We start from the raw sequence: 230,686 nt of genomic DNA, 5'->3' as shown, positions 1-230,686 counted from the left end.
CAGACGAAAAACCAGTGCGAGCCCATAGCTTGCAGCGGCGTGCACCAGCAGGTGGGGCAGGCGGTGGCGGCGCTCGGTCAGGTCGAAGCGCGTGGCCAGCGCAAAGACCAGCGGCGTGAGCAGGCCCCAAAGCAGGCCGTGTAGCAGCCGCCCGCCTAAGGTTTCGCCCCAATGGGTGGGCGTGCCCACAGAGAGGTTCTGCCCGAACATCAGCAGCACCATAAACCCGCTGAACAGCAGCCAGGCCAGCGCAATGACCGGCCCCGTCACCAGCGCGGGTTTATTCTGATTCGATGACGTGGCCCCTGCGCTGCGCATGGGGCCAAAGGTAGTGCGCGCCCCCAAGCGCGCTACCAGGCTCCCCACCTAAGCGGCCTTTTTAGGCAGTCAAACGGCCTTTTGCCCCTGGCCGAGGCAGCGAAGGGGCCTAATCAGGGGCAAACTGATTGCGTTCTTGGGCCGGTCGCTTTAGGCCCGCAGCCAGTCTACCAAGGCCTGATTCACGGCCGCGGGCTGCTCTAGCGTGGTACTGTGCCCGCACTCGGGGACGACCACCAGGCGGGCCCCCGCAATAGCGGCGGCTAGTTCTTCGGCTTGGTCAGGCGGGGTCACGGCATCGTCGGCCCCCACCACGACCAGCGTGGGTACCGTAATGGCGGCCAAGTCCGGCCGGCTGTCGGGGCGGCCGATGACGGCGGCCAGCTCCCGCGCCAGGCCAGCCAGGCCCACCGCCTGGCCCATGCGTTCGTGGATGGCCCGCAACGCGGCATCCTGTTGGTGCGCCGGGTGCAGCACCGCCGTTAGGCCCCGCGCCGCAACGGCCGCAAAGTCGCCTTGCCGGGCCTGTTCTAGCAGCGCGTGCCGCTGAGCTACCTGCTGTGGGGCATCGGGGCGGGCCGAGGTGTCGAGCAGCGCCAGCTTGCTTACGCGCTCCGGGGCTTGGCGCATGATTTCGAAGCATATATAGCCCCCCATTGAGAGGCCAGCCAACGCAAAACGCGGGGGCGCGGTAGCAAGAATGGCGGCCGCGATTTCCGCCATCGTTTCGCCTTCCAAGGTGGAGGCAACCGTAATGGAGCCATACGGCCACAAAGCGGCTACTTGAGGGGCAAAGAGTTCGGCCGTGCAGAGCAGGCCCGGAACGAGGACCAGAGGAGTCATCGTAAAAGAGAAAAGTCAAGGAATGACGCAGAATGGTTGGCCCACACCAGGCGCCAACGGGATAGGCAGGTAGGCTGCCCTACCCGCTCACAAAGCACGCTTCTTCATCGACCCAAAATCTTAAGCTAGCTTAAGAAATGCGCCCTATCCCTGCCGGGTGCGCAGCGCACTCAAAAACTCGGGCGTCATGCCCAGGTAGGAAGCGATGTACTTCTGGGCGACCCGCTGACGTAGCCGCGGGTACTAGCGGCAAAAGCGGGCGTAGCGCTCGGCGGCGGGCCAGTGCAGCAAGGCTAGGCGCTGCCGCTGCTCCAGCAGAAAGGCGTTCTGAAACAATAACCGAAAAAAGCGCTCGAAGGCCGGGATACGGGCGCACAGCTGCTCCAGGCGCTCCATACTTAGGTGCAGCACATCGGTCGCTTCCAGCGCTTGCAGGGTGAGCGTAGCCGGGCTACCCGCCACCGCGCTGGCCGCGTCGCCATACCACCAGCCTTCCCAGGCAAAGCTGAGTACGGTTTCCTTGCCCTGGCCATCGGTGGCATACGTGCGCACGCAGCCCCGCGTAATAAAGGTGAGCGAGCGGGTAGGCTGCCCGGCCTGCAGCACGTAGCCGAAGCGGGGAACGTGGGCGGGCACGAGCAGGCTCGTCACGTACGCTTGTTCATCAGGGGTCAGGGTCAGGTACCGGGCCACGTTAGCCAGCAGGGTAGTATCCATAGCTCGGTAACCAAGCAGGAATGGCAAGGTTAGTTAACTGACCAGGCAACTTCCGACATCCCTAGCGTTAGATCCAGGCCGCTATGACGCTTTAAGTGATGTGAAGCCAAGTGTGCCGCCAAATGCTGGGCATAGGCGGGCCGTGGCAGCCACTAGGATCTTCACTGCGGCCAGGTACTGCGGGCTGCACCGCCAGTACGATTACGCTGGGCGTGTCCATCGTGGCTTATTGATTAAGCATCGCGAAGGCCTCGGCCGGCGAGGCGCGGTGGTAGTCGTAGAACTGCGCCGTCTGGCCGACTAGGATTTCGTTGGTATCCTGCTCAAGGCCCGCCAGCAGCTCGGTAGCCACCTGCTGGGGCGGAATCCCGTTCGCGCCCCCAATTTCCTGCGTCAGCTCGGTGTCCACCAGCGGCGGCATCAGCTCAAACACCCGGATGGCCGTGGTTTTGGCCAGCGAGTGGCGCAGAGCCTGGGTGTAAGAGTGCAGAGCCGCCTTACTGGCCGAGTAGGTCGGTATTTTAACCTGCGGAGCAAAGGCCACGATAGAGCTAACGTTCACGATAGCCGCCTCGGGCTGCTGGCCGAGCATCGGCAGTAGCAACTCCGTGAGGCGCACAATGGCTAGGTAGTTGGTGGTCATTTCTGCCTCCGCAATGGCAAAGGCATTGGCGTTGGCCCCTAGCTGGTAGGCCGAGCCTTGGCCCGCGTTGTTAATCAACACGCTGAGGTCGCCGAACTCTGTTTGCACCCGGTCTACCAGGCGCGTGACATCGGCGGCGTTGGTGATATCGCAGGCAATGGCCGTGGCATTGGGCACCTGCGCGGCGGCCCGGTCCAGCTTGGCCTGGTTGCGGCCCGTCAGGATAAGGCGGTTGCCGTGCTCGCTCAGGAGTTGGGCAATGGCCAGGCCAATGCCGGAGCCACCACCAGTAATGAGGATGGTTTTATGGGAAATGTTCATGGGAGTTGGTTTGGGTAAATGGGTAAAAATTTCCCCAGGCAAAACGCTTAGGGCTAACTAATAATGGGTTAATGAGGCATGTGGCTATTTGCTAGCCCTCGTACTTGCGCATAATCAGCGTAGCCGTGTGGCCGCCGAAGCCGAAGGAATTGCTCATGGCGTAGGTCACGGGCCGGTACACGGGCTGGCCCAGCGCCAGCGGAAAGCGGCCTACAAAGTCCGGGTCCAGCGTGGTCGTGTTGATGATAGGCGGAATGACATCGTGCTGCACGGCATGCACGCAGGCAATGGCCTCGATGGCCCCGGCCGCCCCCAGCAGGTGCCCGGTCATGCTCTTGGTCGCGCTCACGTGCAAGCTGGGTGCCGGCCCAAATACCCGCCCGATAGCCTTGGCCTCGCTGGCATCGCCCAGGCCGGTGGAGGTGGCGTGCGCGTTGAGGTAATCGATTTGGGCGGCGTGCAGGCCAGCATCGTCCAAGGCAGCCTGCATGCTGAGGTAAGCGCCCTCGCCCTGAGGGTGCGTGCCGATGAGGTGGTAGGCATCGGCCGCCATGCCGCCGCCCACTATTTCGGCCAAGATGGGCGCGCCGCGCCGCCGGGCGTGTTCATATTCCTCCAAAATCAGGGCCCCGGCCCCCTCGCCCACCACGAAGCCGTCGCGGGCCACGTCGAAGGGGCGCGAGGCCGTGGCGTAGTCGTCGTTGCGGGTCGAAAGGGCCCGCGAAGCGTTGTAGCTGCCGATGCCCGTCGCGTTCACGGTCGCCTCCGAGCCACCGGCAATCAGCACATCGGCCTGGCCCCAGCGCAGGTGGTTGAAGGCGGCAATGAGCGCCGTAGTGGACGTAGCGCAGGCCGACACGGTGGCGTAGTTCAGCCCCCGCAGCCCATGCTTGATGGAAATGAGCCCGGCCGCAATATCAATGATTATTTTGGAGGTAAAAAACGGGTTGAAGCGCGGCGTGCCATCGCCAGTGGCAAACTCGGAAATCTGCTCCTGCAAGGTTTGCAGGCCGCCCACGCCCGAGCCCCACACCACGCCGATGCGGTTGCGGTTCAGCTGGTCGAAGTCGAGCTGCGCGTGCCGGATGGCTTCTTCGGCCGCCACCAGCCCGTACTGCGTAAAGGCGTCGTACTTGCGGGCTTCGGCGCGGTCGAGGAAAGCGAGCGGGTCAAAGTTTTTGACCTCGCAGGCGAAGCGGGTTTTGAACTTAGCGGCGTTGAAGCGGGTAATGGGGCCGACCCCGTTCACCCCCGCCATCAGGGCACGGCCGAAGCTAGCGGCGTCGTTGCCGATAGGCGTGAGCGCCCCCACGCCCGTGATGACCACTCGTTTTAAGTCAGGCATAAACACGTGATTTAGAGAAATAAAAGCGCGACTAGCTCAGTGGTCAGAGAGGCTGACGGTGACCGGGGCCGCGCCTGGTTTGCGCCGGGCCACGAGCAGCAGCAAGGGCATGGCCGCCAGAAAGCACCCGCCCACCAGCAGAAAAGCGTCGTTGTAGCTCTGGATACTGGCCTGCTGGTTCACCGTGCTATCGAGCAGCTGGCAAGCCCGTTGCACGGCATTGAGGGGCGCTTGGCCCAGGCGGGCGGCCACCAGCTGCGTGGTAGCGGCCAGGCGTGCAGTCACGTTCAGGTCGGTGGCCGAGAGGTGCGTCACCAGGGCTTGGCGGTGCACGGCAAACTGCGTGGCTAGGTAGGTATTGACCATCGCAATGCCAAAGGAGCCGCCGAGCTGGCGCATCATATTGTTGAGGGCCGCGCCCTGGGCAATATCCTTGAGTGCCAGGCCCGACACGGCCAGCGCCGTGAGCGGCACCGTGAGCAGGGCAATCCCTACCCCCCGCAAAATCAAGGGCAAGTAAAAATCGCCCTTACCCGCCGCGCCCGTCAGCAAGGACATACGCCAGCTGAAGGCGAAAAAAATCAGAAACCCCAGCGTGATAATGACTGGAATCGGCACCCCACCCTGCAAGGCGCGGGCCGTGAGAATGAGCACGAAAATGGCCACCAGCGCCCCTGGCACCAGCAGCAGCCCGGTGTCGAGCACCGGAAAATGCAGCAGCCGCTGAGCAAAAACCGGCGTGAGGTACACCGACGTAAACAAGCCCATACCCGTCACAAAGGTGAGGACCGCCGCCACGGCCAGCGACCGGCTTTTGAGAACCCGCAAATTCACGATAGGAAACTCCGTGGTCAACTCCCACCAGATAAAGCCCACGATGCCAATAACGGCCACCGCGCTTAGCTGCACGATGTAGGTGGTTGCAAACCAATCTTCTTCCTGCCCGCGCTCCAGCACCACTTGCAGGGCCCCTACCCCCATCACGAGGAATAACAGCCCGACCCAATCCATGCGCAAGCTGGCGCGGCTGCTGGTGGCCACCGGCTCGGCCACCAGCCACACCGAGAGCACCGTTACCACGATGCCAATGGGGATATTGACCAGGAATATCCAGTGCCAGCTTGTCACATCCAGGATATAGCCGCCCAGCGTTGGCCCAATGGTTGGCCCCGTGAATACGCCAATGCCAAAGAGCGCCGCCGCAATGCCCCGCTTAGCCGGCGGAAAGGCTTCAAACACAATAGTCTGCGAAGTCGAGAGCAACGCCCCACCGCCCAGCCCTTGTACAAAGCGAAAGGCCACTAGCGTCCAGATATTGCCCGCCGTGCCGCATAGCGCCGAGGCCATCGTGAACAAGATAATGGAGCCGATAAAGTAGCGCCGCCGCCCAAACCGTGCCGCCAAGAAGCTGGTAATCGGGATGATAATGATGTTGGCAATGGCGTAGGAGGTGATGACCCACGACGTGTCGGCCAGCGTCGCGCCTAGGTTGCCGCTCATGTGCGAGAGGGCAACGTTGACGATGCTCGTGTCAATGAGCTCCATCACGGCCGCCGCAATGACGGTGGCGCACAGCAGGAAAAGGCGGAGGGAGCTCATACAGAAAACGTGGGTATACCGAGTGGTATAAGGTGAAATAAAAAGTCGCGCCTCCAGCTTGTGCTATTCCACAGGATTATTGAATACCAAGCAGTTATTCAGTAATTGACCTCGCAGCGACTACGGAATTAGGCCATCCTGGCCCATGCGCCGGGGCAGCAGTTGGGCCCGTATCTAGCAGGCGCGTTACCCAACTTGAATGCTCCGCTACAAACTCCACAGCTGCTGTCGTTGCGAAATCGGCAGCTAGAACATGGTGCCCCGTGCCCGGCAGCGTCCGCTGGACAGCTGCCAGCTTGTCGGCATTGCGGGCTACCAGCGTAAGCCCTACCCCGTCGGCTGCCAACAGCTCAGTCACTGCTAGGCCAACGCTCTCACTGGCCCTGGTTATCAGGCTTCTTTTCATAGTAGATGTCGGCTGAGAGAGCGAAGAGGAAAATCAATTTGACCAATCGGTCAAAAAACAGGCAAAAAATTAATCCAATACCGAAAGCACAATTTTCGTAATCTGCCGCAGCGCCGACAGGTTGCAGTTCGTCCGCGCCTGCACCCGCAGGCCCTGAATGTTAGTAACCAAGTACTGCGCCAGCGCCTGCACTTCTGCTGGCGTTCGCACAGGGATTTCCCCAGCTAGCTGGGCCTCGGTTAGGGTTTGTTGGAAGGCAGTGGTGAGGTTGAGTTGGGAAGTTTCCACGGCCGTGGCCACGGCCGCATCGGAGAGGCTCAGCTCCATGGTGGCATTGGTAAGCAGGCAGCCGCGCTGGCCTTCGGCCGTGGCCAGGGTGCCAGTCAGCAAGTCAAATACTTGGTGGATAATAGCTTTCTTCGAGCCGGGCTGCGCCAATATGGCCAGCAGCCGCTTGCCGATGGTGTTGCGGTAATGCGCCAGCACTTCCATATAGAGCCCGTGCTTGTCGCCGAACGAGTCGTAGAGCGTGCCCCGGTGAATGTCGAGGCCGTCGAGCAGGTCCTGCACCGATGTAGCCTCGTAGCCCTTGGTCCAGAACAGGTCCATGGCACGTTCGAGCATCGTTTCGCGGGGATATTTGGCGGGGCGGGCCATAACGGCGGGTGGTTGAGCGGACAAATATACGCGCATTCTTGACTCATCGTTCAACTATTCTGCAAATTCACACCCCGCTTGCCGATGAGACCGGGCTAGAAAGCAAAAGGTGCTACGAAAGTTGAATCGCTGGCCCATCGTCACTGCTACTCGCTGCGCCAGGCCCGGCTGCCCGGCAGGTCACGCAATTGCATGACCGCCATTTGGCTCCCTTTCAACTAACGCTGAACTAGTATTCCATTTTCGGCCAGTTGTCGGCGCTCGGTGCTACGCCCATCAATAGGCTAGCGCATAAGCTATTAGCAGACCGCACTACCCTCACCCGCAACCTCAAGCCCTTGCAGCAGGCCGGTTGGGTAATGCAGGCCCCCTACTCCACCGATGGGCGCAGCCAGTGCGTGAAAGCTGGAGAAATCCGGCAATTGAGGTAGAGAAGGCTAAGTCTCAACGGCCCGCTTTCAGGTGAAAAGTGAGTTGAAAGTCATTGCGGATGGCATAAGAGCCTAGGTTTTGAAAGAAGCTGCTGGAGTTATAATTAATGCCGAATTGGGTGCGGTCGAGGCGCATCGTGCCTTGTAGCAGGAGGCTGTCGGGGCCGATGGGTGTGATAGTAACAGGTACCTGCACCGCGCGCGTCTGGCCCTTGAGCGTAAGGTGTCCTTGCGCCTGGCCGCCAGCTACCCGGTCGAGTTCAAAGAGGGCAGTCGGAAAGTGGGTCACGTCGAAAAAGTCCGCGCCGCGCAGGTGGTTTTGCAGTGTGGGATTGTCGTGGGCGAGGGTGCGCACGTCGACGAGTACGCGGGCGGCGCGCAGGTCGGTGGCGGAGGTGGCGACCAGCGTGCCGCCCGGTGCCAGCCGCAAGGTGCCGCTAGGGGCATAGCTGCCGGCCTCGGCATAGCCCGTCCAGACCAAGCGGCTGCCGGCGGGGTTTAGGGTGTAGGTGAGGGCGACGGGCTGCTGAGCGGTCGCGCCTAAAAGCAACACCAGGAGACTACCTAATAGCACTTTCATGAGGCGAAAAGGTTAAGTGGAAAAATGTAGTAGTTAAGAGGCAGTGTGGATGCCAGGCATCTAGCGGCTAGCCGGGCCAGCTTCGGTTTCTACCACGGCCCAGCCTTTGTAGAGGCGGCCGCGGGCATCCTTCGCCAGCACATACCACAGGGCATCGCCGCCGTAGAGCTGGCCGGCGCGGGCAAAGCGGTAGTTGCGCCGAAACGTATAGGTATGGCCTTTGCGTAGCCGACCACCCGGGCAGTTGAAGAGCTGCGCAAACTCGGCCGGCGTCTCGTGTAGGTTGGCGTGCCAGCCCGTCGAGTCGTACCAAATGAAGCTCCCACATGCTAGTATGCGCAGGTCGGCCACCTCCGCGCGCACGCTGGTTTGGTGCTTCCAGACGTAGGTGCCAGGTTGAGTGGCGTCGGGCACGGGCCGCACGAGGCCGGGCGTGTAGAAAAGCGAGAGGCCGGTAGGCACGCCCCGCAGCTTGGCCGGCAGCAGGCGGGAGCGGTCGGGCCAGGCGGGCGGCGGGGAGGCCAGCGGGGCAGGGCTGGCCTGGGCAGCTGCGGGGCGCGGTTGGGCCGGAGCCGCCAGCAGGGCCAGCGGTAGCAGCAGAGTTTTCAGGGGGTAGGAGGTGAGATAAAGCATGGCCCAAAGGTGCCGGCCTCTCCCCTGCTCAAACGCCCCATCTCACGCAATGGGCCGTCCCACATCCGGATGTGGGACTACTTGGCTTCGTAGTCGCGGGGGGCTACCCCAGTTAACTGCTTGAAAATCCGGTTGAACGTGGTTTTGGAATTAAACCCGCTTTCGAAGGCGATACCGAGTAGGGTGTAGCGCCGGGCATCGGGCGCGGCCAGGCGACGCTGCACTTCGGCCACCCGCAGGCCGTTTACCACGTCGTTGAACGACTGCCCCAGCCCGGCATTAATGGTAAATGAAATCAGCTTGGGGGCCAGGCCGGTGTGGGCCGCCAGCTCGGCCAGCGTGAGCGTGGGGTTCAGGAAGAGGCGGTCGTCTTCAAGGGCCCGCCGAATGCGCTCGGCCACCGCCACATCGACCGGGGTGGCGGGGCGAGGAGCGACAATGGGGGCAAGCTCCGGCGTGGCGGCTACTTCTGCCGGTTGGTCGAGTGGGAGAGCCACCAGTCGTGCGCGGGGCTCACCTGTGGATGTGGTTAAGTCGGCTTCGGTAGCCCGTACGGCCACCCGGTCGGCCTGCCGCAGCCCAACGATACCGATGAGAAAGACGACTATGCCGAGCAGCTCGGTGGAATAGTCATAGTCGTAATAGCGACCGAAGAATTCGCGTAGCACGACCTCGCCCAGCCACTGGGCGCTGACGATGGCTAGCAGCAGCAGCCAGCGCAGCCACCGTAAGCGCAGGGCCGAGATTTCCGAAAAGTTGTCGGCCAGCCACCGCCGGTAGTGGCGCAGCCGCCGCAGGCTCAAGAAGAGATAGAACGTAAGCGAAAGCCAGGTGCCGATGAACTCAACCCGGTACGTGTAGGGCCGGTGCACGTGCACCCAAAACCAGTTACGGGTGTCGTAGGGTTGAAAGCGCAGGCACCAGTACAACGCCGCCTGCGCCAGTACCGGCACGAAATGCCATCCGTAATGCCGCCAGCTCCACTGGAAATCCTCCTCCACAAGGCCCCGCACGTAGAAGTACAGCAACGGCCCAAAGGCCAGCGAGTAATAAATGGGCGAGAAATACAGGCCTGGGGCCTGCCGGTAAAGTCCGGATACTCGAAAAAAACCATCGAGCAGCCACAGGGCAATAGCCAGCATCAGCAGGGCTAGCAAGCGGTTTGGCAGCTGATTGTGGCGGGCCCACCACAGCAGGCCCGCGGCTAGTAACGCCTGGGCGACCACGGCCAACAGCAGTACGACGACGGGGGTAAGGGCAAGTTGCATAATCCAAAAAATCGGAGGGCAACAAGGAACTGCCTGACCAAGGCGTTTCCGCAACCGCAGCGGGCAGGTGCCTTGCTCCTACTCCTCCACTTGCGAAGGTAAAATTTTAGTGGCTTTGCAAACGTGGCAGCCCAGCCAGGAGGGCGGCTATACCATCGCCGACTCGCTCAGTAGCCGCGTCAACCCGTCGGACAAGCTGGCCGCCACTTTCTCGCAGTGTTACCAGGCTGGGCCCTACGCCAGTGACTTCCTCGGGGAAGTGAATCCCGGCGCGGCCTTGGCCCTCTGTAAGAGCTGCAAGCCATTTTCGACGCGGTAGTGAAAGCCGAGTAGCACCACCGCAGCGGGTAGGAAAGCTTGCTGCTAGCCCCAGAAGCTAGCGCTAAGGCAGGTAGTGACCAACGTTGCGGCGCACAATGCGCGCAAAATGCCTTTCTGCAAGCAGCCTAGCCCGGTGACGCCGCCGATGGTCCGTCGTTGAAGCTAATTGTCAAGGCACCAAAGACTGGCAACGCGGTAGTGGTAGTGCGGGGAAAATATGCGGCCTGGCACAAGCGCAAATAATGCTACTACTGACCCATACCCTGAAAAGTATACTTACTTACCAGTAGCTGCTGCTACCTAGAGGCCCTTTTCCCACCAGGTCTTTACGCAGAATATTGACCATTTTTGGATGGCCTATGGGCACCAACAACGCTATGTATGTGCAGTAAGCCGGCTAGAAGCTGTTTTTGCTTCGGCACTGACTCAGTGAATGAGGCTACCTATCAGCGGCCGTATTTGGCCTGCAGGTGGGCTTGCAGAACAGCGAGGCCCGCCGCCGTTTCGGGTGCGGCTGAGTTGGTAAACAGAATGTATGCCCGGTCGGCTTCCCGGATAAGCTGCACTTGGGTGAGAAAGGCTCCGGCATTTCCTTCGTTGTAGGCTACGTGGTGCTGGGTTTCTTGGTCGGTTTTGTTGAACCAGCCGAAGGCAAACGTGGGCCACCCGAACAGCAACTGCTCGCATACGGGCTGCGGTAATTCCGCAGTTTGCCCTTTTAATCCTCGGAGCTGGAGCTGCACAAATTTCACATAGTCCGGCAGCGTAACGTTTAGGTTGCCGGCGCTCAACAGCCAGTTCAGCTTGTAGTTGTCGGCGGGGGGTAGCGGGATGCCCGCCGGACTGTGTCCCCACGGCTGCTGCACATCCGTCAGGTTAGGATAATCAAATCCGAAGGCGATGCCGTGGGCCGTGCCCCAGTCTGTCACTAGCGCTTTGTAGGTTTTGCCAGTGGCTTTCTCCAGCATCAGCCCTGCCAGGATATAATCGGCATTGGAGGGGGTAAGCCCGTCGCGAGGCGACTGGGGCGGCTGGGCCAAAAAGTATTGGGCCAGTCGCCAGCGCTGGGTAGCGTTGTCGCCGATTATGCGTGCCTGGGTAGGTTGGGCAAATGAGTAGGTGTAGGCCGGTAACTTACCGCGAAAAGTCAGCAAGTCCTGCAGCGTGATGCGCCAGTAACACCGCCGGCTGGCAGCTTTCAGTTCTGGGAACAAGCTCAGAAAAGGTGTAGTCCAGGTTAGCTTCCCCTGCTCAACCAGTTGTGCTGCCACTAAGGCGGTGATGGCTTTGGTATTCGAGCCTAGGTGGAACCGGTCAGTCGGCTTGGCGCGCAGGTCGGAGTGCTGGCGCTGGATGCCGAGCACCTGGCATTCGAGCACTGCATCGGCCGATACTACCGCGTAGGCTAGCTCCGGGATATGGTACGCCTGTCGTACGCTGTCGGCGTAGGCACTGCTAGCCTGCCCCCGGGCGACGGAGCAGAGCAGTAAGAGAGCTAGCATGCTAATATGTGGCTGCATAGAGTATCGTAGCCAGCAAGCGTCGGCCCCTACTAATAGCCAAAGCTAAACGCTTAAGCGCTGGTACCAGCTGCTGGATGCGTTCGACAGCGGCCGCCGAGTTGGTTTCTTTATTGATGGTTAAACATAGGTCGCCCGGCGCTGCTTGAACAAGCAGGTCAGTTTGGTTGCGCAGCCACAGGTGCGTAGGCAGGCGCTGAGTAGCCAGCAGCGCGGGCACGGGGTGTAATTGGTCATTCAGATACTGGAGTTGAGCGGGCGGCGCGGCATCGCAGGTAGCTAGTAATATATACGTGGTTTCTGATTCGCTGACGGTAAATGATGTACTCTGGTGACCGTTCTGTTCTAGCAGTAACAGGGGCAACAAGAGGAGCCCACAGGCGAAGCGCAAACGCTTCATGCCAAGAAGAAAATGGTTTTTTCGGTCAGCAAGAAGCCCTGTGGGACGGACGTCGCCACTGCTGCTGAATTAGGCCGGCTAGTGCCATTTGGGTTGCAGAAACGCGCGCCCTCGCAAGGGCACTTAGGCTCGGGTGAGTGGTCAATTCACCACGGCTAGCAAGTCGCCCAGCAGCCTTAGTTTTTCGCCCGCAAGCTAATAAAAGCCCTTGATAAGGACGTATGCAACTAATTCGAGTAACTTAATGCCCATACTCAATGGCCGTAAGCAAGTAGCAGAAAAGCGCCGTCTTCCGCTTCGCCACTGCCTACTATCCGCCAGCCTTGCGCTGCGTAAAATCGAAGAGCTGGCGTATTAGTTTGTAGACATTTGAGCGTCGTGGGCCGACCGATTCGCTGTAAGCAATATTGTAAGAGCGCTTGGCCTATTCCATGCCTCACCAAAGCCGGATTGACGAACAGCGAATGAATGAAGTTGTCAGGTGGCCACCACGAAATAAAGCCCACAGGCGTATTGGCTTGCAGGGCTACCCCTACCTGTTCTTGGGCAGTTACCACATCGAAGTCCTGTAACTGAAACCGCTCTGGAGGCAGCCATGTAAAGGCTTTTTTCCGCGCCTCTAAATAGAGGTGTCGTAAGGCAGGGATATGCTCCGCGGTTTGCGCTACAATCAGCAGTGGCAGCTGCTTCTTTTCCATATCCCTAAGATAATATGTGCTGCCTTGCGCTACTAATTATAAGGTAAGTAGTGCCGCGCACACTTCTTCAGCTGGTAGGCCCCGTATTCGTATTCGCTTCTCCATATTCTGTACACTCAGTGGCAACGCCGAGAGCCAGTCCAGTTCCAATGCGTTCTCAATTGCGTCCACACTCGTGCGGTAGGTACCCCAACTGGAGCTTACAGCCTTATCGTTGGGCTCACGGCCGGCAGTCACGCAGGTATTGCTGGTGATGCGACTCACATCACTGCTACCGGTTGGCAACACGACAATCACTTTCCAACAGCGCGCCGGCAGGTCACCTTGCCGCCCGCATTGATAAGCCCGCGTGTACTCTTCCAGTTTCGCCAAGTCTGCCGGTTATTGTTCGGGGCCTGGAGCATCATAGTGGATATGGAACGTGGCCGAGTTATAGACAGTCGAACCCGTACGGCCGGCGCTGGGGCGATGCTGCCCGCGGTCAAAGCCGTACCCTAGGCACTGGGTTCCACCTAGTACCAGCTACCAGGCAATAAAGTATCGACCTGGAAGTCGTCTTACCGTGCTGCCCTACCCTACCTTCTCAGACACTAAACGCCAGCTTACCCAATTTGGCTTACCCTCCCTGGTCGCGGTTGTAGCAGAGCGTGTACTGGTCTTTAACGAGCAGGTAATTCTGTACTAGCCACCGCACCGCTCCGGTTGCCCAGAGCTAGGTTATCATCCCGCGTGGGGCCCTAGCAGCCGAGGTAGGGTCAGGCTTGGCACAAGGAACAGCAAGCCGCGTGACGCAGACCAGGGTAGCGAGCCAAATAAATAGGTAATTTATTTTTGCAAAAGAGAAGCAGAAACCATCTTGAGTCGCTGCGCATGCAGCCCTATCGTTGTAGTTAGTCGGCACCAAGCGGTAGTGCTTTTGGTTTATGAATCGGCTTCTACCTTCGGGCCCTACTCTGCCCCCCTTGTTTTTGCGCATTCCTTCTTTTATCAGCCTACTGGGCAGCTTAGTCCTGACGGCTTCTTTTCCGAGTCGCGCCCAGCGCGTGGCCTCTGCTGCTCCCCAGCCGCAGCGCGTGGATACCACCGCCTCTTTTACCCTACCCTTCGATTTAGTAGGTGGGCTGATTGTGCTGCGTAATCTTACCCTCAATGGGCAACAGGGCGATTTTCTGCTGGACACCGGTAATACCACCGCCCTAGCCGTAGAAAGCACGGCCTTTATGGACCAGTTACAGCCCAGTAGCTCGCATGCCGTGGGGCACGGGGCGACGGGCACGGTGGCCGTGCAAGAGTTGCCCGTCACCAACTTTCAGGTCGGCGCCGCTCACTACTCAGGCTTTATTGCCCAGGCTTTTTCCCTGGCAGCCATCCGCCGCTACGTGGGGCCGCGGCTCCTGGGCCTCATTGGCTACGGCTTATTGCGTGAGTATGAAATAGTCATTGATTACCCCCATCGGCGCGTGAGCTGGTATTCCCTTAACGTAGCTCAGCCCACTCGGCGCCCGTTCGTGCGCCAAGATTCGCTAGCGTTCACGCTGGTACGGGGCGCGCCCGTGGCGACGGGTTCGATAGGCCAGGTGCCGGTGCAGTTGATGTTGGATACGGGCGCGGCCGCCAGCAACCTCGACACCGCGTTCTGCCAAACGCTCGCCCCGGCCGACCAACCCACGAGCGGCCGGCGCGAGCCAATTGCGGGAAGCGACAACCACCAGCAGCTCGCCCACCAAGGGACCCTACCCACCCTATTGCTGGGGAGCACTACCTGGCAAAACCTGCCGGTGGTCGTTTTCCCCCTCTCCCAGCCCGTGAGTGGCCGCGCGCTGGGCTATCAGGGCATCCTGGGCTACCCCTTCTTTATTCAACATAAAGTCATTAGCTTTCACTACGGCCGCCAGCAGTTTTATTCCCTGACGCCTTCTGTGCCGGCCAAAGCTGCGCCCTAACTAACCCGGATAGGCGGTTACTTCAGTAGTAAAAAACTTTTTTCTATATTCGCTTTCACCGGCCGCTGGCAAAGCCGAGAAAGAAACCAGAATCATCAAAAGCCTCGTCCTTATGGTCGGGGCTTTTTGATGGGTGTCAGTTATAAAATGCTACTTCAGAAAATCACTGCTTTCCGTATCTATTTTGCACTCCTAGGCAACTAATTCCTCGCCTTATTGCACAAATCCGTATTCAACCCTGCCAATTAAGTAGTGGTTCACGGTCTATATAGTAAAAAGGTAAGCGACCTTTGTACTTCCAAGCAATTTTCGCGTGCCCTATGCATGTAGCTAATTCTTCACGCGCCGACTTTCTAACCCAGGTGCTCACCTCCTCCTTTCCAAACTCTTTCGCCAAGCGTTTTCAATTTGAGGATGGCGAAGTAGGGGCCGTTTATACTATGGGCCTGGACCCGCTTACTAAGTTACCCCATCCAGTAGTCCTCTACGCGGCCTCCTTTCCGCCCTCGTACCAAGGTACAACGCATCACTTTGGGCTTGTGTTCTCGGAGACAGCGGTAGCGAGTGCCCACGAGGCAGCTACCCTACTAACGCACTTTACTCAATCGGAAGCCGCGCGTTATCGGGCCAGCTGCTTAATCAATTGACTAGGCCTTGCCGATGGTAAAAGTATAGTCTTGCTTACTTTTCGGAGTAGTGTCCGCAAATAGTACGACCTTTGTCCATTCAGGGCGCAGAGATTGAGCGCCACTTTTATAGTACCCTTCTATCGCTCAATGCTATTAAATATCAATACTGATCCACGGGACCACAGCACGTGTGCCCTGAGCTACGAGGCAGAAAACAACTGGCTGCGGGCTACCTGGCGGGGCTACGTCGACCCAGCCGAGGCGATGCGCGGGGCCCAGGCGTACTTGCACCACGCCGCCCAGATGCCTAGTCCGTTACTGCTCAACGATAACTCTCAGCTGCGAGGCCCTTGGTTTGACAGCCTCGACTGGCTGGCCGAGGTGTGGGTGCCCCAGGCCAGCCGCCTGGGCCTGCGCTATGTGGCCCACGTGCAGCAAGCCGACCGGCATTCCGATATTATTCCCGCCCGTATGCCCAGTTCTGTGCCGTTCGAGTTGCAAATTTTTCAAAATCTCGAAGATGCGCAGAACTGGCTCCGGCAGTGCCGCATTCCATCTTAATGCAAAACGAGCGGAGCAACCGTCCATGCTAAAATTTTAGCAGGCGCGGTAGGTAGGCCAATGCGGTATAAGGCATTACGGACCTATTGATATGTGGCGATGGGTATTTCCTGCAACTAATCGAAGGGAAGAGGTTGCTATGCAGGCCCTCTTCCAACGCCTATCGAAAGCCCCGGCACGCGCAACTAATCAAATTTGCAGATAAAGCCAATTAGTGTGGTAGCCTAATTTATTATGCCTGCTACGCCAGCTATTAAGGCAGGTAAAAACTCTTCCATATTCGGCCGTGGACGTTGCAGTACTTGGCGCAACTGAGACCTTGGCAGGCAGCTGTTTTCTCGTGAGCAGGTGCCCACCAGAACCAATTTTACCTGCCTCTTTAGCGGGGATTGTAGCATATGGCTTGTGAGCCCGTGCCAAGGGGCCGCCCGCTCGTAGGCCTCCGCGTCATTCTGAACGGCATCTTTGGCAAATTGGCGCAAGACTTCCTAAGGCTTGAATACCTCGGACGAATTAGGAACCTCATCCGCAGCCTAGGTATCGTAGCTGAAAGGGTCAATGCCATTGCCTTTCGTAGTAGGGAGAGAGCTGCACTGCAGAAAGCTTTTTGCCTGTCGTAGCGCTTATCTGTGCGGTTGGTGTCCAGTTTCCTTAAGCACCGGCTGACCGTTTCTGGGGCTTAGACCTTGCAGTCATTCGTGTTCTGAATGACAACCCGCTTCACCGCTTTTTCCTCGCGGGCGAGGCCCTTGTCAAGCAGCCCGTGCTAACGGGCGCCAACCTTGCGTCTTTGAGGTATTATTATGCTGGGTTATCGCTTTTAAATACCCACGCAACCCCATACCTATCAGTAAATTGGCCATAACTACCAAAGGGCATTGGATGTAGAAGCGTGCACGGGTCGGGGTCCGCTCCCTCGGCCAGCTGTTCAAAAACGGCTTTCACTTCGGCATACGTTTGCCCCACGATAAACAGGCTTACCGTATTGCCGGGGCGGGGCTCCACGTTGGGCGCAGCCATCCAGTCGGTTGCGGACAGGTCAATCAGCCCGCTGGTCAGGCGCGCATTGATGATGCGGCCATGTTTTTCGACCGGGAATTGGTCTTTCATAGGGGTGTCGCCCAATTTTGTGAGGGTGAGTTCGCCGCCCAGACACTGGTGGTAGAACGTCATCGCCTCCGCACAATTACCGTCAAATAGAAGGAAGGGAGTACAATGTAGCATAGGGGGTCTGATTCAATGCACATCTTTAGAGCCGCAGCGTTCCTACGGACTGATACGTAGTGAGGAGCACACCTGTGGACGTCACTTGGGAATTGACGAACGCAAGTGCGCACGGAGCGACCTGGTCGGAAAAGAAGCGGGTGCCCCGGCCTAGCAACACGGGGTAGACCATCAGCACTACTTCGTCTACCAACCCCTGGTTAGATAATACGGGCGGCAGGCTTGATGCACCACTGCCAACCGAGCATCACGGGGAGTGGCTATTGCTTGCCGAATCAACGCATCCAACTCCCGCTGAACCGTCGCCGGTGAGGCACCCGTGTGCAAAGCTCTTCGACCTGGCCCACACCGGCCGGTGGAGCATCCGCCGGCACTAGCGTGGCGGGCCGCCCCGCCCCCCCTACCCCGAAAGCGCAGTGAAAGGCAGCCGGGCGAAACTTGATACCTACCAAGAAGTTGCCGTGCGCGTGCCAGTAGGTGAGAGGATATAGCTGCTGACTCACGCAAATGGCTGCACCGACAAACCTGGATGGGCTGCCCTGGCAAGCCGACAACTTCAAAATCCAACCCTTGGTTTAGCACCAGCTACATGTGCAGGGCAGCAAAACTGAAATCCTGACACTGCATCGCCGCCAAGTGCGGAGCGCGGGAGCGCGCAAATCCAGCTGCCAGTAACAGTCTATATATGGGCGTAGCTCAGCAGCTGGGCTCGGGAAAGTACAGCGCTGGGCAAAATGCGCCAAGTGAAGCAGCTCCGAATAGGTAGCGACCAAAGGAGGATTCATCTGCCACGAGTGATGGGGGTGACGCATCCTTTTCGGGCTAGTAGTTACAGGTACGACAGCCACCAGTAGGTGTGCTGCTGTTTGAACCGTTGGTACCAGCGGCACGGCAGGTACAATGCCAACACTACGGCCGCCCACACCAGGTAGGCTCGCCCCAAGTTGGGAACGTAGCCGGGCGGCCAGTCGCTGACCTGGCCAAATGCCAAATTCACGGCTCGGCCAAACGCCAGCGTTGTCCAAACCCAGGAGAAGGTGCTGATGAGCGAGAAGTGCAGCAGATAATAAAAGAAAGGCACCTGTCCAAACGTGCGCAGCACCCTGCTAAGCCAACCGGTCGCAGTTTCTACTTGACTGATCACCAGCAATGTTATACCAAGGGTAAGGCAGAGAAAGAGCAGGGAGGGTGGGGATTTAGTCACGTTGACGAAGGATAGCATCGTGTGGAGCATCCCCTGTGGCTGTATGCTCCAGGGAGTCGGGTCGCCGTACCAGTTGGTGGCGCGCAGCACGCCAAACAGGCCCAACAGCCCCGCGCCGGCCCAGCGAAGTCGCCGGTTGCGCGCGGGCAGCGGTAAGGTAAACCACGGCCCTACCAGGTAGCCCGCCAGCATCACGCCCAGCCACGGCCCGAGCGAGTAGGACACCAGCACCAGCTTGCCCAGTACCGGCAGCACAAACGGCCCGTTATGCAGCAATGCCCACCCGGCATTGGCCGCCGTGACGGGTTGGATGTTTGGCAATACATTATGCCCAGCCAGGATGACGAAACACAGTCCCACCAGCAGCCAGCGGGGCAGCCAGATGAGGCCGGCCAGCAGCACCATACTGGCGCCAATGACATAAATAACCAGCAACAATATCAGGTCGTAATTCCAACTCAGGATAAAGGTGAGCAGCCCGATTTCCGCTAGCACCAGCCACATGCCCCGGGTAAGGAGAAAGCGGCTGACGGCGGCCTTGTTTTGCCGCTTTTGCTCGTACAGGTAGATACTGCTGCCCGATAAAAAAACGAAGGTAGGGGCACAAAAATGCGTGACCCAGCGCGTGAGAAAGAGCAGTGCCGAGGCGTGGGCCACGTCTTCGGCCCGCACGGGCGTAGGGCTCCAAAACTCGCGGCTGTGGTCAAGGGCCATGATGACCATGGCCAAGCCCCGCACAATATCTAAGGCTTGGATACGAGGCGTGGCAGCCCGGGTAAGCACCGGAGCAGGCGCAACAAGACTAGAACCCATCAGCTGAAAATTTATTCAAGGACGTTTATTAACTCTGCATTTCCTCTTTCCTAGCAAACAGAGTTGCTGAAATGGGAGAAGGTGTAACTCCATTTTTCCCGGAATGGGCTGTGGCAATAGCGAAGGCCGTGCCGGCGTAGGCAATGGCTTCGAGGAGGCTGCTTAGCTCACCTGGCCGGGTCGGCAAGGAGGCGTTGATAACCCTAGGTAAGTGCAAAACAATGACCCACAGAAAAACCATGGTGCCCAACAGCAAAGCGCTGGTTCTGCGGCGAATACCTAGGGTGATGGCGCTGCCCGCACCAAAGAGCGCCACGCCGGTGAAATGCGTCCAAAAGGTAGGGTAGGGAATCCAGGTTGGCACGAGCGGAGATATGTACTTGGTGTACAAGAAGTGACAAATGCCATACGACACGATGGTGGTGCAAAAGCAAAGCCGGCCCAGCACAATGACCCTACTAGCAAACGTGCTCCTCGCCAGCGATGCTTCCAACTGGCTACTCTCCTCCCAATAAATGCCGGCCATCGTGAGCGCCCCCCCGGCCAAGGCAAGGGCCGTGAAGGCGTTTGTCCACGACCCTAGGTGGTCGCTATAGGGGTCAGCCAGCAGCTCGTATGGGACATGGCTAAAACAGAGCAAACTCAGTAGCAAGACCCCTACCATGAGTGACAGCAGCCCGACTTTTTGGTTAAAAACAATGGCAGCGCCCGCCGCAAGCAGGACCGCCCCAACCAGGCTGGCCCATAGAAAAATCCCTGGAATTCGGCCCGGCCAGGCAGGCAGGAGCGCGGGGATAAAGCGGCCGTAAGCCAGCTGCTGAATTCCTAGTCCGACAACTGCTAGTCCATAAAATATTCGGGCAGCCTTACTGAGGTTATTCATTATCGAATAGTGGAGGCTGATGGTCAACGATAGTGCTGCCTTCTGAAGGCTATTTGGGAGGTGCAATAGTCCCAATTCGCCGTGAAGTACTCCCGCGACCGAGGCAGTTAACAGCTAGAATTATCTAAGTGGAAGGTTTTTTTATCCGAGTGGAGTGGCTGCGGCGGGGAAAACTGGTAGTTCGCCGTTAGTCCTAGTGAGGAAGCGTAGCGCAAAGGCCTGTATCAGGCCAAACAAAAACGCTTTTATAGCTGGCACCTGTCCTTAGCGCGTGCGGGCTTCGTAGTTTCAGGGCATGAAGCTCTTCTTGCAACCGGTATTTCAAGCGCTTGGCATGCGGGTGCGTGCCTGGCAATTTGGGGGGGTAGCCGCCTTGTACTGGGGCAGTTTTGCGCTGGCGGGCTATGTGCAGTCCAATGCGTATTGGTTGCTGCGGGGCGACCCCAGCTTCACGGGTACGGAGGAGCTGGAATTACTGCTGCGCGGGCTGCTGTGGCTGTTGAGCACGCCGCTCATTCTGTACCTGGCTTACCGGGCACCCATCACGTCCTTCCGGCCACTGCGTCGGTGGGGGCGCAATCTAGGTCTGCACCTAGCGGTCCAATTCGGGCTGAATCTCCTCATCACATGCCTCAGCTACCTGGTGCTGTACCGGCTGCTGGGGCTGACGCCCGGCCGCACCTGGGGCTACGACGGCGTATGGGCCAGCATGCTGCTGCGCCTGACTATTTCGCTGACCACGTATCTGCTGCTGGTGTTTGGCTACGGCCTCGCCACGGTTGCCTATCGCAACCAGACGCTACAGCATCAAAACGTGCGCTACGAACTGGCCAATGAGCAACTAAAAACGCAGTTAGCAGGTGCCCAACTCCAAGCGCTCAAAATGCAGTTGAACCCGCATTTTCTATTCAATGCCCACCACTCCCTCGTGGGCTTAATTCTGGAGCACGAGAATGAGCGAGCCATTGCCATGGTGACGGCGCTGAGCGACTTGCTCCGGGCCGTCCTGGTCAACGGCGACGCCCAATTAATACCATTGCGGGAGGAACTGCAGTTCGTCACCAAGTACCTGCACATTCAGAAAATCCGCTTTCAAGACCGGCTGCACATCGACTTTGCTATTGCCGCCGATACGCGAGAGTGCCTGTTTCCGCAATTCTTGCTGCAGCCGTTGGTGGAAAATGCAATGGTGCACGGCATTGAGCAAGTAATAGGTACAGCCTGCCTGCGCATTGCCGCCCACCGTGAGGGCGAGCAACTGGTGGTGGAAGTAAGCGACGACGCTGCGGCCGCCGGCCGGCGGCCAGCCGCTACGGGCCAAGGAATTGGACTGAGTAACACGAAAGCCCGGCTGGAAAAGCTTTACCACGGCCAAGCGCAACTGGAATTTGTGCAGCCGCCGACGGGCGGCACGGTAGTTCGGCTGAGGGTGCCGCAAAACCTGCCAGCCACGTTACCGACAACGACGGCCTCCCCTATCCTTGTGACTGTATGAGCTACCGGGCACTAATAATCGACGACGAGCAGCTTTCGCGTCGCATCATTCGCACGTTTCTGAAAAACGAGGCGGCAATCGAAGTGATTGGTGAAGCAGCCAATGGCCCCGAGGCCGTGCTACAAATTCTGGAGCACCGACCCGACCTGTTGTTCCTGGATGTGCAGATGCCGGAGATGGATGGCTTTGCCGTGCTGCGCGAAGTATGGGCGCATTACCAGCCGTTCGTCGTGTTTGCCACTGCGTTTGATTCGTATGCTATCCGGGCCTTCGAATTCAGCGCAGCGGATTACCTGCTTAAGCCCTTCGACCACCAACGGTTTGGGCAAGCTGTGGCGCGAGTCAAAACCCAGTTGGATTTGCGGGGCAGTGCGGGTGCCAGCCAGGCCCTGCGCACCCTGCTCGCCACGGTGGCCCCGTCGGCCAGCTACTTGCAGCGCCTGCTAGTGAAAGACCAGCGCACGCTATTTTTCGTCAGAACAGCCGATATCCTCTATTTTGAAGCCGACCACAATTACATCACGGTGCACACGGCGACCAAAACGCACCTCATCTACGACAGCCTGACGAAGTTGGAGCAGCAACTAGCGCCGCACGAGTTCACGCGTATCAACCGCTCCTGCCTCGTGGGCCTAGACCATATTGAATCACTGGAAGCCTACTTCAACGGCGAGTATTGGGTGAAGCTACGCACCGGTCAGACCCTCAAATGGACTCGCAAGTACCGCGATAACCTTCAGGCTTTTTATCACCGGCCACAGTAGCTGTGAGCTTTCAACGGCAGGTTCCCTTCCTAGCGCATGTTAAAGACTTAGCAGGTTATGAATTAACTTCTACCCCTGAATACGCAGTCCATCAGCACTGGCATGTTCCTCCTTACTGACGGGCTGAGGTACCCAAAAAGGTACTGGAGTTTTAACAATCTGTTCACTATCCATAGGCTTATTGAGTGGTTAGTCCACTTATTAAGCCTTTCAATTGGACCATTACCGCTGGAGTAAGGAATATTTCGTGCCCCTGGCTCGGCAGCTCCACCAACTCTACCGCAACGTGGCGCTGGCGCAAGGCGGCGGCGTAGCGCTGGCTGTAGGTAGGCAGCGCGATGGGGTCGGCCAGGCCCGTCACTACCCGCACCGGCAGGCCGGGGCGTACCTGGTCTACCCATTCTTGAGGCGAGAGAAAAGGCACCGGCCGCCACCACATTGGGCTGAAATGTTGGCGGGCCATGTGCTGCCGAAAGGCGGGCACGTCGCACGGGCAGGCGGCCAGCAGGGCGGCATCGGCCAGGGCGGGGTAGCGGCCCAGCAAGTCACCGGTAAGGGTGGCGCCCCCCGAGTGCCCGGCCAGCACCACGCGGCGGGCGTGGTAGCCTCGGCGCAGGGCCTGCACGGTGGCCGCGATGGCATCCACCTCTCGGGGGCGGTAGTTGTCACCGGTGGCCGTGCCGCGCCGGCCCGGCGAATGGTGACCAGCGGGGTCGGTGTAGCCGGGCCGCAACAGGCCCACGGCTACTACATCGGGTACGGCCTGCGCCACGCGCTGGGCCAGCATGTACTGGTAGCTGGGCTGGTTGAAGGGCGCATCGCCGTGCAGCACTACCACCAGCACCGGCCGGTTCGTGCGCTGGGCGCTAAAGTACGTTTGGCTGTAAAGGAGGTAATCCGTACTGGTTGAAGGCCAGTTCAGCCACGGCCAGGCTAAGCCAGCCAGCAAAAGGGCCACTAGAACGCCGCTGGTCCAGTGTAGCAGCTTCTGTTTGCTGATTACCATAGTGGGGGGCAAGTATGCTTGGGCAAAAACATTTCTCTACGTTGCGCAGGCTATGCTATTTTAGTTACGCTGCTAACCCGATAGTAGAAGTCGGCAGAAAACCGCTTCAAACGGCTTTCTGCCGCACTACCGGATACGCGTCGGCCCGAACAGGCACAGTAAGCATTGGGCGCCACGCGCTGGGGCTAGTACCCAAATACCGGCCCAGGCACTAACTAGGTACTCTCCAGCATGGACTTGCTGCTGTTTGGGCGGCATAAATTACCACGCGGCCGATGCACTAGTCTGTTTCGTAAGCGCTCGAATGGTTATCGGTCGCGTTAGGAGTGTTTATAATCGGAAAAGTTTGCGCCATTTCCCGTAACTAGGCCTGAAGCGCAGCAGTGGTGATAGCCGGATTATAGGTAAGTAAGTTCTTCTGCTCATTCGGTTTGGGTGTCATGCCAAGCCAGAAATTTCGGCTTCGTTTTGGGGGCGACATCGGGACTGAAAACTAATAAGTCGTAACTCATCCTTCTGGTATACAGCTTTAAGTAGACTATCGTGCAGAGATTAGCCGTTCAGCTACGCCAGCGTGAGCACTTGTTGCACCTTAGCGGCTAGGTCGGCTGCTGTGCTCGTGGCAGGCAGGCGGGCCGCCACAAACCCATCGGGGCGCACCAACAGCGCGTCGCCCGGCTGCGTGTGCGTCAGTTGCTGCCAGGCTTGACGCCTAGCCGGTGTCGGCAGTTCGTGCAGCACCAGTGAGCAGTCTAAGGCCACGTCGGAAAGGCGCGCCTGCCACAACGCGGCTTCGCCGCTAGCCACCAGCAGAAAGGAACCCCGGCACCAGTCGAGCGTGGAGGTGTCGTGCGCATCGTCGAGCCAAAGGTGGGGTAAGCGCGTGCCGAGCTGCCCCACTAGGGGCAAAGCGCTGGCAGGCGTGGTAAGTTGGTCATCGGCCGTCAGAATGGCGGCCGAGCGGTAGGTGTAGTCGGGCAGGCCCATCAGCGGTAGGCCATGCTCTTTCAGCTTAGCGGGGCTAAGCAGGCCTTGGGTGTCGGCCATGTCGCCCGAGAGGTGTGCGAAGAAGGCCCCAATGGGCTGGCGCTCGGGGCTGTAGGTGACCAGCAGGGCGGGGCTAGCCTGGCCACGCAACACGGCGGCCAGCTTCCAGGCCAGGTTGTGCACGTCCTGCATGCCCGTGGCGGCCCCTTTGCCGGCGTAGGGCGTCATGGTATGGGCCGCGTCGCCCGCCAGGAATACGCGGCCAAACTGCTCCTGTTCCACGGTGCGTGCACTCATTTCCCAGGGGAGCACGCTCAGAATGCGCAGGGGTAGCTCAGGCAGGCCCAGCACCCGGCGTAGCAGGCTTTGCAGGACTAAGTCGGTGAAATCAGCCGGCTGCTGGCTTTGTTCAGGGTGATAGCGCAGGTGCAGCGACCACCGGTCGGTATTATTGATAGCTAGCAGAAACCCCGTTACATCCGGCTCTTGCACGAGAAACATGCTAAACTCGTGGCCCCGGACGTGCGCCGTCAAATCGGCCTCAAAATACACGTTGAGGTAGTGCCCTAGGCTACCCCGGCCGCTGGTGGTGGCGTGCAGGGCCCGGCGGGTGGGGCTGTTTGCCCCATCAGTAGCCAGCAGATAATCAGCTGTGAGGGTGTGCTCCGTGCCGGTGTCGCGATTGCGTACGGTCGCCGTTACATGGTCGGCGTCCTGCGCAAATTGCGTTAGCTCGTGGGAGAAGCGCAGGTCGCCGCCCCGCGCCTCGGCCGCTTGGCGTAGTACCGGCTCGGCTAAGTCCTGGGTGCAGCGGGCCCCGCTTTCGGGACTTTGGGCCGCAAGGCGCTCGAACATGGCGAGCTGACTAGGATGGGTAACGCGCTCGGCGTTGGCGGGCGGCTGTGTGGCAAGGGTGTGGGCTAGGTTGGGGCCGCGTAGCACTCCCCAGGCCAGGGCCAGCGCACGGCCGGCTTCGCGGATAGCCGCACTTAGGCCTAGTTCGCGCAAAATCTCCATGCTACGCAGGTCGAGACTGCGAGACTTAGGCAGCAGCGAGGTGCCCGGATGGCGCTCGATGAGCAAGTACCCAATGCCTTGCTGTTGCAAGCACAGCGCCGCCGTGAGCCCGGCAAAGCCTCCACCTACAATGAGTACGGGCACATGGGACGGGAAAGTAGCGGCAGTAGCGGCCATAACTTTATCGGAGAAAAGCAGTTGAAAGAACGTCTCGCAAAGGTGCCTAGGCTACGAGTTGCGGCGCGTGCACAATCAGGAGTAATTCGTACCAGTTGCGTGCTGGCCTGCCTATGGAAGTTACTTCTGCTGCTTCGTTTGCCGCCGGCTTTTACCTACCCGAAGGCCAGGAGCAGCACCTGGCCCTGTCGCTGGCCGGCTGCCCGGGCACGGCCCGCATGGTGGCCGTGGGTGGGCTGGTGCTCAACGAAACCCGCTTTGTGGCCGAGCACCCCACCACGCCCTGGCAGCACCTCAACGAGCGGCCGGTGGTGGAGCTGAGCTTTATGCTGGCCGGCACGCTGCGCCAAAGCCAAACGGGGCTCCTGCACGAGCAGCTTTATGCTCCCGGCTACCATAACTGGGTATTCAACCCCCAGTCGCTGGAGCAAAACCAGCTGCTCGGCACCGGCCAGTTCCGGCTAGTGACGGTGCAGGTACCGGTCGCCCGCATGGTGAGCCTGCTCACCGATTACGTGCCCGAGCTGTCCGACGTGGCCGAGCAGCTGGCGCTGGGCCGGCCATTAGCTCGGCACGCCCCCGCCCCGGGCCTACCCCCAAGCCTGCGCTACCTACTCGATACCCTGTGGGATAGTCCCGCGCCACTCGGCCTCAAGCGCCTGCACTACGAGGCCCTGGCGCTGGAGCTAGTGGCCCAGCAATGTGCGCTATGGCTATCCTCCGGCCCTGCGGCGCCGCCACTCGGAGCCCCCGAGCGCGACAAGCTGCACTACGCGCGGGCCTTGCTGCTGCAGCACCTCAGCGAGCCGCCCTCCCTAGCTAAGCTGGCCCGCGAGTGCCAGCTCAACGAGTTCAGTTTAAAGCGGGGGTTTCGACAGCTATTTGGCACTAGCGTAGGCCACTTTGTGCAGACACAACGCCTTGAGGTAGCCCGCCACCTGCTGCTGGGAGGCGGGCAAACCGTCACAGAAATTGCCTACCAGTTGGGCTACACTCACCCTCAACACTTTCATCGCGCCTTTAAAAAACAGTTTGGCTGCACGCCCAAACAACTGACCCGTTAAGCGGCCGGGTTAGAAGCAGGGTTGCCAAGAAGGCCTCAAAAGGAGCACCATACAGACCAGCTTACTTAGCGAAGTCAACCCTGCTTCTGACTCTCTAAAGCACTCTAACAAGACTTTCTGGGTCCTTTGCAAGCGCGTCTTCTTGACACCTCCTAGTTAGGGCCTCCCTGCTATTCATATTTAGCCGACTAGGCTGCGTCTTCCGTAAGGCAAGCCCGCGTCCCATTCGAGGCAGAGGTGGCAGGCATTAAAGCGCCACACTAAAATAGTAGCTACTGCCCAGTGGCTAGTAGGACAGCTGCCCTACCCCTGCTGGCGCATGGCAGGGAGCACGAGGCTGTAGCGATTTAGCCAGCAGTGAGCAGTCAGCCAGCCTATTCGCGCTCCAACAGGATTTCCGAGCCTAAAACTACCAAGTCTACCCGGCCTTTCAACGTCTGGTCGATGAAGGGCGTGTTCTGGGATTTGGATTTCATGAAGTCCCGCGTGAAGGTCGTTGCCGCTTCGGTATCAAATAAGAGGCAATCCGCTTCTTGGCCGATTTCGATGGTGGGTACCGGTAGGCCCATCAGGCGACGGGGCTCCGCCGAATAGCGCTTTACCACTAGGTCCCACCCAAATTTGCCGGGCTCGACGAAGTGGTGGTAGAGCGACACCAGGGCCGTATCCAGGCCGGTAATGCCATTGGGCGCGCTCATGAAATCCTGGGCTTTTTCGAACGGCGTGTGCGGCGCGTGGTCGGTGGCAATGAGGTCGAATACGCCTTCGATGAGTCCTTCGAGCAGCGCATCAGAATCGGCCTGCGTCCGCAGCGGCGGGTTCATTTTATAGTTCGTGTCGTAGTCGCCGATGTGCTCGTCGGTGAACATGAGGTGGTGCGGGGTCACTTCCGCCGTCACCTGCACATCGCCGCGCGATTTCCACCAGCGGATGGTCTCCATACCGAGCTTGCTCGAAACGTGTTGGATGTGCACGTGCGCGCCCGCCGCCCGGGCCAGGCGGATGTCGCGGTCGATGATGATTTCCTCGGCGCACGCCGGTGAGCCCTTGATGCCGAGCCGGTAGCTCATCACCCCCTCGTTGAGGGCGCGCGGCCCGGCCAGCTCCGGCACCTCGCAATGGCTGGCGAAAAACATCCCAAACTCGGTGGCGTATTGCATCGCCCGCAGCAGCACCGCCGGGTCGCCGGTGGTATCCCCGTCGTCGGTGAGCATCTTCACCCCAAGCGTGCGCATGCCCTCGATTTCCGCTAACTCCTTGCCTTCGCGGTTCTTGGTAACGCAGCCGGAGGTGTACACCGGAATGCGGGACCGGTGCTTGGCATTTTCCAGCACGGTGGCTATCGCGGTCGCCGAGTCGAGGGCGGGGCGGGTGTTGGGCATCATGACCACGCCAGTAACGCCCCCATTGATGGCCGCTTCGCTGCCCGTGGTGATAGTTTCCTTATTCTCAAACCCTGGGGCGCGAAAATGGACGTGGGCATCGAACATGCCGGGCATTAGCACCCGGCCGCGCGCGTCAATGACCCGGGCCCCCTCGGGAATGGCTAGGCTTTTGCCGATGTCCCGAATTATTCCTTCGACAATTAGGACATCGCTCTCGACAAGCACGGGTGAGTTTTCGGAGGCGATGCGGGCGTTTTGAAGGAGAAGCATGGAGTGAGGAGTGCTGTAAACCGGCAAGGGGGGTAGGGATATTCAGGGGCTATTAAAGAAAATACACGGGCGGAACCAGCCGTCGCTTCCGGCGTTCAGGGCATAACCACCGGCGAGCTGGCTCGCTGCTGTGCGGCATACGCTTCCTGCTTCGGAAACTCCCCGCCCGGCGTAAGCCAGTCAAGCACGGCCATGCGAACGGAGATGCCGTTTTCGACCTGGTTGGTAATCAGGCTGCGCTCATAGTCCATGACGGCGTCGCACAGTTCGACCCCCCGGTTCACAGGGCCAGGGTGCATGATGTAGAGGCCGCGGTCGCGGATTTCCGCCAGCCGGGCGTTGGTGATGCCGTAGACCCGGTGGTATTCCCGGACGTTGGGGAAATACTGCACGTCCTGGCGCTCTAGCTGCACGCGGAGCAGGTACACCACATCGGGCGCCCAAGCCATGGCGGCCTCATAGTTGGTGAAGCGGCGGATGCTTGCCGGGATATACTTGGGCACCAGCGACCCCGGGCCGAGGTAAGCGACCTCAACGCCCAGCTTTTGCAGCAGCGTGCTGGTGGAACGCGCGACGCGAGAGTGAAGAATATCCCCGATGATGAGGACTTTTTTGCCCCTAGGGTCGGGGAATTTCTCCTTGATGGTGAAGGCGTCCAGCAGGGCCTGGGTGGGGTGTTCGTGCGCTCCGTCGCCGGCATTGATGACCGACGCCGTAGTTTGGCGGGCAATCATGCCGGGCAGGCCGGAGTGACTATGGCGAACGACGATGTAGTCGGTGCGCATGGCCTGGAGCGTCTCGATGGTTTCGCGCACCGACTCGCCCTTGGTGATGGAGGAGTGGTCGACGTTGAAATTTGTGACCTCCGCCGAGAGGCGTTTGGCCGCGACCTCGAAGGAGGAGTGCGTCCGGGTGCTAGCCTCGTAGAACAGCATGAGCACGGACTTGCCCTCGAGGGCGGGGATTTTCTTCACCGAGCGGGTGAAGAGTTTTTTAAAGGACGTGGATTGGTCGAGCAGAAACTCGATTTCCTCACGGTGAAGGGATGCGATGTCGAGCAGGTCTTTACGTGCCATACCGAAGTTGAGGAAAAGTGAGGTTAACTAGCTAAAACGAACAATGTGAAGTCTTATCTGCCCCTACCCCTGATGGGTAGCCTGATTGGCTGCGAGACAGCCGCCGCCAAACTTACTGGACATAAAAAAACCGTTTCGGAATCCGAAACGGTGGTGGGGCAACACTCAGAAAAAATAACGGAAATGCCAAAGACAAAATCGGAAAAACCGATAGTAGCGAAGACCTTCCGGTCCATTCGCGGTTCCTTGCCGAGCAGGGTCCCGCGCTTCGTCAACAAGTTTTTCGGTTGAAGCACGATGCAAAGCTACGGCATTGTTACGTAACCTTTGCGCATATTAGGCAAGAGTTTCCGTTCAGACGAACGTGCGTATTGCAAACAAACGAGCAAAGAACCTGCAGTTTAAGGCACTATGCAGAAGCGTTTCGCGCTCTATATTTTAGTTAGAAACAGACTATTTTTTCGAATGACCTTGCCACCCACATCAGTACCTTCCTGTTAAGCCGCTGCTCCATCTTTTGCCGGGCCGGTGCTGCCAACCGTTGGGCCATCCGGCAGCGGCAAGTGCAGGCAAAAGCGGCTACCCTGCCCCACCCAGCTCTCGCATGTGAGCGTGCCCCCATACCCTTTGGTAATGATGTCGTAGCTAAGGGAAAGTCCTAGGCCGGTCCCTTCGCCGGCAGGCTTGGTGGTATAAAAGGGCTGAAAGATTTTGGCCTGTATCGCGGCGCTCATGCCCGTACCATTGTCCTGTACCTGGATTTCGAGCTGCTGGTTAAGGTGCCGCGTCTGCACGCTGACTGTCGGCACGTAGCCAGATTCGCCCCGTAAGTGGCGCTGCTGCACGGCGTAGAACGCATTGGTAAAGAGGTTGAGCAGCACCCGCCCTAGGTCGCCCGGCACCGCCTTGACGGTGGGCAGCTGCGGCGCAAAATCCGTTTTCAGGTCGGCCTGTAGCGTCTGGTTCTTGGCCCGCAGGCCGTGGTAAGCCAGATGCAGGTATTCTTCGCAAAGCGCGTTCACGTCCACTGGCTGGCGCTCGCCGCTGCTGGCGCGGCTGTGCGCCAACATTCCGCGCACGATACTGCTAGCCCGCTGGCCATGCTCGTTGATTTTGCGCAGGTTCTGGATAATATCTTCCGTCAGGGCCGCTACCTCGTGCGCGTCGCCCGCCGCCTGGGCCACTTTCGATTCCTGCAACAGTTCTTGGCTCACATCGGCAAAGTTGGTGACAAAGTTGAGTGGGTTCTGGATTTCGTGGGCGATGCCGGCCGTGAGCTCCCCGAGGCTGGCCATTTTCTCCTTTTGAATCAGTTGAGCCTGGGCGGTCCGCAGGTCAGCCAGGGAGCGTTGCAGTTCGCCGGTGCGCTGCTGCACTTGGTGTTCGAGCGTCTCGTTTTGGCTGGCCAGCAGGGCTTGTTTTTCCTGTTCTTGCACTAAGGCTTGGGCCGAGAGGCGCTCGACTTCGCGCAGCTTGACTTGCAGCAGTTCGGCATCCAGGGCAAACTCGCGGGCCAGAAACAGCGAAATGCCCAACGGGGACGCTAAAAACACCAGTGTAAACAGCGGCAGGAGTACGATGCCAGGCGGGTCAATAGCGGCACCAGCTATTGCTACCAGCAGAAGCAGGGCGAGCAAGGCGACGGCAAAGCCCGTGGCAATAATACCCGCGCCCCGCTGCCGCTGGCGCAGGGCGCGGCTGGTCAGGCGTAGCTGCTCGAGGGTAGTCACAACCATAAAGCCGACAAAGGCGAGGCCAACTGGGGGCAAATAAAGCCACCCGACTGCTACCACCAGCAAGCAGCCCCCGCTGAGCCACAAGCCGGCATACAGCCGGCCAGGCGAGAAACCAAACAAGGCATACAACGCCCGCACGGCGTACAAACCGCTGAGCGCTACTAGTACTTCGATGACCAGAAACCACCACTGGACCCACCCACTTTGTAAGGGGGAAAGCAAGACGTCGTTACTATAAAGCCCTGCCAACGCCATGGCCAGCGTCAGGGTATAGCGGGCAAAGTAGCGGTTAGCGCACTTGGCTGGGTTGTAATAAAAGAAGACGAGGTGCAGCAGGGTGAGCAGCAGAAAGCCACCAGCCATGACTGCCGTTGCCAAGGCGTAGGCAACAGTTTGCTGCTGCAACTGCCGCAACTGACGTTCAGTCTGCAAGGTCAGCTTACAGAGAGACTGATGTTCCACTCCTCGCTGCAGCCACGGGTGGTAGGGAGCCAAGCGCACAGCCAGCACGCCCTCAGCCCCACCACTCGTTGGCAGCGCTATCGGTTCGGCGCGCAGGCGACTCAGTAGCCCCTCGGTGGGCCCGCCGCTAAACCCGCCTTCGCGCCGCAGTAGGTGGCCATTGTAGTACACCTCGACCGCGCCTAGATAGTTGACCGACAGCAGCGGCGCCCGTAGGCGTAGGCTGTCGCCGAGCTGCACGCGCAGCCGCAGCCAGCTGATACCGGTGCTCAAGGCCGGCGGCAGCTCGCGCCGGGGCCGGGTGGGGTTGAGCGTATCCCAGTCCCTCTCGTCGAAGTCGGGCTGGCTCCAGGCGGGGTTGTCGCCGGCGTGGGCGCGCCAGCCCTTGGCCAGCAACAGTCCCATTGGGGGTAGGCGCTCCACCCGCACGCTAGGGGGAGTGGGTGGACCGGCAGCAGCTAGCTGGGCAAGCAGCCAGAGGCCACTGAGCAGCAGAGAACGTAGCCACTGCCCGGGCAGCGCAGGAGGATTGAGCATAACAGCCTACAAACGAAGTCAGTACCCATACTTTCCGAATACTCAAATGTAGGAGCAAGTCCACCTGCCGACAACTGCCGTACGCCAATGGCGCTATTTTTTGGCTGACGCCGAAGTAGGTCTACTTGCTTGAGGTACCTGTCCTACGTTAGCGGCAAAAAGCAACGAGAGGTGGTCTAATTAAGCAGTGAGAAAAGACGCCTCGTTTCGCCCTGATAAAAAGAGCAAAAAACTCGATAAACGGCGTGTATATATGACGCTGCCTTCCGTGCCGAAGCCCTACCCCTAGTCCAGCAGCGCCACCCGATGTCGTCCTTACCGCAGCCTCCAATGGCGCTATCGCTGGCATCAGGCCTAGGTGGTAGTTGAGGTGAGCAGCGCGACCCTCGCCCACGACCCGGAAAATGCGAACGTTACTAGTTTGGTATCACCTAGCAACGGGGTACTATAAGTATAGGGGCAGGTGCTCCTAACTACCTTATATCCTTTCTAAAAACAGCTGTTTCTGGGAAGCGCAACACGGAAGGAAGACCCTGTTAAGAGTAGGGACTCAGAAAGTGGAGGGGTAGGGCGAGTGGCTCAGAAAGTCGGCGCCAAGTACGTTTAGGAGTGGGAGGTCAGATTGTCCCGCCGGTGAGTAAGCGGTCCAGCAAGGTGCACTCTTCGAAGCTGGTTCGCTAGCCGTAAGTACTACCTGCCTTCAGAAAGAGTGCTCCCGGTTCATATTAATTATTCCGTCCTGATGAGTTATGGGAGCTAGCCCTTGTTGGAATAGCTACTTGGGTACTAGACTCGCTACCCCCCTTGCGGTAAAGTAAGGCACCCTGCCCCCTACGCAAGCTTTGCGCTAGACCAGCCTTTTGGCTCACCTTTGCACCCCACTAGCCAAGACCTACCCGGGATGAAGACCACGGAGCAAGCAGAAAGAGAATACCTGGAAGAAATTAAGGAGAAACTGGCGCTAGCTATTCGGCGCGGCGACGACGCCGTGAAGCAGTTTTCCAGCGAGCTGCGGGAGAAAAAGCAGTATATCCACGAGCACCAGTCGAGCCTGGACGACGCGGATATGGTAGCCGCCGACCAGTCCATCAACCGCATGGCTTTCACGGGGGAGGCCGCCGTGGCTCGCAAGCGCAAGCTGCTCAAGCTGCTGCAATCGCCCTACTTTGGGCGCATCGACTTTGTGCCGCAGGGCGGGGCCAAGTCGCCGGTGTACATTGGCGTGCACTCCTTCCTGGACGAGCAGCAGCGCCAAAACCTGATATACGACTGGCGGGCGCCCATCTCGTCGCTGTTCTACGACTACGAGCTGGGGGCTGCCGCCTACCCTACCCCATCGGGCCTGGTTGAGGGCAGCATCGAGCTGAAGCGCCAATACAAGATTCGCGACGGCCAGCTAGAGTTTGTGCTCGAAAACGACGTGAACATCCACGACGATGTGCTGCAGCGCGAGCTGGCCAAGTCGTCCGACGATAAAATGAAAAACATCGTCGCCACCATTCAGCGCGACCAGAATGCGGTGATTCGCAACGAAACGGCGTCGGTGATGGTCATTCAGGGCGTGGCGGGCTCGGGCAAAACGTCGATTGCTCTGCATCGGATTGCCTTTTTGCTCTACCGCTACCGCGACACGATTGCGGCCAAAGACGTGCTCATCCTCTCACCCAATAAGGTGTTCGCCGACTACATCTCCAACGTCTTGCCCGAGCTGGGCGAGGAACACATTCCGGAGCTGGGCATGGAAGAGCTGGCGGCCGACTTACTCGAAAATCGGTACCCGTTCCAGACCTTTTTCGAGCAGGTGTCGGCGCTGCTTGAAAACCCCAACCCCGCCTTCGTCGAGCGCATCCGGTTTAAGTCGTCGGGCGAGTTTGTGAGCCAGCTCAATAAGTACTTGCTGCATGTGGAAAACAACTACTTCACGGGCAGTGAGTTGCGGCTGGGCCGGCTGCTTGTGCCGCTACCGTTCATCCTGGGCCGGTTTAAGGCTTACCACCGGGTGCCGCTGCTGAAACGCTTTCCGCTGGTGGCCCAAGATGTGCGTACCTTCGTGCGCGACGCCACCCAGCGCAAACTCACCGGGCAGGAGAAATCCCTCATCGGCGAGGCCATTCCGCGCATGTTCAAGTTCACGCAGGTGCTGGACTTCTACCGCGATTTTTACCGCTGGCTGGGCCGGCCTGAGCTCTGCCGGGTCGAGCCGGGCCAGCGCCTGGAATACGCGGATGTGTTTGCCCTCATCTACCTGCGCCTGCGGCTGGAAGGCATCACGGCCTATGAACATGTAAAGCATCTGGTAGTAGATGAAATGCAGGATTATACCCCCGTGCACTATGCCGTGCTGGCCCGCCTTTTCCCCTGCCGCAAAACCATCCTAGGTGATGTCAACCAGACGGTGAACCCCTACAGCGCTTCCTCTGCCGAAACCATTGAGCGCGTCTTTCCCCAAGCCGAGGTCGTCAGGCTGCACCGCAGCTACCGCTCCACCCTCGAAATTACGGCCTTTGCGCAACGCATTACGCCTAATCCCGACCTCATTGCCCTAGAAAGGCACGGCCGCGAGCCCCTGGTAGCGCGCTTCGAAAGCCCCGCCGAAGAATTGCAGGCGGTGCAGCGGCTGGTCACTGCCTTCCAAAGCGGCGGCCAGCAGTCGCTCGGCATCATTTGCAAAACCTTGCGGCAGGCCACCCAGGTGCAGCAGGTGCTGCAAGGCCCGGGCGTGCAGCTGCTCACGGCCGAGTCCACAGCTTTTAAAGAAGGCGTTATCATCACCACGGCCTACTTAGCGAAGGGCCTCGAATTTGACGAGGTTATTGTGCCATTTGCCTCCGCCGCCACCTACCAAACGGAGGTAGACCAGGGTATGCTTTACGTGGCGTGCACCCGCGCTATGCATCAGCTCACGCTGACTTATACGCAGGCTATTACTCCCTTCTTATCATGCTGACCTGCCGAGCTTTGCCAACTAGTTTTGGACTTAATTGGAGCGAGCTAGTCATATAGTACAGAGGCTCTTTCAGTAAATGATTGTAGCTAGTGAGACATTACTTGAATGGGCCTCGGCAAATGTTATTAGCTCGCTCACTGCTCACAACCTTTAGTAAGTGGTGCGGTGCATGCGTTGAAGTAACTCTCTCAGACGCGGCATGTTGGCTCTAAGTAAGACCTGCAATTGTCTGGCCTAACTAGATTACCTGACGGCTACGCATGGAGGCTGGTCAGCAGGGGCTTGTTGTTCTGCATAATCACCTTGCGTTTGGGTCTGAGCGTGCGAGTCAGCTCGCCGTTTTCCACGGTCCAGGCTTGAGGCAACAGGCGAAAGCGCTTGACCTGCTCCCATGTAGCTAGGTGGGTAGACCCTACCCGGTGGAGCGCGCCCGCCCAGGCCGGCTTACTTCACCAGCAGGCGCTGGCTCAAGCCCACCGGGTCCGTGACTAGGTGCAGCACGTAGAGACCCGGCGCCAGCCCAGCCGTGGGCACCAGGCCGGTCGCCTGCCCAGCGGCCACCGCTAACGCCTGCGCCGGCCGCACTACCCGGCCCAAGGCATCGCGGACCTCCACGCTGGCCGGACCACTGACCGCCGCTTGCAGCCGCACGCCGGTGCCGGCCGACACCGGATTTGGCCACAGCGCTAACGTGGTGGAGGTGGCGCCCATGGCGCGTATCGGAGTAGGTATGGCCGTAGGTAGTTGGGCCAGAAAAAAGTTAAGGGCCAAAGGATTAGCTAGTGTCAGGGGCGCGAAGCTGACCTGGGCCGAATACAAGTAGCCTACCACGGAGAGGGTACTGCCCCGCACGGCGATATCAATGCCGCCCTCGTCGTCGACGCCGCCTGCGCTAGTGGCCCATGTGGCCGCCCCGCTGGGGCCGGTGTCGGTGTAACCGGCCCCGAAGATATCATCGAAGCCCTTGCTGGCCAGGGTTGTGGACCCAAAGCTTGGGGTCCGCTCGAAACCGCCCGTGACGTACACCCCGCTGCCACTCACGGCCAGGCCCTGTGCCTCTTCGTTGCCGCTACCCCCATCCCGGATTGCCCAGATGGGAAGGGCGCTGCTGCCTAAGTCCGTATACTTAGCCACGCACACGTCGTCGCCGCCCGCACTCGTCAGCGAGGTGGGACCGAACGTGGCCGTGTTGCGGAAGGCCCCCGCCAGGTACACGTTGCTCCCACTCACGGCCAGGGCTCGGCTGAAATCGTAGCCCGTCCCGCCCGCGCGCAGGGCCCAGCCGTTAGTGAAACTGCTGCCTGTGTCCGCGTACTTGGCCACAAAAATATCCGCACTGCCCGCACTCGTCAGGGTCGTGCCGGCAAAGGTTCCGAGGGCACTCTCGAAGCTGCCCGTCGCGTATACGTTGCTATTATTTACGGTAATACACAAGCCTTGGTCCTTACCCGTCCCCCCAGCGCGCAGGGCCCAGCCGTTGCTAAAGCTGCTGCCGGCGTCGACGTACTTAGCCACGAATACATCCGCGCCGCCCACCGGAATCAGGGTCGTGCCCGCGAAGGTGCCGCCGGCAGGACTGTTCAGCAGGCCTGTCACGTACACATTAGGGCCGCTCACGGCAAGGTCCTCGCCGATGTCTTCGAAGCTGCCGCCGGCTCGCGTGGCCCAACCATCGGCCACGCTGCTGCCCAAGTCGGTATACTTGGCCACAAAGACGTTATCCAAGCCCACATTCGTGAGGGTCGTACCGGCAAAGGCCGCCGTAGGACTGCGAAAATTGCCCGTTACGTACACGTTGCTACCGCTCACAGCGATGCCGTGGCCGCTGTCGTCGCCTGTCCCGCCGCCACGCGTGGCCCACGCCCACGCCCGGGCAGCCGTACTCCACTTGGTTACGAACACGTCCAGGCTGCCCGCGCTCACCAGCTGGGTGCTGCCCAACATGAGGATGCTACGGAACTCGCCCGTTACGAACACATTGCCCGCGGCATCCACCGCCGTGGAGATGGTGATAATAGTGGCCGTCGCGGCGGGGGGCGTGGCCGAGGTGGTGCCTACGGCCAGCTGCCAGGCCGGGGTCTGGGCCAGGGCAGGAGTGGTCCCACCTAGCAGCCCCAGCCAGAGGAGCAGGCGCCAGCGTAGCCAGGCAATTAAGCGGGCGGCGGGGCGGGGGACGGCCGCGGGGCGGAGGCAGGAGCAGGAGTCATACACAACGCAGCAAAGAGTGAATGCAGGCTCCAGGTCAGCGCCTGGGCAACCAGCAAGCTAGATTTAAGTTATTGACTATTATACGTATTATATACGTATTAACTGCTAAGGAATTTAGCTGCTGGCTAGAAGAGAAAAAAGGAAACAAGCGCCGCTATCGCCCGCCAGTGACCAACCTAGTCGGTAGCCTGACCACCGGGCGAGCGGCTAGGTTGGTCACTAGGGTAACGAGTAGGAGCGCTCGCGCAATCCTAGTACCCACCTAGCCGCAGCGGCAGGGGGTAGGCAAGCCAGGCGGGCGTTGACTGGTAGGAAGAGTGCCTGTGCTGGTTGGCGAGCGTAGGGTATACACATCGGAGGGCAGCGCGCAGGTCAAGTCGGTGGGCCACCCCCCTGGGCGGGCAAATGAAAAGTGCGTGCTAGCTGCCTCATTGCCTCCACTAGCGTCGTCGTTACTTCTTGGCTGCCAGCCTAGCGGGTCGCTCTAGCGAATGGCTTCACCAGGACCTAACTCCGGGCCAGTAGGGAGAATGCATTTATTCGGATAATACCTTTTTATATAAAATTTTTATTCTCTATATACTAATACATTTCAATACGCTAATTAGACCCTCACCAAAATGGACAAGCTAAGTAGCGCTAAGCTGTAATTTTGACTGAAAGATATTCTGGCTGGCTAGTGCTTACCTCAGTGCTAGCACTGTATTTTGATTCTACCTGTCTAGTTTGCTCAGCACTGGCAGGCTAGTTATTAACGCACCTTATGGCCCCACCTTTTTTGAGCTTACTAATCCCCACCACGCGCCAGAAGCGCACTCGCGGTGGACTTTCGTAGCCCCTTGAAGGTTCGCCTTGTCCGCTATTATGCTGCTAGTAGGTTTGAGGTGGCCCAGTGTGGTCGGTGCACTGGCGCGGGCTGGGTAGCCGTTGATTTTTGAAATGACCCTGTCCCTCGTTGGCACTCAACTATTGCTCAACGTTAATCTGGCAAGTAGATGACAAACTCGGTGCCATAGCTTGCATGGCTTTTCACCGTGAGCGTGCCGCCATGGCCCTTTGTGATGATGTCGTAAGCCAGCGAAAGTCCTAATCCGATACCCTGCCCGGCCGGCTTTGTGGTGAAAAAAGGCTGAAAAATCTTCGGCTGAATGCTCTCCGAAATTCCACTACCATTGTCATTTACTCGAATTTCAATACCCGTGCTCATTTTAGAGGTACTTACCCGCACGGTTGGCTGGTAAGCTGAGGCACCCTGCTTTTGCCGCTCGCTTACGGCATAGAATGCATTGATAAACAAGTTCATTAGGGCCCGGCCCATTTCCTGAGGCACTATATCTACTTGCCCAATAGTCGCGTCGAAGTGGGTGGCTAGCGTGCAGGCAAATGCGCTATCTCGGGCTCGCTGGGCCCGGTAGCTTGTGTGTAAGTAATCATTTACCAGTGCGTTTAGGTTTGTCGGCTGACTAGCTCCCACCGAAGTACGGGCATGTTCAACCATGCCCTTAATGATAGTTGACGCGCGCTGGCCGTGCGTCAGAATTTTATGGAGGTTGGCGCTTACATCCGTCAGCAGGGCAGCTTCCAGCAGTAAGTCACGCTCAGCTTTTTGCTGCTCCTCGATTAATTCCTCCACCAATTCGGCACTCACCTCGGCGAAGTTATTAACGAAGTTGAGCGGGTTCTGAATTTCGTGGGCAATGCCGGCCGTCAGCTCGCCCAGCGAGGCCAGCTTTTCTTGCTGAATCAAATGCTGCTGCGTCACTTTCAGCTCCGTTAGGGCCTGGTTCAGGTTGTCGCGTTGCAGTTCAATCTCTTCTTTCTGCTGCTGCACCTGCTGGGTTCGTTCCGTTACTTTCTGCTCTAGCAAGCGGTTGGCGCGCTGCAATGCCCTAGAGCGGTAAGTGCTGACTGCCCATAAAATCGCCCCAACTAGCAAGCTATATAGTAAATATGCCCACCATGTTTGCCACCACGGGCTCGTTATGACGATGGTGAGCGAAGTGCCCTGGTCGTTCCAAACGCCGTCGTCATTCGAGGCTTTCACTCGAAAGACGTAGGTAGCCGGTGGTAACTTGGTATAATTGGCAAAGCGCCGGGTGCCGCTTTTCACCCAGTCCGCATCGATTCCTTCCAGCTTATAGGCGTACTGGTTTTTTTCGGGCGAATGATAGTTTAGGGCCACAAAACTGAATTCAACTGCATTTTCGGTATGCGCAAGTACCACTTTTTTACTGGGGGGTAGCAAGCGGCTTTTGCCCAATATTTTAAGCCCTGTGATATAAACGGCCGGCTTCACTGGATTGTCCCTGATACTGTCCGGATTGAAAACCACGAACCCATTAACGCTCCCGAACAAAAGCGTTTTGCCGCTACGGCTCGCGCTGCCTTTTGTAAATTCCGAAGCCGGCAAGCCATCGGTACTATCATAAGGGCGAAAAACCTTTGTGCGGATGTCATACCGGAAAATACCGTTTTCGGTACTCACCCATAGATTTCCCTTATCATCTTCGACAATGCCCGCAATGGCGCTGGTTGCCCGGGCAGTTTTAGCCGGAATAACTGAAAAGGTCTGGGTAGCCGGGTTAAAGCAATTTAACCCGCCGCGCGCCGTGCCCACCCAGATAAGCCCGCGGCTGTCCTCAAACAAGGTCGTTACATCGCCATCAGTCAGCTCACCGCTCTTGAGCGGTAAGCTAGGTTGGTAGTGAGTTTGGGTGGCAGTGTGCGGATTAAACTGTTGCAGCGCCCCTTGCTGCGCAATCCATAAATTACCAGTATGACTGACAACCAAACCCGTTACAAAATTAAAGCCCGCTACGATGGCGGTATCCAGGTAATGGTAGCGGCCCGTCGCAGGGTTGAAGGAGGCAATCCCTTTTTTACCACCAATCCATAGTTGCCCATCGGGCGCTTCTGCTATGTACTGAACCGGGATTTTGGCTGGGTATCGAACGGTGCGCCCAGTGCTGGCGTCGAACAGATGCAGCCCCTCCAGCGTGCTGACCCATAGTCGCTTACGCCTATCCTCAAAAATTGCCCAAACGTGGTTACTCAGCAAGGCGTGCGGGTTTTTGGGCGCCGCCGATTGGTGCGTGATGCTGTCCTGGCGAGGGTCGAACCGGTACAGCCCTTTTACATGATTACCCAGCCAGATGGTACCGGTGTGGTCCTGCAAAATACTGGTCACCGTGTTGTCAATAATGCGCACCGAGGGCATGGCGGGCTTCACCTGGTAGGCCAAAAACTGCTTGGTCCTGTTCACCACTTTATTAACTCCATTGTCGGTGCCTACCCACAGGTTACCGTCGCGGTCGGGGTAGAGCGACAGGATATTGCTACTCGATAAGGTATTCGCACTGAATGGATTCGCCCGGTAAGTGCGCACGCGGTTGGTGCTTGGGTCTATTTGCTGTAAGCCTTCATCGGTGGCTACCCACAGCTCACCCGAATAGGAGACGATGCCGTTGAGCGCAATATTTTTCTTGACAAGCCCACCCGCCTGGTAAGCGGTTGCGCTGGGCAAAGCTTTGTGCGTATCGACTTTAAATAACCCTGCGCCTTGCGCGCCCAGCTTAAACAGGGCTTCGCCGTTAGTGCCAACCCACAGCACCCCCGCGCCATCCAGATACAGGGCTGAGACCAGCGGCTGCTTAGCCAGCGGCTGGTTAAGCAGTCGCACCAGGGAGTAGTAACCTGTCTGGCCGTCAAATCGATAGAGCCCCATCTTAGTGCCCACCCACAGATGGCCCGCCTGGTCCTGAGTTATGCAGAATACGACCTCATTCGGCGCCGGGAGGGGGTAGAGGCGCATACGTTTGCTATCTAGGTCAAACCGCACTAGCCCAAGCTGCGAGCCTACCCACAATACCTTTGGCGATTCCTGGTAGATGGAGTAGAAGATATTCATGTACTGGCGGCCGGGCAGCGTGCTGAGCCGATGGGCCGTGAGCTGTTGCGTTTGCTCATTTAGCTGATACAGCCCGTCGCCAAGCGTCGAAATCCAGAGTTGGCCTCTCTGGTCCTCCTGAATGCCCCAAATGATGTCATTATGCAGCGAATTAGGTGTTTTTTGGGGATTTGCCCGGAATACGGTGAAATTGTACCCATCGTACTTACTTAAGCCCGCCGCCGTCCCAAACCACATAAATCCCTTGCTGTCTTGCCGGATGGCCGTGACGCTGTTATTTGACAATCCCTGAGTGGTGGTAATCGCCTCAAAGGATAGTCTTGCGGGCTGCGCCAAGCCGACAGCACAGGTACAAAAAAAGAGTAGTGCGGCGAGAACCCCTTTTATTTTCATACAACTTCTAAGAAAGCGCAAAAGCAGGTACAAGCTACCGGCCGCCACCCTGCTTCATTCCTTAGTAGCGTCCCCTACCCCACGGCGACTCTGCGAGCACAGAGCCTGGTGGTCGTGCAGCAATTTACGGTAGGCCTTGCCGCAGTACTGCCTGCCCCGGTCAGAGTAGACAAGCAACTCGGGCGTGGGCGGCTGATACCAAAAGGCCCGTTATAATGCCTTGTTCACCAATCCTTCGGGCATTGCAGCCTCGACTAGCCAGCCCCCCACTTACTTGCTAATCCAAGCGTTACTCCAATTAGACGGTCGCTTTGACGAGACATTGCCTAGCTAGGCAGGCCAACTTGAAAGCAGTTAAATAAGTGGCAGTACCAACTGCGGAGACACTATATCTACTATCCGCTTGACGTTCCTTGGTGAAGCGAAAGCTGAAAGCCCAATCGCCGTACCTCTTCCAAAAAAAACGCTCGTTTGCTGGACTAGTCGGCAGAGTGCCCTACTGACCCCGAAAATGCCGTTTTTGGGGTTATTCTTGTCAAAGCGCTTTTAAAAGGTCTCGTACTCCCCTACCGGGGCCTTGCCCTGCAGGAAACTGGTGAGCGCCGCGCGTTGGGCATCGAGCCCGAGCCCCGAGTTGCCTTGCTTGTGGGTACAGACGTGGTAGTAGGCGAAGTAGGCCGGCCCGGACAAAAGGGTAGCTTTGCTCACGTCCCTAGCGTGGGCCTGCGCTGGCTTGGTTACTCCCCAATAGTCAGTCTTGTCCTGGATGGTAAGCATAGGATCGACTTTCCGCGGGCCGGAGTCCACTATTCAGTGCTCGCACTGATGCGCAACCCCGGACAAGGCGTCATATTGAGCGTGTCCGCACCAGAAGGCCTCCACTATACAGCCTGGCCTTCCCCAACGTATTTCCCGATTTTAATATGTACCAGCACCTACTCTTGGCTGGCTTGGCGGCCCTGCTGCCGCTGAGCACCATCCAGGCCCAGGCCATTAGCTTCGGGCCGGCTACCGCTTACTCCACGGCCCCAAGCGGCACCTGGTCCACCAACTGGGCGGCGCTGGCCGATGTGAACGCCGACAGTCGTCCCGACGCCGTGGTGATGGCCCTCAACTATATTACCTATGCCAGCCAGGTGGCCGTGCTGCTAGGCACGGCTACCGGCACGCTGCAAGCGCCGACCTACTACCCCGTGGGCCAGGGCAGCAAGTTTCTGGTCGTGGCCGATGTCAACGCTGATAACCGGCCCGACGTGGTAACGGCCGACCAGTTCAGCGCCCAGGTTAGCGTACTGCTGAACGGCGGCAGTAATACGTTTCAGCCCGCGGTAGCTTACCCCACCGGTGCCAATACCAGTCCCAGCGAGCTGGCCGTGGCCGACATGAACGCCGACGGCCAGCCCGACCCGGTAGTAGCAGCAGTGGGCGGCGGCATCGTGGTGCTGCGGGGCAACGGCAAGGGCACGTTTCAGGCGCCGGTCAGCTACTCCGCTGGTCCTAACAGCAATGCCATGCGCCTGGCCGTGGCCGACTTCAATGCCGACGGGCGGCCTGACGTGGCTACTCCTGGCAACGCCAACAACGTGCTAGTGCTGCTAAATACCAGTACCGGCGCCTTGCAGGCTCCGGTGAGCTATCCGGCCGGCACCAGCGCCTACGCTATAGCTGTGGCTGACCTCAACACCGATGGCCGACCAGACTTGCTGACAAGCAGCAGCGCTGGGGTGGGGGTATTACTAGGCAGCGCCAGCCCAGCCTTCCAGCCGCCAGTGGTGTATCCCCTGGCCGGGGTGATAAGCGTGAACGATGCAGTGGCCGCCGATCTGAATGGCGACGGGCGGCCCGATGTGCTGACGGCCAATTTTGCTACTACCGCCACAGCCAGCGTGCTGCCCGGGACGGGCACCGGCACGCTCCAGGCGGCCACTACCTTCACAGTAGGACCAGCTAGCTCCCAGCCTAACCGCGTGGCGGCGGCTGATATTAACGGCGACGGACGGCCCGACCTGCTAACGGCTAACCGCGACAACAATACCCTGAGCGTACTGCTGAGCACGACCCCGCTGGCCGCTCGTCCCACACTGCCCAGTGCGCAGGTGCAGCTCTGTCCTAATCCGGCCGACGCTACCGGCACCAGCCTTGCGCTCACCGGCTTGCCCGCCGAGGTGCAGCAGGTGCAGGCTACACTACATGACGTTACTGGTCGTGTGGTGGCCCAAGCTGAACTGCCGGCCTGGCAGGGAGTGGCCCGCGCGCAGCTACCCACGACGGGGCTAGCACCGGGCCTGTACCTGGTGCATCTGACCGCCCGTGGCCGGCCCGGTGCGGCCACGGGCGTGCTACCAGCCCAGCACCTGCTGGTACCGTAGCCTTGGACAGGTCTTCAGGCGGCTGGTTGCATTTGCCCCTAGCAGCCATGCGCCCAATTGGGAAGAATTTGCCCTATTCCCTCGTCGGCTCGTGCAAATAGCCGCCGAGAACAAAGCGAAGGAATGGCGGCTACAACAACTTCCCTAGACGAAGGACCGAAAAGAGATAATCTGCCTAAATCGGCTAAGTTGTAAGCTAGAATGCTCGTTTATATAATGTCTTTGTCACGCCTAGCGTGCTTTACTTGCTTATGCTACGGGTGCGCGACTTCCTATGCCGCAGGCTTTGCCCCGATGCTAGCGCAGTCTTTAAAACCAAGACATTGGCACCAGCGAAGCTGGGAGTATGACGTCTCGCAAGTAGCGTAGGGGAAACAGGGGAAGCTACCACGTCCGTCGCCAGTTGGCGTGACCACGTGTGTAAAGGATGCGGCGTGAGGTTTAGTTAAAGCGGGCTAACCAATTACGAGCTAGCCGCGAGCCGATAGTTCGTGCTACGCCCCCCCGCCGCTTCTTTGACTAAAATGCCCTGGTCGAGCAGAACCTGGATATCGCGGGAGGCCGTGTCCTGCGAGCATTTGGCAATCGTGGCCTATTTGGTAGAGGTGAGCTTGCCCTCGAAGCCGTCGAGCAATTAATTGAGCAGCCGGTGTTCCCGGGCGTTGAACAGAAACGCGGCGTCTGTATTAACGGAATCAGTTGGTTGTTAACGGCTTTATTAGTCATGGGGTACCCCACCGAATAGGTGTAGAATTCTGAATTCGCGTGGAACACGTTAGCTCTCGTGCGAACATTGGCATTGCTCTCTTCCGTGATATCGTCCATGCGTAAGGCGTGCTCGAAGCGCCCGCTGTAAGCGGCTTTGTCGGTCAAGAAAGTGCCGGTGCAACCTCGCTCACTGCCGTTTACATTAGAAAATTCTGTAGGATAGAGCAACCTCGACTGAAGCCCATGCGCCATTCGACTAGACAGCACGACTATTTGGCTAATAAAATTATATACAAAAAGTCTTTCTTGAAATATACTCTTGCGGAAATCCACGATGTTGATGAAGCGGGGGTTAACAAGCTTTCCCCGCTGAGCCCTGTACTCCTGCTTAGCGCGCCTCAACAGTGCGGGGTCCAAGGCACTGTTAGTACCATGCCAGCCAAATGCAAACCGCTTAGGATGTCTGCAACAGCGAACTACTGCTTTTCAACGCCTATTACCATTAAGTAAGTGGCAGCATGCTGACAGTGACCACGGGCATTAGTACAAGTCATCCTTGACCGGTGCGATGTAGGGCTGGGACTGGCCGGCTGTTGGCAGCAGGTCGAAGTAGAAATAGCGCGTACGCTGGATAGGTGCGCCGCTGAAGTCGTTCAATGCACTTTTGGGACAGAGGCGCTCGGGGTAGCTGTCACTGGCAAGACTCTGTTTAGTACCGGCAACGCACCCCTGCCGCCGCGGTCCAGACCCATAGGGATAGGGCCCACACCAAATCCGCACCTTACTTATGCCGGGTAAGTAGCTGATGGGCGGACGGCAGTATAACCAGCAACTCCTAGCCCTGGACCAAAATCGAATCGGTAAACCAGAAATTTTGTTGGCGGCGCGAGCGCTTGGCATGGACAGGCCACCAGTGCCAACCCGGTGATTAGGGCCGTAGCGCTGCTCAAGCGCCAACAGCCCGCAGGAACAGTTTTCGTTACAAGTAATTAAGCAAAGGACGGCCCTGCGGGCTATGATTGAAAAAGTTTTTGCAGCAGTTCTACCTAGGGAGGTACGGCTGGCTATTTGCCGACTAGCACCTTGCCCAGTGAGACCACGTAACCCGTGCTGCCGTAGTCCGACTTTCTTTTATCTGACCAGTTAGGACGTTCTCCTAACACGGCAACGGTCAAGGTATAGGTGTCTTTAGGAAGCACCGGGCTTTGAAAGGTGCACGTGGCAACCGGGTATTTGCAATACAGGTCGATGAGGGAAGAGCAGACGGCTTTTCCCTGGTTATTACGCAACACGACGCGGGCGTAGCCGCCAGTGGGGCGGGCAAGGCCCACTAGGCTGATTTGAGTGCCATTGAACTTCACCGAGTAAGTAGCCCCTTTCTCATCCGAACTACTCACGGCTAAGGTGTCAGAGGTTTCGCGCCGCCACTTCCCAGTGTAAGTAATCAGGCCCTGATACGTATTCTCAACAACCTGTCCACGCGCGGCCACGCCAGTGGAAAGATTAATCCGCCAGGCCTCCTGGTAGCTGGGCATCGCAAGCGCGGGGCCGGCAATAATGAGCGGCTGCCACACATACGTCGCCGCCGAGGCCTGCTTGGGGAAGGACCACCGGTCGCCCATAAAAAGGTAAGTAGTGTCTATTGCACCAGCCAGGGGCAGCACAAACGTGGTTTGGGAATTCCAGGTGAGGGTGCCGGTGGGCGCAAAGGCGCCGCGGGCCGTCCACGGCCCGCGCAGCGAAGTAGCTGTGTAGTAATAGTTATCGTTCTTTTCCCAGCTCGTCAGGTGCGACCCTAGGAAATAATACAGCCTGCCTTTGCGAAACAAGGCCGGTGACTCAAACCCCGAGGTCATGCTGTTATTGACCTGCTCACTAACACGTTTATAATCCTTGCTAAGCAGGTAGATTTCTCCGCCGTGCGTCAGCACGTAGCCAGTGCCATCCGCATCCTGAAACGTGCCCATGTCCCATTTACGAACAGGTTTGCCGTTAAACAAGATGGGCCCCTTGAAGGTGTAGGGCCCGGTAATGGTGGGGGCCGTGGCGTACCCCACAAACTGGTCTTTGTAGCCCAGCGTATCCACGTGCATGTACATCACGTATTCCCCCGTTTTCGGGCACTTCATCACTTTCACCCGCTCCCCTACCCGCCCAGGGCCCAGCTTACCCGCGGGCTGAACTGGCAACGCGACGCGCTCAAACTGCCAGTTATACAAATCGCTAGAAGAGTAGCAGTTGAAGCCGGCAAAGGCGTTGCTGGTGTCGGTATGGGCTTCCCCAAACAGATAAAACCGGCCCTGGTCGCTGACAATGTTGGCTCCGTGAGCACTCACCACCTCCCCTCGCTGGTCGAACCACGGTACGCCGGAGTAAATGGCACCATACCGGCCCGGCCGTTGCGCCAGGGTAGGTTGAGCGCTCAACAAGATGAGGGTTGCTAGCCAGCGCCAAAACTGGGGCAGTATACGGGGTACTTGGCAGTCGGTGCGGCGATAGCTCATCGGTAGGGTTAGTAGCTAATATTGGTGCTATTGGCCACGGAGTACACCGGCTTGGCATCAGCTGGCGATTGTAGGTTCGTGAATGTCACCCGCTCGGCATCGTTGACGGTCACCTTGGCATTGGCTGGCAGGGTAATGTTGCGGAAGGTGACATCGCGCAGACGGTGGGCCGGGTCCTGAAAGCCGTTGATGTCAATGACCGCCTCCTTACCCGAGGCCTGCGACAAGTCAATATTCTCAAAGACAAAATGCTCAAAGGTGGGCACCTCGGGAGCCGGGGCGCCGTCGTTGTTATAATTGACGGCTGAGAAAATCGTAATTTGCAATAACTGGCACTCGCGCACGGTGACGTTGCGCACGTAGCCGCCCCGGTCTTTGGTGCCTTTTATTTGCAGGCCGTGCAGTAGAGCCCCGGCCTGGCAGTCCTGCACCAACACGTCGCTCACGCCGCCCGACATTTCGCTGCCGATAGAAATGCCGTGCCCGCGGGTAAACGCGCAATCCGTAATCCGCACATTCTTGGTGGGCTTAGCCACAAAAAAGCCCTCGGGGTTCTTGCCCGACTTGATGGCGATGCAATCGTCGCCGGTATCAAAGGTGCAGTTGAAGAGGTAGGAATTAGTGGACGAATCGGGGTCGATGCCGTCGCCGTTGTGAATGCCGTTGGTGATAATGGTTACGTCGTGGCAGGTGATGTTGTCGCTGTAGATGTAGTGGATGGTCCAGCTGGGCGGCTCAGTCACGGTTAGGTTATCCAGGCTCACGTTCTGGCAGTTGAGCAGGCAAATGAGGCGGCCCCGGCTGCGTAGGCCGTTGGCTTTGATCATGGCGGTAGCCAGTAGCTTGCCGCCGCCGGAGATGGTACCCCCGCCCGTAATGCGCAGGTTTTTCACCTTATAACTCCCGTCGCGGTTGAGGGTGCCGGCGTTGAGCAGACTGGCGTAGGTTTTCAATTCCCAGCCTTCGAAGCGGTTCAGAATCATGGGCTCGTAGTCGGCCACCTCCGTTGAGCCTTTCAGCACCCCGCCTTTTTCAATGGTCAGCGTCATATCGCTTTTCAGAAAAAGCGCGCCCGACACGAAGGTACCCTGCGGGATATAGACCGTGCCGCCGGCCGCGCAGGCATCGATGGCCGCCTGAATGGCCTTGGTGTTCGTGCGGGCGGTATCGCGCTTGGCCCCGTAATCCAGAATGTTGTACACCTTACTTTTCGCCGCCGTTTTGAACCGGAGGGTAGCGGTTTCGGCAGCTCCTTTTTCCGACTGCCTGCGCAGCTGAATGGCATACTGCGTGGCGGGAGTTAAGTGGGTAAGGGTGTAGTTTGTCTTGCTGGTAGAGCCCACGACTTTCCCATTCAAGAGCACTTCGTACACCACTGGGTGGTCGGCATACTGCTTGTCCCAGAGCAGGGTGGCCGAGTTGTCGGCGAGCGTGCCTGGTGCCAGCAGCAGGTGATAGCTGGGAGCCGGCGCCGCCGCCAGCCGCAACGCCCACAGCATAAAAAAGAGTAGCCACCGCCCGCGGCCGACTGGTTTCGGAAAAGAAGAAATCGTCATGTAAAAATGGGGAGAGGGTCGAAGCAGCGTAAAGGGGTAGGTGGCAAAGCCATTGCTTCTCAGTACACTGTACAGGCTGATAGACGTGTGCCCACTAACCTGTACGCAATATGAGCTAATGCAATTACTTAGTAGTGAGTGTATTCGCGGGCAACCATCGGGGTGGAGCGAGCAACTGACGCTTGCTTCACCCCTAATTAGCGGTAAGCGAACTAATTAGTAGCAATGCGCACGTAAGCGACTGCCGCATAGTAGCAGGTTGTTAGCATTAAAATTCATTGGTCTTCCGGGCGCTCCGGACTAGTGCCCTTGCGCCAGCCCCGTACTACTGGGGCTGGCGCGCTCCTGCTAGTAGCCGGGGTTCTGCTCGGCCTGGCGCTCGGTTACGTTGAGGGGCTGGCCATTGCGGGTAATGCGCTCTAGGTGGCTTTGCGGCACCGGGCGCAACTGGTGGAAAGGCTGGATGGCGGCGGCGTCGGGGTTAAAGTAAGCCGTGCGCGTGAGCAGCGTCTCGGTGCGGGCTAGGTCCTCCCAGCGGTGCAGTTCGCCAAGCAGCTCGCGGGTGCGCTCGTTCAGCATGAAATGGATAAACCGATCGGCCGTGCTGCCTACGCTAGGTGGGTACAATTCCTTAGGGTCATTGCTGGAGAAGTTGGCCTGGGTAGCAGTCAGGGCTGGGTAGGTACTGCTTACGTCGCCCTGGGTGCCGCCCTCCACGCGGTAGTTCGCGTTGGGCCGCACTTCGCCGGCTTTGTAGGCAGCGCGCTGCCGCACCACGTTCACGTATTGCAGGGCCTTGGCATAGTCGCCTTTGCGGCCGTAGGCTTCGGCTGCAATGAGGTAGGTTTCGGCCGAGCGGGCCAAAATGCCGTCCTTGGTACCGGCTTCGTCGGCGGCACTGGGCCGGAAAGGGTCGGTATACTTGATGAGCTGCGGAAACTTGTTGCGCAGGGCCAACGTGCCGGTAGGGTCGTAAGCGCCCTTCATCACAGTGCCCGCCGCGTTGCGGATGTAGCGGGCAAAAATCTTGTAGCGCGAGCGCGTAATCTGCGCCTGCGGAATCGGGTTCTGGGCCGTGTTGACAATGACGTAGAACGCCGTGTCGCCCACGGCAAACTTGTTTTGGCCCACCTGAGCCGGCGTGGGCGCGTCGGCGGCCGTCCACTTCGGAATGTTGCCAGCGTTGTTCGCAATCCAGGCCGTGCGCATCATCTTATAAAAGCGCGAATCGTTGCGGCGGTCGAAGATGTCCATGGCGTAGTTGGTAGGCATCACGCGCCGGAAGGGCCGGTCGTTGGCCAGGTCCCGAATCATGCCCGGCTCGTTGTCGTACTGCAACGTGAAGTAGGAATGTACCCGGTTGCCGAAGCGGCCAGCTAGCGCCACGGTGTTGTTGAACTGCGCCGAGAAGATGATTTCCCGGTTGGTCTGGGCTGTTACGCTGTTGGCGTAGCTGGAAATATCGAACAGTTGCGCGTAGTCGGTCGCCAGCGGGTTGCGGCCCGAGCTAATCACCTGCTCGGCGTAGTAGGCCGCGCTGTCCATATCCGTAGGCCGCTGGCCGCGCTGGGCCGTCACGGCGCTGCCGCGCGTCAGGTACGCTTTGGCTAGGTAGTGCATGGCCGCATTCTTGGTAGCCCGGCCAAAATCCGTGGTGGTCGGAGCCAGGTTATCCGAAGCAAAGCGCAGGTCGGCTATGATGGCGTGGTATACATCGGGCACCGGGGCGCGAGTGTATTCCAACTGCACGCCCTCGCTGGGCTGTAGCACCAGCGGAACGGCGCCAAACTGCTGTACCAACTGAAAATAATAGTAGGCCCGTAAAAAACGCAATTCGGCTACGCGCTGGTCTTTCTGTGCCTGGGTACGCAGCGTGGTGGTGCCCTGCATGAGCGGAATGCGAGAAATGCCGATGTTGCAGCGGTTGATGCCGTCGTAGTCAGCCGTCCACACGCCATCTACAAAATCGTCGGACGAGTTGAGCCGGCTGTCGTAGCGGTTCCACCACTCGTACACGATTTGGTCAGCGCTGGTCATCTCGTCCACCCCAAAGTTGAACAGGCCGTAGGCGTGCTCCAGGGCGAATTTGTAGCGGGTTTGCTCGTAGCTGGCTTTCACCAAGTCTTCCAGGCCCTGCTCGGTGTTGAAGTAATCGTTGGTGAGCGTCGAAACCAGTTCTTCTTTCAGGAAGTCTTTGCAGGAGCCTAGCCCTAGCCCCAATAGGACGGTAAGGGTGGTAGTGCGCAAGGTATGAGTAAGTTTCATATAGGTGGGCAATTAGAAGAGTTCAGAATCCTACGCGCAAGCCAAACACTAGACTTTTAGTGTTGAGGTTGCGGTACTGCACGGTTTCGGTAGAGGTAGTGCCCCCGTCGGTAACTTCCGGATCAAGACCTTTATAAGAGGTGAACAGGAAGGGATTTACGGCGTTGACGTACACGCTCAGGCTGCTGAGCCGAACCTTCGAGCTGATGGCCTGCGGCACGGTGTAGGTGAGCGAGATGTTGCGTACCCGCACAAAGCTGCCATCCACCACCGAGTAGCCGCCGGTGTTTTTCGCGTCGACCTTGTAAACCGGACGCGGAAACTCGTTGCTGGGGTTAGTCGGCGTCCAGTAGTCTACCTGCTGGCTTTGGAATACTCCGTTCAAGCCCGGGTTGACCCCAGTAGACGTTTTTTGCCCCACGCGGGCATACACCAGAAAGCTTAGTTCTAAGCCCTTGAAGTCGAAGGCGTTATTAATGCTGCCTGACCATTTGGGCCGGTTCGAGCCTAGGATTATGAAGTCGTTGGCGTTGATGATGCCGTCGTTGTTCTGGTCCACTACCCGTCTGTCGCCGGGCACCAGACCATACTTTTTAGCCGCATCCTCCTGGCCTAGCTGCCAGATGCCGTCCTGCTGGTAGTTGTAGTACACGTTCAGGGGCTGCCCGATAAACCAGCGGTTACCCACGTCATCCTGTGCCCCGGAGGCCAGGCTCACAAACTCCTCTTTGTTGCGGGTGTAGATGAAGTCAGTGCTCCACCGAAAGCCGCCTGGCCGTTCCACGTTCACCGTGGTCAGGCTTACCTCCACGCCGCTGTTGCGCGTGGCCCCGATGTTTTGCAGAATATTAGCTACCCCACCCACCGTGGGCAGGGCGCGGGACAGCAGCAGGTCCGTGGTATTGGCACGGTATACTTCCACCGAGCCACTAATCCGGTTTTTGAAGAAACCGAAATCCAGGCCCAGATTGATGGTTGCCGTGCGCTCCCATTGCAGATTCGGGTTTGGAATACCCCCTAGGGTGCCCGGCAAGGTGCCGGGTGTGGGCGAGAAGCCGTAGGCGGGTACTTCGTTCCAGGCGTAGCGTGACTGCTGGAGCGTGCCGCCGGTGGTATACGGGTCCACGGAGGCCTGCCCCACGCTGCCGTAGCCCCCGCGCACCTTCAGCTCCGTTATGGCCTCGATGTTGCGGATGAAGTTCTCCTGCTGAAGCTTCCAGGCCACCGCCACCGAAGGGAAAAAGCTCCACTGGTTGCCCGGGGCCAGTACTGAGGCCCCGTCGGCGCGGCCCGTGGCCGTGAGCAGGTAGCGGTCCTTGAAGCTGTAATTCACGCGGCCCATCCATGACATGAGGGTGCGCTTGGTAAAGCTAGTGCCGAAGCCATTGGCCGCCGCCTGGTATGTCGAGCCTAGGTTGTACCACTTCTGGCTGTCGTAGGGTAGGTTCACGGCGCTCACCGAGGAGCCTTCGCCCCGGTCGGCCTGCACGCTTTGCAGGGCCGTGAGGCTGATGCTGTGGTCTTTGCCCAGCTGCTTGTCGTAGAAAAGCAGGTTTTCAACTACATAGGTAAAGTTTTGCCCTTGGTCGTAGGAGGCAAAGGAAGTAGAGCTAGGCCCGCCCGCGTCGCGGGCAATAGCCCGGGCCGACTGGAAAATGCCGTTGCGGCTGTTGCGGAAGTCGGGCCCCACGTTGAGGCGGTAGCGCAGGCCGTTGACGGGTAGCTTCACCTCACCGTAGAAGCTGCCGAAAAAGCGGGTCACACGCCGCTCGTTGAAGTTATTATCCACCTCGCGCAGCGGGTTGTAAATCGTGGACACGAAGGCCGGACTCACAATGAACCCCCCATCGGGCGTGTAGGGCGTAGCGTAGGGAATCTGCCCCACGGCCCGCCCATAAACATCGGGGCCGTAGTTCTGCACGGCTAGGCTAGCGTTGGTGGAAGCGCCGAGCGTGACGATGTGGTTGACCTTATAGTCGAGGGTCACGCGGGCGTTGTAGCGCGCAAAATCCTGGCCGGGCTGAATGCCTTCCTGGTTGAGGTAACCCACTGACAGGGAAGCCCGCAGCTTCTCGGTGCCGCCGCTGGCGCTGAGCTGGTGGTTTTGAGTTAGCGCCGTACGCAGGGCCAGGTCCTGCCAGTCGGTAGTGCGCACCTTGCTGGCATCGTAAATAGGAATTTGGCTGACACCATAGCGGGCCTGCTCTTCCGGGGTAGTGGGGCGGGTAGCCACCACGCGGTTGGCGCGGTCGACCCACTCGTAGCCGTCAGCAATGCCTTCCCAGGCGTAGGGGTCCACCGACCCAAACAGCGCGTAGTCCCGCGCCGGGTCGGCGTAGAGGACGGGGTAGGCATTGGTGTTGCGGTTGGCCTCGCGCTGCAATTCCAGAAACTCGCCCCCGTTGAACAAGTCCAGCGTGCGCGAAGCTTTGTCGAGGCTGAAATACGTGTTGTAGTTGAGCGTAAACTTGCCTTCTTTGCCGCGCTTGGTGGTCACGATAACCACGCCGTTGGCCCCCCGCGAGCCGTAGATGGCGGTGGCCGACGCATCCTTCAGCACTTCCACCGACTCGATATCCTGCGGGTTGAAGTCGTTCAGGCCGGTGCCCTGGGCCAGTGGAATGCCATCGACCACGTAGAGCGGGTCGTTGGAGGCGCGGATGGAGCGGTTGCCCCGGATGCGAATGGCAGGCACTTCGCCGGGGCGAAAGTTGCCCCCGGCCACGTCGACCCCCGCCGCCCGGCCTTGCAGGGCCTGGGTTACGTTTTGGGTGGTGACCTGCTGAATCTGGGTTTCCGAAACCGACGACAGCGCGCCCGTTACGTCGCTCTTGCGCTGGGTGCCGTAGCCGACTACCACCACTTCGTTCAGCGCCTTGGTATCATCCGCCAGCTGCACCGTCAGGCTACTGGTCGCGGCCGTGATGGTTGTTTCCTTGCTCGCAAACCCCACTGAGCTGAATAGGAGGATACTGCCAGTCGGCATAGACAGCGTAAACCGGCCTTCAGCATCCGTAGAGGTGCCATTCGTCGTGCCTTTAACCAGCACCGTTACCCCCGGCAAGGGGTCGCCGTTGGCCTGCACCACCCGGCCCGAAACAGTGATATCCTGTTTGCTGGCCTTGTTTTGGCCGGGAGCCGGGGTAGGAGTGGCAGACCGGAGTATTACGTAGTAGCCGGGGCTGGTTTTTTCGAAGCGCAGGCCCACTTGCGAGAGCACCACCGTAAGCTTCTGCTCCAGACTAGCATCGGCCGGCGCCGGCGCTACCAACTTGTCGCGCACTAGGTCACTGGCGTAAGCAATCGAAGCCCCGTACTGTTTTTCCCACTGCGATAGCAAGTCCTTCAAGGACACCGCATAGGCCTGCGCCTGGGCCGGGTGCTGCGCGGAAGCAAGTAGCTGGGCCGCGGCCGCAGAAGCAAGCGGTGGCAAAGACAGTACGCACGCCGTCAACGAGGCCGTGCGCAGCCAACCGCTGCTCGGGTGAGTAGGAATTCTTTTCATTGAGAAAGGGAGGATGAGTGAGCAGAAATGACGAAGTGGTTGGGCTGACGCTGAATGGTTAGCGGAAAGCTCTTTTCCAAAAATTGCAGCATGGCTTCCAGGTCCCCGATGGGGAAAGTGCCCGTGACTTTGTACTGGGCTAAAGCCGGGGTATCGAGCGTGACGGTTACGCCATAGGTGTCGCTGAGTCGCGTTGCTACCTCGGCCAGGCTGGTTTCATTAAACGCTAGCCTATTTTCGGTCCAGGCGGCATACAAGGCGGCATCTACCGCCTTATGCTCAATGAGTTGGGGCTGGGCGTCGTGCGTTTCCAGCAGCTCACCCGGCTCGAGCACCACTTGGTCGCTGCGGGCGGGGTCAGCAAAATCCACCCGCACTTTGCCCGTGAGCAGCACGACACGGGCCTGCGCGTGCCGCCGATACACGGTAAACGTGGTGCCGAGTACCTCCACGTTGAAGCCCGCCGAGGTATGCACCACGAACCGGCGGTGGTCGGGCAGATGCTTTACCGAGAAGCAGCCCTCCCCTTCCATCCACACTTCCCGCGTGTCCTGTTGGGCTAGGTCCGCCGCGTACCGCAAGGTTGAATGCCCATTTAGTTGAACCGTGGAGCCGTCGGGCAGGAGCACGGTGCGCTGCTCCCGGTTGGCCGTAGCTACCGTGGTGAGCGGCAGCCTATGCGCTGAATGCCAGAACCAAGCCCCGCCCGTCAGCAAGCCCAGGAGCAGCGCGGCTGCTGCGGCCCAGCGGGGCCAGTAGCTGAGGCGGCGCGTGGCTGGTTCAGCAGGCGCTAGCCCAAGCTGAGCCAGCAGCCGCGCCTGAATGGCCTCAAATCCCGGCATTTCGGCGGCAGCTCCCTCCTCTTGCTCCAGCAGCTCAGCGTACTGCTTCAGCCACTCCTGCGCCAGGGGGGCATTGCTAGGGTCGGCCATCCAGGCCCGCACAGCATGCGCCTCCTCGGACGTAGCCTCTTGCTGTACGTAACGCAGGTAGTCGTTAAAAGTCATAAGGCGCGTGGAAGAAGACAGGTACTATTTTCCTTCATTTGCAGACGACACCTGCACCGGCCTCTACCCTTATTCCTCTCGAAAAAATAATTTTATATTTAGGCGACATGCATTATCAGCTAATTGATAATCAGACTAGTATTCGCAAAATAATCTTTTCTGATTTTGCGAATTTTCAAGCCGATGGCCTCACTCCCCAGCTAGAAGAATTTTGCCATTGCCCTAGGGGATGCGAGGCAAATAAGAAAGCTGAACCTTATTACTAATAAGGGCCCATTCATTTTTACAAAAGGGTTATTAGCCCATGTGAGTGCAGGAGTGTTCGAGTGGGAAATCGCCCCTAGTTTAGCAATCCTAATAGCGCTGCAAGTCACTGCTAACCTATCTCTTACATCCCACCCGCCCCTGTTTTCTTACCGCAATGAAGCTTACCAAGCACGTTTCGGAGATCCCTGCATCGCCTGCTTTGGAGAGTGAAGAAGAGCTATTTAAGCGCTTATTTAAGCAACACGCCTCTAGCATCTATCGACTGGCTAATAAGGAGTTGCGGTCCCAGGTGGAAGCTCAGGAGATTGTACAGGAGTGCTTCCTGAAGTTTTGGGAGAAACGCCACGAGATAAGCGTCGATCCAACGGCCGCTAAGGGGTACCTCTACACCTGCGCCTACCATGCTATCCTAAACCAAGTGCGGCGGCAACACACCTGGCTGTATCAGGACTGCTCCGAAAATCTGGTGATGCAACAAGCATCTCAATCAATGGAGCTAGAATACCAGGAGCTCAGCTTGTGCTATACCCACGCCCTGGCCCAGTTGCCGGCCAAGCGGCGGGAAATATTTATCATGAGCCGGCAGCAAGGTCTGTCGAACGCAATGATTGCGCAGGAGCTCAATATTTCTGTCAAGACGATAGAAGCCCAGATGACGCACGCGCTCAAGTTTATTCGTCAGTATTTCATCTTGCAAGGAGTGCTGCCAAGCTTAGTCATGTTGCTTGTCGAAGCATTCTGCTGTTAAAAAAGCTTAAGTCTAGCTAGCCGCCAGCTGGCGCGCCAGGGCCGTAATGCGGGCGAGGTAATAGTCGTCGTGCTCGGCCACGAATAGAAACAGGTCGGGAATACGCATGAGGGTTTGCAGCCGCGGATGCCGCGCCGATAGGTCAAGGTCACTGCCTTATAAGGGTTCGAGGCGCTGGACGGTTTGCGTGCGCAAGTGCCGAAATTGGTTCAGTTGGAAAGCGCGTCGCGATGCTGGCTACCAACCACTAAACGCCGCGCAGGTGGTGGGCTACTACGTGGCCGGGCCCGGCGAGCGCGTAGACCGAACGCAGCAGCAAACCGGGTGGCCAATGGCGGGCTTTAACGATAGCGCTTGGCCCACAGCCCAACCCCTTACCCTGGGCCAACCCAAGGGCGCCGCCAGCAGCTTCAACGGGTGGATGCTGGTGCCCTCGCCCCTACCGCCGCTGGAACTGACCACGCAGCGTCTGCCTCACTTGCGGCTGGCCACGGGGTTGGTGGGCATTCCCAAGGCGTTTCCGGCCGCCAAAACGACCGCTACCATCCCGGCCCATACTTCGGTCACGCTGCTACTCAACCAAACATTTCTGACCAATGCCTACCCCACGCTTGTGTTCAGCGGCGGGCAAGGGGCGGGCCTGTCGCTGGGCTACGCCGAGAGCCTGTACGTGCGCGGCAAAAAGAAAGGCAACCGCAACGACGTGGTGGGCAAGCACTTTTTGGGGCGGCGCGACAGCGTACTTTCCGACGGGGGGCCGCAGCAAGTATTTACGCCCCTCACTTGGCGCACCTACCGCTACGTGCAGCTACGCATTACCACCCAAGCGGCCCTCTTGGTGCTCGAAGACATTTACGGCGTGTTCACAGCCTACCCCTTTCAGCCGCAAGCCCGGCTAGCGACTGACAACCCGCTGGTGCAGCAAATTGCCGCCGTGGGCTGGCGCACGGCGCGCCGGTGCGCGGTCGAAACGTATATGGACTGCCCCTACTACGAACAGCTCCAGTATATCGGCGACACCCGCATTCAGGCCCTCGTATCGTACTGTAATACGACCGGCTGGCCCGCCAAGCTATCACCCAACTCGATAACTCGCGCATGGCCGAGGGCATCACCTTGAGCCGCTACCCCACCAGCAACCCGCAGCAGATTGCCCCTTTTCGCTGTTCTGGATTGGCATGCTACACGATTACGACCGCTACCGCCCCGACAGCGCCTTTGTGCAGAATAAGCTGCCCGGTGCGCGAGCCATGCTCGCTTTTTTTGCGCACACCCAGCAAGCCGACGGCTCCCTTCAGGGCCTGCCATACTGGGGCTTTACCGATTGGACGGTGAATGCCGCGGGCTGACGCTTTGGCGCGCCCCCGCTGGGGGCCGACGGGGGTAGCGCCCTCTTCGACTTGCAACTGTTACTGGCCTACCAGGCGGCGCAGCAGTTCGAAACCCACTTGGGGCTGCCTGCCGTGGCGGCCCAGTACCAGCAGCAGGCCGCGCAGTTGCGCCAGACCGTGCAGCGCAAGTATTGGGATGATTACCGGCGGCTTTACGCCGACACCGCCGACAAAACCAGTTTCTCGCAGCACGCCAATGCCCTGGCCATCCTCACCGGCACCGTATCGGCTGCCGAGGCTCCGGCCCTGGCCCGCCGCATCCTGGCCGATAGCACCCTCACGCAGGCGTCGCTCTACTTCACTGCAACAAAAGTTAAGCAGGGAGCGACGACCTAGTGAGCGAGGCGTCGCTGAAAGTCTGCCACGAGGCGGTAAGTAGACGCTGTTTTACTTACCGGACCAGCAGGGTCAGCACTGGTTCTATCAGCTTCCGAGAGCCGGCCGCGTCTAGGTGTAAGCCGTCCGCAGTCATGGTTTCGATACTGAGGCCGGGCGTGTGAAAGCCATCCACAAACAGGCACTGATTTCGTTTAGCTACCTGCTGAAAGGCTTTGCTCATTGCCTGGACCCGTTTGCTACCCCCCGCGTACTTCGGGAGGGCTTCGGCTTTGGTACCGTAGGGCGGCGGCGAGATGATGATAACCTTGGCCTGCCTGAGAGTGGGATACCGACTACTCTTTATAGCGCGAATGAGTTTTTCCAAGTTAGCGGGCACTTCAGTTTGCCGGTCGGCAAAAACGGCTTTGGCGTCATTGGTACCCAGTTCTATAACCACAAAATCGAAGGGGCGGGCCTGGGTGAACTCGGCGGCTTTGCGCAGGTTCTCGTCAATGACCAGCAACGAGTTCAGCGTGCTGTCGCCGTTGTTGACAAACCCAATGGTTCTCCCGGATTTGCTAAGATTGAACACCTGCGCCTCTGGCAGCGCTCGTTGCAATTGTACCGGCCAGCTATCCGGAAAAGTGCCGTTGCTGTCGCCGAGTGTAAAGACGTTGAGGGCTCTACCGGTAGGGGCCGACGGCTGCGCAGCCAACGCAAAGGGCATAAAAAATAGGCAGGTCAAAAGGACTTTCATGCAGTTGATAGTTGCTACTGAATACTTTATTAAGCGGAACGCTAAACTCGTTACACCCCAATCTGCTTCCGCTTATCTAACCAATTCGGGCACTCTCCGCGCACGTTGAGGGCAAGGTATACCTAGGGCTTTGAAATGCGCGTGTTGCTACGGGGCATCTATTATGCAGGTCGGCAAGGGAGAAGCGGCAACTTATTTCAGCGCCACATCCCACACTTTTGACATCCTGGCTGTGCCGGCTGGGCCTTCGATGGTTAGCACTACAATGTACTTGCCGGCCGCTTGGTACTGATGCACCGGGCTCCGAACGCCAGACGTACTACCATCGCCAAAATCCCACCGCCACTTGGTGACTTTGCCTTGACTTTCATCGGTAAATGTTACTTGCCGCTGCGCGGCGTCCGTAACGCTGAACGACCACTGCGCCGCCAGCACCGGCTGGTATTTCTCAGCTAGCGGCAGCAGCGTAAAAATGGTACCAAGGCTGGAATTACCGTACATTTTATGGTTCTTCGATAGGTTCCAAAAGCCTTTCTTGGTCTCGTCGTTCACGTCGTCGTAGTCGATTACGGCCCAGGTAAGGCCGATTTTCTTGTTATCAGTCAGCACCGATTCTACGGCCCGGCTGGGGCCTTCTGCGCCGGCATAATCAAAGGGCGTAATCCAAAATTCGGCCGTCAGTTTGCCGGGCTGGCCGGGCTTGAAATCGTAGGAGTAGGCAATGTTGGCATAGGGTAGGCGCTTAATCCAGGGTTGGCTGCCCCAGGCCAGCGCCCAGTCTTTGCCCACGGCGGGCATGAAAATGTGGTAGTTCTGTGCCTGCACCCCGTGAAAAGCGAAGTACCGGTCCATGAGCGGCAACTCTTGATTGGGGTGCTGCTCGGCGATGAGCGGACCACCGGATAAGTCGCCATCGACGACTACCTCAAACGTGTCGTTGTGCAGGTCGGGCCGCGTGAAATCCCAGTAGTTATCGTAGGCTTCGTACAGGAAATAGAGCCGGTTCAGGCCTTTCACCCACGCTACTCTTACCTTGACATGCAGGTTGGTAGAGTCCGGCTGGGGGTAGTGCCCCGAATCGTCGCGCAGTTGGTTGGTGCCCACCACATATTCTACTGGAAAGCTAACCCAATCGTCGGCCTTGCCATCGATGCGCGGAATCATGTTGGCCGGAAACTGGTACACCTTATAGCCCCGGTCTTCCTGCGCAAAAGCGGCGAATTGGACGCTACCAGCCACAAGGAACAGCAGGGCGGTTGTGGCCCAGCGCGCGTAGCGGGTGCGGCCTTGATTGACGGGCTGATAATTGGTTTGCATGGCGCGTTGAGCAGGGCTATTCTTTCCAGACGACTACGTCGGCCGGCTTCAGTACCGAGCTGCCAATGAGCACCTTGCCTAGAGCTGGCACCGGCACGGCGTAGGGCTTATCGGAGTAATTCAAGCCTACCCAGAAGCCGTCGCGCCAGTCGACGATGACACCCTCGGGCAGGTCGGCGAGGGCGATACCCGCCCGCTGGTACACTTTCTGAAGAACGGCTTTTTCCAGCGCCCCATCGTCGGTATCGGGGCCAACGTAGGTGACGGTACCCTTACCGAGCGAGCGCGAGACAACAGCCGCCTTACCGGCGTAAAACTGGTTGGTGTAGGTAGCCCATACTTCGGTGCCAGGTTGGGGTTCCAGCACGTCAGCCCAGTTATTCCAGGCGTAGGTTTGGCTATTGGCCGCCACCGTGCCGGTTACGGTTTCGGGCAGTAGGTCGTAGAACGAGATTTTGGCCCCAATGAGGTCCACTATTGGGCCGGCCCACTGGGCTTCCCAGAGCTTGCCGGTGCGGTCTTTTTGGCCGGTGCGGGCGCTGAGGATTAGGTGGCCGCCCTGCTGCACGTACTGCCGCCAGCGCGCTACCAACTGCTTGTCCAGCAACTCGTAGGCTGGAGCTATCAGCACGGGGTAGGGCGTAAAATCCTTGGCTTCGGTGATGACATCAACCGGCGCGCCAACTTGCTTTAATGCCCCGTAGTAGCGCTTGAGGTGGTCCATAAAGCTCCACTGGTTAGTCTGAGGTTGGTTGTCCATTTCCCAGCGGTTGTCGGCGTTGTAGAGCACGGCGGCCTGGCGGCGGCGGTAAGCCGCTGGCATAGTAGCACTGGCGCGGTATTGCTTTTGTACGGCCGCCAACTCTTTGATTACCTTGATGTACTCCTGACCGCTAGTGCTGGGCGTCACGCCATCGGTGCCGATGATGCCGTAGTGGTACTGCTCGCCGCCTGTGAGTGGCTGCCGGAAGCGGTAGTTGCACACAAACTTGTTGCCGCCTACAAAGGCGTGCCATATCCACATGCGCACCGCACCGGGCAGCGGCTGGGGGTTAAACTTGCCCCAGTTCACTTGCCCTGGCTGCAATTCCATCACGCCGGTAGTGCCGTTAAACGACCGAAACAAGTCGTTGGCAAAAGCAATGCTAGTGGGCGAACCCATCCGAAAACCCTGCTCCCCTACCCCCTTATCGTAGCCGGCCACCAGGTACTTGGTGTAAGTGAGAAAGTCGAGCCCCGTAATGTGGGTCGGGTCCACGTCCACGTGCTCCGGCATGAGGTTGGTCGTAATCCACTGCGTAGCTGGCACGTACTTACGCAGCAGCTTGTACTGAAAGCTCAGGAAATCATTGGCTTCATCGGCCGAAAAACGCTTGAAATCGAGCGCGGCCGCCGGTGCGGGCTGCGCAATCAACTCCTGCTGATTGGGGATGAGTACTTGGCCGAAATCGTTGTAGCGAATGCTCCAAAAGGCGGTGCCCCAGGCTTTATTGAGCGCGTCAACCGTTTGATACTTAGCTTGGAGCCAGCGGCGAAAGCTGACCTGGGCAGCCGGGCTGTAGTCGTACTGCCCGTAGTGCGAGGGCTCATTATCGAGTTGCCAGCCCCAGATGCGGGTATCCTTACCGTAGTGCTGGCCGATGGCTTCTACCATGCGCTGCACATACTGCCGATACACCGGGCTTGACCACGAAATCTGCTGTCGCGAGCCGTGCTGCATGGTGCGCCCTTGGGCGTTTACCATTAGGATTTCGGGGTGTTTCTGCGCCAGCCAGGCCGGGGGGGTAGGCGTGGAGGTGCACATGATAACTTTTAGCCCGTTCTGGTGGGCCAGCGCCACGGCCTCGTCCAGCCAAGTGAAATCAAATTTGCCTTCTTCAGGCTCAATAAATGTCCAGGCAAACTCGCCATAGTGCGTGAATTGAAACCCGACTTCTGCCATCTTCTTGATGTCACGCGCCCAGTTATCGTGCGGCCACTGCTCGGGGTAGTAGTAGCTGCCGACGGACATCAGCGGACCATCGGCGAAAAACTTCGGGTTGCTTTGGGCCCAAGCGGGGGTAGCAGCAGCAAGCGCGAGAGCGAGCAAACGGTATTTCATGAAAAGGCAAGTTGCTTTTATAGGTAGGGCTACCCGGATACTGGTTGTGCCGGCCGACATGCAACGTACGTCTACTCAAGCACATTTGCGCAACAGCCACTCGCTTAAGATGAATATAATATTAGTATTCGCACTGCTGGCAGCATACTGGTCGTGTGCTCAATAGCTATTAAAATCACCCACCGGCTTGCTAATCAATAAAGTCCGTTCGGTAGCTTGACGGAGCCTTTTACTACTTCCCGTTTATTACCCCCCACGCGAATGGAAAGCGGCAGTCAGCTTAGGCCTGCCTTGGCGGCGCCGGCTTGCAGAAGGATGCAAACCAGTGCCGCGAGGATGAAGCCGCCCTTCACAGACCTTAAGGTAGGTTCCAACTGGAAACCTATTGATGACGCTAGGCTTTGCTCCGCGTTATCAATAGGTTTTCGTGGTGGCTTTGACTAATTTTATTTCGGGCAAAGGGGCGCTGTCTTTTACTATTAAGCCGCTCACATCATGCAGCACCAGGCGCGGCGCGGTGGTGGCAGCGGGCACCGTCACCTGTTGCAGCATTGCGCCTTGCACATCGGTTAGCATCAACGCGGGGCGCGTTTCGGAGCCTAATAAGTAAAGATTTACGTCGCGTAGCGTCAGGTTTTTGGCGTGGCGAATATAGAAGCCATAGGCCGGGCCTACACCTAGCTTCTGGGGTTCGGGGTAGCCCTTTTCATCCTCCGGCAAATCGGCTTGAATGCTGGCAGCGGAGGCGGCGTCTAGGGGTTTGTACCAGATGCTGATGTTGCTCAGGCGCACGTCCTCAATGGCGTGGCCCGGCACCCCGCTAAGGAGCGTGGCAAAGCGCGCATCGGCGTTGTACACGTTCACATTACTGATGGTGACGCGCCGCAACGCGCCTACCAGCGTGCCAGCTGGGGCACGCAGCCGGCTACTCAATCGCAGAAAAATTGGCGAGTTGATGATGTCGCGCATGGTGATGTTGCTAATAACGATATCTTCCAGCAAGCCGCCATCTACCGTTTCCAGCGCCAGGCCCCGGCAGTACTCAAACACGCAATTGCTAATGGCAATGTTCTTGAAGCCGCCGTTCGACTCGGTGCCGCACTTAATGCGGCCGGTGGGCCCTTCGTGGTCGGGCACTAGGTCGGCCTCGCGCCGTTGGTAAGTACCGTTGAGCAGCGTACCCCGGTCGTAGCCACTCACTTGGCAATTGGTAATGGTGACGTTTTCGGTAGGTCGGGCGTAGCCCAGGGCGTAGGAGCTTTTCAAACAAATAGCGTCATCCCAGGGCGAATTGACGGTGCAATTCGATACCCGCACATTGCGGCAGCAGTCTATATCGAGGCCGTCGCGGTTGGTATCAAGCTTGAGGTTGTCGATGGTTAGATTATCCACGCCCGTGGCGAGGACAGCAAAGTGCCCGCCCTGCCGAATGGTAAAATCGCGCAGTATCACGTTGCGGCACAGTTTCAGCGCAATAGCCTTGTTGCCAACTGGCGCCTGGTGCGGCCCTTCACGCGTCAAGCCCTGCCCGTAGATAGTACCAGGGCCGAGGATGGATATATCCACCAGGTTTTCGCCCCAAATCAAACTATTGTGCCAGTGGCTATGCCCAAAGTCTTGGTACTTATCATTAGCCGCTGGCTCAGGCGCGTCGTAGCCGACATTGCCCACCGGCGTAGCAGCTAGAATGGTCGCACCCTGGTCGAGATATAATGCCACATGACTGCGCAGCCGGATGGAGTAGCTGCGATAGCGGCCGGCCGGCAGCAGCACCGTACCCCCACCCGCACCGGCCGCGGCGCTGATAGCGCGGTTAATCGCTTCTGTATCGAGGGTTACGCTGTCGCCTTTAGCTCCGAAGGTTCTCACATTGTACGTATCGGGCGGAACTGCGTGGGCAGTAAGGCTGAAGATAAAAAGAAGCAATACGAGGGCAGAACGGAGCATAAGCAGGATATACCAGTACACTGTAGACTTTGCAAGTTTACGCCTAGGTAGGCTGTTCAACTTAAGCGAGGACCTGCGAGGGGACTCATTGGTCCTTTCAGGTAGCCGAAATTAGGCTTCAGTAGATTCCGAGCCTTGTCTTTACTCTCTCGAAGCTATTTCTTAGATGTCTCTACCCTACCCTAGACACCTCTAGACCCTAGTTTTTAGCTCCCTACGGGCTACATTAAGTCACTGAAAAGTGCAAAAAAAGGCCTTTTGGAGTTCCAAAATGCCTTTTTTGTTTTAAGCATTCAATTTGAGTTTGAATCTGTACCGTTCGGTCAGGCAATTCTGTATCGCATTTTTGTACCGCTAGAGCACTTATGACGAATCGTCATTCTTTGCTGAGCGAGAAATTGACTGGGGTTAGCCCTACCCCTACTAGCGCTTGGTCGTAGGCCCACACGGCATCGGCAGCATCTTTAGAGTACCCCATTTGTTGCTGCCGTCAGTTCGGATTTGGGCCATCTAGCGCTGCTCCCACTTCTTCTAGCTAATGCCAACGTATTTGCTCGTAGTTATACCGGTTTTGTTGCCCAGCAGGTTTTGGCAGTTCTCGCGCTTGGTCACCCAGCGCACGTTGGTGTAGTGGTAGTTAGTCGTTGTCGTCAACGATATGATATTCCGAGTCTGTGGGTCGAGGTTAAGCACGTAGCAGAGGGCGGCCAGCTGGTGAAACGTGGATGTAGCACACGCGGCATCGTAGCGGCGACGGTTGGCAGGTGCCGGGTTGTCTTGTACGACGCTTGAGAGATAAAGCCCTATTTTGTCCACATCTACCCGACCACCTCAACCAGCCTTACTGGGCGGTGAGCGCAAATCTTCAAGCGCAACTTACTGGCTTTTAATACAAATAATCTAATAAGGGCCCTGCGTTTAGCTATCCAGAGGGGGTTACCAGCTACTAAAATTCAGTGGTGCCACGGATACAGAATACTAGTCGCTGTATTGACCTTGACGTTGCAAATGCGCAGGCCTCGCCCATAGCTACCAACTTGTTGCGGGCGAGGGCGCCCGCACAGGCAACTTGGTGCTGCATGCCCGCCTCTAGCCATAGCCGCAACGGCAGATTTGCTTCGCATTGCACTTCAGATTCAGTTTATGAAATCAGCTATACTAGGCGGCTGCTATACCCTGCTGGGTGGCGGGATGCTCGCCGCGCCACCGGCCCGAGCGCAGGAAATGCCCGCGGGCAAGGGGCCCGTCTTCATGGCCGAGCTAGGTCAGGGATTCAACCGGTCGTCGGGTGGCAACACCCTGTACCTGGCCACTTTGCAAGTAGCCCCGCAGTGGACGGTAGTGCCCGAGCGGCTGCGCCTAGGCCCGGTGGTAGGCGTGTTTTACCCCGGCACCCGGGTAGGTGCCTTGGCCGGTGGGCGCGCCACCCTTAAAGTAATCGAGGGCCAGAAATTCTTGCTAGCCAGCTCGTTTCATGTGCACCTGCTGGGCGAATACCTACCGGCAGTATGGACGCATTCTGACACCTGGCGGCAGTGGGTGGGGGTAGGCATTGGTCTCGAAACCAGCAGCTTGCTTGGCGTAGCATTTAAGGTGCACCGGGACTTTCAAACCCCCACTACCTACGGCCAGTTTACGCTGGCCCTCAACCTGCGCTACAAAGCGTTCCAGCCGCCAACCAATATTTAGCTAACTCCCTGATAATTATGCCTAAAACAGCACTTGTGGTTAGCGGTGGCGGCTCGAAGGGAGCTTTCGCCGTCGGCGTTTTGAAGTACGTAGACCAGTTCATTCAGCGAATTAATACGTTTGATATTTACTGCGGCACTAGCACTGGCTCGCTCATTGTGCCGCTGGCACTGTGTGGCGAGCTGCCCTTGCTCGAGCACGAGTACACCACCTTGCAGCAGGGCGACATTCTAAACCTAGGGAGCATCGGCAACCTGCTGCGGGGCATTTCTATCCACGATGCCACGCCCCTGAAAAACAAAATCAACGAACTGCTCACCGACGAGCGCTACGCAACTATTCAACACGCCGCCGCCTCGCTGGCGCTCGCCACCATCTGCTTGCAAACCGAGCAACTCGTGTACTGGTCAAGCAAGCGTTTCCAGGCTCCGGGCCCCTACTACGACGTGGTACCGCTGGCGAGCGCTACCGACTTGCGCCGGGCCATGCTAGCCTCTTCGTGCCAGCCGGTGTTTATGCAGCCCATCGAAATTCGGCCCGGTGCGCAGCCGACGCGCCAGTACGTGGATGGCGGCGTGCGCGAGATAACGCCCCTCCAGGCGGCCATCGACCAAGGCGCCGATACCATCCTCGCCATTACCCTCGGCCCCGCCCAAACGGCGGCCGACAACACCAAGATGACCAACGCTTTCCAGATTCTGCAGCGTACCCTAGACCTGTATAGCGAAGACGTGGGGACAAATGACTACCGGCTGGCCCACCTCTATCAGCAGCACAATACCTACGCGCGAGCTGTGCAGCAGCACCTGGTGGCGCAGGGCGTCGCGTTGCCGGTGGTGCAGGCTGCGCTGGCGAAGGCTGGGGCGCCGTTTGGCGCGGCCGCCGTCACCACCATCCACGAAATCCGGCCTGATGCCAAACTGGAAGAGGGCGGCCCGGGCGGCCTGACGTTCAACCCACAAGCCATGCAGAACATGCTTGACAAAGGCTTTGCCCGTGCCAAGCAGTATTTTGAATCGTTGCCGGTTTAGCGCAGGCCGATGAGCTAAACCAAAGCCATGTGCTGAAAGACTCCGTTAGCTAGCCAGCGCAAATACGATGCTACTGTTATTCCTTTTCAAACTAAAGCTATCACGCAGGGGATTGGTTTGACTGCCAAGCGAGTTCATTCAGTTCAAGGGGGCTCTGAAGTCACCTACAAGGATGCCTACCGAGCCGTAATGGCCGGCTGCTTGCCTCCAGAATGGTGACAAATAGCTGGGTTTCTCCAGAAAAACTGGAGTTGTCGGCCTAAGTCTGAGCGTGTAGGTTGCTTCTGCCTGGTCTGGTACCGACCAGTGCCATTGGCATGATTCTGCCAGGCAGCCTGGGGGCTTATAGCGGGGGTAGGCTAGCTCGCACTAACTACTAGCAGGGAAACCGAAGTGCGACGCAAGTACTATCTTGAGTATCAGCTTTTACTTGCCGCCACCGTAGCATGACGGGTCTGCCGCCAACTAACGAGTTATGGACCAGTTAACCACTACTGCACCTCCTGTCGCTGCTACTTGCTGCGTACTCATTGTGGAAGATGAGTACGTGATTGCCAACGACCTGCGTTTACTGCTGCTCGACGCTGGCTACGGCGTAATGGCCATTGCCGACTCGGTGGCTGAGGCCCGCCAACTGCTCGGCCAGCAGCGGCCCGACATCGTGCTACTCGACATCTACTTGAAAGGCAGCGCTACGGGCCTCGACCTGGCCGCGACGTTGGAAGAAACGGGCATTCCCTTCATCTACCTCTCGGCCAACGATAGCCCGAGCGTGCTCGAGGCGGTGAAAGCCACCCAGCCCAGCGGCTATATCGTGAAGCCGTTTCGGGAAAAAGACGTGCTTACGGCCCTCGAAATTGGCCGCTACCGGCACGCACACGGGGTAGAAATGCGACTGCGCGAAGAAAAAACGCTCCAGATTGCCCTCACCGAAACCCTGGCCGAACAGGTACCCTGGCCGCAGAAGCTGCTGCAAGCAGCGCGGCTGCTACAAACACCTATTGGCTTCGACTTGGTGACTGTGCGCTACCAGGATGCGCAGACTTACCTCCACTACTGCTTTTACCGCACGGGGTTTGATGAATACCAAACTCTGGATGAAGAAGCTTTTTTACGGCTCACCAACCTGCCGGCGGCCTTATCAACTGATTTACAAGTCGTAGCAACAGTTTTTAATCAAACGCCGGGCTACTACAACGAAGAAAAGTTTGCAGAACTGGGCCAGCAGCACCCGCTGATGCACCGCATCGCCAAGACGCTGCGCATGAGTTCGGCGCTCGTCATGCCTATGGCGGTAGGGCCAACGCACCACTGCATCCTCTCCTTTTTCAGCCGCCAGCCCGCAGCCTACCAGGCGCGGCACCTGGCACTGCTCGACCGCTTAGAGCAGCCGATGGTACTCACGCTGGAGCGAGCCTTGGCCTTTGAGGAAATCGCCCGACTCAGCGAGCAATTGCGGCAGGAGAATTCCTATTTGCAGGAAGAAGTCAAGACCACGGCCAACTTCGAGGAGATTATTGGCACCAGTCCCCTATTGCTACAGGTATTCAATCAAGTATCGCAGGTAGCACCCACCGACAGCACCGTGCTAATACTCGGGGAAAGCGGCACCGGCAAAGAGCTGTTTGCCAGGGCCATTCATAATCTATCAGCCCGCCGCGATAAGATTCTGGTCAAGCTCAACTGCGCCGCCCTGCCGGCTACTTTGATTGAGAGCGAATTATTTGGGCACGAAAAAGGCGCATTCACGGGCGCGTTGGAGCGCCGCATTGGAAAGTTTGAGCTGGCTAAGGGCGGCACCATTTTCCTGGACGAAATCGGCGAGCTGCCGCTGGAGCTGCAAGCCAAGCTGCTGCGCGTGCTGCAAGACAAAGAAATTGAGCGCCTAGGGGGCAATACGCCCATCAAAACCGACGTGCGGGTGCTGGTAGCCACTAACCGCGAGCTGGAAAAAGAAGTCAGCGCGGGCCGCTTCCGCATGGACTTGTACTTCCGGCTGGCCGTGTTTCCGCTCACCGTGCCGCCGCTGCGCGAGCGGGCGAGCGACATTCCGGCGCTGGCCACCTTCTTCGCCCAAAAGGCGGCCCGCAAGCTAGGCAAGCCGTTTAAGGGCCTGGCGCCGATGGCCTTGCAGCAGCTGACAGCCTACGCGTGGCCCGGCAACATTCGGGAGTTGGAAAACATTATTGAGCAGTCGGTTATCATCAGCGATGGACAGCAGCCGCTGGAGCTGGGCCGCTCGCTGGCCAGCCCGCTTTTTCAGGCTAGCGGGGTGGGTAGGCCGGCCGAGGAAGCGCCCCGCAGCCCTACCCCGCAGCCCCCCAAAGACCTGCTGGACGTGAAGCACTTGCAGCAGGAAACGGAGCGCGAATACATTCTGAGCGTGCTGGTGAAAACCAACGGCCGGGTGCGAGGCAGTGGCGGCGCGGCCGAGCTGCTCCAGCTCAAGCCCACCACCCTCGAATACCGCATGGAAAAGCTGGGTATTCGCAAAACGATAACCACCACCGGCCCGGAGGCGTGAGCGAAAAGTGCCCTGCTGCGCCGCTGCCCTACCCCCCTCTTCGCAGCCGCTATCGTATGCTCCGCCACCTACTGGTTTTCTTGTTTTTTCTGACTAGCGGGGTGCTCGTTGCCGAGCCGCTCTACCCCCCTTTGTCCGTAGCGGCCAGCCAGCGCCTACGCCGCCAGCTCTGGCACACGCCGGCCAGCCAGCGCCGCGTAGACCTGTTACTACGGTTGAGCGAAGACCTTACGGCCAACTATATGGGGCTGGGCACCTCCCTCGACAGCGCCAGTAGTTATGGGCAAGAAGCCACCCAGCTAAGCCAAGCCCTGGGCTACGTGCGGGGCCAAATTCGGAGCCAGTATGCGTTGGGCAACGTTGCGCTGTGCCTCAATCAGGTGCCTGACGGGGCCCGGCTCCTGGCGCAGGGCCTGGCGCGCAGCCGCCAGCTGCGCGATGCGCGCTTGGAGGCCGACGGCTGGTACTATTCGGTAGCCACGTACACCTCGTCGGCGGCTGATATAGTGCGGCGTATCGCCTGCCTGCAACGGGCCCTGGCGCTCTACCAGGCGCTGGGCGACGAGGCGCGAACTGCCTTTATTCTGAAAGCTATTGCCGACCAGCACCTGACGCAGGGCCAGTTAGGGCTAGCGCAGCAGGAACTGCTGCGCGTACTGCCTCGCTACCGCCGCCTGGGCCGCTCCCACTACGCCTACGACTTGCTCAATGTCGTGAACGATAAGGCAGGCAATTATCGGGAAGCCCTGCGCTACGGGCTGGCAGCGCTCGAAAGTGCCCAGGCCACGGGCGACACGACTTTCATCAACCTGTTTTACGGCCGGGTAGCCTACTTATATCTAGCGTTAAACCAGCCCGCTGACGCCGCGCATTATTGTCGGCTGGCCCTCGCGCGCGCCCAGCGGGCGCACGACCCGTCGGATGTGTTTGGTATTGCCCACACCTTGGCTACGGCGCTCATCAGCTTGAAGCAGCCCCGGCAGGCGCTGGCCTTGGCGCTCACCCAAACGCGGGTGCAGCCGGCCAGCGGCGACGGGCAAATTTCCCGATGGAGTCTGCTGGCCACCTGCTATTTAGCCAACCGCGAGTATGCCGCCGCCGAACGCTGCGAGCTGCAGCTGCTCAGCATACTGGAAGCCCGAAAAACCGAGGCGAGTATCTCCACCCGTAGCCGGGCCTACTGCTTTCTGGGCCAGGTATACCTGCTGACGCGGCGCTACGCGGCCGCCCGGTATTATTTAAGCAAGGCTACCGCCCTCCGCCGGCATACCAGCATTGCGGGCCAGGCTGCCACCGAGCGGCTTTTCTTCCAGCTCGATTCCGCTCAGGGGTACTACCTGGCGGGCATTGCCCACCTCCAGCGCTACCAGACGCTGCACGACTCGCTATTCAACGACCATAAAAGCAAGCAGATAGCCAGCTTGCTAGTTCAATACGACACTCGTAAAAAGGAGCAGGATGTGGCGTTGCTCACCAAGCAGAGCCTGGTGCAGCAAGCCCACCTGCGGCAGCGTGAAAGCCAGCGCAATGCCCTGCTGGGGGGGATGGCCCTGCTGGCGCTGCTGCTGGGCCTAGGCTACAATCGCTACCGCCTCAAGCAGCGCAGCACCCGGCTGCTGGAAGCCAAGCAGGCGGAAATTTTCGCGCAGAACGAGTCGCTGGCCAACTTGCTGCTGGAAAAAAACGGCCTCTTGGAGGAGAAGGAATGGATGCTGAAGGAGATTCACCACCGCGTGAAAAACAACCTGCAAATTATTGGCAGTCTGCTCCGCTCGCAGTCGGTGTACTTGCAGGATAAGGTAGCGCGCGCCGCCGTGCGCGAAAGCCGCAACCGGGTGCACTCGATGGCCCTTATTCACCAAAAGCTTTACCAGAGCCAGCATCTGGCGGGCGTGCCCATGGACGCCTACATTCAGGAAATAGTGGAGCACCTGCTGGCTTCCTTCGACTGTTCGCCCGCTATTCAGACCGAGCTGGCGGTGGCCCCCGTGGAGCTGGACGTGGCCCTAGCCGTGCCGGTGGGCCTGATTTTGAACGAAGCCATTACCAACTCTCTTAAGTACGCTTTTCCCGCCACGCACGCCGGGCACCTGTTCATCGGCTTCGACGCGCCCGCGCCCGACCACTACCGGCTTACCATCCGCGACGATGGGGTAGGCTTTGGGCGTGATTTTGAGCCGGCACGCTGCCGCACGCTGGGCCTCAACCTCATTCAGGGCCTCAGCAAGCAGCTGGGCGGTCACCTGCAAGTGCAGGATGTGGGCGGGGTCGTAATTAACTTGGAATTCAGCCAGCTAGACGTGGTAGCCAGGGGCTAATTCGCCTTGCGGAGCGCCCGGCTTGGGTGCGCCCAGTTGCTTTGCTGGCAGAATCTTTTGGTTGATTGCTGACTCCAACTAGAATTACTAGCAACAATGAATCCGGAGTATTCCAAACTTCTCCAAAAAAACTGGAAGAAACGAATCAGCAGCAGAGAACTGCTTCTGGCTTAATAACATTGTAAATCAATCAATTACTATTGACAAGTATCGTTGATTACTAGTTGAATTCGGGTGGCATGGTTTTGCAAGCGCTGGGTAATAGTCCATTGGAGATATTGCTCACTCAGCTCGTGCACCATGAAAACTACTCCTTCCTCCACCATCGTCTTTATTACGGGCGCGTTCGTCAGTAGCAGCTGCTGGGACGAATGGCGGGCTTTTTTCACCAGCTACGGCTACCACTGCCTCGTGCCGGCGTGGCCCCACAAGGACGCGCCTGCGCCGGAGCTGCGCCGCCGGCAGCCCGACGCCCAAGTGGCTGCCACGCGCCTGCGCCAACTCACGGAGTACTACGCCAACTTCGTGGCTCAGCTACCCGAAAAGCCCATCTTGATAGGGCACTCGATGGGCGGGCTGCTAACCCAGCTGTTGCTGCAACGCGACCTGGCGGCGGCCGGCGTGGCTATTCACTCGGTGCCGCCGCAGGGGGTTATCACCTTCAAATGGTCGTTTTACCGCTCGGTGTGGGGGCCGCTGGGCTACTTCACGCCCGTGGCGCAGAGCTTTTTAATGTCGTTCGGCCAGTGGCAGTATGCCTTTACCAACGGCATGCCGCTGGCAGCGCAGCGGGCGGCCTACGAGCAATTTGCCGTGCCGGAGTCGAAGCACGTATCGCGCGATGGCCTGACGGCGGCGGCTAAGATTGACTTTCGGCGGCCTCATGCGCCGCTGCTGTTTCTGGCGGGCAGCACCGACCACATTATCCCGGCCTCGCTCAATTACTCGAACTACCGCCGCTACCAGCACGCCGGCTCCGTGACGACCTACCGCGAGCTGCCCGGCCGCAATCATTTTGTGCTGGGCCAGCCCACCTGGCGCGAGGATGCGCTGTGCGTGCTGGCTTGGCTGCAACAGCTGGCAGCTGGGCTAGAAGTAGCCGCCGACAAGCGGGCGCTAGCGCAGGCCATCGGCCACTAAGCCCATTGGTGGAAAGCTACTGGAACGCTAGACAACGCTTTTTTCACTCTGGCTCGTGGGCAATGACGCATTTTCTGGTTCCCACCGATTTTTCACCCGTCTCCCACCACGCGTTAACGGCGGCCGTGCAACTGGCCCAGCCACTGGCCGGTCGCATCACGCTCCTGCACGCCGTAGAGCTGCCCCCTACCCCCGACCTGCGGCCCAATGTATTCGTGATGAAGCTGCTGCAAGCCGCCAAGCACCAACTACAATTGTTGCTGCGCGAAGCCAGCCAGCACGTCTCTCAAGCCACTATCCAAGAATTATTACAGGTAATGCCCCACCGTACGGCCATTCTGGCGGCGCTGGCCCAGCAGCCGGATATGCTGGTTGTTGGCTCGGCCCCTACCGAGCCGCTTAGCCATACCATCCAGTGGCTGCTGCGCACCGCGCCGTGTCCCGTGCTGGTAGTACGCCACCCGATTAGCGGCAGCCTAGTGCGCACGGTGGTTTTTCCGACTGGTTTCTCGGTGCGGGCGCTGCGAGCCGGCGCAGTGCTGCGGCGCTTGCAGGCCTTTTTTCCGGCCGCCGCATGCTACCTACTGCACGTAGGCGCGGCCGAGCAGTCGGCCGAAACACTAGCTGCTTCCTTGGCGCAGCTGGCACAGCAAGTAGGCCTGGCCAACTGCCAACTAGCCGTGGTAGTGGCGGCCAACCGGCGCCTAGGTATCGCGCAGTTTGCGCAGCGGGTGCAGGCCGATATGGTGGTGTTGCACGTGGGCGCGGCCGGCTGGCTATGGCCTATCTCGGAGGACACGGAGAACGCCAGATTGCCGCCGGTGCTCACGTTTCGGCTGGCCGAGGATGACAAGGCCACCGCCGGCGTGTAGCGTGGGCGAGCACCTCTTGCACTGGGTGGCGGCCACTAGCCTGCCACGGCAAAACTATCTATTAAAGACCCAGCAGCGCTGACACGCGGCGGGTAGGGCAAGTCCATTTTCTCACTTTTTCGCTGCCTTATGAAACCGACTCGCTTGACCGCCTGGCTGGTGGCTGTTTTCCTCATGGCACTCGGGGCGGCCTGCTCGAAAGACGAGGATACCGCACCTGCGCCCAGTACCTACGTGCTGGTACACGGTGCCTGGCAAGCCCCTTATGCTTGGCAATACGTGCAGCAGCAGCTGGTGCAACAGGGGCAGCACGTGCTAGTAGTGGAGCTGCCCGGCCACGGTGCCGACCCTACCCCACCCGCTACGCTTACCCTCGACGCCTACCGCGACAAAGTGGTGGCGGCCATCACGGCGCAGCCGGATAACGTGATTCTGGTGGGCCACAGTATGGGCGGCATGGTGGTAACGGCCGTAGCCGAGAAAATCCCAGACCGCATTCGCAAGCTGGTGTACATCGGGGCATTTCTGCCGGCCAATGGGCAGTCGTTGCTGGCCCTGGCCGCCACCGACAGCACCTCGCACCTGGGTGCAGCACTGGTGCCCTCGGCCGACCAGCTGACCCTCGGCATCAAACCCGACCGACTGGTGCCCGTCTTTATTCAAGACGGGAGCGCGACCGCCCAAAAGCTGGTGACGGACAATTATTGCGCTGAGCCCGCTATACCCTTTACCAACCCCGTGGCCCTGACAGCGGCCAATTTCGGCCGGGTGGCCAAGTACTACGTGCACACTAGCCAGGACCAGGCCGTGGGCCTGCGCTTGCAGCAGCGCATGGCGAAAGCGGCCGGCATCACGCACACCTACACGCTGAACAGCGGCCACTGCCCTTTCCTGTCGATGCCCGACCAAGTGAGCAACGTGCTATTGGAGATAGCTCATTAGCCAGCAATTGATTATTCTACTTTTAACGCCAGCTTACCATGTATCAACTCAAAATCATTGGCGCAACGGTGCGGCCCAGTCGCCTAGGGCCCATTATCGTCGACTGGGTAGCGGCGCAGGCACGGGCGCACGGCGCCTTCGCGGTGGAGGTACTTGACTTGCAGCACCTCAATCTGCCCCTTATGGACGAGCCTTTCCACCCGTCTCTGCGCCAGTACACCCAGGAGCACACCCGGCAGTGGAGCCGCCACATCGACCGTGCAGACGCCTTCATTTTCGTGACGGCCGAGTACAACTTCAGCTACCCTGCGCCCTTGCAGAATGCGCTGGAATACCTGGTGCACGAGTGGGCCTACAAGGCGGCTGGCATTGTGAGTTACGGGGGTGTATCGGCCGGCACGCGGGCTTGGAATGCACTTAAAAGCGACCTATCCTCCTACCGGATGGTGCCGCTGGTGGAAGCCGTCAATATTCCTTTCTTCACCCAGTTCATTCACGACGAGCAGTTTGCCCCCAACGAGGTAACGAAAACCGCCCTGAGCGCGCAACTCAACGAGTTGGCGCGGTGGACTGGCAGCCTTCATTCCCTGCGCGAGGCGGCGGCAACGATAAGCTAAACTACTAGTCCAACAATGCTGGAACTAGCCTGAACCTGTCCAGCAAGTCGAAACCGCTCTGCTTGAAGCCCTCACTTGCGCGCTGATGCAGCCAGTAAGGCAGCAGGTATTGCATCTAAAATCGGCCAGTGCGCTGCTGGCGCCGGCGCTGAATAAGCTATTTACTATTGACCACCAAACGATTGCCTGTTACTTCTTCACCTTAATCACTGCCTTATGGAAAATACGCTTTCGCCTGCCTGGCCGGCTACCCGCGTGGTGCCGCAGCCACGCTTCGATTTAGTGCGCGCCGAGCCTAGGGCCTATGCCGGCCTGATGACCATGCACAAGCAACTCAGCCAATCGGAGTTGTCGCTCACGCACTGGGATTTGATAAACGTGCGCGTGTCGCAGCTCAACGGCTGCGCCTACTGCCTGATGACGCACGCGCAGGAGGCGCTCGACCACGGCGAAACCGAGCAGCGCCTCCGCGCCCTGCCCGCCTGGCGCGAGACCCCCTACTTCACCGCCGAGGAGCGCGCCCTGCTGGCCTTGGCGGAGGAAGTGACGCTACTACCCCAGCACCACGTAGCGGATGCGGTGTACGACGAGGCCAAACGGCTGCTCGGCGAAACCTACCTCGCCCAGGTGCTGCTGGCTACAGTAGCCATGAATGCCTGGAACCGCCTGGGCATTGCCCAACGCAAGGTGCCGGCCTAGGGCATTCGGTATTTTCTACTGATTTGCACTTGTTTATTGCCATGCCTACCCCCCTTGAAACGGTTAAGCGCGCCTACGCGCTGCTCGCGGCTCAGGACGTGCCAGCCTATTTTGCCCTGCTCGACCCAGCCGTGGAATTGCGCCAAACTGCGCAATTGCCCTGGGGCGGCCAGCACCAGGGCTACGCCGGGGTGCAGGAATTTTTGACTGCCATGCAGCCGCTCATTGCCGCGCAGGTAGCGATTACTTCTTTCATCGAGGCTGGCGATGCGGTGTGCGCCATTGGCCACACGCGGGGTACGGCCCTGCAAACCCAGCAGCCCTTCGACTGCCGGCTGGTGCACGTCTGGACCGTGCGCAATGGCCTGATTACACGCCTAGAAGCGTACATCGACACGGCCGCCATGCGGCATGCCCTTGGCTCTGGCGGCGCCTAGGTCGTCCTTCCTTGCTACCTGGTAAGCACTTGTTTTTCTCTGTAGGCTTCTTCCAGCTCATTCCTCACACTAGCTGCGCGGCCAGCGCTACTTCTGCTGTCTCCCCTCGATGGGCCTGCGATACTAACGCTCATTGAGTTGGTTGGTGCTCCTTTTATTCTGTACTCACTCCCTACTCCTATGAAAAATCCATTCAAAACTCTTGTGGCACTTTTAGTAGCCGTTGCGCTTGCCTTCTCGGCCCTGGCGCAGGTGCCGGCTTCGCCACCAAGCAATTTCAAGCACCAAACCGCGGCCGTAAATGGCGTGAACATTCACTACGTCATTGGCGGCAAGGGGGCGCCCTTGATGCTGGTGCACGGGTTTGGGCAGAACTGGTACATGTGGAACCGGCTGCTGCCGGAACTTTCCAAGCACTTCACCGTCATTGCACCCGACCTGCGGGGGGTAGGCGAATCTAGCAAGCCCGCCAGTGGCTACGACAAAAGAACCATGGCTACGGATTTGCACGAGCTGGCCAAGAAGCTAGGCTACTCCAGCATCAACCTGGCGGGGCACGACATCGGTCTGATGGTGGCCTACGCCTACGCCGCGCAGTACCCGGCCGACGTGAAAAAAGTGGCCCTGATGGATGCCTTGCTGCCGGGCGTGGAGCCAGTGTGGCACCAGGTTTCGACGACGGCCTGGTGGTTCGGCTTTTTTGCCCGACCCATAGCCGGCTCGCTGGTAGCAGGTCATGAAAAGGAGTTTCTAACTGATTTCTGGCCGCAGGTCGGCTACGTGAAAAACCCCTTCACCCAGACTGAGAAAGACGAATTTATCAGGGCATATGCCCGGCCCGGCGCTACCACGGGCAGCTTCCACTGGTTCGGCGCCTTTCCGCAGGATGCGAAAGACAACTTACTGCTGATGAAGCACAAACTGCCCATGCCGCTGCTGGCAATGGGCGGGCAACACTATGCCGCCGCCTTCCTGGCCGACCACTCGCGGCTAGTGGCCACCAACGTGACGGAAGCCACTATTCCCGGAGCCGGGCACTGGTTAGTGCAAGAAAATACGCCCGCCGTGCAGCAGGCCCTACTGAGCTTTTTTCTCACCAAGCAACTTACTAACGTACCGTGAACCTCGTGTTTGAGCTACTGCTTGCAATTCTCAGAGCAGCAGCTCAAACCAAGTTCAACACGCTTCACGGAATAAGAAGCCTCCCTCCTAGCCACTAAGGCTTGTTTTTGGCGGGTCTACGCTGGGGAAGAGGTACTATGAGTAATTCTTGGAAGGCGAGATAGGCAAATTGCCCCCCGTAGTAGGCCGTTGGGCCAACCATATCCCCTTGTATTCGAAGCGATTTGTGTATTTGGCCGTCTACGAAGATATCGGCTTGCACATAGGCGCTCGGATGGGAGCGTCCATACCTGTTTTTATTCGGCTTATACGCTTGTCATTCAAGTTGCTATTGTAAGTTTGGGCAGCGGCGGCAGGCAGGTGGGGAGCGTAAGCTGAACGATTTCAAGTAGCGGCAGACCATGCGTGAAATTACCGAAGCCGAAAAAGAGACCCTGCGTTTCCAGCGCGAGGTAGCCGAGCTGAAAAAGCTTTCCTTGGAAACGGAGCAGCTCGCGCGCACAACTGCCTGGCCGGCGCGCATGGCCGAGCTGGTGAAAACGGTGGTCACCGTCGGCGGAGGTCTAATTGCCCTTGGTATTGGCTACAACCTGACAGATTTAAAAAATGAGAAGCTCAAGCAGGAGGTAAGTAAAAACGAGGTGACGGTCAAGCGCCTCCAAGCGGAACAGGGAAAATTAGCCACGCTCAATGCCCAGTACCTAGCGGCCATCACGAGCGCCCGGCGCAAAGTGCAAGCAGTAACCAAGCAGACCGAACTAGCCACGCAACGGCTCGATTCGTTGGCGCAGCTAGCCGCGGGCTCCCCAGAAGACCACGCAAAGCTGGCCACGGTAGGGCCGCAGCTGCAGCAATTGCGGCAAAGCTTTCTGGCCATCGACCAACACGCCGGCGACGTGACCGTGGACTTGCAAGCCGCCAAACCAACTGCGCCCCAAGTGGCGCCCGCCGGTGTAGCACCCCTGGCTAGCCAGATTGAGGGCTTGTTTGCCCGCACTGCCAGCCGGCGTGGGGCGGCCTACCAAGCCCTGATGAGCTATTACGCAACGGACCCCACCTTGGTGCCTACCCTCATCAAACGGGCCGAAGCGGAGCCAAGCAACCTCAACGGGCTGTACAACACGCTCGTTGTGCTGGCGCACCTCAGCCCCTTGCCGCCAGGGACGGATGTGGAAGCCGTGCGGGCGTTTGCGCAGGCTAATCGGGGGAAAGGTTCACGCATCAAGGAGCGGGTTGATAAACTGCTGGAAAGACTGCCGCGGCAGTAGCCACTAAATTTGGCAGGAGCCACAGCTGGGGCTACCCCATCGGGTAGACGGAACTGCTCCTCCTTTTGGGCAGGCGCGGGCACTTACCACCACTTATCCCGGCACGGCGGTTACGTCCCAGCTGGCTCATGCGACCGAAGTCCCTGATGTGCAAACCCCCAGGAATGCGGCGGGCGCCCCCCCTCCAGCCGGTATGGGTATATATGCTCACGGCCCAGTAGGGCTGTGACCGCTGCTCGCGGAGCAGCCCTAGACCCCACCACGAACTTTGGAGTAAAAGCGTTTATCAACTCCCAAAATGACCGCAAAAAGCCCCTAGCAGCAGTCACCAGGAGCTTTTCAGTGGAGTGGCAGACGCGAATATTTCCGCCCTATCTTGTTAGCGGCGCCCACCCCGCCAGGTGTCCATAGGAGCCAAGCTGAAACGCTAAATCGCCTGTAGACAGCCCATAAAGCACTCCCCCAGCGTAGGGGTTGGCGGAAGAATAAGTAAGCGCAAACCCCGCCGTATTATCGTCTTGGCGCGTAATAGTGAAGGTGTACGTTTGGCCGACTACTAACCCAGAAACAGGCAAATTCAGCGTCAAGGCAGTAGCGCTGGGGGATAGCGCGAAGCTGCCATCCGCAGACCCGACCACGACTCCCGAAGAGTTTTTAATGGAGAACGTTGCCTGCAAAATAGCTGAGCTAGAAACTGTTGGTGCATACCCATTGAAGCTAGAAAGAGAGCCATAAACCGTCGCATACTCAAAGCTTGTTGCCACAGCAGTAAACGATTGTGTCAGCGAACCGGCGTATTGCTTCTGATTTAACGAAACTGCGCTGGTGGAAGAGGCTGCAATTTGTTCTATCGCATTGGTCGCCTTGCTGGCTTGATAGCCATAGAATCCGGCCTGGTCCGTATTGTACACCACCATCCCAACTACCGGGGGGAGCGCTTGCATTTGTGTATTCGTCAGGCGAGGTAATAACAGTCCTTTAGTGGTGCTGATAATATCGAGCGCCGCCGCCGCATTCGGCGCACCGCCAATACCGACGCCTTGCGCGTGGGCTGTTAAGGAATTACCAGCTACTGCTAAGAGCAGTACACCTTGGAGGAAGGAATAAATCTGAGTCATCTTGAGAAACTAGAGACCGCCCTTGGCCTAAGGCTACTGCTGGCGATAAGCGCAAAGGTAGACCCCGGTTAAGCACAGCAGTATCGCATAAACATGCTAGCCCCACCTTGCAGCAGAGTAGTTTTGGGATAAAGACTATATTAAAATGGCAGTTTCAGCGTCCTCTGAAATTGATGCTTGCGCTTGGCCAGCTTGCTACCCTTTTTCTCCTGAATCGTCTCGCCAAAGCAGCGCCTCAGCAATCCGAATTCGGCTCGCTCGGCTTCTAGGTTGCGAAACTTGGCTTGGCATTCAGCGCCTTGGTAAGTGTCCGGCCAGAATGGCCCAAGCCGTAGCCCATAACTTCAGCCCGGTACTTTCGCCTACAGCTGCCCTACCCCCCAGTACCTCACTCAGGCAAACTGCATAGGAGTAAATAGCAGATAGGCAGATTACTTTACCTCGCCTACAGCCTTCGTGAACGCTGGCGCAGTGAAGTGATATTGCCCCGAGCCCACTTGCACCGGTACGTAGCCTTGGGTGGCCGGCCCCGCTAGGGTGCCCCGGCTAGCACTCAGTGGGCGATTGCCTTCGCGCACTGCCGCGGGGCCGGGGGCGGGCACATATACGGTAGCTGTAGTGTTAGACGGCACGGTCACGTCGAGGGTCAGTTGGGGGCCGCTGGTTTGCCAGTGGGCCAGCGCCGGGCCGTATACCGTTTCAAACTGTGCGGTGGCCTGGGTGAGCCCACCACCCAGCTCGGGCCGCACCGTAAAGCGATGGTAGCCAGGAGCGTCGGCGCGCAGGCCCGCCACGCGTGTGTACAGCCAATTGCCAATAGCGCCGTAGGCGTAGTGATTGAACGAAGTCATTGAAGGTGGCGCAAACGTACTGTCGGGCCGCAGCGAGTTCCAGCGCTCCCACATGGTAGTGGCCCCCATCGTAACGGGGTAAAGCCAAGAGGGATAGGTCTTTTGCAGCAGCAGCCGGTACGCCACGTCGGGGTGGCCAAAGCGGCTCAGCACCTCGCATAGGTAGGGTGTGCCTAAAAAGCCCGTAGTCAAGTGGGTATCGTACTCGGCTACGTTCTGCACGAGGCGCTCGGCGGCCTGTTGGCGCAGGTTTTCGGGTAGCATGTCAAAGTGCAGCGCGAGCACATAGGCCGTTTGGGTGTTTGATAGCAGGGCCCCACCGCCCGTCACATATTCGCGCACGAAGGCAGCCTTAATACGCTGAAGCAAAGCCGTATAATAAGCCACGTCGTCGGCTCGGCCCAGCACCGTAGCTGCATCTACTATGATTTGGGTGGAGTGGGCCCAAAAGCACTGGGCCACCAGAGCGTGGCTGGTTACGGCCGAGCGGCCGCCATTGTCGTCGTCCACATCGTAGGCAAGCCAGTCGCCGAATTGGAAGCCGGTGTTCCATAAGTCTTGCTGGCTTTTGTTTTCGATGTATTTCACCCACGCCTTCATGCTTGGGTACTGCACGGCCAGCGTCTGGCGGTCGCCAAATACGGTGTATACGTCCCACGGAATGACGGTAGCCGCGTCGGACCAGCCGGCCGCGCCAATTAGGTTTTTACCGCTGGTAAAGGGCATACCAGGCACTACAAACGGCACGGCCCCATCGGGACCCTGGTCGGCGGCCAGGTCGCGCAGCCACTTGGCAAAGAAGCTGGCAGTGTTGCGGTTGAAAGCCGCCGTGCGGCTGAATACCTGCGCATCGCCGGTCCAGCCCAGGCGCTCGTCGCGCTGCGGGCAGTCGGTGGGCACGTCGAGAAAATTGCCCTTTTGGCCCCACTGAATGTTGTGCTGTAGCTGGTTGACCAGTGGATTAGAACAATTAAACTCGCCGGTGGCCGGCATATCCGAGTACACGGCCACGGCCGTAAAGTCAGCGAGATTCACCGTACCGGGGTAGGCATCAAGCCGCAAATAGCGGAAACCGTGAAACGTGAAATGAGGCTCGAAGGTCTCGTCTTGGCCGGTGCCGCGCAGGTAGTACGTATCCTCAGCTTTAGCCGAGCGCAGGTTGGCCAGGTAAAAGTTGCCGTGCTTGTCCAGCACCTCCGAGTGCGAAAGGGTAATGCGCGCGCCGGCCGGGCCGCGGGCTTTCACGCGCACCCAGCCCACTAGGTTCTGGCCAAAATCCAGAATGATTTCACCCTTTGGCGATGTGGTCATTGTTAGGGCGCGAAAGGTTTCGTGCGCTCTAATAGGCTCATTAGCGGAGGCAAACAGTACGTTCTTGGGGTAGGGCTGCACCCGCGCCGCTACCCACCCACGGGCCGCGAAGCCGGGCTGGGCCCAGCCCGGCTGCTCGCGCCGAGCGTCGTAGGTTTCGCCGCGCTGCAACTCGGCGTAGCGAATCGGTCCCTCGGGGCTAGTCTGCCAGGTGCCGTCCGTGCCGACATCTTCGGTAGTGCCGTCGGCATACACCAAGTGCAGTTGCAGCAGCAGGGCCACCTCGCGGCCGTAGATGTTGTGAACCCCATCGAAGGCCACGTAGCCCCGGTACCAGCCGCTAGCCAGGGTAGCGCCCACGGCGTTGGGGCCTTCGTGCAGCAGCTTCGTCACGTCGTAGGTTTGGTAGGCTAGGCGCTTAGCATAGCTTGTCCAGCCCGGCGTGAAGTAGGCGTCGCCCACGCGCTGGCCATTAAGCTGGGCCTCGTACAAGCCGTGCGCCGTGATGTAGGCCGTAGCCGAGGCCAAGGCCTTGCGCACCGTGAAGTCTTTGCGTAGCAGCGGACTAGGGCGCTGCACCGAGTCTTCGGTGTAGCCGGGGCCAATCCAGGCCGCTTGCCAATTAGCGGGCGTAAGTAGCCCTACCTGCCAAGTAGCGGGTGAGCTCCACGCGGCGGGCTTGCCGGCTTCATCCCAGGTCCGTACCTGCCAGTAGTAGCGCTGGTGCGCCCGCAGCGCCGGCCCGGCGTAGCTAACATTCACCGATGAATCGGATAGCACTTTGCCCGATGCCCACACCACGGGGCCTTGGGCCAAACCAGCCGCCGCCGACGCTACCCGCAGTTCGTAGGCCCTTTGGCGCACCCCCCGCCGGCCTGCGGGCGCCACCAGCTGCCAGCTAAACCGGGGCCGAGCCACATCCAGGCCCAGTGGGTTAATTAGGTTTTCGCAGCGCAAGTGCTGCACGCGCACCTGGGCCGAGGCGCGCGCCCCAGGCCACAAACCCAGCAGCAAGAAGAACCCAACTAGTTTTTTCAGCTGAGAAGCGAGGCAGCTGGTTGCCAACTGGGGGCGCAGAATAGTTATGGGCGAGAAAAGGGCCATGCGGGTGGGGCAAAGAATAGGCCTTGTAAAGCGTGTGCATAAGCCTGCCAGAGGGAGGGCTGGCTTAGTGGTTCTCGCTTAACTCAAGCGCTACTTGTGGCAGCAGTCATCAAAACAGAAAAGTGAGTAGTCCGTGATGAATTGAAGCCCTACTATAAGCAATGCAAACGTTTGCACATGTGCCTTTAAGCGGCTTCTCAAGTCATTGATAAAATTTAACGAATATAGCCTTTCTTTTCATCTTTTATATACTTGTTAACCAGAAGCATAAAGGAAACCCCGAGACTTGTAGCCCTATTAGCTCCGCGAGTCGAAATTTTTGACTTTGGTAAAGCAGATAAAACCAGTCAACCGCTAGTTGTAGAGCCCATACTGCTTTTATATATGAGTGAGATAAACGGTAGCAACGCGTCATCTATACAGTTCTGGTTAGTTTCTCCAGCGAAGTTTTAACCAAGCCCAGGTGCGATATCAGCGGAGTAGGAATCGTAAAAAAAATCTACAAAATACTTGTTTTTCTCTATTACTACTTGCTTGCTAGCAAATTACAATTAATTTTACTTATCACAACCGCTGTTTATCAGCTGCCTTTGCTTGACCGCAGCCATTGGTTGCTGCCAGCAATCATGGCTTTTTGAGGCCATCCTTACTCGGCTGGGCATGCCTAGCCATTCAGACTTCACGGCTTCCATTTTTTGCCTAGCCGCTTTTTTGCTTCTTACGTGCAATCGTTTGCATTGATAATAAGCAAACCGTCGCCCAGTTCTGATTTTCCCTCACCTTAATTCCCACCCGAATGAACAAGCTGCTACCCTTACCTGGGCGCTCACTGGTTCAGGTGCTGGCTTGCTGCCTGCCACTGGCAGTAGCTACTGCCGCTCCAGTTGCAATCGCCCCTACCCCCTCAACCAATGCCCAGCCAGTGGCCCCCGTTACCGGACGCATTACGGATGCCAAGGGCGAAGGCATTCCTGGCGTAACGGTACTTGTGAAGGGCACTTCCAGGGGCGTTACGACGGACGTGAACGGCAATTTTTCGCTTGATGCGCCCGAAGGGGCGATTCTGGTTATTTCCTCAATTGGCTATGCCAGCCAGGAGGTGCCGGTGAGTGGCCGCACCTCCATTAACCTGACGCTCAACGCCAGCGACCAGAAGCTAGATGAGGTAGTAGTACTCGGCTACGTAAGCCAGGACCGCCAGAACCTGACCAGCGCCGTGAGTAACGTAGACATTGGCGGGGCCAAAAAAGCCCCCGCCGCCACCATTACCGAGGCTATTCAGGGCCGCACTACAGGCGTGCAAATCAACAACAGCGGCAATCCCGGTCAGAACCCCAGCATCACGATTCGGGGGCTAGGTAGCATCAACGGTGGTAGCGCGCCGCTCTACGTGGTGGACGGGCTATGGACGGATAACATCCGTGACTTGAACCCAACCGACATTGAAGCGCTGACCGTGCTGAAGGATGCTTCGTCGACTTCTATTTACGGGTCGCGGGGCGCTAACGGCGTGATTATCATCACGACCAAGCGTGGCAAAGCTGGCAAGCCTACCATTGGCGTTAATGCCTATGCGGGGGTGCAAAACACGGTAAGCCGCTGGAAGCTGACCAATGCCGCGCAGTGGGCAGCCATCGAGCAGCAGGCCTACACCAATGCCGGCCTACCCTTCCCGGGCTCGGTGGCGAACCCCCAGAACTATCCGGATACCGACTGGCAAAGCGAGATTTTGCGCACGGGCACAGTGCAGGACTACAACCTGAACCTATCGGGCGGGTCGACGGGCGATAAGTACAGCACCAACTTTCTGATTTCCGGCGATGCTTTTAAGCAGAAAGGCGCGTTGCTTAATACCGATTTCACCCGCTATACGCTGCGCCTAAACTCAGGCCTAACCTACGGCCGCCTGAAAATTAACGAATCGGTACAACTCGCGCACGCCTTCACCACGCTAGCTAATGGCCAGCCCTTTCAGGATGCTGTGCGCCTGCTGCCTACCATTCCGGTGTACGACCCTAGTGAGACCCCCTACACGGCCGGCTACGGCTACGGCTCGCCAGCAGCTAACACCTTTGGCACCAACCCAGTAGGCTCACAAACTATTGAGACGCGCACGCAGTACAACAACCGTATTCAGGGCAGCGTGACTGCGGAATATTCTATTTTTGACTTTCTGACTTACCGGCTCAATTTGGGCGTAGAATCGCTGGATTATACCGACCGTGATGCCCGCCGCTTTGGTCGCATCTCCCAAAACGCGCCCACGGACCCGTCTTTCCTCACCGAAAATCGGGGGGATAACACCTTCTTGCTGGCCGAAAACATCCTGAATTTCAATAAGCATTTCGGCGACCACGGCGTGAACGTGCTGGTGGGCTACTCGGAGCAACGCGGCAAAAACACAAACGCCTCGGCCACGGCCCGCAGCTTCGTCGACAATTCGCCAGGTTCGCAAAATGGCTACGTTATTACGGCGGGCACGGGCACAACAAGCGTGAGTGGGACTATTGCAGAATACTCTAAGCGCTCGTATTTCAGCCAGTTGGTGTACGACTACAGGAGCCGCTACTTGATAACGGGTAGTTTCCGGCGCGACTATTCCTCGCGCTTCGCTCCCGAAAACCGGGCGGGTAATTTCGGAGCCGGCTCGGTAGGCTGGCGCATCAGCGAAGAAGAATTCTTCAAGAATGCCGTGCCTGCAATCAGCAACCTAAAAGCCCGCGCGAGCTATGGCGTGAATGGCAACGACAACTTGGGCGAATATGCTTACCAAGGCGTTATCAATCAGAATGTTAACTACCCATTCAACGGCGTTGATGTCAACAACGGGCAGATTCAGACGGCACTACCCAGCACGGGTATCAAGTGGGAGTCGCGCTACACCACGGACTTCGGCGTTGACTTGGGCTTGCTTGACAACCGCTTAACATTTTCGGCCGACTACTACACCTCAACTACTAAAAATGCGCTCGTAAACCCTACCCTGCCCGCCTACCTGGGCAACTCGGGGGGTAACCCCTTCACCAACGTGGGTAGCCTGCGCAACAAAGGTTGGGAATTCCAGGTGGCGTACCAGCAAAACAGAGGAGACTTTACCTACGGGGCATCGGCGAACCTGTCGAGCGTAAAAAATGTGGTATTGCAGCTAGCCCAAGAAGGCCAGGTTATCGGCAGCGGGGCTACCCAGACGGCGGTGGGCCACCCCGTAGGCGCGTTCTACCTGATTCAGTACGACGGTGTATTTCAGAGCCAGACCGAGGTTGATAGCTACAAGAATGCGGCGGGCAAAATCATTCAACCCTACGCTAGCGCCGGCGATGCCCGCTACGTAGACGTGAATGGCGACGGCCAAATCAACGACGACGACCGGGTATACTCGGACACTGACATTCCGAAAGTACAATTTGGCTTTAGTGCCAACGCGGGGTATAAGGGCTTCGACCTGTCGTTCTTGGTACAGGGCTCTGCGGGCAGCCAGGTATTTAACGTGGCTCGCTCGACGATGGACCGTACCGACGACCCCAGCAACTTCCGGGCGGATTTCCAGCCCTGGACGCCGGATAACCGCTCGACTACTACGCCCCGGGCACTGCAATCGGGCGGCGCTACGGGCAACCTGCAAGCCGCCGCCGCCTCGAACGCCCGCGGAAGCTCGCGCTTCCTAGAAAACGGCTCGTACGCCCGTATGAAGAATATTTCGCTGGGCTATACCATTCCGAAATCGGTGTTTAATAACCTAAAATCCATCAGCAGCCTGCGGGTATACGTGACGGGGCAAAACCTCTTCACCGTGACGGGTTATAGCGGCCCCGACCCAGAGTTTGTGAACGGCAACTTCTTCCAGCGCGGGGTTGACTACAACGCCTTCCCCAACCTGCGAACGTTCATTGGCGGGGTACAAGTGGGCTTCTAAGGCTGCTATCCTCTACCCCTGCTGTTGTTTCCCACCCATTTAGCTCTAATTATTATGCAATTTCATAAGCGTACCGTGGTGGCCTTATTTGGGGCCCTGGCGCTCTCGACCAGCTGCCAGAAGGACCTGCTGGATAAGGTCAATCCGAACCAGCCTACCGTCGAGAACTTTTGGAAAACGGCTAGCGATGCCCAAGCTGGCGTAGCGGCGGCTTACTCGGCCTTGCAGTTTCCGGGCACTTACGCCCGCTGGGTGCACTTCGCCAATGACATCCGCTCGGACGAAGGCTACAGCCTGAGCCCCTGGACTGACCTCGCCAACTCGACCCGCTTTGTGCAGCTCGACTACGACCTGGAGCCCGTGCGCGTGATGTGGGAAGACCACTACCGCGGCGTGTACCGCTGCAACCAAATTTTAGCCAATGTGCCCACCATCCAGATGGATGCCACGCTGCAAAAAACACTGCTGGCCGAGGCGCATTTTCTGCGGGGGGTGTACTACTTCAACCTCGTGACGTACTTCGGCAACGTGCCCTTAATCTTGGACCCCTCCACCGTGCGCAGCACGGCTCCGCAGGGGACCATTGCTACGGGCATGGCGCAGGTAGTGAGCGACTTGCAGGCCGCCATCGCCGACCTACCGGTGAGCAACAGCGTGGGCCACGCTACTAAAGGCTCGGCGCAGGGCTTGCTCGGCCGGGTATACATGCAGCAGCACAAGTGGTCGGATGCGTCGGCGTTGTTTACGGCCATTATCAGCTCGGGTAAGTATGCGCTGGTGGCCAACTACCTGGATAACTTTACGATAGCCAATGAAAACAACAGCGAGTCGGTGTTTGAAGTACAGTTTTCCAGCGTGAACCAGGGCGGTGTTCAAGACGTGGCCGGTGCCAGCGAAGGCTTCGAACGCGCCCAGTTTTTTGGCCCTCCCGGCATCGGCTGGACCGATGGCCGCGCCCGCCCGTGGCTGCTGGACGAGATGAGCGACAAGACGACGACCGGCGACGTGGACCCCCGCCGCGACATCACGGTATTTCACTACCCCATGCTGCTGTTTGGCCAAACGTACGAGGCGCGTAAGGTGCCGACTACCGATACCTTCTGGCACAAGTATGAGGATGACCGCATCCAGAACTTCGAGAATTACTTCTCGGGTATCAACTTCCGCCTCATCCGCTACGCCGACATACTGCTGATGCAAGCCGAAGCGCAGAACGAATTGGGTAATACCGCGGCGGCCCTACCCCTCATCAACCAAGTGCGGAGTCGCCCATCGGTGAATATCACGCCGCTGACTGGCTCCTTCAGCCAAGCCCAGATGCGCACCCAGATTATGCACGAGCGCGTGTGCGAGCTGGCTGGTGAAGGCACCCGCTGGCTAGACCTCAACCGCTGGGGCCTGCTTAGCACCCAGGCTAGCCTGGATGTGCTGAAGGCCCCCAACCACGACCCCGATTTTATCAACTTCGTGATTGGTAAATCGGAACTGTATCCCATCACCCGCACCGACCTCACGGCCGACCCCAATCTCAAGCAAAACCCTGGCTACTAACCCGTAACCAGCAGCTGCCGCTACGCTATGGTGCTACTACCTGGGCCGCCGGAATACCACTATTCCGGCGGCCTTGCTATGGCGGGCTACCCCCCATGGACCGAGGCACCAGTTGCTTTTTCATGCTTTTAGGCTAAATCGATGCGCCACTTACTCCTCTTTGTACTGCTGGGCCTCAACTGCGGGGCTTGCCAAAAAAACGTAGCAACGGGCACCGCACCGGCCCCGGTCCCTCCCCCTCCCCCAACGGCCACTACATTTACTAACCCCTTGCTGGCCAGCGGCCCCGACCCGTGGGTGTACCAGAAAGACGGGGTTTACTACTTCCTGATAACGAGCGGCGGCGACGTGCGCATTCGCAAAACGGCCAAGATGTCGGAGCTGGCCACGGGCCCTATTGTGATAGCCTGGCAACCCGTCCCTAACGGGCCCAACTCGCGCGACATCTGGGCCCCCGAGCTGCACTTTTTGGATGGCAAGTGGTACATTTATTTCACGGCGGGGCCGGGCAACTGCTGCGGTGGCCAGCGCCTGTGGGTGCTCGAAAACGCCAGCCCCGACCCTACCCAGGGCACCTGGACCGAGAAGGGTCGCCTTTACACCCAGGCCGACGACTATTGGGCCATCGACGGCACCGTGTTTGAGCAGGGCGGCAAGCGCTATTTGCTGTGGTCGGGCCAGCGCGCCAACGACGATACCCAGCGCATTTTCATTGCCCAAATGAGCAACCCCTGGACCCTGACCGGCCCGCGGGTGGAGTTGAGCCAGCCCGATTATGACTGGGAAAAATACGGCACCGTGCCCGTCAACGAAGGGCCCGAAATTATCCAGCACGGGGGTAACACGTTTCTGCTGTACTCGGCCAGCCACTGTGGCACCGACTACTACGGCCTAGGCCAGCTGCGCATGAGCAGCACCGCCGACCCGCTCGTGGCCAGCAACTGGACCAAGTCTCCTACCCCGGTCTTTGTCCAGAACACCAACGCCTACGGGCCGGGCCACAATGGGTTTTTCAAGTCGAAGGACGGCACCGAGGACTGGCTGATTTACCACGCCAACAGCCAGCCCGGCCAGGGCTGCGGCGACCTGCGCAATCCGCGCATGCAAAAGTTTACCTGGAACGCCGATGGCTCGCCCAACTTTGGCCGGCCCGCCCTCCTCAACACGCCGCTGCCCCGGCCTTCTGGCGAGTAGCCCTTGCTAATTACTTGTTTTTCTGAGCTATGGAAAAGCTACTTCATCGACTAAGCTGGGCAGTGGGCTTGCTGCTGGCGCTGGCCGGCCCGGCCCTGGCCCAAACCCAGCTCGACCCGAGCCGGCCTACCTACTACCCCCGCGTTATCAGGCTAGGGCAGGGCAGCAACGCGGGCCGGCTGCTGGCCAGCTTCGACGCGGGCAAGGCCGGCGCCATCTACGAAAGCCCCGACAACGGCAAAACCTGGCAGCACCTGGCAGACGTGCCGGAGACTACGCCGCCGAGCATGTGTTGCAGCGGGCTGTATGAAATGCCGGCCAAGCAGGGTGATACGCCGGCCGGCACCTTGCTCTGGGCCACTTCGGTAGGCACCGACAAAGGCGGACGCGGGCCGTGCAGCATTCGCCTGCACCGCAGCCTCGACGGGGGGCACACCTGGACGTACTTCAGCACGCCGGTCAGCGGGTTTATTGGCCTTTGGGAACCTGAGTTTTTGCTCGATGCGCAGGGCCGGCTGGTGGTGTATTATTCTAGCGAGGAGCACAAGGCGGAGGGCTACAACCAGCTGCTAGCCCACAAAACCTCGACCGACGGCGGCCTGACGTGGAGCGCCGAAATCATCGACGTAGGCAAGGCCGATGGCAAGCTGCGCCCCGGTATGGCCGTGGTGCGCCGCCTACCCAGCGGCCAGTACTTGATGAGCTACGAAATCTGCGGCCTGGGCTGCGACGCCTACGTGCGCACCTCGCCCGACGGCGTGAGCTGGGGCGACCCCGCCGACAACGGCCAGCGCATCGAGTCTACCGACGGGCACCACTTTGCCCACGCGCCTACCGTGGCCTGGGCCCCGCAAAAAGGCAATCCTAATGGCCAGGTGTTGGCTATCGGCCAAATGCTGCTCAACAACACCGACAACGCCGTGGCTGCTGCCAATGGCCAGGTGTACATGGTGAATACCCAAAATGGCCAGGGTGCTTGGGCCGAAGTGCCCGCCCCCATGCCCGTACCTGATGCCAAAGACAATCCCTGCCCTAACTATAGCTCGCAGTTGCTACCCGCCGCCGACGGCCTGACGGTGCTGGAAATCGCGCTCGATTTTGTGGATGGCCGCTGCCAAGCCTTCTACCAAACTGCGCCGCTGCCCAAACCGGCCGGCACCCAGCCCAAAACCGCGACGCGTCGTAAAACCAGGTAACCAAGTCAAGAACCAGCGCATGAAACTGTTGCCCTACTACCTCTGTGTGCTGCTGGGTGCCAGTGGGTGGGCCGCGCCTGCCACTGCCCAAGTGCTGCAAGGCACGTTTGCTATTCGCAATGTTAAAACCGGCTTGCTGCTCCGCATTCAGGATGCGCAGTCGGCCGATGGCACCGCGCTGGTGGCCTACCCCCCTACCAATTGGAAATACATGACCTGGAATTTTGAGCACGTGGAGGGCAACGTATATCGCCTGCAAAACCTGCTCACGCACAAAACCTTCCAACCAGATGCCGCCCCGGCCGCCGGGGCGGCGCTGCACCAGCGGCCCCTGGCTGCCAACCAAGCCAGCCAGCAGTGGGAATTTGAGCCGGGCGTGGGGCAAACCTACCGCATCCGGCTGCGCGGCACGGCCTTGTACGTCACGCCGGCCCATGCTACCGGGGCGGTGAATACGCCCATTCTACTAGCTAAAAAAATGGATGCTCCGCTGCAATTTTGGACGCTTTATAGGCAACACCCGACCATGTGAAGGGGCGGCCGCGTCTCCTACGCGGCTGGTGCTCCCGCTTTTATTTATGCTCATTTCCAGAAAATCTCAGGTTAATCTTCTCACTTGCTTAACGGTGACTGGCGGCCTGCTGCTAGCCAATACTGCCGCGGCCCAACGGCTGGCAAAAGCCAAAACCCCGGCTGCCACCGCCGCCAAAGCGGCTACCCTCATTGCCAACCCTGTGCTGGCCGGCGACTACCCCGACCCGTCGGTGACGAAGGTGGGCAGCACCTATTGGGCCACGGCTACGTCGTCGAACTGGGGGCCGACCTTTCCGCTGCTAAAATCGGATGACTTGCAGCACTGGTCGCTGGTGGGGCACGTGTTTCCGGGCGAGCGGCCCGCCTGGGCCGATTATTACTTCTGGGCGCCCGAAATTAACCACGACGAAAACGGCAAAATCTACGTGTTTTATACGGCGCACAAGCGTGGCGGCAACTTAGCTGTGGGCGTGGCCAGCGCCGACCGCCCCGAGGGCCCGTACACCGACCACGGCCCGCTGGTAGGCCAGCCCGACGGCTCCATCGACGGCTTCCCGATGCTCGATGAGAAAGGGCAGTCCTACCTCATTTGGAAGGAAGACGGCAACAGTATACAGAAGCCTACCCCCATTTGGGCCCAGCGCCTCAATGCCGACCGCACGGCTTTGGTGGGCGAGAAAACCGAGCTTTTTCGCAACACGGCCGCCTGGGAGGGCAACCTTGTGGAAGGCCCCAGCGTGGTGCGCCACGGCGGCTACTTCTATATGTTCTACGCCGCCAACGGCTGCTGCGGAGCCGGCTGCACCTACGCTACTGGCGTAGCCCGCGCCAAAAACCTACTCGGCCCCTGGGAGAAGTACGCCCAAAACCCCATCCTCACCAAAAACGACACCTGGACCTGCCCCGGCCACGGCACGGCCATCGAGCGCAATGGCCATTGGTACATGCTGCACCACGCCTACCAAACCGGCAGCTTCCAATACGTGGGCCGGCAGGGGGTGCTAAGCGAGTTTGAGTGGACCGCCAGCGGCTGGCCGCAGTTCCTAAACAACCACAGCACGCCCGCCGCCCCCGCCAAAGTGCCCCCGGTGGTGCAGGACGAATTTGCCGACGCTACTCTATCGTCGGCGTGGGAGTGGCCGGTGGAAGACAAGCCCCAAGTTGCCTTGCGCGGAGGGCAATTGCAGCTCACTGCCCGCCCCGACCGGGGAGGCGCTGAGTTAGGCCGCCCTACCCTGGCTGCCAACTACGTAGCTACTACTACCCTGCTCAACCCAGCTACGCTGCCAGCCGGTACCACCGCTGGCCTAGCCGCCCTCGGCGACCCCAATAATTCGCTGCGCCTCGTAGCGAGCGCCACCCAATTGCAATTGCTAGAGCGCCGCGATGGCAAGGCTCGCGTGCTAGCCGAAACGGCCCTGCCGCCCGGCGCGACTCGCGCCGTGCAGTTGCGCATGCAAGACCAGGGGGGCAGCCGCTACACCTTCGCTTGGAGCACCGATGGCACCACTTGGCAGCCCATGCTACCGGGCACCGCAACGGCCGACGGCCAGTTCCTGCCCCCCTGGGACCGGGGCGTGCGCGTGGGCTTAGTAGCCCAGGGCCCAGCCGCTACGGCCACGTTCGAGCGGTTCGAGCTGGTTAATAACCAGTAGCCTGTGCCCAAATCAAGCTACGTTAAAATCTGCTCGTACTGCTGGGCTTGTCGAAGCTACTTGCTAGCGTTGAGCTTGTCGCTCAGCAGTTTCATAAAGTAGCCACCCACTACCGAGCGGGCCTGGAAACCCTGCTGCTTGGCATCGGTGGTTTCGTGCCAGTCGGTGAGGGGCACGCGGCTGGGCGTGTCGTTGGCAAACTGCCACACCGGAGCTACCAGCGCTTCAAAATCAGCTTGGCTGGTAGCTAGCGTGGCGGTCCAGAGTATCCAGTCTGACTTGGTGTAGGTTTTGCGGCTATCCAGGGGTAGGCCGTAGCGCTGCTGGTGCTGGAGGTAAAAGGCCATTTCCTGCTGCGCTACCTCGGGCGGAAATACGTGCAGGCCGAGCACCTTGTCCCAGACCAAATTGTATTTCTGGCTCCAAGAGCCGGCGGGTTTGTCGAAGGTGAGCGCGTAGTGGTCGCCATCCTGGGCCAGTTGCTGCCACTTTTTAGCCAGGTCGCGGGCCAGGGTTTGGTACTCGTCGGCGGTTTTGGCGTCGCCGAGCTGGCGGGCCATTTGGCCGTAACAAGCGATGCCTATGATGGCCTTCACCGACAAGTTGGTATTGCGGGCCAGGTGGCCAGCAAAGTCGTCGGTACTGAGCTGGTTGGCCGGGTCGAAGCCATCACGTTTTAAGAAGCCGACCCACTTGGTGAGGGTAGGCCAGTGCGCGCGGGCAAAGTCGGCCTTGCCATCCATTTGCACGGCGGCAGCGGTCATAATCAGCATGTTGCCAGCCTCTTCCACTGGCATATCCTCGCCGTAGGTCTGGCCGTTGGCGCGGGGGTAGGTGCCCACGTCGTGGGCCGGGAAGTCCTTTTTCCAGCGCCCCGACTCCGAGTAATCAAAGATGAAGCGCAGCATGCCTTTGGCCAACTCCTTGTTATACAACAAAAACAACGGTCCTGACGGATAGGTAATGTCCACCGTGCCAATCGAGCCGTTCGAAAAATTCTCCTTCGAGAAAAAGAACAGCTCGCCCTTGGGCCCAGCCACAATGCTGTGCGCCGCAATGGCCTGGCGATACGCCAGCTGGCACAAGTCGGCGTACTGCTTGCCGCCCGCGGCCTGGGCATCGGCGTAAAGCTTTTGGTCGAAAGCCGTGGCTTTCTGGCGCAAACGCCCGTAGTCGGCCTCGGCAGTTTGCAGGGCTTTTTCCATGGTCATGGCCGCATCGCGCCGCCACCAGGGCCGCAGGTTCTGGCCGAAGTACTGCACGGCATACTGCTCGTCGTAGCCCAGCAGCAGGTGCTGCGCGGCTGGCTGGGCGGCCACTTGGCCGAGGTCGAGCACGGCGGCCTGGGCCACGCGCTGCGCCTGGGCAGGTTTAGTAGGGCTAGCGACTGGCAGCGTGCCGGCTTTGGCAAAGGCCGCTTGCAGGACAGCGGGTTCCCCAGTGCTCAGTTGCACTGCCCTGGGGGCGGCCAGGTAGGCATAGCCCCAATCAATGCGCAGGTTATCGCCCTGCTTGGCCAGCAGCGGCTGCTCGGTGGTGCCCACCGCCGACCACCGCAAGCTGGCTGCCTGGCCGAGGCGAGTACTCACTGCTTGGTAGGGCGTGTTGGTGGCCAGCGTGCCAGCCTCCGTCAGCAGTACCTGGGTAGGGTGCGTTTTGCCGTCGGCGGCGGTGGCCGTGCAGGTAACGTAGCTCACGGGCCGGGCCACGGTTTCGAGTTCATCAAGCAGCAGCGGCGACAAGAAATTGACTTTCAGCTCGACCGCGCCGGCCACGAAGGTGTACGTCGTTTGAGTAGCCGTCACGGCCACGGCCGTTTGCTTGGCTAGCGGCAGCGGGGCCGGGGGGGGTAGGGTTTCATAGAGGCCGGCATCGAGGTACTCGCCGCCCTGGGGGCTGTTGGCGTGCAGGGCCAGCACGTTGTCGCCGGTGTGCAGGGCTTGGCGGGCGGCGGGCGGCACGTCGAAGAAGTCGTATTTGCTATTGAAGCCCGGCTGCTTGGTCAACAGCACCCCGTTGAGGTACACTTCCGCGTCGTCGTCGTGCTCCATCAGCAGGCGCAGCTCGCCGGTGGGGCCGAGGGTGGGTAGGCGCACGGTGCGGCGCACCCACACGTCGCCGCCCGTCCAGGTGGTGCCGTGGTCGCTGGGGTTGTCGGAGAAAGGAGCCGCTCCTTCCTGCCAGCTGCTAGCAGCCGCGAAGCTGGCTTTCTCCCAGCCCGCTGCCGGCTGCTTAAAGGTGTAGCGCGCCCGGTAGGGCTGCTCGCGCACCGTCGGAATCAGGGCGCGGTACTGCGGCGCGGCGCGGCCCATAAACTGGTACGCCCGCCCATCGACCCGCACCACCCCTTCCAGCGCTTGCGGCTCGCCGGTCCAGTGCCGAGTAGGCGCGCCTGCTAGCTCCTCCTGAAAGGCCCACACGCTGAAATAGGGGGTGTGGGTAAGGAGCGGGTACGCGGGCGGGCGCAACGTTTGAGCCTGGGAAACGCCCAAGGATAATCCACTTAGTACTAAGGCAAAACAAGGTGATTTGAAATGCATTTCCGCGAAGAGAATAAGTAAAAGCAATTCGGACTAATCCTATTATTTGCGCACGCCAAAGCGGTATTCCGTAGTTGATAAGGAACGTCTCGCCTAGCTGCAGCACGGTGCTCCTAAACTTCGGCTCATTGGGCGACTGGGGAAGTGTTGTGTTTTGAGGCAAAAGCCGTAGTGCGGCCCGTAGGCAATGCCACCTTTGCGCCTCTTTTGGTACGCACTTCGTGGCCTAGCACATCTTCAGCCTGGCCCGCTTTGAGGTTAAAGTAGGTGTGGTTGAGCATCTTCGGCCTGTTCGGCAGTAGTAGTGTAGTCGAGGCGCGTCCTCGTTGGTGAGCGTGTAAACTACGGTTACCTTCAGGTTGCTGGGATAGCCTTCTTCCCCGTCTTGGCTCAGGTAGGGGAGCGTGAGCGTCGGCTCATTGGCCAATCGGCCGGGCTTGGCAGTGCGTACGTGGCGGTTGAAGCCCAGCCGGCGTGCAGAGAGTTGAGCGCACTACTACTGCTCGTTAGCGACTTACGTTGCGGAGGGTAAGACATGGAGAAAAGAGAAATAGGATGGCTAAGTAACCACTAACCCCGTGCAAGAATGCCTACGCTGTTGGGCCACAAAGTAGGGAAATGAATTGATTCGTGCAAACGTTTGCATGAAGATTGTTCTTGCACGCAGGTAATCGAAACAAGCTTATTTCATGCAATCTTTGCACAATCTCTTGCATAATTCTTTGCAGACTTTGCGCAGTTTGCACTAAAGTAAACCCCTTTCCTCTCTCCTTTTCGTGGCTAAAAAACGCGCTTCCATTACGGACCTCGCCCAGCAACTTAATATTTCTATTTCCACGGTATCGCGGGCGCTTAGTGGCCACAGTGCCATCAGCGAGGCCACTGTCAAGCGGGTAACGGCCCTAGCTAAAGAGCTAGGCTACCAGCCCAATAGCCTCGCCTCGGGCCTGCGCAAAGGCCGGAGCAACATGCTGGGCGTGGTGGTGCCGCACATCGATGGTAATTTCTTTTCGCAAGTGGTGAAGGGCATTGAGGCTGCCGCTAGCAAGGCTGGTTACCACGTCCTCATCTGCCAGTCGAACGAGGATGTGGTGCACGAGCGCGCCAATGTAGAAACGCTCATGAATGCTCAGGTAGAGGGTATTCTCGTGTCGCTTTCGCGCACCACCCGCGAGATGCGGCACTTTGAGAAGGTACGCAAGCGCGATATTCCACTGGTTTTTTTCGACCGCATTCTGGACGGCTTCGACGTGAATGCCGTGGTGCTCGACGACCGGGCCGGTGGCTACCGCGCTACTAAGCACTTGCTCGAACAGGGTTACCGCCGCATCGCGCACTTCACTGGGCCGCAGCATTTAAACATTTATAAGCTCCGCCGCCAGGGCTACGAAGATGCACTTCGCGAGTACGGCTTGCCAGTGGCCGAAGACCTTATCTTACTGGGAGACATGAAGATGGACGACGGCAGCGCCGGTATGCGGCAGCTACTAACCCTACCCCAACCGCCCGACGCGGTGTTTTCAGGCAGCGATTTTTCGGCGGCGGGCGCGCTACAAGTCCTCACTGAACGGGGCCTGCGCGCACCCGAGGACATAGGCCTGGTTGGCTTTAGCAACGAGCTTTTCTCCCGGCTCACCGCACCGCAGCTTACTTCCATCGACCAGCACTGCGAGCTAATGGGGCGCTCGGCCACCAGCCTACTATTCCAGATAATGCAGGAGCGCGAACAGCATTACGCGCCACGCCACGTCGTGCTGCAACCCGATTTATTCGTGCGGGCGTCGTCCTTGCGCCTGGGGCAACCGGCGTAAAGCTAAGCGACTGGCTGAGGGGGTAGGGTAATCTTCCGCGAAATATGCGCAAACGTTTGCGCATATTTTTGCTACCTTAGCGCTGTTACTTCCCACCTGCTACGCGGTTTATTCATGAAATTTCCGCCCTTTGCCCGCTGGGGCTTGGCCGTGCTATTGCTGAGCGGAGCTAGCAGTGAGGCCCAGCCTACGGCCGCCCTGGCCCCACTCGCCTACTACGAGCTGGCCCCCGGTACCAGCCGGCCTACTGGCTGGCTAGGCAAGCAGCTGGAAATCATGCGCGACCACAGTACCGGCCACCTCGACGAAACGTACCCGAAGCTACGCGACCGCAATGGCTGGCTCGGTGGCACCGGCGACGGCTGGGAAGAAACCCCCTACTGGCTCGATGGCGCCGTGCCCCTAGCCCACTTGCTCCAGGATAAGCCCTTGCTGGCCAAAGTGCAGCGCTACATCGACTGGGCCATTGCCAACCAGCGGCCCTCGGGCTATTTTGGGCCGCTGACCAAGGCCGAGCAGCAGGCCGGGCACTTACTCGATATCCGGGGCACCCAGGGCGAAGACTGGTGGCCGCGCATGGTGATGCTTAAGGTGCTGCAGCAGCACTATCAGGCCACCCACGATAACCGCATTATCCCCTTTCTTACCAAATACTTCCGCTACCAGCTGGCCAATTTGCAAGCGGCCCCGCTGGGCCAATGGAGCGAGTGGAGCACCGTGCGCGGGGGCGACAACCTCCTGGTAGTGTACTGGTTGTATCGCCAAACCAACGAGCCTTTTTTGCGCGAGCTGGGCGAGCTGATTTACCAGCAAACCACACCCTGGACTACCTACCTGGGCAACCGCGACTGGGTAATGGAGGCAGCCGCCAACCAGACCAGCGCGCATTGGATGAACCGCCACGGCGTGAACGTGGCTATGGGCCTGAAACTTCCCGTGGTATATGCCCAAGCCCACCCCGACCAGCCCCAGCTGCCGCAGGCGCTACGCACTGGCTGGCAAGACATTATGACGCTGCATGGCTTGCCGTCGGGCATGTTTTCGGCTGATGAAGACCTGCATGGCAACCTGCCTACCCAGGGCACCGAGCTGTGCGCGGTAGTCGAAGCCATGTATTCGCTGGAGCAGGCGGCGGCCCTCACCGGCGACCTCACCTACCTCGACGCGCTGGAGCGCATTGCTTACAACGCCCTACCCACCCAAACCACCGACGACTACGAGAACCGCCAGTATTTTCAGGTGGCCAACCAGGTGCAGGTGGCCCGCGGCGTGTTCGACTTTTCGCTGCCTTTTGAGCACGGCATGAACAACGTATTTGGCCAGTACGCGGGCTACACCTGCTGCACCGCCAACATGCACCAGGGCTGGACCAAGTTTGCTACCCACCTCTGGTACGCCACGCCGGCCAAGGGCCTGGCCGCCCTCGAATACGCACCTAATACCCTGACCACGACCGTGAATGGCAACGTGCCGGTGGCCATTAAAGAAGATACCGCTTATCCATTTGGAGAGGAGGTGAGCTTCGTGATTGACCTCAAAAAACCCACCGCCTTCCCTTTAGTCCTGCGGGTGCCGGCGTGGTGCCCCGAGGCCACCGTGCTGCTCAATGGCCAGCCGTTGCGCACCGACGGAGGTGGGCAGCTTATCAGCATTGCGCGCACCTGGCGCACCCACGACCGCCTCACGCTGCGCCTGCCGATGGTGGTGCGCACCAGCAACTGGGCCCGCAACTCGCGCGCCCTGGAACGCGGTCCACTCGTGTACGCCCTCAAAATAACCGAACAGTGGCAGGAAAACCGCCACGCCGACGAAGGCCCCTACTTCACCATCATACCCGGTAGCCCCTGGAACTATGGCCTACCCCACGCCGTGGTCGAGGGCCCCACCCGCACTACCACCGTGGCCGTAAAACCACTGGCGGCCAGCGCTAACGACTTCTACTGGAATGCCACGAATGCCCCCGTGACTATCACCGTCAGTGGGCGGCGCATCCCGGCCTGGCAGCTCGATGCTGGGGTAGCCCCGCAGCCCGTCACGCCCCGCGATGGGGTGTACAAAGGGGCAGTTGAAGCCGCCTCCGAAACCCTCACCTTCATTCCCTACGGCTGCACCAAGCTGCGCGTAGTGGCCCTACCCGTCATTCCTTAACCAAGTACTATGTTGCGTTGGAACATCTTGCTCGGAGCCCTGCTGCTGGGTAGCGGCCCGGCGGCTTTGGCACAGGCACCGGCCGCCCGCACTTTCACCAACCCTTTGAAAGCCAATGGGCCTGACCCTTGGGTAATTCGCCACGGCGGGCAGTATTACTACACCAATACAATGGGCAAAAACATTACCCTCTGGAAGTCTAAAACGCTGGAAGGCGTGAAAGACGCGCCCGGTGCGGTGGTGTGGACGCCCCCCGCCACGGGCCCCAACTCCACCCAAATATGGGCGCCCGAACTGCATTTCCTTGATGGCAAGTGGTACCTCTACTACACCGCGTCCAACAAGGCTACTGCCAGCGATGACACGCGCTATGTGTTTGTTTTAGAGAATACTAACCATGACCCCACTACGGGTAGTTGGACTGACAAGGGCCGGGTAAATACCAAATACAGCGGCCTCGACGGCACAGTTTTCGAGCACGGTGGGCGGCGCTACTTCGTGTATTCGGCCTACGTGGGGCCGCAGAGCGTGCTGGCCATCGCCCCCCTGCACAATCCCTGGACGCTGGATGCAACTCAGGAAACCATCCTTGCTACCCCTACCCTAACGTGGGAGAAAGGCGGCGGCCGCCAGATTTTAGAAGGCCCTGAGTTTTTGGCGGGTAAAAAAGGCCAGCTTTTTCTGGTGTACTCGGCCAGCGCCTGCTGGGATGATAATTACGCGCTGGGTATGCTCACGGCCCGCCCTGGTGCCGACCCGCTACGGGCCGACTCGTGGGTGAAATCGTCCCAGCCGGTCTTCCACCCTTCGGCCGAAAATGGGGTGTGGGGCACCGGCCACAACGGCTTTACCACCTCACCCGACGGCCGCGAGAACTGGCTGCTCTACCACGCCAAGGCGGCGGCCGATGGCAAGTGTGAGGGGCGCAGTGCCCGCGCCCAGCGCTTTACCTGGAACTCCGATGGCACCCCCAATTTTGGCGTGCCCGCCGCGCTGGCTACCCCACAGCCTGTGCCTTCGGGGGAGTAGCGCTGGGCTTTGGCACCAGTTTATTTTTGTTGTTTCCCTTTCTCTACCTCTCCGCATGCAGAAGATTTCACTGCTACTTGGCTGAGCGCTGCTGGCCCAGGCCCAAAGAGCCAAGACCAGGGTGCGCAAAAAGCCTATGTTGCCTACGTTTTGGCGGGTGCCCGCGGGGAGAGCGTTGCAGCAGTATAGCGGTAAGCCTTTTGACTTTCTAGAAAATAGACTTGGGAGAAATGGGACGCGCTATCTCCCTAAACTAGTAAGCGCGAGCGCCACTTACTGCTTACGCTGGCTCAACTGCGCTCGGCCTTGGCCTGCCCCGGAATGAGGGGGGTAGCGGGAGCTGGCTCGGCAATATCTTTGCGCGCTACCCCTGCTTCTGCCTTCATGCACCTACTGCCCAGTACGCCAGCCGATATAGACGAGATTTTCAGGTTATATACCCTGGCTTCAGCCTACCAGGCTTCGGTACAAAGCCTGGTGGTATGGCCAGCTTTTGAGCGCGCTATGGTTGCGCAGGAACTGGCCGAACAACGGCAATGGAAGCTCGTCATCGACAACCAAATTGCCTGCGTGTGGGCCATTACCTTCGACGACCCCCTGATATGGGAAGCCCGGAACGCCGACCCCGCCCTGTACCTGCACCGCATTGCCACCAACCCGCAGTTTCGGGGCCGTAATATGGTCAAGGAGATTGTGCAGTGGGCCAAGCACTACGCCCAGCAGCGGGGCAAACGCTTCGTGCGCTTAGATACAATTGGGGAGAACAAAGGCCTGATTGCCCACTATACCGCCTGTGGGTTTACGTATTTGGGCTTGGCCCAGCTGACCAATACGCAGGGCCTACCCCCGCATTATCACCACGCGACGGTGAGCTTGTTTGAGTTGCCGCTCCCGCAAGAGCAGCCCTAGCGGCGCGCGGCCTTGGGCTTAGCTGCGCGCTAGGGCTAATTGCTATCTGTAAAGTGCTTGAGGTGCTTCTGGGCGAAGCTGACAAGACTGTGATAAAGCCTTACCCCCGCCATAGCGATTAGCAAACCGCTTTTGAAGAACTTTAAACAGTGCCGACTGCCGACCAGCTGTTTCCTTACCCAAGTAGGAAGTAAAATTGTTTGAAATTTTTAAGAAGTGGTTTGAAAACAGCAAGAAGTTGCCGGTAATGGCTAAATACCTTTGACCTAACCACTTTACTTGCTAAATTCCCTTCCAATTGCGGGTGCGCTAGGTCCTTGCCACTACTCGTGTTGCCGGGTAGCCGCCGCGGCAGTCCATTTCTTACTCTTGTGCTTTCGTTATGCCAGCTGACTTAGTTACCCCTACCGACGCGCCCCAACCGGAAGACAACTCGCGCCGTTCCTTTCTGAAGCTGTCCGGCGGCATTGTGGGCCTCGCCTTAGCCCCGCCGCTGGCCGCGCAGGCCGAGCGCCTGACCGCGTACTCCAAAACCATTGAAGGCGCGACCGACCTGACACTGCGCATCAATGGCCAGGTGCGCACGGTGCGGGCCGAACCCCGCGTGACCCTGCTCGACGCCCTGCGCGAACGCCTGGATTTGACGGGCACCAAGAAGGGCTGCGACCACGGCCAGTGCGGCGCTTGCACAGTACATATTGATGGCCAACGGGTTAATTCCTGCCTGACCCTAGCTGTGATGGCACAAGGCAAGGAAATCACCACCATTGAGGGCCTGGCCAAGGGCGACGAGTTGCACCCGATGCAGGAAGCCTTTTTGAAGCACGACGGCTTCCAGTGCGGCTACTGCACCCCTGGCCAGATTATGAGCGGGGTAGCCTGCGTGAAAGAAGGCCACGCCAAAACCGACGACCAAGCCCGCGAGTGGATGAGCGGCAACCTCTGCCGCTGCGGCGCCTACGCCAATATTCTGGCCGCCGTGCGCGAAGTGGCCGGCAAAGCCTAAGCGCTTCATCACCCTATTTTCCTGCTTACGACGATGAACGACTTCAGCTATACCCAGGCCGCTACGGCTAAGGAGGCCACCGGCATCCTGAAAGACCAGCCGACTGCCGCCTACATTGCCGGCGGCACCACGCTGCTGGATATGATGAAGGCCAACCTGCTGGAGCCACCCCAACTGGTCGACATCAACTCGCTGCCCTTCAAGGGTATTGAGCAGACCAAAGACGGGCTACGCATTGGGGCGATGGAGCGCATGAGCGCCGTGGGCGAGCACCCACTGTTAGTGCAGCAGTTTCCGGCTGTGTCACAGTCACTACTACTGGCCGCCTCGCCGCAGCTGCGTAACATGGCCAGTATTGGGGGCAATATTTTGCAGCGCACGCGCTGCGGCTACTTCCGCGATGCCGCTTTTCCGTGCAATAAACGGGTACCGGGTTCGGGTTGCCCCGCCATCGCGGGCGACAACCACAACCTCGCCATCTTGGGCGTGAGTGAGAGCTGCATTGCCAACTCCTACCCCGGCGACTTATCGGTAGCCCTGGCCGCATTCGACGCGGTGTTGACCTTGGAAAACCAGAAAGGCAAGCAGCGCCGAGTGCCCATCACTGAGTTTTACCTGCTGCCAGGCAAAACCCCGCAGAAGGAAACCGTACTGGAGCCCGGCGAGCTGATTGTGGCCGTGACTATTCCGACCGCCACGCACGCCCAGCGTTCGACCTACCTCAAGGTGCGCGAGCGCAGCAGCTATGCCTACGCGCTGGCCTCGGCCGCCGTGGGCCTGGATGTGCAGGGCGGCACTATTCGCTCGGCTCGGGTGGCGCTGGGCGGTGTGGGGGCTCAGCCCTGGCGCAGCCGCGAAGCAGAGAAAGTACTTACGGGCCAACCAGCAACGGAGGCCACCTTCCGGGCAGCCGCCACGGCGGCCTTGCGCGAGGCGCAGCCGCGCAGTGAGAATGGCTACAAAGTAGAACTGGCGCAGAATACGCTGGTGCGCGCCTTGCAGCAAGTGGCGGGCGCTTAGCCCATTTCACGCTTTAATTTCTTCCCCATGGAACTGGATATCGAACCGAATTTCGCCGACACCAACCCCAAAGCTGGGGTGGTAGGCCAGCCGCTCACCCGCGTGGATGGCCGGGCCAAGGTGACGGGTGCGGCCAAGTACTCGGCCGAGTACAACAACGTGCCCGGCCTGGTGCACGGCGTTTTCAAAACCAGCGACGTGGCCAAGGGCCGCATCACGGGTTTCGACGCCAGCGCGGCCCAGCGGGCGCCGGGCGTGCTGGCCATTCTCACGCACCAGAACTTGCCGAAGTTGGCCATTACACCCGACACGCCCGAGGGCAAGAAAGCTATCGGTATGGGCGTACAGATGGGGTTTTTGCCCCTGACATCGGACCAGATTTACTACGCCGCCCAGCCCGTAGCCCTGGTGGTGGCCGACACGCTAGAACGGGCGCAGTATGCCGCCACGCTGCTAAAAGTGCAGGTAGCGACCGAGGTGCCCACAGTATCGTACCAAGACCCGAAGGCCAAGCTGTTTGACCCTACTAAACTGACTGTTGGTAAGACCGAGAACCAACCCAAACGCGGCGACGCGCAGACTGCTTTTGCCAGTGCCCCTATTCAGCTGACGGCTACTTATCACCACGCCATCACCCACCACAACCCCATGGAGCCGGGCGCGACCATTGCCCACTGGGAGGCCCCCGACCGCGTGACGGTGTACGACACTACCCAGGGCATTACCTGGACGCAAAAGTCCCTGAGCGCGATGCTGGGCCTGCCCGTTGACCAGGTGCGGGTAGTGAATAAGTACCTCGGCGGGGGCTTCGGTTGCAAGGGTAGTACCTGGCCACACACCATCCTCACCATTCAGGCCGCCAAGGCTGTGGGCCGGCCAGTGAAGCTGGCGCTCACGCGCCCGCAGCAATTCACGAGCATGGGCCACCGCGAAGACCAGGAGCAAACCCTGCGCCTAGGTGCCACCAAGGAAGGCAAGCTGCTGGCGCTGCTGCACGAAAAAACCTCGACTACCTCGGCCTGGGACAATTACGCCGAAACAAACGCCAAAATCGTGGACCTGCTCTACGACTGCCCGCATTTTGAGGCGCAAACCCAACTGGCGCGGGCCAATGTGATGACCAGCACCTACATGCGGGCTCCTGGCGAGGCGCCTGGCTCGTTTGCCATCGAGTGCGCGATGGACGATTTGGCTTACCGCGTGGGGCTCGACCCCATCCAGATTCGCCTGCTGAATTATGCCGAGAAAGACCCCAGCACCGGCAAGCCCTGGAGTAGCAAAAGCCTGAAAGAGTGCTATGCCCGCGGGGCCGAGCTATTTGGCTGGAGCAAACGCAACCCCAAAAATGGCGCCACCCGCGCCGGCAAAACCCTGGTGGGCTGGGGCATGGCCACGGCCAGCTACCCCGTGCACAGCGGGCAGGGCAATGCCCGGGTGCGCCTCTATGCCGACGGCCACGCGGTGGTGCAGGCCGGGGCCACCGACCTCGGCACGGGTACCTACACCGTTATTACGCAGGTAGCGGCCGATTCCCTAGGCATTACGCCCGATAAAATCCGGTTTGAGCTGGGGGACAGCGCCTTGCCCAGCACCATTGTGTCGGGTGGCTCGATGGCGGCGGGCACGGTATCGTCGTCCGTCTACCTGGCTGCGCAAGATGTGTGGCAGAAGCTAACGAAGGTGGCCGTATTAGATAAAAAATCGCCTCTCTATCAAGCCAAGCCCGCTGACGTAGAGGTGGTGAAAGGCCGCCTCCAACTGAAAGCTAATCCCAGCAAAGGCGAGGAATTTGCGGCCCTAATGCAGCGCGCCAGCATGGGTGATGTGGAGGGCATTGCTACGGGCCGCTACGGCGCGGGCTACGAGTCGGCCCAAGCTGCCCTCAATGCCAGTAAGACCAAGAAAGATGATGCCGGTGAGCACTCCATGCACTCATTTGGAGCACACTTTTGCGAGGTGCATGTCGACCCCGAATTGGGCACTGTGCGCGTCACGCGCTGGGTGAGCGTGGTGGCGGGTGGGCGCATTCTCAACCCCAAAACGGCCCGCTCCCAAATCATGGGCGGCAGCATCTTCGGTATCGGTGCCGCCTTGATGGAAGGCACCAACCGCGACCCCAATTTAGCTCGCTACACGAACGCTAGCCTGGCTGATTACCACGTGTGTGTCAACCTCGACATTCCCGATATGACGGTGGAATTTATCGACGAGCACGACCCCTATATTAACGCTATGGGCGTGAAGGGCATTGGCGAAATTTCCATCGTGGGCACGAGTGCTGCTGTGGGCAACGCCATTTTTCACGCTACCGGGCGGCGGCTGCGTGCCTTGCCCATCACCCCCGACAAGGTATTGGACGCGATGCGGCAGCCAGCCTAGCAAGCGCCGGTAATGGCGCCTGTTTTTACTTCTCTCTACCTACTCTTTAACATTTACACGCCAGCAGCCACTTGGCGAGGAAGCTTAATCAAGCTTCTTCGCCAAGTGGCTGCTGGCGTGTAAAGGGAGGGCGAGCCGACCGGGGCAGTTGCTGCATGCGCACGCTTCCTTGGCAAGCGGGCGCGAGCCGCCCCAGTGCCTTACAGATTCATTCGAGGGCCGGTGCCACGGAGCGAAATCTGGTAATCGCCACGGGCGCTGCTCAAATACCAGAAGCCCTACCCCCCTTTCCTAAGCGAAGCTACCGGTGTTCGGTTTTTCTTCCGAGGTGGCCGTCCCAGTCCAGGATTTTTGGGTGCCTATTTCGAGTACCACTTCAACTTACTGGCTCGTCATATCGAAGCGCAAAAAGAAATCTACGCGCAAATGCAAGCAGTGCTTCTTAGTCCGAACACCCACACAAAGACCTGCATAACGATAGCAGCGGCGACTGGCGCGGCCGGTATGGCTACCAACAAGTTATCAAAGCGCCTTAACACACATATCCATTTAACAATCAATTGGCAGACAGTATATTTATCCGCGCATAACCGCAACTTGTATGGATACTTTCTCACAAGACCCAAGCTTTATCCCATTGCCTGAAAGCCAGTGCGATTTTCGGATGATGATTGGCGAAGAGGCGGCCGTTGGAGGCAAAAAGCTTGCTGTCGCAGGCCTCAGCAACTTTCGCGTGCCGCAGGCAATACAGGATAGGGTAAATCAAAATCTGGAGTACAAGACCCTCTCTCCGGAGCTTTTAACGCGGGTCTACCTGTATCATATGCTCCAGGCAGCCGAAGGCCTAGCTGATAAGTAACAGGCGCCAGGTCTGCGGCTGAGTTGCTCCCGTCGGGGTAAAGGCAAGCAGGCTAGCCAAATACGTGACCAAGGTCAATAGGGCTGCCTTCAGGCTGCTTGCCCAGTTGCGGGCGGATGAGTACCAGGGCCGGTAGGCCAATCTGTTCCGCAAGATGCTAACGGCCCATCAAGCTACAGGAAGATAATGCGCATAAATACGTGCAGCCGGGTGAAGCGCAACTTGGGTAGCCATCTGGGCCACTATCTAGCTAATTCGCACAGCGTTGGGCAATAGTTCGAGAGTAAGCTTCGAGCTAATTAAGCGTGCGATGGACGTTATAACAGGCGAGATAGTGACTGATTTCCAACTAGGCTTCGGGGAAGTGGCGGAAGTTGAAGTAATCGAGCTAAGCTAGACAGTTATATAGTCTTCCTGCGCGCTCACGCACTCCGACCGGGGTAGGCAGCACTGCGCCAACGCGTATCGGCTAACTGCTGGATGAACACCAGCTCGTGCGCTCGCCGCATTGCCACATCGACAGCCAAGCCCTATAACGCGCAAGTTGAAAGTCTGTAGTCGAACCTCTAAACGGAGGTCCTCGAACTACCCGAGCGGACCTTGTTATAAACTGACGCCGACGCTTGAATCAGCGTCGGTGTCAGTTTATAACATCAATATATTTCAATTATTGTAACTACTCTCATCTGCAATTCGCTATTGACTACCAGACGCCATATGCCGCTTACCAATAGCCTCTTCAACCTAGTACGCTAAACTGTCTGGCATAACTAGACTACCCCTCTTTTACCTACCTATGGGATAGCACGTGCTGGGTCGATTCATTGCCTATTTCGGGTCACTACGGCATATTTCATCATATTGGTATGAGGTTCATAAATACCTCACTAATCACTAGAGCGGTTTAAAATATTGCATAGTTAAGCAAATAAAAAATGTTTGCAAGATTTCAAGTTTTAAAAATAAAAAGTATTACTTTGATTACTTAGCTAATTAAAATAATTAGCTAAGGCAGCAAATATCTTAATTTACTAGTACTTCCCCTGGAAAGTAATGCGTGAAATATTCTTTTTCAGATAAGAATCATCAGGTACGCACAGTTTTTACAAATCGGAAATAGTAATATACGGGTTGGATGGCAGCTACTTGCCAATCGAAATTTTAATTTTATTAAGCGAAATTTATCAATTTTCTTTTGAAATTTTGCTTAACAAGGAACTAGAAAAAAATAGTACTATTAGGTTTATTGTGCTTTGGTCGCTTAATAAATTTTTTCTTCACATGATTCATAATAAAGAAAAGCGCCTTATTTTTAACAAAATTTTATTACTTACAAACTATTTAGTTTCATCACATCACAATTGTTTCCTTAACTTAAAAAGGTATTTTATTCCTAATTAAGTTAATCATTCGTAAATCTATTTTTATGAGAACATTTTTCACAAAAACATTTTTCTCAGTAATTTTTTGGAGCATTTTTAGCTATTCAACGCCCGTATTAGCTCAAACCAGAATATTCAATATTAGTACTTCGGCTCAACCTGGGGAAGCCATTAGTTTACAAGGCAATTTTGGGGCAACTGCGAAGGCTTTTCTCGCGTCTAGCAACGGCGGTATAACCCTCCCCATCTTAGTACAACGAGCCGGCCAGCTAACGGCGCAGCTACCCGCTACGATAGGCTTGGACCTATACCAAGTGTGGATAGAAGACCAGGGGCAGAGCAGTCCCATCGCCTACGTCAACCGGCCGCAGGGTATGCACTTTGACTCGCCTGAGGTGAAACCCGGTGGGCCGCTGCGCCTATTTGGGCGCAACCTGCAGCTGAGCGGCAGTGCGTCTCAGGTGCGCTTTCAGGCGCACAACGGTAGCGGCATGGCAATGGCCACCGTGCAGGCCAGCCAGAGCGATGCCTACTCGCTAAGTGTGACGGCCCCTGGCAACCTAGTGCCCGGCGTCACTTATGATGTATACGTAAGCAATGGCCGCAGCAACAGCGAAACACTGGTTGAGCGCTCTATAACGGCTATCGCACCGGGCGACGACTATTTCCAACTGGGGGTAGGCTGGGCAGCTAAGCTAAATTTCACCAACAACGTCTATAACGTTAAGACCGATTCGCGCCTGACGCAGCACGCCGTGGGCAACGGCGTGGAAAATGATAAGCCGGCTATTCAGGAAGCCATTGATATGGCCGGAGCAGCCGGCGGGGGCATTGTTTACCTGCCCGAAGGCACCTATAAGCTGGTCTACAGCGGCTGGGGAGGCTTCGCCATGCGGAACCGGGTAGTCGTTCAGGGAGCGGGCAAAGACCGCACGTTTGTCAAGTTTGGCTATGATACGCCGGGCTACTCGGCTGCGGGCCAGGCCGTTCACTTTGATGACCAGGCCTACCAGAGCGGCTTGGCCGACCTAGCGATGATTAACGTCGATAACTCGGGCAAGTGGATAATGAACTTGTGGGGCCAGCAAAGCCGGGAACTGCTTTTCCAGCGCATCCGCTTCGACCTGAATACGGGCGAGTGGCTTATGCTGCGCGACGCTGACAAGCTTTTCATCGGTAATTCGGACATCAGCCAGGGCATGAACCCTAACCTGCGTGGCCCCATGCTGCTCGATGGTAGCTCCAACTTGGTTCTGCGCAATAACTCGGTCACTTTCGCTACCAGGGGCCTCAACCTGCAGTTCGTGACCGACGCCGTTGTTGAAAACAACCGCATCTACCGCGATGGCAACGCCCGCTACCCCACTTGGTTTACTAACCACGTGCTTATCGTTGACTTCGCCAATAACTTAGTGGTGAAGGGAAACCTGTTTAAGCTCATCAACGGCCCTGCCCAAAATAGCAACGACGGCGAAACTATTATCGCCGAAGGCGGGGGGCCTAATCGTCCCGACGAGGAGACTGGCACCGTCAGCGCTGCCTCCCCTACTACCCTGCAAGACAACGCCAAGAGCTGGGGCCCGATGAGCCTGCACCCGGTGGTGGCCATCGTCAATGGTCCCGGCATGGGCCAGTGGCGCACCATCACCAGCCGCAACGGCAATACCCTCTCCCTCGACCGCGCCTGGGAAGTCCTTCCTACCTCTGCTAGCCGCTATGCTATCTTCAACTGGGGCTCGCGCAACTGGCTGCTGCAAGGTAATACGCTTGAGGGGCACCAGCGCGGCATTACGCTCTACGGCAACGCGACGACCAACGTGGCCATTGTTGATAACACGCTCACCAACAGTGGCTCGATTGACCTCTCGCCTTGGCAGCAGGACCAGCCCATCCCAGGGATAGCCAAGGATTTCCTGCCCATGTACAACAACCAAATCATTGGCAACCGCGTGGCTAATACCAACGGCGCCAATGGCGTTTTCATCGGCGTACACACCGTGCAGCCCATTCAGAACCGCACCTTCGGCACTTCGGTCATTGGCCTAGAGGTGCGCCGCAACACACTCACTGCTGGTCAGCCCAATATCCCAGCCTTGGTAGATTCGTCCTACCCCGAAGGCTACCTCAACTACCTCGACTACCAAACCGGCGCTACCCCTTATTTGGATGAGCAAATTCCGGCGGTGCTGGGCAGTATCTTCCAGGATAACACGGCTATCAATACCGAACGCGCTTTGTACTTAAATACAGGCTCTTACAATACGTTGGTCTGCAATACTACGCTCGTCAACGCCAAGCAGCTCGTGCTCGATAGCCGCTTCAGCAACGTAACGCATTCCTCCGTGGGCACCGTAACGTGCCTGTCTCCCACCACAGCTGGGCTACGTGCACCCGAGAATCCAGCCAACACCACCGCTGGCCTCGATTACAAGCTCTACGAAGGTTACTGGGAATACCTACCTGACCTGACGCAACTAACGCCCGTAAAAACAGGCACGACAACCGACTTTGAGCTGAGTATGCGCCGCCGCGACTACGGCTACCTGGTGAGCTACACCGGTTACGTAACCGTACCAGCGGATGGCCAATACTCCTTTATCCTTAATTCGGATGATGGTTCGCAGCTTTACATTGGCTCGACGCTAGTGGTCGACAACAACCAACTGGGGGAGAATGAGCGCACCGGCAACATTGGTTTGCAGGCTGGCACCCACGCCATTACGGTTACGTATTTGCAGCGGGGCGGGTCGCAACTACTCTCCGTGGGCTACTTCGGGCCTGGGCTGACTAAACAGCAGATTCCGGTTACTGCCCTACGCCGGGGGGGGATTCTGGCAGCGACTCCTTCTACCATTCCTGCCCCTACCCCTGCCCCCGCTCCTACCCCCGCAGCCAGCTTTTACCGGGCTATTAACATCAACGGGCCGGCCATCACCCTGGACGGCAACGCTTGGGAAGCCAGTACGGCCGCTAACTTCTCCTTTTCGGGCAATACCTACCAGAATCAGCAAGTGCCGCTGATTCCGGCTACCGATGATGTCCGTGCCAACATGATTCGCTCTTTCCTGTGGGGCGGAGACTCTTGGGGTGTCACGCCGTCTATGGCTATGGGTGCAGTACCCAACGGCACCTACGATGTATACCTGTACGTGTGGGAGGACAATTATGCCGAGACGTTTGATGTTAAAGTAGAGAACGTTACGGTATTGAGTAACTACAACAGCGGCAGCGCCGGCACCTGGAAAAAACTAGGCCCTTGGCGGACCACCGTCTCGGATGGTACCCTCAACGTTTCGACGCAAGGTGGCGCTGCCAACGTTTCGGGCCTAGAAGTGTGGCGAGCAGCTGCAACCAACTTGGTGGGTGAGTCCCAAACCTTCGCTCAAGCCAGTGCCAGTATGCAGGAAAACGCGTCGACAATCATCGGCTCTACCGACGACAAACTCGTGCTACACCCTAACCCCAGCTCAGCTCAGGTTTTCCTGCAAACCAATAACAATGACTGGACCCACGTGGCAGTGTACGACAGCTACGGTGCCCTGCACATAAGCCAGGAGCGTAATCAAGAATCGACGACAATTGATGTTTCTAAGCTGTCTACTGGCATTTACGTGGTAGAAGTGCGCTTGGCAACGGGCCAGGTTCTACGGAGCAGACTAACGGTAACGCATTAAGGTGCAAGTAGCTAGTGGTTCCTTTTGCTTAAGGAATCACTAGCTACTTGCACGCTGCCGCGCAGCGTATATGCCATTGATTTAGCGGAGGCGCAGTGACCTCCTACCGTGCTTCCGGTCGGGACTACCGCCACTGGGCCTGCAAATCTACTTGTGTGCCGAAAGGCCAATACTAATTGGAATAAAGCCAAACACCGGGCCAGCGCATGCGCTGGCCCGGTGTTTGGCTTTATTCCAATTAGTACTAAATACGCGCGTCAAATTATGAGCTGGATGACGTCTAGCGTCTCCTACCTAACTCGCAGTGGCACGTTATACCGCCGTTGCTGCTCGTATAGGGCAACCAGTACGGAGCAAATAGCGCGCAAAAAGCTGAAGAGGGGCCGAGAAGGAATGTCTTTAGTGGCCTCCTCAGCTTAGGCCTTCTCTTCCTTAGTAAGTAGGGCTACCTCGGCTGTCCACTGGCCCCGTAATAACCAGCAGGTAAATTTATTGGCTTCATTTAAAGGAGCCAAACATATAGTCCGACTCTAAAGGAAAGTTCTATGTTTAGCTTTTACTGCCCCGTTGCACTCAATCCGCCGTCGCAATGACTCCTCGGCACAAACTACTCCGCAACTGGTTGAGGCTAGCATCCAACAGCTGTCCCTAAAAGGATAGCTGGTCCCAGACAATCACCCTGCCCGCATGGTTATGCACAAATTGCACGTTGCCATCTTGCGACACCACAATGGCCAGGCAGTCGGGGGCGGCCAGGCAGAGGCGGTAGGCGGCCCGGTGGCGGGTTCCACTCTGGTCGGCGGGTAAGGCTTGCAGGGTTTGCCCACCTACGTCCAGGGCGCGGTATACCTGGGTAAGGGGCACCTGAGTAGCCTGTACTTCCACGCCAAAGCCTACTACTTCCATCTGGTGCGTGAGGACGATGGCCCCATCCACCGCACCCATAGCCGCTAAGTCATTGCCAAACTGGTCGAGTTCCGCCGTCAAGTATCGCAGCTCGGCATCGGGCGACTGTTGGTAACAGGTCCAACTTAATTCTCCCAGCGCCAACAGTCGCTGTATAATAGCGCGTACTAGGTTAGGGTAGCGTGGGCCGGCTTCCGGGGGCAGCAGGCGGTATTTAGGGCGCAGCACGCCACCCGGCACGAGTAGCTCGGCGACGCGGGGCGTGGGCACCAGCACCACCAGCATTCCGTGGCCGCTGCTGCGCGCCTGCGTGAGGGCGCGGCGCTGCATGCGCAATACCAGGTGCAGTAGGCACTCGTTCTGCTCCTCCGTCCAGGGTAAGCCTGCCGCCGCTGGGCCGGCCAACTGCTGGTTTTCTAAAAAGCGGCCTGCCCCCCAAGCTCGCGGAAACTGCAAGAAACCGTGGCCCTCAATGCGTCCCCGCTGCAGGGTAAGGACGCGGTGGGCTCCATAGTAGAACACCAGGCTACCCGGCCCACCCAGCTGCACCAGCAGTGCTTGGGGCGCGTGGGCTAGGGTACGGGGCAGTTCATCAGCCAACTGGTCCCACTGGTGCCCGCTAAATAGCAGGCCCCACAGCTGCAGGCGACCATCGGGCGTGGGTGCTACGGCTAACAGACTAGTAGCGGGATGCACGGCCGGGCTGAGCCGCCGCACTTCTTGCTCGTTCCAGGCGCGCACCTCGGCCAAGCGCACGAGGTGAAAATCAGTGAGGGCCACGGGCTGAGCGGCCAGTTGGGCCGGAGAAGCCAGCACGGCGTGGCAGCGCACTGCTTGGCCCTCCTCGAAGAGGAGACTTGCCTGGTAGAGCACCGAAAGGAAGTCCGTCAAGACGTCTGCCGCCGGTAGCGGCGGGGCGTCGGCGGGCCAGCGCTGCAGCAGGGCCAGCGCCAAGTCGGCCGGATAATAATGCGCATGAGTCATAAGCAAGAGCCAAATTACGGGGGCGCCCGTAGTATCACGCTGGCCTTGACAACGGGTAACTCTAGGCGGGTGGCAGCCCTACCCCCCGTTCAGGCCTTTGCTCGCTTGGGCGCAGTTGCGACTGCTTGCGGTTGCGACCGGTGGGCTTTGCGAATAGTTTCTTTCAGCTTGAGGCAGCTTGCGCTGCCTGTGCTGGCTAGACGGGTGCTCTATGGGTAGCGAGAACGTCAAGGGGCATAGCGGACTAGCCTGAGCTGTTGACGCTACGACTCGCTCAGGCTAGTCCCATCCACTGGGTCGAAGCCGAGCGCCACCTGTATAAAATAGCTGTGGCCGCTAACGGGCCAAAACTCCCAGCGCTGAAGCTGGCAGCACACCGGAGCCAGAGGTTGGCTATCGGCTCCGGCACTGCTGCATAGCTAAAACAACCACGGCCAGTAGGGCGACAGTAGTGTCAGCTAGCGCCTGGTGCCGGTAGGCAACGCCACCAACTGGACGGCACTGGGTGCGGGCGGCTCCCACTCCGGGGCCCTACGCACCAACGGCAGCCGCCCGACCTGGGGCTGGAACGAATATGGCCAGTTGGGCGACGGCACCGTGACCAGCCGCAGCACGCCGGGATAAATAGCCGGCTCCTAAACCGACCTTGCGGTGAGATATGTTGGTTATAGAATCTTAGTTAGCGACCAGAATCTCCTTAAGCACTGTGCCTTGCATCTCGATACCCTACCCCCCCTCGGCTCAACAAGTGTGGCCGAGGAGGGGTAGAGACGCGAAGTAGGAAGTTGCCAGCGAAGAGGCAAACCTAGCGAGCTTGGACGCGCATGACCTCCATTAGGTTGGGCGTTTCGCGCACAATGCGCAGAGCGGTGCCGCGCAGGGCCACACGCAGGGCTTGTCGGCGCGTGAGCCGACCGCGCACGGGCTGCACGGGTACATTAACCAGGGACTGGTCAGTATAGCGGATGAAGCAGCCCGTGGTGCGGGCAATGGCCTGGGCAGTTTCGTCGAAACGCTGGGCAGGCAGGTTATAAGTTACCTGCTGGTCGCACCGGCCCAGTTGGATGCGAGCCTTAGCTGGATGCGGTGGAACCGGGTGCTGGGCGTGAGCAAGGCCGGAAGCGGCTAGCCCGTGAGCTAAGACCCCTAGGCAGCAAACAAAGCGGATAGAAAGCATGCGTGAAAGTAACCATGCAGTGGTATTCTTAGCCTTAATTAAACGTTTGGAGCAACTGCGCCTCTTGACCCGAGCTTTTAATTAAGGCCAAAGGCAGCGCTTTTAACTTCTTTGTTTAACAACCTTCCTTTTGCGCAACCTAACTGTTCAAGCCAAATTTATTTTCCACGAAGGGCTACGCTGCCTCCAACTACATGGGAGGTAAGGTATCGTCTGGCTGCAGGTAGCTCGGGCCTATTGGCCGTAGCCGCGTCCGCGACTTTTACTAACTGTTGGTAGTAGAATTGGGCTCTTTCCGGGAGGTCTGCTTGTTCGGCGGCCATTCCGGCGCCAAGCAGGCCATTAAACCGATTCGGGTGTTTCCGCAGGCTAGCCACGTACGCCTCTAGCGCACGGTGAGGCTGGTGCAGTTGTAACAGCATATCGCCCAGTAGTTCCCGGGCTGGAATGATTTCGCAGGGGGTAACCGGGTGTTTCTCGGTTTGGTCTTCTAGGTCGGCGGCTTGGTTCATCAGCGTCAGCGCCTGTGCATTTTCACCGGCTAAAACATGAATCCACGCCTCGCCGGCGCGCACCTGGATGGCTACTTGGTTGGCTTTATAAGCATCTTTCTCCTTTGCTAGCCGTGCCTGAAGACCTTGAAGCTGAGCTAATTCTAATTTAGCCGGTTCCAACTGGCTCGTATGAACGGCGCCCAGCAGCCGCGCAAAGTGGAGGATAGCTTGCTGCCAGGGAAATTTATTCCACGGGACCGTCGTACTATCAAGGGGTAGGCGAGCGGCTTCTTGCCAGCGCCTGTTTTCGAGTGAGTAACGAGCTGGAATGGACGCGAAAGCATACGCAACCTTGAAATTGAGCGGACTAACTTCCTTAATCGTTTTCAAATACTCCCATTGCTTCTTGGCCTGCACATTTTGCCCTCGTTGCAGGTAGGCATAGGTTAGGTAATCTAATCCGTGCAACTCTTCGTCCCAGTGCCCTTTGATGCCCGCTTGCTGCGCGTAGCACTGGGCCGAGGACACCGAGGACAGGTTGGAATCGACGCATTCTTGCCACAGGCCCAGGCGGGTGAAAATATGCGAAGGCATGTGCAACGCATGGGCGGAGGAAGGGGCTACCGCCGCATACTTTCGGGCGGCAGGCAGGGCCAAAGCGGCTAGTTCAGGGTAGTCGTAAGTGTGAATCAGGTAGTGAATAATGCCGGGGTGGTTGGGTTCGTTGGGATACAGCGCTGCCAACAGCTGGCCGGCTTTGCGCTGACTTCGAAACTGTTTATCGGCCGGGTCGGCTGCCGCAGTCAGGGCCAAGGCGTAAAAAATAGTAGCCTCGTTATCCGCGGGATAGGTTGCGTGTACCCTTTCCATTGCCTGCGCAAAAGCAAGGCACCTGCTCCGATGGTTCACGCGCTCCCAGTTGGTATAAAAAGCGGCAATAGCCTTAATATAAGCGGCTTCCCGTGGCGTTTTTTGCGCAATTGATTGGGCAATAGCAAGGGCTTTCACCCCCTTTTTCAATTCGCGTTCGGAAGGCGGCGTCCAGAGCGGATGGAAATTCGCCATGGCCACGCCCCAGTAGGCCATGGCACACGCCGGATTTTTAGCAATAGCCGTCGCGAAAGCTTTTTCGGCCTCGTCATATTCGAACGAATGCAGCAACTGTAGCGCTAGGTCAAAGCTTGCCTGAGCTTCGCCGCCGCAGGAGGTAGGAAACTCTACCACGCCTAATTTGTGGTCAGGCGCCCCACAAGTAATAATCAGCCCACGCTTAAGACTTAATTCCGTTATGGCTGCCTGCGAGGGTACGCTACTTCGCTCCCTACACGACACCACCAATACCAGTATAGCAATAGACATCCAGGAGAATGATGCTCGTTTCATGTCGAGTAGCCATTTAAAGCATTTGCTTATCAAAGTGACCAATAGAAATGAATTGCCAGAAATAGCCCTCATTTCTGCTGGCATTTCATCTTAAATATACTCGTTTAAGCCGTGTTTTAGCGGCATGAACTACCTAGCCGAATTCATCGCGGGTATGAAAGCCCACATAAAGGAGGTGCACATTTTCATAAATGAGAATACCGAGCCGCCAGAGATGTACTGGCAGGTGTAAAACTCCATCCAGGAGGCGAAAATTCTGCTTAGCCAGTGGGCCCAAAATCATCAAGAATGGTGTGGGCCCAAGCCTTACAGCCTCACCCTCAAGGGCGACGACTTTTACTATTTGGTGCGGGTGGCCACCGGGCGGACCATCTTATACCTAGCTAGTTGCTATACTCAACACTAGTTTTAATAGCGCACTTAGTTTGTCATTTCATGAACATATAGTTTTTGTTACTCCCTGGATTACAGATTTTCTAGACTAATTGCGCCTTCTTACAAGCGTTTTAAACACAGCTAGTTTAATTAACCTCGACTGCTAAAGTAGCAGTATGAAAGCTACCATGCTAATCTCCATATTCGATTAAGTTTTTCTATATAATAAAAGCTTCGATGGCTATGATTTCGCTAGAAGAATTATTTACTATTTATGCTTACTATTATTGGAATACTTGTCTACCAATTAACAATTAAGTATCTACTAGCATAAAATTATATATATTATAAATTAAGCCTTACTATCCTTATCCTCCGGCAAAATGCAGTTATCGCCTGTAAACCATGACAGATGAGTACAGCACCCAGCTTTGGAATGCCTTTCGCGGAGGGGAGGCTCAGGCGCTGGCTACTTTGTTTGATACTTACTACGAAGCGATGTATCACTACGGGTTGAAGCTGACGGGCGACGAGGAATTGGTGAAGGATTGCATCCAAAACTTGTTTCAGAAGCTGTGGCGCCGTCGCGAAGGGCTGCGAGCTGTGCAGGTTGTGAAAGCGTACTTATTCAAGGCGTTGCGGCGGCACCTAGGCGACGAAACCAAGCTACTGCGGCGACACCGCTACCTGCTGCCTACCTACACCGACTCGTTTGAGGTTACCTACTCGCACGAGGAGTTCTTGATTGCCCAGCAGGTTGATGCGGAGCAGAGCGCCCGGCTACTGGCCGCCCTCAATCAGCTCTCGAAGCGCCAGCGTGAGGCGCTGTATTTGAAGTTTTTTGATGGGTTTTCTTATGAGCGCATTGCGGAAGTGATGACTTTGAATACGCAGTCAGTTCGCAATCTGATTTTTAAGGCTTTGCAAACGCTGCGCAAGGTGTTGGCCCTGGTGTTGCTGTGCCTCTTAATTAGCTAACAAAGTGCGTGTTAGTTCTTGAAATCTTAGTAACTTCAAAAAAAGTTTTAGCCGGAATGAGTATAAACGGCTGCTTGAGCCGTGATGGAAATGAGTGGGGCTGCTAACGACTACTTGGCCGTTAGCAAACGGCGGTGCAATACCGCTATTTAACTCTGCTAGTTGCCTATGAACTACGCTGCTTACTCCACCGAAGATTTTTTAGCCGACGAATCATTCCAGGCATTCGCGCTGGGTCACGACCCAGCGGCCGGCCAGTTTTGGCTTGCGTGGCTGGCGCAGCACCCTGCCAAGCAAGCGGAAGCCGACGAAGCAATGGCGCTGCTACAATTGCTGGCGACCAGCTATTCGCCGCCCCTGCCTCATCACCTCAAGCAAGTGGAAGCTGCGAAGCTGTGGCGAGCGCTGCACCTACCCACCACGCCCCGGCAGCAGCCCGTGCTACGAGTGAGCCAACGCGCCCGAGTTTGGGCCAGCGTGGCGGTGGCCGCGCTGGTGCTGGGCGTGGTGGGGGTAGGCGTGTGGCAGTACGCCACCGTTGCGCCAGCTCCGGCTTGGACCAGCTATGCCACCCGCGCCGGTGAGCACCGGCAGGTGCACCTGCCCGACGGCTCGCGCGTGACCCTGAACGACAACTCGGTGCTGAAACTGGCTACCCCCTGGCAACCGGGCCACGCCCGCGAAGTATGGCTGACCGGCGAGGCGTTTTTTCAAGTGCAACACACCGCGCCCGCCCAACTGACAGCCGTAGCTCATGCGCCAGCCAAGGTGAAGTTTACAGTACACGCCGGGCCGCTCGACGTGGCCGTGCTCGGCACGCAGTTCGACGTATTGAATCGGCCGGGCCGGACGAATGTAATTCTGCAATCGGGGCAGGTGCAGCTGCGGCACCAGTTCGCTGGCCACACCGAAGAGCTGCTGCTGAAGCCCGGTGAACTGGCGGAGTTTCTGCCGGCCGCTCCCGCTGCGCCACTGGCCAAGCGTGCCGTCAATGCCCCTCTGTACGCGGCATGGACTAGCGGCCACCTAGACTTTGACGACACACCGATGGCAGAAGTCATCACCTTACTAGAAGACACTTACGGGCTGCACATTACCCTGCGCAACCCGGCTTTGCGCCAGCAAAAGCTCACGGGCTCAGTGCCCAACCACGACCTAGATGTGCTGCTGACTACCCTCGCCAAATCGCTGGATACCAACGTGCACCGCACTGGCAGCCAGGTTCGGTTTGACTGAGCACCACCTGACCTGCTGCTTTTCACCCTTTCTCATTTCCCACCCATGGTCCACTATACTCCTTCCTTAAAGCTGCTGCCTTTTTTGGTTGCCGGGGGCCTGCATATTGCCCGGGCGCAGACCCCTGTAGTGGCAATGCTTCGGCCAGTCCAAAACGCAGAATCGAATCCGGTACGGGCGGCAGAACGCGGCACGTCGCTGGAAACCATCTTGTTGGACTTGAAGAAAACGCATCACGTATTCTTCATGTACCGCAGTGAGTTAGTAAAGAACCGATTCGTCGATATAACCGCTCACACGTTTAAAACCTGGGAAGAACAGTTGACCTATGCGGTGACAGCCAGCGGCCTGCGTATAGAGAAAACTGACTACAATGTGTACGTTATCTCACAGCCCAAATTGCCGGGTCCCGAGCCGCAATCGATTGCAGGCAAAGGCGGGCCTATCCCCCCCCTGGTAGAAGGGACCGTAGCCCCCGCCGCAGTGCCCATTACGGGCCGGGTAATGGGCCCCGATGGCGCGGCAATACCTGGCGTGACTGTGTTGGTCAAAGGCACATCCAACGGCACCACTACCAACGCCGATGGCAGCTTTTCCCTTAGTCTGCCCGACGCCAACGCCACGTTGGTGATATCGGCCATTGGCTTTGTAACGCAGGAAATACCGCTGGAGGGACGCACGCAGCTTACCATCGCGCTGGCTACTGATGTGCAGACGCTGAGCGACGTGGTGGTGCTGGGCTATACCACCGAGCGCAAGGCCGACCTCACCGGGGCCGTGGCACAAGTGAACCAGCGCGATATCAGCGACTTGCCGGTGACTACGCCCGCGCAGATTTTGCAAGGCAAGGCGGCAGGCGTGGCCGTGACGGCGGCCACGGGCGCGCCGGGCGAGAATATCGCGGTGCGCATTCGGGGCGTGGGCACTATCAACGACAACAACCCGCTTTACATCATCGACGGGGTGCCAACCAAGGACGGCATTAACCAGATTTCGCCCAATGATATTGAGAGTATTAATATTCTAAAAGATGCCTCATCGGCCGCCATTTACGGGGCGCGGGCATCGAACGGGGTGGTAGTGGTGACGACGAAGCACGGCAAATCGGGCAAGCCGCGGCTGAGCCTAAGCGGCTACAGTGGCGTGCAAACGGCGGCCAATCTCATCAAGATGGCCAACACGGCGCAGTATGTAAACGCCTACAACGTAGCCGCCCAAAACGATGGCCGCGCGCCCTTTCCGGCGACGCTGGCCGCCACACTGCCCGATGTGAACTGGCTAAAAGAAGTGTTAAAGCCCGCCTGGCAGCACAACGTGCAGCTCGATGTAAGCGGCGGCGGCGAAAACTCGCAGTACATCGTATCGGGCAGCTACCTGACGCAGGACGGCCTGATAAATAACTCCTCCTACGACCGGTACAACCTGCGCACGGCAGTGAGCAGCTCGCTGTCAAAGTTTGTTAAAATTGGTACCAACGCCAACCTCTCGTACGCTAAAACCCGGCAGGTCGGCACCTCCGGCGATGGTTTCGGCGACGGCAACCCAGGGGCCAGTATTGTGCGCTACGCGCTGTTTCGTACGCCGGGCACGCCGGTTTACAACGACCAGGGGCAGTTTGTGGATTTGCCCACGGCGGGCGGGCAGCCCGCCACGGCGTACCTAGGCGACGGCATCAACCCGGTGGCGCTGGCCGACGCTACCGACCGCAATTTCAACGCCTATTCGGTGCTCGGCAATGCCTATGTGGAGGTGACGCCCATCGCGCATCTGCGCGTCCGGTCGGACTACGGCGTTACGTTCCGCATTACCGATTACAAGCAGTTTTTCAAGACCTTCGGCATCGACCGCTCGTTCAACTCGCCGGCCTCGCTGGCGCAGTCCAACACCAACGACTTCAACTACAACTGGACCAACACGGCCGTGTACGAGCTGCCGGTGGGTAAGAGCACATTTAATATCCTGGTTGGTACCGAGGCTATTAAGAACAATTCGCGGGCCATCTCGGCCTCACGCCGCGGCTACGTCGACCAATCGCCCACCTTCCAGTACCTCGACAACGGCACGGGCGTGCAGCAAAACGGCGGCGGTGAGGCTCACTCGGCCTTGTTTTCGGAATTTGGGCGACTGACCTACGACTACGACGGGCGCTACTTGGCTACCGTCAACTTCCGGCGCGACGCCTCATCGCAGTTGTCGCCTGGCATGCGGGCCCAGAATTTTTACTCCGGCTCAGTAGGCTGGAACCTGGCGCGGGAGGCCTTTATGAGCAACTTGGAGGGGATTTCATTGCTCAAAGCGCGCGTGAGTCTGGGGCAACTCGGCAACTCGGCCATTGGCAATTACCCCTACGCCTCGCTGGTGGGCAATACTGGCTACTACCCATTCGGGGGCGTGTCGACGCAGGCACTGAGCGTGGTGACTAAGGGTAACCCGAATATTCGCTGGGAAACTAGCACCCAAACCAACTACGGCCTCGACCTGGGTTTACTAAAAGGCGCGCTGCAGCTTTCGGCTGATTATTTTATCAAGAAAACGTCGAATGTGCTGCTGTTTTTGCCGCAGCCCAGCAGCGCCGGCAACGGCGGCAACCCGGCCGTGAACGCTGGTGAAATCCGCAACCAAGGCTTCGAGCTAGAGCTGAACTACCGCAACACGGTGGGCAAAAACTGGCGCTACAGCGTGAACGGCAATATGGCCACGCTGCGCAACCGAGTAGTGTCACTGGGCACGGCCACGCCCATCGTGGGCGGCCGCATCGACAATAACTACTACGCCACGCTAACTAGTGTGGGCCAGCCCATTGGCTCGTTTTACCTGCTGAAGACGGAGGGTATTTTTCAGACTGCGCAGGAGGTATTTACCCACGCCTACCAGGGCCCCGGCATTCAGCCGGGCGACGTGAAATTTCAGGACATCAGCGGGCCCGACGGGGTGCCCGATGGGGTGATTGACGGCTACGACCGCACGTTTGTGGGTAGCCCAATTCCGAAAATAACCTATGGCCTGACGGGCAACATCAGCTTTAAGAATATTGACCTGAGCTTGTTTTTCCAGGGGGTGCAGGGCAACAAGCTCTACAACCAGGTAAACACGGATATTGAGGGCTTCTACCGCGCCTTTAACCTCACCGAACGGGCGGCCACCAACTACTGGACCGGCCCCGGCAGCACCAACCAGTTTCCACGCCTGTCCTGGACCGGGGCCTCCAACAACAAGCAGCCCTCCGACCGCTTTCTGGAAGACGGTTCGTACCTGCGCCTCAAGAACGTGCAACTCGGCTACACCTTCAGCGACAAGCTGCTGCACCCGTTGCGCATTGCCTCGGTGCGCGTCTTCGCCAGCGTGCAGAACCTGCTGACGTTCACCAAGTACACCGGCCTCGACCCCGAGCAGGGCACCAACAGCAACTCGCTCGGCGACGGGGTGCGGGCCACCGGCATCGACTTCGGGACTTACCCCTCGGCGCGCACCTTCACGGTGGGCCTCAACGCTGGCTTTTAACTACTTCGCTCTTCTATTTCTATGAAAATCCCACCCACCGCCCTCCTGCTGGGGGCTTTGCTAGTTACCACGGTTGGCTGCAAAAAATTCCTGGACCAGCCCGTGCTGGGGCAGTACGAATCCAGCCAGTTTTTTACTTCCGACACCAACGCTATTCTGGCCGTGAACGCGGCCTACGTGCCGCTCTCGTTCCGCGATGGCGGCTCGAACGTGCTGTGGGTGCTCGGCGATGTGGCCTCCGACGACGCCGTGAAGGGCAGTAACCCCGGCGACCAGGCCGACTTCGAAAACATTGATATCTTTAACATTACGCCCATCAACGCGGCCGTGGAAGCCCAGTGGCGGCGCAATTACGACGGCATATTTAAGTGCAACGTGGTGCTCGACGGCCTACCCGCCAGCAATACCAGCGTGAGCGCCACGGTGCGGCAGCAGGTGGTGGGGCAGGCGCAGTTTCTGCGGGCCTACTATTACTTTCAACTGGCGGCCATTTATGGCAACGTGCCGCTGCGCCTGAAGGTGGAAACGCCCGAAGAGCTGCAAAGCCCGGCCGTGCCCCAAGCTCAGATTTTTGCCCAGGTAGAGCTGGATTGCCAGGCCGCAATGGCCGCCCTACCCCCCACCTGGACCGGCACCGACGTGGGCCGTGCCACCAAGGGCGCCGCCATGGCGCTGCTCGCCAAAACCTACCTCTACGAGCAGAAGTGGGCCCAGGCCGCCCAAACGGCGCAGGCCGTGGAGGCGCTGGGCACCTACAGCCTGCTGCCAGTATTTGCCGACAACTTCCGGGCGGCTACGAAAAACAACGCGGAGGCCATTTTCTCGGTGCAGCACACCACCGGCCTCAGCCCTACCCAGGGCAATAACCTCAACCAGTGGTTTGCCCCGCGCCCGCAGAATGGCTACGGCTTTTTCCTACCCACCCAAAGCCTGGTCGACAACTTCGAGCGCACCTCGGCGGGCGTGGTTGACCCGCGCCTCGACTACTCGGTGGGGCGCGCGGGGCAGTCGTTTTTCGGCGTGCCCTTCGACCCGACTTGGGCCACCACGGGCTACGTATCGAAAAAGCACTTGCAGCCGCTCACAGAAATACCGACCACGACCAAGGGTGACGGCAACCTGAACTTCCAAGCTATTCGCTACGCCGAGGTGCTGCTGATTGATGCCGAGGCGTCTAACGAAGCTGGCAACAACGCCAACGCCCTGAAGGCGCTGAATCAAGTGCGCAAGCGGGCCCGCGAGAGCTACCTCTACGATAATACCTTGCCGGGCGCGGGCACCGTACCCACCGGCCTGCTGCCTAACATAACCCTGACCGACCAAGGCCAGCTGCGCGACGCCATCCGCCGCGAGCGGCGCGCCGAGCTGGCCCTGGAATTTCAGCGGTTTTTCGATATCGGGCGCTACGGCCAGGCCTACGCGCAGCAGGCGCTGGCCGACCGGCCAAATTTCAACTACGCCCGCAACCGGTTTTTCCCCATTCCGCAAAGCGAGCGCGATACCAATAAAGCCTTGTAGCCGCCGTGCTTTCCCACCCCCTTACTCCCTGTGCCATGAAAAGCTCGAAATTTTACGCGCTCGTGCTGTCCGTACTGCTGCTCGGGGCGCTGACTTTCGCCTCGTCGTGCTCTAAAAACGACGATAATGCTCCTGTGGGCAACGTTGACAAAGCGAAGCTCACGGCCCTAATTGATTCTGCCACGGTAGGTTACAACGCCGCCGTGGAGGGCAATAAGCCCGGCAACTACGCCCCTGGTTCTAAAGCCGCCCTCAAAACAGCCCTTGACCTATCGACGGCCACGAAAAATGACGCCAGCTACAACCAAGCGCAGGTAAACGCGGCCACGGCCAACCTGCGGCGCGCCGTGGTGGCCTTCAAATCGGCGCTCATTCAGGAAGTATCGGTAGCTAACCTGGTGGCGCAGTGGAAGTTTAGCGGCAACGCCAACGACGCCACGGCCAACGCCAACAATGGCAAGCTAAGCTCGGGGCCCATTGGCCCCGGTACGGCGCCCGGCGATGGCGGCACCTTACCGGTGTTGGTCGCCGACCGGTTTGGCCAGGCCGGGCAAGCCTACGAGTTTACCAATGGCGCCTACATCGAGGTGCCCTATAAGGCGGCCCTGAATCCGCAGGCTCTCACTATGAGCTTGTGGTGCAAGCGCTTCGATAGCAATTCTGACAATTATATGCTGTCGCTGAACCGCTGGACGGGCTACAAATTCCAGCTGCAAGGGGCTGGCAAGCCCTTCCTCACCATTTCCACTACCTCAGCCATTGCGGACAAGGACGCGGACTCCGGCATTGTGCCCGTAAACGTGTGGACGCACGTAGCCGTGTCGTACGCCGACGGCAACATGCGATTCTACATCAACGGCGCGCTGGTCAAAACCTACACCGACGTGAAGGGACCGCTGCTGACCGTGCCCCAGCCCGTGGCGCTGTGCATTGGCCAGCAGTTGCCCAAGAATATCTATAATAGCACGCCCACTGGCGGCCAGGCCACGGGCTACTTCGATTACTACGGGCCAGCTTATTTTAAAGGCCAGCTGGACGAAATCCGCCTCTACAACCGCGTCTTGACCGATGCCGAAGTGCAGTCCATCTATACCATCGAAAAATAGCGCGCTCCCCTACCCTAGTCCCACCCTCAACCCCCCGAACCTGCATGCGTATTTCCACCCGCCACGCCCCCGTTTTCACTGGCCCTATTGCCACCCTGGCGCTGGCCCTGCTAGCCGGCTGCAATGGCCAGTCCGGTGCCACTTCGGCCACTGCCCCCCCCGCTGCCGCCACTGCCGGTGGCACCGACTGGGCCCTGCTGAACTTCGCTAAGCTAGACAGTATCAACCCCATCATGGGGCCTAGCACGGTGGGCAAGTTTTACGACCCTATCTTGGGCAAGCCTGTGCTGTGGGAGGAAAAAGATGTCTTTAACCCCGCCGTGGTGGTGCGCGAAGGCAAGATTTACATGCTGTACCGGGCCGAGAACAAAATCACCACTTTCGGCAAAGCCTCGCGCATTGGGCTGGCCAGCAGCACCGATGGCATTCATTTTCAGCGCGAGCCGGAGCCCGTGCTTTACCCCGCCAACGACGACCAGAAGAAGTATGAGTGGCCCGGCGGCACCGAAGACCCACGGGTAGTGGAAAGCGACGACCACACCTACTACATGACTTACACGGCTTACGACGGCCAGCTGGCGCGCCTGCACGTGGCCTCCTCGCCCGACCTGCACCACTGGACGAAGTACGGCAACGTTTTCGCCCAGGCGGCCGGGGGCAAGTACCTGGATAAGTGGACCAAATCGGGCTCCATCGTGTCGCGCTACGAGCCCGATGGCCGCATCGTAGCCACCAAAATCAAGGGCAAGTACTGGATGTACTGGGGCGATGCCCAAATTTGGCTGGCCACCTCCGACGACCTCATTCACTGGACGCCCGTGGAAATGGCCCCTAGCGAGGAGCCCCCCGTGCCGTTGCGCGCCCAGGCCCTGACCATGCCCACGCTCAAAATCATCTTGCCTACCCGCGCCGGCAAGTTCGACAGCGACTTAGTAGAATCGGGGCCGCCGGCCATGCTCACCGACCAGGGCATTCGCCTGATTTATAACAGCCGCAACGTGCCCTCGTTTGGCGACAAAAACCTGCCCGAAGGTACGTACTCGGCGGCTCAGGCGCTCTTCGACAAAGACGACCCGACCAAGCTGCTTCAGCGTACCGACACCTACTTTATGCACCCCGAGAAGCCCTACGAAACCACCGGCCAGGTCAACCAAGTAGTATTCTTGGAAGGCTTGGCCCGCTTTAAGTCTAAGTGGTTCCTCTACTACGGCACCGCCGATTCGAAGATTGCCGTCGCCTCGCGGCCTGAGTAATTTAGAATGTCCGGACTTCTTTCCTAAAAGCAGCGGGCTGAGAGCTAGGAGAAAAGAGGCGGCTGAAAAATTACCTGAGCATGCCGGTCTGCCTTGCCACCCCGGTCGGCCTACCCCCTACCTTGCTCCGCATGGCTGCCTACCTCAGCTTTGACACACTCCTACGGCCTACCCCCTACTGTGCTCGTAAGCGGGGCCTTGGCAGGCCGGGCACAAAGTACTAGACGCTACTTTTCAATACGCTAGGCGGTATAGCTGATGCGTATCAGGTTTATTAATCGACAAAAGCCGCTTCTCAAATTGGGAGGCGGCTTTTGCGTTTTACAGCTCACAAAGAAGTGTTGATAATAGTGATGCACTGGCAGGCTACCACGAAGCAGACGGCCTCATGGTAGTGGGTGCCGGCTACAGACTAGCGCCAGAATTGCCCGCTAGTTTGGTAACCAAACACGCTATTTATTCTGCTGAGTTGGCCCTGGCACTTGCCTCTTGATTAGGCCCTAAGCCGGGCCGGGCAGCCACAGCCAAAAGTTAAGATGCCGCAGACTCGCCCATTTTTTCGCCATGTCAACCACGTTACGGGCATCAGGGCTCGTGCCCCGGAACCCGAGCGCTACCCCTACCATTTTCGCACAGAGTGTGCGGTTGGCCAGTGGGTGAAGAAGCGGGGGCACTGGCAGTATTACCTAGCCCGCCCGGGCGAAGAGCGAGCGCAATGCCCCGTTTGTATTGAGCTCCAGGCAACGCTACCCACCGGCTAGCTATAGTAGCTACTTGCTACCCCCAGCCGGCACCGCTTGCTCAGCCCCAAATCAGGACGAAGGTGCCGCTGATGATGAGCAGCGCGCCCACGCCCACATGCCAAGTTAGCTTTTCGCCTAAGAACACAACGGAGAGCACTAGGGCAATGGCCACGCTGAGCTTATCGACCGGCGCCACCTGCGAGACTTTGCCCAGCTGCAAGGCGCGGAAATAAAATAGCCACGACAAGCCCGTAGCCACGCCCGACAAACCCAGGAAAATGAGGTTGGTACGAGTAAGCAAGTGAATTTTCTCCACTCCGCCCTGAAAGTAGGCGATGCCCCAAGCCAGCAGTAGGATAACGACCATGCGGATGGCCGTGGCCAAGGTAGAATCAACGCCTTGGATGCCAATTTTGGCCAAGATGGCGGTAAGGGCAGCAAACACGGCCGAGAGCAAAGCATAGAACCACCACATAGGAACGAATAGTAAAAAGCAATTAGATACTCCCTGCGCTATTTACCAAACTCTAGCACCCGGAACGTGCCAGGCACAATGCTAGGCCGCGGCTTTGGGTTCTCGGTGGTGGCGGCCGGGGTAGGGCCCAGGTCGGCGGTGCAGGTATACAGGTGGTTTTGGGGGTCTTTGGCCACAGTGCGGGCGCCCTTAGCGGTAGGAATGGTGGCGACCACCGTGTACTTGTCGGGAGTATCCTGGTGGATGACGGTGAGCGTGCCATCGCCGCCATTTGTGGTCACGATGTTGCCGGTAGCCGAGTCGAAAGCGGCCCCATCCACTCCACTGCCGATGGGCAGCACGGCCACCTGTTTGCCGGTTTTGCTATCGGTGACGACCAGCTTTTCGTTGGCGCAGGCGCTGAAGAGGCGGTTGTTTTTGGCATCGAAAGCCAGGCCGGTAGGCTCGGCCCCGGGAGCTAGCGCGTAGCGATGCCGTACGGCCAGCGTTTTGGCATCGAATTCGATGACTTCGCTTTTGTCTTCGATATTGACGAAAATATGGCCTTTACCATCGGTAGCGGGCACTTCTACATCGCCGCCCAGCTCGGCGGTGCCCACTACTTGGCCGGTGGCCGGGTCGAGCACGCTGCTCTTGCCGCCGTCGTTGCTGAAGGCAAATACACGTTTAGAGAATGCGTCGTAGAACAGGGCATCGGGCTTGGGACCGGTAGCAATGGTGCCGAGGTTTTTGAGCGTTTTCAAATCGAAGATGACGCAGAAATTATTACGCCCGCAGCTGACGTAGCCCCGGTTGGCGCTGGGCACTACAGCGATGCCGTGCGCAGCAGGCGTGTTAGGAATTGCGCCGATGACTTTGTGAGTTTTGAGGTCAATGACTTCAGTTTGGGTGCCGTGCGCCACGTAGAGGCGCTCGCCGGCCGGGTCCACGGTTAAGAAATCCCAACCTCCTTCGCCCCCGATGGGAATAGTGCGGAGCAGATGGTAGGGCGCGGCGGCCGTTTGGGCCTGGGCGATAGGAACCGCACCAAGTAGAGCCAGCGACGTGGCCAAAAGCAAATTTTTCATGGTTTAAGGAGGAGAATCTAAGGGCTTAGGTAGGCGCTTTGACCGAAGTCAGCTCGGTCGGCAGAAGCCGCAGGGCAGCGTAGATAAGTGGATAACGAGCCCCAACTACCAAGCAGAGCAAAATGAGTGACAAGCCCTGGGTGCCGAAGCCCAGACCGTTTTTGGCCACGGGCTTGGTGAGTAAAGTACCGAATGCGGCCCCGAAGGGCCGGATGAGCACAAAGGCAATCGCAATGCCGCCAACGCACGCACGGCCAGCCACACTGGGCCAGACAATGATGGGTAGTGGCAGCCAACGCAGCTGGTGGTGGGCCTAACCACAGCAGAGAAGTAAGAGACGTGCGTAGGTCTATCATCAGAAAGTGGCAGCCTTTAGTTACCACTCTCCGCCACGCCAGCTAGCAGCTAGTGCCGGGAAGTACAGACCGCTCGCCAGCCACTGGTAGACAAGAGTAGGAGCCAATTCTAGAGGGACCCTGTGCACGCTGGCGCCGAATCGATACTTACACTTTGATTGCCGCAGCAACCTCATCGGTCCCTCAACCAATAAGTCTACGTACGCCACTGCTGCGCCTATTGCCTGTGACTTGCCGCTTGCTCCAAAGCCGGAGCCCCTACCCCACCGGACCGCTGATTGAATTCGACGCGCAAGGTGTGGCGGACCGGGTTGGCATCGTAGTCGTAGCGCACTCGAAAGCCATAAAAAGCGCAGATGTGCTGCACGATACTCAGGCCCAAGCCAGGCGAGTCGGAGGCCGCATTATGCTTGCGAAACCGCTCAAAAAAGCGTGTCGGCTCTCCCTCAATGGCGGGGCCAGTATTGCTGACTTCGAACGCCGTGGGGCCTAAGGCTACGGCAATGTGTCCACCGGGATAATTATGCTTGATAGCATTTTGCAGCAGGTTGTGCACCAGTGAGTCGGCCAGGCCAGGGTGCATGGCGCGGGTAGGCAGGTCCGGCGCGATGTCCACATTCAAGTGCAGGGCGCGAGCTTCGAGCAGGGGTTCGAGCACGGCCACGCGGTCGCGCAGCACCTGGTCGAGACTGACGGGCATCAACTGGGCGGGGGCAAACTGGTGGTTTTCGAGGCGGCTCAGCAGCGTCAGGGCTTGGTGCAGGCGCGAGAGACGCTGGGTAGCCTGGAGTAGTTCGCCCAGCAAGGTCATCGTCGCTTCGTCTTCCGTCAACGAGGGGGCTTGCAGCAATTGCTCCATTTTGGCCTGCATAATGGCCAGCGGCGTCTGGGTTTCGTGGGCCGCGTTTTCGGTGAATTCGCGCAGGTTTTCGTAGTCGGCTACCAAGCGCTCACTCAGCTGATTGAGCGCCTGATTAAGCTCCGCAAATTCTGCAATGGCCGGGGCAGGCAGGTCTAGCGGCTGGTGCAGATGCAAGTCGTAGGCCCGCAGCCGGGCCAGCGTGTGCTGAAACGGTCCCCACAACCGCCGAGCCAGCCAACGGTTCAGGCCAATTACGCCAAACACCAGCACCACTAGCGCCCCCAGCATCACGCCCAGTACTACCCGCAGCAAGTCGTGGGTTTCGACCAGCGACTTGCGCAGGGTAATCCACTCGGCCGGTTGGCCTGCGGCCACAGGCAATAGCCGAAACGTAAGCTGGCGATGCGGCACCAGTTCCTGCTCTACCGGGTCGAGCAGTAGCGTATCACTAAAGCCCGTGGGCCGCGGGCTACTACTGCGGCTCAGCTGGTAGGCAAACAGGGTAGGCGGCAGGCGCTGCTCGCGCGCCACCAGCTGCTGCACGTACAGCTGCTCATTGTAGAGCTGCTCGTCGGCCTCATGGCGAAGGGCCCAGTTCAGGCGCAGCAGCAGCAGGCCGCTGGTTAGGGCAAACAGCCCGGCCATCAGCGGCACATAGTAGCGAGTGGTGGCTGCTAGTAGCTTCATAAAAGATGGAGTAATGGGTTACTCCGTTATTCTGCGCTGAGCTTGTAGCCCACCCCGTAGAGGGTGCGGATATAGTTATCAGCACCGCGCTCCTGTAACTTTTTGCGCAGGTTTTTGAGGTGGGTATAAATGAAATCCAGCGAGTCGGCCGCGTCAACTTGGTCGCCGCAGAGGTGCTCGGCAATAGCTTCCTTCGTGAGTACCCGGCCGGGGTTAGCCAGCAAATACAGCAGTAGGTCGTACTCCTTGCGGGTCAGGGCTAAGGGCTGGCCGCGCACCAGCACCTCATTGAGTTCGGGCCACACCAGCAGGTCGCGAAACACGATGTGGTGCTGCCCCTGAAACTGCCGCCGCCGAATAATGGCCCGCAAGCGGGCATTCAGTTCGGAGAGGTGGAACGGCTTTACCAAATAATCGTCGGCCCCTAAGTCGAGACCCTTAATGCGGTCGTCGAGGCCGTTGCGGGCGGTTAGCACCAGCACCCCGGCGGGCGAACAGTCGGCCTTCAGGGCCCGCACTAGGTCGAGGCCATCGCCATCGGGCAGGGTCAAATCCACCAGTACGCAGTCGTACCGGTAGAGCTTGATTTTCTCGTATGCTTGCGCAAAACTGACGGCCACTTCTACTACGTAGCCGTTCTGGCAGAGCGCGTCGACCACCGTTTTGCGCAGGGCAGCTTCGTCTTCGACAAGGAGCAATTTCATAAGCAATGAGCTACAGGTGTTTTGGCTGTTAGCACAAAGCACGCTCCCAATTCTGGAGCAATTCTGGCAATTTCTGGAGTAATTCTAGCAATTGGTAGCTGTAGTGCTTAATCACACCCCTACAGCTCAAAAGAATTCTCCATACTTAGCCGCTAATGCATGGTTTATGAATGGCTTAGTTTACCCTACCCCCTCCCATTAAGCTAAACCGCCCTGTACCCTACCGATTTGCACCTGTAGCAGTGGGCAGTTTATTGGGGCTGAGGGCGACCAGCCAGGTATCGCCCGCGCCGGGCACTAGGCTGTTATGCTTGAGATTGCCAAGGCCCCCACTGGCTGTGGCCGATGACAATAAAGAGCCGGTAGGCTGCCTGACGCCGCTCGCGTTGCAATAGGTGAGAGAAGGGATGCTTTTTGTGCGCGCCGCTTGCCTCTGGTTTGCCTGTGGTGGCAGTGGCAGTAGTAGCTGGGTTCTTACTGTAAATACATTTACAGTGCTGTCTTCAACTCCGCTTACAACTGCTCGTTTTGGCGCCGCAAGCGCCGGCAGAGCACCCGAAGAATGGTGCGCAACACTTCGCCGCGCTCTTCCAGTACATCGTAAAAATCAGCTTGGTCGAGCCGAAAGGCCCGCACTGGCCCTTGTGCCACGGCGGTAGCCGACCGGGGCTCGGCGTCCAGCAGCGCGAGTTCCCCAAAAAAATCGCCAGGGCCGAAGGTTGCCAGGGAACGCGCTCCGTCGAAAACAGTCACCGCGCCCTGGCAAACAATGAATAACGACGCCCCCAGGGTGCCTTTGTGGAAGATTTCTGCCGCCGCCTCAAAGGTTACTTCCTGCATAATCGGCACAATAGCCGCGAGGACGTTTTCGGGCGTTTCTGCAAACAAAGTAGTGCCTTTCAGCATCCGCACGCGCGCTTGCACCGAAATACAGGATTCTGACCCTGAATCATTTATCGACAAGGAAGCAAGGGCTGGGTACTGCGCAAGGAGCGTGTCGTAGGCCGCTGGCCGCTGCACGGGTAGCCGCTGCCACACGGCGTAGGCACTTTCCCGAATCAGGGGGTCGGCCGAGAACAGGTGCGGATAAAGGTGCGCCACCGTATCGGGCTGCGGACGCCACTGCCGGAGTGCGACGCCAACAGTCCAGGCAGAAAACGCCGCTACCCCGCACCGCACCAAGAGGGTTTGGATAGGCTCGGCCGCCGTGAGCGGGCCGAGCAAACTGTCAAATGCTTGCAGCTTATCGGGCAGCTGGCCGGTGTCTAGCAGCGCCAAGAGCCCCCGGTAGAACGGGGCAGGAATCAGGTTGTGCAGGGGCGCTAGGGCGCTGGCTTGCCGTTCGCCGGCTAAGTGCTTGACGTTGCGCAGCGCGGCTACGAGCGGCGGCCGTTCGTATACCTGTAACAACAACCCAAGCAGGCGCTGCCGGCCCTGGCCCAGCTCATAGTGCAGTGCCGCTTGCAGCTCGGCATCGGCCGTCGCCATGCCGTGCAACAGGGCTTGCGCCAACTGCATTTCCTCCTCCAAAAGCCGGTGAAACAAGGGAGCATCGGCGGGTACCGATGCAAAACTGCTCAGGGCCCGCAAGGCAGCTGCCCGCGCTGGCAAGCTAGTCCCTTGGGCCATTGCCACCAGCTGCTGCCGGGCGGCGGGGGTAGCAAGGCGGGCCCCTACCTGCGCTAAGCGATATAGGTGTGGCTTATCCAGTTCCTTCGTCAGCGCTTCCTGCACCAGCGCCAAGCTGGCTGGCCCGAAGCGCACTAGCTCGTCGGCGGCCGGCTCCCACGCTGCTCGCCCGCCCCGGCCGGTTAATAATTGGGTTAGCAGCGCGCGGCTGGGTACTTCCTCTGCGTTCGTTGTGCTCGGCAGGGGGTAGCGCAAGCCCAGCACCCACTTTAGTTTGGTGCAAAGCCATTGGTATGATGCAGTAAGCGAATGCCATTTTTCCATGCGAGACGTTGGCTTATAGCAGGTTCTCGGCCGGGGTAGGGAGATGCGCTGGCGGTAGCTGTCCTTACTGGTGCAAGGCGCGCTTCTTCACGAGCCCGCCCTTTATATCGCTGATGCTTTGCATAAAGACAAAGGCTTGAGGGTCAATTTTTTGAATTTCCTCCGTCAGCTCCACTACTTCCAAGCGGGTAATAATGGTGAACACGGCTTCCATTTTTAGGTGCCGCTTGCCATGCGACCCGAAGCCCTGCGTGCATTCATACACGGTAGCCCCGCGATGCAGCTTCTCGGTTATGGTCCGCCGGATTTCAGTGCTATGGTGGGAAATGATGGTGAGGCCCGTGTATTCTTCGATGCCAACCAGAATGAAATCTACCGTTTTGGCCGCCGCCAGGTAAGCCAAAATGGAATACAGCGCTGTTTCTACCGACAGCAGCCACGCTGCCACCCCAAAGATTAGCACGTTGATAATTAGCACAATATCCCCCACAGAGGCGGGCAGCTTGTGCGTCAAGTAGACGGCCAGAATCTCGGTGCCATCCAGCACGCTACCCCCACGCATCGCCAGCCCCGACCCCGCGCCCAGAAAGAAGCCCCCAAATACGGCAATCAACAGCTTGTCGTGCGTGAGCGGGGGAAAGGAAACCACCAGCAAGGCCCCGGCTAGGGCCAGAATGGTAAGCAGCGTTTTGAGGGCAAACCTGCGCCCAAGCTGATAAAAGCCTAGGACTATAAACGGAATATTAATCAGCAGAATCAGCAGCGACAACGGCAGGCCCGTAAGCTGGCTGGCCATCAACGCGATGCCGGTCACGCCACCATCGATGAAGCTATTAGGCAACAGAAAGCCTTTTAAACCCAGCGCGGCCGAAAACACGCCCAGCAATAACAATCCGCCAGGCAGTAGCCTCGGCCATATGCCGCGCCGGGCGGCGTGGCGTGGCACGCCCGCTGCGGTCGGAAAAGCAGATACTGTCATACAAAGAGCATAAAGTCTGCATAAATATATGAAATTCAAACGTCTAACAAAAACACCCCACGCCTTCAAGTAAGCAGAAATAGTATAAATCTGGTGAGCTGGTCTGCTTTCGAAGTACTGGCAAACTGCTGCCGGGGCCGTTGACCAAGGTGCACGTAAGAAGGCCGCTTTGCAGCTGACTACTACCGCCGCGGCCCGCACAAGCAGGTGAGCGCGGAACCCAACCACTTGTTTAAAAACCCTACCCCGAGGTTCTAGCCAAAGTAGCCCCCAGCTTACGTAATCTGAGCGCAGTTATTTCAGCAACACCTTGGGCTGAGCACCCTAAGTATTCCATTAAAATCCACACCAAGGAGTTCATGCGTTCATGGCGGTCTTCATTTTGACGCGCCAAGCCATAGCCTAACGCGGCGGCTCCTGCGACCCGCGCCAGCTTCAGTATATCCTAGCGCAGCGTAAGCCCTACCCCTTCTCGCCTGCCTTACGCGCTTCTGACTGATAGCGAGTATAAATTCACTTAAGTATAGCGTGAATAATTGCGGCAATCTAGCTAGGCGAGACAGTTTAAGCAATAGTAAGTTATTGTATATAAAATCTTTGCAGGGTCTAATAAACTAGCAGTGCCAACGCTTGTAATTTAGTCAATGTAAGTAGCTTCTTCTCCCTAGATAATTATTGACAATTGATTGTTATGGCAGCCTCACTGCCCCGCGAGCACACCTCAAGCCTTAGCATCCACAGCAAAATGCATTATCAAAATAGGCAAGAATTTAATTCGTTAAGCTCTTTATATGCAGTAAACGCGGCCTGTTTTCTTCGATTGACTTATAGTAAAAAGTAGAAATAATAAGCTGGCCCTAAAATGAGAATTCCGCAAATAAACCCAGCAAGGGCATTTGCAAGTTTCTTACTTACCAATACCCTTGAATTCGCTGACATTATAGCTATTTAAATCCACGCATTGAACGCATTAGTGCTTGACGTCACTTCAGGTGCTAATGCGTTTAATGCGTGGATTTAATTTTTTTTACTACGCGCAACGTTGGTTGCTCGACCAGGTGATAAAAAACGAAAGCAAATCCGCAAGCAATCACTGTAATGCATAAGATACCAAAAACATGCTGGGCAGCTGTTTGAGGAAGAAATATCTTTACTAATAAAAACTCAGTGACCGAACCGACCATAATGTGCGTAAGGTATAATGAAAAAGAAATTTTACCTAAGAAGGTAAACAATCGATGTTTTAGTTTAGAGAAAATAATAATTCCTGCTGTACCTACACCAAAAGCAGCAGCTAAGGGACCTACTGTCAGCCATGTTAGAATAAAAAACAAAGCGAGCGTTAGTGCGAATGGCACAGCTGAAACCCGATTTTTATAATAAAGCAAGGCCGTACCGCCAATGGCAAAAAGTGAACTATAATGAAAATAGAGATAAGATGGAAAGCCAGGGATAAAATTGGGCAAGCTTAACAGCATAAACGCTAACACAAAGAGACCAAACTTGCTGTTTTTAAATACCGACTTGAATAATATACCAACCAAAACATAAAACTGAAATTCGATAGCTAATGTCCAATTGACACTATTAAACCAACGCAAATCTCCGCTACCAGTATATAGAAATAAAATATTACGAAGAATCAATTCTAATGATGGACTATGGTATGGTGGGTTGTTATGGTGGATGAATCGGCTGATAACATACCCTTGAATTAACAGCAGCAGCATAGCGAAATAAGCAGGCGGGCAAATGCGCAGTATACGCTTACCCATGTAATTTGCAAAATGCTTTACTTGGTAATTTGTTTCCCAAAGGCTATAAGGTATTACAAAGCCAGAAATAACAAAAAACACTTCTACCCCCATATTGCCCCATGAAAACAAATCACGCAATACAGGCGAATAAAATTTTGCTAATGTTCCACCCGTTACATGATTGAGCATTGGGGGGCCCCCAGAAAAGTGGTAAAGCATAACACTTAGTGCAGCGAATCCCCTTAAAAAATCTAATGAGCTCACATGCCCGCGCCTGGACACGGCAGTTTCTGTTAGCGTAGGAGTAACAAGAATAGTTGTCTCACTAATGGCACTACGTTCTTTAATAGTCATTTAATGTATTCTCAGGGTTTTATAATAGTGTTTCTAGCTAAACCGAAGCAATGGATATATCAGAAGCGTCGGGGTGCTATAGCAATCCTCAGTAGAGAATTGCCGGTGTTGCTTGTGAAAATTTAGGTTATGAATAAAATGGATTTGTTTTGCCAGCCCAGCTTTCGGGTCTCGTTAAAGTAATTTAAGGTGTAAAGGTACCTATTAAGGTTTCGGTAAAGTATGTTCGCTACTTTAGCTTCAGCAGAAGCGGTGTCAGTTGGTTATCTCGCCCTGGCAAATGAGTTTGCGGACTTTATTTCGCTCGTTATCCTCGGTAGATTCATACCTTGTTTCTACTCCGCTGTCGCAAGTGAACTGCAGGCGTGGCCCAGGCCTGCCTAAAAGGTATTACATCTCTCACTAGGGGCCACGGCCCGTCAAGACAGGCTAGTACTCGGCCATGAACTTCCAAGCTCTTGTGGACTCCCATGCCGCCTTGGCTACCTTGCCTTAAGCAGCCTGCTAGTCCTTCATGGGCTCTTAAAGTCCGCAGGAATCCTGGTTCCAGCACTTAGCATAAAGCTGGGCTTTGGCCTAAAACGGCGCAAAATGACTAGCTACCCCCCGTTAGAATGCATAGGCTACGCACCCGGCACACTGATTTCTGTGGCATTATGCGCTAGGCAAAGAACCCATATAAGCGGCGAGGTCCTGCTCGGCAGGCTGCGGGCTGCCCGCAAGCGATGCCTGAATGCGCGCTCGCTCCGCCGCCGTTTTGTTCTGGCTCAGCTTCTTTTGGGCTTGCAGGTCAGTGACTACCAGCTCAAAAGCGACAATGCCCGCCGCCATCTTGGTTTTGTACTCGGCCGGCAGACGCTCCCACTGCGGCTGATAGGCCGCCTCAAAGCAAGCGATGGTGGCTTCTAGAATTTCGAAGGTGCGTGCCTCCTCCGTCACCACCTGGGCGCGGCCGTAGGCGTGCACGGCCACGTAGTTCCAGGTCGGCACGCTGCGCTCCTGGTCGTAGTGAGTGGGCGAGATGTAGGCGTGCGGGGCGCTGAAAATGACCAGCGCCACTTGGTTGGCCAGGTCCCGCCACTGCGGATTGGCTTTGGCTAGGTGCGAAAGCAAGCGAACCTCGCCGCCCTGCACTGACACCACAACGGGCAAATGAGTGGCAACGGGCTGCCCCCCACTAACCGTGACGAGGGTAGCAAAACTGTAGCGCTGCATGAAGGCGACCTGCTCGGGCTGGTCCGCGAAGCGGAAGGCGGGCGGCGTATACATAAGCAGACTAGGCTAAGCGCTTGATGATAAACCCATTGTCCACCGGTGTCATACCCAGGGCCGGGTAATAGGGCATGGCAGCTGGCGCCGCTAGCAGCAGGAGCATACTTTCATCGCCCACGGCTTCCTTGGTTAGGGCCACCAGGCGCTTGCCGATGCCCTGGCGCTGGTAGTCTTGGTGCACCGCAAGGTCGGACAGGTAGCAGCAGTAGCAAAAGTCACTCAGCGACCGCGCTACCCCCACAAGCTGGTCGCCCGCCCAAGCCGAGATAACCAAGTTGGCGTGCTGGTACATCTGGGCAATGCGGGCGGGGTTTTCAATGGGGCGCACGAGGCCCGCACTGCGGTAGAGGTCAATCACTTGCGCTGGGGTAGGCTGGGCATCTAAGGTGTACGTAATAGGCATGGCTAGGCGACTTAAAAAGGGATTGGCTACTCTAGGCAGGAGCCAAAACTAGCAGCCGTCTGGTCGGTTGCATTGGTCCAGTTTGCAGAATACTACTCGACCAGTTAGGCCATGCTTCCTTATCAAACTCTTCTTACCCTCGACCGCCGCGCCCCCACTACCTTGGCGCAGCAACTGAGTACCGCATTGATGAGCCTCATCCAACAGGGCATCATCCCTGCTGGCACGCGCTTGCCTGGGGCCCGCACGCTGGCCGCGCTGCTGCACGTGCATCGGCAAACGGTGGCCGGAGCGTTTGAGGAGCTCGCCGCGCAGGGCTGGCTAGAGCTGCGCCCGGCGCGGGCCCCGGTGGTGAGCCAGCAGCTGCCCGAAGTACACGCGCAGCCGCTGGCCAGTGGCCCGCCACACGTCGCGCACCGCGCGGGCTTTGCCTTTCGCGCCCGCTCCGCAGCGGCCGAGCCGTGGCCTACCCCCTCGACGCAGTGGCTCGACGATGGCTCGCCCGATAGCCGGCTCGCCCCGCTGGCGGCGCTGGCCCGCAATTATCGGCGGGCCACCCACCACCTGCTGCACCCTACCTACCTGGGCTACACCGACCCCAACGGGTCGCGGCGCTTGCGCCAGCAGCTGAGTCAGTATTTGCGCGCTACCCGGGGGGTGCCGGCCGACCCCGAGCATATTTTCACCACGCGCGGCAGCATCATGGGGCTGTACCTGCTGGCGCAATTAGTGCTAGAGCCCGGCGATACCGTAGTGGTGGCCGACTACGGGTACCGGTCGGTCGAAACCATTTTTGGGCAGTGCGGAGCCCAGCTACAGCGCGCCGGGCTCGACGAGCAAGGGGTAGTGGTAGACGACGTAGCCGCGCTCTGCCAGCGCCACCGGGTACGGCTGCTCTACCTCACCCCGCACCACCACTACCCTACCACCGTTACGCTTTCGGCGGCGCGCCGGATGCAACTGCTGCACCTGGCGGAAGTCCACGATTTTATCATCCTGGAGGATGATTACGATTTTGATTATCACTACGAAAGCAGCCCCATCCTGCCCCTGGCCAGCGCCGACCGGCAAGGCCGCGTGCTCTACGTAGGCTCGCTGAGCAAGGCCCTATCCCCGGCCGTTCGCCTAGGCTACGTGGTTGCGCCCCCCGATATTATTGCGGCCCTAGGCCCTTTGCGGCGGCTTGTGGACCGGCAAGGCGATGCGCTCCTAGAGGAAGCCGTGGCCGAGCTACTGGCCGAAGGCGAGCTAACCCGGCACCTGAAACGGGCGCGCCAGCACTACCAGCAGCGCCGCGATGCGTGCTGCCAGCTGCTGCGCACCGAACTAAGCGCTTGGCTTTCTTTCAGCGTGCCGGCGGGTGGGCTGGCCATCTGGGGGTGCTGGCGCGCTGACATTGACCTACCCCTAGTTGTGGCGCACGGGCGCCGCCTAGGCCTAGCCTTCAGCGACGGCATGAGGCACCAGGGGCCAACCGGTGCCTGGGGCTTACGGCTGGGCTTTGCCTCCCTAACTGTAGAAGAAATGCGGCAGCGTATGGAGGTTCTTAAGCAGGCCTTGCAAGCCTGCTACCCGGTGGCTGGCACAGCCAGCATGGCCGAAGCACTAATTTAGCCGAAGCTATCCTAGCGCGTGAAAGCAATGCAACATTAGGCTGAGCCCCCAAAAGTGTGGCTTTCTGGACCAGACTCAGGGTTTGATGCCAATTATTTAACTCAACTGCAATGGCACCCGCCACCGCTTGCTAGAGAGACGGTTCTGCTGAGTCTGTCGAAGCATGACGCCTTTTCAGTTCGGCTTCGGAGAGTCTACTGGCTGTGCAAGAACGGAATCACTGAAAACAGTCTCTGCGGGCTAGCAAGTGTTCCTCCGGCTCAGAATTACTTCTCTACTTGCGCCGCGTGGAGTGCATCTAAGCGCTGCTGATGTTGGCTGCCCCACGCTTTTATGACCTCAATGACGGGGTCGAGCGAGTGTGCATAGGGCAAGACGTGGTAGTCTACCACCACGGGCGGGCCGGGGTGCACCGTGCGGGCGATGAACTGATGGGCTTCCAACTCCTTCAACTCCTTGGCCAGCACTTTGGTGGAGATACCCGCAACGCTGCGCTCTAACCCGCGGAAATGCCGGGTGCCGCCCCGCAGCGCCACAATGATTTGCAGCTTCCACTTGCTATTGACGACCGGCAAGGCATTGCGCAGTGCCTGCATCGCGAGGGCGCATTCTGAAAAGTCAGCGGTAGTCATGCGAGAGCGGAGAGAAAAGGCAAAAGGACTAAAACGGATGATTACCTACTGGTAATCAGGCTACCGGCTAGTAATCTGCAGTTGGCGAAAAGTACCAACAAACCGCTAGCTGATTGCTTGAGGTAATCAGAATACCCAACAGCCTACCCAACCGCTTAGTTGGCGAGCAGCGGCTCGGGGGCTGCGCGTTACGTGTCATTAGCTTGCCTTTCCTCCCTTTACCCCTTCCCCATGCAGATTCTGCAAATCATTTCCAGTGCTCGCGGTGCCGAGTCGTTCAGCACAAAACTCAGCCAAGGCATTATCGACAAGCTACTGGCTGCGCATCCGGGCAGTACGGTGGTTGTGCGCAACGTAGCCAAGCACCCGTTTCCTCACCTCGAAGAAACGCACTTGCAAGCCTACTTCGCGCCCGCCGAAGAGCGCTCGCCCGAGCAACAGCAGGCCGTGCGCCACTCCGATGAGGCAATTGCCGAAGTAATGGCGGCGGACGTACTCGTTATCGGGTCTCCGTTCTACAACTTCACTATTGCTTCTTCGCTGAAGGCGTGGCTTGACCACTTAACGCGGGCGAATAGTACGTTCCGCTACACTCCTACCGGTCCCGAAGGGCTCATTACGGGTAAAAAGGTGTACGTTGCGCTGTCCAGCGGGGGCATCTACTCCGAGGGGCCAATGCAGCCCTACGACTTCGCCGCGCCTTACCTGCGCTGGATGCTGGGTTTTCTGGGCATGCGTGATGTCACTATAGCCCGCGCCGAAGGCGTGAAGCTACCAGAATTTCAGGCGACCGCGTTGCAAAAAGGCATCGATAGCGTAGCTGTATAGGCCGGGTGGGCCGCACCCACGTGCACAAATTGCGGACTGGTCCCAGCAGTTGCTCCCGGTGCGGGGGACAGCTGCTGGGATTATTTTTTTCCTTCTGCTAAGTCTAGCGCTTATGCAACGCTGCGGACTGCAAAAGCCTCGGTTAGCCCGCCGTTGCCGCCTATTGCCCTAAATCTACCCTATTGTTAAACGTTGCCGGCGCGCGGTGGCTGCCTGGGCTGCTTCGAGTTGCTGGGTATGCGCGGCCACGCAGGTTTCAAAGTCCTTCTTTAGCCGCTGCCGTCCCTGATGCGGGCGAATTTGCTCCGTCACGTCGTAGCAGGCGGGTAGCCCGTCACTCTGCCCTGGTGCATTACCTGGCTTTCGGGCCGGTGGGCCGGGGCCAGCACGGCAGCCGTACCCTGGCACCGACGAAAGAAGCTGCACCACCTGGCCTTGTGCGCCGAGCACGGGGTAGCGGCGCGCCCCAAACTGGCGGGGGTAGGCAGGGCCTGGCGGCTTCACCGGCAGATTATATAAGTTTAGGCGGGTAGTTGGATAATGAAAGTGGTGCCGATTTCGGGCTGGCTCTGTACCGTAATCGTGCCGCCCACATTCTCGACCATGCGCTTAACCATATACAGCCCTACCCCCGTGCCTTCGACATGGGTGTGCAGGCGCTGAAATAAACCAAACAACTGGCCCTGCTGCTGCGCACTCAGCCCCAGACCGTTGTCCTGCACGGTAAACACAACGGCCGGCTCCCGGCGTTCGGCCCGCAGCCGAACAACCGGCTGGCGGGCCGGGTGCCGATACTTAATGGCGTTGCTGAGCAAGTTGTACACCACCGAGCGCAGGTTTTTGGGTGCGAAGGACACGCGCAGGTCGGGGGCAACGTCCACCAGTAGCTGCGCGGCGGCTTGCGTAAGCTGAGGGGCTAGGTCTAGGCGCACGGCTTCGACCACTTCGGCCACGGCAACCTCTTCGGTGGCCAGGTCGTGGGCCTGCTGGAGGCGGGCAATGTCGGTAAGCTGGGCAATGGTCACCTGAAAGCGCTCTACCGCACCCTGCATCATGTCTAGCAGCTGCGGAATGAGGTTGTCCGACAGGGCTGCCGAAGCAGAAATTTGCTCGCGCAAAGCCAGCAGCAGGCCTTCGATGTTGGTGATGGGCGCCCGCAGGTCGTGCGAGGCCGTGTAGATAAAGTTGTCCAGGTCCACGTTGGTGCGCGTGAGCTGGCGGTTGGCCGTGCCGAGTTCGTCGTTAGCCGTTGCTAATTCTTTGTTTATAACGACCAATTGCTCGTTGAGGGCGGCCACTTGCCGTAGCGCCTCAACCTGCTCGGTCACATCCTGCACCAATGTGTAGAAGCCAATAACCTGCCCGTCGCGCACATCGGGCACGTAATTGGTGTGGATGTGCTTGGTGAAACCTTCGCGGTAGGGCATGGTGGCCTCGAAGTCCAGCCGCTCGCCGGCCAGGGCCCGGTCCATGTAGCCGCTGGTAGCCGCGTAGGCTTGTTCGCCCACCACATCGCGCACCAGCCGCCCACGCAGCGCGGCCGGGTCTTGGTTGAACCAAGCGCGGTAGGCCTCGTTGTTGAACTGATACCGCCGCTCCCGGTCGAGGTAGCCAATGAGCACGGGGAGCGCATCGGTGAGCAGCTGAAGCCGCCGCGCGCCTTCCTCGGCCTACTGGCGGGCGCGCACCTGCTCCGTTACTTCAAAGCCAAAGAGCACGAGGCCGTCGATGCCGCCAGCCGTGTCGTAGCGCGCTTGGTAAATGAAATCGAAGTAGCGGGCTTCGAGCGGGCCGCCGCCCGACTGGGCGAAGTCCATTCGTTCCTCGCGCCCCTCAAACGTGACGCCGGTTTGTTGTACCTGGCGCAGCAGGTTTGCGCCAGGACCATCGAGTAGTTCGGGCAGCACCGCCAGAATGGGCTGCCCCAGCAATGCCCGGCCGGGAAAAAGCGCGGCGTAGCGGGCGTTCACTAACTCAAATACCAAATCGGGGCCGCCCAGTACCCCGATGGCCGCCGGGGCTTCGTAGAGTAAGCGCGTTAAGCGGCTACTTTGCTGCGCTAGTTCCTGGGTGCGCTGCTGCACCCGGGTTTCCAGTTCTTGGTTGAGCTGCTCGACTTGCCGCCGGGCCAGCACCTGGGCCGTGGTATCGGTGGCTACCACCATCACCCCATTGATTTCGCCGTCGGGGGCATACATGGGCACGTACACAAAATCCCAGTACAGCGTTTCGAGGCGGCCGTTGCGCTCGTGCTGCGATTCCATGCCGTGGGCGGCGTAGGGCACGCCCGTGGCCATTACGCCATCCATCAGCTCTTCGTAGCCCCAGCCGGCTGCTTCGGGCAGTGCCTCGTACACGGCTTTGCCCAGCAGCTGCTCGCGGGTGCGGCCCCAGAGGCGGGCTATCGTGGCGTTGGCCAGCTCGATGGTATAGTTGAGGCCTCGGTACACGGCAATGGCCACCGGGGCCTGCTCAAACACGCGCTCCAACTCGCCGCGCTGGCGCTCGGCTTCGGCGCGGGCCGCCTGCGCCTCCTGGTTGAGTTGCTCGACGCGCTGGCGGGCTACTACCTGCTCGGTTACTTCCGTGCCTACGTTGATAACGCCCAGCAACCTATTTTCAGCGTCGTAAATCGGCTGGCAAACAAAGTTGTAGTATCGGTTTACCAGTTGCTCCGCTTGCCGGATTTGGGCGCGCGCTTCGGTGCCCACGTAGGGCACCCCGGTAGCCTGCACCTGCTGTATCATCTCATCAAAGCCTTGCCCCCGCAGTTCGGGCACCCCTTCTACCAGCGGCCGGCCCAGCACCTGCGCGGGCGTGCGGCCCCAGAGGGCGGCCATGCGCTCGTTGGCCGAGGTCACGCGCACCTCCTCGCCCTGGAAGAGGGCAATGGCCACCGGGGCCTGCGTAAACATGGCTTGCAGCAGGGCCCGCTCGCGCTCGGCGGCGGCCTGCGCGGCGGCTAGCTCCTGGTTGAGCTGCTGCGATTGCCGACGCGTCAGCACCTGTTCCGTAACATCGTACGAGTAGTCGAGCACGCCGTGCACCTGCCCTTGGGCATCGCGCAGGGGTAGCAGGAAGGCGTTCAAGTACACTTGCTTAACCCGGCCAGCGGGCAAAAAATCCAGCTGCAAAGGCACTTCTTTTCCCACAAAGGGCTCACCCGTTTGATACACCTGGTCCAGGATGTCGAGGATGCCTTGGCTGGCGAGCTCGGGCCACGCCTCGCGGCTGGGCTGCCCCAGTAGCTCGCGCCCCGGCGCCAGCTGTTGGTAGCCGGGGTTAACGAGGGTAAGGACTTGGTCGGGGCCTTCGTGCACGGCCACCTGGGCGGGCAGCTGCATCAGCAGGTCGTAGAAGCGCTGGCGCTGAGCCTCGGCCTCGGCGCGGGCAGCTTCTTCGGCCGCTTGGCTTTCCCGCAGGGCTTTTTCGACCGCGCTACGGTCTTGGTCGCTGGTGTCGGTGAAACTAACCAGCAGGTGCCGGCCGCTGCGCCGGGCGCAGAATTTGAAATAGTTGTCGAGCCCGTCGGCCTGGTAATTGGTTTCGTAGCTGAGCTGCTCGCCCGTCTCGAACGTGCGCTGGTAGTACTCAAATATCCCCTCGGCCATGGCGTGCGGAAAGCGGCCCAGCAGCGTGCCGCCCGGCTGCTCCGACAGGCCCATTATGCGCTGCCCGGCCGGGTTGAGGTACTCAATAGCAAAGTCCACGATGGTGGCCCCATCCGGCGCATAAATGGGGCGCAGCAAGTGGATGCCCGTCAGCGACACATCGAGCAAGGTCAACCAGTCTTCAGGGGCAAATAAATCGGCTAGTAGGATAGCAGTAGCAGACATACGAACAGCTGAAAAGCCTAAGCGAAGATAAGAAAATGCTCCGCCAAGTAAGTATTCGACCAGCCGGCCAGCGCCGTTCGCAGCGGCGCCTGCGCAGGGGCCAATCTTTGAGCGCGGGCCGCAGTAGCTATCTTTTTGCAAGTGCTGGTTTACCAGCCCTACCCCCTCAAAAAAGCCTCCCGATGCAGTGAGGCATTAGTACTTATTTCGCGCGTTTTTCCTGCTAAGGGGCCTAGCTTTTAACAAGTTCTATTTTCTACTCAACCTGCTTTTTTGCCACTACCCTGACTGCAAGCCCCCAAGGCGCTAAAGCTCAACTTCCCCTTGCGTGCGGCCTGTGTGCATGGCCCAGAAGCGCTGGGCAATAGCCGTGGGGTTATGCACCGCGTCGGATTCGCTGACCTGGGCATTGATTTGCAGCACACCCACGTAGACCCCTTTTGGCTGCACTGCCTGCGCCAAGCTATTAGCCAGGTTGGCCTGGGCTGCTTTGCCCAGGGCCAGCGACGCGTAGGCCGGGTGAGGATGTTTGGCCAGGCCGCCGCCCGTTATCAGCACGCTACCCCGCTGGGCTTCGAGTTGGGGCAGAGCGGCCTGCACGGCCGTGAGCAGGCCCACCACGTTCACGGCAAAATCCTGGAGGAGGCTTTCCGCAGTTTCTGCCAGCACGTCGGCGCTACGTAAAGCAGCCGCATTGTAGTGCACTACCCGCAGCCCGTCGAGGCCCGTCAGCGCCTGTTTCAGTTGGTCGGGTTGGCTGCTGTCGGCCACTGCCGAAGTCGCGACAATGCCCGCCGCTTGCAGTTCAGCTACCCGCTCTTGCAGGCGGGCCGCGTTTCGGGCTATGAGCACTACTTCGTAGCCCTCCTGGCCGAAGCGATGGGCGACCGCCTGGCTGATGCCGGAGCCGGCCCCGATAATGGCAATTTTATTTTTCATGTTCGCGAAGGGAATAAGGTGATTGGGTTGGCGGACCAGGAGGGGGTAGCAAGCTTATTCACTAGTTAATTACTGCATTACTCGAATGCTTACTACCCCCGCCAATTACGCGTGGGCCGGCAACGAAATGCCCGTGAGCCGGGCACATTCCGCCAAAAACTGCTCCTGTAAGTCTACATTGGCAGCCTGCGGGTGGGTAGCGCTTGGCCGCTGGTGATACAGGTACTGGCCAGTAACGTGCGCGGCCGGGTCGGTGCCGGCCGCCAGCCAGGCCTGGGTTTTGGCCCCCTCGGTCAAACTATCAGGGGCCCCGGCGCCACCCATTTTAGTGGGGACCCAGCCGGGGTCAACGGCGTTGGCCAAGACCGCGGGCCAGCGCCGGGCCACGGCATTGGCCAGCAGCAGGTCGTGCAGCTTGGAGTCGCAGTAGGCTTGGGTAGTGTTCCAGGGCCGCTCCTGCCAGGTAAGGTCGCGCAGGCTGGCATCACCCTGGCGGTGCATCCCCGAGCTGAGGTACACCAGCCGGGCGGGGCGCTCCATGAGGCAGGTTAGTAGGTAGGGCGCCAGCGAGTTGACGGCTAGCAGGGGCGGCCAGCCATCGGCCGTGGGCACGAGGCGGGGCACCTGGTAGAGGCCCGCATTGTGAATAACGGCATCGAAGGAACCTAGCTCCTTCACCTGTTCGGCCACCTGGCGCACGCCGGCCAGCGTGGATAGGTCGCCCGCCACGGCCGCTTCGGCCGGCGGCACGGCGGCCCGTGCCTCGTTGGCCCGCTCGGGGCTGCGGGCGTGCAGCACAACCTGGTGGCCCTGCTGCACAAGCTGACGAGCAGCGAGTTGGCCCAGCCCATCGGCTGAACCCGTGATGAAAATACGAGCCATAATGCGAGGAATTTTACGCTGTTTGCTGTACTGAACGGTGCTGGCATCCCTGTACGCGCGCCAGGTTGGGGTGGTCGAAGCAGGTAAGCACACGCCCTCGTAAATACTACCCCCTGCCCTAGCCGCCAGGCTCCTCGCGCCATACTCTACGCGCCCAGCGCGCGGCCAAACGGCCGCCCTTGTCTCCCCAGCTGCTAGCAGGCTGAACTCGCCCGATAACTTCATTGGGGCAGCCTACGCCGCCCGGTCTTCAGAGAAAATCCGGGGGAATAGCTGGCGGGCTGCCCCAGGGGTTTACCGGTGCCAAGCTGCTTGGCGGAAGCCGCGCGCCTGCATGCCAGCACTTGGCTGGGCCCGGCCTGGGGGGGTAGGGCTGTCTTCGAAGCGCAAGTGCCAGCGCCAGCGGCGTGCACTGCGAGCGATTGGTCGGGATAACCCTCCGAATGGCCGAATTAGGAGGGTTATCCAGCGACTGCCAGCCTAGCTTTCGGACGATGCAGCGAGCTTCGGCGTTCACCGCTCACCAAAGATTGGTTTTCTATGGCACGTATTAATTTCTCTCCTCGCACCCACAACCGCTAGTATCTCTGTGCACTTCCTCCTCATGCAAAATCATTTAAAAACGCTGGTAACCGTGCTGGTGGTTTCCGCTGCTACTTTTTTCACTGCCTGCAAAAAAGATGACACCACCACGGGCTCCACGACCAGCAACACCAACTCGAACCCCGACCCGATTGCGGTGAGTACCTGCGCCTCGGCCACGGGCATTGCCAAGGTGCTTTGCCTGGCCGATGCCTTTAAATCGCAGCTCGAAGCCTCGCAGATTACCACGCTACAAACTACCTATTCGGTAGCCAATGCCAAAAAGTGGTCGAACCTGCCGCAGGGCTTGGTGCAGGGCACCAACAAGCGGATAGGGCTGAGCTTTGGCGCGATGACGACCGTGCAGGTGCAGTACGCCAAGGCCCTTATCAAAGAGATTTCGGGCACCACGGCCAATGAAGGTTGGGACGAGATTCAGCAGCTGCTCAACGCTGACGAGTACCTCGGTGCCAACGGCGGGGGTTCGACTTACGGCGCGGCCAACTACTACATCGCCTTTCTGGGCACGCCCGCTACTACCGGCACCTTCGAAATTCAGTTTGGCGGCCACCACCTGGCCTGCGCCAGCACCTACAAGGATGGGGTGCTGGTGGGCGCCACGCCCGCCTTTCGGGGGGTAGAGCCGTTTGCCACGTTTACGCTGAACTCGACCACCAACCAGCCTTTGCAGCAAGAACAAGCCGCCTTCTCGGCTATGCTCACTGGCTTAAGCAGCACCGAGCAGGCTACGGCCAAGCAGAGCGTCACTTACTCCGACCTGGTAGTGGGCCCGCAGCAGGACGGCAATTTCCCCGCCACGCCCATTGGCCTGAAGTGCGCCAATCTGTCGGCCAGCGAGAAAGCCCTGGTGCTGGCGGCCATCAAAACCTACGTGTACGACATCGACGACGCGGATGCGGCCACCCTACTGGCCAAGTACACCGCCGAGCTAGACAATACCTACCTGGCCTACTCTGGCACGACGGGCATGACCACCCGCAACGACTACGTGCGCCTCGACGGGCCCTCGCTGTGGCTGGAATATTCTTGCCAGAACGGCATCGTGCTCTCGCCTACCCACCCGCATTCGGTATGGCGCGATAAATCGAAAGACTACGGCGGTAATTAACCGCGGCTAGTCGAGAAGCCAGTGCGTGTCGGCCCGCAAGGCCGGTACTTTTGGCTAGCGGCGGTGAGGCTATGCACTTAGCCCCACCGCCGCTAGCACCTGGCCCACTACCGAACCCTCCTTATGCGACACCCTTCCTTTGTATGGGGCCTCGGCCTGCTGCTGCCGGCCCTGCTGGCCTGGCAGCGTCAGCAGGCGCCCGGCCTATCAAACAGCACTATTGTGCAGGTCAAACCCGCACCAGCTCCTAGTTGCGCCGCCGCGCAGGGGCTGGCACGGGTGGTGTGCCTAGCCGAAGCTTTCAAAGCTACCCTGAGCCCTAGCCAGTTGGCCGAGGCGCAGCGGCCTTACACCAAAGCCGATGCTGCTCGCTGGTCGAACTTCCCCCAGCAGTTCTCGCGGCCCCAGCGGGTGGGCATTGCTCTTGGGGCACTTACCGCGCCGCAGCTGGCAGCAGCTAAGGCTTTGCTGGCCAGCGTGCTGGCACCCGGCGTGCCCAACGAAGGGTACGACGAGCTAGAAGGCAACTTGGTGGCCGATAACTACCTGGGCACGGCTACCAACCAAACCGGCACCTTCGGGGCGGGCAACTACTACCTGGCTCTGCTGGGCACTCCTAGCCTGAGCGGGCGCTGGGAGTTGCAATACGGGGGCCACCACTTCGCCTTTGCTAACACCTACCAGGGCGGCAAAACGGCGGGGGTAACGCCCGACTTTCGGGGTGCGGAACCCATGACGCCCGTCACCGACCACGGCCACACCTACCAGCCCCTGGAGCAGGAGCGGGCCGCTTTCGCGGCCTTGCTGAGTAGCCTGAGCGTGGCTGAACAGGCTAAGGCCCGGTTGACTACCACTTTCCGCGACGTGCTGCTGGGGCCCGGCCAAGACGGGCGGTTTCCCGCCACCCGGCAGGGGGTGCGCCTGAGCGAGTTGAGCACTGTGCAGCAGCAGTTGGCCCGGCAAGCCATCCGGCGCTACGTCGACGACCTGGACCCGGCCACGGCTGCGCCCCTGCTGGCCCGCTACACGGCCGAGCTGCCCGCTACCTACCTGGCCTTCGTGGGCAGCGGCACGATGGGCAAAGACAACGATTATGTGCGCCTCGACGGCCCCAGCCTGTGGCTAGAATACTCGGGCCAGCCGAGCCGCGACTTTCCGGGCACGGTACACCCGCACTCGGTGTGGCGCGACCGGACTACCGACTACGGCGGGCAGTAAGCCCTGCGCTTTCAGGAAGTTATTTAGTAAATCTTTACGGTTGAGTGCCCCCTACCCCTGTGCTTTCTGGCCCACGCAGCGCCTCCCCCATGAATCCCTCGACTTCCTATTTCAACCGGCTAATAACGCTGCTAGTGGTGCTGCTGGGCATAGGCAGCTTGCTGCCAGCGGCCGCGCACCCCATGCCCAACTCGGTGGTGCTGCTCAGCGTGCACGCCCAGCGCATCGAGGCTGCCGTGCAAATTCCGCTCACTGAGCTGCAGCCGGCGTTTGGCCACGCAGTCGGCGACTCGTCGGCGCAACTGGTGCAGCGGCTGGGCCCCGAGCTGCGGGCTTACCTAACGCAGCATATCAAGCTGCAAAGCCCCGATGGGCGCTACTGGGCCGTGACGGTGGGCCAGCTGGGCGTGCACGAAACCCAAAACCCCCTCAATGGCCCTTACCGCGAGCTGACGGCGCAGGTGGCAATGGTGCCCCCGGCCGGGGCCGATGTGCGGCAATTTCTGCTCCGCTACGATGCCGTGCTGCACCAAGTAGTGACGCACAAAATATTGGTGGCCGTGCACCAGGACTGGGCCACTGGGCAAGTAGCTGACGATGCCGAGCCGGCGCAGGTAGGAATCATTCAGCTCGATGTGCGCAACAACGTCATTCCACCCCTGCCGGTAAACCTGGCCACGGGCAGCGCCTGGACGGGTTTTCGGGCGCTGGTGCAGCTTGGTATCCGGCACATTGCCGAGGGCACCGACCACCTGCTGTTTTTGCTAGTGCTGCTGCTGCCGGCCCCGCTGCTGGTGGCCAGGCGGCGCTGGAGCACATTTGGGGGAGTACGCCACGGCTTGCGGCACATCCTGCTGATTGTCACAGCTTTTACCCTGGGGCATTCCCTCACGTTGCTGCTTGGCACGCTGGGCTGGGTGCGGCTCCCGAGCCAGCCAGTCGAAATCCTGATTGCCGTGTCTATTCTGGTGTCGGCGGCGCATGCTTGGCGGCCGCTGTTTCCGGGCCGCGAGGCGTGGGTGGCCGCCGGCTTTGGGCTGGTGCACGGGCTAGCTTTCGCCGGCACGCTGGCCAACTTGCACCTGGAGGCCGGCCCCATGGCCCTAAGCTTGCTGGGTTTCAATTTGGGCATCGAGCTGATGCAGCTGTTCGTCATTGCCCTTACCCTGCCGTGGCTCTTGCTGCTAAGCCGCACGCCCGCCTACCCCTGGGTGCGGGTGGGTGGGGCCGCCGTGGCGGCCCTGGCCGCCGTGGGCTGGCTAGTAGAGCGCGTGAGCGGCCGGGCCAACGAGCTCGGACAGGCGGCCGGGCAGGTGGCCGCCTACGCCCCCTACGGGCTAGGGCTACTGGCCGCGCTAGCCCTGCTGCTTACCTGGCAGCGGCAAGTACGGCAGCAACCCGGCGCCTGATTTCGCACACCAACTCAAAAAAGTGGCGTATCAAGTGTCTGGCAGAAAGCCAGCTAGCGGTACGTCACCTGCCTATAGCCTACCCCCGCCTAACGCCTTTTCGTTACTCGATGGCTGTTTCAAGCTCGCCCTTTGGCGCTGCTAGGCTCAGCGCCTGTTCTAGTTCGGCGCGGTGGGCGTTGCCCCACTGCTCCATCACCTCAATAACCGGCAGCAGCGACTGCCCCAACGGGGTAAGCTGGTACTCCACCTTGGGCGGCAGCTCGGGAAAGATGGTTTTGCGAACCAGGCCGTGCTGCTCCAGCTCGCTCAGTTGCACGTTGAGCACGCGCCGCGTGGCGCTGGGAATAGTGCGCTGTAAGGCGCTGGGCCGCTGAATGCCCTGGGCAATGCAATAAAGCAAGGTAGATTTCCACTTGCCGTGCAACACTTCCTTGGTGAGTACAGAACCACAGTTTAGCGTGTTGACAATTTTCTTCTGGTACATCGATGAAGCGGGGAGGGTGAAAAATTTCGAGGGGGGTAGGGATTAAAACCACCCCAGGGGCTAAAAGTATCGGGTGCCGAATAACTTCTCCGTAATTGCCAGCCGGCCAGGCTTCTCGGAATTTTGCTCCGCGAACCACGCAGTCGTTGCGCAGCCAGCGCGACGCCGTTCAACCAACGCAATACCATGGGAAAACTCACCGGAAAAGTAGCCGTCATTACCGGCGGCACGTCGGGCATGGCCTTGGCCACCGCCAAATTATTTGTTGAAGAAGGCGCCTATGTCTTCATCACGGGCCGCCAGCAGGAGAAGCTTACCGAAGCCGTGGCGGCCATCGGGCGCAACGTGACGGGGGTGCTGGGCGACGCGGCCAACCTGGCTGACCTCGACCGCCTCTACGAGACGGTGCAGCAGGAAAAAGGCAAAATCGACGTGCTGTTCACCAGCGCAGGGGCGGCCGGCTTCGGCAAGTTGGGGGAGATTACCGAAGCCCTCTTCGATACCATCTTCGACCTGAACGTGCGCGGCACGCTCTTTACAGTGCAGAAAGCGCTACCCCTGCTGGCGGCGGGCAGCTCGATTTTGCTCAATGGGTCGGGGGCTTCCATCAAAGGCTATCCCGCCAACAGCGTGTATAGCGCCAGCAAAGCCGCGCTCCGGGCACTCGTTCGGGGCTGGGTGGTAGACTTGCAAGACCGGCACATCCGGGTTAACCTGCTGAGTCCGGGTGCAATTGATACGCCCATGATGGCCGCCACCGGCCCCGAGTTCAAGGCCCAAATCGCCGCCCTGATTCCGCGCGGCGAAATGGGCCGCCCCGAGGAGATTGCTGCCGCTGCCCTGTTCCTCGCTTCCAGCGACGCTAGCTTCGTGAACGGCATCGAGCTCTTCGTGGACGGCGGCATGGGCCAGATTTAAGGAATGGCTACTGCATTCAAGGGCGGCCCCGCTGCTACCGAGGCCTACTAGAGGCCGAGCGCACGGCCACCGTGGCCGCAACCCCGTACCACGAGCAGCTAGCTCGGAGCCAACGGGGTTGCCCGACGCCTACGCACCTTTAAGGGCACACTCCAAAAGGTACTCCTTGAACTTGCGACTGCCCCCGAAAAGCGGGCGGTGGCAAGTTCAAGGAGTACCTTTTGGACCAAGCTTTCAACCAAGGCTCCTAATTACTTTTTTCGGTAGCGATGGGTGATACTTGCGCCTAAACTGGATTAAGTAGTACACGCCTACTTTCATGACTGCCTCCTCGCCTTTCCTACCCCCTCCCCTTGCTCCTGATGCCTTGCGCCAGGCTCTTTTGGCTGACCGCGCCCAGGCCCTCACCCGCCTTTACCGCCAGGGCTATCCGCCGGTGCGCCGCTACATCGGCCGCCACGGGGGTACGGAGCAAGATGCGCAGGATGTGTTTCAGGATGCTTTGGTTTTGCTTTATGAGCAAGCCACCGGCGGCACGCTCACGCTCACGGCCTCGGCCAGCACTTACTTGGTCGGTATCAGCCGCAATTTGTGGCAGCAGGAGCTACGCCGCCGCGCCCGCCTGCCCCACCAGGCCCTTCCCGAGGACTGGGAATCGTCGGTTGGGGAAGAGGCGGAGGCGCCGACGGAGCCCGCGTTTGCGAACGGCTATCGCTCCATCCGCTCGGCTACGGTGCAGAAGTTTAAGTGCCTGGAGCGCCTGCGCCACGCGGTACGGGTCGCCTTCCAGCCCACAACCAGCGAGTACTAAGCTATGCGCCCCGAACTCGACCGCCTGCTCCTGATTGAGCAACAACTGCTTGATGGCCCCGCCGCGCTCCCGGCCGAGGAGTGGCACCTGCGCCAATTGCTGGATGGGGAGCTAGCGGCGGATACGGAAGCGCAGCTGCTGCTGTACCAGGGCCTGCGCCTGGCCGGGCGCCAGCAGCTTCGCCGCGAACTGCGGCAAATTCATGCGCAACTGTACGCGCCACGCACAACGGGCTGGCTGGCTGGGCTGCGCCGCTGGTGGGCACGGTAGGCCACCGGCTGGCCGACGCTCGGCGCCTTGGGTACCAGGTGCAGCCAGCGGTGGGGTATTCTTGGGCGCTTTAGTGGGCCGCACCTTGGCTTTTTCTGCTTCTTACAAATTAGCCTTTCGTTGCGAGCGCTTTCGCTGGGCTGGCTATCGTCCCTTCCATCTTTCGTGTTTTCGCGTGTCTATTCAACCTGAATTTCGAAAATTTGCCGTGCAGGGCCAGGGGCTCAACGGCTTGTATGTTGACCGCTACCTGGCCCACACAGAGGGCCTGGCCCGGCCTTTTGTGCAGAACATGACCCGCTCGGTGATTGAGGAGCGCCCGCAGAACTTCCGGGAAATCGACGTGTTTTCGCGCTTGATTATGGACCGCATCATTTTTCTGGGCCAGGCTGTTGATGACAACATCGCCAATATTATCAACGCCCAGTTGCTCTTTCTAGAGTCGGTGGATGCGCAGAAGGATATCCTGCTCTACATCAACTCGCCGGGCGGCTCGGTGTACGCCGGCCTGGGCATGTACGACACCATGCAGTACGTGCGGCCCGACGTGGCCACCATCTGCACGGGACTGGCTGCTAGCATGGGGGCTTTCCTGCTGTGCGGGGGCGCCCTGGGCAAACGCTCGGCCCTACCCCATGCCCGCGTGATGATTCACCAGCCCAGTGGCGGGGTGCAGGGCCCATCGGCCGACATCGAAATCACTGCCCGCGAGGTAGTAAAGCTGCGGCAGGAGCTCTATGGCATCTACGCCGAGCGCACCGGCAAAACCTACCAGCAAATCCACGACGACTCGGACCGGGACTACTGGATGCGGGCCGATGAGGCCAAAGAGTATGGCTTGATTGACGAAGTACTGACTCGCTAACCGGCCCAGGCGTTCCGCCGAGCCGTCGGTGCGGCTCATCAGGTAGTACGCTCTTACCTTTCACTTTACGCGCATGGAAACTCCGCAAATTCTAATTCATAAGGCGTATGCGGCATTCAATGCCCGGGACATTCCCGCGGTGCTGGCCACGCTGCACCCGCACGTACGCTGGTCGAAAGCCTGGGAGGGCGACTACGCAACGGGCCACGCCGAGGTCCGGGACTACTGGCAGCGGCAATGGCAAGAGTTGAATCCCCACGTAGAGCCGACAAACATTCGGGAGCGGGCCGATGGGAAGCTAGAAATAACTGTGCAGCAAGTAGTACGGGACCGGCAAGGGCAGTTGCTCTTCGAGGGTTTGGTTAAGCATGTCTACACGCTTCGGGAAGGGCTGCTAGCGCAAATGGACATCGAGCAGGGGTAGGCAGCCCTCCACTAGCGCGTAGATGCCTCTTGCGAAGCCAGCTACCTCAGGTCATTCGCTGCGGCCAGCGCGGCCTACCCCCTCCTTTAGCTTGCTAGTTGGCTTTAACTTTTCAGCGCCAATGTCTTAAAAGTATTTCCACCTACTTATTTTGCAAGAGGTGCGCCTGCATGAACTCGGCAAACACGTTGTAATCAGGCGGGAGGATGCCGTGGCCGCCCTCGTGCATGTAGTAGCTCAGCGTTTGGCCCACCAATTGGCTAGGCGGTGGCATTGGCCCAGCGGGCACTCCCTGCCTACCCAGCAACTTGTAAACCGGGGTGGCGGCCACGGCCGCTAGAAACTCGCCTTTCGGGTCGCTCCAATAGTCGGTGCTGCCGGTTTGCAGCAGCAGGGGCCGCGGCGCTACCAAGGCTACGAGCATGTGCGCATCCATAGGAGCGTCGGTACGGTTGGCGAGCTGCTGGTAGTTCTGGCAGAACTGGTACGCATACCGAGTAGGCGCTACGAGGTGGGCAATGGTTTCGCCGTAGTTGCGCCGGGCCAAGGCCGCGCCGCCCTCCCCAGATACACTCGCGATAACTAGGGCAAACCTGGGGTCGTTGGCGCCAGTCCAGAGCACTGTTTTGCCCAGCCGCGAAGCGCCGAGCAGCGCTACCCGCTTGCTGTCCACAGCTTTGTCGGTTTCAAAATAGTCCAAAGCCCGGCTCAGGCCCCAGCTCCACGCCGCGACAGCGCCCCACTCATCAGGAGCAAATTTCTCTTGGCCAGGCTTGAGGTAGAGACTACGGACGCCGTACTTACTACCCCCGTCAAAATCGGGCTCGATGTCGCCGTAGTACACCGAAGCCACCCCAATGCCTTTCTCCAGAAAGGGCGCTACCGTGAGCTGCATCGGGCTGCTTGGGTTGTAAGCCGGCGCCGGCACCCGCTGCTTTTCCTTGTTCCACAGCTGCCCGGGCCGCACGCCGGGGTCGTCGATGAGCATGGAATTCGGCATGAAATTGATGTGGAGCAGCAGCGGCACGGGCTTGGTGGCGTTGGCCGGCAAATACACCAGCAAGTCCATCTTCGGCCCATCGTTGCGCTCCGAGAAGTACACCGTCACCTGCTTGCGGATGGCTTTGCCGTCGAGGGCGGGAGTGCCTTTGTCGAACACTTCGAAGCGCAGGTGGCTGGGCTTGCCCGGGGCGCGGCCATAAACATTTTGCTCGAACCACGTGCGGATTTCGGGCCGGCGCTGGGTGGCCCAGGTGGCCGCATCGGTCACCTTTTTGCCGCTGAGTAGTACCAGCGGGTCGGGCAGCGTGTAGGCACCTACCAGGTCCTCGTTGTAATTCACCGGAATGCCCGCTACCACCTCTGGCGGCTTGTTGGCTGCGGGCGCCTGGGCCGGAACTGGCTGCGCCTGAGCCAGCAAGGCAGTGGGCAGCAGGCTAAAACTGGCCCAACCTAGGAGAGCAGAAAAGAAGTTAGCTGGCTTCATTTAGTTTGCAGGGGGTAAGGAATGTGGTTTCTCGTTAGGGCTATTTGCTTGCTCGACGGCCCTAATCCGGACGGGGCCCAGCAGGCCGGAGCGGCCCAGCTGGTATGGCCCACCAAACGGAGCCGTGTAAGAATCCAGCACTTGCTGGCCGGGCCCCGCGAGCTTATCCCCCATCAGGCGGTTGGTCCACTCATTAGTGACGCGGATTTCCAGTTGATTTTTGCCGGGCTTAAGCAGGTTGGTTACGTCCGCCTGGAAGGGCGCTAGCCAGAGCAGTTCCAGCTTCTGCCCGTTCACGGTTACCTCGGCTATGTCCCCAACGGCACCCAAGTCAAGCACAATTCTACGACCGGCATGAAACCATTTTCTACTAGCTTCCAATGCTTTATAGTAAATCGCTGTGCCAGAGAAATACTTGATTCCGGCATCCGGGTTATCCGTCCAAGAAGTTAATTGCGCGAATGTCGCTTCGGCCGGGGCGCCTAGCTGGGGGGCAAACGCCACCTGCCACGGCCCACCTACCGTGCGCAGCGTGGCCTCCGTAGGCACCGGTGCCGCAGCACGCGCGGTAGCGGATGCCGCATGGTTGAAGACTACGAATACTGTTTCGCGCTCCTTTAGGTGGAGCGGCACGGTGGTTTGCCCGTCGCTGGTGGCATAGCCGGCCGGCTCTGTTTGGCCGGTGGCTGAGTGCCAAAGCGCTACGTCTTTGCCGCTTACCCGAAACCGCGCTTTCAGGTCCTGCGTGCTGTCGGAGCGATTAACCAGGTAGTACACGTCGGCATCGCCCACGCGCCGATGAGTCCACGGCACCGTACTGCCGAGCGGCCGGCTGCACTCCACGTCGGGGGTAAGGCCAGCCAGGGGCATGACTTGCGCCAGCGGCAACCCCCACACTAGCTGGCCTTTGCCGTAGCGGCGCCTCGTGCGGCTACGGCCGTCCAGGTCGCCCCACACCTCACCGGCTATTTCCCGAAGTTCGGCATCGGCGCGGGGGTAGGCAGTGAGGCCAGGGGCCTGCACAGGTTTGGGTCCCACTACTGTGGCACCGCCTTGTAGTAGCTCCTGCACTTTGCGTAGCACGGGCAGCGTCATTTGTGTGGTTTCGGGCAGCACCAGTATGGCGTAGCTCATACCGTCGGGCAGCACAAGCCGGCCGTTATCGCTCACCGACATACGGGTAAGCAGCGCGTCAGCATTGATATAGTCGAAGGCGTAGCCTTCCGGCAAGGCCGGCTGCAAACCCGCGCCCCAAAACGGCATGGTCGATGGGGCACCTTCGTTGAGCAGGTAGGCCACGTCGGCTACGTACTGGCCCTGCTGCAGCATGTAGGTAGTGCGGGCCAGGTAAGTTAGAAGCGGTTTGGCTTGCTCTGCCCACGTGATGTTGCGGTTGAAATGAGTGCCCACCATCGCATTGCCAGGTTTGGTATCGAGTGGCTGGTGCGCCGACGTGTGGAATACCAGCCGATTGATACCTTGCGCAAACCAATAGTCGCTGATTTTCTTCAGCGTGTAGGGCGACTCGTAATTGCCGCCGGTGAAGGCCTCCGCCGCTACCAGGTTCTTGCCATACACGTGGCCGGCCGAGGCCGCGCCGCGCACATCTTCGTAGTACATGCTCGACGGATGTAAATCTTTCACCCAAAACTCGCCCATCGGAATATCGACGTACTTTTTGTTGAGTAGCGCATCTTCCAGCGTTTCGAGCGACACACCGCCCGCTTCACCGTAGGTCTGGATGCCTTGCTTGTGCAGAAAGCCCGTAACGGTGCCGTAGTGGTTTTCTGCGAACATATCCACGAGGGTGCGGCGGAAATCCCACAGCACCCGGTCGCTGATTGCGGCATTGCCCACTACCCTACCCGCCAGCGCCGGCAAGTAGGGGGTAAGGTCGTAGCCGCGGCGCTGCCGAAACTCGGGCAGCATCTCCTCGGTCCAGTTTTGAATTCCCGCTTCCCAGCTGTCCAGCAGCATGTAGCGCAGGCTTTTGCCGTAAAGGGGGCCTAGGGCCTCTTTAATTGGGCCGGTATAGCCTTGCAGGTAAGCCTCAGTGTGCCGGCGGCTGAGCTTATCGACTTCGAGCCCCGAGGCGGCGGGCACGGCCGGCCGGTTTCGGGCACCCGTGAGAGAATAGCCCAGGCGCATAATCGTCCACTGGCCGGGTGGCACCAGCCAGGTAAGCGTGCCATCGGGCTGCATCTTCGAGGTCAGCACCACCACGTTATCCGGGTTGATGGTGGCAGGTGCGGCTACGGGCGGCGTGGCCGTCGCCTCATATTCAAACAGGAAGTTGAAGCCGGCTTTGTCCTCCCACCGGTTTACCCTAGCACCGGAATGCAGTCGAAACTCTGTAAGCGTATAGCTGCTGTCGGGTTGGGCAGGCGCTTCCGAAATAACCTCGGCTGGCCTCATAGGCGCGCCGCTCATTTCCAAGCGGTAGTAGCGGGCGGTGGTAGCCGGAATGGCAAACGTGCGCACCGTGCCGCCCCGGTAACCTTGCTTGCCGGGCAGCACCGCCAGCGTGGTAAACTGCTTGCCATCGAGGCTGGCTTGCAAGCGCCCAAACGGGATGCCGCGCGGGCCAGCAACGGTAAATGCCTGCACTTGCGTAGGCGCTTTGAAGCGGTACTGCACCCAGGCCGTACCGCGCTTTTCGGTGGGCTTCACGGTGAGGGCCGTATTCAAATCATCGTCCAGCAGGGCCTTGGCATCGCTGGCGCCGGCATTGGTGGTCACGCTCGGTTGTAGGCGCGACTCGTCGGTTTCAGCGGCCGGCGTGCGGTAGGCAACCACGGCGCAGTCGCCATAAAAACCCGTAGCGGGGCTGTTTTTGCTGCGGGCCAAGTTGCGGATTGGCCCTTCTACCGAAGGCGGCAGCGGCAATTTGCCTTTGAACACCGTGCCACCCGCCACACGTAGCTCGCTCCACACCAGCTTCTTCATCGCTTGCTCCGGCTTCACCCAGGGTGCCCCGGTCAGGCTCCAGCCCGGCGAGGTAAACAACGTCATTTCCAGCCCCAGCCTATCCGCTTCGGCAGCGGTGTGCTTCACGGCAGCGAGCCAAGCCGGTGTGCCAAATACCACTTTCTCACTGACCGTTTGTCCGCCGCCGGCCCCAACATCAGCCAGTTGAAAGCCGGCGATGCCCGCGCGCTTCATCCATTCCAGGTCCTTGGTGATGCCCTCCTGGGTGATGTTGCTGTTAGTCCAGTGCCACCACGTGCGGGGCCAGGCAGCCTCCGGCGGGTTTTTAAAACCTTTTTCCAGTAAAGCACCGGCATCCTGCGCTTTAGCAGCAACTGGCAGCGCCATAAGCGCTAGACAAGCCACGATATGGGACGGGAGCCAGCGACGAAAAACAACCATGTGCTTGGGGGGTGGGAATGGTTAAAGCGCGTGGCAAGTATAGAAAAAAAGCACTGCTCATCTCCCCTGGTCTGTCATGCTATGCAGGCCGAATGGCAACAATGGGATAGCCAACCAGGCAGCCCTGCGCAGACGCCTACCTTAAATGAGTACTACCGGTTTTATTAGGAAGCAAGCAGCAATGAGTGCTGCTACTTCTACAGACCGAATTGACCGCCGCTGAAAGACTGGAATTAGCCTTAAAATGAGCATTATAACCGATAGGAAATGGTAAAAGAGGCAATTACTTTTACAACGAAACAACTGAGCCTCAGTGTGTCTACCCGTATTATTTTTAACTACCTAGCCCAAGTAAAATGACCAAATCTTCTTTTTACACAACTGGCTTTTTAGTTGGCTTAGTCCTACTCAGCGGCTGCCACTAAGCGGCCCCGGCCGATACCCTGGCGGCTACGGCCTCTTCCGCTGCCTTGGCCGATACTGCCGAATACTTCCTGCTTCGCCCAAAGTTGGAGCAAGAATAGGACTACTCACACGCCGTCCGAATCGGGAACCACCTCAAAATATCGGGGGCGGTGAGCATGGATGATAAGGGTACGCTCGTGGCGCCCGGCGACCTAGCGCAGCAGATGAAAAACTGTTACGCCGATTTAGATAAACTACTGAAACACTGTGGTTATACTTCGATGACGTGCATGCCGAAAACGTGTATGCCACCGATATGGCCAGCTTTATCAAAGCGGGCAGCTACCGCAATTCCAGTTATAAAAAGCACTTCCCGACCGGCACTTGGCTTGAAGTAAAAGGGCTGGCCATTCCTGGGCAGCTGATTGAGATTGATAGGGAAGCTAGCAAGGCCCGACGCTAAACGTTCGCCTACTCGGCGTTAAAGCGAGCGTAATGATTGGTCAATCTTCGCAGCACGACGAGCCTCCTGCTTAGTGCCGGGGCGCCTCGCTGGCCTACCCCCCTAAAACCAGAAAAGCTACCTTAGTAGATAAGGTAGCTTTTCTGGTTTTAGGGGGGTAGGCTAAACGCTACGACTGAATAAAGGCCAGCAGGTCAGCGTTGATGGTGGCAGCTTCGGTAACGGGCATACCGTGAGGAAAGCCGGGGTAGGAAATCAGCTTGCCGTGCTGGAGCAGCTTGATGGCTCTGGCGCCACCAACGCTGAACGGCACAATTTGGTCGTCTTCGCCGTGCAGCACCAACACCGGGATATCCACACTTTTCAGGTCGTTAGTGAAATCAGATTCTGAGAAGGCCTTGATGCCGAAATAGTGGGCGTTGGCGCCGCCATTCATGCCTTGCCGCCACCAATTGTCGCGGACAGCCTGTTTTACCTGGGCACCTGCCCGATTGTAGCCGTAGAAGGGCAGGGTGAAATCCTGGAAATATTGGGCGCGATTGGTAGCTGTGCCCTCCCGAATTTCGTCGAATACCGACATTGGCACCCCATCGGGGTTGGTTGGGGTTTGCAGCATAAAGGGCGTTACGGCGCTGATGAGCACCACCTTGGCGATGCGGCTTTTATCGGCGCGGGCGGCGTACCGGATGGCTACTCCCCCACCTGTTGAGTGGCCGATGTGAACGGCGTTTTGCAGGTCGAGATGGTCGGCCAGCTCGATGGCGTCGGCCACGTAGGTGTCCATGTCGTGGCCGGTGGCCGTCTGCGACGAGCGGCCGTGCCCCCGGCGGTCGGCCGCGATAACCCGGTAGCCTTGGTTCAAAAAGAACATGAGCTGGCCATCCCAGTCGTCGCTCGACAGTGGCCACCCGTGGTGGAAAACCAGGGGCTGGCCCGTGCCCCAGTCCTTGTAGTAGATTTCCGTGCCGTCTTTTACCGTGATTTTATTCATTGCTCCGCGTCGTAAAGGGGTGAAATACTAGCCAAGTTGCCAGGCGCGGTGTAGTGCCCCGTGAGCAGCCATTGACGCAGCAAAACTACCCGCTCGCTTACCCGGCCCAGCGGTAAAAAGCCCGGTTTTAGCGGTACTTTCATCGGCTGGGCAAACGCAATATTTAGGCGAGGTTAAAAAATATTTGCATTTTCTTTGTCATGATTATCAGAAATTTATATCAACATTTTCAGTCAGCGCTAAAGCCAAGGAGGCCGCGCTGGCCAGCTCCTTTTCGCTAGCCCGCAGGCTGCTTGGCAAAACAGGGTTGCTCTCCGAAACGAGTAGGCTTATTGCCGGTCCAGGGCCAAGCGAGCCTCCTCCAGGTCCAATTCGTTTTCTAGCTTGCGGAGCGACTCTTCGCCAATAGTGGCGGTTTGTCGCAACTGCTCGATTACGCTCCGCTCAAACTGAATGACTGCTGCCTGCAACTCCTGAAACTGGGTAATCGGCTTCTCATCTAGGCGGCTGGCCACGATGCCAGCCATGCGGTTTTGGAGGCGGTAGAGGCGCAATTCGTAGCGGGTTTTCATGCGGCTGAGCACCTCAGTTGGGGCTTGGCTGGCAGCGGGGCTGTTGAGGAAATTGGCGGTGCGAGTGGCCAGCAGCACCCGCAAGTCCAGCTCTTCCTGCGCAGCCGAGTCATCGGCCTTGAGGTGCAAGCCGTTGATAAGCGGTTTCAGGCTGAGCCCCTGCCCTACCAGCGTAACGAATATGACGGCGAAGGTGAGCAGCAAAATCAGGCTGCGCTGCGGGAAGGCCGCGCCCGACGGCAAGAGCAGGGGTAGGGATAGCGCCGCGGCCAGCGACACTACCCCCCGCATACCCGCCCAGGCTACCACCGTTACGGTGGCCAGCGGCGGATGAGGCTCGCGCGCCCGAATGCGCCGGCTCAACCAGTACGGCAAATAAGTGGCCGGATATACCCACAAAAGCCGGCTGACAACCACGGCCAAGCTGATGAGCCCCGCGTAGCCGGCCAGCGCCCAGTACGAGGTATTGCCCAGGCCCGCCAGCAGCGTGGGCAGCTGCAAGCCAATGAGAATAAACACGATGCCATTGAGCAAAAACGTAACCGTGTTCCAGACGGCGTACACTTGCAGGCGGCCAGCGGGCGCAAACAGCCGGGCCGAGCGGCGGCTCAAAAACAAACCCGCCGCCACCACGGCCAGCACGCTCGATACGTGGGCTTCCTCGGCCAAGAGGTAGGCCAGGTAGGGCGTCAGCAAAGTCAGGCTGCTATCGACCACCGTGTTGTGGGTAGAAGACCGGTGCACCTGGTAGAGCGCCCCGCCCACGGCCAGCCCAATAGCAATGCCCGCCACGGCCACCCACACCAGTTGGGCCCCGGCCTGCCACAACCCAAACTGGCCGGTGAGCACGGCCGCCACAGCGTAGCGGTAGGCAATAAGCCCGGTGGCGTCATTTACCAGGCTTTCGCCTTCCAGAATCGTTGTCACGCGCTTGGGTAAAGCCAAGCCGGCGGTAGCCGCCGCGGCCGCCACGGCATCAGGCGGCGATACGATGGCCCCCAGCACGAAGGCCGTGGCCCAGCCAAAACCTGGCAGCAGGAAATGCGCCACCACGGCCACCAAAGTAGTCGAAAACAATACGCAGCCCAACGCCAGCAGTACAATGGGCCGCCGCGCCGCCTTAAAATCGGGCCAGGACGTGTTCCAGGCCGAAGCGTAGAGCAGCGGCGGCAGAAACACAAAGAACACTAAATCAGGGGCGAGCACTACGGGTGGCAGCCCCGGCACCATACCCAGCCCCATGCCGGCTAGCACCAGCAAGATGGGGTAGGGCAAGCGCACCCGGTCGGCCAGCCGGGCCAACGCCGTCACTATCACCAGAATAAAAACCAGGAGTTCGATGTTGCGCATGGGCTCAAGTATAAGCCGCCAGGGCGAATCGCCGCGCTTGGGCCGGCGGCGTGGTTTTGCCCGCCGCCCGTGCCCCTACGAGGCCGCTTCGCCGGGCGGGGGCGCTACCGGCGCCGTAGCCAGGTAGGCATGAATGGACGACACCACCACGCTCCCCTCCCCTACTCCAGAAGCGACCCGCTTCACCGAGCCCGCCCGCACGTCGCCCGCGGCGAAGAGACCGGGCAACGACGTTTCGAGGTAAAATGGGTCGCGGGCCAGGGGCCAGCGCGGGGCTTCGGCGCGGGTGCGGACCTCGGCCCCCGTGAGGACGTAGCCCTGGCCGTTGCAGGCCACGGCGGCGGGCAGCCAGGGCAGGTTTACATCGGCCCCGATGAAAACAAAAAGCGCGTTGGTGGCACGGCGGGTGGTTTGCTGGGTGGCGTGGTTGAGCACGGCAATGGCTTCGAGGTGCTGGGCGCCTTCCACGGCCAGCACCTCACTGTTGGCCTCGATTTGGATGTTGCTCTTGGTAGCCAGCTGGTCGATAAGGTATTGCGACATGCTCGACGACAAATCGGGTTTTCGCACCAGCAAAGTGACTTGCTGGGCGTAATTGGCAAAAAACATGGCCGCCTGCCCAGCAGAATTGCCGCCGCCCACCAAGTACACCGCCTGGCCCCGTGCCGCCAAGGCCTCGGTGCGGGCAGCCCCGTAGTACACGCCGCAGCCCAGAAACCGGTCAATATCCGGCACGGCCAGCCGCCGCCAATCGACACCGGTGGCCAGCAGCACGGCGCGGGCCCGCACCACGTCGCCGCCATCTAGCACCAGCTCGTGGTAGATTTCGCCAGCATGCAGGGCCAGCACCTCCCGCGTGATAACTACCTTGGCCCCCAGCCGCATAGCCTGCTCAAACGCCCGGCGGCCCAGCTCATTGCCACTAATGCCGGCCGGAAATCCCAAGTAGTTCTCGATGCGCGACGATGTGCCGACCTGCCCGCCGGGCGCTTCCCGCTCTAGCAGCAGGGTAGCCAGGCCTTCCGAAGCTCCATACACTGCCGCCGAAAGGCCCGCTGGCCCCGCCCCCACAATCGCCAGGTCGTAGGCTTGGCGGGCGGGCGCAGTTTGTATGCCCAGGCGGGTAGCCAGGTCGCGGATAGTTGGGTTGGTGAGCACGGTGCCGTCGTTGAGCCGGGCCGAAATGGGCGGCTCCTCAGCCGGGCTACCCCTCCTTTCTTCGACTACTTGCCAGGTAAACAACACATTATTGCGGGCCAGGAAATCGCGCAATCGGTAGGCCACCGGGTTCCAGCGCGGGCCCGAAAGCGTGACCCGCGAAGTAGGCACTTTTAAGGCAAACTCCTGCAAGCCCGTCATGCTCCGCGCTAGCTCGGCCAAGATGGCTTGGGCAAATGCCGGCCGGCCAGCCACCAGCTGCCGAAAATCCTGCGCCTCTAGCCGCAGCACTTGGCTTGGCGTAGTAGCCCGCACGCCGGCGGGGCTAGCCGTGCCCATCAAGATGGGCATCTCGCCAAAATAGTCGCCTACGTTGCAGGCCCGCACTACCTGCTCCACGAGCCCAACCTGCTTGGTCATCTCTAGGGTGCCGGCCAGGATGAAGAAAAAGGCCGGCATCTCGCCTTCGTACACCGCGTATTCGCCCGGGTTGAGTAATAATTCGGCGGCGTGGTCGGCCACGCGGGCGCGCTGCACCTCATCGAGCGCCGCAAAAAGTGGGACGGGGCGAATAGTGTCGAGCGTTATCATAGGGCTGTTTCGAAAGGAAGTGCACGACTGAACCGTAGCGCGAACTTGCAGTCCGCGACGCAATTAACTCTACTAACTCGCGGACTGCAAGCTGGCGCTACAGCTTAGCGAAGCCCCCGGCTTTTCGCTAGCGGCAGCTACCCTACCCTCAACTGGGCTGTGGAGATGAACAATGGCCGGGGCGAAACCAACGCCCCGACCGTGCTACTGGCGCATACCAACGGCCCGCCGCGCGCTACACTGGCAGGCGAGCCAGCAAGCAGGCTCCGGGGCCGGGAGTGGCTGGGGTGAGCTGCAGCGTACCGCCCACGGCCGCGGCCCGCATGTGCATGTTGCGCAGGCCCTGGCCGCCGGGGCGGGGCCGCAGCGGGGTAGGGCCATCGTCGCGCACTTCCAGCTCTAGCTGCGTGCTCACTAACGCTACGCGCACCCATACCCGCCGGGCGTGGGCGTGCTTCACCACGTTGTGCAGAGCTTCTTGGTAAATGGCGTAGAGCGCCTGCCGAGTGGCCAGCGGCACGGCCAGCCGCTCGGTTTTGGCCTCTATCGCAAACTCGAGGTCCAGGCCAGTTGGGGGCAGCGTTTCGTGCGCGTAGTCGCGCAGCCGCTGGAGCAAGCTGTCCATCGAGTCGTGGCGAGCGTCGATGCTCCACACCGCGTCGCGGAGCTGGCGGGCAGCGCGGCGGCTGGCTTCTACTACCTGGTCGAGGTAGGCCTGCTGCTGTGTGGACGCCAAGGTTCCGTCGCGCACCAGCGTGCTTTGCATAATAATTTGGGTAAGCATGCCGCCAACCTCGTCGTGTAGGTCAGCGGCGATGCGCGTGCGCAATGCCAACAAGCGGCGGGCCGCGGCGCGGCGGTAGGAGCGCAGCAGCGCAATCCCCACCGCCAGGGCTACCCCCCCTAAGGCCGCCAAGCCGGCCACCAACTGCCGGTGGCGCAGGCGCTCCAGCTCCTGTTGCTGGCTGCGCACGCGCACCTGCTGGCGCAGCAAGTCTAGCTGCATTTGGGCGCGCGAGCGCACGGCGCGGGCCTGCACGGCCGCCAGCCGGCGGCGGGCGTCCTCGCCACTCAGGCTATCGGCGTAGGCACCCGCCAGCACCTGGTAGCGATAGGCAGTGTGGCTCTGCCCGAGCTGGTCGCTGGCCCGGGCCAACACCTGGGCCGCGTCGCGGGCTTCCGGGCGCAGGTGGTGCGGCCGGGCGGCCCGTAGGCTGAGGGTAGCATAGCGGTGCGCACTGTCGGGCTGGGCCGGCAGCCAGGTACGCGCCAGCACCAGCGCCGCCTGAGCTACTTGCTCCGGCGTGCCAGTAGTGCGGGCCCGCTGCAGCAACCCAGTAGCGGCGCGGCGAGCCGCCCGGTGGTTGCCCAAGCGGTCGGTCATGTCAGCCAGGTTAATCTCGATGGGTAGCAAGCCGCGCGCATTATATACCAACCGGTAATTGGCAACGGTCTGGGTATAATAGCGGTGGGCCGCCAACCATTGCCCCTGCTGGCAGCTGATGTCGCCGAGGGCCTGGTACACGTACCCGTTGCCGAGCAGGTCGTGGGCCGCCGGTACCAAGTGGCGGGCCTCAGCTACGTAGGAGCGGGCGGCGGCATACTCGCCCAAAACCAGTTCAATACGCCCGGCCAGCACCAGTTGAAACAGCGCTACCCGGGGGCTGTGCAGGGTGCGGGCGAGCGCCAGCCCGTCGAGGCTGGGGCCCAGGGCGGCCGCATAGTCGCCCTGCTCTAGGTAAATGCGGGCCAAGTTGTAGTAGGCCCGCGTCTGGGTATAGCGGTTGCGGGTGCGGATGGCCCAAGCCAGCGCTTGCCGGCTGTGGTAAATGGCCGAGTCGTACTGGCTGCGCACCCGGTAATTGTAGCCTAGGTTGAAGTGAGCCTCCACCAGCCCCCGCTTAAAATTCAGCTGCTGCGCAAGCGCCAGGGCCTGCCGAGCCAAGCGCTGGGCCAGCGGCGCCTCGTTGGTGCGCAGGGCAAAGGCCAGGGTATTGAGGCGGCTCACGCGCAGCGTATCAGGCCGCAGGTCAGTAGCTAACAGCCGGCTGATACTGTCGCGCATCACCGCTACCCGGGCGAGCGGCAATGGCGGCCCCTGCGCCCAGGCCGCCCCGCTGCCCAGTAGCAAGCTCGCCAGCCCGCCTGCTAGCCGCAACCAGTTTCTAGCCTTGGCACCCTCCTTTTTCGCCCGCGTAAGTAATCTATGCATATACTTAGCTAAACCTGTTCAGCTTAGGCAGAGTTATCGGCAGAACTACTTTTTAAGTGCTTCCCGATTAGAAAGCCTGCTCGTGGCGAGCGACAACCGCTCCCTCGTGGCAGGCCGCAGCTACAGCAGAATACCTAAAGCCACCGCCCTGGCTTGGCAAAGCATTCTGCGCGCGGCGGAATACCCTTTGAGCAGGCCATGGTTGGGCACGGCAACGCGCTGAACCGGTGGGTCTCTCCGTAGTCGTCAAGACAAATTCGCGCGGGGAATAAGGGCGGGGTTGCGACCTCGCCTGACGCGTGCAAAGTCTAGTGGCCACTTACCGGCCGCGCAGTCAAAGCCCGTGCAGCGGCACCTCCTAAGCGAGCAGGCCTACCCCTGCTTCATTCATCGAGGCTAGGCCAACCCTTAAAGCGCCACCCCTTTCAACACCACAAGCCTACCCCCTGCAAAGGATTTCTCCAATCGGCCCAGCGGGGGGTAAGGGCTTAAGAGAGCGCCCCTTATCTTGTTGGCACGAAATGCCTAATCCGCCTAATTCTATACTGGCCAGGCCTGCCTGGCGGGAAGTACCTCCACCTTTGCTCCTCCTTTCCTATGGAAGCTGTAGACAGAGAACAACTCGAAGCCCAGAAGCTACAACTCGAGATTCAGGCCCTGCGAAAGCCTTTTTATTGGAATCATACTTTTTGGTTGAGCTTCGCTACGGCTGTTGCCGCTTCGATTGGGGTCGTGGGGCAGAGTTACGTCTCAAAATATGAGAACGCCCGGGCCGAATTCTTGCGGGACAAAGCCAAGAAAGACCTTGATTCGCTGAACATAAGAACGGTTTTTGCGCGCGCAGTACTTGACTCTGCCCAAGGCAAAATTGTGGAGCTAACGAAAACCAAACAAAACTTGTCGCAGCAGATTACCACCTTGCTCGAATCCGTATCGGAAACGGAGGCAGCGAGGAGCAGCGTAAAAATTCAAAGCGCCGTCAAGCTAGCGAATAATTCCCTCTACTCTATTGCCCTGTATGGGTACAAGATTGAGCCTGCAGAGCTTGCAAAAAGCAGTACCTATTTAGCAGCAGGTGGGTACACCGTAACCGGGGCAACGCTTTTGCCATCGCGGCCGCCCTGGCTTTCCGCTAGCTCCGTCGTCTTGTACTATGATACGCGTACAGCGGCGGTTGCGCAGGCTATCGCCACCGCGCTAAGCGCGCAGCTAGGGCTGCCAGTAGCATTTACCAAGGGAGCCGGGCTGGGCATTCCCAAAGGTGAAGAGCGCCGCGAGCTACGTATTCACTTAGTTGGCCGGTAAGATGACCATGCCGAACCGGCGAGTAAAGACTTTGGCGATGAGCACTTCTGCCCAGCACTAGAAGTGCTGAACGCGGAAAATAATCAGCAGGTATTTGTAGCCTTTTTCAGGGGCATTACCCAGCAACCAAGCGCCTGAAAGCTAGCTGCTCCATTAGGCAACAGGTACACGTAAGTAGGCTACCTTAGCCGCCTTTCAGTTGAACGCTTCCCCCCCTGCCTGCCGTGACGGAAACGTATGCCTACCCCCCCGAGATAGCTGCTGCCCTGCGCCAGCACTGGCCCGCCCACGGCTTGCCGCTGCCAGACCCAGCCGTGCTGACCAGCTTTATTGCGGGGGGCTACCAGGCCAGCTTGCTGCGCGAGGAAGACCGCCCCGTGCAATGCCACCTCTTGCTGCGGCCCTCCGCGCCCCCCGACCAGCAGCCCGCGCCCCCGCCCGAGGCCATTGCTGCCTATCAGATACTTGCCTTTAGTGAGCCGCGCGCCTACTCTGCGCAGGAACTACGCCGCCTTAGCCCAACCACGCAGCGCCCCGGTACGCTGCTATCGGTAGGGGCTGCGCCGACGGGCGAATTAACCATTCTAGGGCTCGTATTCGCTACCCGCCCCTGGGACCACGTCGACGCGCCGCACGATACGGCGCTGCTGCCCCCGGCCCTATTTATGCAGGTGGCGGGGCCGGGCCGGCTGGCGTTTTTCTGCGGGGCGCAGCCAATGCTGGTGTTGCAGCAAGGCTAAATGGGTGACTACGGCGGGCGGGCATTCCCTATCGGCTGGCTGGGCGGCTTTGAGGAAGTGGACCCCCGTGAAACGCCACCTACCCTAGGTGATGTCAACATAGAATTGGCCCGCCACCTGGGCAGCTATAGCCTGCATCGCTGCTTGGCCCGGGTGCGGGCCCAAGGCCACGGGGGTATGCTGGTGCTGGTGCCCAGTACCGACGCACTCCGGCTGGTAGGCCCGGCGGCGGTGCTGCGCCCCAAGTATGGCGTGCTGCACAACGACTTTGGCGCGCGCTACCGTGCGCTGCTCACCCGCCTGCTGGCCCGCAGCACGGCGCTGGACCTCAGTAGTTGGGCCGCCTACCGCCTCGCAACGGATGGTGAACTACAGCAGCTGCACACGGAGATGGAGCAGTTTGCCGATTTACTCGCCGACCTAATGGCCGTGGATGGCGCCTTAGCCCTCGACAAGCAGTTCGGTTTGCTGGGTTTCGGCGTAGAAATCGCCGCCCCGGCTCCGCCCACGCCGTATGTGTACCGCGCCCTCGATGCCGAGGGTACGCAGTTGCAGGCCGAAGCGGCCGACAGCGGCGGCACCCGCCACCGCGCGGCCTACCGGCTCTGCCAAGCCGAGGCGGGCTGCCAGGCCATCGTCGTCTCCCAGGATGGAGGCATCCGGCTCGTGCGCCAGCGTGCCGAGCAAGTCATCTTCTGGAATCAACTCATTTTGTAGTGTTTAGCCAGCGGTGCCATTTTTTAGTTTGCCGTTGGCAGGGAGGTTACGCGCTCGCAGTACTTACGCCCCGCAAGGTCTCCTCTACCCCCGCCGCAAACCAGCGGCCAGCAAGCCGACCGTTTGCTTTTGAACCAGCTTATTAGTCAAACCAAGGTCGCCTATAAATGGGAGTTGATGAAGCAGGGCAAGGGTGGTTGAGCGTAGCCTGCCGCCGTTCGACGCTGGCAAAACACCGCCGAAAAGGTGCAGTAATTATTGCCGCACGCCGCATTGCGTGGCCCGTGACAGCTTAGTCAGCCGAACGTAGCTGAGGATATCACCTGGCCTAGCTTTTTCGAGCGGCCCATTCGTGACGCAGCCAACTTACCAGCTGCCTAGCGAGCGCTATGGACAGCTAATAGCTAATAAGTAATTGTTTGTGCAGCTACATTGCAAAGCAAGGTACTGGGTATTTACATTTGCTTGATTTCTCCTTTTGTCTCTCATGTTCCATTTCTCCTCACTCCTACGCCGCCCTTGTTTTCGCGCTCTACCATTCCTGCTAGGCCTAACCTTACCGTTGTTGAGCGTCGCGCAGGGCCCCCTACCCGCCAAGATTCAAGTGCTGGTAGTAGGCTCCGACCACCTCAACCAGCTTTATAACAAGCAGCCCCAATCGGACGTCTTCAGCCCTAAAAAGCAAGCAGAACTGGCCCAGGTGCGGGCGCAACTCGCGCAGTTTCGGCCCGATATTATTTTGATTGAAGCCGAACCAAAGGAGCAGGGGCAACTTGATAGCTTGTATAGTTTATATCAAAAGGGGCTGTTGCAACTAGCGCGCTTACCGACCGGGCGCAGTGAGCGCTACCAAGTGGGCTTTGCGTTGGCCAAGCAGCTACAGCTACCCAGCCCCAAAGCCGTTGATTACTACGCGGCTACGTCCCAGTCCTTGCTGAGCACCGGCACCAATATTGAGGCCTACACGCAAGACCTTAAGCTGCTACAGGCTACCGCCCGCCCGTTAAGAACCCTGGTGCAGCACGACAGCCTTTCCCTCTACGATTACCTGGCGCTCGCCAATCAGCCGGCCATGATTGCGTTGCTGCACCGCGTGCAGTTCAATACCCCGGCCTTGGTTATGAACGGCACTTTTGCGGCGGACGGCACAAATACGGTTGAGCTGGGCAAAGTAGATACCGAATACATTGGGGCTCATTTCATTACCCTATTTTATAACCGGAATCTCAAAATCTACTCGAATATGCTGCGGGCGCAGCAGCAAAGCCAGGCTAAGCGGGTATTAGCCGTGTTTGGCTTGGCCCACGTGGGGGTATTAGAAGAGCTTTTTGCGGCGAATCCTGCCTATCAAGTCGTGCACGCGGCAACGTATTTGAAGACCAAAACGAAGCTTTCCCAATTGCATAAAGCAGGTAGGAAGTAGGTTCGTTTGCAAAAGGCAGCCAGCGCGCTTACAGCTTTAAACCAGCTCGTTGCGGCAATATTTCTCCGCCTGCTGATAAAGATGAAGGTGAACTGCTACCCCCCTAAAACATACCGGCGTGGCCTAGCTCTACGGCTCTACTGCCTCCCTGCGTACGCTATGAGGGGGTAGCGCTTTGCTGATTTAGGCTTCTTGCAGCAACTCCGCCGTGCTCAACTCCTGCTTAATAACCCGCATTATTTTCTCCTGTAGCAGCCGCCGCAGTTTGCTTCGAACAAAGAGCGGGTAAATCATCTTCGCGGCCCACCACCCATCCGGAATTTCGCGGCTCAGTTGTTTGGTGATGATATCCAGCCGCTGCCTCACTTGCTCTGTCAGTTGCGCATAGTCTGACTGGCTCATGCGGGCCTTTGCCCACTCGGGAGCGGCTACTTTTACCGCCGAGCTACCCAACAAGGGAAGGATGGGGAGGCGCCCCGTCGGTTGGTCTTTTTCATCGCGCACGTCTAGAGTCTGCTTGAGCGCAGCCGGCCAGCGGTCAAAAAGCGGATTATTGGCTGGCAGCGTAAACCACTGCTGCAGGAACCGCTGGCAGTTGCGACGGCCCAGCTCGTAATCATGCTCCCGGAAACCTTGGTGTAAAAAGCCGCCGAATGCGTTGAGCAGCCCACACGCCAAGATGGGGGGTAGGGGCTTTTTAGCGTCTGGCTGCGCTGCCACCTTTGGCCGCGCCTCCACCTTCCGCGACGGGGCAATGATGTAGCGGCTGTGCACATCCAGGTCGAGGGCGCCTAATAAATCCTCGGCGCGAAAGCGCGACTGGTTCAGCAACGCTGTAAATAGACGCGCGGCGAGCGGGCCCAGCTCCTGTTTGAGAACCGTGTAATCCGTTTCCTTCGCCTCACTCGGAAACGGGTCAACCAGCAGCAGGGCGCGGCGGGCCGTGGCGCCATTGGGGTCATTGTGCAACAGCCCCGATGGGTCGTCTGTCAGCGCCCGGCGGGCTAGCTCCAGCGGCTCGTTATTCGTCACGCCCCCATCCACAAACAAGTATTCTCCTCCCGCTGGATAAGTCTGAATGTCGGGCGCGCCGGCACGAACCGCGTAGCCAGGGCGCGGCCCGTTGTACCAGCGGCTCGCATAATAGTCGTTTGAGAAGCGCATCAGACGGCTAATCAACGCAATAGGGAAAGCCCCGGTAGCGAGGGCCGATTGAGCCAAGCGGTCCCAGGCGGCATCCCCGGTGGGGGTAGGCGCACTAGGCAGCTCCACCAGCGCGGGGTCGAAGGCGGGGTCGGTGGGGGCAGTCGGGGGTAGGGTCGGCGCAAGCAGGCGAAACTGAATACGGTCGGCGTGGTCCGTAAACCGCTGGGGGGCCCCGCCGGTCTGGGTCACCTCGTACGTCAGCCCATTGAGATTGGTGAGGGTTAAAAAAAAGTCTAAGTGGTCGGACAGCATCCACCGGGGCCACCGCGCCTGGGTAGGGCGCGCTAGCCGGTTTTGGGCAATGTGGTCCAGGATGTCGCAGTTGAGCACGCTTTTCCACGCTTGCAGGCGCTTGGGCTCCCGAACCAAGTCGCTTGGGTCGAGCAGCTTGTCAATATCAATGTCTTTGACCCACGCTTGGTGAAAGTTGCTGGTGCTGCCCTCAATGGCCGCAATAGCGGTAAGGGCAGCGCACATACCCCCAGCGGAGGCGCCCGCCATGGCTTTTAGCCGCACGTGGTGCAGGGGCTCGTCGGTAGGCACCGCAGCCCCGTCCCCGAACGCTTGCTGCAACGCGGGGTCGTACCAATTGTCGAGGGCCTCAAAGAGAAAATTAATAACGCCTGCCGTATAAGCCCCCGCCGAGATTGCCCCCGCCATTACCAGCCCCAGCTCGAAGGTGTGCGGTGCGGGCTCGGGAGCGGGCGCCGTGGCATAGGCCGTAAATACGCTGGCAGCTTTGGCGGCGGCCGCAGCCGGGGCCGAAGAAGTTGCCGCAGTAGCAGGGACTGACTCCATAAAATAAGGTGTGATGAGAAGGCGCTGTTTACCAAGCGGCTGGCGCTAAAAGTACTTCTCTGGATAGTCGAGTCCATCAGTGCTACCACTGGTTTTTGCAGGCGAAAAGCCGCGCGCGCCGGCGCGGCCAGCTTGGCGCGCGGCTAGCAATCACCGCCCCCAGGCTACCTATTACCCTGCCTGGCCTGGTGTTACCAGTTGCCCGCGCCTACCCCCCTTCACTGCTTAGCGCTGAGCTGTTTGCAAATGCCAGCCGCTGCGCTTAGTGGCGAGAAGCCAAGCTACGTGGCGCGCTGCCGTTGGCCACTTTCAGCCGCATGCTGGCTTTAGGAATGAGCCGCACCCCTACCCTCGCGCCTAAGGTGCACATCGCGTTTATTTGCGGGCACTTTGGAATAGTTGCTTGAGGCCGAAATAGTTAGGGATTTTTTTGAAAGACGCCGTATTTTTATAAAGAAGCGCTTTTGTGAGCGCCCCGCTGCTTTGTCCGGCGCCCGGCGCCGGCTGCTGGCTTGGCGCGTTGGTCTTACTCCTAATTATGCTGCCTGCGCCATGCCTACTGCCGACAGAATTTGTCTTATCGGGGCGGGTTCGTCCGGCCTGACGGCCGCCAAAACGCTGCACGAAGCCGGCTTGCCCTTCGACTGTTTCGAGAAAGGCTCGGCGCTGGGCGGCAACTGGCGCTACAACAACGACAATGGCCTGTCCTCGGCCTACCGCTCGCTGCACATCAACACCAACCGCCGGGCCATGAGCTACTCGGATTTTCCGATGCCCGCGCGCTACCCCATGTTTCCGCATCACTCGCACATCATCGCGTATTTTGAAGACTATGCCCGGCACTTTGGCATTGATAAGCTCCTCACCTACAACACCGAAGTAACCCACGTGCGGCCGCATCCCGATGGCGCCTGGCGCGTGACTACCCGCACGCGCGGCGGCGGCGACTTGCAAGAGCGCGCCTACCGGGCGGTTATCGTGGCCAATGGCCACCACTGGTGCCCGCGCTACCCCGACCCGCCTTTTCCGGGTAGCTTCAGCGGCGAAACGCTGCACGCGCACGACTACCGCACGCCCGACCAAGTGGCTGGCCACCATGTTGTGATTGTGGGCATCGGCAATTCGGCCGTCGATATTGCCTGCGAAGCCGCCCGGCAGTATTCGGGCCGCGTCACTATTTCGACGCGTAGCGGCGCCTACATCCTGCCCAATTGGATTTGGGACGTGCCCTTCGATTCGCTGGCCTCGCCCCTGATGAGCAAGCTGCCGCTGGCCGTGCAGCGCGTGGTGCTGCGGGCGGTGCTCTGGCTGGCCCACGGCAACCAAGCGCGTTTCGGCGTGCCCCGCCCGCAGCGGCCGCTGCTGAGCGAGCACCCTACCCTCTCGCAAGATTTGCTGTATTTGGCGGGGCGCGGCCTCCTTCACTTCCGGCCCAACATCCGGGAGCTGCAAGGCGACCATATTCTGTTTGAGGACGGTAGCACCGAAGCGGCTGATTTGCTGATTTATGCCACCGGCTACCGGGTGTCGTTTCCATTTTTCGACCCCGATTTTCTGCAAGTCGAGCAGCAGAACAACCTGGAGTTGTACCGCCACGTGGTGCACCCCGACCACGCGGGCCTGTACTTTTTGGCTTTTTTGCAGCCCCTCGGCCCCATTATGCCGCTGGCCGAAGTGCAAAGCAACTGGATTGCCCGGCTACTTAGCGGCCAGTGCCAGCTGCCCAGCCGCTCCGAAATGCTACGCAGCATTGCCGCAGACAAAGCCGCCGTAGCCAAGCGCTACGGCTCCTCCCCCCGCCACACGCTGGAGGTGGATTTCTACCCCTACAAAGACCTTATTGAACGGGAGATGCGCCGCCAGGCAAGCAAGTAGCCAGAAAGACTGCCCCGGCTGGCACGGCTGGGCTTACGCAGGCAGCCACCCGTGGCGGGCGCCCCACTGCTAAACGCGACAATGGTGTGTTTGCTTGCCTAAAAATGCGTATTTTGCGGAGCTTATCCGCCTTCTCAATCGTCTGCGCTATGTTCGACCTACCCCTTCCCGAACACTGCGCTATGGAAGCGCAGATTCAGGCCCTACGTGCCGAACTTGCCCAAGCGCACGAGGCCCAGCGCCAGCAGGAGGCCCAGCGGGAAGAAATAACGCGCGACTACCACCGCCAGCTGCGCTTCCGCACCATCTTCGAGCACTCGCCCCTCGGCCAAAAAATCATTGACGCCGACTTAACCATTCGGCAGGCCAACGCAGCCATCGCCGACTTATTGGGCCTAGAATCCCCCCTGGAGTTGCTGGGCCACGCCATTTTGGAGTATGCCCACCCCGACCACTATGCCGACTGGGCGCGCTTGCAAGAGGCTTTATGGGCGCACCACCTCACTTCCTTTACGCTGGAAACCCGCTTGGTACGCCCCGACGGTGCGCTGCTTTGGTGCCGGGTTACCTCCGTTTTGTTTCCCGACGAAGGGGGCGAACTGGGCTATACCACGCTCGAAAATATATCGGAGCGCAAGCTGCTCGAAGACCAAGTGGACCAGCACGCCAACGCCTTGCAGGACGCCAACGAGCAACTGGCGGCCTTCAACGAGGAGCTGCAAGTTGCCAACGAAGAGCTGCTGGCGGCCAATATGGCGTTAGGCAGAATTAACGCCGAACTCGACACGTTCGTTTATGCCGCCTCCCACGACCTGCGCGCCCCCATTGGCAACTTGCAGGGGCTGGTGCAGGTCTTGGTAGCGGAACTGTCGGCCGACACGCCGCAGCTAGCACAGGCCAAGCCTATTCTGGACTTAATGCAAGAATCAATGGCCCGGTTTGGGCATACGCTCGACCGCTTGGCCGACTTTAGCATTGCCTATACGCCCGATGGGCTGGTGCGCGAACACCTAGAGTTGGCCGCTGTGCTCGAAGAAGTACGCCAGGAAGTAGCGCCGCTACTCGCCGCCACCCAAGGGCAGCTACTGGTCGACATAGCGGGTACTTCGTCGCTTTGGTTTGCCGCCAAGCATGTATACTCGGTGATGCTCAACCTGGTCAGCAACGCCCTCAAATACCGCCATCCCGACCGCGCACCCGTTGTGCGCGTGCGCAGCCACCGCGAACAAGGCCGCCTGGTGGTGCGCGTGCAAGACAATGGCCTGGGGCTAAGCCATGAGCAGCAAGACCAACTCTTTCGCTTATTTAAGCGCCTGCACTCGCACGTGGAAGGAACAGGGGTAGGCCTGTACCTGGTCAAGAAAATCCTCGATAATGCCGGGGGCAGCATTCAGGTTGAAAGTGAATTAGGCCGGGGCTCCACTTTTATCGTCAACTTTCCGGGGTAAGCCGCTACCCGCTGCGCGGGGCAAGCTCACCGAGCGGCAGCCGTGTGGCGTCGTGGCGCGCCACACGGGTAGTTGCTAGCTCTGGGCAGGTTTTAGTGGCTGGCGGCAGTAGGCGCTGGCGCCGCACCGCGCGCCCCTACCCCCCTCGGGGCGCCCAGGCCCGGCGCGGCACCCAGCGAAGCGGGCCGCAGGGGCTGGCCGGGCGCCCACTCCAGGATGTAGACGGGCTGGGGAGGCAGGTTTTCGAGGGTTTCACCATCGCCCTGGCCGGTGCGCTGCACAAATAGGCTGAGGATGTGGTCTTTCTGCCAGCGCTCGGTGTCGTAGCTGGGCTCCCAGTTGCCGACGGGGGTAGTGGTGAGGTCGGTAGCGGCCCACTGGTTTTTGGTGAGGTCGGGGCATTGCAGCACCGAAGCCCGGTCCTGGCGCTCGGCATCGCGGAAGAGCAGGTAGGCCGCCGTTTTGCCCTTTTGGGTGGCCACGAGCAGTTGCGGGCGCGAAATCGGAATCTTCTTTGTCCCTACCCCACTCAGGCTGAAGGGCGTTGTGCGCTGGCTCACCTGGGCAGTTTTCCAGGTTTTGCCGGCCAGGTAAACTAACTGGTACTGAGGCACTTGCGTACCCGCCGGGCGCCAGTACGTGGCGATGTAGGGTGCGCCCGCCGCATCGGTAGTCATGGAGGTTTGGTTTATCAGCTCGCTGTTTTGCGGAATGCGGGCCGCGTACTCGGCCGTAGCCGCGGTGATGGGCAGCTGGTAGGCGGCGCCGGTGCTGCGCTGCCAGGTCCTACCCCCGTCCAGCGAGCGGGCGTAGGCCATGTCGTGGTTGGAGGCCACGTTGGGCGACTCGCGCCACACCCACGACACGTGAATCGTGCCCTTAGCGTCGATGCAGGCCTGCCAATAGGCATTGCGCTGGCCCTCGCCGCTAATGAGCACGTCGTGCAAGCGCGTCCAGCGCTGGGTTTTGACATCGTAGCGGTTCAGGGCCAAGTTGCCGTTGCCCGAGCTGCCATCGCGGTACAAAAACAGCAGGTCGCCACTCGGGAAGCGGTGAAACTCGGGGTAGGTCACGTTGTTTTCGTGCGTGCCGGTCATGGGCAGCAACTCACTCATGTCCAACGAGCCAGGGGCCTTGCTGCGGCAGTAGCGCAGCGGGTTGCCGTGGTGGTCGAAGGATAAGTGCAGGTAGCCCGCGCCGTCCACCATCAGGCTGATAACGTTGTGCGCATCTTGCACTTTGCCCTGGTAGGGCGTGCGCTGCACCTGCCAGGCGCCAGCGGGCAGGCGGCGCTTGGCCAGCACCACGTAGCCCACCGAGTCGTAGTAGGCGGTGTACTGGTCCTGGCCCTGCGTCACAACCGAATTTTTGCGAAATACGGCCCCGTTCACGTTGTTTTTGGCCCAGCCCAGGCCCACGGGCGCAGCTGTTTGGGCATGGCTCGCCAGCGGCATAGTGAAGGCCGCGCTGGCGAAAAGTACCAACAGCCAACGGCCGGTAAGAAAGGGGGTGGGCATGGCAGGAAAGCAGTTTGGTAGAATATAAGGCGTTGGGCTATCTCCGGCCGAGCTATCAGCGGCTGGCTACCCTCGAATGCGAATAGTGCCGGGCGGGTGCGGGGGTGGCGGCAACCGCACTACCTGAATATTCAGCAGCGTTATCCCTGCTTCGCCCGCCGCCGGCCGCACCAGGTCTACCCGGTCGATGGCTCCGGCAGCAATGCGCAGCGAGGTATCCTCCAGGGGCACCCCGTCCAGCTCAAACCTGACCGCCCCCCCTACCCCTAGCTGCCGCTTGAGGGCCGCCAGGGTTTTTGACTTGAATTTTGCCTTGGTTTTCAGCCTAATGTCAATAATACCGTTGGGCGTCAGGCTACGCCATTTGGCTGGCGCATCGGCGCCCTTGTACACGTGTATATCGGCTATATCCTGCGGGTTCAGGGCGCGCAAGTCGTTATCACCCAGTATTAGGTGTGAATTCATCAGCATTACCGGCCGATATACCCGCGCCGGCTGGGTGGGCAGCGCAGGTGCAGCGGGTGGCCCACCCGTATCCCATTTGGTGCGCACCGGCACGCCAAGGCCAGGCGTGGCGGGCTGCACCAGCACTAGGCGCGGCGCGAGGGGCGCCATCGCCGGCTGCTGCGCCCGGGCCAGCTCCCCGGCCAAGCAGCCAACGGCGGTAAGCAGCAGTTTAGTAACTAGATACCTGCGCATAGAAATCGGTTTTTTAGAGCGTGTTTGAATTCTATGAAACCTCAAAAAGACGGTCCTGCTCATCTGGCGTGCCCTTTTTAGTAAATCTCAAACACACTCTTAGCTATTGAACTATAACGTCCTAACAACTTTCCGGACAGCTTTCCTACTTCAATTCCAGCACCACCACCGATTTGGGGGGTAGGGCCACGGCCAGCTTGTCGCCGCGCTTCTTGGCTCCAGTGAAGGCAGCCAGCTTGATATTGTCGGGTTTGTCGAAGCTGTTATAGTCGCTCACTTTGGCTGAGGTGAGCACGCGGCCGGTCACCGTTTTCCAGTTCACGCCGGGCAGGGCCGTTTCGAGGGTCAGGGTTTTGGTGGGGTCGAGGTTGACGAGCGATAGGTGGACCGCGCCGTTCGTATCCTTCGAGGCCGAGGCGTTCAGGGCCGGGATTTTCTCGCCGTTGAACACGTAGTCGGGGCTGGCGAATTGTAGGGGCAGGTACTCGGCATCCTGGTGCACCTGGTAGAGGTCGAACACGTGGTAGGTGGGCGTGAGCAGCATCTTTTCCTTGTCGGTTAAGACTAAGGCTTGCAGCACGTTGATGGCCTGGGCGAGGTTGGCCCCGCGCACCCGGTCGCAGTGGTTGTTGAAGATATTGAGGGTAGTGCCAGCCACCAGCGCGTCGCGCAGCGTGTTTTGCTGGTACAAGAAGCCGGGGTTAGTGCCGGGCTCCACGTCGGTCCACACGCCCCACTCGTCCACCAGTAGCGCCACCTTTTTGTCTTTGTCGTACTTGTCCATGATGGCCGCGTGCTTGGTCACTATGGCGTCCATTTTCAGGCAGTTGCGCAGGGTGCTGAAGTACTGGTCTTCGCCAAAGCCGGTGGCTTTGCCCTTGCTGCCGCTCCAGCTGCCGGTGGGCAGGGTGTAGTAGTGCAGGGTGAGGCCCCACATTTTGCCGGGGCCGATGTTTTTCATGCACGTTTCGGTCCAGTGCGGGTCGTCGGCGTTGGCACCGCTCACGATGCGCTTGAGCGGCGTGCCGGGGTAGTCGTGGGCGAAGGTGGCGTAGCGCTTGTACACATCCGAGTAGTACTCGGGCGTCATGTTGCCGCCGCAACCCCAGCTTTCGTTGCCGATGCCCCACCAGCTCACTTTGTAGGGCTCGGCGTGGCCGTTCTTCTTGCGTTCCTGCACCATGGGCGTGTCCTCGTTCGAGTTGAGGTACTCCATCCAGTTGCTCATTTCCTGCACCGTGCCGCTGCCCACGTTGGCGGCCAGGTAGGGCTCGGTACCCAGCAGGCCGCACAGCTCCATAAATTCGTGGGTACCGAAACTATTGTCTTCCAAGGTATTGCCCCACCACAGGTTCAGCATTTTGGGGCGCTGGGCGGCGGGCCCTACCCCATCGTGCCAGTGGTAGGTATCGGCAAAGCAGCCGCCGGGCCAGCGCAGGTTGGGCACGTGAATCTTCTGGAGCGCCTCCACGATGTCGAGCCGCAAGCGGCCCTGCTTGGGCACGCTCAGGCCGGGGTCAACCCAAAAACCGCCGTAGATGCAGCGCCCCAAGTGCTCGGCAAATTGCCCCTGAATGTGCTTGCTGATGAGGAGCTTCGGGTCGCCGGGCTGCACGGTCAGCTGCACGGTTTGGGCGGCGGTGAGCAGCGGCGCGGCTAGGGCGAGCGTGGCAGCAAAAGAGCGGAGGTAGGACATTCGAAAAGTAGGTGGGATAGGGAGTGGCGCAAAGCGGCGGGTGCTAGGTGGGTAGCCGCTTTGCAAGCCGTAAAGTTGGGGGCGCTTGCACAATCGATTGTGTATTCAGGCAAATTATTTTTAGCTGCCCGCGCTGCTCATGCGCCCTGCGCAGCAGGCGAGCGCCAAGGCCAGGCCTTAGGGGCGGGCAACGGGGGTAGGCTTTTTGATTTTTGTCGGCTTAACTACTTCAAATACAAGAACCGGCAGTATGTTGCCTTGCGCATCGAAGCGCATGGGCGAGAGGCAGGTTTCGCGGTTGTAGCCGTTGCCGCCCGGAATATGGAAGCGGTGGTAGGCCATTACCCACTGGTCGGTGCCAGGCACTTGCAGTACCGAGTGGTGGCCGGCACCCTGCACCACGCCCCTACCCTTCAGCACGGGGTTGTGGTCGGCTTTCGTGAACGGCCCCAGCGGCGAACTGGCCGTGGCGTAGGCCACCGAGTAGCGCGGGTCGCGGGTGTCGTACTCGCTCCACATGAGGTAATATTTGCCCTGGCGCTTGAAGGCAAACGAGCCCTCGTTGTAGCCTGGCGGCTTAAACTCGACCACGGTGGCCGGGTCGTAGCTCACCATGTCGGCGTTCAGCTTCACGACGTGGCACTGGCCCTGGCCGAAGTAGAGGTAGGCGCTGCCATCGTCATCGACCAGCACCATGGGGTCAATCATTTGGCCCTTAAACTGGCCCTTGGCCACCAGCGGCTTGCCCAGCGGGTCTTTGAAGGGGCCCGTGGGCCGGTCGGCCACGGCTACCCCAATGCTTTGGGCAGCCGAGTAGTAGAAATAATACTTGCCGTTTTTGGTGGCGATGGCCGGGGCCCAGGCGTTTTTGGCGGCCCAGGTAAGGTCGCGCGGCAAGTCCAGTATTACGCCTTCGTTGCGCCACTTCACCAGGTCTTTCGACGACCAGCAGGTGAACGATGTGGCGCCCCAACCCGCCATGCCGTCGGTGGTGGGGTAGAGATAATACGTGTCGCCAAAAGCCGCCAGGTGCGGGTCGGCGTAGAGGCCGGGCAGCGCGGGCGGCGGCGCGTGCAGCGTGTCGGTGGGCGCGGTTTGGGCCTGGCTGGCGGCGAGGCTAGCCAGGCTGCACAGCGCCGTGAATAGCACACTTGTTAAACGCATACGCTTCTGGTTACTAACAATTTATTTACTGAAACTAAACGAGCTGCCACGCCCCCTCCCCTGCGGGGATAGGCTGGCCTACGGCTATTCCTTGAACTTCACTTGCTTGCGGCTGCCATCGGCAAACGATACGGTGGCGCTGCCATCGGCTGCCGAAGCTACGTTCAGCACGGGCAGCAGTTCGGCATCAGTCCAGGCGGTGCCCGATTTTTTCCAAAGCAGCAGCGTGGCGTAAAGCTTGGCTTGGGGGGTAGGGGCCGTGGTGCCCAGTGCGTTGAGTACGGTACTGGCGGCGCGCACGGGGTGGAGGCCGGTGGCGTCCACGGCTTCTACCTTGTCCCAGCCGCTGAGGGGCACCAGCGCCAGCTGATAAGTGCCGTTGTCGAGCAGGTGCACTTCGTGGCCTTTTACCCGGCGCGTGCTACGCCGGATGGTGCCCGTAAGGTTGGGCAGCGCGTAGTGGCCCAGGCGCAGGGGGGTAGCCTCGGTGCTGGCGTTTTGGTCCACGCGCAGGATGCCGTTGGGCAGCGGCACGTCGGCCAGGCGCAGCCTGATAGCGGGGTTGGATTCTAGGGCCGCGTCGCGGTAGTACACGCCGTTCTCGTACTTCTGGAAGGTGTAGAAGCGCAGCGCTTCCCACTTATTCTCCCTGTTTTGGAACACGTAGCTCATGGCCACTTCGCCGTTGGGGCCGTCGGCCTGCCACGGAAAGGCGCTGTTGTAGCTCAAGCGGTTGTAGTTCTCGTTGCCGCGGTTGGCATCGCTGGCGGGCTGGTGCGGGGCATCCCTAATTTCGGCCGCGCCACTGTTGGGGTAGTCGGTCACGAGCATGTTGGGGCCGGGCTCAAACTTGTTGAAGACCGTGTTCGGCTTCAGCTCTTTCTCCCAGGGGCCTTCATTTTCGGTGGCCGTCCAGAAAGGGCTATCGGCCGGCACCAGCAGGCCCAAAAAGGCCTTACTCATCCAAAACACGCTGCCCCGGCAGCTGTACGCCTGCACCGCGGGGTCGAACGGCCCATAGAAGCCCAGCGTCGGAATATTATCCTGCAAGAAGTTCGGGTTTTGTAAAAATTGCAACATGGCCCCCGACGCGATGCGCCGCATCCAGCCGAAGTTGGTGCCCGCCTCGGGCCGCAAGCCCATCAGCGGAAACGGCACCACCGCCGCAAAGCGGTACGTGATGCTGCGGCCCCACATTATCATTTCGCCCGAGCGCCCAAACTGGTAGGGGTAGGTGTTTTTGAGCGGTGCAAAATTGGCAGTGAGCTGGGCGGCTACCTGGGGGTAGTGCTGGCGCCCGTAGTACTCGCTCCACAGCCGGCCATACATTTGGAAGGCCCACATGCTGTAGTAGTCGAAGGTGGGCGCATCGTCGTACCAGCCCTCGCCGCGGTAGTGGCCCAGTTGCTTTTGCAAGTATTCTTCCAGCAGCTTCTCGTTGACGGTGTAGCCCCGGCTTTCATAAAAGCTGAGGATAAAGATGTTGAAATAGCGCCAGTTTTGGGGCACCGTGGGGCCGTCGCCGTAGCTGAGCATGGTAGCGGCCAAGGCCTTTTTGGTGGCTTCGGGTAAAGGGTCCCACAAGATTTTGGGGGCCGCAAACAGCGCCACCGACAGGCCGCCGAACTCGACCAGGTTTTGGCTGGGGCCGCCATCCGGGGTGCGGGGTGCGATGTAACTGGGGCTGGCCGGGTCTACGAGCAGCGCCAGCTGGTGGCGGTAGTAGTCGCCTACCTTCACGCCGTTCAGCGTCAGGCTAGGGTTTTCCTTCAGCAGGGGCGCGGCCATGAAGAGCGTGCGGCATAGGCCTTCGAGCTTTTCGGTGGGCACCTGGCTGGCGGTGCGGGGGTAGCTTTTGCCCAGCAGCTTCGGAAACTGCATCGGGTCATCGAGCGTGCGCACGTAGCTGAAGGCCCCACTCAGCAGGTACTGGGCGGCAGCTTGCCAGTGCTGGCGCGTCATGCCGGTGTAGGGGCTTCGCTTTTTATCGGGCTGCTTCACCTCAAAAAGCGGCAGCTTGGCGGCAGGCGGGGCTACGGCGGTGGCGAAGGGGGGTAGGGCGGGCGCAGCCTGCCCCACGGCCACACCGGGGGGTAGGGCGGCCAGCGCCCCGGCCAATAGCAACAGGGTTTTCATGGGTGGGAAGCGTAAGTAAGGAGGAATGCAAAAGGCCGGGGCCTACCCGCTTCACAGGCAGACCCCGGCCCAACCGGCAACTAGCCCACCGCTAGTAGCCCGGGTTTTGTGCGAGGGTAGCGCCCCCGTTCAGGTCGATTGTGGATTGCGGAATGGGCAGCAGGGTGTTCGTCTGCTTCAGGCCCGTGATGGAGGCGCCGTTCAGGCGAGTGGCACGGTCAACGAGGGTGCCGGTGCGCACCAGCGTGAGGCGGCGCTGCTCCTCCCCTATCAGCTCGCGAGCGCGCTCATCGAGGATGAAATCGAGCGTCATTTGGGCGGCCGTTACCTGCGGGGCCTGGGCCCGGGTGCGCAGCGCGTTGATGCTGGCGGCGGCCCCGGCCGTGTTGCCCTGCTTGAACTGGGCCTCGGCCAGCAGCAGATACGTTTCGCCCAGGCGCATCATAATCAAGTCTTTGATGGTGCCGAAGCCGAAGGTATCGGTGGGGTCAAACTGGTTCCACTTGGTGGTGTAGGGCGTGATGTTGTAGATGGTATCCGAGCCCGCCAGGCCCGTCACGCGCTTGCCGAAGGTGGCGGGCATGGTGGCATCGTTGTAGTAGAAGCGCCGCTTCAAGTTGTACTTCGAATTGCGCATGTCCTGGGCGGGGTAGAGGCGGTAGTCTACCCAATTGCTGAGGCGCAGGCGCCCCAGGCCGCGCCCGCCGAGCGAGTCGGCCAGCGTCATGCCCTTGATGTTGTAATAGGCCGGCACCCACATGCGGCGCTGCTGGGCGCTGGTGGTGGCACCGGGCACGAGCAATTGCTGCTCTTCGGACCAGATTACCTCCGTGTTGCCCTGGCTGCGGCGCTGGTTGCCCACCACAAACATATCGGAAAAGTAGTCGCCCGGCTGGGTACTCCGCACCCCGTAGCGGGCCCTAATGAGCGCGTACTGGCCGCCGTTGATAACGGCTTGCAACTGCACCTGAGCCAAATCGGGCTTGCCCATGCGCAGGTACACCTGGCCCAGCAGTTGCTGGGCGGCCCCCTGCGTGATGCGCCCCGAGGCCGCCTTGCTGGCGTTGAACAAGCTCGGGATGGCCGTGGTCAGGTCATTAGCAATGAAATCATTGACCGTGGCTACCGGCGTGCGCGTAAAGTCGTTGCGCGGCGTGGTCACGGGCATATCCACCAGGGGCACGTCGCCCCAGAGCGTCACCAGGAAGTCGTAGGCGTAGGCGCGGTAGAAGCGCGCCTCGGCGCTAATGCGGTTTTTGTAGCCCTGCCGCAGGGTGGCCGGCGCGGCGGCCGCCCCCGCAATAATCTGGTTGCAGTTGTTGATGGTGCGGTAGGCCCAGCTCCACATTACGCTGGCCGCCTGGTCCTGGGCGTTGAGCAAGTTGTAGTTGTAGTAAGGGATTTCGGCGCCCTGCACCTGGCCGGGGATGGCCACGTCGGTGCCTTCCTGCATCATGCCGAGCAGGCCCTGCTCGTCGGAGCGGGTGTACTGCTCGCGCACCACGCTCTGCAAGCCGGCCATGGCCGACTCGAAGCCCAGCGAATCGACCAGCACCGTTTGGGGCGTGTAAAGCGAGGCGGGGGTTTCGTCGAGGTAATCTTTCTTACAAGAGCTAAGCAGCTGCGCGGTGCCCAGCAGCGCCACAAATCCTAGGGTGAGGCGTTTCATATCAATCAGAGCCATAAAATCGGGTGGGAAGAAGAATTAGCGCAAGCCCAGGTTGAGGCCGAACACGAAGCTGCGGACCTGCGGGAAGTTGGGGTTGCTACCCGCCGTTGAGCTATTCACGCTCGTGGTGGGGCTAAAGCTCGTGGACGAGCTGAGCAGGCTAATGGGGTTGTCGATGTTGCCGGTGCCGTTGCCGATGGTGTAGTTCTGCTCGGGGTCCCAGCCTATCCACTTGGTCCAGGTGTAGAGGTTGCGCCCGCTCACGTACACCGAGAGCGTGCCCAGCTTGAGCTTATCCACGAGCGCGGCCGGGAAGGTGTAGTTGAGCGTCACGTCCTTGAGGCGCGTAAAGCTGGCGTTGCTGGGGTAGGCGTAGCCGCGGGGGTTGATATAGCTCAGGCTGGGGCGGTCCTGGCTTTGGTTGGCGGCGGTCCAGTAGCCCACTTCCTGCGGGGTGTTGAGGCGGCCACCCAGGTCCACAAAGTTCAGGTTCTGGTTGCTCTTGAGCACGCCCTGCACCGTTTGGATAAACACGCGCAGGCTTATCCCCCTATAGGTGAAGGTGTTGGTGATGCCGCCCTGCCAGGTGGGGAGCGACGAGCCCAGGTACTGGCGGTCGTTGCTGTCAATCTTGCCGTCGTTGTTGAGGTCGGCAAATTTCAGGTCGCCAGCCTTGGCGCCGGGGTCCAGCTTGCTGGCATCTTCGCCGGTTTGCCACACGCCGGTTTTCACGTAGTCGTACACGGCGCCCAGCGGCCGGTTCAGGAAGAGGCGGTTGCCGATGTCGTCGGTGCTGGTGTAGCCCAGCTCGAGCAGCCGGTTGCGGTTGGCCGAAAAGTTGAGGGTAGTCTCCCAGGTAAAGCTGGACGTCTGCACGTTAGCCGTGGTCAGGCTCACCTCTACCCCCTTGTTATTCACCGAGCCAATGTTGTCCAGGATGTTGCCGTAGCCGGTCACAATCGGAATCTGGCGGTTCAGGAGCAGGTCGCTGGTTTTGGCATTGTAGTACTCCACGGTACCCGTAATGCGGTTTTTGAGGAAGCCGAAATCGAGGGCTACGTTGGAGCTGGTCGTTTGCTCCCACTTGAGGTTGGTATTGCCGATGTTGTTGGCACGCAGGCCCACGGCGGGCACCCCGTTGTAGGCGTATTGCAGCAGGGCGCTGCCCGTGATGGTGCCGTAGGGGCTGATGCCCTCGTTGCCGGTGGTGCCGTACGAGAAGCGCAGCTTGAGCACGCTCACCGCCGCGTTGTCTTTCAGGAACGCCTCATTACCGATATTCCAGCCCACCGCCACCGACGGGAAGGTGGCGTACTTGCTAGCGTTGGCCCCGAACACCGACGAGCCATCGCGCCGGGCCGTAGCCGTGAAGAGGTAGCGGCTGTCGTAGTTGTAGTTGAGGCGCGCCATCTGCGACACCAGCGTGCGGCGCTCGCTGTACGAGCTGAGGGTAGGCGTGATGCTGCCCGAGCCCAGGCTGTTGAAGCCAATCTGGTCGTTGATAAACCCGCTGGCGTTCTCGGTGGTGGTAAAGTAGTTGTTTTGCTGCGCGCTGTACAGCGCCGTCACGTCGAAGTGGTGCTTGTCGAAGGTCTTGTTGTAAAACAGCAGGTTCTCAATCGTGTAGTTCTGGCGCTCGTCGTTGATGAGCTGGGCCGTGCCCCGCAAGTCGCCCGACGCCCGGCCGGTATAGCTGGCGTAGCGGCCGGGCCGGTTCGAGTAAGTCGCGTTCAGGCGGTACTTGAGCCCGCTCAAAAAGGTCGGCTCCACTTCGGCGTAGCCCGTGCCCGTGAGCTGGTTGATGCGGTCGAGGCGCTGGGTGGTGAGGCCCAGCAAGGCATTCTTGACCAGCTGCTCGGGCGGCTGCGGGTAAATAGTATAGGTGCCGTCGGCGTTGTACACCGAGCCGTAGGGACTCAGCACCTGGGCCAGGCTCAGGTCGGCGCGGCCCCCGTCGTCGTTAGAAGTCGAGTAGAAGGCCGAGGTGCCCACCCGCAACCAGGGCGTGAGGGTAGCATCAATGTTGGAGCGCAGGCTAATGCGCTGAAATTGGTAGCCCTGGATAATGCCCTTCTGCTTGAAGTAGTCGCCCGACACGAAGTACTTCACGTTGTCGGTGCCGCCCGAGATGGACGCGTTGTGGTCCTGGATAAAGCCTTGCTGCTTAATCAAATCCATCCAGTTCACGGTGCGGCCGGCGTTGTAGTTGTCTAGCTCGCCCGTATTCGGCACCGGCGTCAGGTTGATGCCGCGCTGCCGGGTAAACTCCTGCCACTTGGCCGAAAACGCCGGCCCGTCGAGCGGGTGCAGCTTGTTCACCATGTACTCGGGCCCGGCGTAGCCGTTGTAGCGAATCTGGGGCTTGCCGGTTTTGCCGCGCTTGGTCGTCACCAGAATTACCCCGTTGGAGCCGCGCGTACCGTAGATGGCCGTCGAGCTGGCATCCTTCAGAATCTCAATCGAGCCGATGTCGTTGGGGTTGATGTCGTTGAGGTTGCCCGGAAACGGCACCCCGTCCACAATCAGGTACGGGTTGGTGCTGGCCGTAATCGAGCGCACGCCCCGGATTTGGATGTTGGGCTGGCTGCCCGGCACGCTCGACGTGGTGGTGATATTGACGCCCGCCACCGCGCCTTCGAGCGCCTGCGCCACGTTCGACACCGGGATTTTCTCCAGGCGGTCCGTCGGCACCGACACCACCGAGCCCGTAATGTCGGAGCGCTTCTGGGCGCCGTATCCCACTACTACTACCTCGTTAAGGTCCTGCGCATTCGTGGCCAGCTTCACCGAGAGCGTAGTGCGGCCGCCCACCACGATTTCCTGCCGCACGTAGCCGATAGACGAGATAACGAGGGTAGGCGTGGCCGTGCCATCGGGGATGCGCAGGCTGAACTTGCCGTCGGCGTCGGTGGTAGTGCCCAGCGTGGTGCCTTTTAGCACAACCGTGGCGCCGGGCATGCCGGTGCCTTTTTCATCGAGCACCGTGCCCGTGACGGTAGCGTCGGCGGCAGGCTGGTGCAGCGCCCAGGTGGCGCCGGCGCGGGGCTTCGGGGCCGCTGCCACGGCCAGTGGCAGCAGGGCCCCGCACAGAAGAATAGACTTTGCCTGCATAAGGAAAGGAAAATTGGCCGCCAAAGCAGCCAGGGTGGGAAAAAGAATCGCAGTGCAAGTGCGTACTACTACCCCTCACGGTGGCTCTGAAGCCGGGGGAATCAGTACGCTTGGCTTTGAAAATGACCGGGAAAGCGTCGCTCAAAGCCTGCTCAAAAGTATTGTCCTTAGCGGAGGATTAACAGGGATATTTTGAGTAAAAACGAGGGGCAAATTCGACTACCCAGCCCGGCCGCCCTTTAATAGGCGCCGCGCTTCGTGCTGGCAATCAATGCAATACTTCAAGCGCCTACTCTGCTACTATCCCTACCCCCCGCCGGTGCCGCCTGGGCGGCAGCTACTGGGCCGCCGTAGCCTTGGGCCGGGGTTGGTCGAACACACCGAGGCTCCAGCGGTCGGCCCAGCGCAGGCGCGGCTGGTCGCCCTCGAAGCTGAGTGGCAGCCAGATGTAGCCGCCGTCGATAGGGTTCTTGGGCGTCCAGCGGTCGGCCATAAAAAGGAAAGCGTCCGGCTTGCCCGCCACCGGCAAAATGTAGGTGCTTTGCGAGTGGTAGGTCGAATCGGCATCGGCGCCAGTAGCGGGGTTTTCGAGCTGCCGCCACGGCCCCCAGATGGACGACGCCACGAACGAGCGCGCCGCATTGGGCGCCCAGCCGGTGCAGCCCGAGGTGAGGAGGTAGTACTTGCCGCCACGCTTGCACAAGGCCGGGGCCTCGTTGTGGCCAGCCGGCGCAATGGTGCTCCAGCGCCCGGTAAAATCTTGGTAGTCAGCCGTCAGTTCGGCCAGGTGCAGCGTTAGGTTATCTTCCGAGGAATGAACATGGTAGGCCTTGCCGTCGTCATCGACGAAGATGGTCATATCGCGGGCCATCTGGCCTTTCGCAAAATCGCGCCGCACAAACAGGCCCGCGGCCACGGCGGTGCGCCATTCGGGCGTCCACCATTTTAGGGCGGCCTCTCCCGGCACGGGCTGCTTCCACTCATCCTGAAAGCCCAGCGGCCACTGCCCGGCGCCCGGCCGGTACGAGCGCACGTAGCGAAACGGCCCGGTGGCCCGGTCGCTCACGGCCACGGCGGTACGCGCGGCGGCGTAGCCCTGGCCCTTCAGCTCCAGGTGAAACCACATCACATACTTATGGGTCAGCTTATTATACACCACCTTGGGACGCTCTAAAATGCAGCCCTGCTCGATTTCGGAGCCCGAGCCGGCGGGCGCCACGGCCAGCGCAATGCCCTCATCCTGCCAGTTATACAGGTCTTTCGAGGAGTAGCAGTGTACGCCTACCTGGGCGCTATTACCTTTGGGCCCTGCAATCTTGTGCTCGCCAAACAGGTAATAGCGGCCCTTATCGAAGAGCACGCCCGCGCCGTGGGCGTTGAGGTGGGTGCCGTGGTTGTCGGGCCACACCTTGCCGGGCTCGAAAGCCGTGCGCTGCGCCTGGGTGGCGGTGGCTAGCCCGAGCAGCGCGGTTACTAAAAAAGCGTTTTTCATAGTGGCAAGCGGAGTAAGTGCAGCGCAGGGAAGCGGAGAAAATCAGGGCTGCAACTGGGTTAACTCGCTGAGGATGGGGTGGTCGAGGGTGGGTAGGGTGGCCTGCTCGGGTTTGAGCAGCTCCAGCACGGTGATGTCGTTGGCGCCTTTGCGGAGCCACTCGGCGGGCACGTAAAGCGTTTGTTGCGGGCCGATGGCCCAGTAGCGGCCCAGGTTGTGGCCGTTCACCCACACGCTGCCCTTACCCCACTGGCGCAGGTCGAGGTAGGTATCGGTGGGCGTGGCCACGGGGAAGGTGGCCGAACGAAGTACCGGGCCGCTGCTAGCCGCCGGGGCCGCGCCGCTGGCCTTCGCCACGGTTGGGGCTTGGTCGAAGGGCAGGCCATACATGCGCCAGCCCGTCAGCTCTTTACCACCCAGCACCACACTGTTCGTAATGCCTTTATTATTCTGCAGCAGGTACTTGCCGAAGTTGATGCGGCCCAGGTTTTCGACCAGAATATCGAGCTGCACCGCGCCGGCGGGCAGCGTCAGGCGCAGGCTGTCCTGGCGCAGGCGGCGGTCGAGGGTGCCCACGCGCTTGCCGTTCACGAGCACTACAGCATAGTCGCGCAAATCGCGGATTTTCAACATTTTGCTACCCCCTCCTGCTGGCACCGTGGTGCGGTAGAGCACGAAGCCGTAAGCCTGCTTTAGCGCCTCAAACGTGAGGGGCTTGGGGCTGGCGACGGGCGTGGGCAATTGGTCGAGCAGGCTGGCGCTGCGCGTGAGCTGCAAGGCGGGCAGCGCCACGGCGGGCTTGGCGGCGGGTACGGGGGGTAGAGGCTGATTAGCAGGCCGGTACTTGGCAATCACGTCGCGGAAAGCCCGGTACTTGGCCGTGGCATTGCCGGCCTCGTCGAGGGGCGCGTCGTAGTCGTAGCTGCTCACTTGGGGCTCGTAGTGCGTGGTGTCGCCCTTGAAGTTGGCCCCGTTCATAAAGCCCCGCGTAGTGCCGCCGTGAAACATGTACATGTTAATCGACAAGCCCGCCTTCAGCACCGAGTCGAGGGGCGCGGTGTACCTGGCGGCCGGCACGGTGTGGTGCGGCGTGCCCCACCAATCGAACCACGCGGGGTACCACTCGGCGATGTAGTAAGGCCCCTGGCCGTCGTGGTTGGTTTGCACGATTTTGCGCACCTGGCTGGGCTTGTCGATGCCATTGACGGCGGGTAGCAAGCCGGGCAGGTGGCCCGCGGCCACGTCGCGGGCCGGGTCGCAGGTATAAAGCAGGCCGTCGAAGCCAGCGTCTTCAAACAGCTTTTTATTGAGAGCTAAGTACTGTTTATCAGCGCCGTAAGAACCATATTCGTTTTCTACCTGCACCATCAGCACGGGGCCGCCGTGGTTGACTTGCAGCGGCGCCAGCTGCTTGCCCACGGCCTCGATGTAGCGCTTGTAGGCGGCCACGTACTGCGGCTCCTGGCTGCGCACTTTCAGGCCGGGCACGTTCTGGAGCCAGTAGGGGTAGCCGCCAAATTCCCACTCGGCGCACACGTAGGGGCTGGGCCGCAGTATCACCCACAGGCCTTCCTCCTGGGCCATTTTCACGAAGGCCGCCACGTCGTTATTACCCGTGAAATCGTACTTGCCCGGTTGAGGCTCGTGCACGTTCCAGAAGACGTAGGTGCCGATGGTATTGAGGCCCATTGCCTTAGCCATTTTTAGGCGGGCGCGCCACGCCTCGCGCGGAATGCGGGGGTAGTGCAGCTCGCCCGAAATCATCTGGAGCGGCTGGCCGTCGAGTAAGAACTGGTTGGGGCCCAGCGCAAACGTGTGGCGGGGGGTAGGGCCCGGCTGGGCCTGGGCCCGTACTGTGCTCGGGGCCAAGCCGCCCAGCAGCAGAAGAGGTAGAAGTAGCCGCAACGGATAGCGTAGTTTGGGTGGGAGAGACGAAGACGAACTGGCGACGGGCTTTCAGCAAAGAAACCTTCGCTAGAAGAGGCGCCGAGCAGCTGGATTGCGAGGCAAAAGTACCCGCCTCGCTATGCCCCAAGCAGGGGTATTTTCGGCAGAAAAGTGGTCAAAATTGACTACCAGCGCAAAAAATGAGGTTTGGGAAGCTCGAGAGCTAGGGACTGGCAATAGCTACTGCTCGAAGGCACTGAGGGGGGTAGGCCTATTCGAATTAGCTGCCTTACCGGGATGGTTTCTTGCCGCGGCTTTGCTACCTTGGGCCAGCACCATACGCCTTTGCTGCGCAGCTGGTGTCTTCGCCCTATCCTATTCCATATTCCTGCCGTGCAACTAGTATCGGGCTTTACGCGGGCGCTTACCTGCCTACTTGCAATGCTTTGGCTAGCCCCCGCCGCCTGGGGGCAAGATGCGGCCCCCAGCGAGTTTCGGTTCGAGCACATCACCGTTGACCAAGGCCTGTCGCACAGCGATGCTATGGCCGTGGCGCAGGATATGGCGGGCTTCATCTGGATTGGCACCAACCGCGGCCTCAACCGCTACGATGGCTACCGCCTCAAACAGTACGCGCTGCCCATTAACCCGCGCAACGGCCTGGCCAGCAACCGCATCAAGGCCTTGGCCACGACGCCCGACGGGCACCTATGGGTAGGCGCCGAGCGCTCGGGCCTCATTCGCTACGATGCCAACCGCGATGCTTTTTTCAGCTTCGATGCGTGGGCCGTGCCCGCGGCGTACCAGCAGCCCGCCCAGCAGCTGGCGCAAAGCAACATCAACACCCTCACCACCGACGCGCAGGGCCGCCTGTGGGTGGGCACCGACCAGGCCGGCGTGTTTGTGCTGGCATTCGATGGCCAGGGGCAGTTGCGCAGCCTGCGCCAGCTGCCGGCCACGCGCCCGGGCCAGCCTAGCCTAGAGCACATCACGGGACTAGCCCTTGATACCGAAGGCAATGCCTGGGTGAGCACCCTCGAAGCGGGCCTGCAAGTCATTCGCTCGACGGAGCCCGGCTTGCCGGTGCAGTCCACTTCGCTGGCGGGCACGCCCATCCGGGCGCTGCACCTCGACCGCCGCGGCGACCTCTGGATTGGCACCGACCAGCAGGTGTATTGGGTGGCCGCCGCCAACCGGCGCACCCTGCGCGAGCTGAGCGCTCGCCCCCTACCCACCCACCTGCCGCTAGTGCAGAGCATTTACCTCGATACCAGGGGGCACCTGTGGGTGGGCACTTTGTATGGGCTGTATGTGTGGCCGGCGGGGGCCCTGACGGGCAGCGCGCCGCCGGTGCTGGCGGCCGCCCCTACGCTCTTTTTGCCCGAAGACGACGACACCCACAGCCTGAATTCGGAGCGGGTACACCAGATTTTTGAGGACCGCAACCAAGTGGTGTGGCTGTGTGCCTCGGCGGGCGGCCTCAACAAGGTAGACCTGCGCCAAAAAGCCTTTGGCCGGCTGCGCCGCCGGCGGGCAGGCTCGCTCACGCTGGCCAACAACTACATCAATACCATTTATAAAGAAGAGGCTACCAATACCTTGTGGTTTGGCACCCGCAACGGGGTGTCGGGGTACGACCTCACGCGCCACACCTACCGCAACTACCTCAACCAGCCCGCCGACGCCACCCACAGCGTGGACGTAGCCATGATTTTTCAGGCGGCGGATGGCACGCTGTGGTTTGGCACCCGCAACAACGGCCTGGCGGCGCTGCGCCGCACCGGCGGGCGCGAGCAGCTAACCCACTACACGCAGCTGCCCGGCGGCCCCGACCTCACGCGTATGAGCATCGAGCACATGGCCCAGGACCGCCGCGGCACCTTGTGGGTAGCCACTTTTTCGACGGGGCTGCTGCGCTTCAGCGCTGCGGGGCGCTACCTGGGCACGTATCGCCAAGGTGCTAGCGCGCTGCCTACCAACCAGTTTACTTACCTACTCTACGACCAGCCGCGCGATGTGCTGTGGGCCAGCACCCACGATGCGGGCCTGCTCCAACTGCGCCCCACGGCTGACTCGCTCCAGCTGCTGCGGCAGTTTAAGTACGCGCCGGGCCGGGCCAACGGCTTGCGCGTCAACTACGTGTGGCCGCTGCTGCTCGACCGCCAGGGCACGCTCTGGATTGGCACCATCGGCGGGGGCCTGCACCAGCTCACCACCGATGCACGCGAGCAAGCCACGGTGCGCAGCTTTGCCAACAACCTGCCGGAGAGCGATGTAGAAAGCATTTTAGCTGACGATGCGGGCAACCTTTGGCTGGGCGGCACCGGCCTCTACCGCTTCACGCCGAGCACCCGCCAGTACTTGCGCTACGACGTGGCCGATGGCCTGCAGAGCAATTCTTTCAAGATTGGGGCGGCGGCCCGGGCGCAGGATGGCACGCTGTATTTTGGGGGTATCAATGGCTTGAACTACTTCCAGCCCGCCGCCATTCAGGCCGACCCGCGCCCGCCCGTAGTGCAGCTCACCGACCTGCGCGTGATGAACAAGCCCGTGGCGGTGGGCGAGGTGTTTAATGGCCGCGCGCTGCTGCCCTACCCCCTCTCGCAGCCCCAACAGCTGACCATTAAGGCGGCTGAGAATGACTTTTCGGTGGATTTTGTGGCCCTCAACTACGCCAACCCGCAGAAAAACCGCTACGCCTACCGCTTGCTCGGCTACAACCAAGATTGGGTGTACCCGGGGCCGGGGCAGCGCACGGCCAGCTTTGCCAACCTGCCGCCCGGCCAGTACACGCTGCAAGTGAAGGCCAGCAACGGCGAGGGCGCTTGGTCGAAGGCCACGGCCACCATGCAGTTCGACGTGCTGGCTCCGTGGTACAAGACGGGCTGGGCATACCTGCTCTACGCCAGCGCTTTGTTAGGCGCCATCGCCCTGTACCGGCGCTTCGAGATGGCCCAGCAAGAGCTGAAAAATAAGCTGGTACTAGAGCAATTTCAGGCCGAAAAAGAAAAGGAATTGACCGGCCTCAAACTGGGTTTCTTCACCAACGTTTCGCACGAGCTGCGCACGCCGCTGACCTTGATACTCGGGCCGATGGCCGACATCTTGCGCAGCCCCGGCCCGGTGCCCGACCTGCGCGGCAAGGTGCAGCTCATGCACCGCCAGGCCCAGAAGCTGCTGGAGCTGGTCAACCAGCTGCTCGATTTTCGCAAGGTAGAGTCGGGGCACGTGCCGCTGCGCGCCAGCTACGGCGATGCCGGGCGCTTTTTGGCCGACACCTACGCCGTCTTTCAGCTCAAGGCCCAGGAGCGCGCCGTAAACTACGTGCTCGACCTGCCCGCCGAGCCGGTGCCGCTGTACTTCGACCGCAGCAAGCTGGAAATTATTCTGACCAACCTGCTGGCCAATGCCTTTAAGTATACCCGCGACCGAGGCCGGGTCGAGCTGGGGGCTACCGTAGTGGGCAATGCCGGGGGCGAAGCCGTGTTCAGCCACGGCCAGCTCACGGGCAACTACCTCAAAATCACCGTGACTGATACCGGCGTGGGCATTAGCGCTCATGAACTAGACCACATTTTCGACCCCTATTACCAAGCCTCGCACCCCAACACGCTGCGCATGGCGGGCACCGGCATTGGCCTGTCGCTGGCCCAGCAGTTTGCCCGGCGGCACAGCGGCCAGCTCACGGTGGCCAGTACGCCGGGGGTAGGCACCACGTTTGAGCTGCGCCTGCCGTTTGGGCGGCAGCACTTGCGGCCCGAGGATGTGCAGCCGGAGGAGCTTGCGCTCACGGCCCCTACCCCCTCGCTCGCGGCCGAACCCCTGCTCCCGATGCTGCTCGAAACCGAGGTGCAACCGGCGGCCGCGGCTGGCCCACCGCGCCTGCTAGTGGTAGAAGACAATGACGAGGTGCGCCAGTACTTGCGCCAGCTTTTTGAGGCTGACTACGAGGTGCTGACCGCCGAAGATGGCATAACCGGCTGGCAGCAAGCGCTTAGCCAGCTACCCGACCTCATTATTTCGGATGTGATGATGCCGCGCAGCGACGGCCTCGAACTGTGCCAGCGCCTGAAGCAGCACCCCAAAACCAGCCACATTCCGGTGCTGCTGCTCACGGCCCGCACCGCCGAAACCCACGAGCTCGAAGGCCTGGGCACGGGTGCCGACGACTACGTGAGCAAGCCCTTCAACCCCACGCTGCTCCACGCCAAGGCCGACGCGCTGCTGCGCAACCGCCGCAAGCTGCACGAGTTTTACCAGCGCCACATCTTGCTGCAACCCACCGAGATAGTGGTGGCCGACGCCGACCGCGAGTTCCTGGAAAGCGCCATGAGCGTGGTCGAAAAGCACTTGGGCGATGCCGAATTCAGCGTGCAGGTGCTGGTGCGCGAAATGGCCATGAGTCAGTCGGTTTTCTACCGCCGCATCAAGAGCATCACGGGCCAAACGGCGGTAGAGTTTATCCGCGATGTGCGCCTCAAGCGCGCCGCCCAGCTACTGGCTCAAACCACCATGCGGGTGTCGGAAGTGGCTTTTGAAGTGGGCATCGAGGATGCCAAATATTTCCGCAAGGCGTTCCAAAAAATCTACGGCCTTACCCCCTCCGACTACGCTAAGCAGCACCGCCTCAGCCGCGCCGCGGCCGAGTAGCGCGGCGGCGCTAATTCTCCTTGCCACTTGTTTGTTCCTAGCTAGTTCCTTAGAAGCTGTTTGGATTTTAACAAAACCAAAAAAAGCCGGGCCTGCTGAGCTTGCCGAAGCATCGCGCTCGCATCATTGAATAGCACCCAACCGGATTGGGTCGAGATGCTTCGGCAAGCTCAGCAGGCCCGCCTTTTTAATTTTTCAAATTACTCCTAGGTACTACCCGTTGCTGCTGGCAAAATTGGCCGAATCGAAAAATCCCCCCGTAATCCGCGAGAATACCCCGGCTTGCTGGCGGGCTGGTGGCTAGTATTGCAGCGGTATTGCGAGCCGGCCCGCGCTGGCTCCGCTTCTTTTTCCCACCCAATTTTTGCTATGCTCCGCACTTTACGGACTGCGTGGCTCGGCGGCCTGCTGCTAGCTACCAGCTTTACGCCCCGCGCCCACGCCCAAACCAGCCCCGCCGACGCGGCCCTATTTAAGCCCACCTACATTAAAGCGCAACTGCTGAAAACCACGCAGTGGCAGCTGGCTCACCCCCGCCACAAGGTTACGGACTGGACCAATGGGGCGTTTTACTCGGGGGTGTTTGCCGCTTACCAGGCTACTAAATCCAAGCTCATTTTGGATTCGCTACTGGCGATGGGCGAGCGCACCCACTGGCAGCCCGACCAGCGCTACGACCACGCCGACGACATCGCCATCTGCCAGACCTACCTCAACCTCTACCGCCTCAAAAAGGACCGGCGCATGATAGCGCCCACGCTGGCCGTGGTGGAGAAGCTGCGCACTACCCCCGGCCCCGAGGTGCAGGGCCACGGCATCACGTGGTGGTGGTGCGATGCCCTGTTTATGGGCCCGCCCGTGCTGGTGAAAGTTGGCCTTATCGACAACCAGCCCCAGTACTTGGCCTTTAGCGACACGCTGTATCAGCAGACGTACAAGCGCCTCTTCAACCACCCGGAGCACCTATTTTCACGCGATGCCAGCTACCTCTGGAATGCCGCCGGCGAGGGCAAAAAGGAGAGCAACGGCCAGCGCGTATTCTGGAGCCGCGGCAACGGCTGGGTGATGGGCGGCCTGGTGCAAATTCTGCAAGAGCTGCCCGCCAACCACCCTACCCGCCCGTTCTACCTCGGCCTGTTTAAGGAAATGAGCACGCGGCTCATCCAGTTGCAGCAGCCCGACGGCTTGTGGCGCTCCAGCCTGCTTGACCCGGCCGCCTACCCCGGCGGCGAAACCTCGGGCTCGGGCTTCGATTGCTACGCCATGGCGTGGGGCCTCAACCAGGGCATTCTGGACAAGCCCACTTACCTGCCTGCGGTGCAAAAAGCTTGGGTGGCGCTCACCAAAGTAGTCTCGCCCGAGGGCCGCGTGGGCTGGGTGCAGCCCATCGGGGCCGACCCGCGCCGCGATTTTTCGGCCGATAGCTGGGAGGTATACGGCACCGGCGCGTTTCTGCTGGCCGGCTCTGAGGTGTTGAAGCTCAAACGCTAAGCACGCATGAAACGGCGCTTATTTGTGGGCCAGCTGGCGGCAGGTTTGTCGGCGGTGCCGGCCTTGGGCTTGCCCACCGCTGGGGGGGTAGGGCTAGCTACTCCACTCTCCCCCCGCCCGCTGCCCGAGCGCACCTACTGGCTGACTACGCTGCTGCGCGTGGCGCGGCCAGTGCTCGCTAATGCTGAGGCGGGTCGCCTTAAAACAGCCATGCCCGTGGAGGCAGCGCCGGGCCAGCAGGACGGCCGCCGCGCGGTGACGCACCTCGAAGCCTTGGGCCGCACCCTGGCCGGCCTAGCACCCTGGCTCGAATTAAAGGAGGTGCCCGCCGATGAAGCAGTGCGCCAAGCCGACGCTGCTTCGTCGGCCCGCAAAGCCATTGCCAGCGCCGTAGACCCGCAGTCGCCTGATTTTCTAAACTTTACCCAGGGCGGGCAGCCGGTGGTGGATGCCGCTTTTTTGGCCCATGCGCTGCTGCGTGCGCCTACTCAGCTGTGGGCCAAACTACCGGCCGCCACCCAGACCCAGCTGGTGCAGGCCCTGCAAAGCAGCCGCGTCATCAAGCCCGTGTATAGCAACTGGCTGCTGTTCAGCGCTATTATTGAGGCAGCGCTGCTCCAGTTCACCGGCGCGGGCGACCTCATGCGGATGGACTACGCCATTCGGGAGCACCAAACCTGGTATAAGGGCGATGGCACCTACGGCGATGGCCCTGATTTTCATTGGGATTATTACAACAGCTACGTTATCCAGCCCATGCTGCTCGACGTGGTAGGCACACTGGTAGCCGCCGGCAAAGAGCGCCCCGAGCTGCTCGAAACCCTGCGCGCCCGCGCCCGGCGCTACGCCGGGGTGCAGGAGCGCCTAATTGGGCCCGACGGCTCGTTTGCCGCCTTTGGGCGCTCGCTGGCGTACCGCTGCGGCGCGTTTCAGCACTTGGCGCAGGGCAGCTTGCAGGGCTTGCTGCCCGAAGCTCTACCCCCCGGCCAAGCGCGGAGCGCGCTCACGGCCGTTATTCGGCGCACGCTGGAGCCCAAGGGCACCTTCGATGCGCAAGGCTGGCTTCAAATTGGGCTGTGCGGGCACCAACCGGGCATCGGCGAGGGCTATATTTCGACGGGGAGCCTATACTTGTGCACCACGGCGTTTTTGCCGTTGGGCTTGCCGCCTACCCACCCCTTTTGGGCTGACCCCGCCCAGGATTGGACGGCCCGCAAAATCTGGTCGGGGCAGGATGTAAAAACCGACCATGCGTTGTGAGCCATCATCTGTCGTTGCAAGCAGCGCGAAGCAACCGCACCCGAGCAACTCGTTTTGATGCGACGCAAGGACAACTGGGCTTTTTGTAAGCCCTACATTTAACACACAATATGCGCTACTTCCGCTTACTCTACGCTGGTGCTTTACTGTTGACTACGTTGCCGGGCTTAGCTCAAAAGCCGCTCAAAAAGGACGAAGTATTGCTGTTTGCGTACTTCAAAGGCAATGGCGAGGATGGCCTACACCTAGCTACCAGCCCCGACGGCTTGCAGTGGGCGGCGCTCAACCAAGATAAATCGGTGCTAACGCCCACGGTTTCGAAGGACAAGCTGATGCGTGACCCCTGCATTATTCGGGGCCAAGACGGGCAGTTTCACATGGTTTGGACCACCAGCTGGCACGACCGCGGCATTGGCTACGCCAACTCGAAAGACCTGGTGCACTGGAGCCCGCAGCAATACCTCCCCGTGATGGAGCAAGAGCCGGAAGCCAAGAACTGCTGGGCGCCCGAAATCACGTACGACGCGCCCCACAAGCAGTATATTATCTACTGGGCCACCACTATTCCGGGCCGTTTCCCAGCGGGCGAAACCACCGTAGAGGGCGGCAACAACCACCGCATTTACTACACCGCCACGAAGGACTTTAAGACGTATACGCCGGCCAAGGTCTTGTATGACAAAGACTTCAACGTGATTGACGCCACGGTGCAGCCCGACGGCCAGCGGTTTGTGATGTTTTTGAAAGATGAAACCCGCGAGCCGGCCCAGAAAAACCTGCGCGTGGCATTTGCCGACCAGGCGGCCGGGCCGTATGGTGCGCCCTCGGCCCCCATTACGGGCAAGTACTGGGCCGAAGGGCCAACGGCTATTCAACTGGGCAATAAGTGGTTGGTGTACTTCGACAAATACACTGAGCACAAATACGGCGCCGTCACCTCCACTGATTTAACGCACTGGACCGACATTTCCGACCAAGTGCATTTCCCCGCGGGCACGCGCCACGGCACCGTGCTGCGCATCAGCCAGCAAGAGCTGGCCAAGCTGCCGCAGTAGGCAGTTGGTTATCCTTTACTTTCAAGTGCTTACCTCCTTTTCATGACTTCACTCTTTGATTTAACGGGCCAGCTGGCGCTCGTCACGGGTTGCAACCGCGGCATTGGCCAGGCAATGGCCCTGGGCCTAGCCGAAGCGGGCGCCGATATTATCGGCGTATCGGCCTCGCTGGCCGCCGACGGCGGCGACACGGGCGAGCAAGTGCGCGCGCTGGGCCGGCAGTTCCACGCCTACCAGGCCGATTTTGGGCAGCGTACGTCGGCCGACGCCTTCACTCAGCAAGTACTGGCTGACTTTGAAAAGATTGACATCTTAGTAAATAACGCGGGCATTATCCGCCGGGCACCGGCCGCCGAACACTCCGACGCGGACTGGGACGAGGTGCTGGCCGTGAATCTGGACGCACCCTTCCGCCTGGCCCGCGCCATCGGGGGCCAGATGCTAGCGCGCGGCCGCGGCAAAATCATCTTCACGGCGTCGCTACTGACGTTTCAGGGCGGCATCACGGTGCCGGGCTACGCGGCCAGCAAGGGCGCCATCGGCTCGCTGACCAAGGCCCTGGCCAACGAATGGGGGGGTAGGGGCGTGAACGTCAACGCTATTGCCCCGGGCTACGTGGCCACCGACAACACGGCCGCCCTGCGCCAGGACGCCGAGCGTTCGGCCAGCATCCTGAGCCGCATCCCGGCCGGCCGCTGGGCCCAGCCCGCCGACTTCAAAGGCCCCGCCGTGTTTCTGGCTTCCCCGGCCAGTGCCTACGTGCACGGCACCATCCTCACCGTTGATGGCGGCTGGATGGGCCGCTAAAGAAGTCAGGAATTGGGAGTTAAGAACTAGAAATTCCTGACTCCAGTAAATGGCGCTCGTGCGGCGTTTTGCCAATTTCTACTTCTTAACTCTTACTTCTTACTTTCTCTACATGACTACCCGCTTTGCCCTTGGTCCCCGCGAAACTGCCAGCCTCGATACGGCCGGTTTGCGCGAGCACTTCCTTATCGAGAACATCTTCACGCCCGGCGCTATTGAGCTGACCTACACCCACTACGACCGCATGCTAGTGGGCGGGGCCATGCCCACCGAGGTGGCCCTGCCCCTGCCCAACCCCGCGAGCCTCAAGGCCCAGTACTTTCTGGAGCGCCGCGAGCTGGGCGCCCTCAACGTGGGCGGGCCAGGCCACATCGTGGTCGATGACACCAGTTATGAGTTAGGCTACCAGGACTGCTTGTATATCGGCAAGGGCAGCCAGCAGGTCGAGTTCCGCAGCCTGGAGGCAGCCAACCCGGCCAAGTTCTACCTGCTCTCGGCCCCGGCCCATAAAGAATATCCTACCGCCCGGCGCACCCAGGCCGAGGCCACGCCCGTGGAAATGGGGGCCCTGGAAACGGCCAACCAGCGCACCATCTACAAGTACATCTTCTCCGAGGGCCTGCCCAGCTGCCAGCTCGTCATGGGCCTGACCCAGCTCAAGGAAGGCAGCGTGTGGAACACCATGCCGGCGCACGTGCACGACCGGCGCATGGAGGCCTACCTCTACTTCAACCTGCCCCCCGGCCAGCGCGTGCTGCACCTATTGGGCGAGCCCCAAGAAACCCGCCCGCTGTGGGTGAGCACCGAGCAGGCCATCCTCTCCCCGCCCTGGTCCATCCACACCGGCTGCGGCACCAGCGCCTACGCTTTCATCTGGGGCATGGCCGGCGAAAACCTCGAATACACCGATATGGACCCCGTCGCCCTGGCCGACCTCCGCTAGGCTTTTCTTGCTGCTGCTATGAAACTCTTGCTGCTTGCCCTACCCCTCCTGGTGCTCGGGAGGGGCCTAGCACCCGCGCCCACGGCCACCATCACGGTACGCAACGCGCTGAACCTGGCGCGCCGCGCCGAAACCATCAGCTTGCCGCTGGCGCAGCTGCCTGCGGGAGTGCGCCAGCTTGAGGCAGGTAGCCTGCGGGTACGCGATGCTGCTAATAAAGCTCTGCTGGTCAGCCAGCTGCTGGATAATAATGGCGATGGCCAGCCCGACGAGTTGCTGTTTCAAACCGACATGCCGGCTAAGGGTACCAAAAGCTTTGTGCTGGCGGCCAGCACCGAGGCTGTGCCCACCAGCCCGCTCACCACGTTTGCCCGCTTCGTGCCCGAGCGCACCGACGATTTTGCCTGGGAAAACGACCGGGTGGCCTTCCGCACCTACGGCCCAGTCGCCGAGCAATTATTCGATAAAAAGGACCCCGCCGGCACCCTTAGCAGCGGCATGGATTGCTGGTTGAAGCGCGTATCGTACCCCATCATCGACAAGTGGTACGGGCGCCACGTGCACGAAAAACCCTTTGCCTACCACACCGATACCGGCGAAGGCTACGACCCCTACCACGTGGGCAGCAGCCGCGGTGTGGGCGGCACCGGCGTGCTCAAGGATGGCAAACTCTACATTTCGCGCAACTTCGCCACCTACAAAGTGCTGGCTACTGGGCCCATCCGCACGGTGTTTGAGCTGACCTACGCGCCGTGGGAGGCCGCCGGGCAAACAGTGACCGAAAAGAAAACCATCAGCCTCGACCTGGGCTCGAACCTGACGCGCTACGAGGAGCAACTGTCGGCCCCTACCCCCCCGCCCAATTGCACCATCGGCCTGACTTTGCACGAGCAAAAGGGCGCTGTGCAGGCCGACCGCCCCGCCGGCTGGTGCCGCTACTGGGAAAAAATCGACGACTCGTACCTGGGCACGGGGGTGGTGGTAGCCCCCAGCTACTTGGTTGACTACCAAGACCACCGCAGCGCCGACAAAGACGCGAACCAGCTTTATATGGTGACCAAGCCCCGGCAAAACACCGTGGTTTTTTACGCTGGTTTTGGCTGGCAGAAGAGCGGGCAGTTTGCCTCGGCCGCCGCCTGGGATGCCTACCTCGCCGAGTTTGCCCAGCGCATAGCTTCGCCACTGGCCATATCCGTTAAGTAAATAAACTATTTAATTACTTAGGTATTAATGCTTCAGATTACTACTTTAACAATGCTCAGGCCATTATTTACAGCTGCTGGATAATCGGGATTTGCACTTGTCATTAACTAATTAATTAGTGCAGCCTATTGCTTGGCTTTGCCGAATTAATTTACGCAGGTTGTTTGAAAGCATTTGCGCCGCTTGTTATTACCAATAATTAGCTGTTGCTTTGCATCATCGATTTAATAACTTGATTTTTTTTCACTGATGGCAGTAGACCTCGCCCAACTCCAGCAAATACTTGACAATGCGCAGAAGGCAGATGCTTTTAAAGGCGATGTTAAACGTGCATTGCGTAAAGTATCGTCTTTACTCGTTAATCTGCAAGGCGCGGTAGACGAAGCCGAATCTTTGCTGAGTGATGATTATACGCCTACCGTAAAGGAGCGCAAAGCCCGCACGCCCCGCGTGGCCCAGGTTGACGGCGCTGCTGAGGTAGACCCCGAAGCTCCCTATGGCCGCAAGAAAGACGGCACGCCCAAACACAAGCCCGGCCGCTCGAAATAAGCAGCTACCTAAAACAGAAAAGCCCGTTCGGTAGCGAACGGGCTTTTCTGTTTTAAGCAATTAAGTAGTTATGATGCTTCGTTGCTTTTGCCCTACCCCGTGCTTTTACCAAAAGCTTACTCGTGGCAAATAGACTTTCAACCTTGTTAAAAAGTTGATTAAAAAATAAGACGGCTGCGCAAATATTGTGCTGCTTTTTTCTATTGCTACTAGCAGCTAATTGCTGGTGAGCTTTTACTTCTACAACAATAAGACAGTCGCTTTATTAGGTATTAGCCAAATCAAAATTCAGCGGCTGAAGCATTTTATAAATCAGTTGCCCTCGGCTGCTATTTTGCAAATTACTCTTCTGACAATTAGTTGCCGAGGTTTGGCAAATTGCCTACCCCCTACCGGCAGCAATAGCTATTGCCAGCCCCGCACAGAAGCACCGCCAAAGATGCCGCGGTTGATAGCCGGCGTGAAAATGCCGTATGGAAAGGCGGCATCAAGGGCGCTGCCCGCGTCGAGGGCGCCGAGCTGCTCGGGGGTGAGGGAGAGGTCGAGCGAGGCCAAATTAGTGTGGAGCTGTGCCACACTACTGGCCCCCAAAATGAGGGAACTGATGCCAGGTTGCGCCGCGGCCCAGGCAAGCGCCACTTGCGCTAGCGGGCGCTCGGCAGCCGTAGCTACCGCCCGCAGGGCCTCAAGCACCTGCCAGTTGCGGTCCGTAAACTTTGTGTTGCCGAAGGGATTGGGGCCATTGAGGCGGCCTTCGCCGGTGGCCGCGCCCGCCCCGGCCCGCTGATACTTGCCGGCCAAGAAGCCGGCGGCCAGTGGGCTCCACGGCGTGATACCAAGGCCCAGGTGCTGGGCGGCAGGTACGTACTCGTGCTCGATGCTGCGCGACACCAGCGAGTATTCGAGCTGCATGGCAATGGGACCGGGCACGCCATGCGCCACGGCCAGCGTGGCGGCCTGGGCCGTGTACCAGGCTGGCATGTCGGAGAAGCCGAAGTAGCGGATTTTGCCCGCCCGCACGAGGTCGCCGAGCGTTTGCAGCACCTCCTCCACGGGCGTCACCATGTCCCACACGTGCAGCCAGTAGAGGTCAACGTAGTCGGTTTGGAGGCGGCGTAGCGAGCCTTCGAGGGCGCGGTAAATGTTTTTGCGGCCATTACCGCCGGCGTGGGGGTTGCCGGGCTGGGCATTGAAGCCAAACTTGGTGGCCAGCACCAGTTGGTCGCGCAGGTTGCGCTCGGCTACGTAGCTGCCAATCAAGGCTTCACTACGTCCACCGGCGTACACATCGGCGGTGTCGAGGAAGTTGCCACCAGCCTCGGTATAGGCATCGAGAATGGCGCGCGAAACATCGTCGGCCGAGCCCCAACGCTGGGCACCAAAGGTCATGGTGCCCAGCGCCAACGGGCTGACTACTAAGCCCGAGCGGCCCAGCGTACGAAAATCGGTAAGAGACATGGATATGAATCAGATGAGGGGAGTAGAAATTAGAAAGAACGTTCTGCTTCCTTCGTCAGCAGAACGTTCTTTCTAATTTCTAATATGATATACTATTAAAAACCAGCCGGGTAGGCATCGCCTACCGAGCTACCGACCGGCATTATCGCCTCTAGTTCGGCCAGTTCGGCGGGGCTAAGGGCGAGGCTAGCGGCAGCCACATTAGCTTCGAGGTACTTGCGGCGCTTGGTGCCAGGAATAGCCACTACCCCCTGTGCCAGTACCCAGGCTAGTGCTAGCTGCGCGGCCGACGCCCCTTTGGCTTCGGCGAAGGCTTTTAACTTCTCCACCAAGGCCAGATTTTTATAGAAATTCTCGCCCTGGTAACGCGGAAAAATGCGGCGCGAATCGTTGGGCTCGAAGTCGTCGGGCGTCTTAATATCACCCGATAAAAAGCCCCGGCCTAGCGGCGAATAGCCCACAAAACCAATACCCAGTTCGCGCGCGGCCTGCAGAGAGCCAGTTTCTTCCACGCCGCGGTCGAAGAGCGAGTATTCGGTTTGCAGGGCCGTGAGCGGGTGCACGGCGTGCGCCCGCCGCAGGATATCGGGCGCCACTTCCGACACGCCCAGGTAGCGCACTTTGCCCTCTTCCACCAGCCGGCTCATGGCCCCGATGCTGTCCTCGATGGGGGTATTAGGGTCGAGGCGGTGCAGGTAATAGAGGTCGATGTAGTCGGTGCCCAGGTTGCGCAGCGAGCGCTCGATGCTCTTGCGCACGTACTCGGGCCGGCCGTTTAGCTGGCCCGTGAACTGCTCGTTGTCATCTACTTCAAAGCCAAACTTGGTGGCCACAATCACTTGGTTGCGCCGGTCGGCGATGACCTTTGCCACCAGGCGCTCATTCAGCATGGGGCCATATAAGTCGGCCGTATCCAGCAGGTTAACGCCTAGCTCCAGCGCGCGGTGCAGGGTAGCGAGGCTTTCCGTTTCGTCGGCCGTGCCGTACACCGACATGCCACCGACGCCGCCCGTCATGCCCATGCAGCCCAGGCCTTCAACGGGTACTTCTAGGCCCTGGCTGCCCAGGGCTACTTTTTTGATATCGCTCATGTGAGGGGGTAGGGAATTTAAGAAGATTGCGTTACCCTACAAAGGTCCGCGAGCCCTACCCCCTGCCTAAGCGACTATCAAGCGGGTACTTGCACAAATCAAACAATCGCGGCCATTCGGCCATTCTTCCAGCGGGGTGCGCTAGCCGGCCGCTAGCAGTGCTTGCTGCCGAAATGCTTTGGGCGATGTGCCCGCGTGCTTGCGAAAAAAATGGTTGAAATACGTGGGGTCGGCAAAAGCCAGGCTATCCGCAATGTCGGCAATGGGCCAATCGGTGTGCAGCAACAACGCCTTGGCTTCCTGGGCGATGCGCCCGGCTACGTGCGCGCTGGTTGGGCGGCCCGTTACCTCGCGCAGCACCCGGCTGAGGTGGTTGACGTGCACCTCGAGATGCGCGGCGAAGGCCTCGGCCGTGCTCAGCCGTAGCGGCAGCGCAGGCGACTGCACCGGAAATTGCTGCTCTAGCACCTGCACAAACTGCGCCGCTAGCCGGCTGGCGGCCGTGGGTGGGCCCGGCTGGCTGGGCGTGGGCTGCATGCGCAGCGCCTCGTGCAAGAGCAGCTGCACGTGGGTGCGTAGCAGGTCAAACTTATAGCGGTAGGCCGATTCTATTTCGGTCAGCATTTCTTGGAAAAGCTGGCTGAGCTTTGCGCTTTGCGCCTCGCTCAGTAGCAGCACCGGGTCGGTGCCGAGCTGAAACAGCGGCGACTCCTGTAGGAGCGTTGAGGCCCCGGTACCGTGCAGAAAATCAGCCGTAAACAAGCAGAAAAAGCCCCTTATCGGCGTCACGGCTTCGCACGAATACGGCGCCAGCGGGTTGTAGAGCACCAGCGCGGGGCCGGTGTAGTCGCGGCGCTCGCCGCCCACGTAGAGGCGGCTGGTACCACTCGTGTAGAGGGTGATTTTGTAGAAATCGCGGCGGCTGAACGGCAACGCTTGCCCGCTCGCTCCTGCCTCGATAGCAAACACGTTGAACTGCTGCGGCGGGGCCGGAAAATCGGCTTGCAGGTACGTCTGGTAAAACTCCGTGAGCGATTCGCTGGTGGGCATGGGCGAAAAATAAGGGGGTAGGCGCGGCCAGCACTAGCCGGTGTGCCAACGTTCTAGCTGCGCAGGCTAGCCTGCTGCTTTATGTAACCACCGAAGTGCCATTAAGATAGCAAAAACCTGCGCGAAGTGAGGCAAGCCTACCCCGGCCAGCTCAACCAGTACCCGTATTTTTGTGGGCTAGTAACTACTTAATACTCACTACCAACTTGTTTTTTAGTTAGTTACCTAACTAACAACGGTTTTTTCATGGCCCAGCTTCTTATTGATGGCCTTGCGGTGGAGGTCACCCGCAAGCGGGTGCGCTACCTGCGCCTATCGGTGCACATGCCCGATGGGCAGGTACGCCTTTCGGTGCCGTGGGGCACACCCGAGGCGGCTATCCGCACGATGGTAGCAGCCCGGCTGGCGTGGATACACAAGCAACAAGCCATTTTTCGGGCGCGGGTGCCCGCCCTGGTGCTCGCCTACGCAGCCGGCGAAACCCACTATTACCAAGGCCGGCCCTACGAGCTGCGGCTACCAGCGCACGCCGGCCGGCCCCGCGTGGTGCTGGCCGAAGCGGGGTTTTTGGACCTTTATGCGCCCGCCGAGGCTACCCCCGCCCAACGCGCGCAGGTGCTCGCGGCCTGGTACCGCGCTCAGCTTAAGGCGCAAGTGCCAGCACTGCTGGCCAAGTGGGAGCCCGTGGTAGGCGCGCAAGCCAATGCCTGGGGCATCAAGCAGATGCGCACGCGCTGGGGCACGTGCAGCATTAGGGCCAAGCGCATCTGGCTGAATTTGGAACTGATAAAGCGCCCCCTACCCTGCCTCGAATACGTGGTGGTGCACGAACTTGTGCACCTGCACGAGCGCCTGCACAACGCCCGTTTTTGGGGCCTGGTGGGCCAGGCCATGCCCGACTGGCAAGCCCGCCAGCGCGAGCTTAACCAGGGCGCGCCTACCCCCCTGCCCGGCCACGAGGTAGACTAGCGTGGTTGCTGGTTCAAGCTGTTTATAGTTACTAAACGACCAACTGGCGCGCCTTACCGCGCAGCACGCTTAAATTGCTGAATGGCCTGGCGGGTAAAATCGGACAAAACCAGCCGCCCGCTGATGGCCGCGCGCTGCGCTAGTAGGCTGTCCCAGTGTTCGGTACCTTCCCACAGCACCTGCTTGAGGGCAGTTAGGGCCTCGGGGTTATAGCCGGCCAACTTGGTGGCGAAGGCTTGCACCGCCGCATCCAGTTCCTCTATCGATTCGAAGCACTGCGCGTACAAGCCCCGCGCTTCGGCCCAGGCCGCCGAGCGAAACTCGCCGGCGTCGAGCGCCAGCTGGGCGTAGGCCGCGCGGCCAATTTTGTGTTCCACTACCGGCCCCACCACGAAGGGCCCGATGCCAACCACCAGTTCGCTGAGCTTCACGGCCGCCTGGGCCGTGGCCAGGCAATAATCGGTGGCCGCAGCCACGCCTACCCCCCCGCCAATGGCCTTGCCCTGCACCCGGCCAATAATCACCTTGGGGCAGGTGCGGCAGGCGTTAATCACCTGGGCAAAACCCGAAAAAAACTGCTGGCCCTGCGCCTCGTCCCCGATGGCTATCAGCTCGTCGAAGCTCGCCCCGGCGCAAAATGTGCGCGCGCCTTCGCTCTTCAGAATGATGACTTTAGTAGTGGCCGCTTGGCCCACGGCCGTGATAGTGGTGGCCAACTGGGTGAGCAGCACGCCGGGCAGCGAGTTGTGCGACGGATGAAAAAAGGCAATGGTCGCAATGCCGTGGGCATCGGTGGAAGTGATAACGGTGCCGGCGGTGAGGGTGCTGGTAATCATACTATTATTTAGAAGAGAACGTCATGCTGAGCTTGCCGAAGCATCTCTACCGCTTCGTCAGACGGCTTGGTAGAGATGCTTCGGCAAGCTCAGCATGACGTTCTTTTTTTGAGGTAAATTTTTGGGCGTGCTAAGACCTATGCTTGGTCTTTCTTCTTAACCATAGTCAAAATAGTGGCGACGGCCACGGTTTCGCGGGTTTCGTCGGTTACGGTCACCAGCCAGCGCACAATGCCTTTGGCGATGTCGTCGGCGTCGCGCTTTTCCTGGCCAATTTTCTCCTTCACCGTGAGCTGCACGCCGATGGTGGTGCCGGGGTACACGGGCTTGGTGAAGCGGCACTCATCGAGGCCGTAGTTGAGCAAAACCGGGCCTTTGCGCGGGTCCACAAACATGCCGGCCGCCTTGCTGAGAATGTAGTAGCCGTGGGCAACTCGGCCAGTAAAGAGCGTGCCTTCCAGCGAAGTAGCATCAACGTGGGCGTAGAAATTATCACCCGATACGTTGGCAAAATTTGAGATATCGGCCTCCGTCACGGTGTGCTTGTGCGTAACGTAGGTTTCGCCGATTTCCAGCTCCTCGAAATATTTCTGGAAGGGGTGCTTGTCGTGCTCAATAATCTTGGCGCCCGTCTGGTACACCTCCGTGATGGCCGTAATCATGCTCGGCGAGCCTTGCAGAGCTACGCGCTGCATAAAGTGCTCGACGCCGCGCATGCCACCCATTTCCTGGCCGCCGCCCGCCCTACCCGGCCCCCCATGAATGAGCTGCGGCAGCGGCGAGCCGTGGCCCGTGCTCTCCTTAGCCATCTCTTGGTTCAATATCAAAATACGGCCGTGGTGAGTAGCCGCGCCCAGCACAAAATCCTGGGCCGCGCGCGGGTCGTTGGTGGCCAGCGAGCACACCAGCGAACCTTTGCCGAGGTTGGCCAGTTGCACGGCTTCGCCCAAATCGTGGTAGGGCATCAGCGTCACCACCGGGCCGAAAGCTTCGATTTCGTGCGAGTCGAGGTGCTCGAAGGGCCGCTCGTTCAGCAGCACAATGGGCGAGATGAACGCGCCTTTTTGGGCGTGCGCGCCGCGCTCTTTTCCCAGAATTTCTACGTGGTCGAGGTCGCCGTACACGATGGGCGTGTTTTTGGCGAGCAGCTGTATTTGCTCGCGCAAACGGGCGGCCTGGTCGCGGCCAGCCAGCGCGCCCATGCGCACGCCCTCGGCTTGCGGGTGGCCGATGGTAGTTTGGGCCAGCGCCTTGCCGAGCGCAATTTGCACGTCTTCAACCAAGTGGGCCGGCACAATGGCGCGGCGGATGGCGGTGCACTTCTGCCCGCACTTGGCCGTCATTTCCTTGCGCACTTCCTTGATAAACAAGTCAAACTCAGCGGTGCCGGGCACGGCATCGGGGCCCAGCACGGCCGCATTGAGCGAGTCGGCTTCCATGTTGAAGGGCACCGCCTCGGCCAAGATGCGGGGGTGCGCCCGCAGCTTGCGGCCCGTGGCTGCCGAGCCAGTGAACGTTACCACGTCCTGATACGTGACGTGGTCCAGAATACCTTGGCCCGAGCCAATAACCAACTGCAAGGCTCCGGCCGGCAAGATGCCGGAGGCAATAATTTCGCGCACCACGGCCTCGGTGAGGTAGGCGGTAGGCGTGGCCGGCTTCACCACGGCGGGCATGCCGGCCAGCAGGTTGACGGCGATTTTCTCCAGCATTCCCCAAATGGGGAAGTTGTAGGCGTTGATGTGCACGGCTACCCCCTCCTTGGGCACCAGCAGGTGCTGCGCCATGAAGGTGCCGCCCTTCGACAAGCCCACGGGCTCGCCCTCCACGTAGAACGGCTTGTCGGGAAACTTGCGCCGCAGCGAGGCGTTGGCAAACAGGTTGCCGATGCCGCCTTCAATGTCAATCCACGAGTCGGCGCGGGTGGCGCCCGAGCGGTAGCTCAGCTCGTAGAACTGCTCTTTTTTGGCGTCGAGGTGGAAGGCCAGCGCCTTAATCATGCGCCCGCGCTCGTGAAAAGTCATGCGGCGCAGGGCAGAGTTGCCCACGCGGCGGCCGTAGTCGAGGATGGCTTCAAAGTCCATGCCCTCGGTATTGGCCGTGGCGATGAGGTCGCCGGTGCTGGCATCCAGCAGCTCCTGCTGCGGGCCCGAGCCGGGTAGCCAGTGGCCCAGGGCGTAGTTTTCGACGGTGGGAGTCATAGGGAATAAGTAGTTAAGAATTTGGCCAGTCGAACGTCATGCAGCGCGTAGCGTAGCATCTCGCGTGCAGCAGTAAACCTAACTGTGGAGGCGACCACGAGCAAAACGCTTCACTACGCGCTGCTATGACGTTCTTTAATAAGAGTTACACCCGCTCGATAATCACGGCGTAGCCCTGCCCCACACCGATGCACATCGTCACGAGCGCGTAGCGTTTTTGCTGCGCGTGCAGCTCCAGCGCGGCTGTGTTCAGGAGGCGGGCGCCGCTCATGCCCAGCGGGTGGCCTAGAGCAATGGCGCCGCCGTTGGGGTTGAGGCGCGGGTCGTTGTCGGCCAGGCCCAAGGCCCGGATGCAGGCCAACGACTGCGCCGCAAAGGCTTCGTTCAGCTCAATAATGTCGATGTCGTTCAGCGTCAAACCGGCTTTTTTGAGCGCGAGGTGGCTGGCGGGCACCGGCCCGATGCCCATAATGCGCGGCTCGACGCCCGCTACCCCCATCGACACGATGCGGGCTTTGGGCGTGAGGTGGTGCTGCTTGATGCCGGCTTCGGAGGCGAAGAGCAGGGCCGCCGCTCCGTCGTTGAGGCCCGAAGCGTTGCCGGCCGTCACGGTGCCGCCGGTTTTGCGAAAGGCCGGGCGCAGCTTGGCCAGGCCGTCGAGCGTGGTGGTGGGTTTCAGAAATTCGTCTTCAGCAAAAAGCACCGGCTCGCCCTTGCGCTGCGGAATGGGCACGGCCACAATCTCCTGCTTGAAGCGGCCGCGCTGCTGGGCCGCGGCCGCTTTTTGCTGCGAGGCGAGCGCAAACTGGTCCTGGTCTTCGCGGCTGATGCCGTCGCGGTCCACCAGGTTTTCGGCCGTTTCGCCCATGGCGTCGGTGCCGTAGCGCGCTTGCAAGTCGGAGTTGATAAAGCGCCAGCCGAAGCTGGAATCATACATCTGAGAATCAGTGCCGTAACCTTTTGAAGGCTTGGACACGACCAGCGGAGCGCGGGTCATGTTCTCTACCCCCCCGGCCACGAACAAGTCGCCATCGCCGCTTTGGATGGCGCGGGCAGCTGCAATACCCGCTGATAATCCGCTGGCGCACAATCGGTTTATCGTCTCACCGGGTACGGTGGGGGGTAGGCCTGCTAGCAGCGCGGCCATGCGGGCCACGTTGCGGTTGTCTTCGCCGGCCTGGTTGGCGCAGCCGATAATAACGTCGGCCACAGCCGCCGGGTCGGCGCCAGGGTTGCGGGCGAGCAGCTCGCGAATGGTGAGGGCGGCGAGGTCGTCGGGGCGCACGGCGGCCAGCGTGCCGCCAAAGTTGCCAATGGGCGTGCGCACGCCGTCGATGAGGTAAGCTGAAGTCATTAAGTAGGGTACAGTATTTTAAAAGAGGAGGTCTTGCTGAGCACCGCGAAGCAACTCGCGTGCAGCAGTAAAATCAATTGCCTGCAACGAAGGGAGCGAACTGCTTCCTGTCGTCCGCATGACGTTCTTTTTCAACTGATTTTAGTGATTCAATTACAAAATTTCGTTGCTTGTTCGGTAGGCCGTGCCTTTGAACAAAGCCAGCCCTACCCCCCCTTGGTTGGTGACGCGCACGTGGTACACGCCGATTTTATGCTTAAGGCTCTCCTCGCGGGCTTCCACGGTGATGACATCGCCGGGCCGACCAGCCTCGAGGTAGTCGATGGTGACGGTGAGGCCCACACTTTGGCGGCCGTGGCTGTTGCAGGCAAAGGCAAACGCCGTGTCGGCGGCCGAAAACGTGACGCCGCCGTGCAGCGCCCCAAAGCCGTTGAGCATGTCGGGCCGCACCGTGAAGCGCAGCCGGCAGTAGCCGGGGCCCACTTCCTCCACTTCCAAGCCCAGAAACTGGCTGTAGGTGTCGTGTTGAAGCATCAGCTCTTTCACGGCCTGCGCCGTGGTGGGGGCCGGCAAGCTAGCGGGTTGCGACGGGTTCATAAGTAGCGAAGGTTTGTTGGCCGCGCACCAGCCGCCGCAGCAGCGGGCTGGCCCGGTAGCGGTCCTCGTGGTACTCGGTGTAGAGCGCGTCGAGCGTGGCCAGCACTTGCAGCAGGCCCAGCTCGTCGGCCCAGGCCAGTAGGCCTTTGGGGTAGTTAACGCCGGTGGTCATGGCCAGCTCCAGGTCGGCCTTGGAAGCGACATTCAGGGCCAGCGCATCGGCAGCTTCGTTGATGAGCATGGCCAGAATGCGGTTCAGAATACTGAACCCCAGGCTTTCATCGCGCCGGGGTTCGGGCTGGGCCGCGCCGGGGGCATAGTTGTAGAAGCCGCGTCCAGCCTTGCGCCCGTAGTAGCCGGCCTCAAACAGCCGCTTCTGGGTGAAGGAGGGCCGGTAGCGGGGGTCGTAGAAAAAGGCGGTAAATACCGATTCCGTGACCCGGTAATTGACATCGTGGCCGATAAAATCCATCAGCGCAAACGGCCCCATGCGGAAGCCACCCAGCTCCGTCATGGCCCAGTCAATGGTAGCCATATCGGCGAGGCCTTCTTCCAAAATTCGAATGGCCTCGCCGTAAAACGGCCGCGCCACGCGGTTCACGATGAAGCCGGGCGTATCCTGCGCCAGCACCGGGCGTTTCCCCCAGCTTTGGACGAGCAGCTTGATTTCTTCGGCCAGCCGGGGCCGGGTTTGCACCGCCGGAATGACTTCGACCAGTTGCATCAACGGGGCCGGATTGAAGAAATGGATGCCCAAAAACCGTTCGGGCCGCTGGCACGCTGCCGCAATGGAGGTAACCGAAAGCGACGACGTATTGCTAGCCAAAATGCACTCGGCCGACACAATGCCTTCGACTTGCCTAAAAATCTGCTGCTTCACCGCTAAGTCTTCCACAATGGCCTCGATAACCAGGCCGCAAGCGGCAAAATCCTGCATGTTGGCCGTGGGGTGCAGCCGAGCCGCGGCCGCATCGGCGGCGGCTTGGGTCAGCTTGCCCTTCTCGGCGAGCTTGCGCAGGTTGGCGGCGATGCTGGCAGTGGCGCGTTCGAGCGCGGCGGCGTTCTGGTCGAGCAGCTGCACTGGGTGGCCCGCTGTGGCGACCACCTGCGCGATGCCCGCGCCCATGGCGCCGCTGCCGATAATACCGATGGATAGGGGTGCGCTGCTCATTGGCCAGTGAAGGTGGGCTGGCGTTTTTCGAGGAAGGCCCCTACCCCCTCGCGGTAGTCGGAGGTGTTGCCAGCGCGCAGCTGATAGTCGGCCTCGGCTTGCAATTGCTGGGTGAGGTCGTTGCCGAAACTGGCATTGAGCAGCTGCTTGGTGTAAGCCAGGCCTTTGGTAGGCATGGCCGCCAGCTTTTTGGCCAACGCGGCCACTTCCTCGTCAAACACGTCGTCGGCAAACGCCTTGTAAATCATACCTATTTGCACGGCTTCGGCAGCGCTCACCTTGTCGCCGAGCAGCATGAGCGCGCTGGCCCGCTGCATGCCCACGAGGCGGGGTAGGAAATACGTGCCGCCGCTGTCCGGAATCAAGCCTATCTTGCTGAAAGCCTGAATAAAGGAAGCCGACTCTTTGGCCACTACCAAGTCGCAGGCCAGCGCCAGGTTGGCGCCCGCGCCTGCCGCCACGCCATTGACGGCGGCAATAACGGGCTTGTCCAAGGTTCTGATTAGCTGCACAATTGGGTTATAATGCGCCGTCACGATGTCGGCTACGTCGGGCGCATCCGGCCCCGTTATCTCGGCCAGGTCCTGGCCGGCGCAGAAGGCGCGGCCAGTGCCGGTGAGCACCACGGCCCGCACGCTGGCATCGGCTTGGCAGTCGCGCAAGTGTTGCTGAAGGGCGAGCGCCAGCGGCTTGTTCACGCTATTAAAAACCTGGGGCCGGTTGAAGGTCAGCGTAGCTACGCCGTCGGTGAGGGAGAAAAGCAGGGAGGTGTCGGGCATGGTGGGAGAGTAGGTAAAATCATCTGTCATTGCGAGCGCAGCGCGGCAATCGCCCCAGAACAAGTCGTTTAGGTGTCGCTCACGGACGATTGCCGCGCTGTGCTCGCTATAACAAGGCGGTTTTGAACCGCTCAACTATGGCACTTAAAATAATCGAACGGCTCGCGGCAGTCGTCGCACTGATAAAGTGCCTTGCAGGCCGTGGAGCCAAACTGGCTAACTAGGTGCGTGTGCGCTGACTTACAGAGCGGGCAGCGCACGGCGGTTTCCTTGTCAAAGAGGTTGAGCACGTGGCCAGTGGCTGTGCCGTCGATGGGCGGGGCAATGCCGTAGGCTTCGAGCTTATCGCGGCCCGCCGGGCTCATCCAATCGGTCGTCCAGGCGGGGCTGATTTGGTTTTTGATAACCAGCTTGGTGTAGCCTTCGGCCAACAGCCGCAGCCGGATATCGGTGGCAATGGTATTCATGGCCGGGCAGCCCGAATAAGTAGGCGTAATAGTGACGGTAATCTGCTCACCGTCAATTGCTACCCCCCGCACAATGCCCAAGTCCAGGATGCTAAGCACCGGCACTTCGGGGTCGCTCACCTCCTCCAGCAATTGCCAGATGCGAGCTTCGGCGGGGGCTGTTGCAGCAGCCGTTACCACGTCAGGCCGGGGTAGGTGCGCTGCATGTATTGCAGCTCGGTGAGCAAATACCCCAGGTGCTCGGAGTGCCGGCCCTGCTTGCCGCCCTGCTGCGCAAAGGCGGGGGTAGTGGGCATGGGCACCGTGGCCTCAGCCAGCACGTGTGCTAGGTGGGCTTGCATGGCGGGTAGCAGCGCGGCATAGTCGGGCACCAGGCCCAGTTCCTGCAAGTTGGTTTCGGCGGGGGTAGGCGTGGTAAGTTCGCCAGCATACCGCCAGAGCACGGCTAGAGCTTTGTCGAGGCGCTGGCGGCTTTCGGGCGTGCCGTCGCCGAGGCGAATCATCCATTCGGAACTCCACTTGAGGTGGTAAGTGGCTTCCTTCATCGACTTCTCGGCGATGGCGGCCAATTGCGCATCGGGGCCGTTTTTTAGGGCCTTCAGCAGTTCGTAGTGGAAGTTATCAAACAGAAACTGCCGCACGATGGTGTGGGCAAAGTCGCCGTTGGGCTGCTCTACCAGCAGCGGGTTGCGGTATTCTACGGCGCTGCGCAGGTAGGCGAGGTCATCTTCGGTGCGGCCCTTGCCCTCCAATTCGGCGGCGTACTGGTAGTAGCTGCGCGCTTCGCCCAGCAGGTCGAGGGCAATATTGGCCAAAGCCAAGTCCTGCTCCAAAATGGGGCCGTGCCCACACCACTCCGACAGGCGGTGGGCCAGGATGAGACTAGTATCGGCCAGCTGCAACACAAACGGGAACAACGGGTTGGCCGCCACCGAGGGGGTAGGCGCCACAGAAACTTCAGGCTGAGGAGCGGGCATAAACCGGGGCATTACATGTGCTTAATGGAATCGGGCACGTCGTAGAACGTGGGGTGCCGATACACCTTATCGGCGGCCGGGTCGAAAAATTCGGCGGCCTCATCGGGGTTGGAGGCGTGGATGTGCTTCGACTCTACCACCCAGATGCTCACGCCTTCTAGGCGGCGCGTGTACACATCGCGGGCGTTTTGCACAGCCATCACCGCATCGGCGGCGTGCAGGCTACCCACGTGCTTGTGGTCGAGGCCTTGCTTGCTGCGGATAAAGACCTCCCACAGCGGCCATTCTTGCTGGTTCATATACTTTTATTGTTACGCCGCAACTGCCGCCCGTGCCGCCCGCTTGGCTGCGTGCGCTAGCGCCGCCTCGCGCACCCAGGCGCCTTCTTCGTGGGCTTGTACGCGGGCTTGCAGGCGGTCGTGGTTGCAAAGGCCGTTGCCTTTTACCACGGCCCAAAACTCGTCCCAGTTCACTTCGCCGAAGTCGTAGGCCTGGCGCTCCTCATTCCACTGCACCTTTTCGTCGGGCACGGTCAGGCCCAGAAATTCGGCCTGGGGCACCATCATGTCCACAAATTTTTGGCGCAGCTCGTCGTTGGTAAAGCGCTTGATGCGCCACTTCATCGACTGCTCGGTGTTGGGCGAGTCGGCGTCTTTGGGGCCAAACATCATCAGCGTGGGCCACCACCAGCGGTTGAGCGACTCCTGCGCCATTTCCTTTTGCGCGGCCGAGCCTTCGCACAAGGTTTGCATCACCTCGAAGCCCTGGCGCTGGTGGAAGCTCTCCTCCTTGCACACCCGCACCATGGCCCGCGCGTACGGCCCGTACGAGGTGCGGCACAGCGGCACTTGGTTGAGGATGGCGGCGCCGTCCACGAGCCAGCCTACGCAGCCCATATCGGCCCAGCTGAGGGTAGGGTAATTGAAAATACTCGAATATTTCGCCTTACCCGAGTGCAGGTCGGCCAGCATCTGGTCGCGGCTCGCGCCCAGCGTTTCGGCCGCGCTGTAGAGGTAGAGGCCGTGGCCGGCTTCGTCCTGCACCTTGGCCAGCAAGATAGACTTGCGCTTGAGCGAAGGCGCCCGCGTAATCCAGTTGCCTTCGGGCAGCATCCCCACAATTTCGGAGTGCGCGTGCTGCGAAATCTGCCGAATCAAGGTTTTGCGGTAGGCGTCGGGCATCCAGTCTTTGGGCTCGATGCGCACGTCGGCGTCGATGCGGGCCTGAAATTGTTCTTCGGGGGTGAGCGTGGACGTTTCCATGAGTAGCGAACAAAAACTAACGTTTGTTAGTTTTTCAAAGGTAAGGAAAAAATGCGTAATCAGGTAGTTCTTTCTACCGGCCTATACCGTTTGGACAAGACACCAAATAGGGTTGGCGCTCACCATTACTGGCAAGTAAAGCTAGACTGCTACGGAATCATCATCGAGCACATCTTGCACATATAGCATCTTCACCAGCACAATGATGATGGCGATAATGGGCGTAGCCAGCGTCAGGCCCAGCAGGCCCGTAAATGACCCGATAATGAGCTGCCCGATGAGAATGAGCGCCGGCGGCATCAGGATGAGGCGCTGCTGCACCAGCGGCGATACGGCGGCGCTTTCCAGAGTTTGTACGGCCAGGTAAAGCAGCACCACATACAACGCCTGGTGCGGCCCACCATGCACAAACGCCAGCAACACGGCCGGCACCATCGAGATAACCGGGCCGATGTTGGGGATGAACGTGACCAGCCCCGCAAATAATCCCAGCACCGCACCCATGGGCATACCCAACCACGTGAGGCCCAGCCAAGTAAACACGCCCACAAACAACATCGACACCAGCCGGCCTAATACCCACTTCACCAGCGTGCTGCTGATGCAGTCGAGCACTTCGTTGGCCCGCGGCCGGCCAGCTTTGGGCACCAGCATCACCAAGCCCGCTCGATACACCTTGGGCTGCAAGGCCAGAAACAGTGCCAGAAAGATGATAACGTAGCCGTCGGCCACCACGCTAAGGGTAGTCGAAAAGATGCCCGTGGCCCGACCCAGCCACTCCGACGTGCCCCCCGTGACCCTAGTAAAATCGACGTTTTCGCGGGCCAGCCACTGGCCCCACTCGGTGCCCTGCACGCGCAGCTGCACATCATGAATTGCCTGCGGCAGCTGCTGTTGCAGCCCCTCTACCTGCTCGCCAATGCGGGCCGAAAACAGCCAGACCATGCCGCCCAGCAGGGCCGCTACTACCAGCGTTACGAGCAGCAGCCCCAGCCCGGCTGGCAGCCCAGCGCGGCGGTGCAGCCAGTCGCCCCCGGCCCGCAACGGCAACGCAATAAGCAGCGCCGCCAGCACCCGCAGCCACACGCTAAAGGCCAACCCCAGCAGCCCCAGCAACCCCAGTAGCAGCAGCGCGAGACCCACCGCTACGAGTACCCGCTGCACGTAAGCCGATTGGGAAAGGCGATTGAAGGGGGTAGGCTGTTCCATAGGGCTAGTGCGGGAGAAAGGCCGGCAAAGGCGCCAAGCTATTCAGGCTTTACGGAGAAATGCCCCCGTGCGCTGCTACGGCCACTCGTTGGGCGCTTACTCATCAAAATCGACGGTGACTGTGGCTGCCGTGGGCCGGGCCTGGCAAGTGAGAATATAACCCTTCGCTACTTCGGTTTCGGAGAGCGAGTAGTTGACGTCCATCTCGGCGGTGCCGCTTGTCACGCGGGCGCGGCAAGTGCTACACATGCCGTTTTTGCAGGAATAGGGGGCTTCTACCCCGGCGGCCAGCGCGGCATCAAGCACCGTATCACCGTAGTACGACATGTCGAGGCGATAAGCACGGCCATCGAGGCGCACGGTTACCTGGCTTTTCTGGTCGTCCTCCCCTACCGGGCGCACCGGGCCGCGCGCCGCCTGCCTACCCCCCGCCGTAGCAAATAGCTCGAAGTGAATTTTTTCGGGGGCCACTCCGGCCTCAGCCAGCGCCTCTTTCACGCCCAATATCATGTCCTCGGGCCCGCAGATGAAGCACTCGTCGATGCGGTCGGCGGGCACAATTTTCTGCAAAAACTGCGCGGCCTTACCCTTGTCAATGCGGCCAAAAAACAGATCGGCGTCGCCCTGCTCGCGGCTCAGCACATGGTACACGCTTAGGCGCTCCAAGAACTTATTCTTCAGCCCCTCAATGGCTTCCTTGAAAATAATGGAGTTACGGCCGCGGTTGCCATACACCAGGTACACGCGGCTGTTGGGCTCGGTTAGCAGCACGGTTTTGGCAATGGAAAACACCGGCGTGATGCCGCTGCCAGCCGCAAACAACACGTAGAGCTTGGCCTGGGCAGGGTGCAGCTGGGCGGTAAAGCGGCCCTGGGGCGGCATCACGTCCAGGGTGTCGCCGGGGCGTAGGCCATCGGCCACAGCCAGCGTCGAGAAGCGCCCACCGGGCACTTGCTTGATAGCCACGCGCCACTCCTCTTCTAATGGACTGCTGCATAGCGAATACGAGCGCCGCAGCTCCTCGCCCTCGTGCTCGCGGCGCAGGGTCAGGTACTGGCCGGGCGTGTAGCGAAACGTGTCGCGCAGCTCGGCCGGCACCTCGAAGGCCAGCGACACGCAGTCAGGCGTTTCGCGAGTGATGCTTTTGATAGTTAATTTATGGAAGCGACTCATTTATAAATACAACTGATTATACGAAGTCATGCTGACGAAGGAAGCATGTTGGCCGCTTCCTCTAAGCCATTCAATGAAGCGACCAAGATGCTTCCTTCGTCAGCATGACATTCTGTTTTATTCTTTTTTAACCAACTTTTACTTCAACTCCCGCAGGTCCTTCACACGGCTAAGCTTACCCCCCTCGCTGCGCGGCAGCTGGCCGCAGCCCAGCAAATTTACCCGCATGCTAAGGCCAATATTGTCCTTAATCTTTTTGGCAAATGAGCCCTGAAGCTGGCGCAGGCATTCGTGCTGTTGGAGGTGCTCGGCCGTGAGCGCGGCCGTGGCCAGGCCCAGTTCGCGCAGCAGCGATTCGGCTACTTCCACGTTTACTTCTACCTCGTCGAGGCTGCCGCGGCGGGTAGCCACTACCTGGTAGTAGGGGCTAACCTGCGCCATGTTGCTGATAATATCCTCTACTTGCGTCGGGAAAAAGTTGACCCCGCGAATGATGAGCATATCGTCGGCGCGGCCGCGGATGGGGCCCATTTTCACGTGGGTGCGCTTCACGGAGTGGTCGTAGTAGATGTTCGTGATGTCGCCCGTCCAATAGCGCAAAATAGGCATGGCCTTTTTGGTAAGCGTGCTGAATACCAACACGCCCAACTCACCCTCTGCCACGGGCTCGCCAGTGAGGCGGTCTACTACTTCGGGGTAAAAATGGTCTTCCCAAACGTAGCTGCCGGTGCCGCGCTCGTCCACGTCTTCCTGCGAAATGCCGGGGCCGAGTATCTCGCTCAGGCCATAGATGTTGGTGGCGGCCACGTGCAAACCGGCCTGCACTTGCTGGCGGATGGCTTCCGTCCAGGGCTCGGCGCCGAGCACGGCCAGCTGGAGGTTGATGGCCTCGGGGGCGATGCCGCGCCGCTGCATTTCCTCGGCCAGCACTTGTGCGTAAGAGGGGATAGCACAAATTATCTCGGGCCGAAAATCCTGAAGTAGCTGCAATTGCCGGTCGGTGCTACCCCCCGAAACCGGGATGACCGTGAGGCCCAGCTTTTCGGCGCCGTAGTGGATGCCCAGGCCGCCCGTGAAGAGGCCGTAGCCGTAGGCGTTTTGCAGTTTCATACCGGGGCGGCAGCCGGCAGCGGCGAGCGAGCGGGCCACTACTTCAGCAAAAATATCCAGGTCGCCGGCCGTGTAGCCTACCACCGTGGCCTTGCCCGTGGTGCCGCTAGAGCAGTGCAGCCGCGCTACTTCGGCCTCGGGCACCGCGAAAAGGCCGAAGGGGTAGTTATCCCGAAAGTCCGTTTTTTTGGTGAAGCCGAGCTTAGTCAAGTCTTCTAGCCCGCGAAAAGTGGCGGGGTCGATGCCCGCCTCGGCAAATTTGCGCTGGTAGAACGGCACCCTCGCGTGGAGGTACGCCACTTGCTCTTTCAGGCGGTCGTTTTGCAGGGCCCGCAGTTGCGGCAGCGGCATCTGTTCGATTTCAGGGTTGAAGAGCATCGGCGGCGTGCTATAAGGTATCGGGAGTGAGCCCTTGCTAGGAAGGACAAAACTAACGAACGTTTGTTATTTTACAAGGCAAAAAGTTGCCACTGAAAAGGGGAAATAAGCCGGACTTTAAAGCTATCTCTTCGCGTAAGCCTAGTTACTATCGGCCAACGCATGCTACAACTATGATACTAAAGAACATCATGCCGAGCTCGTTGAGGCATCTCGCTCGCACCGTGAGGATTACTAACCGCAGCTGGCCAGCCAGGCCTGCATGAGCAAGGCACATTTCTTTCACTGCTTCAAGCATGAGCTCGGCTTCACGGCACTCGAGTACATTCAACAAGCGCGCGCGTTAAGGCAGCCAAACTCCTGCTGCTCGACCCGCGCAATACACTCACCGACGTGTATTTTCGCACGGGCTTTCAGGATAGGAGCCACTTTATTCGCATCGTGAAAAAGCATACCGGGCGCACGCCCGGCGAGCTAAAGCGCCTGCTGCTAGCGCTGCTCAGCTAAGCGCCGCTGGTAGTTGAGTGGATGCGCCCTACTTTGCGGCTCTATTCTTCTCCCCTACCCCGCCGTCTATGGACCAGCGCATTATCAACCTCTTCGACGAGTATACCCACCGCCCGCTTTCGCGCAAGGAGTTTCTGGACCGGCTGGCGGCGCTGGCCGGCGGCACGGCCCTAGCGGCCGCAGCGCTGGCCATGCTGGAGCCCGGCTACGCCCAAGCTGCCACCATTTCGACGCTCGCCGAGGACTTGGTGGAGGAAACCGTGACCTGGCCCGGCGACGGCGCCACCGTGAGTGGCTATTTAGTGCACGCCAAGGGCAAGAAAAAACGCGGCGCGGTGGTCGTTATTCACGAAAATCGGGGCCTTACCCCCCATATCAAAGATGTGACGCGCCGCGTGGCGCAGGCCGGCTACCTCGCGCTGGGCGTCGATGCGCTGTCTGTAGCGGGCGGCACGCCCGCCGACGAGGACAAAGGCCGCGAGCTAATCGGCCAACTCGACCCGCAAAAAAACCTGAATAATTACCTCGCCGCTCTCACCTACCTGCGCGCCCGGCCCGAGTGCAACGGCCATACCGGCTGCGTAGGCTTTTGCTGGGGCGGCGGCCTCGCCAACCAGCTGGCCGTGCACGACCCCAAGCTCAACGTAGCCGTGGCTTATTACGGCCAGCAACCCAAAGCCGAAGACGTGCCCCAAATAAAAGCGGCCATCCTGCTGCACTACGGTGGCCTCGACCAACGCATCAACGCCGGCATCCCAGCCTACGAAGTGGCTTTGAAGGCCAATCATATTCCCTACGAGCTATTCGTGTACGAAGGCGTTAACCACGCTTTCAACAACGACACATCGCCCGCCCGCTACAATGCTGAGGCCGCTAAATTGGCATGGGAGCGTACGTTGAAGCTGTTTAAGGATAAACTAGGATAGAAGGATGAAATTCCTTTTCAGAATCACGGAAGTAAATAAAGCTTTGCTGATAAAATATCCTTATGCTGCCCTTGATGGTAGCCTAACTGTTCTTATCAAGGAGGTAATGTTTTTTGATAACGAAGGGATTTCTCTTCTTGATTTTGCAATGTGTGTCGGCAAATGGCTTAAAGAAATAGCTACCGGCTCTTTTCTGGATTTCGATTATTCATCCAACGAATATGAAGAGAATCCTGTTTTACATTTTTCCCGAATAAATAACCACTATTACACTCTACATTCTGCCTGGGTCGAAAGCTACGCCGATAACATACTTGGCTTAGGAGAAATAACGCATTGCCTGAGAATATTCTTACAGGAATTGGATACTTATATGCAACAAGAATACGGCGTTGCATTCTCCAATATTCCGCTTCTAACCCTTCACTAATCGAATTTAGGAAATCATTTACACAAACTCATTCAGCATAAATATCAATTCCTAATTGGTCATGTAGGAAACTAACCTATTTTTATATCACTGTTTGAATTAACAAAAACCGTTTTAGAAGGGTAAAAGCTACCTCAAACAGCTTCTAAAGCGCTGAGCGCACCACGCGCAGTGTGCGGCTGCCCTCGTTAGATGTAAGCCGCAATGAGTAAACCCCAGGCGACAAATCAGCAAAAATGGCAATAGCTACCTCATGATTACCAATGCCTTGCGTAGTCAGCGCCTGCTGATACACCGGCTGGCCGAGCACATCAAGGAGCACCACCGTCACGGCCGATGCCTGGGGTAGGGAATAGTCAACGGTGAGCGACGTAGCAGAAGGCACCGGAAACGCCGTGGCATCTGAGAAAGCCACGGCCGCCCGGCTGCTCAGGGCGGTGGCCGCCGGGCGCGGCAGGTTGCCATCCATCCACAGCAGGCGCTCGTGCGTCCAGCGCTTCACGTAGTCAACCTCCTCTTGGTACGTGGCAAACGCGTTGGCATCGGCCCACACGTACGTACCCAGCACTGGCCAGGCCTGGTAATTACGCGCCTGGCTTTCCTGCAATTGGGCGGCATTGGCGTCGATGCGCTGGTCGAGGCTGTCCTCGCTCAGCACTGTGGTGCGCAGGCTCGTCCAGCGGGTGCGCAGTTCTTGGCTAAAGGTGCTGTCGGCCAAGAGCTGGCGCCACCAAAACGGAATTTTGTGCCCGCTACAATGCGCGTTGTTATATACCCAGCCCGCCGCCGAATCGCCGGCGCAAAAGCCCGCATTGCCCCAGGCCAGGTCGTAGTCCCACAGCGGCCCCATCGTCAGCCTACCCCCCTTGCTAGCGCGGTCCTTGTAAAAATACGTACTGAAACAGTACCCATCAATGTTGCGGGTAAGCTCCGTAAGTAAGAAATAATCAACAAATGACGGTGTGTTGATGTAGTGCCGGTAACCCTTGCGCGCATCAGCAAACGGCTTAGTACTCAAGGCCGTCTCGAAGCTATCGGCGTATGCTTCGATGTAGGTGCGCTGCGGCGCCGTGATGTCGGCCAACTTGGGATAGTCTACCTGAAAAAGGATGTTATTCTCCGTGGTGTCGGCTGGGTTTTGGTACTTCGAAAGCCAACTAGCCGACGGCGAACCCGTCGTCTTATCAAGCTTCAGGATATACCCGCCCGTCACGGCATCGCCGGTGTTATCGGTACTCTTTAGCTTGCTGATATTGACGCGGTTACTACCCTGCTTTATTTTCTCCATAAACGTGTAGACTCCCTGGTACACGCCATCGAGCACTACCTCGCAATAGTGCGTGCGGCTGGCGTAGCTACCCGCATCGCGGCCAATTCCATACGTCAAGGCATTGCGTATCATGGTTTTGTCGCTGTACACCGCCGATAATACCCAGTCGTTATCGGCCGGCATGCCAAGCAGGCCCACATTCAGGTTGGCCCCTGTGCTATCCTGGGTGGTCAGGCTATACGATTTTTTGGGTGAATACCATTGCGAAGAACTTCCGCGCAAAGCAATTCCTATTTTTCCTTTATAAGCAGTGGGTTTATCCGTTATAAAATTGCGGGCACCGGGGCCGTTATATATAACTCCCATAGCAGCCGTTATTTTTGGGTCATCCAAAATTGCTTGCTGGTGCGTATCAATGCTAATGATTGGTAAATCAGAAGAAGTAAATACAATGCTAACCGGAGGCTCCGTTTGTGCCCATCCAGTGTATGGTATAAGTAGCGTAATTAGCAGAAAAACAGTTTTCATCACACAAAGAATGAAGGAATGATAAGCACTACACATTGCTTCTTCATTTATCCTGTGCAAAAAGTAATAATTAATCTGATTTTCATTTGCTTAAAGCAATTACGTGCAGGCACTTTTATTCTTTATTCAAAACATTGATTAATTAGTTAGACAATAGTTTACTAGCAGCCAATAAAAAACTCTATTATTTTTTATGGCATTCCGCTGAAAATTATCAAAGACCTTTTGGCGCGGCAAGCCAAGCTTGTGCAGTTTGCTGTGCCATAAGTGCCGCGGTGTATTTGGAGGCTGCTAACCAGATATTTAAGGCGCACAGCTACGCAAGAGGCCAGTAGCATACTGGCCTCAAAGCATTTACCCATGTTGGCTCTTGGCAGGCTAGAACACCTGCGCATTTGCACTTGTCTACCTAGCTTGGCATAGCGGCCAGTGGTTTACAGCAACTTATCCGGCGTAATTGGCAATTCCCGCACACGCTTGCCAGTCGCGTGGTACACCGCATTGGCAATAGCGGCGCTAAAACCGACAATGCCGATTTCACCCAAGCCCTTTGCGCCCATTGGGTCTAAATAAGTATCCGGTTTATCAATAAAAATGACGTCGATAGTAGTCGGGATATCGGCGTTGACGGGCACGTGGTAATTGGCCAAATCGTGGTTGGTGATGCGGCCGAAGCGGTGGTCGAGCACGGCATCTTCCATCAGCGCCAAACCCAGGCCCCAGGTGATGGCGCCGTACACCTGGCTGCGGGCGGTTTTGTGGTTCATGATGCGGCCCGCGTCGATGGCCGACACCACGCGGCTTACCCTCACTTCGTGGGTGTGGGCATTCACTCGCACCTCCACAAAGCTGGCGCAGAAGGACTTGCCCGACTTAGGTCCTTTCTCCGGCACTTCGGGCGACTCGCGCGTGACATCCAGCGAAGGCTGGCCGAGTTGGCGCAGCACATCGCCGTAGCTGCGGCTGGTGGCGGGGTGGCTAACTAGGCGCACGGTGCCCCTGTCGGCGAGTAAGTCGCCCGGTTGGGCTTTGGCGAAGGGCGAATCGGGGGCATTAATGGCCAGCGTAAGCAATTGATGGCGCAAGGCGGTGCAGGTATCGTGCACCGCCGCGCCCACCGAAGCCACCGTATGCGAGCCGAACTGGCCGGGTGCAGGGGGGTAGGCGGCATCGCCCAGCTCGAAGCGAATATTTTCGGGCGGCACACCGCTGGCATCGGCCGCTATCTGCGTCATGACGGTGGCGGTGCCCGGGCCTACGTCGGCAGTGGCGCTTTGTACCAGCAGCGTGCCATCGGGCAGTAGGCGGGCACGGGCGCTCGCCTTGGCCCGCGAGGCGTGGTAGATACCCATCGCCATGCCTTGGCCGATAAGCCAGTCGCCCTCGCGGTTAGCACCGGGGGTAGGGTTGCGTTTGCTCCAGCCAAATGCGGCGGCACCCTGAGCGTAGCATTCGCGCAAGTAATTGCTACTCCAAGGCTTATCACCCTCAGGGTCGAGGTCGGCAAAGTTCTTCAGGCGCAAAGCCAGCGGGTCCATCTTCAAGGCGTAGGCCAGCTCATCCATGGCCGACTCGATGGCAAACGAGCCCGTAGTTTCGCCGGGGCCGCGCGCCCAGCAGGGCGTGCTCATATCAAGCGGCACGAGGCGGTAAGTCAGCTCGGCGTTGGGGCAGCGGTAGCCCGACTTAGTCGGGTGCAGCGTGCGCTCGGTAAACTGCTCGTAGCGCGACGTGGCGCCAAATGCCTCGTGCGACACGCCCACCAGCGTGCCATCGGCCTGCGCGCCCAGCGCTACGCGCTGCACCGAGCGCGGCCGGTAGCCCACCATGTTAAACTCTTGTTCGCGCTGGTTCACCACTTTTACCGGGCGGCCCACCACTTTGGCCCCCAAAATAGCTGCCATCTCGGGCGGCCAAATGCGCGACGCGCCCCCAAATGCCCCCCCCACGAACGGCGAATGCACCTGCACGCTTTCCTTGGGTAGGGCCCATAGTTTCATTAAGTCCTTCTGCGCCAGCGTGGGTGCTTGGGTTTTATTCCACACTGTCAGTTGGTTACCTTGCCATTCGGCAATGGCGGCGTGCATTTCCAGAGGGTTGTGCACTTGCAGTGGCGTTTGGTACTCGTGCGCCACTTGCACCGGGGCCGTTTTGTAGGCCTGGGGCTGGCCACGGGTATAATCTTCCGCTTTTTTGGGCTTGTAGCTGTTGGCCAAGCTCTGCACTATATCTGTCTGGTGCTGGCCTTGCTCATAGGTCACGCGCACCAGCGAGGCAGCGTGCTGCGCCTGCTCCAGCGTATTGGCGATGGCCAGGGCCACTGGCTGGTTGTTGTAGTGAATTTTATCATCAAAAAATACCCGCAGTTGCTGGCCTTCCACGCGCTCGTCGGGCTGAGGGTTCTCATAGCCGGGCACTTTAGGCGAGTTCAAGTGCGAGACAATAGCCAGCACGCCGGGCGCTTTGGCAGCGTCAACTAGTTCGAGATGGGCGATGCGCCCGGCAGCTATCGTGCTTGTTACCAACACCCCATGCACGCAGCCCGTTACGGCGTGTTCGGCGGCGTAGCGGGCTTGGCCGGTTACTTTCAGGCGGCCGTCGACGCGGCTGCGGGGCTGGCCAATGGCGGGGGTTTGCATAAAGAATTGCGTATAGAGAAACGATAGCTTGCGTTTCTACGCCTTTTACAAGGAAGCTGTTTAGGAAATAAATCAAAATAGAACGTTCTGCTGCGCCCCGCGAAGCAGAACGCTCGTTCCGTTTGAGTCACTCAATGAATGCGGCAGAGCTGCTTCGCGGGGCGCAACAGAACGTTTTCACGACTTGCCTACATAGCTTTAAGTTGACGTTTACTCCATAAAGCCCAAAAACGCCCCGCCGAGCTAAGCTCAACGGGGCGCTGCTGCCTCAAGCCCTACCCCCCTACTGCGGCTTCACTGCGGCAGGCAACGGCTTGCGGGGCAGCTTCTGGTCGCGCATGGCGGCGTTATACACAAACGAGGCTACTACTACCGAGGCCTGCTTGAGGTCGTCGGGCACGAGGCGGTCGTAAGTATCCTGGTTGGAGTGGTGGGTGCGCGAGAAATAGTCCAGCCCATCCTGGATGAACTGAAAGCCGGGCAGGCCCACGGCATCGAAGGCGATGTGGTCGGTGCTGCCGGTATTACGCAGCGTCACGGTGCTAGCGCCCATGTCGGCGAAAGGCTGGAGCCAGGCGGTGAAAATCGGCTTCACGGCCTCGTTGCTTTGGGCGTAGATGCCGCGGATTTTGCCGGCGCCGTTGTCGAGGTTGAAGTAAGCCGCCAGCTTCTCATGGTCGGGCTTGATCTGCATGGTAGCGGGGTCGGCAAAGTGGTTTTTCACGTAGTTGCGCGAGCCGTGCAAGCCTTCTTCCTCTTCGCCCCACAGGGCAATGCGAATGGTGCGGCGCGGCTTCAAGCCGCTGGCTTTCAGGATGCGCACGGCTTCCATCATCACGGCTACGCCGGCAGCATTGTCGGTGGCGCCGGTGGCGGCGTGCCACGAGTCGAGGTGGCCACCGAGCATGACCACTTCGCTTTTCAGCTTCTTATCCGTGCCGGGAATTTCGGCTACCACGTTGTAGCCTTTCAAATCTTGGGTTTGGAAATGGGTTTTGGTCTCCATTTCGACTTCCACCGGAATGCCAGCCTCCACGAGGCGGATGAGGCGCAGTTGGTCCTCGCTCGACATTTCTAGCTCGGGTAGCACTGGCTTGGCATCGGCGGCATAGGGGGCGCCGTTGGTAGTGAACACGGTGCCGTCGGTGCCGCGGCCGGGGCTGAGGATAGCGGCCGCGCCTTCGGCCAGCAGCATGTCCGTTAGCTTCAGGCGCAGCTCGCGGGCGACGCGCATAGCGGCCATGCGGTCGGCCGTATTGGGCTCGGCAGGGCGGTTGGCCGCGGTGGGCGCGCCGCCTGCGGGGGCATCGGCCATTTTCTGTAAATCATCCGCCGTGAGGCGCTTAGCATCGGGCTCGAAGTTGGGCTGGGGTGGAGTAGCCACTGGCAACACCACTATTTTATCGCGCAGTTGGCCTTTGTATTTGTCAAAATCGGCCTCCGTTTTCACGTTCACATAGGCTACCGACTTGCGCAAATTGCCGGGCGTGCTGGGCGTCCAGGCCTTG

169 protein-coding genes and 2 pseudogenes (2 of these 171 cut by a window edge) are annotated in these 230,686 nt (G+C 59.5%); 76 read left to right on the top strand and 95 right to left on the bottom strand.

Translation table 11 applies throughout. The features are described 5' to 3' along the window. From GO988_RS14750 to GO988_RS14720, 7 genes are all read right to left on the bottom strand, one after another. Positions 1-318 carry the 5' end (the start) of a sensor histidine kinase gene (locus GO988_RS14750; RefSeq protein ID WP_157566760.1) on the bottom strand. Its footprint begins 798 nt before the window's first position, so 318 of the gene's 1,116 nt are visible here — the first part of the coding sequence; its start codon is at positions 316-318; its stop codon lies beyond the left edge, outside the window. A gap of 150 nt (positions 319-468) precedes the next feature. Beyond that, positions 469-1,161 carry an alpha/beta fold hydrolase gene (locus GO988_RS14745; protein ID WP_157566757.1) on the bottom strand — a complete coding sequence of 231 codons (693 nt, stop codon included), beginning with the start codon at positions 1,159-1,161 and terminating at the stop codon, positions 469-471. 243 nt (positions 1,162-1,404) lie between these two features. After that, positions 1,405-1,878, bottom strand: a complete 474-nt coding sequence (locus GO988_RS14740) for a Crp/Fnr family transcriptional regulator (RefSeq protein WP_157566755.1) — start codon at positions 1,876-1,878, stop codon at positions 1,405-1,407. 226 nt (positions 1,879-2,104) lie between these two features. After that, positions 2,105-2,842 carry an SDR family oxidoreductase gene (locus tag GO988_RS14735; protein ID WP_157566753.1) on the bottom strand — a complete coding sequence of 246 codons (738 nt, stop codon included), beginning with the start codon at positions 2,840-2,842 and terminating at the stop codon, positions 2,105-2,107. Between the two features lie 91 nt (positions 2,843-2,933). Next, positions 2,934-4,187 (bottom strand): beta-ketoacyl-ACP synthase II, encoded by a 1,254-nt coding sequence (fabF, locus tag GO988_RS14730; RefSeq protein ID WP_157566751.1) that lies wholly within the window; start codon positions 4,185-4,187, stop codon positions 2,934-2,936. A 36-nt stretch (positions 4,188-4,223) separates the two neighbouring features. Continuing rightward, the gene (locus tag GO988_RS14725; RefSeq protein WP_157566749.1) at positions 4,224-5,786 is read right to left on the bottom strand and encodes a DHA2 family efflux MFS transporter permease subunit; all 1,563 of its coding nucleotides are present in this window, start codon (positions 5,784-5,786) and stop codon (positions 4,224-4,226) included. 475 nt (positions 5,787-6,261) lie between these two features. After that, positions 6,262-6,849: a TetR/AcrR family transcriptional regulator gene (locus GO988_RS14720; protein WP_198172772.1), complete on the bottom strand. Its 588-nt coding sequence runs from the start codon at positions 6,847-6,849 to the stop codon at positions 6,262-6,264. Between the two features lie 251 nt (positions 6,850-7,100). On the opposite strand from GO988_RS14720, the gene GO988_RS24770 reads away from it, so the two are divergent. Beyond that, positions 7,101-7,280, top strand: coding sequence for a hypothetical protein (locus GO988_RS24770; RefSeq protein ID WP_394351224.1), 180 nt, complete (start codon positions 7,101-7,103; stop codon positions 7,278-7,280). A 13-nt stretch (positions 7,281-7,293) separates the two neighbouring features. Here GO988_RS24770 and GO988_RS14715 read toward each other — a convergent pair whose 3' ends face one another. The 3 genes from GO988_RS14715 to GO988_RS14705 all read right to left on the bottom strand — a co-directional run bounded on the left by GO988_RS14715 (position 7,294) and on the right by GO988_RS14705 (position 9,761). Continuing rightward, a complete protein-coding gene (locus tag GO988_RS14715; RefSeq protein WP_157566745.1) occupies positions 7,294-7,860 on the bottom strand; it encodes a YceI family protein in 567 nt (188 codons plus the stop codon). 60 nt (positions 7,861-7,920) lie between these two features. After that, positions 7,921-8,493, bottom strand: coding sequence for a hypothetical protein (locus GO988_RS14710; protein WP_157566743.1), 573 nt, complete (start codon positions 8,491-8,493; stop codon positions 7,921-7,923). A gap of 77 nt (positions 8,494-8,570) precedes the next feature. Further along, the gene (locus GO988_RS14705; protein ID WP_157566741.1) at positions 8,571-9,761 is read right to left on the bottom strand and encodes a helix-turn-helix domain-containing protein; all 1,191 of its coding nucleotides are present in this window, start codon (positions 9,759-9,761) and stop codon (positions 8,571-8,573) included. A gap of 109 nt (positions 9,762-9,870) precedes the next feature. Here GO988_RS14705 and GO988_RS14700 point away from each other — a divergent pair, with 109 nt between their 5' ends. Then, positions 9,871-10,080 carry a hypothetical protein gene (locus GO988_RS14700; protein WP_198172770.1) on the top strand — a complete coding sequence of 70 codons (210 nt, stop codon included), beginning with the start codon at positions 9,871-9,873 and terminating at the stop codon, positions 10,078-10,080. Between the two features lie 448 nt (positions 10,081-10,528). Here the strand turns inward: GO988_RS14700 and GO988_RS14695 are convergent, their stop codons facing one another. From GO988_RS14695 to GO988_RS14685, 3 genes are all read right to left on the bottom strand, one after another. Next, positions 10,529-11,584 (bottom strand): serine hydrolase domain-containing protein, encoded by a 1,056-nt coding sequence (locus GO988_RS14695; RefSeq protein WP_198172768.1) that lies wholly within the window; start codon positions 11,582-11,584, stop codon positions 10,529-10,531. A 1-nt stretch (position 11,585) separates the two neighbouring features. Then, positions 11,586-12,002 (bottom strand): hypothetical protein, encoded by a 417-nt coding sequence (locus GO988_RS14690; protein ID WP_157566737.1) that lies wholly within the window; start codon positions 12,000-12,002, stop codon positions 11,586-11,588. A 254-nt stretch (positions 12,003-12,256) separates the two neighbouring features. Continuing rightward, on the bottom strand, positions 12,257-12,700 hold the full coding sequence (locus tag GO988_RS14685; protein ID WP_157566735.1) for a GNAT family N-acetyltransferase: 444 nt from the start codon (positions 12,698-12,700) through the stop codon (positions 12,257-12,259). 968 nt (positions 12,701-13,668) lie between these two features. On the opposite strand from GO988_RS14685, the gene GO988_RS14680 reads away from it, so the two are divergent. Together GO988_RS14680 and GO988_RS14675 are read left to right on the top strand one after the other, a co-directional pair. Continuing rightward, positions 13,669-14,643: a pepsin/retropepsin-like aspartic protease family protein gene (locus tag GO988_RS14680; RefSeq protein ID WP_198172767.1), complete on the top strand. Its 975-nt coding sequence runs from the start codon at positions 13,669-13,671 to the stop codon at positions 14,641-14,643. 776 nt (positions 14,644-15,419) lie between these two features. Further along, entirely contained in the window at positions 15,420-15,833 is a 414-nt protein-coding gene (locus GO988_RS14675; protein WP_157566731.1) for a hypothetical protein, read from the top strand. Positions 15,834-16,634: 801 nt separating this feature from the next. Here GO988_RS14675 and GO988_RS14670 read toward each other — a convergent pair. From GO988_RS14670 to GO988_RS14655, 4 genes are all read right to left on the bottom strand, one after another. Further along, positions 16,635-17,057: a VOC family protein gene (locus GO988_RS14670; protein WP_157566729.1), complete on the bottom strand. Its 423-nt coding sequence runs from the start codon at positions 17,055-17,057 to the stop codon at positions 16,635-16,637. A gap of 25 nt (positions 17,058-17,082) precedes the next feature. Further along, on the bottom strand, positions 17,083-17,277 hold the full coding sequence (locus tag GO988_RS14665) for a dihydrofolate reductase family protein (RefSeq protein ID WP_157567338.1): 195 nt from the start codon (positions 17,275-17,277) through the stop codon (positions 17,083-17,085). A 609-nt stretch (positions 17,278-17,886) separates the two neighbouring features. Continuing rightward, the gene (locus tag GO988_RS14660; RefSeq protein WP_198172765.1) at positions 17,887-19,044 is read right to left on the bottom strand and encodes a DUF1624 domain-containing protein; all 1,158 of its coding nucleotides are present in this window, start codon (positions 19,042-19,044) and stop codon (positions 17,887-17,889) included. Positions 19,045-19,102: 58 nt separating this feature from the next. Then, the gene (locus GO988_RS14655) at positions 19,103-20,032 is read right to left on the bottom strand and encodes a DoxX family protein (RefSeq protein WP_198172763.1); all 930 of its coding nucleotides are present in this window, start codon (positions 20,030-20,032) and stop codon (positions 19,103-19,105) included. Positions 20,033-20,252: 220 nt separating this feature from the next. Here GO988_RS14655 and GO988_RS14650 point away from each other — a divergent pair, with 220 nt between their 5' ends. After that, entirely contained in the window at positions 20,253-21,452 is a 1,200-nt protein-coding gene (locus tag GO988_RS14650; protein ID WP_157566723.1) for a sensor histidine kinase, read from the top strand. Beyond that, on the top strand, positions 21,449-22,216 hold the full coding sequence (locus tag GO988_RS14645) for a LytR/AlgR family response regulator transcription factor (RefSeq protein WP_157566721.1): 768 nt from the start codon (positions 21,449-21,451) through the stop codon (positions 22,214-22,216). The genes GO988_RS14650 and GO988_RS14645 overlap by 4 nt, the downstream gene beginning before the upstream one ends. 178 nt (positions 22,217-22,394) lie before the next feature. Here GO988_RS14645 and GO988_RS14640 read toward each other — a convergent pair whose 3' ends face one another. Next, positions 22,395-23,222 carry an alpha/beta hydrolase family protein gene (locus GO988_RS14640; protein ID WP_157566719.1) on the bottom strand — a complete coding sequence of 276 codons (828 nt, stop codon included), beginning with the start codon at positions 23,220-23,222 and terminating at the stop codon, positions 22,395-22,397. Between the two features lie 564 nt (positions 23,223-23,786). Then, positions 23,787-25,403: an FAD-dependent monooxygenase gene (locus GO988_RS14635; protein WP_157566717.1), complete on the bottom strand. Its 1,617-nt coding sequence runs from the start codon at positions 25,401-25,403 to the stop codon at positions 23,787-23,789. 113 nt (positions 25,404-25,516) lie between these two features. Between GO988_RS14635 and GO988_RS14630 the strand changes: the two genes are divergently transcribed. Then, positions 25,517-26,467 carry a helix-turn-helix transcriptional regulator gene (locus tag GO988_RS14630; protein WP_157566715.1) on the top strand — a complete coding sequence of 317 codons (951 nt, stop codon included), beginning with the start codon at positions 25,517-25,519 and terminating at the stop codon, positions 26,465-26,467. Between the two features lie 374 nt (positions 26,468-26,841). Here GO988_RS14630 and GO988_RS14625 read toward each other — a convergent pair whose 3' ends face one another. The 3 genes from GO988_RS14625 to GO988_RS14615 all read right to left on the bottom strand — a co-directional run bounded on the left by GO988_RS14625 (position 26,842) and on the right by GO988_RS14615 (position 31,933). Next, positions 26,842-28,122, bottom strand: coding sequence for a dihydroorotase (locus GO988_RS14625; RefSeq protein WP_157566713.1), 1,281 nt, complete (start codon positions 28,120-28,122; stop codon positions 26,842-26,844). Between the two features lie 95 nt (positions 28,123-28,217). After that, positions 28,218-29,198 carry an aspartate carbamoyltransferase catalytic subunit gene (locus tag GO988_RS14620; protein ID WP_157566711.1) on the bottom strand — a complete coding sequence of 327 codons (981 nt, stop codon included), beginning with the start codon at positions 29,196-29,198 and terminating at the stop codon, positions 28,218-28,220. Between the two features lie 497 nt (positions 29,199-29,695). After that, on the bottom strand, positions 29,696-31,933 hold the full coding sequence (locus GO988_RS14615) for a sensor histidine kinase (RefSeq protein ID WP_157566709.1): 2,238 nt from the start codon (positions 31,931-31,933) through the stop codon (positions 29,696-29,698). Between the two features lie 901 nt (positions 31,934-32,834). Between GO988_RS14615 and GO988_RS14610 the strand changes: the two genes are divergently transcribed. Further along, positions 32,835-34,880 carry a HelD family protein gene (locus GO988_RS14610; protein ID WP_157566707.1) on the top strand — a complete coding sequence of 682 codons (2,046 nt, stop codon included), beginning with the start codon at positions 32,835-32,837 and terminating at the stop codon, positions 34,878-34,880. Positions 34,881-35,324: 444 nt separating this feature from the next. On the opposite strand, the gene GO988_RS24635 is transcribed toward GO988_RS14610, so the two are convergent. From GO988_RS24635 to GO988_RS23790, 3 genes are all read right to left on the bottom strand, one after another. Next, positions 35,325-37,091, bottom strand: a complete 1,767-nt coding sequence (locus tag GO988_RS24635) for a T9SS type A sorting domain-containing protein (RefSeq protein ID WP_157566705.1) — start codon at positions 37,089-37,091, stop codon at positions 35,325-35,327. A gap of 976 nt (positions 37,092-38,067) precedes the next feature. Further along, a complete protein-coding gene (locus GO988_RS14600; RefSeq protein ID WP_198172761.1) occupies positions 38,068-41,280 on the bottom strand; it encodes a sensor histidine kinase in 3,213 nt (1,070 codons plus the stop codon). Between the two features lie 654 nt (positions 41,281-41,934). Beyond that, positions 41,935-42,165 (bottom strand): hypothetical protein, encoded by a 231-nt coding sequence (locus tag GO988_RS23790; protein WP_198172759.1) that lies wholly within the window; start codon positions 42,163-42,165, stop codon positions 41,935-41,937. Positions 42,166-42,311: 146 nt separating this feature from the next. Between GO988_RS23790 and GO988_RS14590 the strand changes: the two genes are divergently transcribed. Next, complete coding sequence (locus GO988_RS14590; RefSeq protein WP_157566702.1) at positions 42,312-43,757, top strand: FG-GAP repeat domain-containing protein; 1,446 nt, start codon at positions 42,312-42,314, stop codon at positions 43,755-43,757. A gap of 519 nt (positions 43,758-44,276) precedes the next feature. Here the strand turns inward: GO988_RS14590 and GO988_RS24765 are convergent. The 6 genes from GO988_RS24765 to GO988_RS14560 all read right to left on the bottom strand — a co-directional run bounded on the left by GO988_RS24765 (position 44,277) and on the right by GO988_RS14560 (position 55,302). Then, positions 44,277-44,882: a murein L,D-transpeptidase catalytic domain-containing protein gene (locus tag GO988_RS24765; protein ID WP_157566700.1), complete on the bottom strand. Its 606-nt coding sequence runs from the start codon at positions 44,880-44,882 to the stop codon at positions 44,277-44,279. Positions 44,883-45,529: 647 nt separating this feature from the next. Further along, entirely contained in the window at positions 45,530-46,969 is a 1,440-nt protein-coding gene (locus GO988_RS14580; protein ID WP_157566698.1) for a family 43 glycosylhydrolase, read from the bottom strand. Positions 46,970-46,977: 8 nt separating this feature from the next. Then, positions 46,978-48,525: a glycoside hydrolase family 28 protein gene (locus GO988_RS14575; RefSeq protein ID WP_157566696.1), complete on the bottom strand. Its 1,548-nt coding sequence runs from the start codon at positions 48,523-48,525 to the stop codon at positions 46,978-46,980. A gap of 348 nt (positions 48,526-48,873) precedes the next feature. Beyond that, positions 48,874-50,790, bottom strand: coding sequence for a RagB/SusD family nutrient uptake outer membrane protein (locus tag GO988_RS14570; protein ID WP_157566694.1), 1,917 nt, complete (start codon positions 50,788-50,790; stop codon positions 48,874-48,876). Positions 50,791-50,812: 22 nt separating this feature from the next. Then, positions 50,813-54,295: a SusC/RagA family TonB-linked outer membrane protein gene (locus GO988_RS14565; RefSeq protein ID WP_157566692.1), complete on the bottom strand. Its 3,483-nt coding sequence runs from the start codon at positions 54,293-54,295 to the stop codon at positions 50,813-50,815. Next, on the bottom strand, positions 54,292-55,302 hold the full coding sequence (locus GO988_RS14560; RefSeq protein WP_157566690.1) for a FecR family protein: 1,011 nt from the start codon (positions 55,300-55,302) through the stop codon (positions 54,292-54,294). Before GO988_RS14560 ends, GO988_RS14565 begins: the two co-directional genes overlap by 4 nt. 421 nt (positions 55,303-55,723) lie before the next feature. On the opposite strand from GO988_RS14560, the gene GO988_RS14555 reads away from it, so the two are divergent. From GO988_RS14555 to GO988_RS14535, 4 genes are all read left to right on the top strand, one after another. After that, a complete protein-coding gene (locus GO988_RS14555) occupies positions 55,724-56,317 on the top strand; it encodes an RNA polymerase sigma-70 factor (protein ID WP_157566688.1) in 594 nt (197 codons plus the stop codon). A gap of 187 nt (positions 56,318-56,504) precedes the next feature. Continuing rightward, a complete protein-coding gene (locus GO988_RS14545) occupies positions 56,505-57,437 on the top strand; it encodes an alpha-L-rhamnosidase-related protein (protein ID WP_198172757.1) in 933 nt (310 codons plus the stop codon). A 58-nt stretch (positions 57,438-57,495) separates the two neighbouring features. Further along, positions 57,496-57,666, top strand: a complete 171-nt coding sequence (locus GO988_RS14540) for a hypothetical protein (protein WP_157566684.1) — start codon at positions 57,496-57,498, stop codon at positions 57,664-57,666. Between the two features lie 51 nt (positions 57,667-57,717). Next, positions 57,718-58,044 (top strand): hypothetical protein, encoded by a 327-nt coding sequence (locus GO988_RS14535; protein WP_157566682.1) that lies wholly within the window; start codon positions 57,718-57,720, stop codon positions 58,042-58,044. 55 nt (positions 58,045-58,099) lie between these two features. Here the strand turns inward: GO988_RS14535 and GO988_RS14530 are convergent, their stop codons facing one another. From GO988_RS14530 to GO988_RS14510, 5 genes are all read right to left on the bottom strand, one after another. Continuing rightward, positions 58,100-58,753 (bottom strand): SGNH/GDSL hydrolase family protein, encoded by a 654-nt coding sequence (locus GO988_RS14530; protein WP_198172755.1) that lies wholly within the window; start codon positions 58,751-58,753, stop codon positions 58,100-58,102. Between the two features lie 222 nt (positions 58,754-58,975). Next, positions 58,976-60,100, bottom strand: coding sequence for a PKD domain-containing protein (locus GO988_RS14525; protein ID WP_157566678.1), 1,125 nt, complete (start codon positions 60,098-60,100; stop codon positions 58,976-58,978). 16 nt (positions 60,101-60,116) lie between these two features. Then, on the bottom strand, positions 60,117-62,201 hold the full coding sequence (locus tag GO988_RS14520) for a beta-galactosidase (protein ID WP_157566676.1): 2,085 nt from the start codon (positions 62,199-62,201) through the stop codon (positions 60,117-60,119). 414 nt (positions 62,202-62,615) lie between these two features. Next, on the bottom strand, positions 62,616-64,148 hold the full coding sequence (locus GO988_RS14515; protein WP_157566674.1) for a rhamnogalacturonidase: 1,533 nt from the start codon (positions 64,146-64,148) through the stop codon (positions 62,616-62,618). A 531-nt stretch (positions 64,149-64,679) separates the two neighbouring features. Beyond that, positions 64,680-64,964 carry a hypothetical protein gene (locus tag GO988_RS14510; protein ID WP_157566672.1) on the bottom strand — a complete coding sequence of 95 codons (285 nt, stop codon included), beginning with the start codon at positions 64,962-64,964 and terminating at the stop codon, positions 64,680-64,682. A 327-nt stretch (positions 64,965-65,291) separates the two neighbouring features. On the opposite strand from GO988_RS14510, the gene GO988_RS14505 reads away from it, so the two are divergent. The 12 genes from GO988_RS14505 to GO988_RS14450 all read left to right on the top strand — a co-directional run bounded on the left by GO988_RS14505 (position 65,292) and on the right by GO988_RS14450 (position 78,807). Further along, the gene (locus tag GO988_RS14505) at positions 65,292-65,837 is read left to right on the top strand and encodes a hypothetical protein (protein ID WP_157566670.1); all 546 of its coding nucleotides are present in this window, start codon (positions 65,292-65,294) and stop codon (positions 65,835-65,837) included. 17 nt (positions 65,838-65,854) lie between these two features. Continuing rightward, on the top strand, positions 65,855-66,868 hold the full coding sequence (locus tag GO988_RS14500) for a patatin-like phospholipase family protein (protein WP_157566668.1): 1,014 nt from the start codon (positions 65,855-65,857) through the stop codon (positions 66,866-66,868). Between the two features lie 475 nt (positions 66,869-67,343). Continuing rightward, positions 67,344-69,392 (top strand): sigma 54-interacting transcriptional regulator, encoded by a 2,049-nt coding sequence (locus tag GO988_RS14495; RefSeq protein ID WP_157566666.1) that lies wholly within the window; start codon positions 67,344-67,346, stop codon positions 69,390-69,392. A 56-nt stretch (positions 69,393-69,448) separates the two neighbouring features. After that, positions 69,449-71,710 (top strand): tetratricopeptide repeat-containing sensor histidine kinase, encoded by a 2,262-nt coding sequence (locus tag GO988_RS14490; RefSeq protein WP_157566664.1) that lies wholly within the window; start codon positions 69,449-69,451, stop codon positions 71,708-71,710. A 300-nt stretch (positions 71,711-72,010) separates the two neighbouring features. Further along, the gene (locus GO988_RS14485; protein WP_157566662.1) at positions 72,011-72,850 is read left to right on the top strand and encodes an alpha/beta hydrolase; all 840 of its coding nucleotides are present in this window, start codon (positions 72,011-72,013) and stop codon (positions 72,848-72,850) included. Positions 72,851-72,912: 62 nt separating this feature from the next. Continuing rightward, positions 72,913-73,722, top strand: a complete 810-nt coding sequence (locus GO988_RS14480; protein WP_157566660.1) for a universal stress protein — start codon at positions 72,913-72,915, stop codon at positions 73,720-73,722. A 129-nt stretch (positions 73,723-73,851) separates the two neighbouring features. Continuing rightward, positions 73,852-74,664 (top strand): alpha/beta fold hydrolase, encoded by an 813-nt coding sequence (locus GO988_RS14475; RefSeq protein ID WP_157566658.1) that lies wholly within the window; start codon positions 73,852-73,854, stop codon positions 74,662-74,664. A gap of 38 nt (positions 74,665-74,702) precedes the next feature. Continuing rightward, on the top strand, positions 74,703-75,281 hold the full coding sequence (locus GO988_RS14470; protein ID WP_157566656.1) for an NADPH-dependent FMN reductase: 579 nt from the start codon (positions 74,703-74,705) through the stop codon (positions 75,279-75,281). Between the two features lie 216 nt (positions 75,282-75,497). After that, complete coding sequence (locus GO988_RS14465; RefSeq protein WP_157566654.1) at positions 75,498-75,980, top strand: carboxymuconolactone decarboxylase family protein; 483 nt, start codon at positions 75,498-75,500, stop codon at positions 75,978-75,980. 41 nt (positions 75,981-76,021) lie between these two features. Then, a complete protein-coding gene (locus tag GO988_RS14460; RefSeq protein ID WP_157566652.1) occupies positions 76,022-76,417 on the top strand; it encodes a nuclear transport factor 2 family protein in 396 nt (131 codons plus the stop codon). 180 nt (positions 76,418-76,597) lie between these two features. Next, positions 76,598-77,539 (top strand): alpha/beta fold hydrolase, encoded by a 942-nt coding sequence (locus GO988_RS14455; protein WP_157566650.1) that lies wholly within the window; start codon positions 76,598-76,600, stop codon positions 77,537-77,539. Positions 77,540-77,940: 401 nt separating this feature from the next. Beyond that, complete coding sequence (locus tag GO988_RS14450) at positions 77,941-78,807, top strand: hypothetical protein (protein WP_157566648.1); 867 nt, start codon at positions 77,941-77,943, stop codon at positions 78,805-78,807. A 371-nt stretch (positions 78,808-79,178) separates the two neighbouring features. Here the strand turns inward: GO988_RS14450 and GO988_RS14445 are convergent, their stop codons facing one another. Beyond that, complete coding sequence (locus GO988_RS14445) at positions 79,179-79,925, bottom strand: hypothetical protein (RefSeq protein WP_157566646.1); 747 nt, start codon at positions 79,923-79,925, stop codon at positions 79,179-79,181. Positions 79,926-80,356: 431 nt separating this feature from the next. Beyond that, a complete protein-coding gene (locus tag GO988_RS14440; protein ID WP_157566644.1) occupies positions 80,357-83,191 on the bottom strand; it encodes an alpha-L-rhamnosidase in 2,835 nt (944 codons plus the stop codon). Positions 83,192-83,987: 796 nt separating this feature from the next. On the opposite strand from GO988_RS14440, the gene GO988_RS14435 reads away from it, so the two are divergent. The 6 genes from GO988_RS14435 to GO988_RS14410 all read left to right on the top strand — a co-directional run bounded on the left by GO988_RS14435 (position 83,988) and on the right by GO988_RS14410 (position 93,234). After that, a complete protein-coding gene (locus tag GO988_RS14435) occupies positions 83,988-87,104 on the top strand; it encodes a SusC/RagA family TonB-linked outer membrane protein (protein ID WP_157566642.1) in 3,117 nt (1,038 codons plus the stop codon). A 54-nt stretch (positions 87,105-87,158) separates the two neighbouring features. Continuing rightward, positions 87,159-88,655: a RagB/SusD family nutrient uptake outer membrane protein gene (locus tag GO988_RS14430; RefSeq protein WP_157566640.1), complete on the top strand. Its 1,497-nt coding sequence runs from the start codon at positions 87,159-87,161 to the stop codon at positions 88,653-88,655. A gap of 141 nt (positions 88,656-88,796) precedes the next feature. Beyond that, positions 88,797-89,849, top strand: coding sequence for a glycoside hydrolase family 43 protein (locus GO988_RS14425; RefSeq protein WP_157566638.1), 1,053 nt, complete (start codon positions 88,797-88,799; stop codon positions 89,847-89,849). Positions 89,850-89,878: 29 nt separating this feature from the next. Then, positions 89,879-91,045, top strand: a complete 1,167-nt coding sequence (locus GO988_RS14420) for an exo-alpha-sialidase (RefSeq protein ID WP_157566636.1) — start codon at positions 89,879-89,881, stop codon at positions 91,043-91,045. Positions 91,046-91,064: 19 nt separating this feature from the next. Next, a complete protein-coding gene (locus tag GO988_RS14415) occupies positions 91,065-91,577 on the top strand; it encodes an RICIN domain-containing protein (protein ID WP_157566635.1) in 513 nt (170 codons plus the stop codon). A 46-nt stretch (positions 91,578-91,623) separates the two neighbouring features. Beyond that, positions 91,624-93,234 (top strand): family 43 glycosylhydrolase, encoded by a 1,611-nt coding sequence (locus GO988_RS14410; protein WP_157566633.1) that lies wholly within the window; start codon positions 91,624-91,626, stop codon positions 93,232-93,234. A gap of 56 nt (positions 93,235-93,290) precedes the next feature. Here the strand turns inward: GO988_RS14410 and GO988_RS14405 are convergent, their stop codons facing one another. Then, positions 93,291-95,774 carry a glutaminase family protein gene (locus GO988_RS14405; RefSeq protein WP_157566631.1) on the bottom strand — a complete coding sequence of 828 codons (2,484 nt, stop codon included), beginning with the start codon at positions 95,772-95,774 and terminating at the stop codon, positions 93,291-93,293. Positions 95,775-96,550: 776 nt separating this feature from the next. Between GO988_RS14405 and GO988_RS14395 the strand changes: the two genes are divergently transcribed. From GO988_RS14395 to GO988_RS14355, 9 genes are all read left to right on the top strand, one after another. Continuing rightward, the gene (locus tag GO988_RS14395; RefSeq protein WP_157566629.1) at positions 96,551-97,585 is read left to right on the top strand and encodes a LacI family DNA-binding transcriptional regulator; all 1,035 of its coding nucleotides are present in this window, start codon (positions 96,551-96,553) and stop codon (positions 97,583-97,585) included. Between the two features lie 114 nt (positions 97,586-97,699). Then, the gene (locus GO988_RS14390; protein ID WP_157566627.1) at positions 97,700-99,733 is read left to right on the top strand and encodes a beta-L-arabinofuranosidase domain-containing protein; all 2,034 of its coding nucleotides are present in this window, start codon (positions 97,700-97,702) and stop codon (positions 99,731-99,733) included. Positions 99,734-99,742: 9 nt separating this feature from the next. Further along, complete coding sequence (locus GO988_RS14385) at positions 99,743-100,762, top strand: glycoside hydrolase family 43 protein (RefSeq protein ID WP_157566625.1); 1,020 nt, start codon at positions 99,743-99,745, stop codon at positions 100,760-100,762. 384 nt (positions 100,763-101,146) lie between these two features. Beyond that, a complete protein-coding gene (locus GO988_RS14380; RefSeq protein ID WP_157566623.1) occupies positions 101,147-101,671 on the top strand; it encodes a GNAT family N-acetyltransferase in 525 nt (174 codons plus the stop codon). Between the two features lie 382 nt (positions 101,672-102,053). After that, positions 102,054-102,677: a (2Fe-2S)-binding protein gene (locus GO988_RS14375; RefSeq protein WP_157566621.1), complete on the top strand. Its 624-nt coding sequence runs from the start codon at positions 102,054-102,056 to the stop codon at positions 102,675-102,677. A gap of 33 nt (positions 102,678-102,710) precedes the next feature. Then, entirely contained in the window at positions 102,711-103,697 is a 987-nt protein-coding gene (locus tag GO988_RS14370) for an FAD binding domain-containing protein (RefSeq protein ID WP_157566619.1), read from the top strand. Positions 103,698-103,724: 27 nt separating this feature from the next. Continuing rightward, positions 103,725-106,076: a xanthine dehydrogenase family protein molybdopterin-binding subunit gene (locus tag GO988_RS14365; protein ID WP_157566617.1), complete on the top strand. Its 2,352-nt coding sequence runs from the start codon at positions 103,725-103,727 to the stop codon at positions 106,074-106,076. A 601-nt stretch (positions 106,077-106,677) separates the two neighbouring features. Beyond that, the gene (locus GO988_RS14360) at positions 106,678-106,935 is read left to right on the top strand and encodes a hypothetical protein (RefSeq protein WP_157566615.1); all 258 of its coding nucleotides are present in this window, start codon (positions 106,678-106,680) and stop codon (positions 106,933-106,935) included. Positions 106,936-108,616: 1,681 nt separating this feature from the next. Then, on the top strand, positions 108,617-111,991 hold the full coding sequence (locus GO988_RS14355) for a PA14 domain-containing protein (protein WP_198172749.1): 3,375 nt from the start codon (positions 108,617-108,619) through the stop codon (positions 111,989-111,991). 648 nt (positions 111,992-112,639) lie between these two features. On the opposite strand, the gene GO988_RS14350 is transcribed toward GO988_RS14355, so the two are convergent. Next, a complete protein-coding gene (locus tag GO988_RS14350) occupies positions 112,640-113,881 on the bottom strand; it encodes a putative sensor domain DACNV-containing protein (protein ID WP_157566611.1) in 1,242 nt (413 codons plus the stop codon). A gap of 468 nt (positions 113,882-114,349) precedes the next feature. Between GO988_RS14350 and GO988_RS14345 the strand changes: the two genes are divergently transcribed. Then, complete coding sequence (locus tag GO988_RS14345; RefSeq protein ID WP_198172747.1) at positions 114,350-114,505, top strand: RCC1 domain-containing protein; 156 nt, start codon at positions 114,350-114,352, stop codon at positions 114,503-114,505. A gap of 181 nt (positions 114,506-114,686) precedes the next feature. Here GO988_RS14345 and GO988_RS14340 read toward each other — a convergent pair whose 3' ends face one another. Both GO988_RS14340 and GO988_RS14335 read right to left on the bottom strand, forming a co-directional pair. Then, positions 114,687-115,058 (bottom strand): STN domain-containing protein, encoded by a 372-nt coding sequence (locus tag GO988_RS14340; protein WP_157566607.1) that lies wholly within the window; start codon positions 115,056-115,058, stop codon positions 114,687-114,689. 158 nt (positions 115,059-115,216) lie between these two features. Continuing rightward, positions 115,217-116,713: a tetratricopeptide repeat protein gene (locus tag GO988_RS14335; protein WP_198172745.1), complete on the bottom strand. Its 1,497-nt coding sequence runs from the start codon at positions 116,711-116,713 to the stop codon at positions 115,217-115,219. Positions 116,714-117,715: 1,002 nt separating this feature from the next. Between GO988_RS14335 and GO988_RS14330 the strand changes: the two genes are divergently transcribed. The 6 genes from GO988_RS14330 to GO988_RS14305 all read left to right on the top strand — a co-directional run bounded on the left by GO988_RS14330 (position 117,716) and on the right by GO988_RS14305 (position 126,902). Further along, complete coding sequence (locus GO988_RS14330) at positions 117,716-118,288, top strand: RNA polymerase sigma factor (RefSeq protein WP_157566603.1); 573 nt, start codon at positions 117,716-117,718, stop codon at positions 118,286-118,288. Positions 118,289-118,456: 168 nt separating this feature from the next. Further along, complete coding sequence (locus GO988_RS14325) at positions 118,457-119,524, top strand: FecR family protein (RefSeq protein ID WP_157566601.1); 1,068 nt, start codon at positions 118,457-118,459, stop codon at positions 119,522-119,524. Positions 119,525-119,569: 45 nt separating this feature from the next. Further along, positions 119,570-123,025: a SusC/RagA family TonB-linked outer membrane protein gene (locus GO988_RS14320; RefSeq protein WP_157566599.1), complete on the top strand. Its 3,456-nt coding sequence runs from the start codon at positions 119,570-119,572 to the stop codon at positions 123,023-123,025. Between the two features lie 21 nt (positions 123,026-123,046). Then, a complete protein-coding gene (locus GO988_RS14315) occupies positions 123,047-124,543 on the top strand; it encodes a RagB/SusD family nutrient uptake outer membrane protein (protein ID WP_157566597.1) in 1,497 nt (498 codons plus the stop codon). Positions 124,544-124,578: 35 nt separating this feature from the next. Beyond that, positions 124,579-125,649 carry a LamG domain-containing protein gene (locus tag GO988_RS14310; RefSeq protein WP_157566595.1) on the top strand — a complete coding sequence of 357 codons (1,071 nt, stop codon included), beginning with the start codon at positions 124,579-124,581 and terminating at the stop codon, positions 125,647-125,649. Between the two features lie 44 nt (positions 125,650-125,693). Continuing rightward, on the top strand, positions 125,694-126,902 hold the full coding sequence (locus GO988_RS14305) for a glycoside hydrolase family 130 protein (protein ID WP_232341521.1): 1,209 nt from the start codon (positions 125,694-125,696) through the stop codon (positions 126,900-126,902). Between the two features lie 801 nt (positions 126,903-127,703). Here GO988_RS14305 and GO988_RS14300 read toward each other — a convergent pair. The 10 genes from GO988_RS14300 to GO988_RS14255 all read right to left on the bottom strand — a co-directional run bounded on the left by GO988_RS14300 (position 127,704) and on the right by GO988_RS14255 (position 138,514). Beyond that, positions 127,704-128,120, bottom strand: coding sequence for an EamA family transporter (locus GO988_RS14300; protein ID WP_157566593.1), 417 nt, complete (start codon positions 128,118-128,120; stop codon positions 127,704-127,706). A 38-nt stretch (positions 128,121-128,158) separates the two neighbouring features. Next, positions 128,159-129,187 carry a YncE family protein gene (locus GO988_RS14295; protein WP_157566590.1) on the bottom strand — a complete coding sequence of 343 codons (1,029 nt, stop codon included), beginning with the start codon at positions 129,185-129,187 and terminating at the stop codon, positions 128,159-128,161. A 25-nt stretch (positions 129,188-129,212) separates the two neighbouring features. Next, positions 129,213-129,449 (bottom strand): hypothetical protein, encoded by a 237-nt coding sequence (locus tag GO988_RS14290; RefSeq protein ID WP_157566588.1) that lies wholly within the window; start codon positions 129,447-129,449, stop codon positions 129,213-129,215. Between the two features lie 311 nt (positions 129,450-129,760). Then, positions 129,761-131,092, bottom strand: coding sequence for a sensor histidine kinase (locus tag GO988_RS14285; protein WP_157566586.1), 1,332 nt, complete (start codon positions 131,090-131,092; stop codon positions 129,761-129,763). A 26-nt stretch (positions 131,093-131,118) separates the two neighbouring features. Further along, a complete protein-coding gene (locus GO988_RS14280) occupies positions 131,119-131,796 on the bottom strand; it encodes a response regulator transcription factor (RefSeq protein ID WP_157566584.1) in 678 nt (225 codons plus the stop codon). 513 nt (positions 131,797-132,309) lie between these two features. Then, positions 132,310-133,749: a cyclic nucleotide-binding domain-containing protein gene (locus GO988_RS14275; RefSeq protein WP_157566582.1), complete on the bottom strand. Its 1,440-nt coding sequence runs from the start codon at positions 133,747-133,749 to the stop codon at positions 132,310-132,312. Positions 133,750-133,813: 64 nt separating this feature from the next. After that, the gene (locus tag GO988_RS14270) at positions 133,814-134,728 is read right to left on the bottom strand and encodes a YitT family protein (RefSeq protein WP_157566581.1); all 915 of its coding nucleotides are present in this window, start codon (positions 134,726-134,728) and stop codon (positions 133,814-133,816) included. A 1,004-nt stretch (positions 134,729-135,732) separates the two neighbouring features. Further along, entirely contained in the window at positions 135,733-136,839 is a 1,107-nt protein-coding gene (locus GO988_RS14265; RefSeq protein WP_157566579.1) for an acyltransferase family protein, read from the bottom strand. 654 nt (positions 136,840-137,493) lie between these two features. Beyond that, positions 137,494-138,108 (bottom strand): FMN-binding negative transcriptional regulator, encoded by a 615-nt coding sequence (locus GO988_RS14260; protein WP_157566577.1) that lies wholly within the window; start codon positions 138,106-138,108, stop codon positions 137,494-137,496. A gap of 7 nt (positions 138,109-138,115) precedes the next feature. Then, positions 138,116-138,514: a GNAT family N-acetyltransferase gene (locus tag GO988_RS14255; protein ID WP_157566575.1), complete on the bottom strand. Its 399-nt coding sequence runs from the start codon at positions 138,512-138,514 to the stop codon at positions 138,116-138,118. Positions 138,515-138,625: 111 nt separating this feature from the next. Between GO988_RS14255 and GO988_RS14250 the strand changes: the two genes are divergently transcribed. Then, on the top strand, positions 138,626-140,128 hold the full coding sequence (locus GO988_RS14250) for an aminotransferase-like domain-containing protein (RefSeq protein WP_157566573.1): 1,503 nt from the start codon (positions 138,626-138,628) through the stop codon (positions 140,126-140,128). A 266-nt stretch (positions 140,129-140,394) separates the two neighbouring features. On the opposite strand, the gene GO988_RS14245 is transcribed toward GO988_RS14250, so the two are convergent. After that, positions 140,395-140,760 (bottom strand): winged helix-turn-helix transcriptional regulator, encoded by a 366-nt coding sequence (locus GO988_RS14245; protein ID WP_157566571.1) that lies wholly within the window; start codon positions 140,758-140,760, stop codon positions 140,395-140,397. 231 nt (positions 140,761-140,991) lie between these two features. Between GO988_RS14245 and GO988_RS14240 the strand changes: the two genes are divergently transcribed. Beyond that, positions 140,992-141,588, top strand: a complete 597-nt coding sequence (locus GO988_RS14240; protein WP_157566569.1) for an FMN-dependent NADH-azoreductase — start codon at positions 140,992-140,994, stop codon at positions 141,586-141,588. Between the two features lie 174 nt (positions 141,589-141,762). Here GO988_RS14240 and GO988_RS14235 read toward each other — a convergent pair whose 3' ends face one another. From GO988_RS14235 to GO988_RS14215, 6 genes and pseudogenes are all read right to left on the bottom strand, one after another. Continuing rightward, positions 141,763-142,092: a hypothetical protein gene (locus tag GO988_RS14235; protein WP_157566567.1), complete on the bottom strand. Its 330-nt coding sequence runs from the start codon at positions 142,090-142,092 to the stop codon at positions 141,763-141,765. 17 nt (positions 142,093-142,109) lie between these two features. Further along, positions 142,110-142,787, bottom strand: a complete 678-nt coding sequence (locus GO988_RS24445) for a sensor histidine kinase (RefSeq protein WP_394351226.1) — start codon at positions 142,785-142,787, stop codon at positions 142,110-142,112. A gap of 117 nt (positions 142,788-142,904) precedes the next feature. Continuing rightward, positions 142,905-143,234, bottom strand: a pseudogene (locus tag GO988_RS24440) (PAS domain-containing protein); the annotation flags it as partial. A 24-nt stretch (positions 143,235-143,258) separates the two neighbouring features. Continuing rightward, positions 143,259-145,424, bottom strand: coding sequence for a PAS domain-containing protein (locus tag GO988_RS14225; protein ID WP_157566563.1), 2,166 nt, complete (start codon positions 145,422-145,424; stop codon positions 143,259-143,261). 306 nt (positions 145,425-145,730) lie between these two features. Beyond that, positions 145,731-146,363: an SDR family NAD(P)-dependent oxidoreductase gene (locus GO988_RS14220; protein WP_157566561.1), complete on the bottom strand. Its 633-nt coding sequence runs from the start codon at positions 146,361-146,363 to the stop codon at positions 145,731-145,733. A gap of 105 nt (positions 146,364-146,468) precedes the next feature. Further along, a complete protein-coding gene (locus GO988_RS14215) occupies positions 146,469-147,245 on the bottom strand; it encodes an SDR family NAD(P)-dependent oxidoreductase (RefSeq protein WP_157566559.1) in 777 nt (258 codons plus the stop codon). A 604-nt stretch (positions 147,246-147,849) separates the two neighbouring features. Here GO988_RS14215 and GO988_RS14210 point away from each other — a divergent pair. The 3 genes from GO988_RS14210 to GO988_RS14200 all read left to right on the top strand — a co-directional run bounded on the left by GO988_RS14210 (position 147,850) and on the right by GO988_RS14200 (position 151,583). Further along, a complete protein-coding gene (locus GO988_RS14210; protein ID WP_157566557.1) occupies positions 147,850-148,956 on the top strand; it encodes a DUF3500 domain-containing protein in 1,107 nt (368 codons plus the stop codon). Positions 148,957-149,079: 123 nt separating this feature from the next. Next, positions 149,080-150,174 (top strand): DUF3500 domain-containing protein, encoded by a 1,095-nt coding sequence (locus tag GO988_RS14205; protein WP_157566555.1) that lies wholly within the window; start codon positions 149,080-149,082, stop codon positions 150,172-150,174. Between the two features lie 89 nt (positions 150,175-150,263). Beyond that, positions 150,264-151,583: a HupE/UreJ family protein gene (locus GO988_RS14200; RefSeq protein WP_232341520.1), complete on the top strand. Its 1,320-nt coding sequence runs from the start codon at positions 150,264-150,266 to the stop codon at positions 151,581-151,583. A 103-nt stretch (positions 151,584-151,686) separates the two neighbouring features. Here GO988_RS14200 and GO988_RS14195 read toward each other — a convergent pair whose 3' ends face one another. Continuing rightward, positions 151,687-152,070, bottom strand: coding sequence for a winged helix-turn-helix transcriptional regulator (locus GO988_RS14195; RefSeq protein WP_157566553.1), 384 nt, complete (start codon positions 152,068-152,070; stop codon positions 151,687-151,689). Between the two features lie 186 nt (positions 152,071-152,256). Between GO988_RS14195 and GO988_RS14190 the strand changes: the two genes are divergently transcribed. The 5 genes from GO988_RS14190 (at position 152,257) to GO988_RS14170 (ending at position 155,358) form a co-directional block, all read left to right on the top strand. Continuing rightward, positions 152,257-152,988, top strand: coding sequence for an SDR family NAD(P)-dependent oxidoreductase (locus GO988_RS14190; RefSeq protein WP_157566551.1), 732 nt, complete (start codon positions 152,257-152,259; stop codon positions 152,986-152,988). A 319-nt stretch (positions 152,989-153,307) separates the two neighbouring features. Next, the gene (locus tag GO988_RS14185; RefSeq protein WP_157566549.1) at positions 153,308-153,799 is read left to right on the top strand and encodes an RNA polymerase sigma factor; all 492 of its coding nucleotides are present in this window, start codon (positions 153,308-153,310) and stop codon (positions 153,797-153,799) included. Positions 153,800-153,802: 3 nt separating this feature from the next. Then, positions 153,803-154,069, top strand: a complete 267-nt coding sequence (locus GO988_RS14180) for a hypothetical protein (protein ID WP_157566547.1) — start codon at positions 153,803-153,805, stop codon at positions 154,067-154,069. A gap of 175 nt (positions 154,070-154,244) precedes the next feature. Further along, positions 154,245-154,934, top strand: coding sequence for a ClpP family protease (locus GO988_RS14175; RefSeq protein WP_317164872.1), 690 nt, complete (start codon positions 154,245-154,247; stop codon positions 154,932-154,934). A gap of 73 nt (positions 154,935-155,007) precedes the next feature. After that, positions 155,008-155,358: a nuclear transport factor 2 family protein gene (locus tag GO988_RS14170; RefSeq protein ID WP_157566542.1), complete on the top strand. Its 351-nt coding sequence runs from the start codon at positions 155,008-155,010 to the stop codon at positions 155,356-155,358. A 142-nt stretch (positions 155,359-155,500) separates the two neighbouring features. Here GO988_RS14170 and GO988_RS14165 read toward each other — a convergent pair whose 3' ends face one another. Together GO988_RS14165 and GO988_RS14160 are read right to left on the bottom strand one after the other, a co-directional pair. After that, complete coding sequence (locus tag GO988_RS14165) at positions 155,501-156,844, bottom strand: alpha/beta hydrolase family protein (protein ID WP_232341519.1); 1,344 nt, start codon at positions 156,842-156,844, stop codon at positions 155,501-155,503. Beyond that, positions 156,845-160,159: a glycosyl hydrolase gene (locus tag GO988_RS14160; RefSeq protein ID WP_198172743.1), complete on the bottom strand. Its 3,315-nt coding sequence runs from the start codon at positions 160,157-160,159 to the stop codon at positions 156,845-156,847. It abuts the gene before it with no gap. Positions 160,160-160,904: 745 nt separating this feature from the next. Here GO988_RS14160 and GO988_RS24630 point away from each other — a divergent pair. Then, complete coding sequence (locus tag GO988_RS24630; RefSeq protein WP_317164891.1) at positions 160,905-161,081, top strand: hypothetical protein; 177 nt, start codon at positions 160,905-160,907, stop codon at positions 161,079-161,081. Between the two features lie 169 nt (positions 161,082-161,250). Here GO988_RS24630 and GO988_RS14150 read toward each other — a convergent pair whose 3' ends face one another. The 4 genes from GO988_RS14150 to GO988_RS14135 all read right to left on the bottom strand — a co-directional run bounded on the left by GO988_RS14150 (position 161,251) and on the right by GO988_RS14135 (position 167,955). Continuing rightward, entirely contained in the window at positions 161,251-162,072 is an 822-nt protein-coding gene (locus GO988_RS14150; RefSeq protein ID WP_157566538.1) for an alpha/beta fold hydrolase, read from the bottom strand. A gap of 329 nt (positions 162,073-162,401) precedes the next feature. Then, complete coding sequence (locus GO988_RS14145) at positions 162,402-163,994, bottom strand: Na+/H+ antiporter (RefSeq protein ID WP_157566536.1); 1,593 nt, start codon at positions 163,992-163,994, stop codon at positions 162,402-162,404. 75 nt (positions 163,995-164,069) lie between these two features. After that, on the bottom strand, positions 164,070-165,743 hold the full coding sequence (locus GO988_RS14140) for an FAD-dependent oxidoreductase (protein ID WP_157566533.1): 1,674 nt from the start codon (positions 165,741-165,743) through the stop codon (positions 164,070-164,072). A gap of 235 nt (positions 165,744-165,978) precedes the next feature. Further along, entirely contained in the window at positions 165,979-167,955 is a 1,977-nt protein-coding gene (locus tag GO988_RS14135) for a tetratricopeptide repeat protein (protein ID WP_157566532.1), read from the bottom strand. Positions 167,956-168,552: 597 nt separating this feature from the next. On the opposite strand from GO988_RS14135, the gene GO988_RS14130 reads away from it, so the two are divergent. From GO988_RS14130 to GO988_RS14115, 4 genes are all read left to right on the top strand, one after another. Beyond that, the gene (locus GO988_RS14130) at positions 168,553-169,260 is read left to right on the top strand and encodes a hypothetical protein (protein WP_157566530.1); all 708 of its coding nucleotides are present in this window, start codon (positions 168,553-168,555) and stop codon (positions 169,258-169,260) included. Positions 169,261-169,484: 224 nt separating this feature from the next. Then, positions 169,485-170,000 (top strand): putative sensor domain DACNV-containing protein, encoded by a 516-nt coding sequence (locus tag GO988_RS14125; protein ID WP_157566528.1) that lies wholly within the window; start codon positions 169,485-169,487, stop codon positions 169,998-170,000. Beyond that, a complete protein-coding gene (locus GO988_RS14120) occupies positions 170,001-170,717 on the top strand; it encodes a diadenylate cyclase (RefSeq protein WP_157566526.1) in 717 nt (238 codons plus the stop codon). It abuts the gene before it with no gap. 565 nt (positions 170,718-171,282) lie between these two features. Further along, positions 171,283-172,140: a DUF5694 domain-containing protein gene (locus tag GO988_RS14115; protein ID WP_232341517.1), complete on the top strand. Its 858-nt coding sequence runs from the start codon at positions 171,283-171,285 to the stop codon at positions 172,138-172,140. Positions 172,141-172,323: 183 nt separating this feature from the next. Here the strand turns inward: GO988_RS14115 and GO988_RS14110 are convergent, their stop codons facing one another. Beyond that, positions 172,324-174,144, bottom strand: coding sequence for a patatin-like phospholipase family protein (locus tag GO988_RS14110; RefSeq protein WP_157566524.1), 1,821 nt, complete (start codon positions 174,142-174,144; stop codon positions 172,324-172,326). Between the two features lie 552 nt (positions 174,145-174,696). On the opposite strand from GO988_RS14110, the gene GO988_RS14105 reads away from it, so the two are divergent. Together GO988_RS14105 and GO988_RS14100 are read left to right on the top strand one after the other, a co-directional pair. Continuing rightward, the gene (locus GO988_RS14105; RefSeq protein ID WP_157566522.1) at positions 174,697-176,019 is read left to right on the top strand and encodes a flavin-containing monooxygenase; all 1,323 of its coding nucleotides are present in this window, start codon (positions 174,697-174,699) and stop codon (positions 176,017-176,019) included. Between the two features lie 149 nt (positions 176,020-176,168). Further along, the gene (locus GO988_RS14100; RefSeq protein ID WP_198172741.1) at positions 176,169-177,467 is read left to right on the top strand and encodes a sensor histidine kinase; all 1,299 of its coding nucleotides are present in this window, start codon (positions 176,169-176,171) and stop codon (positions 177,465-177,467) included. A 92-nt stretch (positions 177,468-177,559) separates the two neighbouring features. On the opposite strand, the gene GO988_RS14095 is transcribed toward GO988_RS14100, so the two are convergent. The 9 genes from GO988_RS14095 to GO988_RS14055 form a co-directional block, all read right to left on the bottom strand. After that, positions 177,560-178,984 carry a BNR repeat-containing protein gene (locus GO988_RS14095; protein WP_157566518.1) on the bottom strand — a complete coding sequence of 475 codons (1,425 nt, stop codon included), beginning with the start codon at positions 178,982-178,984 and terminating at the stop codon, positions 177,560-177,562. A 66-nt stretch (positions 178,985-179,050) separates the two neighbouring features. Beyond that, positions 179,051-179,683: a hypothetical protein gene (locus GO988_RS14090; protein WP_157566516.1), complete on the bottom strand. Its 633-nt coding sequence runs from the start codon at positions 179,681-179,683 to the stop codon at positions 179,051-179,053. Positions 179,684-179,828: 145 nt separating this feature from the next. Further along, a complete protein-coding gene (locus GO988_RS14085) occupies positions 179,829-181,379 on the bottom strand; it encodes an alpha-N-arabinofuranosidase (protein WP_157566514.1) in 1,551 nt (516 codons plus the stop codon). Between the two features lie 177 nt (positions 181,380-181,556). Further along, on the bottom strand, positions 181,557-182,543 hold the full coding sequence (locus GO988_RS14080; protein ID WP_157566512.1) for a family 43 glycosylhydrolase: 987 nt from the start codon (positions 182,541-182,543) through the stop codon (positions 181,557-181,559). An 84-nt stretch (positions 182,544-182,627) separates the two neighbouring features. Continuing rightward, positions 182,628-184,679: a DUF2264 domain-containing protein gene (locus GO988_RS14075; RefSeq protein WP_157566510.1), complete on the bottom strand. Its 2,052-nt coding sequence runs from the start codon at positions 184,677-184,679 to the stop codon at positions 182,628-182,630. 91 nt (positions 184,680-184,770) lie between these two features. Then, on the bottom strand, positions 184,771-186,363 hold the full coding sequence (locus tag GO988_RS14070; RefSeq protein ID WP_232341516.1) for a RagB/SusD family nutrient uptake outer membrane protein: 1,593 nt from the start codon (positions 186,361-186,363) through the stop codon (positions 184,771-184,773). A gap of 21 nt (positions 186,364-186,384) precedes the next feature. Then, positions 186,385-189,459, bottom strand: a complete 3,075-nt coding sequence (locus tag GO988_RS14065) for a SusC/RagA family TonB-linked outer membrane protein (protein ID WP_157566508.1) — start codon at positions 189,457-189,459, stop codon at positions 186,385-186,387. 337 nt (positions 189,460-189,796) lie between these two features. Then, positions 189,797-190,951, bottom strand: coding sequence for a glycoside hydrolase family 43 protein (locus GO988_RS14060; RefSeq protein ID WP_157566506.1), 1,155 nt, complete (start codon positions 190,949-190,951; stop codon positions 189,797-189,799). A 42-nt stretch (positions 190,952-190,993) separates the two neighbouring features. Further along, on the bottom strand, positions 190,994-192,856 hold the full coding sequence (locus tag GO988_RS14055) for a glycoside hydrolase family 35 protein (protein ID WP_198172739.1): 1,863 nt from the start codon (positions 192,854-192,856) through the stop codon (positions 190,994-190,996). 423 nt (positions 192,857-193,279) lie between these two features. On the opposite strand from GO988_RS14055, the gene GO988_RS14050 reads away from it, so the two are divergent. The 8 genes from GO988_RS14050 to GO988_RS14015 all read left to right on the top strand — a co-directional run bounded on the left by GO988_RS14050 (position 193,280) and on the right by GO988_RS14015 (position 204,796). Next, a complete protein-coding gene (locus GO988_RS14050; RefSeq protein WP_198172737.1) occupies positions 193,280-197,488 on the top strand; it encodes a hybrid sensor histidine kinase/response regulator transcription factor in 4,209 nt (1,402 codons plus the stop codon). A gap of 369 nt (positions 197,489-197,857) precedes the next feature. Then, a complete protein-coding gene (locus tag GO988_RS14045; RefSeq protein ID WP_157566502.1) occupies positions 197,858-198,979 on the top strand; it encodes a glycoside hydrolase family 88/105 protein in 1,122 nt (373 codons plus the stop codon). A 6-nt stretch (positions 198,980-198,985) separates the two neighbouring features. Continuing rightward, a complete protein-coding gene (locus GO988_RS14040; RefSeq protein ID WP_157566500.1) occupies positions 198,986-200,239 on the top strand; it encodes a DUF2264 domain-containing protein in 1,254 nt (417 codons plus the stop codon). 110 nt (positions 200,240-200,349) lie between these two features. Continuing rightward, complete coding sequence (locus tag GO988_RS14035; protein WP_157566498.1) at positions 200,350-201,294, top strand: glycoside hydrolase family 43 protein; 945 nt, start codon at positions 200,350-200,352, stop codon at positions 201,292-201,294. Between the two features lie 42 nt (positions 201,295-201,336). Continuing rightward, the gene (gene kduD, locus GO988_RS14030) at positions 201,337-202,101 is read left to right on the top strand and encodes a 2-dehydro-3-deoxy-D-gluconate 5-dehydrogenase KduD (RefSeq protein WP_157566496.1); all 765 of its coding nucleotides are present in this window, start codon (positions 201,337-201,339) and stop codon (positions 202,099-202,101) included. A 112-nt stretch (positions 202,102-202,213) separates the two neighbouring features. Next, positions 202,214-203,044 carry a 5-dehydro-4-deoxy-D-glucuronate isomerase gene (gene kduI, locus GO988_RS14025; RefSeq protein ID WP_157566494.1) on the top strand — a complete coding sequence of 277 codons (831 nt, stop codon included), beginning with the start codon at positions 202,214-202,216 and terminating at the stop codon, positions 203,042-203,044. 18 nt (positions 203,045-203,062) lie between these two features. Continuing rightward, entirely contained in the window at positions 203,063-204,247 is a 1,185-nt protein-coding gene (locus GO988_RS14020; protein WP_157566492.1) for a DUF4861 domain-containing protein, read from the top strand. 249 nt (positions 204,248-204,496) lie between these two features. Continuing rightward, positions 204,497-204,796, top strand: coding sequence for a hypothetical protein (locus tag GO988_RS14015; protein WP_157566490.1), 300 nt, complete (start codon positions 204,497-204,499; stop codon positions 204,794-204,796). A gap of 405 nt (positions 204,797-205,201) precedes the next feature. Here GO988_RS14015 and GO988_RS14010 read toward each other — a convergent pair whose 3' ends face one another. The 3 genes from GO988_RS14010 to GO988_RS14000 form a co-directional block, all read right to left on the bottom strand. After that, entirely contained in the window at positions 205,202-206,254 is a 1,053-nt protein-coding gene (locus GO988_RS14010) for an aldo/keto reductase (protein ID WP_157566488.1), read from the bottom strand. Between the two features lie 95 nt (positions 206,255-206,349). Beyond that, complete coding sequence (locus tag GO988_RS14005) at positions 206,350-207,345, bottom strand: aldo/keto reductase (protein ID WP_157566486.1); 996 nt, start codon at positions 207,343-207,345, stop codon at positions 206,350-206,352. Positions 207,346-207,486: 141 nt separating this feature from the next. After that, positions 207,487-208,395 (bottom strand): helix-turn-helix domain-containing protein, encoded by a 909-nt coding sequence (locus GO988_RS14000; protein ID WP_157566484.1) that lies wholly within the window; start codon positions 208,393-208,395, stop codon positions 207,487-207,489. Between the two features lie 246 nt (positions 208,396-208,641). Between GO988_RS14000 and GO988_RS13995 the strand changes: the two genes are divergently transcribed. Further along, on the top strand, positions 208,642-209,364 hold the full coding sequence (locus GO988_RS13995) for a M48 family metallopeptidase (protein WP_157566482.1): 723 nt from the start codon (positions 208,642-208,644) through the stop codon (positions 209,362-209,364). Between the two features lie 53 nt (positions 209,365-209,417). Here the strand turns inward: GO988_RS13995 and GO988_RS13990 are convergent, their stop codons facing one another. From GO988_RS13990 to GO988_RS13930, 13 genes are all read right to left on the bottom strand, one after another. Then, complete coding sequence (locus GO988_RS13990; protein WP_157566480.1) at positions 209,418-210,200, bottom strand: enoyl-CoA hydratase/isomerase family protein; 783 nt, start codon at positions 210,198-210,200, stop codon at positions 209,418-209,420. A gap of 137 nt (positions 210,201-210,337) precedes the next feature. After that, on the bottom strand, positions 210,338-212,401 hold the full coding sequence (gene paaZ / locus GO988_RS13985; RefSeq protein ID WP_157566478.1) for a phenylacetic acid degradation bifunctional protein PaaZ: 2,064 nt from the start codon (positions 212,399-212,401) through the stop codon (positions 210,338-210,340). A gap of 145 nt (positions 212,402-212,546) precedes the next feature. Further along, complete coding sequence (gene pcaF, locus GO988_RS13980) at positions 212,547-213,755, bottom strand: 3-oxoadipyl-CoA thiolase (protein ID WP_157566476.1); 1,209 nt, start codon at positions 213,753-213,755, stop codon at positions 212,547-212,549. Positions 213,756-213,908: 153 nt separating this feature from the next. Next, a complete protein-coding gene (gene paaI, locus GO988_RS13975; RefSeq protein WP_157566474.1) occupies positions 213,909-214,352 on the bottom strand; it encodes a hydroxyphenylacetyl-CoA thioesterase PaaI in 444 nt (147 codons plus the stop codon). Continuing rightward, positions 214,330-215,523, bottom strand: a complete 1,194-nt coding sequence (locus GO988_RS13970) for a 3-hydroxyacyl-CoA dehydrogenase NAD-binding domain-containing protein (protein ID WP_157566472.1) — start codon at positions 215,521-215,523, stop codon at positions 214,330-214,332. Before GO988_RS13970 ends, paaI begins: the two co-directional genes overlap by 23 nt. Beyond that, positions 215,520-216,302 carry an enoyl-CoA hydratase-related protein gene (locus GO988_RS13965; RefSeq protein WP_157566470.1) on the bottom strand — a complete coding sequence of 261 codons (783 nt, stop codon included), beginning with the start codon at positions 216,300-216,302 and terminating at the stop codon, positions 215,520-215,522. The genes GO988_RS13970 and GO988_RS13965 overlap by 4 nt, the downstream gene beginning before the upstream one ends. Positions 216,303-216,433: 131 nt before the next feature. Further along, positions 216,434-216,949 carry a 1,2-phenylacetyl-CoA epoxidase subunit PaaD gene (gene paaD, locus GO988_RS13960; RefSeq protein ID WP_317164871.1) on the bottom strand — a complete coding sequence of 172 codons (516 nt, stop codon included), beginning with the start codon at positions 216,947-216,949 and terminating at the stop codon, positions 216,434-216,436. After that, complete coding sequence (gene paaC, locus GO988_RS13955) at positions 216,943-217,746, bottom strand: 1,2-phenylacetyl-CoA epoxidase subunit PaaC (protein ID WP_157566468.1); 804 nt, start codon at positions 217,744-217,746, stop codon at positions 216,943-216,945. Before paaC ends, paaD begins: the two co-directional genes overlap by 7 nt. Positions 217,747-217,757: 11 nt before the next feature. Further along, the gene (paaB, locus tag GO988_RS13950; protein WP_157566466.1) at positions 217,758-218,045 is read right to left on the bottom strand and encodes a 1,2-phenylacetyl-CoA epoxidase subunit PaaB; all 288 of its coding nucleotides are present in this window, start codon (positions 218,043-218,045) and stop codon (positions 217,758-217,760) included. Positions 218,046-218,057: 12 nt separating this feature from the next. After that, positions 218,058-219,008, bottom strand: a complete 951-nt coding sequence (gene paaA / locus GO988_RS13945; RefSeq protein WP_157566464.1) for a 1,2-phenylacetyl-CoA epoxidase subunit PaaA — start codon at positions 219,006-219,008, stop codon at positions 218,058-218,060. A gap of 141 nt (positions 219,009-219,149) precedes the next feature. After that, on the bottom strand, positions 219,150-220,217 hold the full coding sequence (locus GO988_RS13940) for an AI-2E family transporter (RefSeq protein ID WP_157566462.1): 1,068 nt from the start codon (positions 220,215-220,217) through the stop codon (positions 219,150-219,152). Positions 220,218-220,313: 96 nt separating this feature from the next. Then, on the bottom strand, positions 220,314-221,390 hold the full coding sequence (gene paaE, locus GO988_RS13935; RefSeq protein WP_157566460.1) for a 1,2-phenylacetyl-CoA epoxidase subunit PaaE: 1,077 nt from the start codon (positions 221,388-221,390) through the stop codon (positions 220,314-220,316). Between the two features lie 138 nt (positions 221,391-221,528). Then, complete coding sequence (locus tag GO988_RS13930; protein ID WP_157566458.1) at positions 221,529-222,878, bottom strand: phenylacetate--CoA ligase family protein; 1,350 nt, start codon at positions 222,876-222,878, stop codon at positions 221,529-221,531. A 342-nt stretch (positions 222,879-223,220) separates the two neighbouring features. Here GO988_RS13930 and GO988_RS13925 point away from each other — a divergent pair. The 3 genes and pseudogenes from GO988_RS13925 to GO988_RS13915 all read left to right on the top strand — a co-directional run. Further along, positions 223,221-223,385: pseudogene (locus GO988_RS13925) on the top strand (helix-turn-helix domain-containing protein); the annotation flags it as partial. Positions 223,386-223,453: 68 nt separating this feature from the next. Continuing rightward, positions 223,454-224,311: a dienelactone hydrolase family protein gene (locus GO988_RS13920; RefSeq protein ID WP_157566454.1), complete on the top strand. Its 858-nt coding sequence runs from the start codon at positions 223,454-223,456 to the stop codon at positions 224,309-224,311. 4 nt (positions 224,312-224,315) lie between these two features. Next, positions 224,316-224,741 (top strand): DUF7878 domain-containing protein, encoded by a 426-nt coding sequence (locus GO988_RS13915; RefSeq protein WP_157566452.1) that lies wholly within the window; start codon positions 224,316-224,318, stop codon positions 224,739-224,741. A gap of 145 nt (positions 224,742-224,886) precedes the next feature. On the opposite strand, the gene GO988_RS13910 is transcribed toward GO988_RS13915, so the two are convergent. The 3 genes from GO988_RS13910 to GO988_RS13900 all read right to left on the bottom strand — a co-directional run. Continuing rightward, a complete protein-coding gene (locus GO988_RS13910; protein ID WP_198172735.1) occupies positions 224,887-226,293 on the bottom strand; it encodes a CotH kinase family protein in 1,407 nt (468 codons plus the stop codon). A 680-nt stretch (positions 226,294-226,973) separates the two neighbouring features. After that, a complete protein-coding gene (locus GO988_RS13905; RefSeq protein WP_157566448.1) occupies positions 226,974-229,178 on the bottom strand; it encodes a xanthine dehydrogenase family protein molybdopterin-binding subunit in 2,205 nt (734 codons plus the stop codon). A 283-nt stretch (positions 229,179-229,461) separates the two neighbouring features. After that, positions 229,462-230,686, bottom strand: the 3' portion of a protein-coding gene (locus GO988_RS13900) for a M28 family metallopeptidase (RefSeq protein ID WP_157566446.1). Its footprint extends 350 nt past the window's final position; 1,225 of the gene's 1,575 nt are visible here — the last part of the coding sequence; its start codon lies beyond the right edge, outside the window — the gene reads right to left on this strand; its stop codon occupies positions 229,462-229,464.

This window comes from Hymenobacter ginkgonis, assembly GCF_009755225.1.
In the GTDB taxonomy this organism is placed as follows: domain Bacteria; phylum Bacteroidota; class Bacteroidia; order Cytophagales; family Hymenobacteraceae; genus Hymenobacter; species Hymenobacter ginkgonis.
This window is presented reverse-complemented; position numbering and strand designations above follow the sequence as displayed.

Bases quoted from the DNA above. Each gene is read 5' to 3' on its own strand.
- GO988_RS14745 (WP_157566757.1), bottom strand. From the start codon at position 1,161: ATGACTCCTCTGGTCCTCGTTCCGGGCCTGCTCTGCACGGCCGAACTC.
- GO988_RS14740 (WP_157566755.1), bottom strand. From the start codon at position 1,878: ATGGATACTACCCTGCTGGCTAACGTGGCCCGGTACCTGACCCTGACC.
- GO988_RS14735 (WP_157566753.1), bottom strand. From the start codon at position 2,842: ATGAACATTTCCCATAAAACCATCCTCATTACTGGTGGTGGCTCCGGC.
- fabF (WP_157566751.1), bottom strand. From the start codon at position 4,187: ATGCCTGACTTAAAACGAGTGGTCATCACGGGCGTGGGGGCGCTCACG.
- GO988_RS14725 (WP_157566749.1), bottom strand. From the start codon at position 5,786: ATGAGCTCCCTCCGCCTTTTCCTGCTGTGCGCCACCGTCATTGCGGCG.
- GO988_RS14720 (WP_198172772.1), bottom strand. From the start codon at position 6,849: ATGGCCCGCCCCGCCAAATATCCCCGCGAAACGATGCTCGAACGTGCC.
- GO988_RS14715 (WP_157566745.1), bottom strand. From the start codon at position 7,860: ATGAAAGTGCTATTAGGTAGTCTCCTGGTGTTGCTTTTAGGCGCGACC.
- GO988_RS14710 (WP_157566743.1), bottom strand. From the start codon at position 8,493: ATGCTTTATCTCACCTCCTACCCCCTGAAAACTCTGCTGCTACCGCTG.
- GO988_RS14705 (WP_157566741.1), bottom strand. From the start codon at position 9,761: ATGCAACTTGCCCTTACCCCCGTCGTCGTACTGCTGTTGGCCGTGGTC.
- GO988_RS14695 (WP_198172768.1), bottom strand. From the start codon at position 11,584: ATGCTAGCTCTCTTACTGCTCTGCTCCGTCGCCCGGGGGCAGGCTAGC.
- GO988_RS14690 (WP_157566737.1), bottom strand. From the start codon at position 12,002: ATGAAGCGTTTGCGCTTCGCCTGTGGGCTCCTCTTGTTGCCCCTGTTA.
- GO988_RS14685 (WP_157566735.1), bottom strand. From the start codon at position 12,700: ATGGAAAAGAAGCAGCTGCCACTGCTGATTGTAGCGCAAACCGCGGAG.
- GO988_RS14675 (WP_157566731.1), top strand. From the start codon at position 15,420: ATGCTATTAAATATCAATACTGATCCACGGGACCACAGCACGTGTGCC.
- GO988_RS14670 (WP_157566729.1), bottom strand. From the start codon at position 17,057: ATGCTACATTGTACTCCCTTCCTTCTATTTGACGGTAATTGTGCGGAG.
- GO988_RS14650 (WP_157566723.1), top strand. From the start codon at position 20,253: ATGAAGCTCTTCTTGCAACCGGTATTTCAAGCGCTTGGCATGCGGGTG.
- GO988_RS14645 (WP_157566721.1), top strand. From the start codon at position 21,449: ATGAGCTACCGGGCACTAATAATCGACGACGAGCAGCTTTCGCGTCGC.
- GO988_RS14640 (WP_157566719.1), bottom strand. From the start codon at position 23,222: ATGGTAATCAGCAAACAGAAGCTGCTACACTGGACCAGCGGCGTTCTA.
- GO988_RS14635 (WP_157566717.1), bottom strand. From the start codon at position 25,403: ATGGCCGCTACTGCCGCTACTTTCCCGTCCCATGTGCCCGTACTCATT.
- GO988_RS14630 (WP_157566715.1), top strand. From the start codon at position 25,517: ATGGAAGTTACTTCTGCTGCTTCGTTTGCCGCCGGCTTTTACCTACCC.
- GO988_RS14625 (WP_157566713.1), bottom strand. From the start codon at position 28,122: ATGCTTCTCCTTCAAAACGCCCGCATCGCCTCCGAAAACTCACCCGTG.
- GO988_RS14620 (WP_157566711.1), bottom strand. From the start codon at position 29,198: ATGGCACGTAAAGACCTGCTCGACATCGCATCCCTTCACCGTGAGGAA.
- GO988_RS14615 (WP_157566709.1), bottom strand. From the start codon at position 31,933: ATGCTCAATCCTCCTGCGCTGCCCGGGCAGTGGCTACGTTCTCTGCTG.
- GO988_RS14610 (WP_157566707.1), top strand. From the start codon at position 32,835: ATGAAGACCACGGAGCAAGCAGAAAGAGAATACCTGGAAGAAATTAAG.
- GO988_RS23790 (WP_198172759.1), bottom strand. From the start codon at position 42,165: ATGCTTACCATCCAGGACAAGACTGACTATTGGGGAGTAACCAAGCCA.
- GO988_RS14590 (WP_157566702.1), top strand. From the start codon at position 42,312: ATGTACCAGCACCTACTCTTGGCTGGCTTGGCGGCCCTGCTGCCGCTG.
- GO988_RS14580 (WP_157566698.1), bottom strand. From the start codon at position 46,969: ATGAGCTATCGCCGCACCGACTGCCAAGTACCCCGTATACTGCCCCAG.
- GO988_RS14575 (WP_157566696.1), bottom strand. From the start codon at position 48,525: ATGACGATTTCTTCTTTTCCGAAACCAGTCGGCCGCGGGCGGTGGCTA.
- GO988_RS14570 (WP_157566694.1), bottom strand. From the start codon at position 50,790: ATGAAACTTACTCATACCTTGCGCACTACCACCCTTACCGTCCTATTG.
- GO988_RS14565 (WP_157566692.1), bottom strand. From the start codon at position 54,295: ATGAAAAGAATTCCTACTCACCCGAGCAGCGGTTGGCTGCGCACGGCC.
- GO988_RS14560 (WP_157566690.1), bottom strand. From the start codon at position 55,302: ATGACTTTTAACGACTACCTGCGTTACGTACAGCAAGAGGCTACGTCC.
- GO988_RS14555 (WP_157566688.1), top strand. From the start codon at position 55,724: ATGAAGCTTACCAAGCACGTTTCGGAGATCCCTGCATCGCCTGCTTTG.
- GO988_RS14540 (WP_157566684.1), top strand. From the start codon at position 57,496: ATGCTACACGATTACGACCGCTACCGCCCCGACAGCGCCTTTGTGCAG.
- GO988_RS14530 (WP_198172755.1), bottom strand. From the start codon at position 58,753: ATGCCCTTTGCGTTGGCTGCGCAGCCGTCGGCCCCTACCGGTAGAGCC.
- GO988_RS14525 (WP_157566678.1), bottom strand. From the start codon at position 60,100: ATGCAAACCAATTATCAGCCCGTCAATCAAGGCCGCACCCGCTACGCG.
- GO988_RS14520 (WP_157566676.1), bottom strand. From the start codon at position 62,201: ATGAAATACCGTTTGCTCGCTCTCGCGCTTGCTGCTGCTACCCCCGCT.
- GO988_RS14515 (WP_157566674.1), bottom strand. From the start codon at position 64,148: ATGCTCCGTTCTGCCCTCGTATTGCTTCTTTTTATCTTCAGCCTTACT.
- GO988_RS14505 (WP_157566670.1), top strand. From the start codon at position 65,292: ATGAAATCAGCTATACTAGGCGGCTGCTATACCCTGCTGGGTGGCGGG.
- GO988_RS14500 (WP_157566668.1), top strand. From the start codon at position 65,855: ATGCCTAAAACAGCACTTGTGGTTAGCGGTGGCGGCTCGAAGGGAGCT.
- GO988_RS14495 (WP_157566666.1), top strand. From the start codon at position 67,344: ATGGACCAGTTAACCACTACTGCACCTCCTGTCGCTGCTACTTGCTGC.
- GO988_RS14490 (WP_157566664.1), top strand. From the start codon at position 69,449: ATGCTCCGCCACCTACTGGTTTTCTTGTTTTTTCTGACTAGCGGGGTG.
- GO988_RS14485 (WP_157566662.1), top strand. From the start codon at position 72,011: ATGAAAACTACTCCTTCCTCCACCATCGTCTTTATTACGGGCGCGTTC.
- GO988_RS14480 (WP_157566660.1), top strand. From the start codon at position 72,913: ATGACGCATTTTCTGGTTCCCACCGATTTTTCACCCGTCTCCCACCAC.
- GO988_RS14475 (WP_157566658.1), top strand. From the start codon at position 73,852: ATGAAACCGACTCGCTTGACCGCCTGGCTGGTGGCTGTTTTCCTCATG.
- GO988_RS14470 (WP_157566656.1), top strand. From the start codon at position 74,703: ATGTATCAACTCAAAATCATTGGCGCAACGGTGCGGCCCAGTCGCCTA.
- GO988_RS14465 (WP_157566654.1), top strand. From the start codon at position 75,498: ATGGAAAATACGCTTTCGCCTGCCTGGCCGGCTACCCGCGTGGTGCCG.
- GO988_RS14460 (WP_157566652.1), top strand. From the start codon at position 76,022: ATGCCTACCCCCCTTGAAACGGTTAAGCGCGCCTACGCGCTGCTCGCG.
- GO988_RS14455 (WP_157566650.1), top strand. From the start codon at position 76,598: ATGAAAAATCCATTCAAAACTCTTGTGGCACTTTTAGTAGCCGTTGCG.
- GO988_RS14450 (WP_157566648.1), top strand. From the start codon at position 77,941: ATGCGTGAAATTACCGAAGCCGAAAAAGAGACCCTGCGTTTCCAGCGC.
- GO988_RS14445 (WP_157566646.1), bottom strand. From the start codon at position 79,925: ATGACTCAGATTTATTCCTTCCTCCAAGGTGTACTGCTCTTAGCAGTA.
- GO988_RS14440 (WP_157566644.1), bottom strand. From the start codon at position 83,191: ATGGCCCTTTTCTCGCCCATAACTATTCTGCGCCCCCAGTTGGCAACC.
- GO988_RS14435 (WP_157566642.1), top strand. From the start codon at position 83,988: ATGAACAAGCTGCTACCCTTACCTGGGCGCTCACTGGTTCAGGTGCTG.
- GO988_RS14430 (WP_157566640.1), top strand. From the start codon at position 87,159: ATGCAATTTCATAAGCGTACCGTGGTGGCCTTATTTGGGGCCCTGGCG.
- GO988_RS14425 (WP_157566638.1), top strand. From the start codon at position 88,797: ATGCGCCACTTACTCCTCTTTGTACTGCTGGGCCTCAACTGCGGGGCT.
- GO988_RS14420 (WP_157566636.1), top strand. From the start codon at position 89,879: ATGGAAAAGCTACTTCATCGACTAAGCTGGGCAGTGGGCTTGCTGCTG.
- GO988_RS14415 (WP_157566635.1), top strand. From the start codon at position 91,065: ATGAAACTGTTGCCCTACTACCTCTGTGTGCTGCTGGGTGCCAGTGGG.
- GO988_RS14410 (WP_157566633.1), top strand. From the start codon at position 91,624: ATGCTCATTTCCAGAAAATCTCAGGTTAATCTTCTCACTTGCTTAACG.
- GO988_RS14405 (WP_157566631.1), bottom strand. From the start codon at position 95,774: ATGCATTTCAAATCACCTTGTTTTGCCTTAGTACTAAGTGGATTATCC.
- GO988_RS14390 (WP_157566627.1), top strand. From the start codon at position 97,700: ATGAAATTTCCGCCCTTTGCCCGCTGGGGCTTGGCCGTGCTATTGCTG.
- GO988_RS14385 (WP_157566625.1), top strand. From the start codon at position 99,743: ATGTTGCGTTGGAACATCTTGCTCGGAGCCCTGCTGCTGGGTAGCGGC.
- GO988_RS14380 (WP_157566623.1), top strand. From the start codon at position 101,147: ATGCACCTACTGCCCAGTACGCCAGCCGATATAGACGAGATTTTCAGG.
- GO988_RS14375 (WP_157566621.1), top strand. From the start codon at position 102,054: ATGCCAGCTGACTTAGTTACCCCTACCGACGCGCCCCAACCGGAAGAC.
- GO988_RS14370 (WP_157566619.1), top strand. From the start codon at position 102,711: ATGAACGACTTCAGCTATACCCAGGCCGCTACGGCTAAGGAGGCCACC.
- GO988_RS14365 (WP_157566617.1), top strand. From the start codon at position 103,725: ATGGAACTGGATATCGAACCGAATTTCGCCGACACCAACCCCAAAGCT.
- GO988_RS14360 (WP_157566615.1), top strand. From the start codon at position 106,678: ATGGATACTTTCTCACAAGACCCAAGCTTTATCCCATTGCCTGAAAGC.
- GO988_RS14350 (WP_157566611.1), bottom strand. From the start codon at position 113,881: ATGACTCATGCGCATTATTATCCGGCCGACTTGGCGCTGGCCCTGCTG.
- GO988_RS14340 (WP_157566607.1), bottom strand. From the start codon at position 115,058: ATGCTTTCTATCCGCTTTGTTTGCTGCCTAGGGGTCTTAGCTCACGGG.
- GO988_RS14330 (WP_157566603.1), top strand. From the start codon at position 117,716: ATGACAGATGAGTACAGCACCCAGCTTTGGAATGCCTTTCGCGGAGGG.
- GO988_RS14325 (WP_157566601.1), top strand. From the start codon at position 118,457: ATGAACTACGCTGCTTACTCCACCGAAGATTTTTTAGCCGACGAATCA.
- GO988_RS14320 (WP_157566599.1), top strand. From the start codon at position 119,570: ATGGTCCACTATACTCCTTCCTTAAAGCTGCTGCCTTTTTTGGTTGCC.
- GO988_RS14315 (WP_157566597.1), top strand. From the start codon at position 123,047: ATGAAAATCCCACCCACCGCCCTCCTGCTGGGGGCTTTGCTAGTTACC.
- GO988_RS14310 (WP_157566595.1), top strand. From the start codon at position 124,579: ATGAAAAGCTCGAAATTTTACGCGCTCGTGCTGTCCGTACTGCTGCTC.
- GO988_RS14305 (WP_232341521.1), top strand. From the start codon at position 125,694: ATGCGTATTTCCACCCGCCACGCCCCCGTTTTCACTGGCCCTATTGCC.
- GO988_RS14300 (WP_157566593.1), bottom strand. From the start codon at position 128,120: ATGTGGTGGTTCTATGCTTTGCTCTCGGCCGTGTTTGCTGCCCTTACC.
- GO988_RS14295 (WP_157566590.1), bottom strand. From the start codon at position 129,187: ATGAAAAATTTGCTTTTGGCCACGTCGCTGGCTCTACTTGGTGCGGTT.
- GO988_RS14285 (WP_157566586.1), bottom strand. From the start codon at position 131,092: ATGAAGCTACTAGCAGCCACCACTCGCTACTATGTGCCGCTGATGGCC.
- GO988_RS14280 (WP_157566584.1), bottom strand. From the start codon at position 131,796: ATGAAATTGCTCCTTGTCGAAGACGAAGCTGCCCTGCGCAAAACGGTG.
- GO988_RS14275 (WP_157566582.1), bottom strand. From the start codon at position 133,749: ATGGAAAAATGGCATTCGCTTACTGCATCATACCAATGGCTTTGCACC.
- GO988_RS14270 (WP_157566581.1), bottom strand. From the start codon at position 134,728: ATGACAGTATCTGCTTTTCCGACCGCAGCGGGCGTGCCACGCCACGCC.
- GO988_RS14265 (WP_157566579.1), bottom strand. From the start codon at position 136,839: ATGACTATTAAAGAACGTAGTGCCATTAGTGAGACAACTATTCTTGTT.
- GO988_RS14260 (WP_157566577.1), bottom strand. From the start codon at position 138,108: ATGTATACGCCGCCCGCCTTCCGCTTCGCGGACCAGCCCGAGCAGGTC.
- GO988_RS14255 (WP_157566575.1), bottom strand. From the start codon at position 138,514: ATGCCTATTACGTACACCTTAGATGCCCAGCCTACCCCAGCGCAAGTG.
- GO988_RS14250 (WP_157566573.1), top strand. From the start codon at position 138,626: ATGCTTCCTTATCAAACTCTTCTTACCCTCGACCGCCGCGCCCCCACT.
- GO988_RS14245 (WP_157566571.1), bottom strand. From the start codon at position 140,760: ATGACTACCGCTGACTTTTCAGAATGCGCCCTCGCGATGCAGGCACTG.
- GO988_RS14240 (WP_157566569.1), top strand. From the start codon at position 140,992: ATGCAGATTCTGCAAATCATTTCCAGTGCTCGCGGTGCCGAGTCGTTC.
- GO988_RS14225 (WP_157566563.1), bottom strand. From the start codon at position 145,424: ATGTCTGCTACTGCTATCCTACTAGCCGATTTATTTGCCCCTGAAGAC.
- GO988_RS14220 (WP_157566561.1), bottom strand. From the start codon at position 146,363: ATGAAAAATAAAATTGCCATTATCGGGGCCGGCTCCGGCATCAGCCAG.
- GO988_RS14215 (WP_157566559.1), bottom strand. From the start codon at position 147,245: ATGGCTCGTATTTTCATCACGGGTTCAGCCGATGGGCTGGGCCAACTC.
- GO988_RS14210 (WP_157566557.1), top strand. From the start codon at position 147,850: ATGCAAAATCATTTAAAAACGCTGGTAACCGTGCTGGTGGTTTCCGCT.
- GO988_RS14205 (WP_157566555.1), top strand. From the start codon at position 149,080: ATGCGACACCCTTCCTTTGTATGGGGCCTCGGCCTGCTGCTGCCGGCC.
- GO988_RS14200 (WP_232341520.1), top strand. From the start codon at position 150,264: ATGAATCCCTCGACTTCCTATTTCAACCGGCTAATAACGCTGCTAGTG.
- GO988_RS14195 (WP_157566553.1), bottom strand. From the start codon at position 152,070: ATGTACCAGAAGAAAATTGTCAACACGCTAAACTGTGGTTCTGTACTC.
- GO988_RS14190 (WP_157566551.1), top strand. From the start codon at position 152,257: ATGGGAAAACTCACCGGAAAAGTAGCCGTCATTACCGGCGGCACGTCG.
- GO988_RS14185 (WP_157566549.1), top strand. From the start codon at position 153,308: ATGACTGCCTCCTCGCCTTTCCTACCCCCTCCCCTTGCTCCTGATGCC.
- GO988_RS14180 (WP_157566547.1), top strand. From the start codon at position 153,803: ATGCGCCCCGAACTCGACCGCCTGCTCCTGATTGAGCAACAACTGCTT.
- GO988_RS14170 (WP_157566542.1), top strand. From the start codon at position 155,008: ATGGAAACTCCGCAAATTCTAATTCATAAGGCGTATGCGGCATTCAAT.
- GO988_RS14165 (WP_232341519.1), bottom strand. From the start codon at position 156,844: ATGAAGCCAGCTAACTTCTTTTCTGCTCTCCTAGGTTGGGCCAGTTTT.
- GO988_RS14160 (WP_198172743.1), bottom strand. From the start codon at position 160,159: ATGGCGCTGCCAGTTGCTGCTAAAGCGCAGGATGCCGGTGCTTTACTG.
- GO988_RS14150 (WP_157566538.1), bottom strand. From the start codon at position 162,072: ATGAATAAAATCACGGTAAAAGACGGCACGGAAATCTACTACAAGGAC.
- GO988_RS14145 (WP_157566536.1), bottom strand. From the start codon at position 163,994: ATGCGCAACATCGAACTCCTGGTTTTTATTCTGGTGATAGTGACGGCG.
- GO988_RS14140 (WP_157566533.1), bottom strand. From the start codon at position 165,743: ATGATAACGCTCGACACTATTCGCCCCGTCCCACTTTTTGCGGCGCTC.
- GO988_RS14135 (WP_157566532.1), bottom strand. From the start codon at position 167,955: ATGCATAGATTACTTACGCGGGCGAAAAAGGAGGGTGCCAAGGCTAGA.
- GO988_RS14130 (WP_157566530.1), top strand. From the start codon at position 168,553: ATGGAAGCTGTAGACAGAGAACAACTCGAAGCCCAGAAGCTACAACTC.
- GO988_RS14120 (WP_157566526.1), top strand. From the start codon at position 170,001: ATGGGTGACTACGGCGGGCGGGCATTCCCTATCGGCTGGCTGGGCGGC.
- GO988_RS14110 (WP_157566524.1), bottom strand. From the start codon at position 174,144: ATGGAGTCAGTCCCTGCTACTGCGGCAACTTCTTCGGCCCCGGCTGCG.
- GO988_RS14105 (WP_157566522.1), top strand. From the start codon at position 174,697: ATGCCTACTGCCGACAGAATTTGTCTTATCGGGGCGGGTTCGTCCGGC.
- GO988_RS14100 (WP_198172741.1), top strand. From the start codon at position 176,169: ATGTTCGACCTACCCCTTCCCGAACACTGCGCTATGGAAGCGCAGATT.
- GO988_RS14095 (WP_157566518.1), bottom strand. From the start codon at position 178,984: ATGCCCACCCCCTTTCTTACCGGCCGTTGGCTGTTGGTACTTTTCGCC.
- GO988_RS14090 (WP_157566516.1), bottom strand. From the start codon at position 179,683: ATGCGCAGGTATCTAGTTACTAAACTGCTGCTTACCGCCGTTGGCTGC.
- GO988_RS14085 (WP_157566514.1), bottom strand. From the start codon at position 181,379: ATGTCCTACCTCCGCTCTTTTGCTGCCACGCTCGCCCTAGCCGCGCCG.
- GO988_RS14080 (WP_157566512.1), bottom strand. From the start codon at position 182,543: ATGCGTTTAACAAGTGTGCTATTCACGGCGCTGTGCAGCCTGGCTAGC.
- GO988_RS14075 (WP_157566510.1), bottom strand. From the start codon at position 184,679: ATGAAAACCCTGTTGCTATTGGCCGGGGCGCTGGCCGCCCTACCCCCC.
- GO988_RS14070 (WP_232341516.1), bottom strand. From the start codon at position 186,363: ATGGCTCTGATTGATATGAAACGCCTCACCCTAGGATTTGTGGCGCTG.
- GO988_RS14065 (WP_157566508.1), bottom strand. From the start codon at position 189,459: ATGCAGGCAAAGTCTATTCTTCTGTGCGGGGCCCTGCTGCCACTGGCC.
- GO988_RS14060 (WP_157566506.1), bottom strand. From the start codon at position 190,951: ATGAAAAACGCTTTTTTAGTAACCGCGCTGCTCGGGCTAGCCACCGCC.
- GO988_RS14050 (WP_198172737.1), top strand. From the start codon at position 193,280: ATGCTTTGGCTAGCCCCCGCCGCCTGGGGGCAAGATGCGGCCCCCAGC.
- GO988_RS14045 (WP_157566502.1), top strand. From the start codon at position 197,858: ATGCTCCGCACTTTACGGACTGCGTGGCTCGGCGGCCTGCTGCTAGCT.
- GO988_RS14040 (WP_157566500.1), top strand. From the start codon at position 198,986: ATGAAACGGCGCTTATTTGTGGGCCAGCTGGCGGCAGGTTTGTCGGCG.
- GO988_RS14035 (WP_157566498.1), top strand. From the start codon at position 200,350: ATGCGCTACTTCCGCTTACTCTACGCTGGTGCTTTACTGTTGACTACG.
- kduD (WP_157566496.1), top strand. From the start codon at position 201,337: ATGACTTCACTCTTTGATTTAACGGGCCAGCTGGCGCTCGTCACGGGT.
- kduI (WP_157566494.1), top strand. From the start codon at position 202,214: ATGACTACCCGCTTTGCCCTTGGTCCCCGCGAAACTGCCAGCCTCGAT.
- GO988_RS14020 (WP_157566492.1), top strand. From the start codon at position 203,063: ATGAAACTCTTGCTGCTTGCCCTACCCCTCCTGGTGCTCGGGAGGGGC.
- GO988_RS14015 (WP_157566490.1), top strand. From the start codon at position 204,497: ATGGCAGTAGACCTCGCCCAACTCCAGCAAATACTTGACAATGCGCAG.
- GO988_RS14010 (WP_157566488.1), bottom strand. From the start codon at position 206,254: ATGTCTCTTACCGATTTTCGTACGCTGGGCCGCTCGGGCTTAGTAGTC.
- GO988_RS14005 (WP_157566486.1), bottom strand. From the start codon at position 207,345: ATGAGCGATATCAAAAAAGTAGCCCTGGGCAGCCAGGGCCTAGAAGTA.
- GO988_RS14000 (WP_157566484.1), bottom strand. From the start codon at position 208,395: ATGCCCACCAGCGAATCGCTCACGGAGTTTTACCAGACGTACCTGCAA.
- GO988_RS13995 (WP_157566482.1), top strand. From the start codon at position 208,642: ATGGCCCAGCTTCTTATTGATGGCCTTGCGGTGGAGGTCACCCGCAAG.
- GO988_RS13990 (WP_157566480.1), bottom strand. From the start codon at position 210,200: ATGATTACCAGCACCCTCACCGCCGGCACCGTTATCACTTCCACCGAT.
- paaZ (WP_157566478.1), bottom strand. From the start codon at position 212,401: ATGACTCCCACCGTCGAAAACTACGCCCTGGGCCACTGGCTACCCGGC.
- pcaF (WP_157566476.1), bottom strand. From the start codon at position 213,755: ATGACTTCAGCTTACCTCATCGACGGCGTGCGCACGCCCATTGGCAAC.
- paaI (WP_157566474.1), bottom strand. From the start codon at position 214,352: ATGAACCCGTCGCAACCCGCTAGCTTGCCGGCCCCCACCACGGCGCAG.
- GO988_RS13970 (WP_157566472.1), bottom strand. From the start codon at position 215,523: ATGAGCAGCGCACCCCTATCCATCGGTATTATCGGCAGCGGCGCCATG.
- GO988_RS13965 (WP_157566470.1), bottom strand. From the start codon at position 216,302: ATGCCCGACACCTCCCTGCTTTTCTCCCTCACCGACGGCGTAGCTACG.
- paaC (WP_157566468.1), bottom strand. From the start codon at position 217,746: ATGCCCGCTCCTCAGCCTGAAGTTTCTGTGGCGCCTACCCCCTCGGTG.
- paaB (WP_157566466.1), bottom strand. From the start codon at position 218,045: ATGAACCAGCAAGAATGGCCGCTGTGGGAGGTCTTTATCCGCAGCAAG.
- paaA (WP_157566464.1), bottom strand. From the start codon at position 219,008: ATGGAAACGTCCACGCTCACCCCCGAAGAACAATTTCAGGCCCGCATC.
- GO988_RS13940 (WP_157566462.1), bottom strand. From the start codon at position 220,217: ATGGAACAGCCTACCCCCTTCAATCGCCTTTCCCAATCGGCTTACGTG.
- paaE (WP_157566460.1), bottom strand. From the start codon at position 221,390: ATGAGTCGCTTCCATAAATTAACTATCAAAAGCATCACTCGCGAAACG.
- GO988_RS13930 (WP_157566458.1), bottom strand. From the start codon at position 222,878: ATGCTCTTCAACCCTGAAATCGAACAGATGCCGCTGCCGCAACTGCGG.
- GO988_RS13920 (WP_157566454.1), top strand. From the start codon at position 223,454: ATGGACCAGCGCATTATCAACCTCTTCGACGAGTATACCCACCGCCCG.
- GO988_RS13915 (WP_157566452.1), top strand. From the start codon at position 224,316: ATGAAATTCCTTTTCAGAATCACGGAAGTAAATAAAGCTTTGCTGATA.
- GO988_RS13905 (WP_157566448.1), bottom strand. From the start codon at position 229,178: ATGCAAACCCCCGCCATTGGCCAGCCCCGCAGCCGCGTCGACGGCCGC.